The following is a 230,686-nucleotide window of genomic DNA, read 5'->3' as shown; positions in this document are numbered from 1 at the left end:
TATCCTTATCAGTATTCATTACCGGAGATTTTATCTCAGCTGGAGAATCATCTTGCAAAAAATGCAGATTATGAAACAGTGAACGAGGGTTCCTTTTATAATATAGAGTTCAACAGCCTGACAGAAGATTTTTTTGCGGGTCTGTCTCCTGATGAATACCTGAAGAAACTCTATTCATCTTATCTATAAAAGATAATACATGGCTGCTCCTGAAAGATACCCTTCTGTACCGGAAAAAATAATTTTGTACCTTCGGCCAGAAAACTTCAGATAGTATTAAAGCCAAGAAAAAGTAATAAAAAGTAGTGGTTTTACGGCCGACTGAAGAATAAAAACACATTAAACCTATTGAATAAAAAATGAAAATGAATCCCAAAATATCCGTTATTGTCCCCTGCTACAAACAGGCTCAGTTTTTAGATGAATGTCTGCAGTCTATCCTGGATCAGACTTATGAAAATTGGGAATGTATCATTGTCAATGACGGATCACCTGATAATACTGATGAAGTAGCTGATAAATGGGTAAAAAAAGACAACCGTTTTAAATATCTTTATAAAGAAAACGGAGGTCTGTCTTCTGCAAGAAATGCAGCACTGGAAATCGTTACCGGAGATTATATACAGTTTTTGGATTCTGATGATCTGATACACCGTGAAAAGTTTTCAAAAAGCCTTTCCGGAGACAAAGAATATCCGTTGATTGTAAGTCAGTACACTATCTACAGAAACCAAACCCATCTTCCTGGCTATAAAAATGTTGAGCAGAGTTTCCTGACCTTTGATGGAATTGTATACGATTGGGATCTTAAATTTTCCATCCCGATACACTGTGCTTTGATAAGCAAAAAGCTTCTGGAAGGTTTTCTTTTTGACACTACCCTTACCAGTTGTGAAGACTGGGTAATGTGGATTTATATCACCAAAGATCATCCTGACGCTCTCCTGATCAATGAAGCTCTTGCGCATTACCGAAAAGATGTCAACGATAATATGTCTGCTGATCCGGTCAAAATTATGAAGCAGCGCCTTAAAATTTTACCTACCTTAAAAAAACTTTACGGTGAAGAGGTACATGACAAGCTGGCTTATCATATCATAGACGTTCGTACCACCCAGCTTATACAGCAAAGACGCGAATTTCAAAAAATGATTCCCCTGGCTGTAGTCGCAAAATATCTTTCTTTCAAAAGGTTTTATTACAAGCTTTTTAGAAAAAAAGTAGATGGCTAAACTTTAAGTTTAATGTACTTCGGACAACTATATTTCCATAAAAACTACACAAATGAGTGGGTACTGCCAAACAGAAATACAGCAGAAACCCTTGTAAATTATATAACTTAAAATAAATTTATTTAGATGAGTCAATTTGTACACGTAATCATGACAAGATTCAATGTTCCTACAAAAGGCTGGAACGAAACACGTTCAGGATATAAACCGCTTACTGAAGAATGGCTGGATGACCGGTTCAAGTTATTCAGAACTTACGTGCTCCCTTCTTATAAAAATCAGACCAACCAAAACTACGTCTGGCTTACCTTTTTCGACACCAATACATCTGATAAGTTTAGAAAAATCATTAAAGAAATTGAAACAGAGTACCCAACTTTCAAAGCGGTATTTGTAGAAGATTTTGATGTTATGAAAACGAAAGCTGTAGAAATAATCCCACAGTTTTTCACTCCTGATACAAAATTTGTGATTACCAGCGAGCTGGATAATGATGACATGCTTCATCAGGATTATATAAAAACCGTTCAGGAGCATTTCAAACCGGTTCATGACCTGGTCATAGATTTAAGAAGAGGATACCAGCTTACCATGCTTCCGGACCGTAAAGCGGTAGTAAATGTTTATAACGCCGTAGTAAACCCGTTTGTAAGCTTAGCGGAAAGTGTAGACAACTTCAAAACGATGCTGAAGGAAAGAGCTCACAACAGCTATCGTCATTACCCGAATTTTTCTGTAGAAGACAGTAAAGAGATGTACATTCAGGTTATCCATCAGTACAACTTAATGAATGTTACCTTTAAACATAAAGCGGTTCCTGAAGTAGATTTTTCAGAATACGGAATGACAGAGGACACCAAATTTACAATAGACGGGTTCAAGACACTTCAGCACAATATTGCCAGAGTACCGTTTGTAATGGGACTTATTTTGAAAAAGATATTTAAAAAATAAGACTCCTCCAGTCATGAAGCTTAACAACCTCCAGATATTAAGAGGGATTTCAGCCTTATTGGTATGTTGCTTTCATTTCCGTGAAACAATAAATCTACCTGGGCTGAATCTTGGCGATATTCTCTTTAAAAAAGGAAGTATCGGTGTTCCCGTATTTTTTATTATCAGTGGATTTATCATGGCTTTCACCACTCAAAAAATAAATTTCAGTAAAGATTCTTTTCAGCAGATCACTTTATTTTACAAAAGAAGGGTGATCAGAATTGTTCCGCTGTACTATCTTTTGACTTTCGCTGCAATGATTCCCGGAGGAAGTTTTCTCCTCTATTTTCATGGTGCAGGGCTTTATGAGCTTATCCACTCATTATTATTCCTTCCCACGAAGAAAGAATTTCCGGTCCTTTTCTTAGGCTGGTCCTTAAATTTTGAGATGTTCTTTTATCTCATATTCGGACTCTCATTATTTTTTAAAGAAAAAAGGTATTACTTCATTGCAGGTTTTTTCATCCTGACATCAATTTTAGGTTCTTTTATTCAATTTGAAAGTCCTTATCTGCGAATGGTAACCCACTCGCTGAATCTTTATTTTGTTGTGGGAATTCTTTTTTCACTTTTACTGAATAGATTTACAATTCCACAGATCTGGGCAACATTACTTTCTGTAACAGGAATTATATTATTTATATTGGTACTGCTTAGTATTATCCCTACAGATAATGATATGATAAAGCTGGCCATCATCTCCCTGTTTGTATTTTCTTTCTTAACTTTTGATTATATATTTCATTTTAAAGGAAACAAAGCCTTAATTTTTCTGGGAGACATTTCCTATTCACTATACCTGTCACATCCTTTTGTAGAAATTGCTTTAAAAAGATTTAAAGTTGAAGGCTACCTCAGTTTTCCCTTTTTTCTATTTAAGATTGTCATGGTCATTATAGTGGCATCACTTCTGTATTATTTTGTTGAGAAAAAAGTAACCAATTATTTAAAAATTAAATTAAAAGCATAATCCGATACAAATGAAAATTTCAGTAATTATTCCCGTTTACAATGCCGAAAAATATGTTTCGCAGGCTGTAGATTCTGCTCTTCAGTTCGAAGAGGTATATGAAGTGGTATTGGTAGAAGACAAGTCTCCGGACAATGCATTGCAGGTTTGTAGGGAACTTGCTGAAAAACATGACAGGGTAAAGCTTTTTCAGCATCCTGATAAAGGCAATCATGGAGCAGGTGCCAGCAGAAATTTAGGGTTGGAAAAAGCGGAAGGAGATTTTATTGCTTTCCTGGATGCAGATGATTACTACCTTCCCAACCGTTTTGATGCAGAAAAAGAACTGTTTCTCAATAAAGATGTTGACGGAGTTTATGGTGCCATCGGGGTTCATTATTATTCTGAGAAAGCAAAAGAACAATATTATAAGGTCTTTGGAGACCGCCTGACTACAGTTTACAAGAAACATCCTCCCAGAGATGTATTTCCGGGACAGCTTAACATGATAGGAACTTTCGGACTTTTCAGCATTGATGCATTGACTATCCGTAAAAGTTCTTTGAAAAACATGGAGTATTTCTTTAAAACACATTTAAAGCTCCATCAGGACACTGAATTTCTATTCAGACTCTCCTACTATCTGAATTTATATCCGGGAATTCTTGATAAGGCAGTAGCCGTAAGAGGAGTTCACGAGAACAACAGAATTACCAAAATAGATTCCAGAGAAGTTAAGCCGGCCTCAACAAGAGTTGTTCTGTGGAAAGAAGTTAACCATTGGGCAGAGAATGAAAATACCATCCCCAATGATGTTAAAATTCATATCAAAAGAGTATACAGGAGTTTCCAAATCGCCAATGCTCCTCTACTCAAAAAATGGGGAATGATTACAAAGTATTTGTTTACAGACTATAAAAGTATCCGTTCAGGGCTGTATAATATTAATTTTAGAAACGATTTGTTCTAACAATATGATTAAACTAAATATTTAGTTTAAAATAATACTTTAGTTTTATTGTTTGGTAAAATGTATCTTTCTTAAAAGATCACGCATTGGTTTTTCAATAAACTGATAAAAAATTGCAGAACTGAGCAGCATAACAATAATGTAAATCACAAATACAATATCAATACTGAACGTATATTCCTTCCATTTTAAAAACTCCCTTACAAGATAAAGAACGGGAATATGAGTGATGTATATACCATAACTTATTTCTCCAAGATATTCCAGCGGTTTCAATGAAAAGAGCTTACTTACTCTTCCGTTATTAGCCGAAATCAGAAGAATTGCAGGTACAAAAAGTAAAGCCATCAACCCGTTGTGATAAAAAAGCGGAACAAACATCAGAGACACAAGGATCAGTAAAAAGACTGCGATCACCTGACGGTCGTAATTTTTTTGCTTGTAATTTCTTACAAAAAATATTCCTGCCAGATTCCCGATCAAAAATTCATTAAGATGCCAGAAAGGAAAATAATAAAGAAACTCATGACTTTTCGTGTGTGGCCCTTCATACGCTCCATATACCGGATACAGATTAGAAAACACCTGAGTAATCAGCCAGAGTCCAATGGCAAATACCCAAATCATTTTATTTTTCTTTGCGTAAAAATAATTATATAAAAACGGAAAAAGCAGGTAAAAGAAAAACTCTACAGAGATAGACCATCCCGGAAAATTCAGAATCATGGCTTCTCCCGGTATCCAGCTCTGAATACCCAATCCGTATAAAACCAGCTTATACCAGTCAAACAGTTCATATCTCGTCATGAAATACAGCAGAAGTCCAAGCATATAGAGCGGATAGATTCTGGCAAACCTGTTTTTATAAAACTCCAGATAATCAATCTTATCCTTCTTATGGTAAGCAATAATCATGATAAACCCTGAAAGAATAAAGAAATAGCTTACCCCTACATTCGCTCTCAAAAAAAGATTGGAAATATAATCTATCTTATATAAAAACAGATCTTTATTGAAATGGGAAATGACAATTGCCATAGCGGCAACAAACCTGGTAAATGTAATCTGACTTATCTTCACAGAATCGCAAAATGCTTTACTTTATCAAAACACAGCAGACCCAACTCTGAAAGCTGTTTTTATTTGATATAAAGTATTAATTTTAAGGCACAAAAATAAGATTTATTATTATAATTATGTAAAACAAATTATATTTGTAGGCTACAAATGTGAAAATAAATTTAGGTATGCTTTATGAAATTATAGCAAAAATTCAACGAAAAAGCCAGATTTCTCTTCTCAAAAAACACCCTCATGTTTCTTTCAAGGGGATAAAACTTGGGATCAGTGATCATTTTATTCTGCATGAAAATATAAAGAAAGTGACGATTGGCCACGGGGTCAGTTTCAGAAATTATGTACACGTTCTTGTGCAACAGAATGCCACTTTAGAAATCGGAAACAACTTTTTCATGAATAACTTCTGTTCCATCAACTGTCTGGACAGTATTTCAATAGGTGACAATACACTATTCGGAGAAAATGTAAAACTGTATGACCACAACCATGCGTATCAGACTCATCCGGAGTTTAAACTCTCTCACGCTGAGTTCACCACAGCTCCCATCAAAATCGGAAGCAATTGCTGGCTCGGAAGTAATGTTACCGTTCTAAAAGGAGTTACTATCGGAGATAACTGTATTATTGGAGCAGGATGTACCATTTACAAAGATGTTCCTTCCAATACAACCGTAATCAATCATCAGGAATTAATATTTAAGGAACATTCATGAAGTTTTCTATCCTTATAGCCCATTATAATAACGCTCATTTTTTCAAAGACTGTTTTGAAAGCATACTTCAGCAGACGTATACAAACTGGGAAGCGGTCATTTTGGATGACGCCTCCTCTGAAAGTGAAAAGAAAATGATCCGGGAAATGATTTCAAGTGATAAAAGGTTTAAATATTTTGAAAATGAAAAAAATTCCGGTGTAGGCGTAACGAAAAGTAAACTCATTGAGCTGGCAGAAGGGGAAATCTGTGGATTTTTAGATCCTGATGATGCTATAAACCCAACAGCCATTCAAAAATGTATGGAGATCTTTCAGGCTAAAAAAAATACAGTTCTTACCTATTCAAGGTTTATGACCTGTGATCAGAATCTGAAACCTATTTCTCCGTTCAGATCTGCAATGCAGGTACCGAATGGTGATCCTTATTTTTTTAATTTCCCAATTCAGATCGCTCATTTTGTAACCTTCAGAAAGGCAGTCTATGAACAGACTGAAAAAATGAATCCGGATTTGAAAATCGGGGAAGATCAGGATCTCTACCTTAAAATGTATGAAAAAGGAAAAGTTCAGTTCATTAATGATACCAATTATCTTTACAGAACTCATCAAGGTGGAATCTCCCAGAATGACAATAAAAAGAAATCCCACGAGTATTTTGCACAGGTGATTTTCAATACAATGAAACGCAGAGGACTTGCAACCATCAACGGCCAAAAAGTTCCTGATCATTATACGGGTGCGGATGAAATATTCGGTCTGTTACAATATCAACATAAGATTCCTTTCCGTATCAAGAAAAAAATAAAAATTACTTTACAATCAATCTTCGGATAATGCTAGAAAAAAAAATAAAAATTTTGTTCAGACATCGCTCCATGGAAATGGGTGGCGTAGAAAAAGTATTGTTGGGACTTCTCAACAACCTGAATCCTGACAAATTTGAAATGACGGTATGCCTTACCCTAAACCAGGGCAAGTTGCGTGATGAACTTCCGAAACATATCAGAAAAATATATCTTACTGATGGAAAAGAAGACTTTTCCGACAATGCTCTGCTTCAGAAACTTCAGCTTGTCAAGAGAAGGATAAAGCTTCGTAAACTGAAAAACAACCCTGCCATTGCAGACCGGCTCATCAATGATACTTTTGATATAGAAATCGGGATGGATTACAGGGATTATGATGCTATTCTTAGTTCTACCCATAAGAATTCAAAAAAAATCGGATGGTTTCACTCTGAAATCAATGTTCCTAAATTTCAGCCTTTGGTTCCGGATATTTTAAAGAGTTTTCCTCAGTTTGATCATATGGTGTATTGCTCTCATAAAATAAAGGATATGATGCATCAGTATTATCCAAATCTCAATTATCCGGCTGAGAGCGTTATTATCAATCCTATTCCTATCGAAGAAATTAAGCGAAAGGCAGAAGAAAAGCTCGACAATTTCCCTGAAGGGCCTGTTTTTGCGTCTATCGGAAGACTTCATTCAAGAAAAGGATACCATAAGCTTATTGAAGCTCATAAAAGACTTATAGACGAAGGATTTCATCACAGCATCATTGTCATTGGTGATGGTGACGAAATGAAGAACCTTAAGGCTCAGACCGCAAAAAATAATGTTGAAAAGACATTTATTTTAGCTGGAAATCAGATGAATCCTTATCCCTACATCAAAAAGGCAGATTATTTCATCCTTCCCTCCGAATCTGAAGCCTGGCCCTTGGTAATTGCTGAAGCACTAATCCTGCAGAAACCTATTATTGCAACAAATGTGGGTGATATAGGTCTGATGATCAAAGACCGGGAAACGGGATACCTCATCAGTTATGAAATTGATGAAATGTATTCGGCAATGAAGACATTCCTTACCGATCCCAGCCTTGTTCTCCATATCAGAGAAAATCTTAAAAATATTGAAAGTCAGTTCGACAATAAGAAAATATTTGACAGTGTAGAAAATATTATAGAAACGCTGTACAAAAAATAAGTTATTGTGCGGAATAGCCTCCGTCAATGACAAGATTGGTTCCTGTGACCCATCTTGAAGCATCAGACAATAGAAAAATACAAGCATTCGCTACATCTTTAGGATCACCTATTCCAAGCGGATGCTTTTTTATGATTTCTGATGAAGCTTCTTCACCAATATCTTCAAACATTTTTTCCAGAATCGGGGTATTCACCATTGCAGGGCTTACGCTATTGACACGGATATTACTTCTGGAAAGTTCCATTGCCAATGAACGGGCTCCCGAAATAACAGCTCCTTTACTGGCCGAATAAGCAGCTTTTCCAGCCTCTCCTACCATTCCCGCAACGGAAGAAATAAATACAAAACTGGAAGTTTCTTCTTTATATTTCTTTAAAGACAGGATTTTAGCAATTTCAAGTCCGGCAATTACATTTACTGCGAATATATCCTGGTACAGCTGAGGATTATGCTTTTTTAACGGTAATGTTTTTTCGATACCGGCACAGTGTATAAATCCTGAAATCTTGCCTAAAGCCGAAACTTTATCTGCAATAATTCCTTCAAGATTATCAGATTGGGTAATATCTTCGGCGATAATCTCAACTTTCGTTTCAGGATTCAGCAGGGAAACGGTTTTCATCAGTTCTTCCTGATTTCTTCCTACAAGAATAAGATCTGCACCGCTTTTGCTGCATTCTACAGAACAGCTTCTCCCGATCCCGGAAGAAGCGCCTGTAATGAGAATAATTTTATTTTTTAATGAGAAAGCATCCATTAATCTTCAAAATTTTCTTTTCCTATAACATTCATCAGATCTGAAACGGTTTCGATATCTTTAAAGTGTTTGGTATCAATTTTTTTGCTGAAATTTTCATCTACAAACGCAATAACAGAAAGCAAACTGATAGAGTCATAGCTTTCCAAAGATTTTAAATTCGTTTCAGTGGTCAATGTTTCATCTTCCTCCAATTCTTCCTGTAATTTGTCTAAAAAAACGGATGTTTTCATATTCTATAATTTTAAATGTTTGTTATCTTAAATCTCCATAATAGTGGCACCCCATGAATATCCTACTCCAAAGCCTGCCATTAAAACTTTATCTCCTCCCTTCAGCATTCCTTTATCCATCATATTTTTAAGGGCAATAGGAATGGTTGCAGAAACGGTGTTTCCGGTATTTTCCATATCAATATAAAACTTTTCTGCCGGTATTTTTGTTTTCTTTCTTAAATAATTCAGCATAAAAGAATTTGCCTGGTGAAAAACAAAATGGTCAATGTCATCCATTGTCATTCCGTTTACTTCAAGGGTTTCTTTTACCAATCCAGGGATATTTTCAATCGTAAAATTAAAAATCTCAGGACCATTCATATAAATATTTTCAGGGCTGAATTCATGTTCGGGATTCAGTTCAAAATCTTTTTTGAAAGCACCTTTCTTCACGATAAGATTTTCTGCACCACTTCCGTCTGTTCCCAGACAGAACTGATAGTCATTACTCTCTGCTTTTTCAACAATTGCTGAAGCAGAGGCGTCCCCGAAAATACTTCGGTTTCCTTTATCATCAGCATGAATATGTTTGGTGTAAGTTTCTGAAGTAACCAAAAGAATACTCTTTGCAATTCCTGCAGAAATCAAGCCTTTCGCAAAAGCCAGCCCATATACAAATCCTGAACAGCCAAGATTGAAATCTATGGCTCCGATATTTTTTCTAAGCCCAAGTCTGTCCTGCAAAATACAGGCCGTTGTAGGCAGAAAATATTCCGGACTTTGGGTACAGAACAAAATAAAATCTATTTTATCCCGGTCATAGGTTTCGAAAATTTTTTCTGAAGATTGTACAGCCATATCCAGCACTGTTTCGTTGTCTGAAGAAATATGACGTTGAGAAATACCTACTTTCTCCTTGATGCGTTCGGAACTCCATTCGGGGAAGAGTTTTTCAAGATCTTCGTTAGTTAACACCTGCTTAGGCAGATAATATTCTATTTTTGAAATTTTTATCATATTAATAAATTCTCTTTCTTTGCAAAAGTAACGAAAACAAATTTACACTTGTGATGATTTTTATATTCAGAATCCTATTAAAAATAGACTCTCTCTATCATTCTTTCTTGAATAGGGGCAGTCTTGAAGTGGCTAAACATAGGGGTATGAAGGTAGGAAAAAACTTCAATATGCCTGATAAAGTGTATTTTGGAACAGAACCTTACCTTATCGAAATTGGTGATAATGTGAATATTGCCGGAGATGTAAGGTTTGTGAATCATGGCGGAACCACTACTCTGCTCAGAAAACTTCCAGGATATGAAGATGCCAGAATTCTTGGGAGAATAAAAATAGGAAACAATTGTACCATTGGCCTCAACTGTGTGATCATGCAGGATGTACAGATTGGGAACAACTGTATTTTGGGAGCCAACTCTGTGTTGTCACAATCTATGCCTGACAATACCGTTTTTATCGGAAATCCGGCACAATTTCTCTGTACTATTGAAGATTATGGAGATATTGTCCTTAAAAACAATCCGGAATATCCCCGCGAATTGGAGAAAGACAGGAAAAAACTGGACGCCTATATCAAAGAAAATCTTCCCCACAAGTATAAAAAAGCAAGAAAAATTAAATAAATTTAATCTTGTAAAATCATAAACGAAACAAATTGAAAAAGAAAAAACTCCTCATTCGTATAGGTTCATTACGTCATGGCGGTGCAGAAAAAGTATTAATCAACTTTTTGAAAAACCTTCCCTCTGATAAATATGAAGTAGACCTTCTGGTCAACTTATATTCAGGATTATACATTAAAGAGGTTCCGTCTTGGGTAACTTTATACTATTTAACAAAAGGAGAAATGATAACGACCAACAGGCCGCAGGATATCCCTGTGAAAGCTTACAGGGTTCTTTATCAGAAAATGTTTCTTTGGTTCCCCTCTCTTCTTTATAAATTTGTTTTAAAAAATAAAAAATACGATGTAGAGATTGCAGCCATTCATGCAATGCATCAGGAAATACTGTCCAGCCCTCAAAAAGATTCCAAAAAGATTATCTGGGTGCAGAATGATATTTTCAATTTAAAAGAATACACTCCGGAAGTTATCAGACAGTTTTTTAAGTTTGACAGGATTCTTGTGATTTCTAACAAACTTCAGGAAGGAATGCATAATTTGGCTAAAAATGAGGCCGAAAAGGCTTCTGTGATCAAGATTTTTAATCCAATTGATAAGAATGATACCTTAAGAAAGGCAGATATTGAGATCAATGATTATCCTTTCAACAGTGATCTTCCTACTTTTGTAACGGTGGGAACTGTATATCCTCAGAAAGGGTATGACAGATTGCTGAATGTTCATAAAAAACTGATCGATGAAGGATTGAAGCATCAGCTTTTGATCATTGGTGACGGCTATGATTTTGATAAAACTCAGGATCAGCTCAATACACTGGGGCTTCAGGATACTGCAAAAATGCTCGGCTTCAGCAGTAATCCGTACCCGTATATGAAAAAAGCGGATTTCTATATCATGTCTTCCCGACATGAGGGATTCCCTACAATCATTGCCGAAGCGCTTATCCTCAACAAACCTATTTCTGCAACGGATATCTCCGGTATCAGAGATCTTCTGCAAGACGGAAAACTGGGCAATATTACTGCCAATTCCGAAGAGGGAATATATGAGGGAATGAAAAAGTTTCTTACCGATAAAAATATAACTGAAGAATACAAAAAACAGATCTCAGCAACAGAACTGCCGTTTGTGCTGGAAAAATCTGTGGAACACCTTCAGAAAATAATTGATGAAGTATAAAAACATTAACAATGGCTGATTATTCTATCATTCAAAAAGACTTTTACCGGGAAAGCGGAAAGTGGCTTTCAACATTTCAGATCTGGAAAAAATGCATTAATCCCAATCTTCATTTTGTCTACATTTTGAGAAAGGCTCAGAAGCATCAGAAGAACCCTCTTTTGAATATTTTCTGGAGAATTATATTAAGACATTATCAGATCAAATACGGATTTCAGATTTATCCTGAAACCCAGATTGGAGAAGGTTTTTATCTGGGGCACTGGGGAAGTCTTGTCATCAACCCGAAAACAGTCATTGGAAAAAACTGTAATATCGCACAGGGAGTCACCATCGGCCAACAAAACCGCGGAAAAAATGAAGGTTCTCCAATCATAGGTGATGAAGTATGGATAGGCACCAATGCCGTTATTGTAGGGGCTGTTACTATTGGAAATAATGTATTGATTGTTCCTAATTCTTATGTCAACTTTGATGTTCCTCCCAATTCTGTTGTCATAGGAAACCCGGCAAAAATCATCCCTACCCCTAATGCCACAATGGATTATATCAACCGTAAAGTGTAGTAATTCCAGCCACTTATAGTAAAAATTCTACTTGCACTTATCGGTAATTTCTTGTACATTTGTATAAAAGGCATTGTTTAGTTATGAAATAACGATACGATTATCCGGTTTTAAAATCCGGATGGAATCAATTCTTCAATGTTACTTGTTCTGAAAAAAATCGCTTAATATTAAAAACACAACCCAGGCTTATTATTAATTTAAAAAAAATTTTTTTTTGATGAAAAAAACACACCCTCATTATTTCCATTCTTTATCTGCAATACCAGCTCTATAGTTACATTTTCTACAATCATTGAAAATTTAAACGGAAAGAAATAACTCTCCGCCATGCAACTGTAGCAATTTATCTTTCAAAAGTTTCTTTTTGAGTTGATACAATATCTGTAAACCCTAAGAATTATTATCTAACACTAATTCTTCTCATGCAAGACATGACTCTGATATTCAGCAGACTCTCACACGGAAGACTCTTAAGAAAGATTATTAAAAAATAATCATAACAGCTCCGAAAACATATATACAACCATGCTCAAAAAAATAGTTCCGATTCTTCTCATTATAATATACCTAACAGGTTTTTTGGTTTCATTCCCTTATATCTTTGATAATCTGTTCGGGGCCGAAAAATTGGACAGTATCCGCAATATTTTTGAGTATGGAATTATGTTTTGTTCGTTTCTTGTATTCAATGCACTTCTTTTTAAGAATAAGTATACGTCTGTAATTGCTGTTATTCTCTGTTTATTATTAAGCATTAACTTTCTGATATCAGTATCCTGTTTTCTTATTTACCATTCCGGATTTAATGTAGGAATGGCTATCAGTATTCTTGAGTCTAATCCTGATGAGGCAATGAGCATGTCTTATATGTTTATTCTTCCAGGCATTTTGTTTTTCGTTTTTCTGGGAATGGTACTGTACTCTGTGAATTACCTGAAAAAAAATGTAGTCAAGATTGATGCTAAATTTATCATTATTGCATTACTGTGGCTTATTTTACCATTCGGATACCACCTTAAACATACCTATGTAAGCAATAAAGGAGGAGGTAAGATGATTAAGAATGTTTACTATCATTTATCCGATTTCAATACCGCTTTGAATATACAAAGAGACATTAACGAAATAAAAAAGAATATTCCGGTTTTCAGTATCAAAAAAATACAGCCAGGAATAGAAAATGTAATTCTGATCATTGGAGAGTCTGAAAGAAAACAAAATATGTCGCTGTATGGTTATCATCTAAAAACAACTCCTTATACAGACCAACAGGCTGAAAATATGATGATTTTCGACAATGCCATTTCTCCTGCAGGAATTACCAACTTGAGTGTTCCTTTAATGCTGTCCAGCATTCATCCGGATGAATTCAGATACCGTTATGACAAGCTATCCTACAATATCATCAATCTAGCCAACCAAACCGGATATAATTCTTTCTGGCTCAGCACACAGGCGAGCGCAAGAGGAATCACAGCCATCGCTTCTATGTCTAAAAATAAAAAATGGGTAAACGGCTACGATGAAGTGATTGTTCCTGAACTGGAAAAGGTCATTCAGAAAAAAGAGAATAAATTTGTGGTTCTCCACATCATGGGAAGCCACCCAAATCCATGTAACAGACTTCCACCCAACTGGAATTCCGAGAATCTAAACTGCTATGACAGCTCCATAAAATACACAGATTATGTTTTCAATAATATTTTCCGCACATTGAAAAATACCAATTCTGTAGTAATCTATGCTTCAGATCATGGACTTAAAATACAGGGTGACAAATTACTGCATATAGACTCTAAAGAATCTACCCAGGTTCCGTTTTTTGTATGGTATGGTGATCAGGTTCCTGCAGCATATAGGATCACAGGACATGAAACTAAGCTGACCCAAACTACTTATATCTATCCCCTGATTATGAAATATATGGGCCTTGAAGCACCTCTGCATTATAAAAATGAAGGCAATAAATATTTAAACTTAGAAATGAAAAGTATGGAATATGGAGAACTGCCAGAGTAGATATTCTCTCTTGTGAAAGAAGAATTATCTTATAGCTATTCTTTTATTGATAAAATAAGCAGTCAATAGATTAGGGACCCAGCACAACCAGGCAACGGCAACATAAGAATTGTCAGGATCACCGGTTATATTTGTCAGCAAAGGATACCACAATCTCAGTGTCACCGCAGCAAAAGTACAGGCGTAACTGTAAATCATGAACTGTTGATGCATTACAACATTTCCTTTTCTTATCTGCTCAACTGCAACAAGAGTTGTCACAAACCAGATACATCCTAAACTGATAAAGCCTATTGCAGAAATCAGTCCGCCATTGGCATAAAAACCCATATAAACAGCTGATACAGAACTTATGACCACTGAAATTACGTAGATACTTCCGATTTTTCTATGGATCTTGATATATTTATTCCTGAATGAGCTGCCAAACTGACGCCAACCTATAAAAAGTGCCAGCCCACCGAAAATAATATGGGCAAAAAATGCTGTTTTCCAGATGATATTATGAAGTACTTCAGGAGATTTGGAACCTAAAAAGGTATGTTTATGCTCTACAAAAACATAAATAAGAGGATAAGCCCCAATAAGCAATGCTAATACACACATGATTACAAATAATAATTTTTTCATAGAGATCTGATTCAATTTTTTTGTAAAAATGAGGATTATTAAAGCTTCATCTGTTCCAAAATGAAAGGTGGAACCTATTTATAAAACACTAATAATAAATCATTTGAGATGAAACCATCAAAATATTAACAATAAGTTATTCCATATGGATGCTTTGGCTTTTTAAAAACTCCGTTGGCGAACAATTCATATAATTTTTAAAATTTCTATTAAAAGAAGTTTTAGAATTGAACCCACAATCAAAAGCTAATGAAAGAATCGTGTATTTTTGGTTTTCCGGAAGCACAACAGTACGCTTAAACTCTTCAATACGCTGCCTGTTGATATAATCATAAAAGTTTTTATGCTCCATAGAATTAATAACCTGAGACAATAGATTAGGATGAACATCTAATAGTCTGGCAACAGCATTTAGATTAAGTTCCGGGTCTTTATATAGCTTTTCCTGTACCATTTGGTGCACAAGTCTTTTATAAATAGATTGTATAGCCTCATCTCCAGGAGAATTTTTCTGATATTTAACAATCTCATTATCAAGCTTTTTTTCGTTCGTTATATTATTAGTAATAACCGGTACATCCAAAATCCCTATACGGCTGATTCCAAAGTAAGCAGCCACTACGATAAAGAGGACAACTAAGGAAAAAATAAGAATATCATTTCTAATAATTACAGCTATCCATATCAGAGCTATCCCTGCAATAAGATAATACAGCCAGTTCAGATTCATTTTCTCAGTATTGGAATATTGGTTGGATATACCTTTTGTATATCTTCTGACAGCAAGAAGGCTTAATGCAACATATATTATTCCTGATAAGATCATGAGGTATTTGAGAATCCTGCTCAATAACTTATACCTATTATTTCCGCTCTGATAAGCAGCAAGTCTATCCCATGGGGACAACATCAAAAATTGGGATAGTAGCAGGCAGATCATCAGAACAGGAATACCATGCAGCAGCCATATCTTCACACCTGGATTTCTTCCCGTAACACACAGAACATACAAATACAGCATTGGTCCGTGAATAAAAGGAAAAATAACTTCATATCCCAGGAAATAAGGAAACTTCAAATAGCTACCAGAAAAAAACTGAATAAATAATATGAGATGCATTCCTATAATCAGAAACCATGCAGCCAATACATAATCTGCCATTACTTTTTTGCGTTTCCCCATAATCAGAAGAGAAGAGAAACAGGCAACAAAAACTCCTGCCAGATAAAATATTGATGGTAAAGATTGCAATCCAAAATCAGACATTCTTTGAATAGATTAATCAGACCTTTAAATTATTCATTTTTTTCACAATGTGATCGTTTTTTAATAACTCTTCTTAAACAGATTAAAAAAGGATAAATAATTAAGAATATTTTAATTCACAAATCTCAAATTTTAATTTATACTTCGTAATTTTATCATGTTTTTTAAACGTTTGGATTACCATATAGAGCCTAATGGCTGTAAAGCAAAGTATATCGGAGTTTTAGATATGATTTTAAGCATATTTTAATATTAAACTTTGTTAAAAGTGATTGATTTTTTAACAAAAAGTATATTTTTGCACAATTATTGATTTAGTCTATTGATTTTGGAAATAATTTAAACGAAATAAATAATTATAAACTTTTAAAAATTTAAAATTATGTCACAATCGTACGAGGTTATTTTCGAAAACAACAAAAAATGGGTAGAATCCAAAGTAGCTGAAAATCCCAGTTTCTTTCAGGAACTTGCAAAAACTCAGCATCCGGAATTCCTTTACATAGGATGTTCAGATAGTAGAGCTACTGCAGAAGAACTGATGGGAGCAAAACCGGGAGAGGTATTTGTTCACAGAAACATTGCTAATGTTGTCAATACTTTAGATATGAGTTCCACAGCGGTTATTCAATATGCTGTAGAACATCTGAAAGTAAAACACATTATTGTATGCGGACATTACAACTGTGGTGGTGTAAAAGCAGCGATGACTCCTCAGGATCTGGGATTACTGAATCCCTGGCTGAGAAACATCCGTGATGTTTACAGATTACATCAGGTAGAGCTGGATTCTATTGAAGACGAAAACAAGCGTTATGACAGACTTGTAGAACTTAATGTTCAGGAGCAGTGCATCAACGTAATCAAAATGGCCTGCGTACAGGAAAGGTATATTTTAGAAGAACAACCTATTGTGCACGGCTGGGTATTTGACCTTAGAACAGGTAAGATTATAGATCTGGAAATTGATTTTGAGAAAACCTTAAAAGACATTCAAAAGATTTACAACCTTACGAGTTCAGATTGGGTAATGAGCAGAAAGACGAAGTAGTTTTTCTAAAAAGAATGTAAAATGAAATTCTGGAGTATTATTGTATTAACGTTTTTTCTGAATTTCACAGCGCTGCCAGGCATTGCTGCGGTAGCGGGCTGGGATATTGCAAGAACGAATATCATAATCAACGAAGAAGAACCACATTCTCACCCGTCTTCATTCATTGTTTACGAAAAGACGATTCCGAAACCTTTAGATGTTTTCGACTATCTGAAGTTTTCTGAACCTGATACTCAGGGTATGTCTTTTGTGCTGATAGATGATTCTTTTCATCTTTCACCTTTACTTACTATATTTTCTCCCCCTCCGGAAGCGTAACTCCTATAGTTAGATTTTTTTGATACTATTTCCATATCACTTTTGATATCGGATACGCATGTACTTTAAAAATTATTTTTTCTCAACTTTTATAATTGACTTATTTAAAAACAAATAAGCCGGTTATACTTTACAGCTTCACATTATGAAAAAGACATCATTAATAGGAGGAATCAAGGAGAATTTTCCTTCAGGACTCGTGGTATTTTTAGTAGCACTTCCGTTGTGTTTAGGAATTGCTTTAGCATCAGGTGCTCCCCCATTATCCGGTATTATTTCCGGTATTGTAGGTGGCCTGGTAGTAGGAACAATCAGTAATTCTAATATTTCAGTTTCCGGACCTGCAGCAGGTTTAACGGCAATTGTTTTAACAGCTATAACAGATCTTGGCGCATTTGAGCTTTTCCTTTGTGCAGGGATTATTGCAGGACTTATTCAATTGGTTTTAGGGTTTGTAAGAGCCGGGAGTATTTCCAATTATTTCCCGAATAACGTGATTGAAGGAATGCTTGCTGCCATAGGAATCATTATTATTTTAAAACAGATTCCGCATGCTTTAGGATTTGATAAAGATTATGAAGGTCATGAATCTATTTTTGATAATGGCTTAAACTTCGGATATTTTACAGAATTATTGGGAGCTATCCATCCGGGAGCTATCGTTATTACTTTGGTTTCTGTAGCTATTCTTATCGCATGGGATAAAATCCACGTTCTGAAGAGGCTGAAAATGCTTCCGGGAGCTTTGGTTGCAGTAATTGTAAGTATTCTTCTGAATCAGCTCTTTAAAATGTCCGGGAGTTCTCTGGCTATTGAAACCCAGCATTTGGTTTCTTTACCTGTTCCACAGTCTTTTGATGATTTCAAGAACCTGATTACCACTCCTGATTTTAATGGTTTTACCAATCCTAAAGTATGGATCGTAGGTGCTACTATTGCTATTGTAGCCTCTATTGAAACGTTACTTTGTATAGAAGCGTCAGACCGATTAGACAGACAGAGAAGAATTACAGATACCAATCTTGAGCTTAAGGCTCAGGGAATCGGGAACCTTATCAGCTCATTTATTGGCGGTCTCCCAATGACGTCTGTTGTGGTAAGAAGTTCTGCCAATGCTAATGCAGGAGCAACTTCTAAAGTTTCAGCTATTATTCACGGGATCTTTTTATTGATCTGTGTACTTTCCATTCCTGTTATTTTAAATTTAATTCCATTAGCTACTTTGGCTGCGGTATTAATTTTAGTAGGATATAAATTGGCAAAGCCAGCTACATTCAAGCATTTCTGGCATTTGGGAAAATTCCAGTTTATTCCTTTTGTAGCAACGGTTGTAGCTGTTGTAGCAACAGATTTATTAAAAGGAGTAGGAATTGGTCTTACCATCTCTGTTTTCTATATTCTTCAGGGAAATATGAAAAGAGCTTATTATTTAAGCAGAGAAAGGCTGGATGATGCGGATGGAATTAACATAAAACTGGCTGAAGAAGTTTCATTTTTAAATAAGGCAGCTATCAAAAAAACACTTAAAAATATAAAACCAAGTTCTACAGTCATCATTGATGCTAGAAGTACTTCTTACATCGCAACAGATGTACTGGAAATGATTCAGGATTTTGCCAATATCCGTGCAAAGGAACAGGATATCAACGTAGAACTTCTAGGCTTTAAAACTTCATACAGAGATTACGAAAGAAGTGAGGATTCCCATATTCTGGTCACTCACAAAAGAGCCATGTAATCTCCGCTTATAATTAATTTTTTTAACTTTAAATTTGATAACAATACATAATATGAAAGCACATACATACGAAACCCAGTCTACTATCACCCCAGAGAAAGCATTAGAATTCTTAAAAGAAGGAAATCAAAGATTTGTAAACAATCTTAAAGCAAACAGAGACCTTCTTGAACAGGTAAATGCTACCCGTGAAGGGCAGTGGCCTTTCGCAGTAGTTCTAAGCTGTATAGACAGTCGTACATCTGCAGAGCTTATCTTTGATCAGGGATTAGGAGACGTTTTCAGTATCAGAATTGCCGGTAATTTTGTTAATCAGGACATTCTTGGATCTATGGAATTTGGCTGCAACGTTGCCGGTTCTAAGCTTATCGTAGTTTTAGGCCATACGAAATGCGGTGCTTTGAAAGGAGGTCTTGACTCAGCACAAATTGAAGGATTGGGTATGGATAATCTTAACCACCTGATCAATCATTTCAACCCTATCATTGATGATATTATTGAAGAGAATGAAGAACGCTCATCAAAAAACAGCTCGCTTCTGGAAAGGCTTAATCAGCAAAATGTAAAAAATGCAATTGATGATATCCGTAAACAAAGTTCAACACTTAGAAACCTTGAAAATGAAGGTAAAATTAAAATTGTTGGTGCCAATTACGATGTTGAAACGGGTGCAGTAAGTTGGTTATAAAAGATAAACTCATTAAATTTCAATTATAATTTACAGAAAATGCCATCGAAATTCGATGGCATTTATTTTTTACCCTATATTAAACAAACTGATAACATCCCAATTTATCTGCTAACAAGGCAAATGCCTTACCTAATGAGAAATAATTTTTGTAATCGAAAAATAATTATATATTGGTGCTCTTGAAAGAACAACTTGAATACCATGATTACAAAATGAAAAAATATGATTTTTCCAAAAGCTAAAAAAATAGCCAGGGACCTTGGCTGGTATAAAACAAAAGACAGTGTCTTCGGGCTCTACAAAGGCTATTTTTTCAACGTTTCAGACGCAAGCATAATACACACTCCTCAATACAAATATGTATCCGTGACAACCGGTGATCTAACAGAGGAACAGAAGCAACAAATCAAAATAGAGTTAATCGCCAACAAAAAAAAATTAAAATTTACCATCTTCAAAATCAATGACAATAGTATTTTTTTCAAATTCACTGAAAATCTAATTCCCACTAGGCTCAGTTCGGTTTATGCTTTGTTTGACTTTTTGGTTGCTCTTTTTAAAAAGCTAAATATACCAGAACAAAACAAATGTCATAGCTGTGAGACGGTTCAAAGAATCAATTATTATAACCTTAACGATACTGGTGTCATACTTTGTGATAATTGTTTTAAACAGACAGGTGATAAATTCTACGAAATTGAAAAGGAAATAATATCGAAAGAGAAAAATTATTTGACAGGATTTTTAGGGGCCATTATTTTTTCAATTCCTGCCATTCTACTTTGGGTTTTACTTGCAGTCTATTTAGGAGAACTTTCCTCGGGAATGGCATTTGTTATTGCTCTTCTCGGATTTTTAGGTTATGATTATTTCAAAGGACTTCAAGGTAAACTGACAAAATACATTATCTTCTTCACAAACATCGCAAGTATATTTATTGCAAATGTTTTGACTATCATTACTTTATTAGTAAAACAGGGTTTCACAATGAATCAGGCAATTTCTGAATTTCAAACAAACCCTGCAGCAAATGAAATATTTATGCAGAACATTATTGTATCTTTTTTATTATCATTCATTCCTTGGATTTGGATATTGTTTATCAGGAAAGAAAACAAATTAATTATAAAACCTGCAGAAAAATTTTAGAATTAAATAAAATAAATGACTGCTTCAAAATTGAGGCAGTCATTTTATATTATAAACTTGTATTTTAATGCAAATTTTCTTTATCTCAATCTGAAATTACTTTCCATTAAAAGCAGACATCGTATTATTCAATCCTGCAAATACAAAAGAAAGGCTGGCCTTTGAAAAGGTTTCAATTCTCTCAGTAAGCTTTGTCGTTTCTTCTTCATTCCAGGTTCCTAATACATAATCTACCTGTCGACCGGCAGAAAAATCTGCAGAGATCCCAAAACGCAGTCTTGCATAATTTTGAGTCTGCAATACTTCATTGATATTTTTAAGGCCATTGTGCCCTGCATCAGAACCTTTTCCTTTCAATCTTAAAGTCCCGAAAGGAAGGGCAAGATCATCAGTAACAATCAGCACATTCTCCAAAGGGATATTTTCTTTCTGCATCCAGTATTTCACTGCATTTCCGGAAAGATTCATATAAGTATCAGGTTTAAGGATAAAAACTTTTCTGCCTTTATGTTTTCCTTCTGCCATCCAGCCAAAGTTGGAGGTATTGAATGGTACTTCAAGAGTTTCCGCTATTTTTTCAGCTACTTTAAAACCTATATTATGTCGTGTATTTTCATATTCTGAGCCTTTATTACCAAGCCCGACAATTAAATATTTCATCAGAAATTTTTTGCAAAATTAAGGGATAAAAAATAAAAACTCAACCTTATGAAAGATTGAGTTTGAATATTGTTAAAAAAGTCTTCTATTGTGGTTTGTAGATGTAGTTAACGCCATATCCTTTTGTCATATAAGTCTGAGGATCATAAACGTAATTGGTACTCTTTACAATCGGAGTTGGAATAGGTGGCGAAAGATCTGTCACCGACCATCTCTTAGGATTGTTTGGAGATAAAATAAGACTTTCTTTATCATTGATTACTGTAGATAATAGTCTTGAAATCTTGTATACGTGCGGCAATAACGTGAACGGGCTCACCTGATCGTCATATGCATAGTATTCATAGCTATACTTTCCTGTAACAGCACCGAATGCACCTCCTGTCATTGTTCCATAGTTTCTTACCACTTTAGATACGTTGTCTCCTACATATGTGTAAGCTGTTTTGGAGTAATCTGTGAAAGCAAGCGGCACTCCAGCTACATCCGGACCATTCTTCATGATGATAGAATCCAGCTTTCCTGTAGCAGTACTGTATTTAATAGTATAAAGGCTCTTCTCTTTTTTCAGTAATGTCTGTGGACCTGGAGTAGTTGCCGGTGGCACTGGCGGAGGTCTTCTGAAGATTGCACGGTTTTCAGAAATCAACTGTAGCTTGCTATTGTTTCCGTAAGTGAATAATTGAGTGTAAGATACACTGTCTTTATCCAGTTTTCCGTTTCCGTCAAGATCCAAAAAGCCATTGAAATTAATCTGGCTAATCTTATCTCCACTGTACATGATATTAGTAACTGAAGCACTGTCTGTAAGCACCTTAGTTACTAGAAGTCCGCTGTACTGATATTCTGCAATAGTATCTTTATCTGTAATTTCTCTGTATAATGCTCTGGGACCGCTTAAGCCTCCTGTATTATTAAGATCCAATAATGGATTCCCATCTTCATCTAGTAAACTCTTGCAGGAATGTATTGAAGAAAAACCTGCGATTAGTAAAATAAAATAGAAAATTTGCTTCATTTCCTTGTAATTGATTATTTTTTTGACAAATATAATTTTTTTTACCTAAAAACTATATGATTATTTTATATTCTGGCAAGATTAATAATTATCTCTCTCTCCTATAAATTTTTATAAGTAAAAGTAACATTCTGATTTTTCTCAACCACTACATACCCCTGATTATCATAAGAATAGCTCTGAGCTGTATTAACAGGAGTAGCAGGTGATGGCAATTCTATGAACATTGAAGTAGGATTATTCGGAGAAGTTTTATAGAATTGAGCCGGGTTTATCAGACTTCGTGTGATGAAATAGACCGTTGGAAGTGTAGAGTAAGGGCTTTTCTGAGCGTCATAGTTCTGAAAGCTATACTTGCTTACAACCGCAGTACCCATATTCGGGCTTCCATTGATATCCAATATTCCTTTGGAAAAAACTACCTGAATAACATTTTCTCCGCTATACACAAAAGTATAGTCTATGAATTTGTTATAAGCACTGATTCCTCCTTCTTTTCTCTTCTCAAGAATCTTAGTAAGTTTATTAGTAGTTGGATTATAAGTAAAAGTATAGTCACTTATGACAGATACTGATGGAGTAGCACCTGTAGCTGTAGAAGTGGCATTGTAAATCTTTTTACCTGTAGCATCAGGAACAATATTAAATTCATAAACAAGGCTGGATGCTGCTGAACTTACATATTTAATTTTAGTGATGTTTTTGTTGGTATACGTTACCGTTCCTGTATAAAAAGCACCCGAAGCAGATTCATCTTTAGAGACTGCTGTCTGCAAATCTCCGGTTACTGCTGCTGTAACATATTCTTCCTGAGAAATATTATTGGCACTAACCTTTGCTAAAACCTTTTTAGGCGGCGGCCCATCATCCGGATTCGGGATAGATTCTGTGGGGTCTGAGGTAGTATTACATGCCGTCAGCAGCCCAAGAAAAGCAATACCGGCAAATATTTTTAAAAAATAGTTTTTTACCATATAGAATTTTTTTAGCTTGTCCAAATATAATTCAATTTTCGATAATACACTTCAATTTATATGGACAAATTCACAATAAACAGAGTTAATAAACAAAAAAAATCTAAAAACATAACGTTTTTAGATTTCTAATTATTGTATTATCATAAAAATTAATAAGGCTGCAGTATAGATGTTGTCAAAACAGATTGTGACATATCACTATTAAGATAAGTAGTATCAACAGCTTTTCCTATTCCAAGAGTTGTTCCTGAGATCGCTCTTTTGATGCAGGCCACTTTCACACTATATTGGTTTTTAGGAGTAAGATTCGCAAGAGTAGCATTAAGATTAAAAATCTTGTAGGCACCGCTATCTCCTAATAACACATCTGTTCTTACCGCTCTAAGCTTATCATCTATAAAAACACCGCAGGCAAAACTCGCAGAGCTTGTTCCTGTTTTCTGAACCGTAGTCTGAAAGGAGAATGTAGCTTTATTCACCATATTGGTTACAGAAAATGTATCTACTGCTCCGGGAAGCACAGTCCAGTTCCCGGCTAAAGCATCACCATCACTATAAGGAGTAGTAGCTCCGTTTGGTGCAACAAAAGTAACTCCTGTTTTATCAGCAACCGTATTGATTGAAAAAACAGACATACTTCCCTGTCCATCTGCAATTTTTATCGACTTCCAGTCATTTGTAGTCAGGTCTGCGTTATTGTGAAATATATCACCTGCTGTTCCGGCAGATCCTCTCAGTACGTCTGTACCTCCTGTTCTTAATTCTTTTCTAACATTCAGGTCTCCGTTTACATCCAGCATATTAGTCGGATTAGGAGTATTAATACCCACTTGGGCAGTAGCTGCAACAGTTAACAGAAGTGATGTTACAAATAATATTTTTTTCATAATCCGATTTAGTTTATAATGGTGTTAAACACTTCTGGAACTTCATATACATCTACTTTAAGAGATGACTGTGAAATAAAGCCATTAATATTAGTATATACATTTGTTCCTATCGTAAGGGTATTGTTAGTCGCTCCATAAGAACCTAATCTTGTACAAGCAACATCTATGGTATGATCACCTTTTGAAAGGTTATCAACAATACCGATCTGAGTATGGGTAAGGAAAGGATATGAAGTACTGATTGCTTTTAAGTTTCTCTGTCTCAGATTCACCAGCTTATTATCTACAAAAATACCACAAGCGTAATCTATTGAAGTATCTGTAGACCCTACCGCTCCGAAGTCAGCCTGTACAACAGTTTCAAACTGGAAATAAGCTTTGCTCTGAGTACTGAATACACTGATCACCTGCGAAAGATTATTTATTTTTTTAAAATTAGTAAGACTGCTGATATCTTTTCCTTTGGTAAAAGTTCCTCCTCTTGAAGCCAAACTTACCGAAGAATCATCAGAAGAAGTAAACGAAACTCCTACTTTATCTGAAAAAGAGTTGTTATAGATCAGATAAAATTTGTTAGGTTCATATTCAGGAATACGAAGTGATTTCCAGATCGGCGCATAGCCTTCACCCTGAGAAACCAGTAATTGATCGTTATTTCCTTGAGAAATTGAGTTATCAGTAGCGTTAAGAACCGCAATTTTATTTCTGAAGTTGAGATCTCCGTTTACATCAAGATTTGCTTTTGGAGCATCTGTTTTTATTCCTACCTGAGCTGAAACCAAAAGTCCTATGGTAAGAAACAGTGTTGATAATAGTTTTTTCATCATTAGTTTGTTTTATAGCTCACGTATTCAATAACGTCCATTTTCATTGTAGATTCCAAAGTAAATGCACTGGAAGCTCCGTTTGAAGCCTGTACATTACGTCCGATAGCAAATTGTGAGGTAGAATTTGAAGTGTCAATCTTTCTGCATGCAATTTCGATCGTATGAGCTCCAACGGGAACATTCTGTTCGGTATAATTAAGGGTAAAGATATAGTCCTGAAGACCATTTTTTCCGCTGTTGTTGTTGGAAGCAATTCTATCCGGGCGTACAGCTACCAGCGTTCCATTTCTGAAAACACCGCAGGTAAATCTTACACTTTCTATCGTAGTAGACGTAGGTGCTTTTATTTCAACTCCTGTCTGGAACTGATAGGTAAGTCTGTTTTTACCATTTTTGATTGTAAAGGTATTTTTAAGCCCATCAATCTTTTTCCATGCTCCTTTGGTAGCATCAGTAATATTATCTCCAACACTGTTTTTGTAAATACCATCACCAGCAGTGCCATTGGTAAGTGATATAATACCAGCTTGATCTGACGACAGATAAGAGTTGATCAACTTATACTGTCCCTCTTCCATAAAGGAAATGTTCAAAGACTTCCACACGGGAGGCAAGCCCTCACCCTGAGAAACCAAAACCTGACCGTTTAACCCGGCATCTCCAGCCTGAGTTGAAGTCCCGCCTACTCTAAGTTCTTTTCTTAAGGTGGTTTTTCCGTTCACATCAAGAACAGATTTAGGCTTTGTAGTACCTATTCCCACCTGTGCGTTGGCGCAGAGTGAAAGAAATCCCGCCGCGCAGCAATATATAATTTTTTTCATAATAAGGACTGCAAAGGTACGCAATGAAGTCCTAAAAATTCCAGTTATACATCCATAAACCTATAGAAATAAACACATTACAACATAGAATTAATCACACATAAAAGTAGAATTATTTCTACATAACTCTACTTTTTACGTTTAAAAAAAAATTATTAGCGTCTCAAACCCTTACTGTACGGGAATCTACAGTATAATTTTAATCATTAAAAAGTGATTTTAAACCCTTCATAAAGGCCTTAATTCCCTTCTCAAGGAATATTGCCCAATAAAAACATGATAACAATCACAAAAAAACGCATAAAAATTTAAGATTTTTATGCGTTTTTCACACCTTTTACAAATTTGTTTGTAACAAACAAAACCTACAATTTAATTATGTTCAATAATAGCTTTCAGTAATGTATTGACCTCATCTACATTTTTCACCTTTTCCTTCCTCATCATCAGCTGATTACCTTCTTTTCCTGACTTCTCTTTAAGCTGAGCTTCAGCAGGATTCCGGGTCAGATAATTAATAATATGTCTGAATCTATCCGTCTGGTAGAATTTATCCTGAGGATTTCCCGGGAAATACCCTAAGAACACCCCATTTTTCATAACAATCTTCTCAAAACCTATATCAGCAGCAAGCCACTTCAGAGAAACGCTTTTCAAAAGATTGACGGCTTCTTTCGGCAATGCCCCAAAACGGTCAATCAGCTCAAGTTCAAACTGATGAAGATCTACCTCATTGTTAATCTCTGCAATTTTCTGGTACAGCATCAATCTTTCTTCGGTATTGGAAATATAGAAATCAGGTAACATCAGCTCCAGATCAGTATCGATATTGACATCTTTTACAGATTTGAAAAGCTTTTGTCTGTCTTCCTCATTTTCAAACAGATTTTCAAAGTCAGCATCATCTTTCAGTTCTTCCAGCGCTTCCTGCATTAGTTTCTGATACGTTTCAAACCCCATTTCATTGATGAATCCGCTTTGTTCAGCACCCAGAAGATCACCGGCACCACGGATTTCAAGGTCTTTCATTGCAATCTGGAAACCGCTTCCCAAATCAGAAAACTGTTCAATAGCTTCCAGACGCTTTCTGGCATCCGAAGTCATCATATCATAAGGAGGCGTAATCAGGTAACAAAACGCCTTTCTGTTGCTACGTCCTACTCTTCCTCTCATCTGATGGAGATCTGCCATACCAAATCTATGTGCATCATTGATGAAAATAGTATTGGCATTCGGAACATCCACTCCACTTTCTACAATGGTTGTAGAAACAAGAACATCATATTTTCCTTCCATAAAATCCAGCACATTCTTTTCAAGCTGCTTTCCTTCCATCTGCCCATGTCCTGTAATCACTCTTGCATCCGGAACCAGTCTCTGAATAAGTCCGGCAATATCTTTCAGGTTTTCAATCCTGTTATTAATGAAATAAACCTGACCATCCCTCTGAAGCTCATAAGAAACAGCATCACGAAGAATCTCTTCATTGAATCCGATTAACTGTGTATCTACAGGCTGTCTGTTAGGTGGAGGTGTTTTGATAACGGATAAATCCCTTGCCGCCATTAATGAAAACTGTAAAGTTCTTGGAATAGGAGTAGCTGTCAGCGTAAGTGTATCAACATTACTTTTAAGTGTTTTCAACTTATCCTTTACCGAAACCCCAAACTTATGCTCTTCATCAATAATCAGCAGGCCCAGATCCTTAAACTTCACTGAACTGCTTGCCAATTGATGCGTTCCAATAATAATATCTACTTTTCCATTTTTTAAAGCATCTAAAGTTTCAGATTTTTGCTTAGCAGTTCTGAACCTGTTGACATAAGCAACATTCACAGGAAAATCTTTAAGTCTTTCTTTAAAACTTCTATAGTGCTGAAAAGCAAGAATAGTAGTAGGAACCAATACCGCAACCTGCTTACCATCTGTTGCCGCTTTAAAAGCGGCACGAATTGCAACCTCTGTTTTACCGAATCCTACATCACCACAAACAAGCCTGTCCATAACCGTATCAGCTTCCATATCATTTTTCACATCTATTGTGGCTTTTTCCTGATCCGGAGTATCTTCATAGATAAAGCTGGCCTCCAATTCGTTCTGCAGATAAGAATCCGGTGTATAAGCAAAACCTTTTGCCGTTTTTCGCTGTGCATATAATTGAATAAGGTCAAAAGCAATTTGTTTTACTTTCGCTTTCGTTTTTTGTTTTAAGGATTTCCAGGTTGGAGAACCCAGTTTGCTCAAAACAATTTCTTTTCCATCCGGTCCGTTATATTTTGAGATCTTATGCAAAGAGTGAATACTTACATACAATAAGTCTCCGTTTTTATAAGTCAGTTTAAAACATTCCTGAATCTTACCATCATTATTCACCTTTACAAGTCCCATAAACTTCCCGATTCCATGATCAATATGGGCAATATAGTCCCCAATTTTTAAAGACATCAGGTCTTTCAGGGTAAGCTGTTCTGATTTTGCAAAAGTATTTTTGGCTTTATACCTCTGATAACGGTCAAAGATCTGGTGGTCTGTATACACAAGCAGCTTGTGCCCGTTATCTACAAATCCTTCATGCAGTTCAGACTTAAAGCTTTTAAAAGGTAGTTCATGTTCAAGTTCTTCAAAAATAGACTCCAGCCTTTCTTTCTGCTTTTCTGTTGAAAAGGAGATCCAGGTATCAAATCCACTATGCTGCTTTTCTTCGATATCCTCAATCAGGAGTTCAAAGTTTTTATGAAAAGACGGCTGTGGAAGCTGCTCCATTTTGACTTCAGTAATTTCCTTCAATCCTTCAATCACTGATCCACCAAAATCAACTGTTTTGAATTTTTTATAATCAAATAAAAACTCCTGATCAGAGATAAAAAGCTCCTGAGGAGTTCTGTGGGCAATATCTTTACTTAATGCATCATATTTTTCCAGGGACTTTTCATAGAACGTCCTGATCTTCCGCATTCCTATCATTCCATTTTTAGAAACTACAAAACTTTCATTGGGCAATAGCTGCAGTAATGACACTCTGCTTCCTGTAACAGAAAAATTCATATTGGAGACCAATTGAAAATCCTTTACCTTATCTACAGAAAGCTGAGTTTCGATATCAAAAGTTTTAATACTTTCCACTTCATTACCAAAGAATGTAATCCTATACGGTTTTTCGTATGAGTAAGAAAATACATCTACAATCCCCCCTCTTACAGAAAACTCCCCCGGTTCTGAAACAAAATCAGCCTGCTGAAAATGGTAATGAGTGAGCAGTTCGTCTACAAAATCAAAATCAAGCTGATCCCCTACTTTTATATGATGAGAAATGGCTTTAAAATCTTCTTTTTTCAACACCTTTTCAGACAAAGCTCCGGCGTAGGCCACAATAACTTTCGGAGATCTTCCAGAATTGATTTTATTTAAAACTTCAGTTCTTAAAACCAGATTGGCATTTTGTGTTTTTTCCACCTGATAAGGTTCAAGATGGGTTGCAGGAAAATACAGCACTTTATCTTTACCAAGAAGGTCTTCCATCTCTGTGTTGGCATACAATGCATCCTCTTTATCATCTACCAGATAAAGAATATTTTTCTTTTGAACTAAAAAAAGCTCAGCCACAAAAATAGAAACTGAAGATCCGGCACTTCCTTTTACAGCAATATGCTGGCTGTTTTCTAACTGGGTAAAAATTTCTTTCCCGAACTCTTTCTGCATCAGATCTGGAAGAAACTTTTCGTTGATGGATTTTAATTGCATAAATAGTAATGATATAAACGACAAAAGCGATTTCGGGAGTTTTCCGAAACCGTTTATGATGTACAAAGGTAAGAATATTTTTTTCTTCCGATTATTTCTGATTCAAAATGAATGATTTAGCTAATAAATCTTAATTTTTTACAATTTTATCTAATAACCCGTTAAAAAAAAACAATTATTCCTTAATGGCATAGTGTTTGGCACTTACAACCTAACCAAACATTAAGAATAGTATTATGAAAAAAGCAATTAAAATCTTAGGAGTTATGATGCTGTTGGTATTTACAGCATTATCTTTTTCATCGTGCAGCAAGGATGATGACCCGGTAAACAACGAATTCTTTGCAGGAACATACAAAGGCAGTATTTCTTATAAGGATGGCGGATCTACCAATATAAGCACAGATAACGGAAGTGTTTTTGTCACGAAAATCGCCAGTGGCACCAAGTATAATTTCGCTTTCTCAAACAGCATTCCGGATCTTAACGGAATAGAGTTTAACCAGGAAGGAGATCATACTCTTGTTATGATTGGTTCTACAGCAACCTCTTATATCAGAATTGACAACAATACGTTAAAAATCCTATACGCAAAGGATGGTAAAACGTGGACAGCCAACTGTACACGCTAGCCTCCTGTCTATTTATATATTATTGCAAGCCTGTTTTCATTTGAAGACAGGCTTTTCTATTGTAAATGAAGTGTTTTTAATTTTTTTTTAAGCAGTAATAAACTTTAGTTAAGTTTGAAAATCCAAATTTTCTAGCCTGCTTTTTGTATATCTTTATTCAACAAAAAACAAACAGTAATTCTTATGAAAAAATTATTATCTGCAATGTCATTGATCCTTGGATTAGGACTTGCAACTGCTCAGCAGACTGCTCCCGCTACAAACGCTCAAGCTCATCCTCCTGTAAAAACCACAGTGAAAGCCGTTAAACCTGCAGAAGTAAAAGCTGCAAAACCAGCAATGGATGCAAAGGCAGCTAAGCCTGCTTCTCCAGCTGCAAAAATGAAAAAAGACGGTACTCCTGATAAGAGATATAAAGAAAACAAGCACCTGAAAAAAGATGGCACTCCTGATAAAAGGTACAAGGTGAACAAATAAGCATAACATTAACATATAGTTGTTATTTTCATAATCAAATTTCGAAAAGCCGGTGGAACTTGTTTCATCGGTTTTTTTATGTGAAGCTTCGTAAAAAATGATTCCATATTCTCTACTTATTTATAAATTTGACCCATGTTAAACTTCTTCAAGAAAAATGCAGCGCTGATCTGGGCAAAGAAACATGTTCAGAAAGCGGAGGAATTCAAAAAAAATGCAGAGAAAAACCAGGAGGATTTATTACTTTCTCTAGTCAGCACAGCTCAAAAAACTCTTTTTGGCCGGGAACATGATTTCGAAAACATCCATTCTGTGAAAGATTTTCAGGACAGAGTTCCCATAGCAGATTATGAAGATCTGAAACCTTATATAGAACGGGTAAAAAAAGGACAGGCCAATATTCTATGGACAGAAACTCCTGAATATTTTGCCAAAACTTCGGGGACAACTTCCGGATCTAAATATATTCCGATTTCCAGGGATGGAATGCCGCTTCAGGTTGCCGCTGCCCAAAGTGCCCTATTTCATTACATCAGTAAAAAGAACAATGCCGACTTTGTGAACGGAAAAATGATTTTTCTGCAGGGAAGTCCTGAACTGGAAGAAGTTTTTGGAATAAAAACAGGAAGATTATCCGGTATTGTAGCGCACCATATTCCGAATTATCTGCAAAAAAACCGTCTGCCAAGCTGGGAAACCAATATTATGGAAGACTGGGAAGCCAAAGTAGATAAAATTATTGAAGAAACGGAACGTGAAAACATGACCTTGATCTCAGGAATCCCACCATGGCTGATCATGTATTTTGAGAAGTTAACAGAAAAACACGGTAAAAAAATCAAACAGCTTTTCCCGAATCTGCAGCTTATCGTTACCGGAGGTGTCAATTACGAACCATACCGTGATAAAATGGAAGATCTCCTGGGAGGGAAAGTGGATATCATTCAGACATTTCCTGCTTCTGAAGGTTTTTTTGCTTTTCAGGATGATTATACAAAAGAAGGTCTTCTGCTATTGACCAATCATGGAATTTTCTATGAATTTATTCCTTTGGAAGAATATGGCAAGCCTGGAGCGAGAAGATTAACGTTAAAAGAAATTGAACTTCATAAAGATTACGCTCTGATTCTTACGACCAATTCCGGACTTTGGGCATATTCGATTGGAGATGTTGTAAGATTTATCAGCAAAGATCCCTACAGGATTTTGGTAAGTGGCAGGACCAAGCATTTTACTTCGGCATTCGGGGAACACGTGATCGCTTTTGAGGTGGAAGAGGCGATGAAAGCTACTCTTGAAAAACATCCGGCACAGATTACAGAATTCCATCTTGCTCCACAGGTAAATCCCGGTGAAGGACTTCCGTATCACGAATGGCTGATTGAATTTGAAAAGGAACCGGCGCATTTAGATGCATTCAGAGATGAACTGGATTCACAATTGAGAGCAAGAAATACCTATTATGATGATCTTATTTCCGGGAATATTTTACAGAAGCTGCATATCACCAGACTTAAGAAGAATGCGTTTCATGAATATGCCAAATCTCAGGGGAAACTGGGAGGCCAAAATAAGACTCCGAGATTGGCTAATGACAGAAACATTGCAGATCTCTTAGAAATTTACAAAAATTAATCATATTTTTTCAATTCCAAAAACGTATATTCGAAAAAAATTATAAATTTGAAAAACTAAAAGAAAATAATGAAAGCATCTGTACTGTTGAAATCGTCTTTACTAACATCTTTATTTGTTATTACATCTTGTGCTACTACAAAATACAGCGAAGATATTTCAAAAAACAATTACTCCAATCTTGAAGCCGGAAAGATATACAAAGTAACCATGAGAGATGGCTCTCCGAAACAGACCATCTTGTTCAGAAATGTTGTTGGTGATAATCTTGTAGGTACAGTGGGTAAAAAAGACAGTACAGAAGTAATTATTCCTAAATCAAATGTTGCTGCCGTAAAAGACAGAAGAAAGGCAAGAATTGCTGCCGGAGCTACTCTTATTGGGGCTGCGGGTGTGGCTGCGATCGTAATCAGTTCTTCAAGAGCTGACTAAAATAGATTTTATCTTTTGAGATATATTTAATATATCTTTCAAAAATTGCCATATGGATAGTCCTAAATAAATTTTTAGGGCTATTTTTGTTCATGATTTCCTTTACCCCGTTACAAACATTACAAAATGTTGAATTCAGAAATCTTCTCACCGGGAGATTTTTTATTGTTTTAGCTTTCAGAATGCTGGCCACTTTATTAGGATGGTGGGTGTATCAATTAACAAAAGATCCTTTTTCAATAGGCCTTATCGGGCTATCAGAGGTAATTCCTGCTGTAAGCTGTGCGTTGTATGCCGGGCACGTAATTGATATGAATGAGAAGAAGAGACTGCTTCTCATCTGTAATTATGCTTACATTTTCCTGATCGGGCTGCTGTTGATTCCCGCCTTTTTTGATGTAGAAATGCATTTCACCGGGCATCAGATCACCTATTATATTTATGGAGTTATCTTTTTTACAGGAATAGCAAGAGCATTCATTGGTCCTATAGTTCCTTCCATGATTCCTAAAATTGTAAAGAAAGAAAATCTTCCCAACGCAGTTACACTGAACCAGGCAACTTTCCTTATATCTTCTGTTTGCGGACATGCAGTAGGTGGTATTCTTATTGGGTTTATTGGGGTAAAATGGACACTGGTCGCTATTTTATCATTAATATTTGTTGCTTCATTGTTTTTCTGGCAGCTTCATAAACAATATTCGGAATACAAAAAGGAAACTGTAAATGTAGTGGAAAGTATGCGTGAAGGGATCTCTTATATTTTCAAAACCAAAGAAATTCTAGGAGCTTTATGTCTTGATATGTTTGCCGTACTTTTTGGTGGTGCGGTAGCTATGATTCCGGTATTTGCCACTGATATTTTAAATTCAGGAGCTGAAGGATTCGGATTGCTGAATGCGGCATCCGATATTGGTTCAATGTGTATTATTACCATTTTATCCATTGTTCCTCTTCGAAAAAATCAGGGAAAAATACTTCTTGCTGTTGTTACCGGATTCGGACTTTGTATTATTGGATTCGGTTTATCCAAATTGTATTGGCTGTCTTTCATGTTCCTTGTGATGAGCGGAATGCTTGATGGAATTTCTGTAGTCATCCGAGGCACCATTGTACAGTTAAAGACACCTGATCATATAAGAGGACGTGTTCTCAGTGTAAACTCAATCTTCATTATGTCCAGCAATGAAATGGGACAGTTTGAAAGTGGTGTTATGGCTAAATTATTGGGTGTTGTACGCTCTGTGGTATTTGGAGGCTGCATGACAGTTCTTGTTGCTTTACTTGTGGGAAGCACCAATCCTAAACTAAGAAAAATGCAATATTAACTTATTCTTTATCAACTCATTTCAAATTCTATACGGCAAAAACCGTAATTCGAAATACTTAAAATCAGAATAGAACGTTTTCTATTCTGATTTTACTTTTATAGGTGTTTTTTCAGAACCATTTAAAGGATTAAATCTCAAATATTCAGTTAAATCACTAATATCTTTACGATCTCCATATAATTTCACCCAATTAATAAAATACAATATTAAAAATCAATATATTACTTTCTTTAAATATATCTCAAAATCTTTAATTTAACGTTAATAATTTTTTATATTTGTCCTATAAAATATCCCCTATGTATAAACTTTTACTAATTTTGAGTTTTTTCGTCACAGGTTCGCTGATGAATGCCCAATTTTTTTCAGATCAAACCCTACAACAATCTGTTTTGCAACTGAATAATGCAAAAACAGAAAACGACTATGATACTCTTTTTTCTAAGTTTTCAGAGGCTAAAACTTCAGAAAAATGGCAGGCTAATTATTATGCCGCTGCAGCACTGTATCTTAAAACAAATTTCCTTTTAAAGAACAGCCCGAACAGCCCTCTTGGAGAGTCTAATGAATCTGCAAGAAAATTTGCTATGCAGGCCCTTGCTTCTGAGAAGAATAACGGAGAAGTAAATATTCTTCTTGCCCTTATCCACTTTCAGAAAATCAGGATAAAAACGGCTGCAGATCCTCAAAAGGAACTAAAGACTGCTACAAGTTTCATGACGAAAGCGGAAACAACTGTAAAGAACAACCCAAGACTTTCTTTCTTAAAAGCTGAAATGGCTGAAAAGCAAGGCAACAAGACAGAAGCAGTCAAATTATATCAAAAAGCAGTCAAAGAATTCGAAATATCAAATGCCTCATCCAGTTCACCTAACTGGGGAAGACAGCTGATCGGAACAAATTAACAGTAAGAAAATGTGTGATCTCCTGAGTAAATCGGGCGGTCAGTTTTTATTTTGTTACAAAAAGACTTTAATATTATATCATGTTCGCAGGAACATTTTTGTATCAGATAAAACACCGCATCTTTTTAGTAATTAAACAATTTTACTATTTGTTTTTAAAATCAACTCTTATGAAAAAAGCATTACTTGTTTTCTCAATTATATTTTCACATCTTTTATTTGCCCAATCAGACTGTACTACTGCAATGGCAGTCTGCGGTAACTCGGATATTTCATATACTCCGGGTGGGCACGGAGACATTGCAGAAGACCTGGGCGGATGTTTATCCTCCGATGAAAAGTACTCTGTATGGTACTCGTTTACGGTAGCAACAGCCGGAACCCTGACTTTTGAAATCATTCCCAATGATCAGACCGATGATTATGACTTTGGTGTATATGGTCCTAATAAATCATGTGGCAACCTTGGAACTCCAATCCGTTGTTCTTATTCCGGAACAGCTGGAAACACAGGCCTTAACATGACGGCTACAGACCTTAGTGAGGATGCTTCAGGAGATAAATGGGTGAAATACCTTGATGTATTACCTGGCCAGACGTACTATTTAATTGTAAATAACCACAGAGAGACCGCTAACGGATTCAAATTATCATGGGGTGGAACAGCTACTTTATCTTCTCCATTTACAGATCCGGCTATACAGCCTCATCCGTTCATTCCACCGGGAATTCCAGGAGCAAACCCTGCAGATCCCAGAGAAGTAGTGGTGTGTGCAAACCCTGCAACTTTTGATTTCTCTTCATTAACTGCAGGAATTCTTAACGGTAACCCGAACTTCAGTATCAGTTATCATACAAGCCAAAATGATGCATTAACAGGTAATAACCCTCTTGTTGGCCCTCAGACAGTTACTCCTGTAGGTGTTTATTTCTACAGTATCAACTATACTGATCCTACTAATCCGAACAGCCCTATTAATAAATGTAGGCAGACTGGTAAATTTAAATTTAAAGATGGTACGATCAAGGCAACAAACGTTACTTTAACAAGCTGTAACAATAACAATGCAGGTACGGCAACTTATGACCTTACAACAGCTGCTGTTTTTGCAGATCCTACGGCTACAAAAAAATATTATTATACTTTATATGATCTGAATAACTCAATCAATGAGATCACCAATATCTATCAGTTTGTTTCTGCAGAAGGTAAAATATATGTAAAAGTAACTTCTGTATTCGGATGTACCGATATTGCAGAAATTACCCTTAAGTTCTATCCACAAATTATTGCAAAAGATGCTGAACTAAGATCATGTTTTATTGAAGCAAATCCTTCTACGGCTTTATTTAACCTTGATAACGCTGCTGTAATTACGCCACAGGCAGGTATCACAAAAAAATACTTCCCTTCACTGACAGACGCAATAGATGGAACTAACGAAATTTTAAATGCTAATTATATTGCACCAAGCGGTTTGGTATACGTAAGAGTATCTGATACCAGAGGATGTTTTGTAGTTGTAAAAATTGGTTTAACAGTTATCGCTCCGGTAACATCCAGTGTTCTGAAAGACAAAATCATCTGTATAGAAGACACAACAACTTTAGATGCCGGACCTGGATTCAAAAGCTATGAATGGAGCACGGGAGCTACAACACAGTCTATCAAAGATGTAGGAGTTGGAGTTTACTGGGTAAAATTAAAAACAGGAGAATGTATTGCCACTCAAAAGGTAACAGTATATCCTTCTGATCAGCCGGTAGTAACGAATATTGATATTTCCAACACTACGTTAACAATCAATGTAATAGGAGGAACACCAGATTACCAGTATTCTATGGATAAAATTGTATGGCAAGCCTCCAATACATTCTCTAATGTAGCACGAGGAACATACAAAGTATATGTAAAAGACGCTTATGACTGTGAACCTATTGAAGTTACAGTAGTGGTTCCTAACCTGATCAATATGATTACTCCAAACGGAGATGGTATAAACGATGTTGTAGATTACTCTGCAATTGCGGACAAACAAAATCTTATATTGAGTATCTTTGACAGATACGGAACAAAAATCCACCAGGGAGATAAATCCAACGGATACAAATGGGATGGAACAATTGCAGGAAAGAAGATCCCGACAGGTACCTACTGGTACTCCGTAACATGGAATGAAAATGACAAGAAGAATACTCCTTTCAATTTTTCAGGTTGGATAGTTGTAAAAAACAGAGAATAAACCTTATACAAAAATAAAAAGCCGCTTTGGCGGCTTTTTATTTTAACAAATCATGATAAAATATATTGATCCCAATTTTGTTTAACAAAAATCGTTTCAACAATGAAAAAAATACTACTTCTTTTTATTTTATTGATAACACAGATAGTCTACTCACAGTCAGATTGTATCACAGCAATTCCCATCTGTGGTAACTCTGATATTTCTTACACCCCTTCAGGACCTGGAAATATTATAGAAATCCTTAATGCAAACGGAGGATGCCTAAGCACCAATGAAAGATATACCGTTTGGTACACTTTCACTGTATCTACACCAGGTACACTTGCATTTAAAATAAAACCTAACGATCAAGACGATGATTATGATTTTGCTGTCTATGGGCCAACAGCAAATGGCTGTGCTTCCTTACAGAATGCAGATCATGTCTTCATACAGCCAATAAGATGTAACTACAGCGGTACTCCGGGAGATACAGGTCTGGATCTTACTCTCGCTCCACCTGCAGTATTCCCTACCAATCCTCCTGGTACTACAGCCAGTATGAACAATGGTAAATGGAGCCCTTATATGGACGTATTGGTAGGTCAAACCTATTATTTAGTTATTGACAACTTCAGTAGATCCGTTAATGGTTTTTCTATGGAATGGTCAGGTACTGCAAGCTTAAGCTCTGCATTTAATGATCCGGTTCTTTCACCTAACCCATTCATTCCTCCGGGAATTCCGGGAGCAACTCCTAATGACCCTAGCCAGGTAATGGTTTGTGCATTACCTTCGCAGTTTGATTTTTCAACACTTTCTGCAGCTATTGTTAACGGTAACAGTCCTAATTTCAAGGTAACTTATCATAAAACTACCAACGATGCCCTTACAGGAGAAAACCCTCTTACTGTAACAACTGTAGATGGAACAACAACATACTATTACAGAGTGGTATATAAAGACCCGAACAACCCAACCAATCCCATCAACGGATGTTTCATAACCGGGAAGTTTAAGTTTGTCAATGTGGGCATCTCAGCCAATACCGCCACTTTATACTCTTGTAATAATAATGGAGCTGGTACCGCAACCTATAATCTGACAACAGCCAATGTATTTGGAGGAACCGGAGCAACGATTAAGTATTATGCAACACTTGCCGATATGAACGCAGAGATCAATGAAATTACTGATCCAACCCATTATGTTTCTGCCGAAACGACAGTATATGTAAAAGTTGTTTCTACTTTCGGATGTATTGCTACCACTACAATCAGGCTGCTATTCTATCCAACGGTTGTATTGAAAGATGCCGTACTCCAAAACTGCTATATTGACAATGATGTTACCCGCTCAATATTCGATCTTTCTAAAGCTGATATTGGAGTAGCTGTTCCAACCCCTACAGGAACTATTATTAAATATTATACATCAGTAGCTGATGCCAAAGCTCAGACCAACCCTATTACAATGCCATTCAATTATCTTTCAGAAAGCAAAACGGTATATGCAAGAGTAGACAATGATAAACAGTGTTATTCAATTGCTAAAATAGAACTGGTAGTATTACCTCCGGTAAAATCAGCTGTACTGAAAGACAAAACGATTTGTGCTGAAAGCAAAACCACTTTGGACGCAGGACCTGGATTTGATGGCTATGAATGGAGCACCGGTGAAACTACACAGTCTATCAACAACGTGGGAGTTGGTGTTTATTGGGTAAAACTTCAGACTGGAAAATGTTTCACACTTCAGGAAGTACGTGTTCACGCAAGCCTTCAGCCAGTGATTTCAGGGATAGAAATATCAAATAACAATATCACCGTTACCGCTACAGGTGGAGTTCCTCCATATAAATTTTCTGTAGATGGCATCAACTGGCAGGACTCCAATATATTCACAGGACTTCCAAGAGGTGAGAATACGGTTTATGTAAAAGACACTTATAATTGTACTCCTATTCAGGTGACAGTTACTGTTCCTAACCTTATTAACGCGATCACTCCAAACGGAGACAACGTAAATGATGTTATCGACTACTCTGCACTGGCATATAAGAAAAACCTTATTTTCATTGTGTATGACAGATACGGAAACAAGCTTCATGAAGCCAATAAAATAAGAAATTTCTCTTGGGACGGAACTGCTTTCGGTAAGAAAATCCCAACCGGAACTTACTGGTACACGATCTCATGGAATGAAAACAATAAAAACAATACTGAAACCAAATATTCAGGATGGGTATTGGTAAAAAACAAAGAATAAGCTATACTTAATCTTTTTGAAAAATCACCTCAGACTGAGGTGATTTTTTTTATCAACAAGATCAATCTCCTGTTTACAGCATTTTCCGAAAGACTGCTAATAATTTGTTGAATACTATTTTTTTATTATTTTTTAAATAAACTATCTTTGCAACATGGCGCAGAAAGAAACATTATCATCCCTTACACACGGAAACTTTGCAAAAGAATTGTCTATTGCGGATGGAAAAATGCCTCCCAATGCAGTGGATTTTGAAAGACTTGTTATCGGAACTTTTTTGATTGACAAAAAAGGGCTTGATCATTCCATTGACCTTCTTACCCCAGAAGTATTTTATGATCCGAGACATCAGGTCATCTTTTCTACCATCCTAAAGCTTTATGAGGGAAACCAACCGGTAGACTTAATGACCATTATTCAGAATTTAAAAAAAGAAGATAAACTAAGCCAGGCAGGCGGTGACCACTATATCATTGATCTGACGATGGGAGTAAGCTCATCTGCCCATATTGAATATCATGTACGTGTTATTCTTGAAAAATATATTTTAAGAAGCCTTATAAATGTTTCTGCCAATGTTATTGATTCTTCATACAAAGAGTCAACCGATGTTTTTGAACTTTTGGATAAAGCTGAACAGTCTTTTTTTGAGATCACCAACGGAACGATTAAAAAAGGATTCGATACGGCCAATTCATTAGTAAAACAGGCTATTGATACGATTAAATCTTTAAAAGATAAAGAAGGACTTTCAGGGGTTCCTTCAGGATTCCGAGATGTGGATAAAGAAACCGGTGGATGGCAGAATTCTGATCTTATCATTATTGCCGCACGTCCCGCGATGGGTAAAACGGCATTCCTTCTTTCCATGGCAAGAAATATTGCAGTAGGACACAAAGTCCCTATGGCTCTTTTCTCTCTCGAGATGGCATCTGTACAGCTGATCACCAGAATGATCGCTTCTGAAACAAGGATTTCTTCTGAGAAATTAAGAAAAGGAACTTTGGATGATGAAGAATGGCAGAGGCTATTTTCCAATGTATCTGAGTTAGAAAATGCTCCTTTATATATTGACGAGACCCCTTCCCTTTCCATATTCGACTTCCGTGCAAAATGCCGAAGACTTGTAATGCAGCATGGAGTAAGAATTATCATGGTTGACTACCTTCAGCTGATGACAGCAGGAAGCAGCGGCGGAAAAGGAGTCGGAAACCGTGAACAGGAGATCTCCATGATTTCACGTTCATTAAAAGCGATTGCAAAAGAACTTAACGTTCCGGTAATTGCTCTTTCACAGCTTTCGAGAAGTGTGGAGGCCCGTCCGGGAAAAAGACCTCAACTTTCAGACTTGAGGGAATCAGGAGCGATTGAACAGGATGCAGATATCGTATCTTTCATCTTCAGACCGGAATATTATAAAATTACCGTTTGGGATAATGATGAAGAAGGGCAGGAAACATCTACTGAAAACCAGGCCGAACTGATTATTGCAAAACACAGGAATGGTGCTACAGCAGATGTCCGACTATCTTTCTTGAAACATTTTGCAAAATTTGGTGATATTGAAGCTGCAATGGACGGAGCCGGAGGAGGATATCCTTCTAACTTTGGAGAACCTAGCGGCTTTGACAAAATCAAAACCACCATTCAGCCAGGGGCAGCCTTTGACCTTCCGGACAGCTCAAAACTTTCCGGTTCATCCATGAATGATTTTGATGATGATGATGATTTTCCTTTTTAAGTTGACGATTAATCCAAATTCAGTTTAAATTCACAACCCATAATTCAATTTTTTAAAAAGCAGATTTGAGAATCGAAATTTATACCGACGGGGCTTGCAGCGGAAATCCGGGAAAAGGCGGATATGGAATTCTCATGCGTGTTCCGGAAAAAAATTATCAGAAAACATTTTCCAAAGGATTTCGAAAAACCACCAACAACAGAATGGAACTTCTGGCAGTCATCACTGCATTGGAAAAACTGAAATCAACAGAGAATGAGATCCACGTGTATACTGACAGTAAATACGTATCTGATGCGATAAACCAAAACTGGATTGCCGGATGGATCAAACGAGGATGGAAGAACGTAAAGAACCCTGACCTTTGGAAAAAATTTGTTGAGCTATACAATAAACATACCCCAAAAATGCATTGGATAAAAGGCCATGCAGGCCACTTTGAAAATGAGCTTTGTGACAAATTAGCCGTTGCCGCAGCCAATTCTTCCGATCTCGAAATTGACACTTATTTCGAGGGTTTGGATAGCAATTCCCTATTTTAATTTAATTAATACAAATAAGTAATAACTCCAACAACATTCACCATTATATCATAATAAGCGGTATTTTTTTAAAATATTATTAAAATTTTAGCAAAATTAACGTTAAATACACATTAATTGATTGGGATTTAATATCTTTACACATTAATCAAAGTCCCATTTAAATGAATAAAAATCTATTATTGTATTTATCTGTTTTTTTACTTTGTATAGCTGGGAAGTCCTTTGCCCAGACTTATCAACTTATCGGAAACCCAGTGACTACTACTGGATGGACGATGGTTTCCCCTACCCAGGTAAACACAGATTTTATTCAGCTCACCCCGGATACCAACAACCAATCCGGTTCTATCAGGCTGAATGACCCTATCAATTTAAAATATTGTGACAAATGGAGAGTGGAATTTGATTTCAGAATGGATTCTAACCAAACCGCCAACGGAGATGGAATTGCATTCTGGTATCTGGCCAACCCGCCGGTTGCAAGTGTATTGGGATCCGGGCTTGGAGTATCTCAAAATGCTGTAGGTCTTGTCGTAGGATTTGATACTTATAACAATACTACAACTGCTACAATGAGCAAGGTTCACGTTGCTTATGGGCAAGTTCAAAATACGAGTGACACCAATAATGTTGAGTTCTTTAATGTTGCTGGAAGTTCTTTTCACTCACCAGATCTGAATACTACCCAGCCATTTCAGGGAACAACTTTTAAACATGTTGAAGTAACGGCACAGGTAGATCCCGCAGCTCCTACCAGCTGGATCTTAAAAATAACAATAGACGGTAATGTGATTTGTAACCAGTCTTTTGCTCCTTCCGGAACGGCTGCCGCAATGACTGTAGGGTATTTTGGATTTTCAGCTTCTACAGGAGGCGCAAGGTCAAGACATTCTATTAAAAATGTAAAAATTTATACTGATAAAGTTCCTATTTTACAAAACTCAGCCACCCAGTCTTTCTGCCCTAATCCTACTACAGGATACGGATCTGTAAACCTAACATCTTTCAATTCGCAATTTGTCAATAACCCTTCAAATTATACATTTACTTATTATCCTCTGGGAAGTTCCACGCCTATTGCCAATCCTGCCAATTATCAATTCAATGCTAATACAACAGTTACAGTTGTCATTAAAGATAATGCAGGTTTGCTTTGTGATAACCCGGATGGTAAGATATTACTAGTTCTTGCGCCTTTCAAAGCCGAGGATAAAACCATTACAGTATGTAATAATAACAAAGCCGGAACTGCAACTTTTAACCTGAATACAGCAAATGTCACAGGTGTTCCGGGAGCGGTTAAAAAATATTATAAAACGTTAGCAGATCTCAATGCAGACACTAATGAGATTCAGAATCCCGGCAACTATTTATCTGCTCCGGGAGAAGTATATGTAAAGGTAACAACTCCTCAGGGATGTACAGGTACAGCAAAAATTACGCTGGCATTTTATCCGGACACTCCTGTGAAAGAAGCTACACTTAGATCATGTTTTATTGAAAACAATATTACCAATGCTATTTTTAATCTGACCACAGCGGATGTTACTACATTAACTACCGGAGTATCAAAAAAATATTATACATCCATTGCTAATGCTTTAGACGGAACCAATGAGATCATGAACCCTCTTCAGTACTTATCCACAAGTACTGCCGTTTATGCAAAAGTAACAGATGCCAACGGATGCTTTAATATTGCTAAAATCAACCTTATTGTATTACCACCTGTACCATCTTCTGTTCTGAAAGACAAAACCATTTGTATTGGTGAAAAAACAGATCTGGACGCAGGTCCTGGATTTGATGGCTATGAATGGAGCACCGGAGCAACTACCTCATCTGTTAAAGACCTGGGAGTAGGTGTTTATTGGGTGAAGCTTAAAACCGGTAACTGTATCACTACACAGATTGTAAAAATAAACGCATCCGCAAATCCCGTGATCTCCAGCATTGATATTGATAACAACACGATAACGGTAAATGTAGCAGGAGGAAAACCTCAGTATCAATTCTCTCTGGATGGAGTCAACTGGCAGACCAGCAATATTTTCACCGGACTGGCAAGAGGAGAAGTAAGAGTGTATGTAAAAGATTTCTATAACTGTACTCCTATTGAAGTTCAGATCACTGTACCGAATCTGATTAATGCTATCACCCCGAACGGAGACAACGTAAACGACTTCATTGACTACTCTGCACTCGCTTATAAGAAAAATCTGATCTTCATCGTCTACGACAGATATGGTAATAAACTGTACGAAGCCGGAAAGATGAGAAACTTCACCTGGGACGGAACTGCTTCCGGTAAAAAAGTTCTTACAGGAACTTACTGGTACACCATCTCATGGAACGAAAACAATAAAGACAATACTGAAACCAAATACTCAGGCTGGGTATTGGTAAAAAACAGAGAATAAATTTTACTATCAGAACTACCTCATTTGGGGTAGTTTTGGTATTAAAGACAAGACCTGCCCAATCAGAGATTGTTTTATGATCAATTCAAACATTAAAAAAACAATTTTATTTCTAAGAACAAGTATAACATCACAATCCATCCACTATGAAAAAAGATATACTCATTTTTGTACTGACTATCTTATTATGCTTGCCGGGAAGCTTATTTTCACAAACCTACCAACTTACCGGAAACCCTGTAAACACAACGGGCTGGGATCTTGTCTCTGATGCTATCGTAAGCGGAGACTTTGTAAGACTTACAACCGATCAAACCAGCAGATACGGGGCTGTAAAATTATCCACTCCTATCACTCTGAGCTATTGTGATAAATGGAAAGTGGAATTCGATTTCAGAATTGACGGAAACGGAACTACTCAGTTTGGAAAAGGAGATGGCTTTACCTTTTGGTATCTTGCCAATCCACCTACAGGATTCGTTTCAGGAGGAGGACTTGGTATCCCGGCGAATGCTTCCGGCCTAATGGTTGGTTTTGATATTTTCAACAACACTACTGAAGGCCAGATGAGTAAAGTTCATATTCTTTACGGTACCAATAATACAGCTGGTAACAATATCGAGTTCAATACCACTCCTGGAAGTACATACCATTCTCAGGACCTTATCGCTACTCAACCATTTGTAGGAGACACGTACAGACACGTTGAAGTAAACGGAGAAACAGACCTTACCAATCCCACAAACTGGATTATCAAAGTAAGGATAAACGGCGTACTTATCGTAGATCAGTCTTTTGCTCCTTCCGGAGGTGCAGTAGGAATGTCACAAGGATATTTTGGTTTTTCTGCAGCAACCGGAGGTGCCAGCGCAAGACATTCTATTAAAGATGTTAAAGTATTCGTAGATAAAGTTCCTATTTTAAGTAATACGGTAACTCCTTTCGTATGTACAAATCCTGCTACCGGAAATGGTGTAGTGGATCTTACTTCTTTTAACTCTCAATTTGTGAATAATCCTGGAAACTATATTTTCACTTATTATGTTTTGGGAAGCTCCACGCCTATCGCCAATCCTGCTAGTTTCCAATATTCAGGAAACACCACCATCAAGGTTGTTGTAAAGGATCCTACTTCTACTCTTTGTGATAATGGTGACGGAGTCATTCAGCTTAATCCTACCCCATTTGCCGCAACGGACGCCAGCCTTACCGGATGTAATAACAACAATGCTGGAACAGCGACCTTTGATCTTAACTCCGCTGCTGTAACAACTGTTGCGGGAGTTACCAAGGAATTCTACCCTACATTATATGACCTTAATAATGGTACAAACCAAATTACAAACCCTTCAGCCTACGCTTCTGCAGCAGCTACGATATATGTAAAGGTAACTACTCCTCAGGGTTGTGTAAGTACAGCTAAAGTTACTCTGAACATCTACCCTATTGTTGTTGTCAACGATACCGAAATAAAATCATGCTTTATAGAAACCAATCCATCTATGGCATCTTTTAATCTTACAGGAGCTATCGTTTCCCAAGGTGGACTTACAAAAGAATATTACCCTTCATTAGCCGACGCAATCAGTGGAACTAATGCAATCTCTACTCCGGCGGCATACATTGCTCCTAATGGGGTTGTTTACATTAAAGTATTCAGTGCAAACGGATGTTATTCAATTGCTAAAGTTACTTTAACTGTTATCCCTCCAGTTTTCTCAAGAACATTACTTGATCAGACGATCTGTATAGAAAATACAACAACATTAGATGCAGGAGCTGGTTTCAAAAGCTATGAATGGAGCACAGGTGCCACCACTCAATCTATCAAAAATGTAGGAGTAGGCACTTATTGGGTGAAACTTAAAACCGGAGATTGTATTGCGACGCAAAAAGTAACAGTATATCCTTCCGATAATCCGGTTATTACCACTGTTGATATTTCAGGAAGTACAGTAACGATATACGCCAATGGGGGAACTCCTCCATACCAGTATTCAATGGACAATATCAACTGGCAGGATTCCAATATCTTTACCAATATTGCCAGAGGAGAAGCTAAAGTATATGTAAGAGACGGCTATAATTGCGTTCCTGTTGAAGTTAATATTACTGTACCAAATCTGATCAACGTGATCACTCCTAATGATGACGGTATTAATGATTTTGTTGATTATTCTGCACTTGCTAATAAACAGAATCTGGAAATAGGTATCTTCGACAGGTATGGCTACAAAATGTTCCAGGCCGATAAAACCAATGGCTACAAATGGGCAGGTACCACTAATGGAAGTAAAAAAGTTCCTACAGGAAATTACTGGTATTCTGTTTCATGGAATGAAAATAACAAAAACAGTACTCCGATAAAATTCTCAGGTTGGATTGTTGTAAAAAACAGAGAATAATTACACTTTCCATCACATCAAAAGAATCACCCTGCCAGCCAGGGTGATTTTTTGTATTAACAGGGCGGAGATATTTCATTTTAAAGACTCTTTATTCATATTCAATTCTTAAATTTGTCCTATGAATTATTTGGAAGCTTTAAGCAGAAGATATTCTGTAAAAAAATTCAATCATCAGATTATTCCTCAGGAAACTCTTCACAATATTCTTGAGTCAGGAAAGCTGTCTGCCAGTTCGCTGGGACTTCAGCCTTATAAAATTGTGATTGTTGAGAGTGAAGAAATGAAGCAGAAACTGATTCCGGCTTTCTATAATCCTTCCCAGATATCCACCTGTTCTCATCTTATCGTTATCATTTCAAAGAAAATTATTGAAGAGAACTATATCCGGGGGTATTTTAATCATATTTCTGAAGTAAGAGATACTCCCGTTGAAAAACTGGATCCTTTCAGAAACAGTATTAATCAGCATATCACCCAGAAGACACAGGATGAAATCTTCAACTGGGCAGAAAAACAGTCCTATATAGTATTGGCTAATCTTATGTATGCCGCTGCTATTGAAAATATAGACTCCTGCCCTATGGAAGGCTTCCGCCAGGATCTTATAGAAGAAATTCTGAATATCAATCCCGAAACAGAAAAAGTAACCGTTACCCTCGCTTTAGGCTACCGTTCTGAAGAAGACCTTTTCCAGCACATGAAAAAAGTAAGGAAACCAAACGAAAAATTGTTTAAATTTATTTAATCGTTTTTAAACGATTGTACCTAAAGCCAGCATATGATAAAAGCGGATGTATTAGTAATCGGTTCCGGCATTTCCGGACTTTCCTATGCCATTAAAGTTTCTGAACAGCTCCCTGATGCCAAAATCATTATTGTAACAAAATCTGACGAAGATGAAAGCAATACCAAATATGCACAAGGCGGTCTGGCTGTTGTTACAGATTTTCAGAATGACAACTTCCAAAAACATATTGACGATACAATGCGTGCCGGTGACGGGGAAAACAAGCGCGATGTCGTAGAAATGGTAGTAAGAGAAGCTCCTGCAAGATTCAACGAAATTGTAGAATGGGGTGCCCAATTTGACATGAAGAACGGCAAATTCGCTTTAGGAAGAGAAGGAGGCCATACAGAAAACAGAATCGTACACCACAAAGATATTACAGGATTTGAAATTGAAAGAGCTTTGCTGGAAACAGCCAATAGCAGCCCGAATATCGAAATCCTCGACCATCATTATGTAATTGATATTATTACACAGCACCATGTTCCTGGAAAAGAACTCAACGAAGGAGATATCCATTGCTATGGCGCTTATATTCTGGATGAAAAATCCAAGACCATCAAAAAAATTACCTCTAAAATAACTCTGGTTGCAACAGGAGGTGCCGGACATGTTTATAAAAACACCACCAATCCTACTATTGCTACAGGAGACGGAATTGCCTTTGTAGCCCGTGCAAAAGGAAAGGTTTCCAATATGCAGTATTACCAGTTCCACCCAACAGCTTTGTACAGCAAAATGGATGGAATGTTGTTTTTAATTTCAGAAGCCGTTCGTGGAGACGGAGCAAAATTAAGAACCAAAAGGGGTGAAAAATTCATGCATAAGTATGATGAACGTGAAGAATTAGCATCCAGAGACATTGTTGCAAGAGCCATCGACGCCGAAATGAAAATTACCGGTGACGAATTTGTTGGCTTAGACTGCAAGGAAATGAACCATGAAAAATTCTTAGAACATTTTCCCAATATTTATAAAAAATGCAGAGACGAAGGAATTGATCCCTTCACTCAATTAATCCCTGTTGTACCAGCCTGCCACTATCTAATGGGTGGGATTGAAGTTGACAGAGACGGACAGTCTTCCATCAGAAATCTTTTTGCTGTGGGTGAATGTACCAACTCAGGACTTCACGGAGCCAACAGACTTGCATCCAACTCTCTTCTTGAAGGCTTGGTTTTCGGACACAATGCTGCCATGAAAACAGTAGAACTTTTGAATGAAAACAGTTTCAACTTTGATGATCTGAAAGCCGTTCCTGAATGGGATGAAGAAGGAATGAAAATCATGGATGAAATGGTCATCGTAAGCTATCTCAGAAAGCAGCTTCAGGAAATGATGAGTGACCTTGTAGGTATTGTAAGAAGTAACAGACGTCTGAACATGGCACTCCAGAAACACCAGGAAATTGCTGCTGCTGTGGATGAAATCTATCACTACTCTATTCTTTCCCCTCAGCTGTCAGAATTAAGAAACTTAACAACCGTTGCTCACCTCATCATTACCCAATCCATGGAAATGACAGAGAATAAGGGAGCGTTTTATAATAAAGATTTAGTCTAAAAGTATCACACAATGAAAAGACCAGCATACGTAACAGATAAAGCATTAAAGACATTTATAAAAAACGCCCTTGAAGAAGATATTCAGGACGGAGACCACTCTACCTTATCTACCATACCCCAAGATCTTGTACAAAGTGCAAAGCTTTTGGTAAAACAGGACTGTATTCTTGCAGGTGTTGAGCTGGCTGAGATCATTTTCAATACTTTTGACAAAAATCTGAAAATTGAAGTTTTCATTAAAGATGGAACTCCTTGTAAATTTGGCGATGTAGCACTTATTGTAACAGGAAGTGCAAGATCTATCCTTTCCACTGAGAGATTCGTTCTCAACTGTATGCAGAGAATGAGCGGTATTGCCACCCTTACTCATGACTGGGACTCAAGATTGGTAGGTACAAAAACTAAACTTTTAGACACAAGAAAAACGACTCCAAACTTCAGAATGTGTGAAAAATGGGCAGTTGCCATAGGTGGCGGAACCAATCACAGATATGGACTTTATGACATGATCATGCTGAAAGACAACCACATTGACTACAATGGAAGCATCACCAATGCAGTGGCAATGGCAAAGGATTACGTTAAAAAGAATAAGAAAAAGTTAAAAATAGAGGTCGAAACAAGAAACCTTGAAGAAGTTCAGGAGGCAATCAATGCAAAAGTTGACAGAATTATGCTTGACAATATGGATGTAAATACCATGAAACAGGCGGTAAAAATGATTAACGGCTCATGTGAATCTGAAGCTTCAGGCGGAATTACCCGTGATATGCTTAAAGAAATTGCTTCAACAGGGGTAACATTTATCTCTGTAGGAGCCCTTACACACTCTGCTGAGAATATAGATTTGAGTCTCAAAGCAGTGAAATAGCGTTGAATTTTTAACAAAAACACCCCCACTTTGTTAAAAATTCAATAACATGACTTTTTTCATAAAAAAATTCAATTTTTAGCCACAACACTGTGTTTCAGCTCATTAACATTATTAAGACTGATTAAAAATTAACATTGAGTTAATAATAGTTAAATTTTATTTCGCGAATTTTGCAGAAAATTAAATCTAACTATTACTAACGATTATGAAATTAATCAACAAATCGATACTAACTGCGGTTATTACATTATCTACAGCTAGTGTTTATTACGCTCAACAAGTTCAGGACACAGTGCAAACTAAGTCCAAAGATATTGACGAGGTAATTTTAAGAGGTGTTACGGATATCGCTAAAGATAGAAAAACACCTGTTGCAGCTTCTACCATTAAAGCAGCACAACTTGCAGAAAGATTAGGTAACCAGGAGTTACCCGAGATTTTGAATACTACTCCGTCAGTTTATGCTACAAAATCCGGAGGTGGTTTTGGTGATGGAGGTCTTACAATCAGAGGTTTCGAATCTAGAAACATTGCTGTAATGGTAAACGGTATGCCAGTTAACGATATGGAAGGTGGTGCTGTTTATTTCTCAAACTGGACTGGGCTATCTGATGTAACAAGTACATTACAGGTTCAGAGAGGTTTAGGTTCTTCTAAATTAGCTATTGCTTCTGTAGGAGGAACAGTAAACTTCCTTACCCGTTCTGCTGATATGAAAAAAGGAGGGGTAATCAGATTAGGTGTTGGTAACAACGATTATTTAAAAACTTCATTTTCTTACAATACAGGAAAATCTAAAGATGGTGTTTCTGCATCATTCTTAATGAGCAGACAAGCTGGAGGTACTTATATTGAAAATACTGATTATGAATCTTATGCATATTTCTTTGCATTAGGTTATGAAATCAATAAAAAACATAACTTACAGTTTACGATAACATCTGCTCCTCAATGGCACGATCAGAGAACTTTTGCTCCTACAATCCAAAACTATATCAACTATAACCCTGATCATGACGGATCTCCTTACAGAAGATATAATTCAGATTTTGGATATTATACGGATGCAAACGGAAATAAAGTTGCTTTAGCAAACAGATCAAACTACTATGCTAAGCCGGTAATGATGCTAAACTGGGACTGGACAATGAATGAAAAGTCAAAGCTAAGTACAGTTTTATACATGTCTAACGGTAGAGGTGGTGGAACAGGTGACTTAGGTAGAGTAGGAGGAAAAGGAATGACTGATTTCTACGATACAGCCGGCCACTTCAACTATGATGCTATTTTTGCAGCTAACGCAGCAGTTAATTTGAATACTGCAGGTGCAGGAAGTACTTTGGTTCGTAGATCAAATATCAACTCTCACAACTGGTATGGTATTTTGGCTAACTTCCAACATAAAATCAATGACAACTGGAACTTCTCAATAGGTACAGATGACAGATATTACTATGGTTACCACTATCAGGTTCTTACAGATCTTTACGGAGCTGCAGGATATAAAGATGCTGCTAACAAAAACATCACGGCACCTAGAATCGTAAATACACTTTATGATTATAAAAAACTTACCTGGAATCCTTTCGGAGGAAAATTAGCTCCAGCTGAAGATCAGGTAGGATACAGCAACGACGGAGAAGTACTTTGGTACAGTGGATTTGCACAGGTAGAATATAATAAAGACAATCTATCTGCATTCTTACAAGGTTCCGTGTCTAACCAAGGTTATCAGAGAATTGACAACTATGTAGTAGACGGAAGTACATTAAAAGGACAAACAGTAAACACGAAAACAGGATTTAAAAATATTTTCGGATATAACATTAAAGGGGGTGCTAACTATAACATCAATGAGCAACATAACGTTTTTGCTAACTTAGGATATTATAGCAAGCAGCCATTCCTTAACACTGTTTACCCAAGCAACCAGCAGCTTATTAATCCTTATCTTACTAACGAGAAAATTTCTTCTGCTGAAATTGGTTATGGATTCAGATCTGCAAAATTCACTGCAAATGTTAACGTATACAGAACACAGTGGAAAGACAGATGGTTAAGAAAAACAGGTCAGACTTTCACTTTAGCAGACGGTTCAACTACTACAGGTTATTCTGAAATCAATGGTATTACTGAAATTCACCAGGGAGTAGAATTTGACGGAGTTTACAAACCAAACCGTTTCTTAGAAATTCAAGGGATGTTCTCTTGGGGAGATTATTATTACAAAGGAAATGCTAGTGTAGCTTCTTTCGATGACAACAATAATCCTGTTACTTTAGCTGGTTCAGGAGGTAATGAACTATATTTAGATAAAGTAAAAGTAGGAGGTTCAAGCAACAACAGTATCCCTCAGATGACTGCATCATTAGGACTTACTGTAAAACCTGTAAAAGATCTTAATATCTTTGGAACTTGGAGATATGTAGGTAAACTTTATTCTACTATTGACGCGGGAACATTCACAAATATTTCAGCTCAGGAAAAAGGAGTATTGAAATTACCTGATTTCAACTTATTCGATGTAGGTTTCTCTTACAAAATCAGATTACAGAACGAATCTCAGTATTTCACTATTGGAGCTAACGTTTATAACTTGTTTGATAAAATTTATATTTCTGATTCTGCAACAAGTATATTCGGAACAGATAAAATTACAGCAAACAATGATCCTGATAAAGGAAAAACTTATGAAGAAGCTGGTAGAATGTACAATGGTATTGCAACTGGTAACCGTGCTTATTTCGGTTTCGGAACTACTTGGGCAGCAACATTATCATTCAACTTCTAATAATATCACAATATTAGATTTTATAAATATCAATCCCGGCTTTGAGCCGGGATTTTTGTTATCTTTGTGTACAAAAAAATAGGATTATGGATTTTTACAACATTTTACTTAATGCCCACAAAGGTTTCGGGTATCTTGAAATTCTTTTGGTAGCATTATTTATCATTGCACTTTTAGCTACCATGTTTGGTTTCAGTGGAAAAGTGAACAAATTTTTGAAGAAAACAACTCTTTTCACAATGATTTTCTTCCACGTTCAGTTTTTATTGGGAATCATTATGTTGATCACAACTTTCAGCAAAGGATTAAACATGGGAGAAGTAATGAAAAATGCAGCATTGAGATTCCAATATGTTGAACACCCATTCTCTATGCTTATTGCAGCAGTTTTGATGACTATTGTCAACAAAAAAGTAAAATCCAATGATACTATTTCTTTAGGAGTAGTGATTATGGGGCTGATTGCGGTAGGTTTATTTGCATTTGCGTTCCCTTGGACAAGAGTCTTTGGAGCTTAAAACAGACAAAGAAATTATATGCGTTATAATTTATAAATAGTTTAATCTTAAATTTTTAATTAAATCAATGAAAGTAGCTGTAGTAGGTTCAACAGGAATGGTTGGACAAGTTATGCTTAAAGTTTTGGAGGAGAGAAACTTCCCTGTAACAGAATTAATCCCGGTAGCATCCGAAAGATCTGTAGGCAAGAAGGTGAAGTATAAACAGAAGGAATTTACCATCGTAAGCATGAAGGACGCTATAGCTGCCAAACCGGATATTGCAATCTTCTCTGCAGGTGGTTCTACTTCCCTTGAATTTGCACCTCTATTTGCAGAAGCAGGAATCACAGTAATTGATAATTCTTCTGCATGGAGAATGGATCCTGACAAAAAATTAGTCGTTCCTGAGATCAATGCTGATGTTTTAACAAAAGAAGATAAAATCATCGCAAATCCGAATTGTTCTACCATCCAATTGGTAATGGTTCTGGGACCTTTGAACAAAAAATATGATTTAAAAAGAGTAATCGTTTCTACCTACCAATCTGTAACAGGAACAGGGAAAGCTGCCGTAGATCAGTTAAACGGAGAAATCAACGGAGATGATTCAGTTGCAAAAGTATATCCTTATCAGATATTCAAAAATGCATTGCCACACTGTGATGTATTCTCTGATGATGATTACACGAAAGAAGAGATTAAACTGATGAAGGAGCCTAAGAAAATTTTAGGAGATGATACCTTCAACTTAACAGCAACCGCTGTAAGAGTTCCAGTTCAGGGAGGACATTCTGAAAGTGTAAACATTGAATTCGAAAATGAATTTGAGCTGGATGAAGTAAGAAAAATCTTATCTGAAACTCCTGGCGTAATCGTAATGGATGATGTGAAAAACAACCACTATCCGATGCCTTTATATTCGGAAGGAAAAGATGAAGTTTTCGTAGGAAGAATCAGAAGGGATCTGTCACAGCCCAAAACGCTCAACCTCTGGATTGTAGCAGATAATCTGAGGAAAGGAGCAGCAACAAACGCTGTACAAATTGCAGAATACCTTGTAGCTAACAACTTAGTATAAACTAACAAAATAAAAAAGAGTCTCAAAATTGAGATTCTTTTTTTTATCAAACTTTATATGAATACCCACAAAGAGAAAATAGGATTCCAAAAACTTATTGCAGTATTTGGAGTTATCCTTTTTATCGGAAAGATTATTGCCTGGAAACTCACCAATTCCGATGCAGTATTTTCCGACGCCATGGAGAGTATTGTCAATGTCATCAGTGCATTCATGGGACTTTATTCCCTTCACCTTGCAGCTAAACCAAAGGATGAAGATCACCCTTATGGTCACGGAAAAGTAGAATTCGTGACTTCTGGTATTGAAGGAGCTCTTATTGCTATTGCCGGCGTTATGATCATCTATGAAGGAATTCACAGCCTTATCATAGGAAAAGCCCTAAGTAAAATAGATCTTGGGATATGGATTATTGCTGCCACTGCAATTATAAATTATCTACTGGGGTATATTTCTATAAAGAAAGGAGAAAGAGAAAATTCTCTGGTTCTTGTTTCATCCGGTAAACATCTTCAGTCCGATACCATTACCACTCTTGGAGTAGTGGCCAGCTTAATTATTGTTTATTTCACTAAAATTTATTGGCTGGATTCTGTAGTGGCGCTCACTTTCGGTCTTTATATTATATTCGTAGGCTATAAAATTGTTCGAAAATCTTTAAGTGGCATTATGGATGAGCAGGATCCTGAAATACTAAATCAGGTCATTAGAATCCTTGAAGAAAACAGACACGTAGAATGGATAGATGTACACAATATGAAAATTCAGCAGTTTGGTTCTTCTCTACACATTGATGCTCACATAACACTGCCATGGTATTACGACCTTCGTGATGCCCATGGAGAAATGGAAAAAGTAATTATTCTTCTTGCCAAAAATATGAAACGCAGTATTGAGTTCAATTTCCATATGGATGACTGTAAACCGATTTCATGCCCGGTATGTCAGATCAAAGACTGTCCTGTCCGTGAGAAAGACTTTGTGAAACGTGTAGAATGGACTCCTGAAAATGTAACCAGTGTGGATAAACATACCGTAGAATAGATAAATTCACTTACCTAACCTCTTTATCCGTCATCTGTTTTCTGTAATAAAATATGGGAACAATCAGCATTATAATTAATGGCTGAATTACAAATCTTCTCATATAAAAAGAAAAAAGATATCCTATCTCAAATCTGTCAGAAATACAATACAGATAAATTGGAAGAGAAATCATAAATACAATGATCATCATCACAGCACCCTGCAATGTCCATTGTTTGTTTTTAAATAAACCATAGATAATCAGGCAGGAAAACAAAAGATTTAAAACAAATCTAAATAAATGTCCGCCAATCAGCCTTCCCCATTCAAATCCGGGGAATTCAATATTTTTATTCGCTTCATGAAAGTAATCTAGAAACGGGTCATAAAAAATAGTCCCCTCCAGAACTCTTACACTTATCAACCCGCAGATTCCTGCTAAAACCAGAAGCCAACTAAGAATTTTCATGTTTTAATGCAAAAAATTTAATCCAGACCAGCCAAAGTACAACGACACTTCCATAAATAATGGCAGGAAAAATAAAATCATGGAACATTTTACCATATTCCTTATGATCTGTCATGACGATATTCAATCCTACGATTCTCAGAAGATTCATTATGTACAGTATAATCAACCCTGCTCCAACAAAGACAAAGGTCTTTATCCCTTTATAAAAAGCAAAAACAAAAGAAACAAACAGAATGATAACAGAAACAGCATTGCAGCCCTCCACCATTCTCGTCTCATAACGTTGTTTAACATAAAACCAAACCTGCTCATTCTTTACATCATCATAAAGTTCCGTAGGATAACCTATGGCATTCTGCAAAGCAGCCACCTGATTGGCAATTATTCTTGAAAAAGAATCCAACCCGGAATCTTTACCGCCATTCAGATAGAACTGATAGGCAAAAAGCAATACCAGGTAAATAATAATGAAACGCAATAAGATACCTAAAACAGGTTTAAAGTCTTTCAGCATACTGCAAAGATAAAAATTAGACTGTAATATCCTGAATTTGAATTGAGAAACTTAAAAAACACCAATCAGATCCTGCGATTATGTATATAAACCTGAAAAATTTTCTTTAAAACACTCCATAAAATAAATATTCAACACTTCTTTAAAACCCTCATTACAACCGTCTCTTCTCTTCACATTTTCAATTCTTTAAACTATAATTCCCAACTCATGTTAATTTAGTATATTTGTTTCCATATTATGACTTCTGAAAACGCAAAACGATTTTTTGAAAACCATTTGGGTAAAAAATCTTCCGAATTTGTCACATTAGCTCAAAGCGGCTCTGCGAGAGTAAATTTCCTGGCCACTACCGGCACTGAAAAATACATCATCACGTACAATGAAAATATTCCGGAAAATGAGAGCTTTCTTTACTATTCCGAAGTATTTTCAAATTTAAAGCTTAATACCCCCTCTATTCTTGCTGTTTCTGATGACAGAACAATGTACATCCAGGAATTTTTGGGACATCATACCCTTTCGGAGGTCATTACAAGAGAACAGCAATCTCCCGCCGTAAGGTCTTTGGTACAACAGACTTTGGAGCGTCTTTTCAAAATGCAGACACAGACACAGGGAAAAATTGATTTTTCAAAAACCTTCGAGTATGAAAGTTATGATGAACTGCCAGTGATTCATGATCTTTATTATTTTAAAAACTTTGTAGCCGACTTTCTGGAGCTTGAATACAACAAATCGACACTTTTAAAGGAATTCAAAAAGATCGCATTACTCATTGAAAATCTTGAGCCTAAAGGAATCATGATCCGAGACTTCCAGGCAAGAAATATCATGGTAAATGAAAAGAATGAAGTTTCTTTCATCGATTACCAGTCTGCAATGAAAGGCCCGTTAATGTACGACGTCATCTCTTTTCTTTTTCAGGCTAAAGCCAACTTCACAGAAGATTTCAAACAGGAAATGCTGGAATTTTATATAGAGCTGTTTGAAAATCCTGAAATAAGAACTCAACTAAAAGATGCGGTGAGGCCTATTCAGATGATGAGATTTTTACAGGTTTTGGGAGCTTACGGATTCCGGGGACTGATTCAAAGAAAACAGCATTTTATGGCCAGCCTTGAAAAAGGGATTCAGAATATTACACAATTTGCAGAGTCATGGGAACAGATGAATCATTATCCGGAGCTGAAGAAGGTAATTCAACAGTTGACATCAGAGAAGGCAAAACAAAAAATTGAAGAAATAATTAATTCAACCCATTAAGTTACTTACATGAATGTTCTTAAAAAGCCACAAGGTCTTCTTATTAACTTTTTTACCAACAATATTACCAAGTCAATGAAACCCTTTATTAATGATTTTTTTAAAGAACTTCCTGACTAAATTTTGATTTATCAAAATCTTAACTTACCTTAAAAACCAAATGAACCTTAATGGTTTAAAAATTTAAAGAAAGAATATGCTACACATCGAGATACACAGTTTTTCATACAAGAAAGGAGGAATTCCCAAAGATAATTCAGGAAACGGAGGCGGTTTTGCTTTTGACTGCCGTGGAATTTTAAATCCCGGAAGAATTGAAGAATATAAAATACAAACCGGAAATGATATCGGAGTTCAGGAATATCTGGAGACAAAAACGGAAATGCCAAAGTTTTTAGAATTGGTAAAATCCCTTGTTTCTATCAATATCGACAACTACCTTGAAAGAGGATTTGAACATCTTCAAATCAACTTCGGATGTACAGGTGGACAGCACAGATCGGTATATTCCGCTATAAAAATTGCTGAATTTATCAAAGAAAAATATCCTGAAGGAACTGAGATAACCCTTCACCACGATGAACAGCCGCAACTGAACATTAGTAATGAGTAATGAGCAATCAATAATTTCCACATTAGTTTTTATATTACTCATTACCAACCATTCATTACCTATACTATTATGAAAGCTCTAATTTTTGCAGCAGGAAAAGGGACCAGACTTAAACCGTTTACAGATCATCATCCGAAAGCTTTGGCAAAAGTAAACGAAATTCCTCTTCTGGAAAGAAATATTACTTATCTGAAAAGTTTCGGAATAAAGGATTTTGTGATTAACATCCATCATTTTGGAGATCAGATTGTTGATTTTTTAAATAAAAATAATAATTTCGGATGCAGGATTGAAATCTCTGATGAAACCAACGAACTTCTTGAAACAGGAGGTGGCTTGATTTTTGCGAGAAAATTTCTTGATCATGGAGAAGATTTTTTAATCATGAATGCGGATATCCTCACTGACCTGAACATCAATGCGTTGGTGGAATATCACAAAAAGATAAAAGATTTTGCTACTTTAGCGGTTTCAGACAGAGAAAGCTCGAGAAAACTCCTTTTCAATGATGATATGGTTTTGAGAGGCTGGCTGAATGTACAAACTGGTGAACAAAGGCTGGCTGAATTCAACAAAGGCTTTAAAGCTCTTGCTTTCAGCGGAATTCACTGTATCAATCCTACGATCTTCGAAAAAATAAAAAGAACAGGCAAATTTTCTGTTATGGAAGAATATCTGGACCTTATGCAGACCGAGCATATACACGGTTTTGTACATGACAGTATTCTTATCGATGTCGGAAGACCTTCATCTGTAACAGAAGCCGAAAAACACTTTAAATAAATTTTGCAATGGAAATTGATGGAACTAGAGATGAAAGTTTAATAAATCCGGAACTTGACATTAACGAAACAAAACTACATAACAGTTTCAGACAAAAAACCTGGGACGAAACAATCGCCAAAGACAGCTGGATGGTCTTCAAGGTCATGGCTGAATTTGTTGACGGTTACGAAAAACTAGCCAAGATTGGCCCATGTGTTTCTATATTTGGCTCTGCCCGACTGAAGCCAGAGAACAAATATTATGAAATGGCCGTGGATATTGCGGAAAAGATCACCAAATTAGGTTTCGGAATTATTACCGGAGGCGGCCCGGGGGTTATGGAAGCAGGAAACAAAGGAGCTTTCAACGCTAAAGGAAAATCTATCGGACTGAATATTGATCTTCCTTTTGAACAGCACTTTAATCCTTATATCAATAAATCTTATTCTATGAATTTTGATTACTTTTTCGTGAGAAAAGTAATGTTTGTAAAATATTCTCAGGGTTTTGTAGTAATGCCGGGCGGTTTCGGGACTTTGGATGAACTTACTGAAGCAATGACTCTTATTCAAACCAACAAAATAGGAAAATTTCCCATTGTTCTGGTAGGAAGTGAATTCTGGGGAGGATTATTGGATTGGTTCAAAGCAACTTTGTTAAAAGAAGGAATGATTGCTGAAGATGATCTGGATCTTTATCGTGTGGTAGATACCGCTGACGAGGCTGTAGCACATATTAAAGCCTTTTATGATAAGTATTCTGTGAATGTGAATTTTTAATTGGCATATTATTTGTGACTTATAACTAACAAGTATGATTGTAAATCTATTAATTAAGATGAAAAAACTTTTATATATATCAGGAATTTTAACATTTTTTGTGTTAATGAGTTTTATGTATGTAGACTTTTTCTCTTCAATGACCAAAGTGGATTATGTTGATGGAAGCAAGACATTGAAGTTTACCACAAAAATGAATACAAGCCACATCTCTGATGCCATCAAGATCAACCCCAACACGGCTGGATTTGAAGCGGAGGTAAAAAAATATGTGAACAATAATTTTGATGTGTTTGTCAATGGTGCTCCTAAAACGATAACCTTCACAGGAAGTCAGGTCAGTGGAGAAACTGTATGGGTGTATTTTGAAACCGGAGGCGTTTCAGATATCAACACCTTAAAGATTAAAAATACGATCCTTTTAAGCGCTTTTCCTAAGCAGATCAATCTGGTGAACATCGCCTACAAAGGCAGCCAGAAAACAATGAACTTTCAAAGAGGAAAAGAAGTGAATGAGGTTTCTTTTTAACGTGAATTAGATTTAACCATTATAAAATGGGTACCCTGGAAAGTAAAATTTTCAGGGTATTTTTTTGTTGAAACACAAACAAGTCACATTAAAGAGATTAATTACGTACAAATACTTAACTGTGAATTTCAGCATTTACACTATAACATTTTCATTATCAGCAATGTACATTTGTATTGTAATTACAACCAAACGTGAAGCCGGAATCACTTTAATAACGGGGCGAAATCTGAAAAGCCAAATGAGTAAGAAATACCAAACTAAAAACGAAATATCATGGACGATGCAACACTTAAATCATCGAGTCAGGCAATAGATGTCCTGATCGTAATTGACACGGATTATGTACGAGCAAATTATAAAAGCCCCAGTACGGATCCAAACAGACCTGTAGGAATTGACCATAACAGCCAGCATATGATTGTTTCCAATGCCAATGCTATCTCAGGACAGGGTTCTGCTGACTTGAACTTCAGCGCAAGAGCCGGAGATACAGTTTCTTTCAGAGGAACATCCATCTACCAGAATTCGGATGATGCAGTTATTATTTATAATATTAAATACTGGTCAGGAGATCAGGTTTTTAATAATTTCGTATACAATTCTGTGAGAAGAAAGCAAGCTGCTGTACCAGATGTAAATTCTTTAAATGGCCTCCCGGCCACCTCTGCAGATATCAGCTTTGCCAGTATTGACTCAAAAGTTAGATCTACTGGAAAAGAGAACTTCTATGTACAGTTCGGACTTTACATTTTAGACCCGAATGACAGTAACAAACAGATTTTGTACGGTTACTTTTACTGGGATCCAACAATTACGGTTAAGTAAACGAAAATAAATAAAACCACTGCTGATGCGGTGGTTTTTGTTTTTTAAACGGTCCCAAATCCACTATTCCATAAAAGCACTGCAAGATCCAGCTCACTGATATTAAAATCATTCTGATAATCCTTAAAACCTGGTTTACTTTTCAATTCTTCGATGGCTTTTTCTGCTTTTTCTAAAGATGAAAATACTCCGATATATCTTTCGTCATCCAAAAAAGTGTGTATTGTATAATAATGGCTGACACTGAAAACAGTATTTAAACCTAATTCTTTGATTGAAATGTGATTCTCATCTATTACATCTCCTTTTTCAATATAGTCACGTCCTATTTCACCAATTACCTCCTCAAACCCTTCATTCCAATGTATTTTATCCAGTATATAACAATCTGTAACAAAACAATCCGGATAATCCCTGAATCCAGGCATAAGAATGGCTTTTGCTTTTAGCTCTTCCAAATCCTCAAGGCTATTGGAAAAGCCCAGAAATTTAGTATCTGTATGAGAATCATCGGTATAGGTATGATTCAAAGCATAAATGAAATATTCCATATAAAATATAGCTTCTTGGTTTAAAACTGTTTTTAAAAATATAAATTCTTGGGCTTTTTGAAATCAAAAAATATTAAAATAAAATCGGGCAGCTCGTACGAGCTGCCCGATTTCTATAAAGTATATTAGAATATATTTTATCCTAATGAATTACTCAATTTTGATATTGTCAATCTGAAGATCATATATTCCGTCTTTTCCTGTTTTTAGGGCAAACATAGTTTTTCCAGAAGTAATGTTAAGATCGGTAAGACCTGTAAGGGTAAGCTCAATCAGCCTCCATTGTCCATTCGTATTGATTGACCCGGTATATGAATTAGTACTTTCAGGGCTTAAAGTAGCACCTGTAGAGAATGTTCCTAAATTGAATGTATAGAAAGCAGACGTATTAGGAGCTAGTGGTGTTGCTCTGTATACATTGAAAGAAAGTGATTTTCCTGATGCAGTACCTTTGATATACATTGTAATTCTCTTTGGAGTCGCTGGTATTCCTGACGCAGCATTCGCTGTAAATACATAGTCATTATTAGCAGGTGTCCCTTTAATCTGAAGAGAATTTGTCCCGTTATACCCCAAACCAATACCTTGAGATGCATAAGGCATAAGCCCAAAGCTATTTAAACTTGACAGGAAAGATGCCCAGTTTTCAAAATCAGAGCTTGGGAAAAGATTTACGGCATTAGCAGATGGAAGCTCCGGCTCCCCTGGCGTGAATCTGGCGTTCGGGAAGTTAATATCATTAAGATCTCTTATATAAGCCTGATCTGTGAAAACCGTCGCGTTATTTGAGCTTGTAAAACGGCTTAAAACAAGAACAATATCACCACTTTTTTCAAATTTAGGAGCGATCGGAGATTTTCCAAAAGTTGAAAAGTTACTGAAACGAAGATCTAATCTTCCTGCTTTTTTATCCGTAATATAACGGTCTCCTGTAGCTGATTCGTCAGCAAAGTTCTTTGTCAATTCAGGCTCTTCAAACTGAACGTTTTTTATTTTCACAAGCTGATTAATGTGCGCACCGTTTTTCAGAGCATCAGAGATAAAGTTGAACTCTAATGGTTTCATTGCGGCTACTACAGGCTTCTGTCCGTCGCAAACTCTTGCCATGTAATTTGAAACTTTACTTGGGTTGATTCTACCGATAGGATAGTTAGGATCATAAGTACCTACTTTAATGTTTCCATTAACTCCTTGAACGATCAATCCTTTAAGGTTGATTCTTACTAAAGCTCCTACTGGGTAATCAAGATATTGGCTTGCACCATCAATGTCAATCTCAATACCTTGTGTCGGGTTTTCAGGCTTATCCTGAAGGAACATCATTTTGTAAAGATTTCCGGATTCATCACTTGAAGAAACGTAAGCTTCTACGATGAAATCTTCTTTAATGATATCGGCTTCACCAGGTTTTGCTTTTGCAATGGTTGTAATCTCAGATAACTGGTGGTTAGCCGCTGCAAATTTGTTAGTACATTTGATTTCCGGCACGTCATAATCATCAGTTTTTACACAAGACGAGAACGCCAGCATTGAAATGGCTGTAAAGATCGCCGCTTTAAAATATATATTTTTCATTGTTTTCGATTTTTAATTTAATTTTTTTAGAATCTGAATTGAAGGTTAACAAAATAAGATCTACCCTGATTATACCAGTATTTAGGAGCGAATACCATATTTCCGCTGTCATAATCATTAGCATAGTCAGTATAGTTGACGTTTCTCGTCTGCTCAAATCCACCTGTAATAAAGTTTCTGTTATTAAGGATATTATTTACAGATGCTGACACCAACACATAATACTTACCAATCATCCAGGATTTCCCTGCATTCACATTGAAGAAGAATGCTGAAGGTAATTTTGTAGGAGTCAGAATTCTTGCAAGCTCTTCCTCAGTTACGTTATCATAAGGTACTCCCGGTGTATTAGGGTTCGTATAGAATCTGTCTGTTCTGGTTACCGGAGACGGATCAAGGAATGAGTGACCGAAGTAGTTCCATGTTGCTCCCACCCACCAGTATTTAGGGCTGCTGTAACGAAGGCCTAATGTATATGCCTCCTGAGGAGTTCCGCCCTGTCTGTAGTTTTTAAGTGTAGCTTCTCCCATATTGGTATAAGATCTAGATACGATATTTCCGTTTCCGTCAAGTTCTCTGAATGTTCCAACAGCGTCAGATGCAAAATAAACAGTAGGGTTATTAGTATAAGTATATTGTCCTACACTTAATAATCCACTTGCTGTCAAAGTTGGGGTAACTTTCACCTGTGCTCCAAGTTCAATACCCATATTTCTCTTATTGGCTCCTGCCAATACCTGTGTAATGAAAGCACCATCCTGTACCGGAGTCTGATCTCCGCTTTCGGTCAGAGTAGTCAACTTAACTCCCTGTGCAAAGTATCTTTGTACACTTGTTTCGTTTTGAGTGTTAACAAGGTAACCTGTCAATCTCAGTTTTACAATCGGAGTAGAAATTACGTAGCTCAAATCGTTGGCATCAACAACAACGTTCTTGATTCCCGGAGTGGTAACACCACTTACTCTTGTATTAAAATAAATATCATTTAAGAAAGGAGATTGTGAAAAGTAAGCTCCGTTATAAACCAAAAAGTTTCTACCATTGATCTTGTAAGTAACCTGCCCTTTAACCCCTGCATTCCAGAAGTTTTGGTCTGCTCCTTTTCCGTAAGAAGACTCATACAGATAGTGTTGGAATAAACCTTCTCTGCTGTTTGTAGTATAACCAAATAATCCGGAAACAAAAACATCGAATTTTCCTGTTGAGAATTTGAAAGCAGGGTTTATTTTAAATTCCTGTCTTCTGAAAATATAACTGTATCCTATTTTATCACCTTCTCTTTTAGCAACATCAGTATCATTTTCTCTAGTATTAAACTTACCCCAAACACTTCCAGCTGTTGTATTGGATGCAAACGGGTCCATATTCAGTGCAAAATCAGCACCCAAAAGGTCGTTTACTTCTCTGTACTGTTCAGATCTGTAATTTTGGTAAGATAAGTTTAAAATGAAACGGGATGTATCGCTAAAGTTATAAGTATAATGAGTAGACAGATTCCATACTTTATCATCTTTTACGTCATCTACAAGATAATAAGCGGCTCTTCTTCCTCCAAACATAGCATTGTACTCTACGTTTCTGTTGGCATTATAAAGATTATCCCAGTTTATCTGTGTATGAGACTGATCATCATTGGTCCACCAATCTCTCGTAATTCCGATGTTGGCAGTCTGCTCCGGAGACGGATCTTTATAGTTTAACCAATAGCTTGGTAAATTACGGTAATAGGTTGGAGACGGGTTATTAGCTCTGTACCAATCCAATCTCGAGCTGTACTCTTTACCAAACTGATAAGAAACAGAGGTCCATAGCTGAGAGTTTTTATTGATTTTCCAGAAATCCTGCAATTGGATCATTGGCTGGAAACCTCTTTTCACTCTCTCATTTCTTTTATCTCCATTTTGCCATCCCCAATAAGAGTTGTAGTGAACTCCTCTGAAGTCATATACTTCCTGAGTACTTGGACTTGAAGAGCTTCTTGCATATTTAGAACCTATGGCATTTAAAGTCATGGTATGGCTATCACTGAATTTCTTCTCAATACCAATATATCCACTGTATGCATCATAAGCAGTACCATCCTGGATCCCTTCCTGTGCCCATCTTCTTGCAATCATTCCGGTAAATGCCCATCCATTCTTATTCATTCCGGAGGAAAATCTATAAGATAATCTGTTCATATAATTTCTGTTGGTCAGAGAGTATGTCAGCTGGCTTCCTTTTCTGTACTCACTGGCTTTAGTATTTTTATAAAATACTCCGGTAGTTCCTCCGAAAGCATATTCGGAAGGCGCATGGTTAGCTGCAATTTCCGGGTAACGGGTAATTTCGTTCAATCCTCCCCAGGTACTGAAGTCTACGTCTCCATTATCTGCAGCGGCCATAGAAATCCCGTTGATCATATTCTCACCTGTTCTGCTATCAATTCCTCTTGGGCGGAACCAGTATGGTCCTAAATCGAAACTTGCAATTCTGTTGAATACATCCTGAGAAGACTGTAGTAATCCTACAGTTGCAGTTTGCTGTGCACCTCCGCCATCACTTTCTCCTGAATCCTCCACAATAGCTAAACCCTGATCTGCACCACTCAATGCAGAATAAAGAGTAATTACTCCAAGATCTTTTCTCTTCTCATTAGTAGTTACATCAAATTCAAAAATTTTAGTTTCAAAATTGGGCTTTGTAACCATAATTTGATAATGTCCCGGCATCAAGTCAGTAAATTGAAAATAACCGATTTTGTCTGCCGTTGCATCATTTCCTGCTCCTTTTAAATCTACACTTGCTTGCTCAACAGGCTTGCCATCCGCATCCTTAAGATACGCATACACTGTTGTCTGCGCATAATAATATGAAGCAGGCAGCAAAGTAAATAAAGAGATTAATGATAGTTTTTTAATCATGAGTATATTTATTTTTTTAATACTTTTCTTGTTAATTTTCAACAGTTTAAAAGTTGGGGGCACAAATTTAATCAAATTTTGTAATTCACAACTTTTTTAACCCTATTTTTCCTTAACATTGCAAGCTTTTAAGAATCATTATATAAATGATATTGAAATAATTGCTTTTAAATTTACAAATATTTAAAATGCAGTGAATTAAAAAAAGTAAATTTGTAAATTAAATAGTATTAATAATAACTAAGATGAAGAGATTTTCGAGTCTGTTTGCCGTCATTATTTCGATCATGGCATTTTCACAGCAACAAGGAAAACTGAGAAAAGTAGCTACCGTAGGTTTTTTAAATGTAGAAAACCTGTGGGACACTATCCGTTCAGCGGATTATATTGATGGAACCAAAGACATTAAAAATCCTGCTTTTCACAGAAGTATTCCTATAGATTCTATCAAACTTCTGGAAGCTGAAAAATATGACGGGCCATGGAGTGATGGTGCTTTAATTGGTAAAAAAGTAGTGAGAGAACAAGGTGGTTCTGAAGAGTTTACCCCAAAAAGCGCAAAGAACTACGGAACTAAAATTTACAAAGCAAAATTGGCCAACGAAGCCAAAGTAATTTCTGAAATGGGAGCACAGTATACCAAAACAGCTCCTGCAGTAGTTGGGTTAATTGAGGTTGAAAACAGACAGGTCATCCAGGATCTTATCAACGAACCTGCTTTAAAGAAATATGATTACGGAATCATTCATTACAACTCTTATGACTACAGAGGAATTGACGTTGCATTGATCTATCAGAAAAGAAGATTCACTCCTACCAACTCATTAAAAAAAGAACTGAAAATATACGGTGACAACGGAAGAAGAGAATATACGAGAGATATCCTTGTTGTAACAGGATTTTTAGATAATGAAAAAGTGGCATTCTTTATGAACCACTGGCCTTCAAGAAGAGGAGGTGAAGCAATTTCTTTACCTAAAAGAAATGCTGCTGCAGCTTTATTGAAACAACAGATGGACAGTATAAGAGCTGCAGACCCAACAACGAAGCTTTTTGCAATGGGTGACTTTAATGATGATCCCGTAAGCCCAAGTTTAAAAAACCACCTGAAAGCTCAGGCAGCACCTAAAGATTTAAGTGAAGAAACACCATACCTTAATCTGATGTATCCTTTATATAAGAAAGGAGTGGCATCTCTTGCCTATCAGGACGCACCGAACCTGTTTGATCAGATTATTGTTTCTAAAAATGTAATTTCAGATCAGGTAACTAAAGAATATTCTGTATACAAAACAGAAATTTTCGCACCGGCTTATTTAGTTAATAAAGAGGGAAATTATAAAGGGTATCCATTCAGATCCTGGAATGGAGACCAGTTCACAGGAGGATACAGTGACCACTTCCCGGCATTTGTAGTTCTCCAGAAAGAACCGTAAAAAAGTTAGGCACTCTTATTGGAGTGCTTTTTTTATGTAAATACCTTAATCATGAAAAATATTATTTTATTGGTATTGATAGCATTGATACCTTACAGCTGTTTTTCTCAGGAAACACCAAAGAAAGATAAAGAGCAACATGAAATGAAGCCTTCTAAAAACGAAGACGGAGAATGGGATCTTACGGTCATCGATACGCAATTTGATTATTTTTTGAGTGCCGTTGCCAAACCCATCAGCCAGTATACAGAATCTTATCTGAAGACGAAAAACACATTTTTGGTGAACGAATGGAACAGTTATTATAATTCCGGGAGATACAGAAATATCATAGAATCCGGGATAGATTATAATCCTCAGGAAAATTACGGGATCAAGTTTGAATATAAGTTATATCAGGTTTTCGTATATGTGAACTGGAAATATAAACTCAGAATGAATGGATTATCCGGCAGTGATGCGATAAGGTAAATTTTAAATAATACTCTACAAAAAAGGTTCAGAGCAATTCTGAACCTTTTCATTTTTATAATAGCTGAAAATTATTTATTGAATAATTCTTCTACTTTATCCCAGTTTACTACATCGAAGAATGCAGAAACATAATCAGGTCTTCTGTTTTGGTAGTTTAAATAATAAGCGTGCTCCCAAACGTCTAATCCTAAAACCGGAGTTCCTTTAACGTCTGCTACAGGCATTAATGGATTGTCCTGGTTAGGTGTAGAAGAAACAGATACAGAACCGTCAGCATTTTTTACTAACCAAGCCCATCCTGAACCAAATCTTGTTTTAGCAGCATCAGAAAAATCAGTTTTGAATTTCTCAAGACCTCCGTAGTTTTCAATAGCAGTTTTTACATTTCCTACTGGCTCCTTGCTTCCTCCTGGAGTTAAAATCTCCCAGAATAAAGAGTGGTTGAAGTGTCCTCCTCCATTGTTTCTTACTGCCGGCTTATCAGTTCCTGTCTGACAGATTTCTTCGATCGTTTTTCCTGCTAGTTCAGTTCCTTCGATTGCTTTATTTAAATTGTCAATATATGCCTGGTGGTGTTTTGTATGGTGGATTTCCATAGTTCTTGCATCAATAGTCGGCTCTAATGCATCATATGCATATCCTAGTTTTGGTAATTCAAATGACATAATCTTTATTTTTAATGTTATAACCCAAAAATAGCCAATATTTAAGCTATTATCAAGGATTGTAGATTACTTTAATAAATCTTTAACATTGATACATTGATTTAGAATGAATTAAGTTTTAATTTTTTTTATTTACAACCAACAAAAAGCACGAACCAAATGATCCGTGCTTTCCATTTAACAATATTAAATTAAATTTATTTATTCATAGACATCAGGAATTCTTCATTATTGAGAGTTCCTTTGATGTTCTTATTTACAAATTCCATAGCTTCTACAGGATTCATTTCAGAAAGATATTTTCTGAAGATCCACATTCTCTGAGAAGTTACTTCGTCCAGAAGCAGATCATCTCTACGGGTGCTGGAAGAAATTAAGTCAATAGCAGGATAAATTCTTCTGTTAGCAATTTTTCTGTCTAGCTGAAGCTCCATGTTACCAGTACCTTTGAATTCTTCAAAGATTACTTCATCCATTTTAGATCCTGTATCAATCAATGCAGTTGCAATAATCGTCAGAGATCCTCCTCCTTCGATTTTTCTTGCTGCTCCAAAGAATCTTTTCGGTTTGTGGAGAGCATTGGCATCTACCCCTCCGGAAAGAACTTTACCTGATGCAGGAGTTACCGTGTTGTATGCTCTTGCCAATCTTGTAATAGAATCCAGTAAGATTACTACATCGTGCCCGCATTCTACCATTCTTTGTGCTTTTGCAAGAACAAGGTTGGCTACTTTCACGTGTTTTTCAGCTGCCTCATCAAATGTAGAAGCAATAACTTCTGCATTTACACTTCTTTCCATATCAGTAACTTCTTCCGGACGTTCATCAATCAAAAGAACCATCATATATACTTCCGGGTGGTTGGCTGCAATAGAATTAGCAATATCTTTAAGTAACATCGTCTTACCTGTTTTAGGCTGTGCAACGATCATTGCTCTCTGACCTTTTCCGATAGGTGCAAATAAATCTACAATTCTGGTAGAAATGGTAGATCCGCTTCCAGTTAAATTGAATTTTTCTTCCGGGAAAAGCGGAGTAAGATATTCAAAAGCAACACGATCCTTGATGAATGCAAGGTCACGTCCGTTTACTTCTGTAGGTTTTAATAATGAAAAGTATTTTTCACCTTCTTTTGGAAGTCTTACAATACCTTTCACTGTATCTCCGGTTTTCAACCCATAATTCCTGATCTGCGCTGTAGATACATACACATCATCCGGAGAGGAGATATAGCTGAAATCTGATGAACGTAAAAATCCGTAGTTATCCGGTAAAATTTCCAAAACACCTTCAATACTTACCAATCCATCGAAATTGAATTCTTTTTTATGGTCATGCTGCTCCTCTGCCTTTTCAGAATGTCTGTTTTGATTCTGATTCTGATTTTGGTTTTGGTTTTGATGCTGCTGGTGTTGTTGTTGGTTTTGGTTTTTATGTTGGTTTCCACTGTTCTGTGGATGGTTGTGTCCTTTTTGAGGTCTGTTAGCCTGTTGTTGAGGATTGTTAGGCTTTTCATCAGCCTGAGCAGGCTCTTGAGATTCTGTGTTTTTTGGAGCTTCTGTTTTTTCCTGAGATACTTCTGTGTTACCTGTATTGGTAGAAACTCTTTTTCTTTTCTTTTTAGCCTGGGCGCTTGCTGCGGACTCTTCTGTTATTGCAGCTACTTCAGCTTTGGGTTCTTCCGGTTTTACTTCTTCAGAAGCGGGTACCTTTTCTTCTACTTTTTCTTCTGCTTTAGGTTCTTCTGCCGGGGCTTTTGTATTTGTATTTGTGTTTGTTTTTGGCTTGGCTGCCGGTTTTTTCGGGGCAGCTTTTCTTGCCGGGGCTTTAGCAGGTTTATCTGCTGGGGCCTCTTCAGTAGTTACACTGGTGGTTTCTGTGGCGTTGAAATAATCTTTTGCAACTTTAGGGTTAGAAGCCTGAAAGTCAAGAATAGCAAAGATCTTGTCATTGTCATTGCTTGTTCTTGCAACTTTAACGCCCAAATCTTTTAAGATTTTAGTCAGTTCCGTTACGGATTTTGACCTTAACGTTTCTATGTTAAACATATTTATGTAAAAATGTAATTAATTGTGAGTAAGAAAAGTAAGTCCGGCGACTTTGGTTTTCAAGTACATTGTATAATGCAAATCTACACTTATTTTTGAATTGTGCAAAATTTATGTTATTTTTGCCAAGAATTTAATATTCAATGCTACAGAGAATACAAACTATATGGACTTTATTAGCAGTTTTAGCTGCTGTTTTCCTTTTTATAACGGGACAGGATGTTGTCATTTCAGACAGTATTCCTTTACTTAATATCGGCTGTATAGTGCTGGTTATTACCGGAGCATTAAGTATTTTTAGTTTTAAAAACAGAAAAAGACAAATTTTGCTGAATACCATCAGCATCATTATAAACGTTTTGTTGATTGGTGTATTGGCGTACTGGTTACTAAACTTATCCGGAGGAATTCATTTTCCTGAGAAGGGTATTGAGCCGATTTTCCCATTAATTGCGGTAATCTGTCTGCTTATTGCAAACATTTACATCCGTAAAGATGAGAGGCTCGTAAAATCTGTAGACAGACTTCGATAGCCTTACAACGATTTTTTGAGTGAGAACAGCTTCTTTTTAGGAGCTGTTTTTTATTTATCCAATACTTTTATTGACATCATTTACTCTGTCAGATCAATTAATTTATGTACATTCATGCAACTTTTCGGTTGTAAACGCGACAGATCATATAAATTTTAATAAAAGACAATGAAAAAGCTAACATTTCTTACTTTATCACTATTCTCCATATTCACTTTTGCACAGGAAGTTTCAAAAGAAAGGGTGAAAACCGTCCTTTCCACACTGGCATCGGATGAAATGAAGGGACGTGAAATCGGAACTCAGGAAAATGAAAATGCAGCCAATTATATTGCCAAGCTTTTCAAAGAAAATAATCTGGAATACTGCACCGGAAAATCTTATCTGGTACCGTTTGATTATAATGGGAAAACGGTATACAATGTCTGTGGTATCAAAAAGGGAAAAACAGATCAGTATCTTGGATTCTCAGGGCATTTTGATCATATCGGAACCAGTGACAAAAGTGGCGACAATATTTATAACGGAGCAGATGATGATGCCAGCGGAATTACTACTCTGGTAGGTATTGCCGATTATTTTAAAAACAAAAAGCCTGAATTTTCAATGGTGTTTATGGCATTCAATGGCGAAGAGAAAGGAATGTTAGGTTCAACAGCTATTTCCACAGATAAAAATCTGGATCCTATTTATAATAAGATGACTGCTCTTTTCAATTTTGAAATGGTAGCCACAGAATCACAGTGGGGAAAAAATGCATTATATATGACAGGAGACGGATTCTCTGATCTTGATGAACTTTTCAATAAAAATGCAGTAAACGGATTAAAACTCAATGCAGATCCTTATGCAAAACAACAGCTGTTCTACCGTTCAGACAATGTAAGCTTTGTAAAAAAGAAAATCATTGCCCATTCATTCTCTACAGTAGACATGACGAAAGCTTCTCATTATCACCACGAAAATGATGACATCAACATCGTAGATTTTGATAATATGACGCAGATCATCAATAACTTTGGAAAAACTTTGGATAAGTTGAACCCTAAAAATTTTGCTCCAAAGTATAATGACCAGGTAAATTTTTAATTAGATTATTATATCAAAACCGCTATTTCAGCGGTTTTTTTTATTAAACAGCAATACCTTCTTATCTCCTGTTCTCACGTCATCACCAGGGTTAATTTATTCAAAAAACAAAGCTTAATACCACTGAGTTGTAACAAAAAGACATTTTTTGAAACTTATCCATTAAAGTAAAACAGGATTAAGGACGTCTTATCTTTTAATTTTACGTAATTTTGCTATCCAATTTTTTCATTGAATGAACCAATATATTAAAATACTGAAGTTCGCAAGACCTCACCAAAAATACATCTATGGGAGTTTGTTTTTCAACCTTATGTATTCTGTTTTTCAGATTGCTTCCTTAGGGACTATTCTACCGGTTTTGGGAATGCTTTTCGGAACCATTGAGGCTAAAAAATACAGCAAACCACCTGTTTATTCGGGAGAAATTTTAGATTTTTTCTCTTACGCAAAAGAGTATGCCAATTATTATGTTCAGAGTTTAGTAACTGAGCATGGAGCACTTAATGTTTTGGCTTGGCTTTGCGTAATAACAGCTTTTATGTTTTTACTGAGAAACCTTTTCAGATATTTAGGTTCGTTTTTACTGATCAATTATCGTGTAGGCGTTACTCAGGACCTTCGTGGAGCGATGTACAGAAAGATTCTTTCTTTACCCGTTTCCTTTTTTACAGAAAGCAGAAAGGGAGATCTGATGTCTCGTATGTCAAATGACGTGGGTGAAGTTGAAGGTAATATTCTGGGAAGCTTAGTTGAATTGATCAATGCACCTTTTATGCTGATAAGCACACTGGTGACTCTTTTCTTTTTAAGTACTGAGATGACTCTTTTCTCACTTCTTGTATTGCCTGTAATGGGAACTATGATTGCTTTAATAGGAAAAAGCCTGAAAAAAGACTCTCACGAAGCCCAAAATGAAATGGGAACTATTTTCTCGATTGTAGACGAAACATTGAAATCTACCAAGGTGATTAAGATTTTCAGTGCAGAAAAAATAATGGACAACCGTTTTATGCAGTCAATGCAGAAATGGATCAACAGCTCAATAAGATTAGGCAGAAAAAAGGAACTGGCATCTCCAATGAGCGAATTTTTAGGTTCGGTTACGTTCTTAATTATCGCTTGGTATGGTGGAAAACAAATCATTGTAGAACAAAGTATTTCACCTGCAGATTTCTTGGTTTTCCTGGGTATTTTCTTCCAAATCTTACCTCCTGTAAAAAGTTTGTCTCAGTCAATTTCGAATGTACAGAAAGGAGAAGCTTCTCTTGAAAGAGTTTTAGCAATTCTGGATGCTGATGTGAAAATTGATGAAATAGCAAACCCTGTTTCCATCTCAACATTAAATCATTCTATCGAGTTTAATAATATTGGCTTTTTCTACGATAAAGATCATACGATTCTTAAAAACTTTTCACTTTCTATTCCAAAAGGGAAAACAGTTGCTCTTGTCGGGCAAAGTGGAAGTGGTAAAACAACGATTGCCAATCTTTTAGCAAGATTCTATGATGTTTCTGAAGGAGAAATCATGATTGACGGAACCAATGTCAAACATTTAAAGTTAGATGAATACCGCAAGCTCCTAGGTATGGTAACACAGGAATCCGTATTATTTAATGATTCTGTTTACAATAATATTCTGATGGGTAAACCTGATGCTACAAGAGAAGAGGTGATTGCTGCCGCAAAAATTGCCAATGCAGATGCATTTATCACCACACTTCCTGAAGGATATGATTCAAATATCGGAGATGATGGCGGTAAACTTTCCGGAGGTCAAAAACAAAGAGTTTCTATTGCAAGAGCAGTATTGAAAAACCCACCAATTATGATTCTGGATGAAGCAACCTCTGCACTGGATACGGAATCTGAAAGATTTGTACAGGATGCACTGGAAAAAATGATGGAAAACAGAACTTCTCTGGTAATTGCCCACCGTCTTTCAACCATTCAGAAAGCAGACTGGATCGTAGTAATGGAAAAGGGTGATATTGTAGAGCAAGGAACACATCATGACCTGATTGCTAAAAAAGGAATGTATAACAAGCTTGTTGAACTTCAAAATTTCGACTAATATTTTAATTCAATTAAAATGAACCCTATACAAGAGTATTTCTACAGAATCGAAGAGCCTGAAAGAAGTACTCTTTTATTTTTGCGTGATTCTATCTTAGCTTCAGATCCGGAAAATATTACAGAAACATTCAGTTTCGGGCTTCCGTTTATCAAGTACAAAAAGAAAATGCTGTGTTATTTTTATTACAGCAAAAAATACAAGAAACATTATATCAGCTTTTACCACGGTGACAAACTGGATTATCCGGAGCTGATTCTGGATGGCAGAAAGAAGTTTAAAATCCTCTTAATTGACACTGAAGAAGATCTCCCGGTAGAATTCATATTAAACCTTACAGAAGAGATTAAAAAGTATATAAAATAAAAAACTCCGGCACGAATCATCGTACCGGAGCCTTCTTTAAAAACCCTTTTTATCATTTTGTGTTTATTCCACTGAATTCTGCCTTTTTAATCGCCCAGGCTAAAGCGTTGGCATAGAATATTGAGTTGTATACATTCATTTCATAAGCAGCAGCACCATTTCCATAATTTGGTTTAGCAATTGGCTTATAATTAGTATCCGCATAGAACGGACATATAGTATCTGAGGTATTTGGAGAAGTAACTGTTCCACATTGAGAGTTGAATCCACCATCTCCTACCCAGATGAAGTTTAAAGTATTATGTTTAAATGCAGTTACACGACCTACAGTTCCAGATGGTGAAGCCGTAGAGATGTTTGTATCTCCTGAATATACTGTAATTTCACTTGTAGGAAGTCCTGTTGCATAGGTTGTAGAAGAAGCATCTTCTCCCCATTGCAATCCTCTTATATCACCAAAAGGACCATTCAGGATTTCATCATTTGTCATGGGCAGTTTATAGATAGCTCCGGCACTGTTTACACTTCCGGTATTTACTGATCCGTCAAAAACATTTCTGAAAAGATTCTGCATTCCGCTGTTACTTTCAGAATAAGCAACGATTACACCTCCTTTTGCCAGGTAATTTTTTAACACTTGTGCATCTGCAGCATTCATTCCCCATGCATATCCTATTACAATAATATCTACAGGATTGGCTCCGGTTGTCCAGGTTGTCAGCTGTGCAGCACTCGGACTGTCTGTACCGTCTATGATCTGATCCCACCCTTCGTATTTTACGATACTGTTGGCCAATGTTCCAAAATTAGCTGCTGCTTTAGTTACCATACCTGATGGAGAAGTTCCTGATACATTATATCCACAACCATTTGCACCAGCTCCGATTGTTAAAAGCTTTTTCTTTGGAACAACAACAATTACATTGACCGTACATGTAGTTGAAACCCCACCCTGACTGTCAGAAGTAATTGTTATTGTTTTTACAGCTGTGGAGGAAGGTGAGCCTGTGCCCTGCAACGTAACACTCTGATTTCCTGTAGCAGTAAATACTCCTGAACCACTGAAAGAAATTCCATCAACCGTATTGGTTGTAATGGTATAACTCCCCAATGCCGTCACATTCACAGGCAAAGTAATCGTATTGGAAGCCGTAAGAGCTGTTCCTACTTTGTACACTCCATTTACTGTTGCACTTCCACAGCTCATGGTATATGTTCCTGCAGGGCTTAGCACCGTAATAGAGATCGCAGGAGTACAGGTAACAGCCGTTCCGTTGGCTTCAAGTGACACGTTATCTGTCTGGATATTCTGAGGAGCTCCCTGTCCTGGGATCTGTACCGTTTGTGTTCCTGTATTTAGAAATACTCCGGTTCCGTAAAAATTATATCCGTTGGCAGTAGTCCCGGAAATGGTATAATTACCCGGTTTTGTTACATTCACAGCAATGTTTAGGTAATTGGAATTAGTAAGTTCTTTTCCTTTTACATAACTTCCCATTGCTTTTGAAGTGGAACAGTCTATGGTAAAAACAGATTTCCCCATCTGTCCGCAGACACTTTTCCATTCATTATCCGCAAGACTCCAGTAATTGAAACAATCTTCTGTGGTATTGTAAATCGTCAAACCATCATCTTTGGACTGATTGATTGTAATGGCATTTCGCTGCGCTTCAGTTAATCTGGGAATAAGGATTCCTTTGTTATTGTTTCCTGAGATGACATCCAAAACAGAATTAGCATTAGGGGTAGTGGTATTAATTCCTACTGCTCCATTATTGGCTTGAGAATAAAATTTTCCAAAGGCAAATAGCAGTGCTATCAGCAAGACTTTGATTGGGGGAATTGTAAATTTTGGTTCCATCATTTTTAAGTTATATTGTTTAATGAGTAAAATTTTCAACTAAGTCATTTGACCGTCACAAAATTATCATCCTCAGACAATTACAAATTAATTTCCCCTACGCAATACTACTCACGCGTAGTAAAACTCACAAAACACCAATAACTTACAATTCTGAAAAAGAACAAATAAAAAGTTGAGTTATTTAATAAAACCCAACCATAAATTAAAAAATCAAAATCTAAATAATGTAATAACAATTATTTCCCATTTATTAAAGAAAATAATGTCATTAGATTAAACAAAACACAAAATCATTTATACTTTAAAAATAGTTTTCCACTTTGCAATTGTATTTCTGCTTATTTTAAACTGTTTACCAAGCTGAAGGTTGGTAAGCTCATTCTGTTTTTGATATCTTAGAATTTTCAAGATAGAATCTTCATCATAAGAACGCAGCCTTTGATTATTGAATCCAACCATATATTCCGGTTCTCCAAAAATCAGTTGATTAAATTTAAGAATATCAATAGCTGAGTGCAATGTTTCCAGCTTAAGCCTGATGGCAGCATCTATTAATTTTTCAGGGAACTTCTCTTCAAGAATATCGGTATAAATCTGCTTGTAATCAGGAATCATATTATATTTTTTTCATCCATTTATATAAAGTTGTCTTGGGAATTTTATACCTTTCAACCACATCATTGGCCGTCATTGTTCCGGTTTTAATTCTATTAAGTATAAAATCCTTTACCTCTTGTGTGTAGATACTTTTCCTGAAAAGCATAGTGCTCTCTTTTTCTCTGAATGCGTTATCAATTCTTGACTGTGGAGCATACAAAATAAGATGACCTGTATAGAATCTAAAAAAATCAAATTTTAAAAGTTTACACCATTTCATCAGAATATCCGTATCAATACTTTTTGCCTGATACATCATTTCTACATCATCTTCCGGTCTGTCTAAAAATCTGGAGATTCTTTCTATTGAAATCTGCTGCTCTTCCACTTTGGTCCGGATCAGGCTCCCAATATGAATGTTCTTAATATTCATCACAATGTTTTTATAAGTAAAAATATTGATAAGAAAAACAAAAAATATCATCACCCGGCACTCAACACTACGCATAAGTAACAAAAATCGGAATTTTGTTTATATTTTAATCAAAAAGCTATTGATATTGACCTCAGAGGATATATTCAGTTTCTTCCGGATCCTATATTTTTTACTCTCTACAGCACGAATACTGTGGTTGGTACACTGTGCAATCTTCTTGGTATCAAAATCAAGCTTCATCAAAGCACAGAAATAGAGTTCAGAATGAATGAGATTAGGATTTATTTTTAAAATATCAGGAATAAAATGAGGAAAAAATATCTGAAATTTTTCAAAAAACATGGGCGAATTATTTTCTGCTAAACTTAAAATTTCCTGGATGTTTTCTTCTGAAAGATGATTGATCAGCATCTGGTGTTTCATCAGTTCTGTATTCGTTTTCACCAGATCCTTGATGGTAGAGTCTTTCTCTTTTTTATCGGAAATCAAACCATGAATCAGTGCGTCTTTCTGAGTGACAAAAACAATATCCATCAGGAAAGAGGCAACGGAAAATAAAATATTCAGCAATTTTATTGTTTTAAAATCCTCTTTTTCTATAAATCTGCTTTTAGGCAGGAAATCGAAATCAAAGTAAAGACATGCAATAAAGTTTATACTGATCATGAAAGCAATGAAGAAAATTACAAAAGCATCTTTTTTATAGTTCAGAAAGAATGGGACAGCAAATAAAAGACAAAAATAAAAATACTCTACCCCTGCATTTTTGTAAGTATAAATATTAAAAAAGCTTACTATAAAGGTCAGCAGTACAAATATAAAGATAACAGCCCTTTTCAGCACATTTCTGAATCGCCGTGTCTTACCCTTTATTGCCATTAAAAACAACCAGAAAAAGGTAATAACGGTAAGAAATATCGAGATTAACATATCCCCGAAAAAAGTGATAATAAAAATGGAATAAAACAGGAATATGAAAAACAATAAAAGCAGATACCGGTTAATAAGATGGAGATAACTACTTTCAAAATCATCATCCATGTTCTCTGCTTCGTCGTTGATCACCCTAAAGAAAAACTTATAAATCATTTTGTTGTTTTTTATGTTTTCACAAGCTCAGGTTGGCATCTGTACTACTGATAGCATAAATTTCCCAATATTAATAGCTTTTAAATAAAAACTCACAAAACAAAATATAGGTCTGTAATTTTTAGCAGTAAAAGAGTGTGATTTGTGTTTTTCAGTTACAATTTACTAAAAATCCAACATTAAAATTATCAAATAAAAACTCATTTTCAAAAAAATTAATATCTATTTGTTCTCTCTCATTTAAAAATATAAATAGCTTGTGTTTTTAAACAAGCAAAATTATTAATACAAATAAAAAAGTATTCTTTCCCTGATACGCAATATTACTCATGCGTAGTTAAACTCAAATCAACAGATCATCCTTATTCATCCAATAAAAAAGAGAGCCATAAAGGCTCTCTTTTCTGCTTATATATTATAAGAATATTAATTTTCTTTCAGTTTGGCGATAACATCCTCACCTCCTTTTGTAATATCTCCGATTTTACAGATAATCTCAGTATCCAAAGGTAGGAATACATCCATTCTGGAACCGAATTTAATAAATCCGAACTCATGTCCGGCTTTTGCCTTATCGCCTTCATTACAGTAGAAAACAATCCTTCTAGCTACATAACCGGCAATTTGTCTGAAGACAACTTTATGATTGGTCATAGTCTGTACTGCTACAGTAGTTCTTTCGTTCTCTGTAGAAGACTTTTCATGCCATGCTACCAGATATTTTCCCGGGTGGTACTTTTTGTAAATCACTTCACCCGAAACCGGATATCTACAGATGTGAACATTCAGCGGGGACATAAAAATAGAAACCTGAAGGGCTTTTCCTTTTATAAATTCATCTTCATCCACTTCTTTGATCATTACCACTTTTCCGTCCACCGGAGCTATCACGTTTTCTTTGTGATCCAGAATATTACGATCCGGAACCCTGAAGAACCAGAAAACTAAACCGTAAATAACCAACAAAGGCATGATGATCACTAGTGACCATATTTTAAGGAAATAAATTGCTAGAGCGCCCAGAATAATAAAAAGCAGGGTCGCAACGGTAATCGTTCCTTTTGATTCTCTATGTAATTTCATGAGACTAAATAAATTTTTCTAAAATAAAGTACAAATATACAACAGGAACGCAGATAATAAAACTATCCAGCCTGTCTAAAACTCCACCATGTCCCGGAATGATGTTTCCACTGTCTTTCACACCGAAATTTCTTTTCAATTGGCTTTCTACCAGATCCCCTAATGGAGCAAAGGCAGCAACCAAAAATCCTACAACCATCCAGTTCCCTCTCAGTTCAGGCTGATAATGTTCAATAAAGTAGGATAAAACCAATGTTAGCACTACGCCACCTGCATATCCTTCCCAAGTTTTTTTAGGAGAAATTTTAGGTGCCATTTTATGTTTACCTAAGAACTTCCCCACCAGATAGGCAAAGGTGTCACTACTCCAGATCAGGATAAACAGGAACAGAACCTCCAAAGAGAAACTGTCATTATAACTGGAGAACTTGGGTAGCCCCAATGCAAAACTGAATGGGAGCGCTACGTAAATAACGGTAAAAATAAGTTTCCCGCTGTCGAAGTATAATTCGTTGGGATATTTGAATAAAGTAACCACAGCAATCCCAATAAGAGCCAGTGCCAGTATTTCACTGAGCCTGAAATCAAAAAAGAAATCGTGGTTGAAATATCTTTTGGAAAAAATATAGAATATAAAAATGACCAATGGATATACCACCCATTTTTCATAGCCGTTACCAAACTTCATGATTTTGACACACTCCCATGTTCCAACAACCAGTAACAGACTCATTAAGCCATAAAAAAGGTACTGCTGTTTGATAAGGCCAGGGGCAATGCTGTTCAACAGTTGCGCTCCCAGTGGAGTCGAACAAAGTACAATGACGGCTACATAGACTATACCTGATACGGTTCTTTGAATGAGATTTTTATCCAAAATTTAAAATTTAGAAGTGGTTGCTTAATCTTCAAGCAGCAATAAAAACAGTTTTGTATTGGAATTGGAAGAACTGTCCATTTTAGACTGGCTTCCGCTGATGGAAGTAAGGTTCTTGATATTTCCGTTTCTTTTTATTTTCCCCATAGCATCATTCAGGTTGTTTACAATCTGAGAAACATTGGCAATGATGATAATTCTATCAGGAAGTCTTGAAGAATGATAATGAAGAATATTATTATGCGAAAGCATGATCCTGCCATCATAGGCGATCAGATATTCACATGTGATGAATGCAGCATCATTAGACGGCTGCAGTTCTGAAGTATATGTAGACTTCACAACGTTCAAAAAGTTCTGAAGTTCTTTATCCCAACAGAAAAGGTTGTGAATACCTTCTATTTTGATAATTTGATTTAAAGTTTGTAGAGCCTCCGCTTCATCTGCACAATAATTAAAAAATCCCCCCGAATGCGTAAATAATTGCGCAAACTTATAGTCAAGATCCGCATTTTTCAGCGAATCCCCAAGCTTCTCCAGGCTCTGTTTGTCCTCTTCTTCAGGCTGGTTGGTAAGTTTGCTTACAATCCTCTTGAATAAATTCAACTTAATCTATTTTTAGTCAACTTTATACAAAAATAGAAAATAAATTACAATAGAGTTCAAAATATCTCTTTAAATATGAAAAAACCTGACAATTTTGAAGTTGTCAGGTTTTGTAAGGTATATTTTTTAAGAGTATTAAAGCTGTGTCGGGCTTTCTGGAGCCTGTATTTCGCTTTCTTCTTCTTTTTCTTTGATCTGAGGTGTTTCCACTACTACCGGCTGATCTTTTTCAGGAATAGTGTTGGTAACAGGCTTCTCTGTCAATTCCGGATCCCATGCTCTTTTTCCGAATATTTCTTCTAAGTCTTCACGGAAGATCACTTCTTTTTCTAACAATTTATTTGCCAGGGCATCTAATTTATCTTTATTTTCTTCCAAAATCCTTACTGCTCTTTCGTACTGATTTTCGATAATCAATTTGATCTCTGCATCAATTTTAGTAGCAGTTTCTTCAGAATAAGGTTTTCCGAAAGAATATTCTGACTGTCCTGAACTGTCGTAGTAAGAGATGTTACCGATATTCGGGCTTAATCCATAGATTGTTACCATTGCCTGAGCTCTCTTTGTTACTGTTTCAAGGTCAGAAAGTGCTCCTGTAGAGATATTGTTGAATATCACCTGTTCTGCGGCTCTTCCACCCAATGTTGCACACATTTCGTCCAGCATTTGCTCAGTAGTGGTAAGCTGTCTTTCTTCCGGAAGATACCATGCTGCCCCTAAAGAACGACCTCTTGGAACAATCGTCACTTTTAAAAGTGGTGATGCATGTTCTACTAACCAAGAGATTGTAGCGTGACCTGCTTCATGATAAGCAACTCTTCTCTTTTCAGATGGCTTGATTGCCATATTTTTCTTCTCAAGTCCACCGATAATTCTGTCTACCGCATCCAGGAAGTCCTGTTTTGTAACAGAAGTATGGTTATATCTCGCTGCGATCAATGCTGCTTCATTACAAACATTAGCAATATCTGCCCCGCTGAATCCAGGAGTTTGTTTTGCTAAGAAATCTCTATCTACATTATCATCAAGCTTGATTTTTTTCAAGTGAACATCAAAAATCTGTCTTCTTTCGTGAAGTTCCGGAAGGTCTACATAGATAGAACGGTCAAAACGACCTGCTCTCATTAATGCTTTATCAAGAATATCTGCTCTGTTGGTAGCTGCCATTACAATGACATTTACGTCTGTTCCGAAACCGTCCATTTCGGTAAGAAGCTGGTTCAGTGTATTTTCTCTTTCGTCATTTCCGCCGGAGAAATTATTTTTTCCTCTTGCACGTCCGATAGCGTCAATCTCATCAATAAAGATAATCGCCGGAGATTTTGCTTTAGCCTGAGCAAAAAGATCTCTTACTCTTGAAGCTCCTACCCCAACAAACATTTCAACGAAATCTGAACCTGAAAGTGAGAAGAACGGAACTTTAGCTTCACCTGCAACAGCTTTTGCCAATAAGGTTTTACCGGTTCCCGGAGGGCCTACTAAAAGGACACCCTTAGGAATTTTACCTCCCAGTTTAGTATATTTTTCAGAGTTTTTCAAGAAATCTACCACTTCCTGAACTTCTTCTTTAGCTCCTTCCAATCCTGCAACATCTTTAAATGTCACCTGAATTCTTTCTTTTTCGTCAAAAAGCTTCGCTTTAGATTTACCGATAGAGAAGATTTGTCCGCCAGGACCTCCGCCACCGCCCATCTTTCTGAAAAGGAGAAAGTAGAATAATCCAAGAATAGAAATCCAAACCAGCGCAGGAACCAAGATGTCCATTAATGCGCTTTTCCCTGTTCCGTAATCTTTTGTTGTTTTAATAACCGGATTGCTGGCTTTGACCTGTTCAAATTTCTGAAGGAAAAGCTGAAGGTCTCCGTATTTCACAGAAAAATCTGCTTTAGGAGCCATTTCGAAGGCAGAAAGAGGGTTGTTTTCTTTACCAGCTTTGGAAACCATTGCTGATTTTGCTTCTTTTGTTAGGAAAACATCAGCTTTCTCTATGTCTTTGTATATAATTATATTCTGGACTTTCCCCGCCTGCATTTCTCTAAAGAAACCATCCTCATCAATAGATTTTGCGCTATCACCTCCAAGGAAATTGGAGCCAAAGAAAAGCAAAAGAGCTATGATTGCAATTGGAAAGAACCAGTTGAATCCTTTATTATTCATTTAGACTTTTTAAATTTTTATTATTCATTTTCAATTTTGGTAATGACTGCGTCACCCCAAAGCTCTTCTATATCGTAGTACTCACGTACCTGTTTTTGGAATATATGAACGACCACTGAAACGTAATCTACCAATACCCACATAGCATTTTCAGTACCTTCTACGTGCCAAGGTCTGTCCTGCAGTTCGTTTCTTACTTTTTTCTCAACACTTCCTGCCAATGCAGCCACCTGTGTATTTGAGTTTCCGCTACATATCACGAACGTTTCTGCTACGGAGTTTTCGATGTTTGAAAGATCGAAGATCATAATGTCTTCTCCTTTTACATCCTGGATAGCTTCAACGATTTTATCTATTAACGCTTGTTTTTCTGCTGTTTTATTCATTAAAAAAATACTATAATCTGCAAATTTATTGTTTTTTCTTTACTTTAACCTTACTTTTACCTTCTTAATGTCTTAAAGTTTTCTTAAATGAGTCAACTCTTCTACCTGAAAGAATGTTCTTCTACTAATGACGAAATATCAAAGTTTTTACTTTACGAAAATTCAGATTTTATTGGACTGCATACTTTTAATCAAACTAAAGGCCGTGGTCAGTATGGAAATGTCTGGACTCAAACTGCTGGAAAAAACCTGGCTTATACGCTGGCAGTGAATACTCAGAACATCTTGTGCTCCGATTTTATATTCAATTACTATACCGCAATGGTTATCCGGGATTTCCTTGCCAATTTGTCTGAATCAGAGGTAAAAATCAAATGGCCGAATGATATTATCCTTAAAGGTAAAAAAATCGTTGGAATTTTAATAGAAAAGAAAAAAATTAATCAAAATAATTATTTCATCATAGGGGCAGGAATCAATATTCTTCAGGACAAATTTGATGAAATATCCAATGCAGGATCACTCCTGACGCAGACAGGCAGTCAATTCGACCTGGAAGAAGTTTCATTAAATTTTCATGAATATTTGTCTGAGAAACTGAAAACCATTCCTTCTGAGCAGGAAATCCTTGATAGATTCAATGCAAATCTTTTCAGAAAAGATATGATCTCTGTCTTTGAGATTGAAAAAGAGCGACAAAATGGCATCATCCGAAATGCAGACGAAAAGGGTGAACTCTGGATTGAACTGGAAGACGGAATGCGTTCCTTTTATCATAAGGAAGTAAAATTACTTTACTGATTGGCTCTTTTGATATACAGATAAAGGGTAAGTGGCAAAAATACTATATTGGGCAGCCACATTGCTACAGCGGGAGACAAACTTTTATTTTCTGAAACCACTTTCAAGGCTTCAAATGAAAACACAAAAATAAAGGCTAATGAGATCCCTATTGCCAGGTTAATCCCTAATCCTCCTCTCTTTTTTTGTGATGACAATGAAAGTGCCAGGAATGTCAGAATAATGATAGAAACAGGCATTGATGTTCTTTGATGAAGCTCATTCAGATAAGAGTTCAGGTTACTGTTTCCTCTTGCCTTTTCTCTTTCAATAAATTTTAAAAGTTCCGGAGTGGTTTTATTTTGTCCCAAAAGTTCGTTAGGGAAAAGTTCTTCCGGTGAGTGCCCGTAGTTTTTCCTTAATTCTATCCCGTTGCCGAGTTTTTCAGTATTGTCTTTATTGATTGTTTTTTCCAGATAATTATTTAAAACAAACTGCTTTTTTGCATTATCCCAATACACTTCACTTGCTTTAAGCTCATAAGTCATTTTTCTGTCTTTATCATATTTCTGATAGACAAAACTAGAACCTCTTTTTTCTCTTTTGTTCCAGGAATCAACAAAAATATATTCTGTTTTGCTCAGCTGTGAAGAGGCAGGAGCTGTTCCTAAAATCTTTTCTTTATTGGCAGCATTATAGGTATATGCTTCCAGTTCATTTTTCTTAATATTAGCCCATGGCAGCACCATATGGTATACCACAAGGGCAATCAATCCGATAAAAATGGAGGTTACCAGATAGGGTTTGGAAAACCTGTGAAAACTGGCTCCACTGCTGATAATGGCAACAATCTCAGTATTATTTGCCATCCTGGAGGTAAAATAAATCACTGAGATAAATACCAGAATGGAAAGGAAAGTCACTACAAGATTGATGATCCAGAAGGGATAAAAATGAATAAGGAAATAGGTCAGATCCAATTTCGGATCAATGGCCTTGGCATTTTCTATTCTTGGAATCTTCTGCTGAACATCAATTACCAATACGACTATAGACAACAATACCAACATGAAACTAAAAGTTCCAAGGTATTTTTTAATGATATATCTGTCTACAATTTTAAGCATATTCTCTTACAGTCTTTGTCTAAGAACCGGTACTACAGATTTTTTCCATTCGTAGAAATCTCCGGCAATAATATGTTCTCTGGCTACTTTTACTAAATCAAGATAGAATGCAAGATTATGAATCGAAGCAATCTGTTTTGCCAAATATTCTTTAGATACAAACAGGTGGCGAAGATACGCTTTTGAATATTCACGATCCACAAAACTGGTCCCAAATTCATCCAAAGGAGAGAAATCACGCTTCCATTTTTCATTTTTAAGGTTCATCACCCCCTGCCATGTGAAAAGCATTGCATTTCTTGCATTTCTTGTTGGCATTACACAATCCATCATATCAATTCCCAGTCCAATAGACTCAAGGATATTCCATGGAGTTCCTACTCCCATCAGATATCTTGGTTTTTCTTTTGGAAGGATATCTGTCACTTCATCAGTGATTCTGTACATTTCTTCTTCAGGCTCTCCTACAGAAAGCCCACCAATCGCATTACCTTCTGCTCCTGCTTCAGAAATTACTTCTGCAGAGATTTTTCTAAGGTCAGAATAGGTAGATCCCTGAACAATAGGGAAAAGTCTTTGTTTATATCCGTATAATTCAGGATTATCATTAGTCCATTCAATACATCTTTTCAGCCAACGGTGGGTAAGCTCCATAGATGATTTTGCCTGGTTATAATCGCAAGGATAAGGAGTACACTCGTCAAAAGCCATGAAAATATCGGCTCCGATCTGTCTTTGAATCTCCATTGATCTTTCCGGGGAAAACATATGGTAACTTCCGTCGATATGAGATTTGAATCTCGCACCTTCTTCCGTCATTTTTCTGTTACTCGCCAGTGAAAATACCTGAAAACCTCCTGAATCGGTAAGAATAGGAAGATCCCAGTTCATGAATTTATGTAAACCACCCGCATCCTGCATCGTTTCCATGCCCGGACGAAGGTAAAGGTGGTAAGTATTTCCCAGAATAATCTGTGCTTTAATGTCTTCTTTTAATTCTCTCTGATGAACTGTTTTCACACTTGCTACAGTTCCCACAGGCATAAAAATAGGAGTTTGAATCTTCCCGTGATCTGTGGTAATTTCCCCTGCCCTTGCTTTTCCTTCAGAGGTTTTTTCTATATTAAAAAATTTCATCTCTCTACTTTTTTAATTCACCTTGTTATCAGTGATTTCTTATAGGTTAGAAGCTTCGGTAACGTTTTACCTTACCAAAGGTATTACAGCTCCATTCTGTTTCAGTTTATCCTTTACGTATTTATCTGCTTTCGGATCTTTTTTCAGCAATATTTCCTGTGCATCATTGGCGATCCCATCCATTTCTTCTTTGATAACGTAATATTTGAAGCTTTCTACAAAGTCATCAGATTTTACTTTATGTGACTTCAGAACGGCTCTTGTTCCTGCTTCCATATTTTTATCAGGATATACATAGATTGCCTGATCATTGATCGCAAGATCTGCAATGATTTCTGCCATTACGCCCTTATCGATCAGATTTTTAGGCTTATCAATATAATCGCTGCACGAAAACATGCCCAGCAAAACGAAAATAAAGATCAGCTTTTTCATCAGTTTATTTTTTATATTTTTTAATGATCTGATGGAACTTCGCATATACATATTCTTCTGTCTGTAAAGAATTGTTCATGCTTTGTTTCATAGTCTATTGATGATTGATTTCCACTTTAAGTTTAACACTCCAAAAACTGCTTCATGGATAATTCCGCCGTTCATTTTGCTTTCTCCTAAAATTCTGTTGGTAAATATAATAGGAACTTCTACAATTCTGAAGCCTTTTTTAAATGCTCTGAATTTCATTTCTATCTGAAACCCGTACCCTTTCAGTCTTACATTATCCAATCCTATTTCTTCCAATACATTTCTTGAAAAACAGACAAATCCCGCTGTAGTATCATGAATTGGAAGTCCCAATACGAACCTTACGTATTTTGATGCAAAATAAGACAGCAATACTCTTCCCATGGGCCAGTTGACCACATTCACTCCTTTTGAGTAACGGGAACCTATGGCCATATCTGCATTTCTGCATGCTTCAAACAATTTCGGCAGGTCATTGGGATTATGAGAAAAATCGGCATCCATCTCAAAGATGTAATCATATTTATTTTCGATAGCCCATTTAAATCCATGAATATATGCCTTTCCCAACCCGTCTTTCAAATGTCTTATTGAAAGATGCAGATAATGTGGATGTTTCTTCTGCAATTCTTTTACAACCTCTGCTGTTCCATCCGGAGAGGTGTCATCCACCACTAAGATATGAAAGTCATCCTCCAATGCAAAAACCGCGGAAATAATATTTTCAATATTTTCCTTTTCGTTGTATGTGGGGATAATGACGAGTTTTTTCATTTCAGTTTGCAAAGATAGTTTATTTAACCTTTTTATTTTATACAAAATAATCTATAATTTTGCAAAAATATTTCTCAGGGATTAAGCGGATGAAACAGAAACTTTTATTCAACAGATCTAAACAATACGTAAAATCGATGAGAGCAAATATTTTAACTGCGGATATATGAAACAGGTGACAGGAAAATCTGTGCCGGATTGTGCTATCAGAAGTTAAATAATAAATAATAAAAACTTAAATTTTGCCATCATCACAACACTTCATCAATCATGTAAGAATACCTGAGAATAATGATTGGGTAATCTTTATCCTAGTGGGCTGTATATTTTTATATGTCTTTATGATGAACGTCATAGAAAGGGATGCCAGTCTCAAAGATTTTCTGCTTCAAAAATATTTTGATGCGAGTAACAACCTTCCCAGCTGGATCATCACTTCATGTGTGACGACGCTCACATTATCTGTTTTAATTTCGCAGTACATTCCTATTGTGCCGAAATACATTGCCGATCTTCAGCTTTTTGGGTATCAGCTTAATAAATTCGGGTATACTTTGCTGGCTGTACTGTTTTTTTATTTAGTAAAATCAACATTCGGGTTTTTATTTTATCAAAGTATAGGTGACGGAAAAAAATGGACTGTTTTTTATTTTACCTCCACAAAATTTTATTTCATTCTCACATTTTTGCTAATAATTCTTTGTGTAGCCCATTATTACTTCCCTATAGACAGAAATAAAATGTTCTTGTATTATTTTTGTTTCTTTTCTTTTGTATTCATTTTCAAAGTTTTTTTCTACTTATTTCACAAGAACAAGATTCTTCCCGAAAAATGGTATTATAAATTTTTGTATATTTGCACCCTCCAAATCGCACCATTATTATTGCTTTGGAAGTTGTTATTTTTTTAATAAATGTCAATGATGAGAATAAAGTCTATATTGGTTTCTCAACCAGCGCCTAGTGAGTCTTCTCCATATTTGGATATAGCGAAGAAGGAAAAAATAAAGATTGATTTCCGTCCATTTATCCACGTCGAAGGGGTTGACAATAAAGAGCTCAGAACACAGAAAATAGATCTGACGCAGTATACAGGTATTATTTTTACCAGTAAAAATGCGATTGACCATTACTTCAGACTTGCGGAAGAACTTCGTTTTGCCGTTCCGGATACAATGAGATATATCTGCCAGTCGGAAGCAATTGCCAACTACCTTCAAAAGCATATTGTGTACAGAAAAAGGAAAATCAGCTTTGGGGAAAAAAACTTCTCAGATCTGCTTCCTCTTTTCAAAAAATTCCCAACTGAAAAATATCTGTTGCCATCTTCAGATGTTTTGAGTCCGGATATTGTGAAAACCATGGATGCATCTAATGCAGACTGGACAAGAGCAATCATGTACCGTACCGTATGCAGCGACCTTACAGATATCAACATTAAAGATTATGACATGCTGATCTTCTTTAGTCCGCAAGGAATCAAATCGCTACAACAAAATTTCCCTGACTTCAAGCAGGATGAAACAAAGATCGGTGTTTTCGGAAACACGACTTTGGCAGCTGCAGAAGAAGCTGGATTAACAGTAGATTTAATGGCACCTACGAAGGAAACTCCTTCTATGACAATGGCCCTTGAAAAGTATATTAAAGCACTTCATAAATAGTCTTTAATTATAAAAATACCATCAACCATCTTTTCAATAAAGGAAAGATGGTTTTTTTTTACCTAAATTTGAACGAAAATTAATTTTAAGTTAAACACTCTCCTAAATATCTTATATAATAAAAATTCACAACACAATTTACAACCTATTGTCATTGTATCACATAGAATACTTTAGTATATTTGAAAAAAAACTAAAAGCCAGAAACAACAAAAAATATGAGAAAATTATTATCTTATTTATTTCTCTTAACAATTGTATTTGTCAATGCTCAAAATGACGATTGTTCTGGAGCAATCAGCCTAAATGTTGGGGCAAATTTTGCATTAGGAGCTATCACCTCTACCAATGTAGGGGCAACTACAGATGGGGCTATACCCTCCTGTAATTCTTTTGCTGTAGAAAACGTTTGGTTCAAAGTCGTTGTACCGGCCAGCGGCAAGCTTAAAATTGAGACACGGGAAGCTCTGAATTCTCCGTTTAACAATACTGTACTTAGTGTTTATAGCGGAACATGCGGCTCTTTAACTCAGATCGCTTGCGACGATGACTCCGGTGTAAGTGAATATTCATTAATATCACTTACCAATCAAACTCCCGGCAACACATTGTATATAAGTGTATGGAAGAAATCTTACATAAGTATGAGCAATGGGCAATTTAAGATTTCAGCATATGATCCCGTGCAACCGGTCAATGACAACTGCTCAGCGGCAACATCTTTAGCCGTTGGAAATAACTTCGCCTCAGGAGCCATAACTGTTGGCAATTTAGGTGCAACAACAGACTACAGCCTCCCTTCCTGCCAAACAATGGCCAGTGACAATATATGGTTTAAAGCCATAGTTCCTCCAAGTGGAAATCTTACTATAGAAACCCAAAAGGCCCCAGGTTCAGAACTCAATAATACCACCCTCAGTATTTACAGTGGCACCTGTGGATCTTTAACCGAGATTGCTTGTGATAACAGCAGCGGACTCTATTTTTTCTCTAAAATTACTTTAACTGGTCAGACTCCCGGAACCACATTATATATAAGTGCATGGAAATATAGCCCGAATGGTATTAATGGTCCTTTTCAAATATCAGTGTTTGAACCATTGCTGTCTATAAATGATAACTGCTCCGGAGCAACTCCTTTAACTGTTGGAAGCAACTTTGCTTCAAGCGTTATCACTTCTACCAATGTAGGAGCAACTACAGACAGCAGCACTCCTTCCTGCCGGCCAATGGCCAGTAATAATGTATGGTTTAAGGCCGTTGTTCCTCCAAGCGGAAATCTTGCTATAGAAACACGCCAGACTCCAGGCTCTTTATTTGATAGTTCAGCCCTTAATGTTTACAGCGGGACATGCGGTTCTTTAACTGAAATTGCTTGTAATAAATATAGCGGACAAGGTGGATTCTCCTTGATCTATCTAACCGGGCAAACTCCGGGTACCACATTATATATTAGTGTATGGAAGGTTCAATCAAGCTCTTATGATGGAAAATTTCAGGTTGCAGCTTACGAATATACACCGCCAGCCAATGACAATTGTTCAGGAGCAACTCCTTTACCTGTTGGAACTAACTTTGCATCAGGAGTCATCACTTCCACCAACTCAGGAACAACCACAAATAATACTACTCCTTCCTGTCGGCCAAATGCCAGTAACAATGTATGGTTCAAGGCCGTTGTACCTCAAAGTGGAAATCTTGCTATAGAAACAAGACCCGCTTCAGGTTCAGAAGTTTATGACACTGTACTCAGTGTTTACAATGGGGTTTGTGGCTCATTAACAGAATTGGCCTGTGATGACAGCACCGGTACAGGTTATTTTTCTCTTATTTATCTAACTGGGCAAACTCCCGGCACTACATTATATATAAATGTCTGGAATTATGGAGTAGATGCTGATTATGGAGAATTTAGAGTTTCAGCCTATGAATTTACCCCACCTGCCAATGACAACTGCTCAGGAGCCACTCCTTTAACTGTTGCAGGTGATTTTGCATCCGGAGCAATTACCACTAGTAATGCGGGGGCGACAACAGATGGCAATGGTCCTACCTGTTGGTACAATACTGTTGACAATATCTGGTTTACGGTCATTGTTCCTTCTAGCGGAGCCCTTACCATAGAAACCAAGGGAGTTACAGGGTCTCTTTTTACCAACTCCGTAATTGCTGCTTATAGCGGAACTTGTGGTTCTTTAACCCAAATTGACTGTAATAACGACAATGGGCAAAACTTTTTCTCTAAAATCAGTTTAACCGGCCAAACCCCTGGTGCTAGTCTGTACATAAGCGTATGGAAGTCCAAAACAGATGAAGCTAATGGAGAGTTTCAAATTTCTGCCTATGACAGCTCTGTACTATCTACTAATGAAATATCTAAGGATAATAACAAAATTCAGGTATCTCCAAATCCATTTACAGATCTGGTGACTATTTCAGATATTTCAAATGTAAGATCCATTTCTGTTACAGATATTTCCGGAAAACAGGTAAGAACTATTAAAAACCCTTCTTCTCCAGTTCATCTTGGAGATCTGAGTACCGGAATATATTTTATTAATCTCAAAATGAAAGATGGAAGCATAAAAACCATTAAAACCATAAAAAAATAACCCTGTCTTACAATAATAATCATAAAGGCTATCAAAATTTGATAGCCTTTCTTATATTTGAACAAGAATTAATATTGAATATAACGTCTCTGTAAAATATAGCAGGCGACAACAATTAAAAATATAGGATGAAAGCTCCACAGGCAAAAAAAATAGAAAAAATATTAGAAACTCACGGCGATAGAAGAATCGATAATTACTTTTGGCTGAATGAAAGGGAAAACCCTGAAGTCATCAAATATATTGAAGAAGAAAATGCCTACGAAGAATTCATCATGAAAGATACGGAAGCTCTTCAGGAAGAGCTTTTTGAAGAGATGAAAGCCCGTTATAAAAAGGATGATGAATCTCTGCCTTACTTCTTTAATGAATACTGGTATATTGTACGTTATGAAGAAGGTAAGGAATATCCAATTTTCTGCAGAAAACACAAAAGCCTTGACAACGAGGAGGAAATTGTACTTGACGTGAATGTTCTGGCAGAAGGCAAAGAATTTTTTGAAGTAGGAAGTGTAGCAGTAAGCCCTTGTAATGAACTGGCTTCTTTTTCTTCAGATGATGTAGGAAGAAGAATTTATACGCTTAATTTTAAAAATTTAAAAACCGGAGAAATTCTGCCGGACACTATTCCAAATACAACAGGAAAAGCAGTTTGGGCAAATGATAATCAGCATGTTTTTTACATTAGAAAAGATAAGAGTCTCCGTGCATTCCAGGTATACAGACATCAATTAGGAACTGATTCCTCAGAAGATGTCCTGATTTTCCACGAAGAAGATGACACTTTTGATGTCAACGTATTTAAAACAAAATCTTTACAGTATATTTTCATTGCAAGTTCAAGTACTATTTCTGATGAGCATCGCTTTATCCCTTCTGATAACGTATTTGCAGAATGGACAGTAATACAGCCAAGAATAGATGATCTCGAATATTCCGTAGAGCATTATGAAGATGAATTCTATATTATTACCAATGCTGATGATGCGATTAACTTCAAAATTGTAAAAGCAAAAATAGACAACTGCAGTATGGAAAACTGGGTGGACGTTATTCCACACCGTGCGGAAGTTTTACTGGAAGGTTTTGAAATTTTCAAAGATTATCTGGTACTTGAGGAAAGAGAGAGAGGTTTGCTTCAGATCAAAATTATTGATGAGAAGACCCAGGAGTCTTATTATTTACCTTTTTCTGATCCAACTTATACTGCCTATATTGGGATTAACCTTGAATTTGACACTGAGATTCTTCGCTATGGCTACACGTCTCTTACACAGCCAAGCTCCACTTACGAGCATAACATGAAGGACAAAACCACCAAGCTCTTGAAACAACAGGAAGTATTAGGTGGAAAATTTTTCCATGAAAATTATATTTCAGAAAGAATATGGGCAGACTCCAGAGATGGGGAAACAAAAGTACCAATTTCTTTAGTATATCATAAAGACACCAAAAAATCTGCCGACACTCCACTTCTTCTGTATGGATATGGAAGTTATGGACACACCGTTGATGCCAGCTTTTCAAATGTAAGATTATCTATTCTGGACCGTGGCTTTATTTATGCAATTGCCCACATTCGTGGTGGAGAATACCTGGGAAGAGAATGGTATGAAGATGGAAAAATGTTATCCAAGAAAAATACATTTTTCGATTTTATTGATGCGGGAAAACATTTAATCAAAGAGAATTATACATCATCAAGACATATGTACGCGATGGGAGGAAGTGCCGGAGGACTGTTAGTGGGCGCTGTGGTCAATTATGAACCTCAGTTATTCCACGGAATTGTAGCACAGGTCCCTTTCGTAGATGTTGTTTCCACAATGCTGGATGATACAATTCCTTTAACTACCGGAGAGTATGATGAATGGGGAAATCCAAATGACAAAGAGTATTATCATTATATGAAAGACTATTCTCCTTATGATAATGTAGAAGCCAAAGATTATCCTCATATGCTGATCACTACAGGATTCCATGATTCTCAGGTGCAGTATTGGGAGCCTGCCAAATGGACAGCAAAACTGAGAGAATTAAAGACAGATGACAATATTTTGGTCTTTAAAACTGACATGAGTTCCGGACATGGAGGAGCAAGCGGAAGATTTGAATCTCTGAAAGAAGATGCTTTAGAATATGCATTCCTGTTAAAAATAAATGGCAATTCATAAAAAAGCAACTTTAACAGATATAAAACAAGAACTGAAGAAATACTGAAAGTAACTTCTTCATACAGAAAAATGCTAAAGGAATGACTTTATCATTTATCAATCATCATTTTATTATTTATCAAGTATGATCAACGAATCCGAATATTGGAAAAAAATAGAACAGTTCTTTGAAGACAATTTCCAGACTGAAAAGAACCCGCCCATTGAAACCCTTTTATTTTTGATTGGGCTACAGGAGCTGGGAAGCGGCCAGCAAAAATATACTAAAGAGGATAAGGTGAATCTGATCCACATTGCAGTCTGCAGACTGCTTGAGCCTTTTGGATATTATAAATTCACACACTATGAAGATGGATGGCCACAATTTGACAAACTGGAAGAACTTCCCGAATTAAAGCCTAATGAGCAGTCCTTGCTTATGAAAAAGGCGATTATTCAGTACTTTCAGGAAGAAGAATTGATTTAAGCTGAATATGCACCAATTTAGAGTTTTTGATAAATATTACATCCAATAATTATCAAAACCAATCCAAATAACAATACTTTATTAACGAAATAGAGGCAAGCTAGAACTTGTCTCTATTTTTTTTAAAACAGAATTAATGTGATTATTTAAATAATAAGTTAAAAATAAAACTATGATTTAAATTTCAAACCATTTCACATCCAAACCATTACCAAAACACTTTCTTATAAATAAAATGTCTTGCACACAATATTTCAGATTTTGATTGGATGGTACCACATTAGAGTTGTATTTTAGTCACACTAAGACCACGTTCTTTTGGCCCTTTTCTGCGGCCAATTTCCCTCAGAATATTATGGTCAGTTTTTTCTGATTTATACTTCATTCTTAAATCTGAAAAAAAGACAATACAAGTGATAAACCTGATTCACATGATGAACCGGGGAGGATAAAATTTGGAAAAAATTACACAAACCAAACAATTGAAAAAACAATGTATTTCGTAAAAAATTCTTCTGAAAAAAAACAGATTAAAATTTAAATAGAAATCAAACCATGAAAAAAATTAACACCTCTTTGATGTTGGTCATTGTTAATTTAGCTTTCTCTCAAGTAGGAATTTCGAAAAACCCTACTGTTGAAATTCATAACAAAGCTATTTTACAGGTAGACGGGAAATACGGAGGCAAGAATTTCGGCATGATGCTTCCTGAAGTATCTTCTCCTGACAACCTTCCGCTCAATGCTCCACCAGCTTCCGACGCAGAAATGACAGGGATGATGATGTTTGAGAAAACACATGCAACATTTTACTCTTATGATGGAGCGAAATGGAACAATGAACCTACTGCAGCAGATTTTAAGATGAAACAATCCAGGTTTTTGTCCAGTTCTGACGAAGAAACAAGTGTCGTTTGCGTTCTTCTCGGATGTGGAAGACATGTGGGTCTTGGATTTAGCGCTCCTGTTGACGGGCAGCAATCTTACAACAATCTTGGTATAACAAGAGAAACTGCGGTTGTCCCGGGAGGAGGTCTCTATACAGACAAGAGCTTTGACAATGCAAAATTCGTTATTAATCAGGCAGGCGTTTATGAAATTTACTTAAACGTACCATCCAAGACAGGTGGTGCAGTTTCTTTAACCAGTGGGCCACAGTATCAGCTAAGAGCTTATCTTAAACAATCTGATGGCAGTTATAATGAAGTAAAATTAACCACATTTTTTCCTGACTATTATGGAGTTCTGGGAATTGGCGGAGACACTAACACGGCTGCATTTACAACAACCCGAATCCGTTTAAACCCAGGCGACTATATTGTTTCAAGAATCCATTCTCCGCTTGCCACTGTATCCGTAGTTGTTACATTAACAGCGGCAACCAGTGTCAATATCGCCAAGTTCTATCCAAGAGAAATAATGTTTACCAAAGTAAGTGATTAAGATGACAAAAAAAGCAATTACACTCAATATATTTATTTTAACAGCCCTGGGAAGCATGGGATATGCCCAGGTGAAAATGGGTGATAATCCTGAAAAAATACATTCAAGGGCACAGTTACAGGTTGAAAGTAAAAAAGGAATCATTCTTCCCGTTGTTGAAAATTATACCGAATTACCCAATTATAATGCCTCCCACCCTGATCTGTATGAGAATAACCCCAGCGACAACGGGTTGGTATTTTATAACAAAGAAATAAAAGACGTCGTAAAATATGACGGCTACCGATGGATAGCAGCTACCGAAAGGAGTATTAAAAATTATAAAAACTTAAGTATTCTGGGATCAAATGCCGCTAATCTGACTGTTGCCAATGTACTCGGAATTACCGGACGCCCTACTCTACAGTTCAACATTTTAAATGATATTGACAGAAATAACATCAACAACCTTGGTGTTACTGTAAATGCCAACGGAGAAATCACCATTCCTGCCGATGGGTTTTACAGAATTAATCCATCAGTGAAAACAAGCAGCGCCGGCGGTCTTTCTGTCGGAAACGCGGCTACAATTGTATCCCTGCAGGCACTCTATGTAAATGCAGTGGGAGAAGGCTGGCAAAAAATTCACGAAAACAGTTTCTTGCTTTATGGATTGGTGGTTACAGCAGGCAGTGCTAATTCTGTGAACAGTTTTTCTACCACCAAATATCTTCATGCCGGTGATCAGATCCGTTTAAGAGGAGGAATCCAGGCCGACACTGGTTTGAACGTCGGAACCGGAGTGAATTTTAAAATGAATGATAAAGACACTTATATCTATATTGAAAAACTGAACTAATATGACAAAGAAAATATATACCCTCACCCTTTTCCTGATGACTGTACTACTTTTCTCTCAAGTCACAGTAGGCAGTCATGCCAGCCCAAGTACAAATGCAATGTTCAGTGTTGTCAATAAAGAAGACAATGCCACAAATTCTAAAGGGATGATGATCCCAACAGTAAATGATGAAACCGAACTGCCTCTTTACAACGCAAGCCAGCCCGATCATTTCAATGACGATTCCACCATGCAGGGAATGATCTTCTACAAAAAGGATATTAAAAGAGTAGTTGTTTATGATGGAGAAAAATGGAAACCTACTTTTTATGAAAGCGGAGGAAAAACAACCCGGGCCAGCATGAATCCTTCAATGGCTGAAAGTAATTTCCCTTCTGTAACCTGTGTACTTATCGGCTGCGGAGAAAAAGATGTCCCTTTTGGGTTTTATGACAGCACTCAGGATACGGATAAACTTGGTATCATTAATCCTCAGGGTATTGTGAATAGTAATTTTAATAACTTTACTTTTAAAGAATCCGGATTCTATAAAATTTTGATCAGTTTAAAAGTAAAGACTTCAGGAATACACGTTAGTCCACCAACAATTTCTTTCAGGGCTTTAAAGAACGGAAACGTACTTGCAAGAAATGACGTTCCTTTAAATGAAGCGATCTTAATTACAGCTGGCGCAAACAGAGTTGGAACCATGGAATTTCTTTCCATGTTTGACAAAGGAGATCAGTTGAAAGTTCAGGTTTCAGGAGGCGTTTCTATTCTTACGGTTGCAGATGTCTACAAAATTGTCCCTACAGACGGAACGTTTATCAGTATAGAGAAATTGTAATTCTGAAATAGTATTCAATTCAATAAAAAATAAATAAAACAGGATGCTCCCATGAGCGTCCTGTTTTTATCTTATAATATTCATCTGACATCATTCTTTTACATGAGATATATCAACTGATCAGTTCTTCCAATTGTTTCAGTCCCATTTTAAATCCTTCTTCAAATCCCATATCCAAGATCTTTTTCATCGCTTCCTGAGAATGGTAATGGATATTAATGGTCACTTTGGTACCCTCTTCCACTCCGGTAAAGCCGATCAGCCATTTTGACCTTGGGAAATCTTCATTGATGTTTCCTTTTTCATCACAAAAAGCACTCATCCAGTCAAGGCTTCTGTGTTCTGTAATTTCGCCATACTGAGACTGAGCATACATAGGTCCTTTCTCACCGTTTGGTCCTACCATTGCATACATCCAGATTCCTCCTTCTCTGAAGTCCTGGCTTACCGTTTCACATTTCCAGGGTTTAGGGCCCCACCATTGATCTAATAATTCAGATTGGGTGAAATGGTTCCATACCGTTGAAACATCAGCCTTATAAATTTTCATGACATACGTACTGGCAGCATCAAAATCTTTGTTGAAAGTGATATTAGATTCCATATATTTTTATTTTTAATAAAGTTAACACTTTATTTATTGAAAGGGACTTTTCATATGACAAGTAAAGGATAATTCATAAATAATTGTTAAAAAACACTCTTTTAAGAAAAATAAAACAATTATTTGGCTCGTTTTTTGTTTATGAAGTCTTAAAACAATTAATTTTAACATTCATTTTTCCAAAACATATATAATTAAATAATGAATAACAAATTCATCCCAATAATTTCAGTGTTTATGACAATCTCACTGATTGTCTTTGTGACGCTCCAATTTTATTGGTTGAAAGGCTATTACGGCGTACTGGAACAGGATTTTTCAAATAAAGTGTATGCAGTTTTGGAAAGTACTTCACAAAATATTCAAGAGATTGAAGCCGACAAATACCTGAACCAGGATTATAAAGACTTCAGAAAAAATATTCTTGCGAACAGCAAACAGCCATCCTTAACTACTATTCAACAGGTAGAAGACTCCGGCACTCAGAGACAGATTATTTATTCTAAAAATATTATTGAAAAAACACAGCTTCCGATTTCTCAAAAAGGAGATTCTATAAAGCTGACCACTTTATATACAGACGAAGCTGCCTATAAAATAAAGAGAGATACCACCAACCGTGAACTCCTTACCACAGATATCAATCAGGAGATTGAGACTGGAGATTACTCCATGAAAGAATTTGTGAAAGTATATGGAAATAATCTTCCTATTACCAAAAGAGTGGATCCGAAAACGCTTGATTCCGTGATCGCTAAAGAACTCAAAATAAGAGGAATATCTGCTAAGTTCGGATATGGAGTTCTTGACAGAAATAACAAGCTTACAAGCATTGTGAATAAAGCTTATAAAGAGAAAAAAGACAGTAACATCTACAGCTTTCCTCTTTTTGCAGACAAAAAAAATACATTGTACAGCCTCGCATTGGTTTTTCCTAAAAAAGAATATTCTCTGGCAATGAACAACTGGCCGATGCTTTTGGGAACATTTCTTTCTCTTCTTACTATTCTTGGAATTTATATTATTTCCATCAATTATATGATGAGGCAGAAAAAGCTTGCTGAAGTAAAAACAGACTTCATCAACAATATGTCTCATGAGTTTAAAACACCACTAGCAACCATTTCTGTAGCAACAGATTCTTTGGCTAATGATAAAATTGCGACTAATCCGGATAAGGTAAAATACTATTCCGAATTAATCAAGCAGGAGAATTTAAGGATGAAAAAGCAGGTAGAAAATGTACTTAATATGTCTAAGCTTGAAAGAAATGAAGTAGAACTGTTTTTAAAAGAGACCAATGTAAGAGAATTGATCAAAAGAACCACAGAGTCTTTCAATCTTATTGTGCAGCAAAGGAACGGTTCCCTTACCCAGAAATTCAATGCCACTCATTATAATTTTAAAATAGACGAATTCCACATCTCCAATATGCTGGTCAACCTGCTGGATAATGCCAATAAATATTCTCCTGAAGCACCAGAAATACATGTGGAAACAAGAAATGAAGGACACTGGTATATCATTGAAATTTCCGATAAGGGGATGGGAATGGATACTCAGAATAAAACCAAAATTTTCGAAAAATTCTTCAGGGAAGAAACCGGAAATATTCACAATGTAAAAGGACAGGGATTAGGTCTTTCCTACGTGAAGAAAATTGTAGAACTGCACAAAGGACAGATTATCGTAGACTCTCATAAAGGAAATGGAAGTACGTTTACGATAAAACTGCCAATGGGATAAAATATAAATGATCATTGATGAATGATAAATCATCTTGATAAAAAATTAAACCAAATATCAAAATATAGAAGATAGAGTGAGGAAGTTCATTCTTAATTGTTAATTATTAATTATTAAAAGTTATGAGCAACAGAATATTATTAGTAGAGGACGATCAGAGTTTCGGGGCAGTACTTAAAGATTATTTGACAATCAATAATTTTGAAGTAACTCTTGCTACTGACGGGGAGCAGGGACTTAAAGAATTTACAGAAAATGAATTCGACATCTGCATATTTGACGTAATGATGCCTAAAAAAGACGGGTTTTCATTGGCTGAAGATGTAAAAAAGATTGATAAAAATACACCTATTATATTTCTTACAGCAAGAAATATGAGAGAAGATATTTTGAAAGGATACCAGTTGGGTGCGGATGATTATATTACAAAACCTTTTGATACTGAACTTCTTTTATACAAAATCAAGGCTATTTTACAGAGAAGCTCTACATTGGAAAATGAGGAACAGGAGCAGTTTAAAATCAGTAATATTTTCTTCGACTCTATGCTGAGACAGCTGAAAGTAGGTGATAAAGAATATAAACTTTCTCCTAAAGAAAATGAATTATTGAAGCTTCTTTGTATTCACAGAAATGATTTCATGCCTAGAGATCTTGCTTTAAGAAAGATCTGGAAAAAAGAAAATTACTTTACCGCAAGAAGTATGGACGTATATATCGCAAAACTTCGTAAGTTATTAAAAGACGATGAAGGATTGGAAATTATCAACGTTCACGGAGAAGGATTCAGACTTTTAGTAAAAAATTAATCTAAAAATCAAATTATAAGTATAAAATTAGCAAAACAATTGAAAATGTTTTGCTAATTTTGTTTCATACCCATGGATATGAAGAATACATTTATAGGTTTGATCGCCGTATCACTATTAGCTGCATCATGCAAAAAGGACGAAAGAGCTACTTATTTAAAAGAAGAAGCCAACGCTGGACAGCCCAACGTAGCACTGAATACCACCTCAAAAACTGCTCTGATGGATCAGGCAGGCATCCAATCCAGCTCTGCTCCCGCTCCTTTGGCTACTGCTCCGGGAATGAATCCACCACACGGACAACCCGGCCATCGATGTGACATTCCGGTAGGACAGCCTCTGAACAGTAAACCTGCAACAGCAGCTCCTGCCTCACAAAATATAAATACAAACGGAAATAATATTGTCCAGATTGATCCGAATGCGGTATCACCAGGAAAAATTACCCTTGACAACAACGGAAAACAGGCAAAAACAGCTCCAGGGATGAATCCTCCTCACGGACAACCCGGCCACCGATGTGATATTCCGGTAGGACAGCCTTTAAACAGTAAACCAGCTCCAGCACCACAGGCAGCGCAGAATGTAATAAAGACAACTCCAAGTCCTGCCCCTGCACCAGCGGCACAGAATCTGGCAATGGGAGAAAAACCAAAACTAAACCCGGCACACGGAGAACCTTGGCACAGCTGTTCTCTAAAAGTTGGTGATCCTTTGCCATAAATTTCTTATTTTTGCAGATATGAAGCTGTTTCACCTACTTGCAATTGTATTTTGCCTGGGAGTTTTTTTAATTCCCAAGGACAATTTCTATGCGCAAGCAATGCAGGAAACATGCTGTAAAGCAGAATCTTCAAAAAAGAGTGACTGTTGTAAAAGCCATTCTTCAGAAAAAGACAGCAAACATGATAACACAAAATCATGTAATGATGACTGCTGCTCGTCATGCGTTGCCTGCTATACTTTTATTGAAACCCCTTTTTCAAAAAATCTACGTCTGGAACTGTCTTATTACAAAGCAAATAAGAATGCTCAGTTTCGATATTCAGATCCCTATCTTTCAGACCGTTTAAAGGAAATCTGGCAGCCGCCTAAGATAGTTTAATTAAAATATCGCGCGTTCATTATACTACTTAATGGACTGTTTTTTAATTAATTTAAACTTTAAACAAAATGAAATTAACTATTTCCAGGTTTATACTTGGTGCATTATTCCTATTTACACAATTTATATCTGCTCAAACACTTTCAAAAAACCAGTTCAAGGTAAAAGGGAACTGCGAAATGTGTAAAACAAGAATTGAAAGTGCCGCCAAAAAAGCAGGTGCAAAAACAGCCGTTTATTCTGTTGACCTTCAGACCTTAACTTTAGAAACAGATAAGGTATCTACCGATGACATTCTACAAAAAGTGGCTGAAGCAGGTCATGACAATGAGAGATTCAAAGCCACAGATGCTGTTTACAATAGTCTTCCGGGATGCTGTCTGTACAAAAGAGATCTTCCATCTCAGGCGGAAACACATCATGATCACCATACAAGTGCTAATATTTCTGATAAAAAAGAAAATGAGTTCTACGTAAGAGGAAACTGTGCTTCTTGTAAAGCCAGAATTGAAAAAGCAGCAAAAGGAGCAGGTGCTGATACTGCAGAATGGAATGCAGAAAAACAAACGGTTACTTTAAATTTTGACCCGTCAAAAACCTCATCAGATAAAATTTTAAAGGCGATTGCTGATGCTGGTCATGATAATGAAAAATACAAGACTTCGGATGCAACATATAATAGCCTTCCGGGATGCTGTCTGTATGACAGAGATTTTACTTTTGGTGAAGCCAATCCAAAGGTACATTACGAAGAAGAAGCAAAACCCGGAGATCACAAAGACCACGAGACTTCATCAGCTAAAGAGGATCATTCTCAGCATGAAAAAAATATTGATGGTGTAGTGGTAACAGGTTCTAAAGCTGCAACTGCTTTGAGCAAAAAAGAAGCTGGACTTGTTTTTAATATTGATAAAAAAGAGTTGTTAAAGGCCGCTTGCTGTAATCTGTCTGAAAGTTTCGAAACCAATGCCACGGTAGATGTTTCTTTTAGTAATGCTGTTACTGGGACGAAACAACTGAAAATGCTTGGTCTGGATCAGAAATATACCAGCTTAACGAAAGAACAGTTACCCGAAATCAGAGGACTTGCTTCTGCATATGGCTTAAATTTTATTCCGGGAAGATGGATTGAAAGTATCCAGCTTACTAAAGGAGGAAGTACTGTGACGAATGGTTACGAAAGTATCACAGGACAGATCAATACTGAACTTTTAAAGAATGCAAAGACTCCTGAAACATCACTGAACCTCTTTTCTGATTTCAATGGAAGAGCGGAAGTGAATATTACCAATGTTTCCCCTATCAATGATAAATGGTCACAGACTTTCCTTCTTCATGGAAACGGAACTTTCGGGAATACAGATATGAATGATGATGGTTTTCTGGACAGACCGAAAGGGACTCAGATCAATGCAGCGTATTTGTTGAATTATAATGATCTTGAAAAGTCAGGATTTGGATCTCACTTTGGAATTAATTTTATCAGAGATGAAAGAACGGCAGGACAGATTGGTTTTAATAAAAAACTCTCTCAGGACAAACAACCTTTTTACGGGGTAGGAATCGACATTTCGAGATTCCAGGTTTGGAATAAAACAGGGTATGTTTTTAAAGGAAAACCTTACCAGAGTATCGGCTGGATGAATCAGTATGTGTATCACCAACAGGACAGTTTCTTTGGATTGAGAAATTATGCAGGACAGCAGCATACGTATTATTCCAATTTAATTTTTGAAAGTATCATTGGAAATACCAATCACAAGTATAAAGCTGGAGCAAGTTTCTTATATGACGGTTATAAAGAAACGTATTTGCTGGATGATATAAGAAGAAACGAAATTGTACCGGGGATTTTTGCTGAATATACTTTAACAGGTTTAAAATATACTTTAGTGGCAGGCTCAAGGGTAGATTTTCATAATCTGGCAGGAACACAGTTTACACCAAGACTTAATTTTAAATATGATTTCACACCTCAGACTATTTTAAGACTTTCTGCAGGAAGAGGATTCAGAACAGCGAATGTATTTGCGGAAAGCCAGCAGTATTTTGCATCAAACAGAGTAATTAATATTTTACCCAACGGAGGAAATATTTATAGTTTAAGACCTGAAATTGCCTGGAACTATGGTGCCAGCTTACAACAGGAATTCAAATTATTCGGAAGAAAATCGAGCATTATCGCTGATTTCTTCAGAACAGATTTCCAGGATCAGGTATTGGTGGATCTTGACAAATCTCCTCAGCAGCTGACATTCTATAATCTGGAAGGAAAATCATTTGCAAATTCATTCCAGACCCAGTGGGATTTCATGCCTGTAAAAAATCTTGAGGTAAGATTAGCTTATAAATATTATGATGTACAGGCTGATTATATTGGCGGAAGAAGAGAAGTTCCTTTCATGGCAAAGCACAGAGGATTTGTGAATTTAGCATACGCTACCAATAAGAATGATAATGGAGGATTTTGGAGTTTTGATACCACTTTAAACTGGGTGGGAAAGCAGAGACTTCCTGATACTTCAACTAATCCGGCAGAATTTCAGTTACCAGCCTATTCAGAATCTTATGCAGTTCTTAATGCTCAGATCTCAAGAAATTTCAATAAAAAGATCAGAGCTTATGTAGGCGGTGAAAACCTTACTTCTTACTATCAGAAAAATGCGATTGTTGATTTTAAAAATCCTTTCGGAAATTATTTTGATGGCGGAATGGTGTATGCCCCGATCATGAAGGCTAATTTCTATGTAGGACTGGATGTGACGTTTTAAGGCGGGAAGCTGGAAGAATGAAGCTGGAAGTACCGTTAGCCGATAAAGTCATATTTGTGAAAATTACTAGCATATAAACTTTACTATTTAAATTAAAAACCTTATAGGTTTCAGAAACCTATAAGGTTTGATTTTTCTCATCAGCAGGCAAAATTCACCAATAATAACGAAGGAAATCAAAAGTTATGAAAATCTATAGGAGCTCCCATCTTCCAGCCTCAATCTTCCTTACCAATAAAAAAATCAGCTTCAAAATTGAAGCTGATTTTTTTATTTATCTTCCAAAGTCATCCTGTACTCTTACGATATCATCTTCGTCCGAAGGATTGGACGCATCAGTGTGCTGCCAGATTTCAGCTACAATACCCCAACCTGCAAGACCTATCAATCTGTGTCTTTCACCCTGCTGAAGTTTCACCTGATCTTTTGGACCGTATTCATCCAATTCACCTTCTTCATCAGTATTGCTTCTTTTGATTCCTACCGTTCCTTCTACTACCTGCCAGATTTCAGCTCTTCTGTGGTGATACTGCCAGCTTAATCTTGCTTCCGGAGCAACAATAAGAATTTTCGGGCTTAGCTTTCCTCCTATTCTAAGACCATCTACATCAATTCCGTCAAAATACTGATTGGCAAAATCCTGCGCCTGTGTTTCATCAATCACAAAGAAGCCTCCCCATGGTCTTGTATCATCTTTTGCTGCGATAGTAAAACCTTGTTTCTGCAGCATATTTTCTACTCTATTGAATATTTCTTTTTTTTCTGTATTCATACAGCTTATATTTTTAAATTAAAATTATTTATTTGATTCTTCTTTTGACATTGAATAGGGAAAATCTTTTTCCTCTGAACCTCTTTCTTTATTAGGCTTGTTATCCATTTTAAAGTCTAAAACAGTTCCTTTTATAAGCTCTTTATGACTAAGCCAGTTTTTAGAGTAAGGCTGCTTGTTTACATTCAATGATTTTACATATAGATTTTCGGAATTATTTTCCGGAGCTTTTATTTCAATTTTCTTACCATTTTCAAGATGAATGGTAGCTTCTTTAAATAATGGTGCACCCAACACATACTGATCCGTTGCCGGTGTTACTGGATAAAATCCAAGGGCTGAGAAAATATACCACGCAGAAGTCTGTCCGTTATCTTCGTCTCCGCAATATCCATCCGGAGTTGCATGATACAATTTATTCATCACCTGCCTTGCCCAATATTGGGTTTTGTAAGGTGCTCCGGCATAGTTGTACAGATAGATCATATGCTGAATAGGCTGGTTTCCATGGGCATACTGACCCATATTCATGATCTGCATTTCTCTGATCTCGTGGATCACACCTCCATAATAACTGTCATCAAAAACCGGAGGTAATGAGAATACCTCATCTAATTTCGCCTCAAATTTCTTTTTCCCACCCATCAGTTCTGCCAGACCGTCAATATCCTGGAAAACAGACCATGTGTAATGCCAGCTGTTTCCTTCTGTAAATGCATCTCCCCATTTGAAAGGATTGAAAGGTTTCTGGAAGTTACCGTCTTTGTTTTTACCACGCATTAAACCTGTTTCCTTATCAAATACGTTTTTATAATTATAAGCTCTTTTCTTATAGATATCAATTTCAGAAGCCGGTTTTCCCAGTGCTTTTCCTAACTGATAAATAGAAAAGTCGTCATAGGCATACTCTAATGTTCTTGCCGCATTTTCATTGATTTTCACATCGTAAGGTACATAGCCCAAAGTGTTGTAATATCCTACTCCTGCACGACCCACAGCTTCTATTGGTCCTTCATTATTTGCTCCGTGTTTTACTGCCTGCCAAAGGGCTTCCGTATCATATCCACGAAGTCCTTTGATGTAAGCGTCTGCTACTACGGATGCGGAATTGTTTCCAATCATAATATCAGAATATCCCGGACTGCTCCACTCTGGTAAGAAGCCTCCTTCTTTGTAAGCATTGGCCAATCCTTCCTGCATTTCTACATTGATACTTGGATATACAAGATTCAGGAAAGGGTACAAAGCACGGAAGGTATCCCAGAAGCCGGTTCCTGCAAACATTCTTCCGTCAACAATTTTGCCGTTATAAGGGCTCCAGTGCTTTATTTTATTCTGAGCATCTATCTCATATAACTTCTGTGGGAAGAATAAAGTTCTGTATAAAGAGGAATAAAAGGTTCTCATCTGCTGATCAGTTCCCCCTTTCACTTCTAATTTTCCTAATGTTTTGTTCCAGATATTTTTAGCATCGGTTTTTACCTGTTCAAAGTTTCTGGTTCCGATTTCTCTTTTAAGGTTCAGTTCTGCCTGTTCAAAGCTGATGAATGAAGAAGCTACTTTTGCATAAACCGTTTCTTTGTTTTTAAGTTTAAAACCTACTACAGCACCTGTATGATCGCTGGTAATTTCTAATTGATCATTAACCAGTTTATCATCTTTCCAGGTTTTTGTCAGTTCAAAATCCTTGTCAAACTGAATAACAAAGTAGTTTTTAAAATTATCATATTTCCCGGTAGAATATTTTGTTGTATAACCCAGGATTTTTCTTTCTTTCGGTAAAATCTTGATGTAAGAACCTTTGTTCAAGGCATCAACAACTACGTAAGCACTGTCTGTTTTCGGAAAGTCAAATTTAAAATAAGAGGCTCTTTCTGTAGGAGTAAATTCTGTAGTAACGTTAATATCAGCCAGATAAACACTATAAAAATAAGGCGTGGAAACCTCAGCTTTATGGCTGAACCAACTCGCTCTGTCATCTTCTTTAAATTTCACTTTACCTACTCCCGGCATAACGGCAAATGCACCATAATCGTTCATCCAGGGAGATGGTTGGTGTGTTTGTTTGAATCCTTTTATTTTATCTGCATCGTAGGTATATGCCCATCCGTCACCCATTTTACCGGTCTGCGGTGTCCAGATATTCATTCCCCATGGAAGTCCGACAGCCGGATAGGTATTTCCATTGGATAAAGAAGGCTTGGACTGTGTTCCCATCAAAGGATTCACATAATCTACGGGAGATATGTTCTGACCCAATGCCCAAGCCTGTAATAGCAGTAAGCAAGTAGAAAATATAAACTTCATTGTATCGTTTCGTTTGTTAATTTATATAAGCTTTTTTAATGCATAGCTGGCAGCTCCAAGAATGGCCGCATCTTCAAATATAGCCGAAATTTTAACCTGCAAGTTAATATTATTCTTTGTTAAATTTTGAATAAATCTTTGCTCGAAATAAGGATAAGCTTTTGCAATATTTCCTCCTATAACTAAAACTTCCGGTTTGTAATGATTTACATATTTCAAGATAAATTCTGAGAAAGAGTCTGCATATTCATCAAATATTCTGGTCTGTATTTCTATGGGTTTATCCAACAAATCTTTGGTTCCCGAGATTTCTTCTCCAGTTAATTCTTTATAATGATTCACAAACCATCGTGTGGCCAGATAATCTTCACTGATAGAATCTCTAAAAGGAGAATCCCACAAGTCTTCATCAGTAGCAAATTCTCCATTGAAAAAAGTAGTTCCCAATCCTGTACCGAGAGTCACTCCAAAAGCACTTTCAAATCCCTGAGCACAACCTCCGAATACTTCTCCTTCCATAAAGGCAGCCGCATCATTTACAAAATGAATCTGCTCCTGAGAAACAGATAGTCTTTTTGCCAGCTCTTCTTTAATATTTACCTGATAGATATCAATAAATTTTCCCTGCTGCATAAGGGATATCCCGTTTTCATAATCGAAAGGTCCCGGCATTGCAATACCGATTAGAAGATCTTCTTTTACCAGATCATGAGCCACTTTATCAATGGCCGAAACCCATGCAGCGAAAATAACTTCTTTATTTTCAAAAGCATCTACATGTTCTCTTACATAGGTTGATGAAATGATTTCACGTTTTTCCGGATCTACCTGAGCCAGCGTGATGTGTGACCCTCCAATATCTATTCCTACTATATTCTGCATTATTTTTTATTTTAAATTCAAGACATCCCTGTGAGTGAAAAAACAGACAAACAGAAGTATACCTCTGTCTGTCTGCTTTGTATTTCAGACTTTATACTATTATCTATGGTAATTATCTCATTATCTGAATGTTACTTCACAATAATTTTACCTGTTGATATTACTTTATTGTTTGCAGATGTAATCTTGTAAATATAAGTACCACTGATTAAATCCTGCGTATTCACTGCATTATTATTTTGATTAATATTCTGTTTTTTGAGCAATTTTCCTGAAGCATCATACAATGCTACTTCACTCGCTGAGCTGTCGCTGATGGCAAAATGAATATCATTTCCTCGTTTCACAGGATTCGGGTAAACGGAACTGCTCTCTTTTACGGATTCAACATCTTTTACCGCAAGAGATGAAGCACAGGCAACATCTGTTCTCCAGTTAGCATCTGTCATATTGATCAGGGTTGCAAAATGAGTGTTGGCCGTAGCATCTAAAGCTCCCATTCCACTTCCTTCATCCATTTTCCAGTTAGCTTCAAGCCCCGTTGAGTTGGCAGGAACATTACAGCTGTTACTCAGGATTTCCTGTGGTGTTAATGCTTTTTTCCAAACTCTGAATTCATCCAGGAAACCGTTGATTGTACGGGAATTGTCATAGTTTCTTCCCAGATAAAGGATTCCGTTTGCTGTAAAGTTACCCGTTACTGCAAAACTTGCGTCAAGATTACCATTGACATAGATCTTCATTGCTGCTCCATCATAAGTGGCTGCAATATGATACCATGTATTGGCGTTGAATGCTGTATTCGTGTTAAGTTTCACCTGTGATGAACCGAAACTCAATATAAACTGAAGCTTGTTATTCGCCAGATTTCCGTCTCCGAATCTAAGCATTGCGGAGTTGTTATCTCCTACTTCTACACCCATCACTGACGAAATATACGGGAAGCCTGTTTTGAAAGCATTTACTTTTACCCAACCTTCAAAGGTCACGCCATTTCCACTCAGATTAAATTGTCCGGCATTAAGATAGTGCGTGCTTCCATTGAATGAAAGAGATCTTGCTCCAGGACTTGTAACAGGAGCGAAACCACTGTTGAATGATCCTTCTCCAGAATAGGCACTTGTAGTTCCTCCTGCACATGAAGCCTGTACTTTCCATACATAACTTGTATTGGCTGTCAGGTTTTGTAATGAATAGGTGTTGGTTGTAATATTCGGAATTTCAGACCAGGTTGTAGCTGCTGCTGTTTTGTATTGCAGTGTATATGAAGTTGCATTTCCTGCATCCCATGACAATTGAGCTGTATTACCAAGGAAACTTCCGGAAGTTAATCCTGATGGCGTAGTGCAGCCACTTCCGGAGTTAAACCTTGGTGCAAAAATATAAGTACTTGTTAATGTAGGAGAACAGTTGGACTGTATTCTCCAATCGTAATTTGTATTCAGGGTAAGGTTGTTGATGACAATATTATTTCCTGAATAATTATTGGCCACATTCGTCCATACTGTAGAATTGGCTGGTTTGTAATCAATATTATAAGACTGTGAAGCATTGGAAGTCCAGTTCAGTTTTGCTGAAGTTCCTGTCACATTGGAAACATCAAGTCCCAATGGCGGATCACAGGTTTGTCCCTGAGACCATGAATACAGCTGACCGCTTAATAATGTATTTTCATTATAAAGAATATTGGAACCTGTACTCAGATAGCTGGCTACATTGGTTCCTGCCAGATCATACCACATGAACACACCATATTGATCATTTTTTGTACTGGTAGCTAAGCTGGCCAGTGTAGTGGCAGAAGTTGAGCTTGGATTCGAGTTCTGTATCCAAGTTGCAGCTGCAGAAATTTTGGATTTATCAAGAGGTGGAACAACAGGTGCATTATATGTACTATACATTGCGTTCCATGTGTAATCTATATAATTTCCTGCTAAGTCTCCATTATAAGTTTGTCTGGTTGTAGCCGGACCATAGTAGTAGAATGTAATCAGTTTATCCGGCATTGCCGCTTTCAATTCCTGCAAAAGCATTACAAAAGAACTGTTATTAGGCTGCCCTGTTCCGTTATTTCCGTATCCTGCATATTCATCATCAAGATCTACTCCATCCAGACCGTAAGTATAAACAGTGTGAGCCACCTGTAGAGCGAAGTCTTTTGCCGCCTCCCGGTTAGGAAAATTAGAAATTCCGGCTCCCTGGTGATTTCCTAAAAGATCGAGTAGTACTTTTATCCCTTTTTGCTGTAAAGGCTTTACATAGGTATTGACATCATTAAGGACTTTGGTAACGTTGTTATTGTTTGAAATATAAGCACGGTTTTTGGAAACATCATAGTTGATATTCGCTGCAAAAATAATGGCAACATCAAAAAGCTGCCTGTTGGTATTCTGCAAAGTATATGAGCCTGCATTCAGCATATTATTGTTGTTCACTTCCACATAGCAGACTCCCAAAGGATCAAGCTGCTGGGCTTTGAGCAACGGAGCTGACTGAAGCATCAGGGCCATTAAGGGAATAAAAAAGGATTTTTTTCTCATAGTATATCAATTTTGTAGTAGAAAAGTCATTGGGCCGAAGCCCAATGACTGGGGTTATTATTTTACAATTAGTTTTTCGGATTGTTTTAAGCTTCCATCATAAGATTCAAACTGAACGATATAGTTTCCTGCAGGAATTCTGCTTAATTCGTATTGATTGTCTCCTGAATTCAGTGATTTTGTGTCTACGATTCTTCCGTTAAAATCATAAACCGTTAATTTTCCTTTGCTGTATTCATCCGGAACAGAAACTGTCAATAATGAAGATTTGCTTACCGGATTAGGATATAATTTTATCTGATTTTTAATGCTTGTTTCTCCCACATTTATTGCCTTTTGGCCTCCTGCCGTCCTTGCGAATGCTGAACTTCCTGTTGTACATGGTACATCTGTTCCCCAATTAGAAGAATCAACACCCGTTAACGTTAAAGTCACACCATTTCCGGAAGTATCCTGAACAGAAGAACCACTGCCTTCATTAAACTTCCAATAAGCAGCCAGTGAAGTAGCCGGAATAGAAACATTACACATATTCTGGCTGATTTCCGTCTGGCTCAATGCGCGTTTCCAAACTCTTATCTCATCTATTTTTCCATTGAAGTTTCTTGATGTGTTATATAAATATCCAACGTTGAATGCGCCTGTTGAATTCACACTTCCGGTCTGTGCTTTAGTTGCATCAAGAGTACCATTGATGTAAATTTTCATATTGGCACCATCATAGGTAGCTGCCACATGATACCAGGTATTGGCATTCAAGGCTGTTGCGGAAGCCAGTTTTTGCTGTACATTATTAATACTTACAACAAACTGAAGCTTATTATTAGCCAGACCTGCATCTCCTAATCGTAAGAAGGCAGAGTTACTGTCGCTTACTTCTGTTCCCATGATAGATGAAATATATGGAGACGCTGATTTGAATGACGAAGGTTTGATCCATCCTTCAAAAGATAATGCAGAACCGCTCAGTGTAAGGTTTCCGGCTGCTCCAGATTCACTGCTTCCATCCAGAGATAATGCGTAAGAACCTGTAGGCGTTGTTCCTGAAGTGCTTGTAAATCTTGGAGCAAACATATAGGCACTTTTCACGCTGCAATTGGTTCTGATTCTCCAGTCATATTCCGTATTAGCTGTTAATCCGGAAATAGTTACAGAAGTTGAGCTTGTGGCTGACACCGCATTTGTCCATGTTGTTGAAGAAGCAGGTTTATAATCAATATCATAAGTATTGGTTCCTACGGCAGACCAGTTTAGTTTTGCACTTGTTCCTGTAAGGTTGCTTGTGTACAATCCGATAGGTGCATCACAATTTGTACCTTGTGTCCACGACTGTAAAGTGCCGCTTAAGACAGTTGGCTCTCCGTACAGCGTTTGGGTTCCTGCTGAAAGTTGTGATGTTTCATTCGTTCCATGTAAATCATACCACATGAATACTCCGTATCCACCATTTTTAGTCTGTGTCGCCAGGCTGGTAGTTGTAGAATTGGAAGTATTTCCCATCCAAACGGCTGCTGGAGAAATTTGTGCTTTGGTAAGAGGTGGTACATTTGGGGCAGAGAATGTGCCGTACATAGCATTCCAGCTATAGTTAACATTATCTCCAACTCTGGCTCCGTTCCAGGAAAGTCTTGAAGCGGCATCTCCGTAATAATAGAATGAAATAATTTTATTTGGTAATAATGCTCTTAGCTCCTGAACAAGCATGACAAAAGAACTGTCATTAGGCTGCCCAGTGCCGTTCTTTCCGTATTCTGAGTATTCATCATCAAAATCAATTCCATCAAGACCATAGGTATTCACTGTATTGGCAAGCTGTAATGCAAAGTCTTTTGCAGCTTCACGGGTAGGAAAATTACAGATCCCTGCACCCTGGTGATTTCCCAAAATAGTTAGTACTACTTTCATTCCTTTTTGCTGAAGTGGCTTTATGTAGGTATCTGCATTGGTAAGAACTTTGGTAACATTGTTATTGGAATACAGATAGGCTCTTCCACGGCTGGTATCGTAATTAATATTGGCCGCAAAAATATTTACAACATTGAACAGATAGCTGTTCGATGTCTGCAGTTTGTACGCTCCTGCATTCAGGAGGTTGTTGTTATTCACTTCCACATAGCATATTCCTGTAGGACTAAGCTGTTGTGCGTTAATCAGAGAACCTGACTGAAGCATCATGGCAATCAGCGCGGTAAAGATGGATTTTTTTTTCATTGTATAATTTTTTTAAGGTGGTTTGGTGTCTGAATTTTATATAGCATTCCCCTGACTCTTTCTTTTTCGGGAAGGAATCTCAGATGAATAAACCATATAAAAGGGTGGGCTATGTCAGTAGCTCAGGGTTTTCGTTAAAGGTTTTCCATAACAATTCGCCAAATAAGGTATTTGCCCATGCAAACCATTCTCTGGTGAATTTTTTGGCATCGTCTTTATGGAAGGATTCATGCATAAAGCCTGTTCCTCCGTGCGTTTTCTGTAAGGTATCTATACACCATCTTATCTCACTTTTGTCTTTGGTAGTGAGTGCCTTCATTATGATACTCATTGGCCAGATCATGTCAAGTCCAATATGCGGACCTCCTATTCCTTCTGCCAGCTTACCTTTGAAGAAGAACGGGTTGTTTTCTGACCACACAAATTTTCTTGTATTCAAATACACAGGGTCATCAGCTTTCACCGCATCCAGATAAGGCAGTCCCAGCAAACTTGGACAGTTCGCATCATCCATCAGGTTATAACTTCCGAAGCCATTCACTTCAAAAGCATATATTTTTCCAAACTCCGGATGATTGTAAATTCCGTATTTTTTGATGGCTGCATCTACCTCATCAGCAAGGCTGTTCAGCTGTTGGGCCAATGTTTTTTCATTTTTAATCTGAGAAACCATTTCTGCTGCCTGACGTAAGCTTACTACTGCAAATAAGTTAGACGGAATCAGGAATCCATAAATAGTAGCATCATCACTTGGACGGAACATAGAACTGATAAGCCCTACAGGTTTCGTTGGATAGCCATATCCTCCCATAGGAACACCGTCTGTTGCCCAAGCTGTAGTACGCTCAAACTTGTAAGGTCCCAGATCATTTTTTCTCTGCTGTTCTGTGAAAGTCTGCAGGGTAAGTTTAATTCCTTTCAGCCAGTTGGCATCGAAAGGTTTTGTATCTCCTGTTGTCTTCCAGAAGTGGTAAGCCAGACGGATAGGATAGCAAAGGGAATCAATCTCCCATTTTCTTTCATGGGTTCCCGGCTTCATATCAGTATGATCATATTCTTTCCATTTACTGATCTTCTGATCATCATTATAGAAAGCATTGGCGTAAGGATCTTTCAGGATGAATGTGGTCTGCTTATGAATAACTCCTGAAATAAGTTTGTGCAGCTTTTCATCTTTTTTCGAGAACTGCAGATAAGGGAAAACCTGTGCAGAACTGTCACGAAGCCACATGGCATCAATATCCCCAGTAATCACATATGTATCCGGTGTTCCGCTGGTTTCTGTATAATAAACAGTAGTATCTAATGTATTCGGGAAGCAGTTTTCAAAAAGCCAGCTTAGCTCTTTGTTTTTTACTTTCTTTTTAAACGCTGCAATAGCATTTTCTACGGATTCGCTGGTAAAATGTCTTTTATCTTTAGGAACACGGACAACAGGAAAATCGTCCAGCACTAAATTTTTAGCAAAAACATTCTGAGTAAAAAGCAATCCGGCTCCTGCCAGTGCACTTGTTTTAATAAAATTTCTCCTTTCCATTGATACTTTTGTTTCGTTTATTTTTATGAGTCTTATTTTACCGGTTTGCTTCCCATTACAAATCTCAGTTCGCCACCGTTCATGATATCGCTGTGATTCAGTTCCCAGCTTTTGTATTCTTTTCCGTTCAGGAACATTTTCTGAACATAGATATTTTTGTCTGATATTTTGTCTGCAATTACTGTGAACGTTTTTCCGTTTTCCAATTTTAAAGAAGCTTTCGGGAATTGTGGTGCTCCGATGGCATAAACAGGTTTGCCCGGTGTCACAGGATAGAATCCTAGTGATGAGAAGATATACCATGCTGACATTTGCCCGCAGTCTTCGTTATTAACGATTCCATCAGGTTTAGCTGCGTACATATTGTCACGGATATATTTTACCATTTTCTGAGTCTTATAAGGACTTCCGGCATAATTGTATAGGTATGGAACATGATGCCCCGGTTCATCTCCAAATCCTAAAGACCCAATGAATCCTGAGATATCTACGTGTTGTTCTCCTTCCATATGAAGTGCTTCTGTAAAGGTTTTATCCAGTTTTTCTTCAAATCCTTTTTTCCCTCCGTACAGATTCATCATTTCATCAATCTGATGAGGAACAAAGAAATCATAAGCCCAGATATTTCCGGAAACCCAGTGTGGCTGAAGTTTTTTCCAGTCGTTAAGGGTGAAATCTGCTAAGAACTTCCCGTCTTTTTGTCTTGGCCAAAAGTGATTATTTTCTTTATTGAAAGTATTCAGGAAGTTCATAGAACGTTTTTTATATACTTCTGCTTCGTCTTTTTTGCCTAATTTTTCTGCAAGCTGCTGAATACACCAGTCATCATATGAATATTCCAGTGTTGCAGAAACAGAAGCTCCGTTTTCTGATGGGGTATAGCCTAATTTGATATAATCATTAAGCCCTCCGCCACCATCGCTGCTGCTCATTTTATCCGTTAAAGAAGCATCTTTCATTGCAGCAAATGCTTTTTCAGCATCAATACCGGGAACTCCTTTTGAGATAGCATCCCAAATTACCGAAGCACTGTGATAGCCCAGCATACAGAAGTTATCATATCCACACAATTCCCAGATTGGCATGTGGTCTTTACGATCTGTATATCTGCTGATAAGAGAATTGGCAAATTCTTTTGTATGTTTCTGATCCATAATGGTCAATAGCGGATGGGTTGCTCTGAATCCGTCCCAGTAAGAATAGGTACTGTAGTTGGTGAACCATTTTGTATTCATATTTTCCTGAGCGGCAACATAGTCTCCATTCACGTCCATATAAAGGTTGGGTGCGATGAAGGTATGGTAAACTCCCGTATAGAAAATTTTTCTCTGGCTGTCTGTACCTCCTGTCACCTGGAATCTTCCGATCAGATCTCTCCATGTCTTTTGGGCAGTTTCTTTCGCTTTTGCAAAGTCAACATTTGTTGCTTCTGTATCAAAGTTTTCCTGCGCGTTTTCTGTGCTCACCGGAGATAAAGATACTTTTACTTCGATACTTTCCTGATCTTCTGTTGAAAATCTTACGAAAGCTTTAGCATCTTTGGCAAGGGCAATCTTTTCATCATTTTTGATTTTTCCGTCAGCATAAACGCCGTAAGACTTAAACGGTTTGGAAAACTCCATCACGAAGTAAGCAAACCGTTTACCTCCCCAGCCATTGCTGTAGCAGTAACCTTTGATTTTATTATTGCCTTCCACACTTACTAAAGTATGGTAGATATTTCCGAAGATTTTGTTGGTAGGATCAATAATGATATTGGCTTCACTACTCTTCGGGAAAGTATATTTGTGGAATCCGACTCTTGGGGAAGCGGTAAGCTCTGCTTTAATTCCGTAGTTGTCCAGCATTACGGAATAATATCCCGGAGACGCTATTTCTTTATCATGGGTGAATTTTGAACGGTAACCTGTTTCAGGATTTTCTTCTGATCCCGGCACCATTTTTACCTGTCCCACGGTAGGCATTACCAGAATATCTCCAAGGTCTGCCCATCCTGTTCCGCTAAGATGGTTATGACTGAATCCCATGATCGTCTTACTGCTGTAATGATATCCGGAACACCAGTCCCAGTCACCACTTTTCGTATTCTGATCCGGACTCAGCTGTATCATCCCGAATGGCGTAGTTGCCCCCGGAAACGTATGTCCATGTCCTCCTGTGCCTATAAAAGGATCTACCCAGGATAAAACATCGTTTTTATTTTGCTGGGCACTGGCTACAGAAATCAGGGTTGTAAAAAAGCAGATTAACAGTTCTTTTTTCATGATAAGAGAGGTATCGGAGATTTTTTTGTTTAAAAGTTGGTTTAAAAATAGGAAAACCATTATAAAATTCCCAGAAAAAGGGAAAATTAAGATGATTAACCTATTTTCCTAAACTTTATATTACTGTATTAAATTGAATTCTTTTTCATAAAATCAATGATTTCTGAGATGTATCCAAAGGCAATTGCAACCACGGTATCAGCAGCACCATAATATACTGTTACTTTGTCCCCCTCGGTCAATGCTGCACAAGGGAAAACCACATTCGGTACATCTCCTGTCAGTTCATACAATTCAGCAGGAGCCAATAGGTAAGGCTTCGTTCTGTACAATACTTTTGTAGGATCTTCAAGATCAAGCAAAGCTGCTCCCATTGAATATCTGAATCCTCTGCAGGTATTGATCACTCCATGATAGAAAAGCAGCCATCCTTCTTCTGTTTTGATAGGAACCGGCCCTCCTCCGATTTTTGTGCACTGCCATGCACTGTCTTCGAAAGGAGTTACTTTCATTACGCAACGGTGTTCTCCCCAGTACTTCATATCAGGACTGTAGCTGATATAAATATCACCGAAAGGCGTATGTCCGTTATCACTTGGACGACTCAACATGGCATATTTACCATTTATTTTTTCAGGGAACAAAACTCCGTTTCTGTTGAATGGAAGAAAGGCATTTTCGCACTGAAAAAATTCTTTAAAATCAAAAGTATACCCAATTCCAATGGTAGGACCATTGTATCCGTTGCACCATGTGATCCAATAGCGGTCTTCTATGAAGGTTACGCGGGGATCATATTTGTAATCGGATTCAATCATATCCGTATTTCCTGCCTGCATTTCAATAGGATCATGGTTGATATCCCAATTGATTCCATCTTTACTGAAGCCAGCAAAAATATTCATCTGTACGGCCTTGTTATCACAACGAAATACTCCGGCAAATCCATCCTCAAAGGGGATCACTGCACTGTTGAATATACTGTTGGATGTTGGTATCGCGTATCTGTTAATGATCGGGTTTTCGGAAAACCTCCACATGATATCATTGCAACCTTCCGGGCGATCCTGCCAAGGGATCATTACTGATTGAGCTGTCATAAAGTATTTTTTACTTTTTATTTTTAATTATTATGAGTTGATTTGTTGTTCTTTCTGATTTTCCGGATGAGGGAAAGGAACGAATAAAGTGGCTAAAAATGCAGGAATGGTAGCGATCAACACCCAGATAAAGAACATTTTATATCCAATCCAGTCACTGATCATTCCGCTGAACATTCCGGGGATCATTACACCAAGATTCATGATTCCTGTTGCAAATGCGTAATGAGCTGTTTTGTGTTTTCCGGGTGCAATCTGCTGCATCATATAGAGCATTAACCCTACAAAACCAAATCCATATCCGAAATATTCTACTACCACGGCAATTCCTACCGGTAAAAGGTCAGCCGGCTGATAGTAAGCCAGTAATGCATATACCACAAATGGAATATTGAATGTACAGCATAGCCATATCAAAGATTTTTTCAGCCCGCGGGCTGAGATAAAATATCCTGCCAGTACTGATCCTAAGATGAATGCTGCAGAACCGTATGTCCCGTAAATAAGTCCAATATCAGAAGTGGATAATCCCAACCCTCCTGAAGTTCTTGGAGCTTTAAAAAATAAGGGTGCTATTTTGATTGCAAATCCTTCTGCAAAACGGTACAGAATAATGAAAAGGATACACCACAGAATTTTCTTTTTAATAAAGAACGAGGTAATGACTTCCAATAGTTCTTTACGAACATTTCCGGCTGTCTTATCTTCTTTATTTTCTTCTTTGTTTTCTTTCGGCAGAATGAAATAGTGGTAAATAGCCAATACAAAAAACAGTAATGCATAGATCACCATAATGATCATCCAGGCATGTGTAACTCCTTTTGTTTTCTCTAAAACACCTGCAAAATAAACGAGTGCTCCACTGCTGATAATCTTGGCAAGATTGTAAAAAGCGCCTTGCCAACCGATATATTTTGCCTGTTCTTTATTAGATAAAAAACCAATATATGTTCCATCTGCTACCACATCATGGGTAGCCCCACAAAATGCCACTACTGCAAAAAGCGCAATACTGTATTTAAAAAAATCATGCATTGGCAGACTTAAGGCTACTAATGCAAAGAGAATTCCTATCGCAAACTGAGTAAAAACAACAAAGAATTTTTTTGTTTTATAGATCTCCAGGAACGGGCTCCAAAGAGGTTTTAACGTCCAGGAGAACATGACAAGGGCTGTCCAGAATGTGATCTGCGAATCCGAAACACCCATATCTTTATACATGATTCCTGAAACTGCATTAATGGTTACAAAGGGAACACCCATTGCAAAATATAATGTGGAAATCCAAAGAATTGGCTGAATCCGACGGGTTCCGGAGTTGTTTTTTCCCATATTTAAAAATAAGATTCTAAATAAAAGAGAACATCTCAAAAATTCATTCAGGCTAAAAAAACGAAACTATAAATTTTTTGGAGATTCTACTCTATTCTCCTGCCTCAATGAATGTATCAAATAAAAATCTGATGTTGAGATGTCTCTTTATTAATGAGTGATTCTGAATATTTTTTATTTCTTATCCCACCAAAGCTTAGTTCCTCCGGTATCAGGGCCGTTAAGCATTTGTGCAGCCTGCTGGTAATTATATAGTGAAGTTTTGGTATCAACAGTGAAAGGAATTCTTCTGATCATTGCTTCTGTACTGATCGCTCCGCCACTATCATTTTTTCTTACCTTGAAAAGAATCGGGTATCCTGTTCTTCTCTGCTCAGCCCACGCCTCTGGTCCGTTTGGATAAAGGGAAAGCCATTTTTGGGTAATGATTCTTTCTAATTTTCTTTCGTTGGTATCACCGTTGTTCCATGCAATTGTGATGGTACTTAACTGTGGATTTCCAACAGGCACATTATTGTCTGCATTTTTCGGGTCAACATAAGGAGCTTCAGTAGAAGTATTATCAGCAAGATAAGTGGCAACATTGGCACTTTTTCCCCATTCTCCAAATGACTGCTGAACTCCGGTAGTGTAGTTGGTCTGAATATCACCAGCTCCTGCATAACCTCTTAAGGCTGCTTCAGCTTTCAGGAACCATGTTTCTGCAGCGGTGAATAATTTCATTTTACCATCAGTTCCTGAGAAATAATCTCCGGCAGCAGATTTTGCCTGCGGTTGTGAGAATCCTCCGTACGTTGATTTACCATTTAATAAATCAATTCCCTGGCGTATTCCTATATATTTCCCCTGAAGACCTGGATCAGATGCCGGAATAGCATATGCCGGAAGTCTTGGGTCATTATATCCGTTCATGTAAGCCATTAAAGGTGCGCCTATCAAGCAGTCTCCCCATGAGTAGATGATAAAGCTTAATTCTGACTGTCCTACACTGATCAAAGCATTGTCTGCATTATCAGTAATCAATCCCGCAGATGAGGCCAATGCTTCTTCTGCATATTGTTTAGATTTCGCGGGATCTGCATAGCTCATTCTCATGGCTAATCTCAGCTTTAATGAGTTGGCAAACTTTGCCCATTGCGCCATATTTCCGCCGTATACTAAATCTGCTTTTTTCAATGCCGATTTATCTTCTATATTTTGTGTTGCTGACATGGCAATTACTTTCTGTAACTCTGTAATGGCTGCAGTAAGATCAGCAATAAAATAATTGTAAGCTTCCTGTTGGGAGTCAAAATCAGTTACTCCATTCGGATTCGGTTTTTCATATTTGCTGTAGACTACAGGCCCGTGACTGTCTGAAACTCTTGCAGCCGTAATGACTTTAATAATTTTTTTAACAGCAAATGTTCCTGTAAAATCTACTCCTTTATAGATTTCCTTAGCCGTATTATCAATGATAAGAGAGTAATTGAAAATATCCTGTTGCCTGGCAATAATTCTATTGTTCCATCCATCCATCATAGAATAGGTAAGATTATTTACCCCTCCGTTAAACGGTGTTGCTGTACTGAACATTCCACTGTACATATCTGCACTAAGGTTAGGATACAGCTGATAATCTGACTGTAATCCTCTTTGCATGGATTTCATCGGATCAACAACAGCTATAAAATCGGCGTAAAAATTTTCAGGACCTCCCGCCTTTTCCTGATTATACTGTTCAAAGTCATTAGTACATCCTGAAGCGGAAAACAATAGTGCAGCTCCGAATGCCCATATTTTAATATGATTGATTTTCATTTTTTTAATTGTAAAAGTTAGAAGTTAGCTTTTAATGATAATCCAATAGATCGGGTAACCGGTAATCCGAATGAATCTACCCCAACTCCACCAGGTGTATTCCCTGATACCTGCTCAGGATCAAACGGTGCTTTTTTGTAGAAGAAAAATAAGTTGGTTCCTACTAAACTTACCGTTGCGTTCCTCATATATTTAGATTGAATATCGAAAGTATATGAAATGGAAGCCTGACGTAAACGTACTGTTGTAGCACTGTACAAATAAGCTTCATCAATACCTTTTCCAAATCCTTCTGTTGTTCCTACTGCTTTATAATAATCTTTTGCATTAGTCAAACCTGTATAAGCCTGTCCTGCATTTGGAGTTCCAGGTGCATACACTGCATTTGGAATAGATACCCCGCCAGCATCTCTTGCATCAGCTGTAGATTGACTAACCCCATAGATATCGTTTGCTTTTTCCGTAAGGGAAAGTACCTTCCCTCCAAATTTACCATCAATAAGGAATGCTATTCCCAGCTTACCAATGTTAAAGGAGTTATTGAATCCCATAATAAACTTAGGGTTCGGATTACCCAGATAAGAAGGAGTACCTTCTGCTAATGGGATTCCTTTCTCATTTACTAAAATACGTCCCTGATCATCCCTTTTGTACTTGATTCCGTAAAGATCTCCGAAAGATCCTCCTAATTTCAGTTTTGTGTATTCCCCTCCTCCTGTTAATGAGAAAAGTTGGTTTTCTGATATAGGTAAACTTGATGGAAATAATTCAACAATGGTATTTTTGTTAGCCGATGCGTTTAATGTAGTCGTCCATCCAAATTTTTCTGAACTGAAGATCTTATAGGATAATGAAGATTCAAAACCTGTATTTCGGATTTTCCCGGCATTAATATAATATGATCCAGGAGCTATCCCTCCAAAATAAGAATCGATTTTTGTTTCTAACAATTGATTGCTCGTATTGGAGTTGTAGTAAGTAATATCAAAACTTAATTTATTATTAAACATCCTTAGCTCTGTTCCAACTTCAAAAGTTTTATTAAATTCAGGTTTCGGAAACAGGTCCTTATACTTGGGATCAGTAATAAATGAACTCTTTGGAAACACAAGCGTTCCCGCATCTACTCCAAAAGTATATCCTTTATTATATTCAATCATTGCATTGGAAATATTGGTAGGCAACCCTAATCCTACAGTTGCATAAGATCCTCTTACTTTCCAGAAACTAATGACTTCCGGCAGTTTGAAAACAGATGATAATACAGCATTAGCCCCTACAGATTCGTAGTCAAATCCTGTTCTTCCAGTTAAGGCCAAACTGGAATCCCAGTCATTTCTAAAAGTCATGTCCACATAAAACATATTTTTGTACCCTACTGTAGCACTGGCAAAGACAGATTGTACCTGCTTCTTCATATTGGTATAGATATTATGATATCCATCACCCGGAGACCTTTTTTTACCCCATTCAAGATTACTCACAGTGAAAAGATTAGGGTTTGTCAGATAAGCATTATCAATTTGTCCTATTTTATTTCTTGTGGTATTGATACTTCCTCCCATTGTAAAGTCTAAAGATATAGACTCACTTATTTTGGGACTACCGATAAGCAACACATCGCCATATGTGGAAGAGTTTTCATACGTATTTTTAAGGATTCTTCCATTGATCCCTTCATTCACAGCGAGTAAAGTAGGCGCTGAAAAAGCAGCAATATCACGCTGGCTGTCTGAAATATTCCAGCTATAGTTTCCTCTTACTCTTGCCGTTAACCATGGATTGATCTGGTAAGATAATGAAAGGGCTCCGTATGTATTTTTATTGCTTACTGTAACAGGATTTCTGTTTAAGATCCAATAAGGGTTTTGTGTTGGCGGGTTTCCTTTAAAACTTCCATCCGGGTTAACCTCCCACCAGTTTTGAGCAGGTAAAAATCTTTCTTTATTTAAATAAGTATAATTATCAGGACCATACTGATCAAAATCAACTCCTCTTGGCAGCCAATACAAACTCGTTAAAGGAGAAAAAGAAGCTCCCGGAGTCTGTCTGTTTTTACTTTCCTGTAATGAACCTATGAAGTTGGCATCTAATGTTAATTTATCATCCAGAAATTTACTTGAATTTCTAAAGGAAACATTATACTGATCAAAATAAGACATTGGAACCACTCCTTTGTTGGTAGTATTCCCAATAGAGAAATAGCTGGTTGATTTTTCATTTCCTGACTGGAAAGACAGACTGTTTACCCATGTAGTTCCGGTTTGCAGAAAATCTTTAAGATAATCCTTGGAAGCTCCTTTTGCTCCCCAGCTTTCTGTTGACTGTCCCGGCTGTGACCCTGTTACAGATGGATCATAAGATAAATAACTGTGCTGCAGTTTTGGAAGACTGTATGCTCTGTCTACAGTAAGGCTGGAGCTGTAAGTAATTGAGCTTTTCCCTGCACGTCCTTTTTTAGTCGTAATCAGGATAGCCCCATTACCTCCGGCTGAACCGTATAACGCAGAAGCAGAAGCTCCTTTCAGGAAGTTGATGCTTTCAATGTCATCAGGATTGATGGAGCTCAGTACATCTCCCGGATCCGGCATATTGGAATATTGCCCGATATCCGCTGATTTTCCTGTTCCGTTGATAATAGGAAGACCATCAATTACATACAGTGGCTGTGCACTGTTGACAGACTTATCTCCTCTCATAATCACCCTTACGGAACTACCTACACCATTGGTTCTGTTGATCTGTACGTTGGAAACTTTTCCATTGATCGAATTTAATAGATTGGGAGTTTTCACTTCGGTAAGCTCATCCCCGCCAATCTGCTGACTGGAATACGTCAAAGAGCGGGCCTGCCTTTTTATCCCCAAAGAGGTGACTACGACCTCCTCAATACTGTTTGTCTTCGTAGTGTCGGCTGATTTTTTCTCCTGTGCATTCGCAGTAAGTGAAAAAACGAACAGAACGGGTATAACTGCTTTTCTCATAAGGTATAGATTCGTTAGATTTAATTGAGAATCAATTACATTGCTTTATTTTTCAATACAAAAAAAATTATTGTTTTTTCAGCAAAATTTTGCCGTTTATGTATTAAATTATTTAAAGTTTTGTTAAGATTTAATTCACATTCACAAATCTAAATTTTGTAACCAGTCTGATATAATACTATTTTATCATAAAACGATATTATTTTTTCAGCAATTTTATCAAAACCCAATTAAACCTCTAAATATCAACAAAATACACCTTATTAAATTCTATCAAAAAAAGAGGATTTATCGTCATTTTTATCAAAAATAAAACCGGATACTTATGTCCGGCTATCTCTTTTATTTTGAGCTGATTGTGCAAAAAAGTAAATTTTAAAAATGCATTACTCGATTTTTTTCACTCCTTTAAACTGTTCTTTAAATTCCGTTGGGGTTGTCTTTTTGATAGATTTAAATACCTTATTGAAGTTCGCAATATTATTAAATCCGGCTTCAAAAGCGATCTCAAAAACAGTAAGATTCTTTTCCATCAGCCAACGTGCAGCATAACTGATTCTTATTTCATTCAGATAATTGATAAAAGTTTTCCCGGTTCTTTTTTTTATAAATCTGTTGAATGTCACATTGCTCATATTCACCAATGATGCCACTTTATCCAGCGTTATTTTATTCTCAAAATTCTTGTGAACAAAATCATGAACAGCTTTCATCTTATCATTATCATCAAAAGTTTCAAGCTCAATACTATAAGATGATAAAAGTGTTTTATTTTCTGCAATGGCCAGTTCATTCAGAATTTTCATAATTTCTATGAAGGATTCAAAACTGTTCATCTTCGACAGATTGAGAAACGAATCTTTTAGTTTCTCAGCTGTTTCCGTAGAAAAGAGAATTCCCCTAATAGAGTCTTTCATCAGATTATTGATAGGTTTCAGAATATTTTTCTGCATCATAGACTGATTAAAAAAATCCTGGTTGAACTGTATGGTAATTTCATGGGTCTTTCTGTTCTTACATCTGTAATTTGCCCAGCAATGCGGTAAATTTGGGCCTACAAGGACTAGTTCCAGATTCCCAATCTCTCCTGTATGATCACCTATCATTCTTCGATAACCCTTTCCTTTATAAACGAAATTAATTTCAATTTCCGGATGATAATGGTACGGAAAGTCAAATGAAGCTTTGATCCTGTCAAACACGAGAAAACTATCCTCAGGAGATAGTGGAGTTATTTCTCTCAGAATATTTTCTAATTCGCTCATACAGGCAGTTATGAAAAAAGGTTAATAATATAGGTCGCGATACAAATCTTTGTAAAAATGATAAAATAATATCAATGTAAAAATATATTTCCGATTTATTTTATTCTAATTCCGTATGATTGGTTCCAGAAATTTACATTTCAATAATTTAATAGAGTCAAAATCATGCTTTTTTGTATCTTTAAACTAAAGTTAAAGTATGCCGCAACAGCTTATTTTCGAAGATCACTATAAAAGACTCGGACTGGAAGTATTTTCAGAAGAAAATCTGGAGAACTTTAATGGAAATCATTTCAGAACTGATATCAAAGTGTTTTTCATTCCTTCGGGATATGAACTTACGGTAGACTTTAATCATTACAAAACCAAAAAGCCTTCACTTTTTTTTCTGACCAATCAGCATCTGAACATCCAAAAAGGAAAAGATGAATCTATACTTCTATTCTACAACCGCGATTTTTATTGTATACAGATTCATGATAAGGAAGTGGCCTGCGACGGGCTTCTCTTTCATAATGTATTTGAAATTCCTTTCGTAGAGCTTGATGATTCAGAAACCCCTCTTATAAAAGGTCTGTTTCAGAATATTCAGGATGAGCTTGAGTGGAAAGATTCTTCCGCAGAGGAAATGATCAGAACCTATGTAAAACAGATGATCATCCGGGCTACCCGCAAATGGAAGAAACAAAATTTAGACAATGACACCCTCAGAATACCAGGCAGTGAGCTTGATATTTTCCGGGATTTCAGCAGACATCTGGAAATCCATTTCAGAGAAAAGCATAATGTAGCAGAGTATGCGGAACTGCTTCACTTAGCTCCAAAAACCCTAACTCATAAATTTAAAAACTTAAACCTGGATTCTCCCAATCAGCTGATCATCAACAGAATTTTATTAGAGGCTAAAAGATTACTTTTCTATACAGATAAACCAATTAAAGAAATAGCCTATGATCTTGGGTATGAAGATCCGGCTTATTTTAACCGGCTTTTCACCAATAAAACAGGAAGCACTCCTGCAAATTTCAAAAAAAATTACTCCTCGGGAAAAAAGTACAATATTTAAGTGTTTTATCTATTGAATACTCCCAAATGCAGACATACCTTTGTAACATCAAAATCAAACAATACTAAATACAAAAAACAAACATTATGAGACGTAACGCAACAGCCGTTTGGAACGGTACCATCAAAGAAGGAAAAGGACACTTAACTACTCAAAGTACAACTTTAAATCAAACTCAATATTCTTTCAACAGCCGTTTTGCGGATGGTGTAGGGACAAATCCTGAAGAATTACTGGCAGCAGCTCACGCAGGATGCTTTACTATGAAACTGGATGCAGAATTATCACAGGCAGGCTACAACCCTGAAGAATTAAAAACAACTTCTGTAATCACTCTTGACCCAAACATCGGAAAGATTACAAAATCTGAACTCACTCTTACTGCTAAAGTTCCGGGAATCTCAGAAGAAGAATTCCAGAAATTTGCCAAGATTGCTGAAGAAGGATGTCCTGTAAGTGCAGCATTCAACTTTGAAATTACATTGAGTGCTACTTTAGAAAATTAAGCTTCAAAGCATTTATATCAATAGGAACGGGCTTTAGCCCGTTTTTCTATTTTAAAAACAAACCTATTGGCTTTACCAAACTTAAGCCATCAATATTTACATCAATTAATCTTATTAATAAAATATACCGAATGGTATATTTTTGTATATTTGCATCGTATTTAAACATTTATAATGTCGAAGGCAGAAAAAACAAAACAGCATATCATCGAGAAAACAGCAACTCTTTTTAATACGAAGGGGTATATTTCCACATCGCTGTCTGACATTACTCAGGTAACCGGACTGACGAAAGGCAGTATCTATGGAAATTTTGAAAATAAAGATGAAGTAGCTATTGAAGTTTATAAATACAATGCCGGATTGCTGGGTAAAACGCTCAGCCGCTCTTTTGGAGAAGAGTTTCTCACTTCACTGGACAAACTTCATGCGCTTGTGGATTTTTACCGGAAAAACTGGACGTTTGTCTTTGCCAACGGCGGATGTCCGTTAATGAATGCAGCAACAGAAGCTGATGATTCTTTTCCTGCTTTAAAAACTCAGGTTAAAAAATCCTTCAAACAATGGATGACCAAAATATCAACAGCAATTCTGGAGGGACAGGAGAAAGGCGAAATTGATACAAACATTAATGCTGAGCAATATGCTTCCCTATTCATTATGCTTATTGAAGGCGGAATTCTGCTTTCAAAAACCATGGGTGATCAAAGCTTTCTAAACCATGCGTTAGATAAAATCATCTACATGATTGATCATGAACTCAATATTCTTCCATCATAAATTATACAACATGGAAACAAAAAAAGTGGCTATTGTAGGATACAACAGAATTCCTTTTGCCAGAATGAATACCGCTTATTCGGAACAGGGTAACCAGGATCTCCTGCTTGCATCTCTGAACGGATTGATAGACCATTATCACCTAAAAGGAAAACGGCTCGGAGAAGTTGCCGGCGGTGCAGTGATTAAGCATATTTCAGAAAGCAACCTCATCAGAGAAACCGTAATGAATACCACTCTCGACCCCGCAACTCCCGCATGTGATCTTCAACAGGCGTGTGACACGGGCATTGAAGCGGCTATTTATATTGGAAATAAAATTGCATTAGGACAAATCGAATCTGGTATTGCATGCGGAGTGGAAGCAATGAGCAACATCCCGTTTGAATCTTCACCCAGATTAAGAAAAGCACTTTTAAAGGCCAATAAAGAAAAATCAGCATTTGGAAAATTAAAACAACTGCTAAGCCCAAAACTTAAAGACTGGATGCCTATTCCTTACAAAGGACAGGAGCCCAAAACAGGTCTGGTAATGGGAGAACACACAGAAATTACTGCAAAATACTACAATATTTCCAGAAAAGAACAGGATGAACTGGCTTTAAAAAGTCATCAGAATATGGCAAAAGCCTATGATGAAGGATTCTTTGATGATATGATCACTCCAGCTTTTGGCTTAGATAAAGATAATAATATGCGCCGTGACAGCAGTATTGAAAAATTATCACAGCTAAAACCTGCTTTTGACAAGCAGAACGGGACTCTAACGGCAGGAAATTCAACACCATTTACAGATGGAGCTTCAGCAGTCTTGCTAGCCAGTGAAGAATGGGCAAAAGCTAACAACTTACCCATTTTAGCTTATATAAGCTTTTCCGAACTGGCAGGAATAGAATATGTAGAGAATAAACAGGATCTGCTTCTTGCTCCGGTTTTCGCAGCAGAAAGAATGCTTAAAAAAGCAGGAATGAATCTGTCTGATTTCGATTATTATGAAATTCATGAAGCATTTGCAGCACAGGTTTTAGCCACCATAAAAATCTGGGAAAACGAAGAGCTTGCGCAAAAATTCGGCTTGGAAAAAGCCTTGGGAAAAATAGACAGAAGCAAACTGAATGTAAAAGGGGGAAGCCTTGCAGCAGCCCATCCATTTGCGGCTACAGGAGGAAGAATTATTGCAACACTGGCCAAATTACTTCATGAAAAAGGCAGTGGAAAAGGATTTATATCCATTTGTGCAGCTCGTGGACAGGGAGTAACCATGATTTTAGAAAAATAAAAACTCAAGTATGGATAGATTAGCACAATTAAAACAATTCATCGGCAAAGAATTTGACCAGTCACCATCTCCTTTTATGAAATGGCTGAATCCTATCGTTCTTTCTGTAGAAGAAGGACAACTGGAATTTCAATATACCATAAGACCCGAATGGCTTAACCCGATCGGAAATCTTCATGGCGGAGTTACTGCAGCTATTATAGATGATGTCATTGGTGCCACTATGTTTTCTTTAAATGAAAATTCTTTCATTACTACTATAAATAATGTCATTGATTATTTTTCAACTGCAAAAGAAAATGATAATATTGTAGCTGAAACTAAAATCATTAAAAGGGGGAAGCAGTTTGTAAATGCTCAGTGCGAAATATGGAACGCTGATAAAACCCGTTTAATAGCGAGGGGAACCTCGAATTTATTCAAAATCAATAACTAAGTATGAAAAGAGTTGTCATTACAGGTCTTGGCGCAGTGACGCCTTTGGGAAATAATGTCGAAGAATTTTGGCAAAACAGTATCAATGGAGTGAGTGGAGCAAACAAAATCACCCATTTTGACACAGAAAAGTTTAAAGTACATTTTGCTTGTGAGGTTAAAAACTTTGATCCAAAAGCTCATTTAACACACAACGAAATCAAAAGAAGTGATTTATTTTCACAATATGCAATGTACTCCACTGCGGAGGCACTCAAAGATTCCGGGCTTGAACTGGAAAACATGGACCCATTTGATGTGGGTGTCATCTGGGGAACAGGGCAAGGAGGAATGTGGACTTTCGAAAGTGAGGTTATGAATTTTGCAGCCGGTGACGGAACGCCAAGATTCAATCCTTTCTTTGTACCGAAATTTATTGCCAATATGGCTTCGGGAATGATTTCTATGAAATATGGTCTTCAGGGAATTAATTATACCACTGTTTCAGCATGTGCAACAGGAAATACGGCATTGATGGATGCCTTCAACTATATCCGTCTGGGAAAAGCGAAAGTAATTGTGAGCGGAGGTTCTGAGGCGGCAATTTCTCCGGCTTCTATCGGAGGGTTTTCTATAATGAAAGCCATGTCTACAAGAAATGATGATTTTGCAACTGCCAGCCGTCCTTACGATGCGGAAAGAGATGGTTTTGTGATGGGTGAAGGTTCCGGAACTTTAATTCTGGAAGAATATGAGCACGCCAAAGCAAGAGGAGCAAAAATCTATGCAGAATTGGTAGGTGCAGCAATGACAGCGGATGCCTATCATATGACGGCACCTCATCCTGATGGAGTTGGGGCAATCAAAGCAATGCAGCTGGCTCTTAACGAAGCAGAGATCAATGTAGATGATATTGATTATATTAATCCTCATGCAACCTCTACTCCTCTTGGAGATCTCGTTGAGCTGAATGGGATTAATAAATTATTTAAAGGAAGTAAAAATCTTGACATCAGTGCTACGAAATCCATGACAGGCCACCTGTTGGGAGCTGCCGGAGCTGTGGAAGCCATTCTTTCTATTAAAGCCATTCAAAACGGAATTATTCCGCCAACGATTAATCTTCATTCTATTGATGAGAATATTCCGCAGGATATCAATATTGTATTTGGAGAAGCGAAAGAAAAAGATATTACCTATGCTTTAAGTAATGCTTTTGGATTTGGAGGGCATAATGCTACTTTAATTTTCAAGAAATTCAGCTAATTAGAATAAAAAAATAATTGAAAATCCCTGCATAGTAAATTATGCGGGGATTTTATTTTAAGTGTTAAAAAGCAGCCAAAACTGGCCGCTTCAAAACATAACAGGTTTATATATACTCTTTGAAAAGAGCTTATATCTGATATTATTGAGCATCCGGAATAAAAAAGTCATCCGCATTTTCAGCAATCGGAATATAGAGTCTCTCCCACTCTTTGCTTTTCACCATATCCCAGCTATGTCCGGTACCCTTAAGATCTTCCGCAAGAAGAACAACTCCCGGTTTAATCATAAAAGTAGAGCCATCCGTTACTTTAAACTTAATATTCCCTTTGATGGTGATTACATATTGTCTTCTGGGTGCAGGATGAGCATTTTTTTCCCATTCTTCGGTTTTATTACTCATCCAGAAGGTGGTTGTATTCATGTGCTTAAGAGTTGGAATTTTTCCTTTCTCAAAAGTACATGATCCGTCAGGATTATTAATTAATCTTATAGCTGGAATAAACTCTGTGGAAATTTCCGGAGTCACACTCACATTTTTATGGTTCTTATGTTGTGCATTCATAAATCCTACGGTGCTTAGTGCTAAAACAAGGCTGAAGCCTTTAATGAAGTTTTTCATTATAAATTTAATTTTTTATTTTTAATTATAAACAGTATCGTAAACCAGCATTCTGTCAAAAAATGGTTTATATTTTTGGACTAGTGCCAAATGTTCAGGAAGCTTTCCATAAGCTTCCAGCTCTTCCAGGCTCTCAAATTCCATAGAGGCATTATAAGTAAATGTGCTGTCTAAAACACTTCTCGGACTGGACGCTGCCGGTTTTCCGTAACGGAGATTTTTCTGGTAAGGAAGCTTTTTAAGACCTTCAAAAAAATTCTCGAATTCTTTTACTTCTGACGCAGAGATATCTTTTCTCAGCCAGAACAATAAATAATGGAAGTACACTTTTTTATTTTTTAAGGGGTTAAACATGGGTAAAGCAGAGGCAAACATATTTCCCGAAACCATAAGCAAGGCTGAAGCCTGAACAGATCGGAATAAAAATTTTCTTCTTTCCATAGTATCTTATTTTAATTAAAATCAATTCTGTACTTAAGGACAAACTGCCATTTTCTGTCGGAGACTACAGCATTATTGGAAGGATCATTGGCATAAACAGGTCTGTTCTGTGCATCAAAGGTTAGCCTGGAAGACATCTCATTCATCAGTAGGGAGATTCCAGCGTCATAAATCACAGCATTATCATGAAGCCCTTTCAGATCGGAAAGTTGTATTCCGACAGCTGGCTGTAACTGAAGGTTTTTCTTTTCTTTATTTAAATAAGGAAGAGTTCCTCCCAATTGTACATAATAGGTATTTCCAGTTCCGATGACAGGCATTGCATTTCCTGCACCATTAAGACTGGCCTGGGCAACATCCACAGAAGTTGCGGGGTTGTTAGTTCCTACATATCGGATATAATTGGGTCCATAGTCATTATGCATTGCCATCCCATAGGCGCTTACTGATGTTCCTTTTTCTTTGTTCAGCGGTGCGTCATAAAACAAATCTACCGCAAAGCTTTTCATATCATCATTCACTGTATTTTTACCAGCATCCAGATGCCATAATGCATTGTGGATATAATCAAAACCTGCTCCCAGACTCAGCACATTCTTTTTTCCCACATAAGTCCCGGAATTAAAAGGTGTAGAAATATTTTCTTTATCTAAAAAAGCATATCTGAAATATCCGGAGAAGTCTTTTCCGGGGGAGTTTTTACTAAAAGAAGCGACATCCAGCTTCGGATCAGAAGTTGCCATAGTATAAGGATCTGCCACTACCAGACGGTAATCAAATCTTCCGAGCTGTCCTTTAATATAAGCACTCAACTCCCTTACCGTATAATCTGTTGCTCCCGCATTCGATGTTGCATAAGCGGGCAAGTCATATAACAGTGTATTCAAAGGTCCTGTAGTAAACCTTGAAAGGCCGCGCCATGTAGAACGTCCCGCACCAAAAGCAATTTTATCATTAAAAGCATATTCTGCATAAGCATCCAAAAGATCAAAATAATTGCTTCCTTTAGCATTCACGTTTACATTAGTGGTTCCTCCCTGTAATACAAACATTAATTTTTCAGTAGGTTTATAGGTCATTTTCACACGAACTCTTCGAAGGGAAAGATCAGACAGATCTGATTTTGCCTCATTATTCACAAGACTTCCCGGGTTGAGCTGTGTATACCTGGCCCATAGTTCTGCATATCCACTAAGGGAAATATATTTTGAATGTTCATCATTAAAATAATGGGTCAATCCGGGATTATTAAAATCATTTTTTTTCTGGGCTTCCAATTTTCCCATGATTCCCAGCAGGGAAAATAAAGCAACTCCGGTTTTGAAAGAGGTAGTCTTCATATTTTTTCTATTCTTATCTTTTTTGTTGATTTCAACGGGACAAAATTAGATCTGGAATGTCCGGACAGGTATTAGAAATCTATTAGAAACCTTATAGAAAACTATTAAAAAGGTTAATCTTTTCTGATAAAAGGAAAATATGAAATACCTTTGTACAGGGCTTTGAGAACAAAGAAAATCAAGCTTTTAAAATTAAAACCGTCTGTAAAACCAAGCTATATTCCATCGTATTCTTTATGAAAATTTTAATTGTAGAAGATAATTCGCGTGTTTCAAGTCTTTTGAAGAGAGGGCTGGAAAGCCAGGATTATCAGGTTTATATTTCCGAAGATGCGGAAGATGCCATTGTTCTGTTGAATAAAATTACATTCGACCTGGCCATTACAGATATTATGCTTCCAAAAATGAGCGGTATAGATCTATGCAAAATGATCAAACAGAAATACCCTGATCTTCCGATCATTATGCTGACTGCTTTGGGAACGATTGATGAGAAAATTGAAGGATTTGACGCCGGAGCGGATGATTATATGGTAAAACCTTTTGAAATCAGAGAACTGTATGTCAGAATAAAAGCTATTTTACAGCGAAGATCAATCAAAAATAAGGAAGCGTATCTGACAGATTTAGAATATCATGAGCTGAAGGTTGATAAGAAAATCAACAGGGTATTCAGAAACGGAAAAGAAATTGAACTCACTCCCAAAGAATTTAAGCTTTTAGTTTTTCTAGTAAGTAATGCAGAAAGAATTCTTACCCGTGAGGAGATTGCAGAAAATGTCTGGGGAAACCATTTCGACACCGGAACCAATTATATTGATGTCTATATTGCCTACCTGCGGAAAAAAATTGATAAAGATTTTGATCAGAAATTGATCCATACCAAACCGGGCGTAGGGTTTATTTTCGCCTCACAATTATGAAAATAGCCACCAGAACCGCACTCATTTATTCCATTCTTACCGCAGGCATTTTATTTTTGTTTGCTTATGTACTCTATTTTGTCTCCGAAAAAAACAGGGAAGATGAGTTCAACGACCGGCTGGGATATAAAGTCATCTGGCGATCTGAATTTATTTTTGATGCCCGGATCAGTGATGAAAAAATCCGTGAACTTCATCAACGTAATCAGAAACTATTAAATGAGGCAGACATTAGTGTTTATAACAACAATAAAGAACTGACATTTACTGACATTCCTCCTTCAAAAAGCAATGAAAAATATCTGGATAAAATTATCCGGTCCAATAAAAACAGAATATTCTGGCAGCAGGGCGACCGTCAGTATATTGCCATTCAGTTTCAATCAAACGGAGAAAAATATTATATCATTGGAAGTGCAGTAGATGTCACGGGAAAAGCTCATATTTCTGAGTTTAAAAAAGATATTATCATCATTTATATCAGCTGTATTGTCATTATTTTTATTATCGGATTTCTTTTTTCATATTATACCTTAAAGCCATTAAAAGATATTATCCTTCAGATCCGTGATATTTCAGAGCATAATCTGAATAAAAGGCTGGATATTCCTAAAGCAAAAGATGAGATTTATGAACTGACGGAAACTTTTAATTCTACTTTCAACAGGTTGGAGAAATCCTTCAATAACCATAAGCAATTCGTTACCACTATTTCCCATGAGTTTCGTACTCCTCTTTCTACATTAATTGCAGAGCTGGAACTTGCCAAAGAGCTTAATGTGACATTGGATGACTATAAGCTTTCTATTGACAATGCTTTACAGGATGCCAATGATGCTTCGGAGCTGTCTTCAGCTTTGTTGGATTTTGCCAGGGCCAGCTATGATGTATCCCAGATCAGCCTTTCCAATCTCCGGCTGGATGAGATTTTGGCAGAAGCCAAGCTTGCATTAATTCAGAAAAATGTCAATTACAAAATCGGGATTAATTATATGGGTAATGCGTCTGATGATGATGAAAACAATTATGATTTTTATGGCAATCCATACCTGCTGCAGGTTGCTTTTTCAAACCTTATGGAAAATGCCTGTAAATATTCCGAAGATAAAGGCTGTCATATAGAAATTGAAACCAATTCTCAGCATATAAAAATCCGGTTCATTGACCATGGTATCGGGATTTCGGGGCAAGATCTTTCAAAAATATTCGAGCTTTTCTATCGGGGTTCCAATAAAAATTTTGAAAAGGGGAATGGGATTGGTCTTTCTATTGTAAAAAGAATTGTAGAAATTCATGAAGGCTGGTTGTATGTGCATTCTGAAGTTTCCAAAGGGAGTACATTTACCGTAGAGTTTCCTTCCCAAAAATAAGAAAGCAGTCCGATGGACTGCTTTTTATTCTACGCTTTCAACCATTCTGAGGAAGAAAGATAATTCTGATCGGGGTAATAGATGAACAGACAGTTTTTTCCTTTAATCGTATTGATTATAGATTGTGTCAGTTCTCTTGGAACCGCAGGGCATCCCCAGCTTCTTCCGATCCTTTTGTGCATGGCAGCAAATGCATCACTTACATAATCCGCACCGTGTAATACAATAGCTCTTCTGTAAGCCGCATCATTAAACCCTTTATCCATTCCCAATAACTTAAGAGAATATCCGTTGTCACCCTGGTATGTAGCATCCGTGATATAAAATCCCAGACTGCTCTGCAGCGAACTTTCCCTGTTAGAAAAATTCGTCGCAAATTCTTCGCCGGTATTTTTTCCGTGTGCCACTAATGAGTTAAACAGAACTTTTTTGTCTTCCAGATCAATGATCCAAAGTCTTTTTGTATTAGAAGACATAGAAAAATCGCAGATGGTCAATAAATGCGAATCCTGGGTAAGCAATCCTGCTTTTTTTAAATTTTCATAGCCAGTCAATGCTTTTGAGAACACTTCATAATTAAGTTCATGTTCCGGATCAAATGCAATAGATTGGTACAATGCTTCTGATGAAGACACGGCTGTTGTGCTCTTCTCAGATTTCGTTTCAGCTACTTTTTCAGTTTTCGTTGTTTTTACATTCTCACTTTTCGCCGCTACTCTTGGGGAAATGTAGAATGAAGTCGTCACCATGTAAACAAGGCCTAATACGCTATAAAATCCTTTCATTCAATACTATATAAATCCAAATTAGTGGGGCAAAATTATAAAAACATAATTACCAAGGGGTTATAACTCTAAAAAGTTTAACGCTATTTAAGAAACTTTAACGTCCTGATTCTGTGAATTAAAGCACTTATTTATGAGAATCCGGAACAAATTCCAAGCTCACAGAATTCATACAATATCTCAGCCCTGTAGGTTTCGGGCCATCATCGAAAACGTGTCCCAGATGGGAATCACATCTTTTGCAGAGCACCTCTACTCGGTCCATTCCATAAGACTGATCTCTTACATAATAGACTCCTTCTTTATCAGCTTCAAAGAAACTAGGCCAGCCGCAGCTGCTGGAAAATTTTGATGTAGAGCGGAACAGGTGATTTCCACACACCGCACAATAATATTCTCCTATCTCATCAAATTCGTTATATTTTCCCGTAAAAGCTCTTTCTGTTGCAGCTTCTCTGGCAATTGCGTACAAGTCCGGAGCCAGTATTTTCTTCCATTCATCATTGGAAATATTAAGTTTTGCAGTATCTGTTCTGGAATAGTATGGATTGTTTTTTGCTTCTGTATTTTCCATAGAGGAGGTTTTAATAGGTTTGTATTTCTGCGTACAAGCCTGCAGAAAAAATAATATGATGATTGAAACTAAAAATTTCATCGTAAATTTCGTTCTTTAACCATAAAAATTTGGAGGTTTAAAAGCTTTTATTAAGATTAAACGGTTTCATAACCAAATTTAGTAAATTTGAGAATATGAATGACGAAGCAAAAAGAAAACAACTGAGAAAATATAAAGCATTTGCCACAGGACTATTCGTTCTGATGGCCGTTATTTTCATTGTTACCACTATTTTACAGAAGTCTAATAACTCTCATTGGATTGGTTATGTGCGAGCCTTTACCGAAGCTGCAATGGTGGGTGCGCTTGCAGACTGGTTTGCTGTAACGGCACTATTCCGTCATCCGCTCGGCCTTCCTATCCCTCATACCAATCTGATTGAAAACAGTAAACAGAGACTGGGAGACAACCTTGGAAGCTTTGTAGTGGGTAACTTTCTTTCTCCTCAGAATATACGCCCTTACATCCAAAAGCTTAAAGTTTCCAATTTTGTTGGAGAATGGCTGGCAAAGGAAAAAAGTCAGGAAATTTTGATTAAAAACCTTTCAGATATTGTTCTTGATATTCTCAATAAGCTTGATGATTCTACGGTAAGCCAGTTTATCAGCAAAAAGGTGTCTGAAATGACAGATGATATCAAACTTAATAAAGTAGTGGGAAACGGAATAGGTTATATTCTGGAAAAAAATGATCATCAGAGAATCATCACCAATCTTTCAAAACAAATCAAAGAATATATCATTGAAAATGATGAAATGATCCAGGAACGTGTAAAGAAAGGCAGTTATTCGTTCATTCCATCTTTTGTAGATCATAAAATTGCGGATAAAATTGCCGACGGACTTTCTGATTTTTTTAAAGAAATAGAAGAAAATCCTCAGCATGAGGTAAGAGGATTGATTACACAGAAAATTCATGAATTCTCCGTTGACCTGAAGGAAGATCCAAAATGGGATGAAGAATTTAAGACCATCAAAAACGGACTTCTGAAAAATGACAAACTGGATGAATATTCCAATGACATCTGGGTCTCCATCAAAAACACACTGATGAAAGAGCTTCAGGAAGAGCATTCTGCTTTAAAAAATTACCTTTCTAAAAACCTGAATGAGTTTGCACAAAATTTAAAGACAGATGAAAACCTTCAGAACAAAATAGATCATTGGGTTCGGGTGACGGCTTATAAATATATTCTGAAAAACACCCATCAATTCGGGAACCTCATCAGTACTACCGTTGGAAACTGGCAGGGGAAAGAGCTCAGTGAAAAACTGGAGCTGGAAGTAGGAAAAGACCTTCAGTTTATCCGGGTAAACGGAACACTGGTCGGAGGGCTGGTTGGTCTTATTATCTACACCATCGCCCATTTCTTCCTCTAAAAAAACTAACGACAGCCAACCATGAAAAAAATATTTTCTTTATTATTTTCTTTAAGTCTCACATTTTTCCTCGGTCAGAAAGTTGAATTAAAGAAAGTAACAGATTCTTCACAGACTTTCACCGGAGAGATTGGTGGAGTGCCCATTACCATGCAGCTCAACTACACGGGAATAGTAGATTGTGACCAGTATCAGCATTACGTTGACGGATGGTATTATTACGATAAATACAAAAAGAAAATTCCGCTCACCGGAATATATGATTATTATGGCGATCTGTCTTTATATAATTTCGGAGCTAAACAGAAACAAAATTCCAGTATCCTAAAAGAGCAGATCACTTCTCTCCAAAAAGTAGAAAAAACGAATGAAACAGTACAAAAGCTGGCTCCCCAGGAATCTATTATATTGGAAAAGATCAGCATGAAAAACAACCCGATTTCCGGCCTTTTTTATCAGGGTAAAAAAAATCTCCCTGTACAATTATTTACAGGTAACGCAATGATCTACCGTCTCAACAATTATCTTTTTCTGCCCAATAATAAAAAGATCAATACATTTGACTTCATTAATAAAGCCGGAGGAAATGAACTTATTTCCTACTCTTCAGGGGAAAACGGGAACAGGGTTCTCCTGTATTTTGAACAAACCTCTAATTTTAATGCCTGCGGGCAATGTGGAGCAAGTGATGGCGAAAAAGGTTACAGAGTTCTTTATTTTACAAAAGACTGGAATTATAAAAATTATGAAGAATTCCTTACCGAAAGCTGCTGGGAAAACATTTATGATACTACGAAAACAAAGTCAAAGGACAAGGAAACAATACAATATAAAGTAAGTAAATCTTACTCTTCTCCCGCCTATACCTTTACTGTGGATCTAAAAAATGCTTCAATTGTAAAGTCAAAATAAAAAAGAGAGTTGTGTAAACTCTCTTTATATTTTTTATCTTGGTAATCTGCTTGCTCTTTTCAGAATTTCCTGGTTGATTTCGTTGATCAGTTCCGGGCCTTCATAAATAAAGCCTGTGTACAGCTGAACCAGTGCAGCTCCTGCATCTAGCTTCTCCATAGCATCTTTTGCAGAATGAATTCCTCCTACTCCAATGATCGGGAATGCTCTGTTGCTTTTATCGGAAAGATACTTGATCATTTTTGTACTTCTTTCGCGGATTGGTTTTCCGCTTAATCCTCCGTTTCCGATCTGTTCCAAAACTTCCTGAGAGGTTTTCAGACCTTCTCTGTTCACTGAAGTATTGGAAACTACAATACCATCAATTTTTGTTTCTGCAATCAGTTCAATGATTTCGTCTAATTGATTGTTATTAAGATCAGGTGCAATTTTAAGGAGTATAGGTTTCTGTACAGATTTTGACTGATTGATCTTCTTCACTTCTGTAATCAGCTCTCTCAGATATTCTACATCTTCAAGTTTGGCGTGGCTTCCTACATTCGGGCAGCTCACATTCAGTACAAAGTAATCTACATGAGGATGAAGACCTTCAAAACAATCCAGATAATCCTGGGTATAATTTTCCGGGCTTGTATCTGTATTTTTTCCGATGTTTCCCCCGATGATTATTTTTCCTTTGTTAGATTTCAGTTTTTCAATAGCAGCATCAAGACCGTCGTTGTTGAATCCCATTCTGTTGATAATCCCGCCATCTTCTATCAAACGGAACAACCTTTTTCTAGGATTTCCAGCCTGAGCTCTTGGGGTTACCGTTCCGATTTCTACAAATCCAAAACCTAAATCTCCCAATTCGTTAAACAAAACTGCATTTTTATCGAAACCGGCAGCCAGTCCTACAGGATTTTTAAATTTCAATCCGAAAACTTCTCTTTCCAGACGTTTGTCTTCAATAGGTTTTGGGAAAAATAATTTAGTAAAAAATCCAAAATTCTTAAGCATTGAAAATGTAAAATGGTGAACATCTTCAGGATCAAATTTGAAAAGAATCGGACGAATGAGCGATTTGTACATTGAAAAAAAGTTTTACAAAAATACTTATTTTAAAATTAATCTCGGATTAACCTATGATATTTTATCAAAATGTCTTTTATATACATCGTCTATAAAAGGTAAAAGTCTGTGTAATTCTATAATTTAGGAATACGCATTCAAATCCAATTTCAGAATATCTCCTACTCTTTTAAATTCATCATCTATAGTAGCATTTACCGTAATTCTTTCGTTAGAAATAGGATGATTAAAAATCAATTGATGTGCATGAAGCGTCATTTTACTGACCTCAAATGTTTGAAGCCACAATTTATTTTGTTTATTACAACCGTGTTTTCTGCAACCTAAAATAGGATGCAGGATATGTTTAAAATGTTTTCTCAACTGATGAAATCTTCCCGTTTCAGGAATAGCTTCTACTAAACAATATCTCGAAGTCTGATGTTTTAGAAAAGGTAAATCTATTTCCGAAGTCTGCAAACGACGATAATATGTAACTGCATTTTGCTTGACTTCATTTTCATTAATCAGATCATAATCAATTGTTTCTTCTTCTTTTGTCCAACCACGAAGAATTGCCAGATATTTCTTCTCCACTTCGCGTGATGCAAACTGTTCGCTCATGATTCTAAGGGTATCTTTATTTAAAGTAAACAGCAGAACACCCGAAGTTTTTCGGTCTAACCGATGTACAGGAAACACTTTTTGTCCAATCTGTTTCTTCAGCTCCTGAATAGCATAAGTATCTGCTTCTCCCGCATAGAAAGATTTATGAACCAATAATCCGCTGGGTTTGTTGATGGCAATAATATGCTCGTCGCGATAAAGAATTTCTAACATGGTGCAAAAGTAGAAATTTTCGATTGATATAGCCATGATTGAACGGTGTGTTTGAACTTTTCTCTGATTTTGGCGGCGGCAGAGCCGCCGCCAAAATCAGAGAAAAGAGAGCATCAAAAGCTGGTTCCCAGCTCCTATCATTAAACTTTAAATAAAATGTTTATATTAGTATAAGATATCATCCTAATTTCAAGAAAATGACAGATTATTTTGGTTTTTTTGTAAAATTGATTGTAATCGCTGTTATTATAACGGTTGCTACAATTATTTTCGTACCATTAAAAAAATATAAAATAGCAAAAATATTACTGTTTATTCTTGCAGGAATATTATTTATCATTGGTGTAGGAGGATGTTTTTTGATGACAATATCCAATGTAGGTTCTTACAGATATTAATTCCCAATAAAAAACATTATTTTTGCACATCAGATGTAAAAATTATGGCAAAGCAAGAAGATGTTTTCAAGAAAGTGATTTCTCACGCTAAAGAATATGGTTTTATTTTCCCATCGAGTGAGATCTATGATGGTTTATCCGCTGTGTATGATTATGGACAGAACGGGGCCGAACTTAAAAATAATATCAAACAATACTGGTGGAAAGCTATGGTACAGCTTAACGAGAATATTGTGGGTATTGATTCGGCGATCCTTATGCACCCAACAACATGGAAGGCATCAGGCCACGTAGACGCTTTCAACGATCCATTGATTGATAATAAAGATTCTAAGAAACGCTTCAGAGCTGACGTTTTGGTAGAGGATTATTGTGCTAAAATTGAAGATAAAGAGAACAAAGAAATCGAAAAAGCAGCGAAAAGATTCGGTGAAGCTTTCGATAAAGATCAGTTTGTTGCCACAAATCCAAAAATTTTGGAATACAGAGCAAAAAGAGAAGCTATTCTTTCAAGATTGGCAAAATCTCTGGAAAACGAAGACCTTGCTGATGTAAAAGCTTTGATTGAAGAGCTTGAAATTGCAGATCCGGATACCGGTTCTAAAAACTGGACGGAGGTAAGACAGTTCAACCTGATGTTCGGAACAAAACTGGGAGCTTCTGCAGACAGTGCAATGGATCTTTACCTTAGACCGGAAACAGCTCAGGGGATCTTTGTTAATTTCTTAAATGTACAGAAAACTTCACGTCATAAGCTTCCTTTCGGTATTGCACAGATTGGTAAAGCATTCAGAAATGAGATTGTTGCAAGACAGTTTATCTTCAGAATGCGCGAATTTGAACAGATGGAAATGCAGTTCTTCGTTGCTCCGGGAACAGAACTTGAGTTTTATGAGCAGTGGAAACAAAAACGTCTGAACTGGCACTTAGCTTTAGGTCTGGGAAATGATAATTACAGATTCCATGATCATGAGAAATTGGCTCACTATGCGAATGCTGCTGCTGATATTGAGTTTAACTTCCCATTCGGATTTAAAGAACTGGAAGGTATTCACTCAAGAACAGATTTCGACTTAAAGGCACATGAAGAATTCTCAGGAAGAAAGCTTCAGTTCTTTGATCCTGAAAGAAACGAAAACTATGTTCCTTATGTAGTGGAAACTTCAGTAGGTTTAGACAGATTATTCCTATCCATATTCTCTCACTGCTTAAAAGATGAAGTATTGGAAGACGGTTCAGAAAGAACGGTTTTATCTTTACCTCCAGCTATTGCTCCAATTAAAGCAGCTATCCTTCCTTTGATGAAGAAAGATGGTTTAGCGGAGTATGCAGAAAAAATCTTTAACGATCTGAAATATGATTTCAATCTGTTCTATGAAGAAAAAGATGCCATCGGGAAACGTTACAGAAGACAGGATGCCATCGGTACTCCATACTGTATCACTATTGACCACGACTCTCTGACCGATCATACAGTAACCATCAGAGACAGAGATACGATGCAGCAGGAAAGAGTTCCGGTTTCAGAGTTGAGAAGAATCATTGATGAAAAAACGAACTTCAGAAATTTACTTTCTAAACTATAATAAAAAAGCCCTGAGACCAGGGCTTTTTTATTTTTATCAACATATGGGTTAATTTATTATTTTTATCCCTCAAATTTTAACCATGAAAAAAATAACACTCATAATGTTTGGACTGATCCAGACATTTGCATTTTCCCAAACCCAGGATCTGACAACACTCGCCGCTGGGGATCATGTGGGAATGAATGCTTTATTCGATGATAAAGACAACCTTTACGGTTATGTTTCTCTATATTCTTATGGAAAATCCGGTGATAAGACCAAAAAGTTTGAGTATGTAATACTAGACAAAAACCTCAACCCTGTTGCCAATAAAGAATTTGAAGGAGATATCACTGCCGCATCTTATTTAGGATATGTTGATTTTAAAGGGCAGATTATCTTAAAGCCATCCATGATGGATTATTCTCTGGTAAAAAGCAGAGAAGTATTTACACCTGTTTCTATGGTAATTGACCCTAAAACAAACTCTATTACCAGAAAAATATATTATGACTATCTGGAAAACGGCACTTTCAAAGAAATCAACGAACCTAAGAGCTGGAAAGAACAGCGTAAGGAAAATCGTGATGAAAAGAAAGATAAAGGATACAACTACGTTTCTGCTGTAGGTGAGCTGAAAGAAGGCGGTTACTTTGCTGTGGAGTATAAAGATTACGGAAAGTATGAAAATAACAACAGCCTTATGAAGTTTGATGAAAACAAAAAAGAGGTTTGGAGATATAAATACAATACCGACGGAAGCAAGAAAATCTATACCACCCTGTCTGTTCTGGAAAGAGATGAGAATTACATGTACTGCATCATGAAGAAAGTGAATGAAAAGCAGAAAACATTCAGTCTTCTGGTTCTTGATATGAAAACAGGAAAAGAAACTTCCAACAAGCCGGTGACCGGATTATCTGATGATACAATAGATAATATTGAATCCTTCTACTCCAATTACAGAAAGATTGATAATGATAAAGATTTTGATGATAAAGTGGTTCTGCTGGGAAGAAACTATGATGATTCTGAATCAGTAGGATTTGCAAGAATGATGGTGGACAAAAAAAGTTTTACTGCAGATACCAAAACAATCAATTATGAACCGAATATCTCAGCTTTCCTTCCAAAAGTGAATAAAAATGGCATGGTGGAAAACGGATATATGCTTCAGACCAAAGATATGTACTTTATGAATGACGGAAGCGTAGGAATATTATCTGAAAAATATAAACCTGCAGGACAATACAACGCTCCCAAAACAACAGACCTTGTTTACATCTACACAGATAAAGATTTCAAAGTGAAAAATGTACAGGTTTTTGAAAAAGAAAAATCAAAATGGGTAAACAGCGATTATCTCTTTTCACAATACCTCAACGGTGGAAAAGACGTAGTATTTTTCTACCGCGACTATCAGAAAGATGAAGTAACAAAGCAAAAAAGATGGAATTTGTTCATCAATACCATTATTGAAGGAAAATTCAAACAGGAGATCATTCCTATTTCTGAAAAAGACAATTATACAGTAACACCATATGTAGGAAAAGAAGGCTATATCCTTCTTCGAGAATATAATGAGAAAGAAAAATTCAATAAGATCCGTTTGGAGAAATTAAATTACTAGTAAAAAAGAAGAATCCTGATGCAGATCAGGATTCTTCTTTTTAAAGTTTTGGCTAAAGCCAGTTGAATTTTTTATTATGCTAAACCGGGCTAAAACCCGTTCCTATTAAAATCAGTTTGCTTTTGCTATAGTTTCATTCGTCTGATAATAATCTGCAATATTTTTTATTTCATCAAGGCTTAAGTTCCACATAAAGTTCAGGAACTGTTGATAGCTTTCACTTTGATTTTTAGGTTCTATCCGGTCCAGATACCGGTTCAGATTATAATTTTTTCTAGCTTCATATATTTTGGAAAAGCATCTTCCCAACCAGCTTTTATAATATTTTTCTTCTTCTTCATCCTGCAGAAACTGCATGGCCGCATAAATTCCCTGTCCATAGTCTTCCGAGTGGAAATAGTTGGGCAAAATTTCCATTCTAGCTGTTTTCTTTAATGTTACAAACAGATCCGAAGGTTTTTCCGGAGCAATTGGACTTTTAAGTTCTACAAATGTTTTTTTAAGCATCTCAATTCTTCTGGACACTTCAGGGTGTGATGCAAGGGAATCTTTGTTCAGCTTTTCTTTGTAGAAATTATAATTGTACAGTGAAAAGTCTTCTTTCTTCATCCATTTTTCATTAAAAGCCTGCTTTGGAAGGTTAAAAAGCTTTTTATACGTTTCCATCTTCAGCTCTCTTGGTGAAATAGTATCAAAATCCTGCAGTCTCTGAAGCGCATTTACAAATTCTGCTTTCTTAAAATCACTATTTTTAAAAATAACATACCCTAAAGAATCCGCCTGCATTTCGCTTTGCCTTTTTTCCACGCCTTTTTTATACACTGTATTTTTAAAGATATCAAAAGCTTTCTGATTCTGGCTCTGGCTGTGGCTTGTAGTGGTTGATTTTATATTCTGAACCAGTACTTTATCCAATTTATCCTGTTCGAGAATTTTTAAAAAGGTTTTCAGGGAATGTTCTTCTATTTTATGCCCCAGTTCATGGGAAATCACAGCTGCAATCTGCTCCTCATTATTGAGCCAGCTGTAAAGCCCCATATTGATTACAAAAGTTCCGTCAGCAAGGCAGTAAGCATTGGGAGTATTGTCTTTTGCGATCAGAATTTTCAGGTCCTGAGGGATTTTAGGATTATTTCTTTTAAGACGCTGGATTACAGACTGTATACTGGTTTCAAATTCAGATTTAAAAATAAAATCCTTATTCTTCACCTGCTTTTGAAAATCTGTTCCGAATTCTTTATAGATTTTGGATAATTCAGAGCCTGTTTTTCCGGAATACTGAGATCTTAACTTCTTTACAGTTGCTTCATTATTCCCTTCAAAACTCTTTAAAAAAGCTTTCCTCTGTATATAATCTGCAGTATCTATCGGTTTATAAATCTGGGCCATTCCCATGATTGAAAATAGGAAGTACCCCAATACAATAAGTTTTCTGGTCATAGTTTTCATCAATAAGAACAAAAATAACTTATTTGATGATTCATTTTAATTTTTATAGTCAAATTATTCTAAATTTGTTAAAGACCCATTTATGAAAAAATGAGAATACTAAAGTACATGATAGGCGGAGCTGTAGCCGGGGCGGCAGCTGCTTATCTTCTGGGATATGATTATTTATTTAGTGGTATTTCCAAAACCTATCTTAAAGGAAAATCAAGTGCACATATTGATGACGGAAATCTTTTCCCAAGCAATCCTATTGCCACAGAAGAACCTAAACTCTGGGAAGAAGATCCGGATTATAACAAAAAAGATTTACCTAAACATTTAGTTGACAACTTAAAACACTCCAGAACAGCAGCTTTTGTTGTAATTCGGAATGGAAAAATTCTTCATGAGCAATATTGGGATGGCTATAATCAGCTTTCACAAACCAATTCTTTTTCGATGGCAAAAGCAGTAACTGTCATGCTGTTGGGAAAAGCATTGGAAGAAGGCATTATCTCTAGTATTGATGAAAAGTTATCTGATTTTTATCCGGAATTTAAAAATAAAACATTTGGAAATCAGGTTACCCTTAAAAACCTGGCCCAAATGGAATCCGGGCTGGACTGGGATGAAAATTACAATAATCCGTTTCTTCCCAATGCCAAAGCTTATTATGGAAAAAGCCTTGTAAAAGCTGTATTCTCAAGAAAATTTAAAGAAGAACCGGGAACAAGATTCGAATACCAGAGCGGTTCCACACAGCTTCTTGGTTTTGCTCTCCGAAAGGCCATGAACCAACCATTAGCGAGCTATTTATCAGAAAAATTCTGGATTCCTTTGGGAATGGAACAGAATGCCAAATGGAGTACAGACGATTATGGAATGGAAAAAACGTATTGCTGCATTCATTCCAATGCAAGAGATTTTGCTAAGCTGGGACAGTTGTTTCTGAATGATGGAAAAGCCGGGGATCAACAGATTCTCAATGCTGACTTCATTGAACAAATGAGAACTCCTACTGAAAAATCTGAAAACATTTATGGAATGGGGCTGTGGATCAACCACGACAACCCCATCAAACATTATTATTTCCTCGGATTACAGGGACAGTATATCATTATGGTTCCTGAACACAATATTGTTATTGTAAAAACCGGGAGCTACTCCAACAACCCTAAAAATGACAGAGGAAGACCTGATCAGGTAAAATTCTTTGTGAACGAAATTGTACAATTATTCCAATAAACACTATGGATAAACACAGCGTAAAAGTTGATGAATACATTGAAAAATCTCCGGATTTTGCAAGACCTATCTTAAATTATCTCCGTGAAACAATTCACGAAGTCTGCCCGGATGCAGAAGAAGCAATCAAATGGAAGTTTCCTACGTTCATGTATAAAGGAAAAATTCTTTGTTCCATTACAGCTTTCAAGCAGTATTGCAGCCTTGGATTCTGGCTGCATCAGGAGATGAAAACATTAAAGGAGATAGAAACAACAGCTGAAAGAAGCTCAATGTTCAGCTTAGGAAAAGTAACAAGGATTGAAGATCTTCCGTCAAAACCTCAGCTTAAAAAAGCGATTAAAGAAGCCATGGATCTTACAGATATGGGAGTTACGATGAAGAAGGCCGCACCTTCCAAAACAGAAATGGAAATCCCTGACTATTTTCAGTCAGCCCTAGATGCTCGACCTGAAGCGCTGGAAATTTTTGGAAAGGCTTCCCCGTCCTTCAGAAAGGAATATATTTCCTGGATTACGGAAGCCAAAACAGAAACCACCAGAAATAAAAGAATGGAACAGTCTCTGGAATGGATAGCCGAAGGTAAGGGAAGAAACTGGAAATATGAAAGAAAGTAAATCTAATTACACATACATATCCTAATCTTTAAAATGCCTGAAGGGCAGCCATAAGCTCAGTATATGATACATTTTGACCTTCCTTCAATACTTTCCCGGTTTCAGATTCCTCAATAATAATATAAGTAACTGATTTTAAATGTTTTACTTTTCATTAAAAAAAAAGCAGAATTTTTGAATTAAAATAATTCCTAATGAAATCTGAAGTTAGCTTCTGGCAATGTGTTTTTTTTCAGGAAAGCTTCATATTCCGGAGACAGTTTTGCACGTCCAAAGGTGTTTTCACCACTCATGCTTCCAAGGCGGACTTTATCCTTCCCAAATTTCCGGTTCATGGCATCCATGGCTTTCATCACGGGAAGATGCTGATTTTGTATGTCTTCCTCGAAAAGACTGATCTGTCTCTGATCTTCGGGTACAAAATCATTCACCATCACCCCTGCTCTTTTATAATGAAATCCATCTCTGTAAACAGCTTCGAAAAGTTCATTAACCACTCTTCCTATTAAGATTGATGAATTGGTAGGATTGGAAAGAATCCGGGTCATTGCATTTCTGTATTCAGGCAGATCTTTTCTAAAACGGTTGGTCTGTACAAAAACGGTAATCATTTTACAACAGGTATTCTGCTTTCTTAATCTTTCTGAGCAGTACATTCCAAAAGTTTCTACTCTTTCCCTTACTTCTTCTTTTTTTGTAAGCATCTGCATAAAGCTTCGGGTAACAGCAATAGATTTTTTAGGAGAAGGAGCGTCCAGTTCCAGCTGACGAATTCCCTTCAGCTCATTGATCATCCTTACTCCATGAATTCCCATTATCTTCCTAACCCATATTTCAGGTTTCTGAAGAAGATCCCAGGCTTTATAGACGCCACTATCGTTCATTTTAACGGCCAGTCTTCTTCCTATTCCCCAAACGTCTCCGATATTAAGCCACTTCAGTGCCTTTTCAATTTTTTCAGGAGTATCCAGAATATAAACCCCGTTAAAATTATCCGGAAAATCTTTTACAATTCTATTCGCAACTTTGCATAAAGTCTTAGTGGGAGCAATTCCGATACTTACAGGAATATTTTCCTTCTCATCAATCTCTTTTTTGATTTGAGAACAATATTCATAAATATCAATATACTTAAACCCTGTTAAATCAAGGAAAAGCTCATCAATACTGTAAACTTCATAATCAAGAACATAGGATTTGGCAATATTGATCACTTGCTGACTTTTATAATTATACAATTCAAATTTTGCAGAAAAACTTTTCACATCATACTTTTGAAAAAGCTCCTTGTACTTGAATGCCGGGGCTGCCATGGGAATTCCCAGATCTTTTGCTTCTTTACTTCTGGATACAACACACCCATCGTTGTTGGAAAGAACCACAACAGGTTTGCCCTCAAGATCAGGATCTAAAGTCCTTTCACATGAAACAAAAAAGTTATTACAATCTACGAGTGCATACATGACAATTACATGATAAATATCTACACAAAATTAGAGTTTTTAAAGAATAAAATAATCTTTTACACCATAATTAACATCATATTTAACAGTCTGAAAAACAAATAAATAAAATTCTTAAACACGACACATTTTGTCGCATTAGTGTTTTAATTTTGTGTTCAAAAACATTTATCTAATCACTTTTCCTGGATCCGGAAATTCCCAAAAAAATTAAATAAAACACGTCAAGTTTCGTCGCTTCTGCTCTATACTTTTGTATCATAACAAAATAAGAAATATGGACAAAGTAACCTTGGAACGAATTCAGAAGCTTCATCCGTTGGTAAGAGATGAAGTAAAACAAATTATAAAGGAATGTGATGAAGCACTCACCGGAAGAGCCAAGATAAGAGTTACCCAGGGATTAAGATCTTTTGAAGAGCAGGAGAAACTTTATGCAATCGGAAGAATTACTTCAGCAAAAAAGGTGACCAATGCCAAGGCAGGACAAAGTATCCACAATTATGGTCTTGCCGTAGATATCTGCCTAATGATTGACCGAAAAACGGTAAGCTGGGATACGGCAAAAGATTGGGATAATGACAAAGTTGCTGATTGGTATGAGTGCGTAAAAATCTTTGCCCGACATGGCTGGGACTGGGGCGGAAACTGGAAAACCTTCAAAGACCTTCCCCACTTCGAAAAAAAGAATATCCCCTCTAAAAAAGGTCCTTTAAAAACCAGCTGGAGAATGCTTCTGAAGATGCCCAGAGATAAGCAGAATTATGTTGTCTTTTAGCTTCCATTTATCAAACCACAAAAAAACTAACCCTCTGGTTTAAAGCTATTTTTTTTGATAAAATTAATTAGAATCATTTATAACACGACAAGTTCTGTCGCTTCCTCCGTCTATCTTTGCTTTAGAAGAAAACACCAAAAGCAATCCTTATAATAAGCTGAAACCAATAGATATTTTTCGGAAATCTATTGGTTTTACTTGTCTAAAGTTGCCAAGTGTTTCTTTAAAAAAATGAAAAAATAACATGAAAAAGACAACCATTCTTTCTTTGGACGGGGGTGGAATAAGAGGAATCATCACCTGCATTATTCTACGTTACATAGAAGAGCAGCTCCAGTATTATGATAAGCCCACAGCAAAGCTTGGGGATTATTTTGATCTGGTGGCAGGCAGCAGTACCGGAGGTCTGATTGCTTCTATTATTCTATGTCCCGACGAAACCCGAAAAGCAAAATATTCTATTCAGAAAGGACTAGAATTATATGCGGAAAAGGGCGGCGATATCTTCCAGGTTTCCTTTTGGGAAAGACTGGTTAATCCATTCGGATTATTGAATGAAAAAATTCCACAGGAATCACTTGAAAGGAATTTAAATGACTTTTTTGGAAATTTAGAACTAAAAGAATTAATAAAACCATGTTTAATAACAAGTTATGATATTGAGAACAGAAGAGCAAAACTTTTCAACTCATGGAATGCTAACCTCAGCACAGATAACTTCTACGTAAAAGATATCTGTAGGGCAACTTCAGCTGCTCCCACCTATTTTAGTCCGGTGCAGATCAAATCCATGTATGGACAGATCTTCAGCCTGATTGACGGAGGGATGTTTGCCAATAATCCTGCCCTCTGTGCTTATGCAGAAGCAAGAAAAATTCCTTTTGCAGAGGTTTTAAAAAACCATCAGAAAGCCAACCATCCGAGTGTAAATGATATGATTATTGTTTCTATCGGAACAGGAATTGAAGCCAGACCTTATCCTTTTAAAAAACTTGAAAAAGCCGGAAAAATTGGCTGGGTAAGCCCGATTATTGATATTTTAATGTCTGCCAATGCAGAAACAGTAGATTATCAGTTGGAACAGATGTTTCAGACACTGGGTTTGAGAAATCAGAAAAACTATTACCGCCTGAATCCTTCACTGAAGAACGCATCTCCGGCAATGGATAACGTAAGAAGATCTAATATTGAAAATCTTATACAGGCCGGATTGAGCTATATTGATGACAACAGAGAAATCCTGAACCAGATTGTTCAAAAACTCATCAGAAATAAAATATAAGTCTTTATACTTATAACTACCCAATATAAGCTTTAAAGATTATATTTTAAAATTAGAAAATATTTTTTAAACACGTCAAGTTTTGTCGTTTTGCCCCGCTACTTTTGGAGTATTAAAAGACACAAAACATCAATACATAAAAACTTGAAAAAGCCTTTGAATTCGACATTCCCCTATGCTGAACAGCCTGAAGTATGTTCAAAATGTAACCAACACTTTACAACTCAAAGCATGGAAACACCCAATACCAACATACTCTTCAATGAAGACCTCTATACCATAGAATGGAGCGACATCGAAAATGCTGAGATGGATTATGAAAACTATCTCAACGACATTGAAAACTTCCTTAGAGAAGATTTTGAGGAAGATAATTTTTAGATAAAAAATAAAACACGACACGTTTTGTCGCATTAACCGCATATATTTGTCTTATAAAACTTTACCCTGAAACGCAGTTCTGCTGCACCCTAAAAATAGAGAAATGAAGAAAGATTTTTATCTGACAAGATATGCCTTAATTATTAAAAGATTAGAAAGTTCTCCGGCTACCTATTCCCAGCTGGAGGACTATCTTTTAAACTCTTTTGAATTCCAGGATGCAGGAATTAAGAGCTACTCTATCCGTACTCTGCAAAGGGACATCCGGGAGATTTCCAATCTTTTCAATCTTTCCATTCACAACAAGAAAAAGGGAGACAACCGATACTATATTGAGAGCCGCCCGATCATGGAAGTGGATGAATATAACCAAAAATTACTGGAATCTTTCCAGGTAAGCAACGCTCTGAATCTTCACCCGGATTTTTCAGATTTTATCTTTTTTGAAAGCCGTAAGCCAACCGGTGTGGAGCATTTTTATGATCTGTTCTTCGCCATCCGAAATAAAAGGGTGGTAAGCTTTGAACATTACAATTATAAAAACAAGCTGATGACCTCCAGAAAAGTTCATCCTTTAGCCTTAAAAGAATCCAAAGACCGATGGTATCTTATTGCTATTGATACAAAAGATAAGGCTTTAAAATCTTTCGGACTTGATAGAATCAACTATCTCGACGTGGCTAAAAATCAGTTTAGAGAGAAGTATAAATATAATTTCAGAGAGCATTTTAAAAATGCATTCGGAGTAATGAATCTGACGGAGCAGAAACCACAGAATATAATATTGAAATGCAGCCGCCATCAGGGAGAATATATCAGAAGCTTCCCTCTTCACCAATCGCAGAAAGAGACCAAAGAAACTCCGGAAGAGATTTATTTTGAGTTCTTCCTTCACCCTACTTATGATTTTATGCAGGAAATTCTTTCTTATGGAAAAGAAGTAACGGTTCTGGAACCTAAAGGCTTAGTTGATGATATCCGTAATCATTTGCAGGAATCTTTGAACCGTTATCTTGAAAGCTGATCATAAAAAATATATTTCATATTTTTTGTTATATTTACATAAATATACCCTTATTGAAAACTTTATTTGTTGGCATCAGCTGCTTTATCTCCACCTTTTTTCTGGCACAGCAGAAAGAAGAATTCAGGCTTGTAAAGAGCTATTATAACCAGCACAGAAATATGCTGAATAAAGAATTCAAAAAAAAGTTTGATGCTGAATCCAATACGGATAAAAAAGTGGCAATAAAAGGAGATTTTCTCTTTTTCATGAAAAAAATGGACAGCATTGAAAACAATGCCCTGATCGGGGCTTTATTAAAGGTAAGAAATCTGGAAGACCTCCAAACCATCAGGAACCCTAAATTAAATCCATCCGAAAAATTTTCTGATGCAGAAAAGGTTGCTGATTATCCCGGAGGACTTAATTCTTTGAGACAGGAAGTTGCCAATCTGCTATATGTTGATGGGGTTTACTCCTTAGAAAAAATGATAAAAACAGATGTTGATTTTATTGTAGAAAAAGATGGTACAGTAAGCAATGTTCATGCACAGGGTGATAATTTCACCTTCAACAGACAGGCAGAAATTGCATTATATTCTCTTGCAGAAAAGTTTTCTCCGGCAATGATAAAAGGCGATCCTACCACTTATCGTTTTAAATTACCTTTAACTTTAACGATGACCGATTAAATGTTTACTGACGAATATTACATGAAAATGGCCCTGCAGGAAGCAGAAACCGCTTTGGAAAAAGATGAGGTTCCTATCGGATGTGTAGTGGTTTCCAATAACAGGATTATCGCAAGAGCCCACAATCTTACCGAAACCCTGAATGATGTTACCGCTCATGCAGAAATGCAGGCCATCACCTCAGCGGCAAATTTCCTTGGTGGAAAATATTTAAAAGACTGTACGTTGTATGTAACAATGGAACCATGTGTGATGTGCTCGGGGGCACTTTCCTGGTCTCAGATCTCAAAAGTGGTGATTGGTGCACGGGATGAACAAAGGGGATTTATCAATAAACATCTTTCTCTACATCCGAAAACAGAAATTATTACAGGAATCATGGAAGCGGAATGCTCTTCTATTGTTAAAGATTTTTTTAAAAGTAAAAGATAAGCCTTTCCATTGAAGGAATTCCATCCGTATCTTGGTAGGCTTTAACCCTTACCCAATAGTTCAGAAAATGATAATAGTAATATAAAAAGCCAGAGAAAATTAAAATATTCTCTGGCTTTTGTTTTATAGAATCAGAATACATTGATATTCATTGAGATCAGCCTTTAAAAATAGAATATCTCACGATATCAAAGTACTCTCCGTCTTTCTTCATTTCCTGTTTTAAAACAGCTTCCTGTTCCATTCCTATTTTCTCCATTATTCTTCCGGATGCCGGGTTGTGAAGAAAATGAGTAGCAAAGATCTTATGGAAACCCAGGTCATTAAAACCAAAATCTACAATTGCTCTTGCTGCTTCAGTTACATATCCTTTATTCCAATAGGGCATTCCTATCCAGTATCCCAGCTCTGCTTTATCATCTTCTCTGTCATGAAGACCGATAGCTCCAATAATATGCCCCTCTTTATCACGAATCCCAAAAGTATACCCACTATGGTTTTCAAAAGCTTCTTTTGACATTTTCAGCCAGGATCTGGCATCATTTTCTACATAAGGGTACGGAATATTAGAGGTAAGATCAGAAAAAATCCTATGCTGAAGGTATTCAACAATAAAAGGGACATCCTTTTCTTCCAGTTGTGAGAGAGTAAGTCTTTCGGTTTCTATGATGGGAAATTTTTCCATTGTATTAAGGTTAAAGTTAAGTATAAGATATGACTTGAGCTCAACCCAGCCTTAATCTTTTAATTTATAAATCTTTCCCCAGGAAATAAAGACCTTTCAATGTATGAAGCCTGTCCATCACATGAATCTTATCTGTAAGAGGTTTATAGATATGGGATACACCTCCCGTCGCTACTACGAAACAATCGTCATTCACCTCCTCGTTGATGCGGCTCACAAAACCTTCTACCATTCCCAGGAAACCATATACCATTCCGCTTTGCATACAGGTTACCGTATCCAATCCCAAAACAGATTTTGGTTTTTTCAGTTCTATGTCCGGAAGCTGTGCAGTCTGGTTGATCAATGAATTTAAGGAAGTAACAATTCCCGGAGCAATAATTACTCCCAGGGTCTCTCCTGTTTCTGCCACACAACTGGCTGTAAGAGCAGTTCCAAAGTCTATGACAATTTTTTTCCTGTTCGGATACAGATTGTGTGCCGCCACAAGATTTGCATAGATATCCGTTCCCATCTGCTTAGATTTCGCCTGAACTCCTGAAGGAGTTGACCTATCAACAATCACAGGAGTAGTTCCGTGAATCTTTTTGATCCCGGAGCTCATTACTTTGGTAAGCTGAGGTACTACTGACCCAATAATTACTTTGTCGATTTCTGTTGGCTCAATTTTATAGGTTTGATAAAGCATCAGCATCTGTACGTAAAGTTCATCTGCCGTTCTGTAAGGTTTTGTATTGATTACCCACGAAATATCACAATTATCACCATTGAAAAGACCAAATCTGATATTGCTGTTTCCTACGTTTATTACGATTGAATTCATTGATATATTTTTCAGAAGAAATTCATAATTTATAATTGAAATTCCTGCTTGATTTTGAGGGACTAAATTTAATCATTTTTATAAAAACTAGCCTTGGATCTCTTATAAATTAAGTCTATCTTAAAAATATATCTATATCAACATTTACCAGCTAGTCCTTTCTTTAAAATAACCGGCGCGGAAATAGAATTTCCGCGCCGGTTATAGTATTATTTTGTATTCATTATTTTACTTCCACAAAATTATCTTCCATATTTACATCTGCAATTCTCTGGCTGAAATCAATTCCCAGAACAGATAATTGAGATTTGGTGTAAGGAATGGTAAGAGTATATTCTTTCTGGGTCCAAGGCCAATAAGGCATTGTTTTAAGATCACCATAAATATCCTTTTGTTTCCATGTGTGAGTCATATTCAGCGGGATCTGATAAGTCACTATTTTCTTATCGGTTGTCATCACTCCGAAATCTATTGGCATTGGAACCTGACCATTGTTGATTAAGGTAATAGTTGTAGATTTTGCATCGTATTTTACATCCTTTATTCCGTAATCAATCGTTTTTGTAGTATTGATCCAATAATTATGGAACCATTTCAGATCCATCCCGGAAACTTTTTGTGCAATGTGAAGAAAATCTCTGTCAGAAGGATGCTTCATACTCCACTGGTCATAATACTGTTTCAAGGTTTCTGCAAGATTCTGTTCTCCCATAATGTATCCAAGCTGTACCAGGTATAACTCACCTTTTACATAAGATGCATATGTATAAGACGTTCCATTATCATGATGATCCCCAAGCCATACTGCAGGTTCTTCTATTCCTTTTTTAATAAATTTTCTGTAGGCATCCAGTCTTTCCATAAAAGGATTCGGCAAATCTTCAGGAAACAGCTGATACATGGTGTATCCTTCTGCATAGCTTGTGAAACCTTCATCCATCCATGGACGTACAGATTCATTGGTAGCCAGCATCTGCTGATACCATGAGTGAGATCCTTCGTGAGCCATTAAGCCCATTAAATCTTTAATGCTTTTTGCTTCACCTAAAATCATGGTACACATTCCGTATTCCATTCCGCCGTCACCTCCCTGAATGAATGCATAGGTAGGATATACATATTTTCCAAAGTGAGTATTCATGATCTGGAAATATTTGGTGATATAAGACTGTGATTCACCCCATGCTTTTGTTTTATCATTTTTCTGATACACTAAATATACTTTCGGACCTTCCGGAACATCAAAGCTTTCTACAGAATAATCTCTGTCTGCACTCCATGCAAAATCAAGAATATTTTTCGCAGTCCATTTCCAGGTTGCTTTTTTGTCTTTTTCAGTTTTTATTTTAGCATTGGCGTCATAGCCTTTTACTTCTGTTGGATTTTCAAGGATCCCTCCTGCTCCTACAACATAATCTTTATTGATTTTAATAGTAACATCAAAATCTGAGAATGGAGCATGGAATTCTCTTCCCAGATAATCAAAAGTTGCCCAGCCGTCATAATCGTACTCAGCAATTTTCGGGTACCATTGTGTCATTGTCATGTCTACACCTTCTCTATTATTTCTACCACTTCTTCTGATCTGCTGAGGAATTACAGAGTCCCAGTCCATTGTAAAAGTAGTTGTAGAATTCGGTTTGATAGGTTCTGCCAGGTATACTTTCATGATGGTTTCCTGAACTTCAAATTTCAGATCTTTCCCATTTTGTTTAATCCAGTGGATATTCTGAGCACCTTCCTGGTCTTTTGGAATAGAAGCCAGCCTTGAGATACCGTCTTTCTGCAACCTTCCGTCACCATTCTTGCCTTGGGAAGCTACTCTTTGGTCCATCATGGAATTAGGTTTGAAAGCGTTCCAATATAGATGGAAATATACCACATGCAGCTCATCCGGTGAATTGTTGGTGTATTCTAAAGTCTGCTTTCCCTGATAAGTAAATTTTTCAGCATTGACATCAATATCCATCTTGTACTTCGCAGCCTGCTGATAATAAGCTCCTTGCTGAGCCTGAAATTGTGAAATGATAAACGCAAAAATGATTGCAGCCGATTTTCTCATTTAAAATTTTATTTTTTTTAAAGGTAGTAATTTAAACAAGAACCTCAAATAGGAGTTATGTTGAGATTTTATTCTGTTTAATATGGTTTTAGATGGACTTTAATTAGAATTGTTAAATTCTTTTTGAGCTTTATTTTTTGAGGATATGGATGTGTAATTTTATCTGCTTCTCAAGAGTTTTTTGATTAAAGTAATTTGTCCCAGATGATAGTAGCTGTGTTCGATCATTCCGTCTATATTCCTGCGGTAAGATCCATATTTTTCATCAACAAAAACCTCATCAAGTTTAGAATCGGGCATCTGTTCCAGTAAGGTTGCAAACTTTTCAGAATCTATCCAAAGTTTATTCAACAGATTTTCCCATTGTTCCAGGGATTCTATGGGAGGAAGATCAAAACTGAACTGATCTTTGATCTCAAGATCTCCGCCTTCAAAAACATTGATAATTCCTGCAATATAATAATCAATGTGAAAAGTGAGCATCGCAATCGTATTTAAAGAATCTATCTTCTTCACAGCCTGTTCCCAGGTAACATCTGAAAGCTGGTCTTTAAAATTGGTATTGGCAATCCAGAGACCGTCAAGCAGTACTTCCCTGAATCTTTTTGATAATTCTGATACTGAACTCATGATGTAGTATTTTGTTTTCTAAAGGTAGACAATTGGATAATTATTTTTAAACTTCCACCCCCAGATTTTGCAAGTGACACAGAAGCTCATAAGTTTTCTCAAATATAAAAACCTCAAATGCAAAATACATCTGAGGTTAATATTATAATATTGAATTACAATTATTTTTTAGTTGAAGCTTCTTTCTTTCCGCTCCTTAGAATCCTTTCAAGGATCCTTAAAGTGATCAGATAAGTTGGTTTTACTCCTGTAAGCCCCAGTCCTCCTGAAGACAATGTACTTCCTGTTTCCAATGGATTATCAGAAGCGTAATAAGCATACATTACAAAAAGATCCGGTGAAATATGGTGTCTGATCTTTGAAGCAACCTGAATTGCTTTCTGATAATGTGCTCCTTCCATTTCAAGGCCAATCGCTTTCCAAGAAGTATTCATAAAGTAGGATAAGATATCTCTGTTTTGCAGTGAAGTTCCCAGAACAGTAATCATTGGGCCTTCAAAAGCTTTTAATTCATCATCTTTGAAATCTTCCAGCTTCAATGCATTCTCAAATGGATAGTTGTCCGCAGTTCCTTCAAAAATATGAGAAGTAGGAATCATAATATCTCCTTTTTCTCCTGTAAGAATTCCTGCTTTCCCCATAATAGAGACAGATTTCACTTTCATCATATAGATTTCCCCTTTGTGCTCAAAAGGTCTTAAAAGTTCATCCATTACCTCAAAAGCCTGCTCTCCGAAAGCATAATCGAATACCATGATCACATCATCACCTGTAAACTTACTGTCTGCAAACGGTGTATTCTTTAGATCTGTCTTGCTCAGGTCTATAATCTGAACATCTATATTACTTCCGCTTTTATCAGCAATATGAATCATTCCTTCATCCAAAGCATATTTTAAAACTTTGTCTCGAAGTTCTTTTTTGTTGGAGATATCTTCGTATAGTTTATAGTCGATCTCGTGATGCTGTTTCTTTTTAAGTGCGTTATTGGCATACAGCATATTTTTTACGGAGTGCATATTGGCAGAAATAATATGCAAAGGTCTCATATGAAGATCATTTTCAAATAAAACCTCTTTCACTTTATTCGCCCATTTCTCACCAAAATAATGATGCCCCACTCTTTCCTTTAATATAGAGCTGAAATGAATTTCTCTTTCTCTGCTGCTTTTGGCATCTTCAAGACTTACCTTTCCTAAGTTGTAGATAATTTTGAATAAACGGTCAGGGTTATGATCATCACCGAAAGTATTGTAAGCTCTCAAAGTTTCATCAAAAGATCTTCCTATCAAAGAAGAAAGATGAATAAGTGCCACTTCTTTTTCTTTTCTGCTGAATTTCTTTTCACCTTTCACAACCTCTTCGATAATCTTAAAGGCACGTGTTGGCTTCCAGTTTTCATCCTGGATAAATGCCAGGTTACGGATTTTATCGGCTTCTATAAACAGGAAGGTCAGGTGGGTAAGAATGTCATAAATTTCGGAACGTCCCAAAAGAACTTCAATATTCATCTGGTGTTCGTCTATTCTATAACAGTTTCTTCTTCTTTTCTTTGGAACAATAGGTTCGAAACTTCCTTTATCAAACCCTTCATCTGATGTAAGATGAATAAAAGCACATTCCTCAATCCCTTCCGGAAGTCTGTCTAAAACATACATCAAACCATCAAGTTCCAATTTGCTTGGAATATTCATGGTACCATAAATCTCTGGGTTGATTGTCTTCAGCAAGCTTCTGATGCTCTCTCCTGAAACTCCTCCTGGCTTGAAAAATCCTCTATAAAATAAGTGTCTCATAGAAATGTATAGTCTTTCAATAGCCTCCGTAGTTTCTCTTGCTCTAGAATTTGTCATAAAATAAATTTCACACAAATATACAAAATCTCCACTCAACTTATTTTAACTATCTTTTAATAAGTTGTTTAAAACCTATAGATAAGCGGGTTTATTTTGGAATATTTTAATCCGCTTTATTATTTTGCCCGATACTTATTGTAGTAGTATTTTGGACTGGCGCTGTAAGTATTTTCTATTTGCTTTTCATTATTTTAGAAAAAAAAATCAAGAACTAGTTTAAAATAATTGTAATTTTAATGCTATACAATTCCATATACTATATCTGATTGTATATTCTTTTTGTACGGCTAAAGTTAATATCTCTGGTTTTTCAAGCCCGCGGATGTTAACTTTTAACCATAAATCGAAAATACACCCCTCCAAAAACCCCAAAACAACCGTTTAATTTGTGTTAATTTTTAAAACACCCCTAAAAATTTTAGGGTTAAAATATTTTCAATTCATTTTTTTTGTAAATTTGCCCTGTAAAAAATCAACCCAAATATGTCAACCTTAAGATTCAAAGCATTAGAAACCCTTCCATTTAAGGATTTCAGAAAAGACAACTCTGTTGAAATTCCTGCAAAATTATCAGAGCTATTCTGTAAAAATGTTTTCTCAGAAGAAACAATGAGAGAATATTTGACGAAAGAAGCATTCGGCTCTATCATGGACGCTATTAAAAAAGGAACTAAAATCCAGAGACACATTGCAGATCAGGTAGCTGTAGCAATGAAAGACTGGGCAATGAGCAAAGGTGTAACACACTACACTCACTGGTTTCAGCCTTTAACGGGTACTACTGCAGAAAAGCACGACTCATTCTTCACTCCAATTGAAGGAGGTAGAGCCATCGAGAGATTCAGTGGAAATATGCTTATTCAGCAGGAACCTGACGCATCGTCTTTCCCTAACGGAGGTATCAGAAATACTTTTGAAGCAAGAGGGTATACAGCATGGGATCCTACATCTCCGGCATTCATTATGGGAACTACATTATGTATTCCTTCAATCTTCATCTCTTATACAGGAGAAACATTAGATTACAAAGCTCCTCTTTTAAGAGCTTTAAACGCCGTAGATGAAGCTGCAACTAATGTAATGCAGTATTTTGACAAAAACGTAACTAAGGTAACTCCTACTTTGGGTTGGGAGCAGGAATATTTCCTTGTAGATTCAGCATTATACCAATCTCGTCCTGATCTTGTGTTAACAGGTAAAACATTACTTGGACATTCGCCTGCAAAAGGACAGCAGTTGGATGATCACTATTTCGGCTCTATTCCTACAAGAGTAATGAACTTCATGAAAGAGTTGGAAATTGAGTGTATGAAATTGGGAATCCCTGCAACAACAAGACACAATGAGGTTGCACCCAACCAGTTCGAGCTTGCACCAATGTTTGAAGAAGTGAACGTTGCCGTAGACCACAACTCATTGTTGATGGACATCATGGCAAGAGTAGCTCACAAGCACCACTTCCACATTCTTTTCCACGAAAAGCCATTCGCTGGAGTAAACGGAAGCGGAAAACACAACAACTGGTCTTTAGCAACTGATACTGGAGAAAATCTTCTAAGCCCAGGAAAAAATCCAAAGAAAAACTTACAGTTCTTAACATTCTTTGTTAACACCATTAAGGCGGTTCATGAGTATGCAGATCTTTTAAGAGCAAGTATTGCTTCTGCAAGCAACGACCACAGACTTGGTGCCAATGAAGCTCCACCGGCAATTATTTCCGTATTCATCGGAACCCAGCTGTTCAGCGTATTGGAAGAACTTGAAAAAGTAACGAACGGAAAATTATCTCCGGAAGAGAAAACAGAATTAAAATTAAATGTAGTTGGAAAAATTCCTGAAATCTTATTAGATAACACTGATAGAAACAGAACTTCTCCATTTGCATTTACAGGAAATAAGTTTGAAATCAGAGCAGTAGGATCTTCTGCAAACTGTGCAGAATCTATGACCGTAATGAACACTATTGCTGCAAAACAGCTTAATGATTTCAAGAAAGAAGTTGACACTTTAATTGAAACTGGTCTTAAGAAGGACGAAGCTATCTTTAATGTATTGAGAGAATACATCAAGCAATGTAAAAACATCATGTTTGAAGGTGACGGATACTCTGATGACTGGGCAAAAGAAGCCAAGAAAAGAGGATTAAACAATCTAAAAACAACTCCTGAAGCATTAAAGCAGGAAATGGATAAGAAGTTCCTGGATCTATATGAAGAGATGGGAATTTTCAATCACAGAGAAGTGGAAGCGAGAAACGAAATCAAATTAGAAAAATATTCTACTGTAATTGATATTGAAGCAAGAGTGTTAAGTGATATCGCAAGAAACCACATCATTCCTTCTGCATTAAATTATCAGAACAGATTAATTGAAAACGTAAAAGGTCTTAAAGACATCTTTGGAGATAAAGAATTCAAGCCATTGGCAAAAGAGCAGATGAGTTTAATTACAAGCATTTCTGAAAATGTTTCTAAAATTAAACTTGGTGTTGAAGATCTTATCAAAGCCAGAGAAGCAGCAAAAAGCATATCAGACAGCCAAAAACAGGCAGAAAGCTATTGTAACAAAGTAAAACCATTATTTGATCCTATCAGAGATGCTTCTGATGCATTGGAAATGATGGTAGACGATGAGCTTTGGCCAATGACAAAATACAGAGAAATGTTGTTTACAAAATAACGTCCTGTAAAGTTCCATATTAGTTCAAATTCCCCGGAAATCCGGGGAATTTTTTTTGTTTTATTAACAGTCTTGAAAATGAGAGTTTTAAATTACAAAACCTGATATATAGAAGAAAATCGATTTGGTTTGTTAAAGAATCTTAATAAAAAAAACCGCACACTTACCAAAAATAGGCCGTTGCGGTTTATTTTTCTTTAACATATGTAAATTATATGTTAAAATGTGTTAAAATAAGATCCTGACAATTATCATATCAGGGGTCTTTTATTCGGAATCTCTACTTTTGTATTGCTTTTGAAAATAAATATTCCTTTTAACACGGATAATCAAATATATATGAAGAAAAGAGTTTTGTTTTATTTAGTTGCTTTAGTTACTACAGTTTCATTGCAATCGTGTGCTACAAATTATGTGGTTTCAAAACCAGCAACTTACACAAAAGAATACAAAACAGATGCCAAACTAGCTTCTATAGATAACAAAAGAATAGAGCAGGATAAGCAGAAACTTATCGACTCTTTCCTTGCTGAAAAAGCAGCATCTATCGCTAGTGCTAAAAAAGCAGTTAAGAATTCTGAGATTGCAAAAGTAATCAAACATAATAAAACCATTGACGGTATCCTTGAAGAAGCTGAAACATACCTTGGAACTCCTTACAGATATGGAGGAACTACAAGAAACGGTATAGATTGTTCAGCTTTTGTTCTTTCTGTATTCGGAGCAGCAGCAGGTCTTAGCTTACCTAGAGTAGCAGCATCTCAGGCTCAGGAAGGGGAAAGAGTTGAAAAAGGAGAACTACAGAAAGGAGATTTGATTTTCTTTTCTCACGGAAGAAGAATTTCTCACGTAGGTATTGTAGAAAGTGTTACTGAAGAGGGTGAGATCAAGTTTATCCACGCAGCAACATCAAAAGGAGTAATGATTTCTTCACTGAATGATTCTTATTGGGGACCTAAGTTCAGGTTCGCAAAGAGAGTGATCAACGAAGAAGGAGATGCTTACAATAACTTAGCAGCAACTACTCCCGCTACATCAGCAAATTTTTAATTTTATAAATAATTGATTTAAATAATGAAGCCATCAGAATTCTGATGGCTTTTTTATTATGCTTGAATCTGGACTAAGTTTCTGCTAAAGCCAAGGAATATTTCTGAAGAGAAAAGCAGGTTAAAACCCACTCCTATCGTTACATATCACATTCCTGAATTGAAATGCTAAACTAACAGCCTTCAGGCATCAGTTACTCTTATCAATTTCAATATCCAGCTTATACAAGAGTCCATATATTTCAGAAAGCGAAAATTTGGCCTTTTTAAGCCTGTTTAAAGCCGGATCTATTGAGTAGTTGACCGAAGTCCTGAAATCTGCTTTTTCAAGGTTTGCAGCATCGAAAACAGCGCCCGAAAGGTCACAATTATTAAAGACAACATTTGATGCATCACATTCTGTGAAGTCTACTTCAATCAATCTGGAATTTTTGAAAACCGTTTTCTTAATGGATGTCTGATAGAAAACTGAATTGTTTAAAGCACATCCATCAAATGTAAAAGATAACCCGAATGCATTACAATCATTAAACTGAAGGCCAAACATTTTACATTCTTTGAAAATCACATTATGAAAGGCCGTTCTCACAAGCTTTGTCATGCTGAGGTTACATTCTATCAATTCACAATCCGTAAAGCTGAATCCTGAAAGGTTTGCATACTCAAAATTACAGTTCCGGAAAGTACAGTTTTCGTACTCGCCTTTTTCTAAAGGATGCTGTATTAAATCTTTGTTCTCGAAATTTTCGTCGGAGAAATATGACTGTTTCATAAAAAGTTGTGTTGATGAGCTTTATTTTTCCCTCACTGATTGTGCAGATTTATTTTGAAACGAATTCAGGCAGAAAAATTGTAACCCTCCATCAACCAGCTTCTGACTTTCGTCTTCTACACCAAGCTGTTTTTATCAGAATAATTAAGTTTAAAGAAAATAAAAGTCATCATAGAGAATGCCAACAAAGAACTACCTCCATAACTGAAATACGGAAGAGGAATCCCAACTGTAGGGAAAAGTCCCATAACCATCCCTAAATTGATCGAAAAGTGCATCAGCAGAATGGAGGCAAAACAATATCCAAAGACACGGTTAAAAGTAGATTTCTGCCTTTCTGCGAGATAATATATTCTTCCGATATAAATCATGTAGCATAAGATCAGAATTGCACTTCCAAAAAAGCCCCATTCTTCTCCTACTGTACAAAAGATATAATCGGTTTCCTGCTCGGGTACAAATTTTCCCTGGGTAACTGATCCTTCACGGTATCCTTTTCCCCAAAGCCCACCGGATCCGATAGCTGTTTTGGAATATAGCAAGTTGTATCCTGAAGTATCTCTAAATGCCTTTTCACCTTTATAAAGAACGTCAATTCTTTCTCTCTGGTGTTTAGGAAGTTTTTCTAAAATATAAGGAGATGCGAAAGCCAATCCGCACAGTAAAAGAATAGATCCTGAAATCCCCGAAATAGAAATTACATCCCAGGACATTCTATGATAATTCATTGCTATCAGAATACCGGCAATTACCAGAACAGCCACTGCAACATAAATAGGAGGAACAGCTAATGAAATCAGAAACACTCCGGCAAAAAGAAATCCTATTCCAAACAAAAGACCACTCAGTCCTTCTCTGTATAAAGCAATGAAAAATGCAATAAATACAAGCATGGAACCTACATCCGGAATAGCAAGAACAACAACCGCCGGTACGCCAATAATGGCTAAGGTAGTCCATAAAGACTTTCGGTTTTTAAGATTAAAATCAGGTCCGGAAACATAGTTGGCAAGCATCAGCGCAGTTCCTATCTTCGCAAATTCTACAGGCTGCATGGTAAAACTTCCAAATTTATACCAGTTTTTCTGCCCCAGGATTTCTTTTCCAAAGGGGAAAAGTCCAATAAGCAACAGGACTCCGCCAATGTAAATAATCCCGGCCATATTTTCAAAGAACTTACTTCTGCTGAAAAATATAATAAGTCCTACAAATAACGAAATACAGAAAAAGACCAATTGCTTTTCTCCTAGTTTTTGGTCAACACTGTAAATATTTGCAATGGCAAAAACACAAAGCAGGAAATACAGCCCAAGGCCTAATTTATCTATTCCTTCAGTCCATTTCATTGCTTGACAGTTTTTTTAGCAGTGTTATTCTTTTTAGTTTCCTCTTCTATTTTTTTCTGTAGTTTGGCTTTTTGCTGTTTCACCAGCTCCAGACTATCTTTTATTCTTTTTTGTTTGATTGAATCCGGTTTAGGATCAACGTATAAACCTTTACGTTTCAAATCTGCAATCCACTGCCTTTTATACTCCGGCATGAAACTCGAGGTGATCATTTTTTTATAAAGATTTTCTCTTTTCAAATCACCTGTAATATATTTTTCAGCAATTACCGTACAGGCTGGTCCTGCCCATGTTGCTCCGAATCCGGCATGCTCCATTACTGCAACTACTACAATTTTAGGTTTATCAGCAGGAGCAATCAATACAAAGATAGAATTATCCTTTCCTTGCGGAACCTGTGCTGTACCTGTTTTAGCTAATTGTGTAAAATCATTGGACTTTAATCCTCTTGCTGTTCCTCTCAGAACTACAGCTTCCATCCCTTTTAAAACGGGCTCAAAATGTTTCGGATCAACCAGCGTTTTGTGTTTAACTTTAAATCTTGGATCAGGGTTTGCCTTTCCGTCAATTGCTTTTACAATATGAGGGGTATAATACCATCCTTTGTTAGCAATAGCAGCTACATAATTGGCAAGTTGAATAGGTGTTACCAAAACATCTCCCTGCCCCATTCCATTATAAATAGCACCAGTTGACATCTCATCCCAGTTTTTAAAATCAGTTCTCTGAGAGCCACTGGCTTTCATGATGGCTTTAAATCTTTTTTCGTAAAAATCTCCTGAAGGTATTCTTCCTTTTGCTCCAACAGCGAAATCATTATTCAAAAATTCTCCAACTCCAAAACTGCTCATGATCTTTTTCCATTCATCAACCCCTTTTGAAGGATTTCCAGGGTATTTTTTGATGATTGCAATAAATGCATATGTAAAAAAACAGTTACTGGAAACCTGAATTGAAGGAATTAGCGGATCAGCTCCGCCATGGCCTTTAATTCTTTTCCCTTTATAGAAAAAACCACCACCACAGGGGAAAATAGTCTTTTCATCCATTACTCCCATTTGCATTGCTGCCAGGGCAGTCAACAATTTGAACGTTGACCCCGGAGGATATCCGGCCTGTAAGGAACGGTCAAAAGTGGGTTTATTTTCGTAAAGCGTATCTTTTGACAGGGCGTATAAATTTTTTGATTTGTAAGGTCCGGTGAAAAGATTCGGATCAATATCCGGTCCGGTAGCCGCAACTAGCACTTCCCCATTATTAGGGTCTAAAGCTACAATTGCACCATGTTTGTTTACTAGCATTTCTTCAGCCGTTCTCTGAAGATCATAATCAATGGTTAATGTAATATCTTTACCGGTAATCACATCTTTATCCAAAGATCCGTTTTTATAAGAACCGATATTTCGGAGCCTGATATCTTTTTGAATGTATTTCACTCCTTTTACCCCACGAAGTTCTTTTTCGTAGGATTTTTCAACTCCTGTTTTTCCGATAAAATCTCCCGGTAAATAGTATGCAGAGTCTTTTTTTATTTCACGTTCATTTACTTCACTGGTATATCCCAGGAGGTTACCTGAAGTAGAAACTTCATATTGACGCTGAGGCCTTTGTACAATATTAAAAGCCGGATATTTAAAAATAATTTCCTGAACTCTTGCGATGTCTTCCCTGCTCAGATCCTTCAGAAAAGTCATTGGAGTCAGTTTGGAATAATATTTTTCCTTTTTAATAACAGCAATTCTTTTGATAAAATCCGCCTTGGAGATCTTCATAAGACTACAGAACCCAAGAGTATCAAAATCCGGTCGCATTAAAGCCTGTGTAAAAGAAACTTCATAGGCCGGCTGGTTTCCCACCATGATTTTCCCATTCCTGTCAAAAATGACCCCGCGCTGTGGAATAACATATTCCGTTTTGATGGATGTATTTGCAGCATTTAATGCATAACGGTCTGTAAATAACTGTAAATAGGCAAGCCTCGCCACAAAAATAAGGGCGATGACAACGAGGATGGAAAAAATTTTAAAATAACGTGTGTTCAAACTTTTTGTTTGATTTTAAATATTAATGCGTAAATGACTATAAATATAAATGAAATTACACTAGTCACCAACACATTAAACAATATTTCGAAAAATCTGCTAAACTTAAAGAATTCTATATACTGTACCAAAAGCTGGTGCAGGAAAATACTAGAAAATAAAAACAGTAAAAACTGTGCCCACTGAAGGGACTGAAATGAGAAAAAGTCCGTAGATGTATCGGTAGAAGTCCTGAAAATCAACGTTCTGAAATAAGCAATCAGCGTTGTTGCAAATGCATTAATCCCCCACGAATAAAGAAAACCGTCAATAGACAGCCCTATTAAAAAGCTCAATGCCAGGAACTGAAATTTATTCCTGAAAAAAGGATAAAACATGACAAATACGGGATATAATACCGGAGTATATTTCCCGAAAAGCGTAATCCTGTTCAATACAAATATCTGTAATGCCACAAGAAAAATCATGATCAATATATCAGTAAATAAAGTCCTGCTAATCATTTTCTTTTTTTATTACAGCCTGCATAGTGTCCTGAATCTTCTGCACTTCTGCTTTCTTAAGATTCTTCACTACATACACTTTATTCAACGCTCCCATTTTTTCACTCAGCTCAACGGAGATATCCCAGAAGCCGGTTTTATTATCTACAGAATATCCTGCAATAGTACCAATTGTCACTCCCTTAGGGAAGATTGCAGATTTACCGTCTGTAACAACAGTATCACCTACTTTTAATGCAACATATTTTGGAATATCTGCAAGGTGCATCACTCTGGAGTTATCACCATTCCACGTCAAAGTACCGAAATATCCTGAGTTTTTGAGTGCTGCATTAATTCTGATCTTGTTGACACTTAAGACCGACTGAACTAATGCATAACTGTCTGTAGAATTAATTACAATTCCCGCAATACCTCTTGGCGCCATTACTCCCATCTGAGGAAATACTCCATCTCTACGGCCGCGGTTGATTGTAAAATAGTTGTTTCTTCTGTTGATACTATTGAAAACAATTTCTCCATCAACAAAAGTATAGATCTGCCCACCACCAATGGTATCATGAACTCTTTTGAAAACAGGATTCTTTGATCCGTCTTTTCCGTAGAGTTCAGTCATAAGGGCTTTATTCTGAACCACAAGATCTTCGTTGATCTGTTTTAGCTTCAGATAAGAAACTCCTTCATCAATATATCCTGAAACCCAGGAATTGAACGCAGCAGTCTGCCCCGCTATCCAGGATTTCTGCATGGCATTTCTGGAGAATATCAAAACCAGAGCAATAATTTGCAGAAATATAAAGAAGACGAAAAGAGTATTCTTCGAAAATAATCTCAGCAAAAATCCCATTCAGATATAAAGTCGTAAAAAGTTAAAATTATTTAATTAAGAAATTGAACTTATCCATATTCTTAAGGGCAATACCTGTTCCGCGAACTACAGCTCTTAACGGATCTTCCGCAACAAATACAGGAAGACCTGTCTTTTTGTGGATTCTGTCCGCAAGACCTCTTAATAACGCTCCTCCTCCGGCAAGATAGATACCTGTTTTGTAAATATCAGCTGCCAGTTCCGGTGGTGTAAGAGAAAGAGTTTCCATTACAGCATCTTCGATTCTGATGATCGACTTGTCTAATGCACGTGCAATCTCTTTGTATCCAACCATAATTTCTTTAGGTTTACCTGTAATAAGGTCTCTTCCTTGTACCGGGATATCCTCGATGTCCACATCAAGGTCTTCTACTGCAGAACCTACTTCAATTTTGATTCTTTCAGCAGTTCTTTCTCCGATATATAGGTTATGGTGAGTTCTTAAGTAATAAGCAATATCATTGGTAAATACATCTCCTGCAATTTTCACAGATTTATCACATACGATACCTCCTAACGCTACTACAGCAATTTCCGTAGTACCTCCACCTATATCGATGATCATATTTCCTTCAGGCTTCTGTACGTCTATCCCTACCCCAATTGCTGCTGCCATTGGCTCATAGATCAGTCTTACTTCTTTTGCATTTACTTTCTGAGCAGAATCTCTTACGGCTCTTTTTTCAACTTCAGTGATACCAGAAGGGATACAGATTACAATTCGTAATGCCGGTTGAATGAATTTACCTTTGATTCCAGGAATTTTCTTGATAAATTCCTTGATCATGTGTTCAGAAGCATGGAAATCAGCAATAACACCGTCTTTCAAAGGACGGATGGTCTTGATATCCTCGTGAGTTTTACCTTGCATATGCTTAGCCTGTTCCCCTACAGCAATGGGTTTACCCGTAGAACGTTCAATTGCAACAATTGACGGTTGATCTATAACAATTTTATTATTATGGATAATAAGGGTATTAGCCGTTCCCAGGTCTATCGCAATTTCTTGCGTAAACATATCAAATAAACTCATATTTTTCTTCTGATTTTAAGATTACAAAGATATAAATTTAAGACTACTAAAGAAATTTCCCACCAACTTAATTTGGTTAAAATTTTATTAAAATTTATAATTCTTTATTAACTTTCAGTTTAGGTGTTTACAGACTTTGAGTTAAACTAAAATTAATGGGTTGTTAAAAGGCTGAAAAAGCGAAATCACAAAAGGATGAAAAGACAGATAGAGACAAGACAAACGGGCTTTTAAGCAGCCCTGCCTTACATTTAAAAATTTTATGTACTTCTTAAAAAAATTAATTAATAAAAACAAATAGTAAAACTTAAGAAACTTTCTTAATAGGAGCTAATTCATTTTTTACACTCTGTTCTTTCATCTTTACCGCCCTATAGTTTTTTACGATAATTATCATATACACTATCTGAGAGTGATTAATTAAAAAAAGCGTAAATTTGCGACTGCTTATGTTACAGTATTCCAACATTCATCGAACGTCAAATTTTGCCGTGCTTTCTATAAGCTACGAGAAAGCCGACGTAGAAACGAGAGGAAAGTTTGCATTCTTTGATGAAAACATCAAAAACTTTGTTTCCAGGGTCCACCAGGAAGATCTTGGAGATGCATTTGTGGTTTCTACCTGTAACAGGACCGAAATTTATACGACTTCTCCCAATTACCTTTTAGTTGCTGAAGAATATTGCAAAACCATTGGAGTACATCTTACGGATTTCCTTCAGTTTGCCAATATTCTTACCAAAGAAGAAGCCCTGATTCATCTTTTCAGAGTTGCAGCGGGTCTTGAAAGTCAGATTATCGGAGATTTTGAAATTATCGGACAGATTAAAAAAGCATACAGCCGTTTCAAAAAGGAAAGACAAAATTCTAATCCTTATCTTGAAAGAGCCATCAATGCAGCTATTCAAATCTCGAAAAGAATAAAAAATGAAACCGGCATTTCCAATGGTGCAGCTTCTGTTTCCTATGCAGCAGTTCATTATATTTTAAACAATCAGAAAAGGATTGCTGAAAAGAACATTCTTCTTTTGGGAGTAGGTGAGATTGGACAGAACACTGTTGAAAATCTGGTAAAGCATGTCTTTCAACCGAAAATTAAAATTGCGAACAGAACTCAGGAGAAAGCTGAAAAGATTTCCCAGAAATACAATATTCCTCATGTTGATTATTCTGATTTTGACAAGGAATTAAAAAACACCGATATCCTTATTGTGGCAACAGGAGCCAAACATCCTATTGTCAACCAGTCTCATTTCCCGAACGGAAAAGAAACACTGGTCATTGATCTTTCTATTCCGCACAACGTCGAAAAGAATGTTACCGAAAACGAGAACGTAACATTGATTGATGTGGATGAGCTTTCAAAACAGATCCAGGAAACGATTCAACAGCGTGAAAGAGAAATCCCGAAAGCTGAAAAAATTATCAAGGAACTGATGAAAGACTTTATTGAATGGGAGAAAAAGAGAAAGCTGGCACCGAATATCCACCATTTCAAAGCCGTTCTAAAGAACATGGAACGCAATGAAATGCATAATTTTTATAAAAAGAATAAATACATAAACATCACGGACATGGAACTTTCTGACAAAATGATCCAGAAAATCACCAACCGTTTTGCAAAATATATCATCGATAATCCCTTAAAAGCCGAAGAAATTAGTAAATTAATGCACGAAATATTAGTTGAACAACCAAACAACGAATTCAATGAAAAGCATTAGAATCGGAACGAGAAATTCCGCACTTGCACTTTGGCAGGCTAGAGAGGTTGCAAGGCACCTTCAAAACAACAATTATTTAACGGAGATTGTTCCTATCGTTTCTTCTGGCGATAAGAATCTCAATCAACCTTTATATTCTTTAGGAATCACCGGGGTTTTCACAAGAGACCTTGATATTGCCTTATTGAATGACGAAATTGATATTGCCGTACATTCTTTAAAAGACGTTCCTACTCAATTGCCTCAAAATATTGAGATGATCGCTTATCTTGAAAGAGATTACCCACAGGACATCCTGATCAGAAAAGAATCTGCAAGGAATAAAGAATTCCACGAGCTTAAACTGGCTACCAGCAGCTTGAGAAGAAGAGCTTTCTGGCTGAGAAATTATCCGACTACTGATTTTTCGGATATCCGAGGAAATATTCAAACCAGACTTCAAAAACTGGAAGACGGAGATTTTGATGCTACCATTCTGTCTTTGGCAGGTATCAAAAGAATGAAAATGGAAATCGATTACGAAATGCTTCCATTAATGATTTCAGCTCCATCGCAAGGGGTAATTTCCGTAGCAGGACATACTGACAAACCTGAAATCAACGAGATCGTACGCCAGATCAACCACAATCCGACCCAAATCTGCGTAGAGATTGAAAGAAACTTCTTAAGCACTTTGGAAGGAGGCTGTACTGCCCCTATCGGAGCTTTTGCAGAAATCATCGGGGATCAGATCCGCTTCAAGGCAGCACTTTGCTCTTTGGATGGGAAAAACTGCATTGCTGTGGATGAAAACTTTGTGTATACTCCAACAGAAAATTTTGGAGAAAAGTTTGCAAAAGTTGTTCTTGAAAACGGAGGAAAAGAATTAATGGCAGAAATCAAAAGCCAGATCTGATATTTCAGATTTAAATTCCTTTAGCCACACTTTTTCATCTTCTTAATTTTACAGACATGAAAATCTTATTTACCAAAAATATAGACCAGACGATTATATCCAAAGAATTAGGAGAGGATATTCTGGCTGACTGTGTAGAGGTAATTAAGACCAAACCCATTATCATCAATCCTTTTGATCTGAAAAATTACTCATTGATTTTTACAAGTGTTAATGGAGTCATTTCATTTTTTAAAAACAGATTTAAGCCTAATGAGGATTTTACAGCCAAGAATTACAATAAAATCTATTGTGTTGGTGAAAAAACGAAGAGAGAATTAAGGAAACACGGCTTCGGAACATTTAAGGTTTTGAAAAATGCTGATACTCTTTCCCGGTTCATTATCGGAAAATGCCAGCATGAGCAATTTCTTCATTTCTGCGGCAACCTTGCCATAAACGTTCTGGATAAGGAACTTCCCTTACAAAACATTAAGTACAAAAAAGTTACGATATATAACACTGAGGAAACTCATCCTTTAATAAATGAAAAATATCATGCTGCGGTATTTTTTAGTCCGAGCGGAGTTCGTAGTTTTGCAAAACGAAATTCATTTGACAATATGAAGCTTTTTTCAATTGGTGAAACCACTTCCGGTGAGTTAAGAAATTACACACAGGAAGAAATTTTTACTTCTGAAGAAAATACACTGACTTCGATTTTTGAACTGATAAGAAGAGAAATCAGAAGTAGAATTTAGCATATTTGTTACCGAAATATTGCCGGTAATATTAGTTTTAATAGATTATGATAAAAAACGACCTATATTTAAAAGCACTTCGCGGAGAAACCGTTGAAAGACCTCCTGTCTGGATGATGAGGCAGGCTGGAAGATATCTGCCGGAATTCATTGCCTTGAGAGATCAGTATGATTTCTTTACAAGATGTCAGACCCCTGAACTTGCGGCTGAGATTACTCTACAGCCTATCCGCAGATTTCCTCTGGATGCAGCGATTCTGTTTTCTGATATCCTGGTAGTTCCACAGGCAATGGGGATTGACTTCAAAATGAAAGAATCTGTTGGACCATGGTTAGATACTCCTATCAGAACAATGGAACAGGTTCAAAATATTGAAACTCCGGATGTGAATGATACTTTAGGCTACGTTTTTGATGCTATTGAACTTACTCTTCAGAAACTGAACAATGACATTCCATTGATCGGTTTTGCAGGTTCTCCATGGACTATCCTTTGTTATTGTGTAGAAGGAAAAGGAAGCAAGGCATTTGATATCGCAAAATCTTTCTGTTTCCAACAGCCTGAAGCTGCTCATTTATTACTGCAAAAAATTACAGATACTACGATTGCTTATTTAAAGAGAAAAGTAGAAAAAGGAGTTTCTGCAGTACAGATTTTTGATTCATGGGGAGGAATGCTTTCTCCTACAGATTATCAGGAATTCTCATGGCAATACATCAACCAGATTGTTGAAGCCCTAAGCCCGCTTACCCATGTAGTGGTATTTGGAAAAGGATGTTGGTTTGCATTGGAAGATATGACCATGTCTAAAGCTTCTGCTCTTGGTGTAGACTGGACTATTAAGCCCGAATTTGCAAGAACACTGACAAACCATACAATGACTCTACAGGGGAATTTTGACCCTGCAAGACTTCACTCAACTCCTGAAACGATCAAGAAAATGGTGAATGAAATGATCAACCGTTTCGGAAAAGACAGATATATTGCCAACTTAGGCCACGGAATTCTACCGAATGTTCCTGTTGAAAATGCTGAGGCATTCATCAGAGCAGTTGTTGACTGGAAACCGAATTTATAAGATTATTTCTTTTGAAAATATAGAAAACCTTATAGGACGCCCTATAAGGTTTTTTGTATAATAAATTTACTATTTGCTATTTCTTGATGATCTTCTTCTTCAGAACTTCTTTATTATTATTTTTAACTATAATAATATAACTGCCCTTAGGTATATCCGATAGATCATATGCGTCGGATTCCTTATCAAACGTTTTAATAAGTTTCCCGGACATATCAACAACACTGACTTTTTCGAGCTTATTTTGAGAGTCCAGTTTAATATGAATATTATCTCTTACCGGGTTTGGGTATACATTTATACGATCAGCATGTACAACCTCTGAGGTTGCTAAAACCCCACCTGTAATCGTCACATTATCTACGGCAACTCCGAAAGAATAATCTCCGACATCATCATAAACAAACCTGAGCTTAAAAGCAGTGTTGGCATATGGCGTCAAATTTATATTGGATGCTGTTGCATACGTTAGCAATATGTATGACAGGGTATTTAAATCAATATTCCAAACTCCGGCCTCGCCTGAAAAGGTAAAAACCTGAATTCAGGAAGCTCCATTGAAAACCTCAACCTTTAAAATAGAATCAAGATCATAAATCATATTGGCATAATTAAACGAAAGTTTGGATTCGTAACCCCGGTAAGATTAACTACAGGAGAAACCAGCCTGGAATTTGTATTAATTCCGGCTGGACCTGCATCATCATCATCATCAGGAAAGCCTGCAAAACCATTCTGTGCACCCACACCCCACTTATAAGATGTATCCGGATTTTCTACCGTCCATCCGGTCGGCAAAGCATTACCGTTGAAACTTTCAGAAAAAACCTGTGCATCACATATCCCATAAATGCATAAAAATAGAATAAATAGTTTTTTCATATGAAATGTTTGATGTTTATATAAAATTAACGAATTATATTTCACAAAATTAATTATACATAAAATCAATACATTACATAAATTTTAAAAAGAATCAGAATTTCTATCTATAATTTATACCTTTATATTTAACCAAAAATCATTTCATATGAAAAAACTAAACAAAGAAAAAATGAAAAGCATTATGGCAGGAGGAGAAATCTGCCTGGAGTGCGCTATCGGATATCATCAGCTTATTATTGACGGCCGGTGTTATTGCATTCCATGGGAATAATAAAAAAGCAGCTCAACAGCTGCTTTTTAGTTTATATGATAAAGGATTAATTAGTTCAACATCCGTTGTGCTTTCTTAACTCCTTCTACCAGAATATCAATTTCCTCAAAAGTATTATAAACAGCAAAACTGGCTCTTACCGTTCCTGCAATATTAAAGAAGTTCATGATCGGCTGTGTACAGTGGTGCCCTGTTCTTACAGCAATTCCCATTTTGTCAAGGATCATCCCTACATCAGAAGCTATTCCTACTCCTTCCAGATTAAAGGAAACAACACCGGTTCTGTTTGCTTTTTCACCATAGATTTTAATTCCTTCTATTTCCAAAAGCTGTCTTTGGGCATATTCCAATAAAGCATTTTCATGATTCTGAATATTGTTACGCCCTATTCTGTTCATAAAATCAACAGCAGCTCCTAAAGCAATATTTCCACCTACATTGGGTGTTCCCGCTTCATATTTAAATGGAAGACCTGCATAAGTAGTTCCTTCAAAAGAACATGTAGCGATCATCTCTCCTCCCCCATGGAATGGCGGCAAAGCTTCCAGGATTTCGCGTTTCCCGTATAAAATACCTGTTCCCATCGGAGCATACATTTTATGACCTGAGAATACAAAGAAATCGCAATCCAGCTTCTGTACATCTATATTGAAATGTGGAGCAGACTGAGCCCCGTCAATCACAATATAAGCATCTGTATTCTTTCTTGTTTTTGCAATAATTTCTTCAATAGGATTCACAATTCCCAAAGCATTGGAAACCTGGTTTACAGAAACAACCTTTGTCTTTTCGCTTAAAAACTGATCAAAATGATCCATCTGAAGAATTCCGTTTTCATCGATTGGAATCACTCGAAGTTTTGCCCCTGTTCTTTCGCAAAGCATCTGCCATGGAACAATATTAGAATGATGCTCCAGATATGAAATAATGATCTCATCATCTTTCTGCAGTTTCTGTGTTAAAATATAAGCGATAAGATTCAACCCTTCTGTTGTTCCTTTTGTAAAAATCACTTCAAAGTCATGTTCAGCATTAATGAATTTCTGAATCTTTCTTCTTGAAAGCTCCATTTCTTCCGTTGCCAGCTGGCTTAGGGTATGAATTCCTCTGTGAACGTTAGCATTAAGTTCTGTATAATATGCGTGACAGACTTCCAAAACCGAATTTGGCTTTTGAGATGTAGCTGCATTATCCAGGTAAACCAATGGTTTACCATTCACTTCTCTGTCCAATATAGAAAACTGGCTTCTTATTTCCTGAATGTCAAACATTTATTTATTTTTTAAATTAAGACGTTCTTATTTAGAACACTTCAAATTTACGGCTTTTTTTCCGAAAGGAAGCATGGAGCTGAGGGCTGATAGTTGTCAGTTGATAGAAATATTCGATGATATATAGTGAAAAAAGCCGATAAAACGATGAAGTAAGTTCATTTGCAAATCCTCTTATCTTTACACGGCACAAAAAAACCCGTCAAAAAAAATGACGGGTCTTATATTGTTTAAATAAGCAATTCTTATTCTGCTGCAGTTTCTTCTGCCGGAGCTGCTCCTTCTTCAGTTACAACTTCTTCTTCATCTTCATCATCCATTGCTGCTGCACCTCCTTTCATTGCATTTCTAGACATCTTAACAGCAACTACTACTGCATTGTCCGGGTGCATGAAAGAATATCCTTCTGTTTTGATACCTCCGATGTAAAGTTTGTTACCAATTCTTAATGGAGTAACATCTACAACGATCTCGTCTGGCAAGTTAGCAGGAACAGCTCTTACTTTTAGTTTTCTGAAAGACTGACGTAACACACCACCAGCTACAACACCTTTTGAACGTCCAGTAATTCTTACAGGAACCTCCATAACTACTGGCTTATCGTCAGATAGTTGATAGAAGTCTACGTGAAGAATTTTGTCAGTGATTGGGTGAAACTGAATGTCCTGAAGAACAGCTGGAATTGTTTTTCCGTCAACCTCAATAGATACCGTGTGTGCTTCAGGAGTGTATACTAATCCTTTAAAAGCTTTCTCTTCAGCAGAGAAGTTTAAAGGTGCTTCACCTCCATAAACAACACAAGGAACTAATTCAGCATCACGTAAAGCTTTTGTAGACTTTTTGCCCACGTTTTCTCTTTTTGTACCTTGAATTGTAATAGATTTCATTTATAATAAATTTAAAAAATTATTCTTATTTAATTTGCAATCCGCTTAAAATCAATTAAATAACAAACTTACTGCTAATTGATTTATGCTCATGAACCATGGTCATAACATCTGCAAATAACGGGGCGCAAGATAGCACTTTTATTTTAGATGACAAATTATTTTTAACAGGAATTGAGTCAGTTACAATAACTTCCAGAAGTTTTGAGTTCTCAATATTCTCGTAAGCCTTTCCTGAAAGCACTCCGTGAGTTGCCATAGCTCTTACTGTTTTCGCTCCTTTTTCAATCAGGATATCTGCTGCTTTACAAAGCGTCCCTGCAGTATCAATCATATCATCAATAAGAATTACATTTTTCCCTGTAACATCACCAATAAGGAACATTTCTTCTACAACATTCGCCTTTTTTCTTTCCTTATAAGCAATTACTACTTCAGCACCTAAGTGGCCTGCATAGTTTTTAGCTCTTTTTGCACCTCCCATATCCGGAGAAGCAATAGTAAGGTTATCAAGATTTAAAGATCTGATATAATCTACGAAAATACTGGAAGCATATAAATGATCTACCGGAATTTCGAAGAATCCTTGAATCTGATCTGCGTGAAGATCCATTGTCATTACTCTTGTTGCTCCTGCTGCTGTAAGAAGGTTTGCAACTAGCTTAGCACCGATCGGCGCTCTTGGTTTGTCTTTTCTGTCCTGTCTGGCAAGTCCGAAGTAAGGAATTACAACGGTAATGCTCTTTGCAGAAGCTCTTTTCGCTGCATCAATCATTAGAAGAAGCTCCAAAAGATTGTCTGCAGGAGGGAATGTAGATCCAATTAGGAAAACTCTTCCTCCTCTTACAGATTCGTCCAAAACAGGCTCAAATTCCCCGTCGCTGAACTCCTGAAAGTTGATTTTTCCTAATTCTTTCCCATAATTCTGGGCAATTTTCTCTGCCAAGTCCCTGCTGGTTCTTGTACAAAATAGATAACTTAACTGATCGGCCATTTTTACTTTTTAAAAGATTTTGCAAATTTAAAAAAAAACCACAAGATTTACTCCTGTGGTTTCTAAGTTTTTATTTTATCAATTATTAAGGGAATTTAACTCCTGAATATTTGTTCGGATCTACCTGTGGAAGTGTAGACTTGTATTTCGCATTGATGGACTTAATAAATTCATTGGCAACAATACCATATCCACGTCCTGTCAGGTGAACTCCATCTAGAGAGAAAGCTCCTCCTCTAACAAATGTTGCAGTATACTTTACTCCGTCAAATACAATTCCTGACTGTGAATTCAGTTCAAGCATCTTCGTATTAGCATCTACAAATGCAAGCCCATAAGAATCAGCAAGCCCTTTTATAGAAGCATTATATGCCGTTGTGGCTGTTTTCACATAACCAGCTTCTGTTTTTGTTAATACATGTTGGTTTTGTAACGGATAAGAAATTCCATATATATTTACCGGAGACGGAACCATTGGCGCCGTACTTCCGATTACAGAACTTGTAGTAAGCAAAATATAATCATCTGCTGTCGCCTGTCTTGCCTGGCCAAAGATTTGTCCAAAAGCAGTAGCTGTAGGCAATCCTAAAGAAGGAGTAAGTGCCGCTGTAAGCTGAGCAGATAAATCCGTCAAAGCAACATCCTTAATTAAAACAGGATTTGGGCCTGTTGCAGAAAGTAAATTAATTCTATCTCCAGCACCAAAAGCAGTAAGTGCTTGCTTCAAAGGACCGTATAAACTCGTATTAAGAGTTGTAAGATTTGAACCTAAAAGTGCAGGTGTCAAAGGGTTATAAGGCACCGTAGTAAAGAAAGGAACTGAAGTAACAGAAGGAATATTAGCAATAACTCCTTTTGTTGTTCCTACACTTTTAAGACCATCTAAAACCGCCTTAATAGATCCGGCAAGAAGCGCAGGATCAGAGATATCATTTGATTTATAAGTTGTAGGATTTGTATTTCCTGTCTGAACCGTAGCAATTGAATACGTTGTAACTCCTCCTACAGTCTGAGAGTTTGTTCCTCCATTGGTAGCATATGACAATACATCATTATTTCCTATCCAAAGAGAGAAGAAAGTAGCTTTCTGAGCCATAGCATCAGCCAGCACACTTGTTGTAGCAGAAGAAGCAAATCTTACAAAATAAGGATTAGCTGTTCCTGTTGCAAGACCAGCTTGGCTACCATATCCAGGAGCTACTAAGTGGAATGATTTCGCACCCGGCACACCCATATTATTATAAGTACCTCCTCCGGACAACATATCCAATGCTGCTGCTGCCCCACTTGGCACAGGAGCTAAAGATCCATTAACAACCTGAAGAGTCAATTTTCCAGGAAAACCAGGAAGATTATTGAATCCTCCTATATCATTAGGCATCAAAGGTTGTTTAAAGTCTCCGCCGCCTGCAAGTTTCATCTGTGCGGCAATGATGCTTGGATAAGATTCATTTTGGCCACTGCTGTACAATGCACCATCACGATATCCTGAAGTAAGGGAGTTTCCTAACGATATATATTTTGAAAAGTCTGCGTCTCCTTTTGTTACTGGGATATCTTTCACATCCGTATCGAAATCCGTATTACAGCTTGTTACTGTAAAAAGAAGTGCAGAAACTGCAATTGTCGATATTATAATTTTTTTCATAGTCTTCTAAAATTAAAATGGATTATAAGAGAAACCTAGACCAAAGTAGAAAGCTGTTGCTTTTGACTGTCCGTTAAGCCCTATATTAACATTATTTACCTTTCTGTACTGAGGCATTGCATATCCTCCTGCAACATCAATTCCGAAATGCTTCAGCTTGAAGCCAACCCCACCTGTAACCACATAAGTATCATATGAAGGTGTTTCCGGGATAAAGTTTTCAGTTGTATAAGGTGCTTCATCATAATAAGCTCCCAAACGCCCATAGATCATATCAGTGAACGCATATTGAGTTCCCAGTCTGAATGTTTTGGAGTTTTTGAAGTTCTTAGGATTGGTAAGAATAGTAGCATCCGACGGGTTGTTTCCAATAGGAGCATTCTCGAAATCTAAAGTAAGCTTGCTGTATCTTTCCCATCCATGATAGTTAAAGTCTGCAGAAACCTGCCATTTCGGTGTCACTTTATAGGTTAAACCAATTGTATACTCTTCAACCAATGGAAGAACTGCTGAGAAGCCATCTTGTCCTGCTGCATTCAGTTTCAGCTGTGTATAAACAGATTGTGACGGAAACTGGAATGTAGCCGTTCCGCTTTTAGCTTTCATATCTATTGCTGAACGGTAGGCAATACTCACGTCTAATTTCGGATCAGGTCTGAAATAGAAACCAAATCCATATCCGTGTCCGGTTGCGTTTTCATCATTAATATTAACTTTCCCGTCGAATTGCGTTATTGCTTTGTCCCAGTCTACTTTTCCTCTTGCGTAGATGTAGCTAGCACCAAAAGATACCCAAGGAGCCAGTTTTACAGAGACCATTGGCTGGAAATAGAAACTTTTCAGTTCCATTTTCTGAACCAATTCTTTACCCTCCCAGTTTTCAGGCCATTTTATTGTACTTCCAAAAGGTGTTGTAACACTAAGACCTACGGTAAGCTTCTCTATTGGTCTATAAGTAATCGCTGCATAGAAAGGAGTCCCTATAGGGTTATCTGTTTCTGCGCTTTGTAAAGTATTGAAGTTTTGAAAAGTAACTTTATTACTTGCACCAAACCCTCCTGCCACTACACTCAGTTTGGAAGGGATAAATGACATACCCGCAGGGTTAAAGAATGTCACACTCGCGTCTTCGGCATGAGCACTAGTATGCGCCATTGCCAATTGTTTTACCCCTTGCAGGGAAACTCTGAAGCCTCCTGCGTAAGATAGAACTCCCGCCAATAAAGCAGTTGATACTAATATTTTTTTCATAGACTATTATTATATAAGCCAAATATAAAATTATTTTGAATACGTCTGTTAATATTTGCTAATATTTTAAACAATATCTTAAAAGAAAACTATGTTTAAAATAATACCTTCAAATAAGCAAAAGCCAAAATTTTCATTATTAAACATTTAAGAACATTTTAAAACAATACCTATTTCAATGTTTAATATTAAACAATCGTTTAACTTTTAAGTTATCCTACCTCTAAAATCCAAAAAATGGGATTAAATGATAATAAATGTTAAAGTTAAAAAATTCTCTATTCAATTATTTCCTTTATAACAAGCTTCTTCCAGTCTACGGCTTTCATTCTTGATTAAAAAACATTAATGTTTTGTTCCGAATTCAGGTTATTTAAGTATTTTAGAATTGCATAAAGATAAAAATACATAAATTTGCAGATTATAAATAATAGTAATATGAGTTGTGGATGTAAAACATCCGGCGATTCTGCACATTCTTGCGGCCCTAAAAAAACCGCAAATGGCTGTGAAAGTGTAAATACCTGCGGGAATAGTTATAAATTAAGTGTTTTTGACTGGCTATCTGACATCAACAATCCGGCACCTAACAGGTGTGATTTTGTAGAAGTTAGATTTAAAAATGACAGGAAATCGTTTTATAAGAATGTAAATAATATTCCTTTACATATTGGTAGCGTAATTACAGTAGAATCAAGTCCGGGACACGATGTAGGCGTTGTAAGCCTTACGGGAGAATTAGTAAAGATTCAGATGAAAAAGAAAAAGTTTTCTGAAGAATCGGCACTCAAAATATACAGACAGGCCAACCAAAAAGATCTTGAGGTATGGCAGGAAGCAAGAAAAAAAGAAGATGGTGTAAAGCTTGAAGCAAGAAAAATTGCTCAGAGAATAGGCCTTGAAATGAAAGTCACTGATGTGGAATACCAGGGTGACTCTTCAAAAATCACCTTTTATTACACCGCTGAAAACCGAGTGGATTTCAGACAGTTAATTAAAGATTACGCCGGAGCATTCCGTACCAAAATCGATATGAAACAGATCGGTTTCAGACAGGAAGCTGCAAAAGTAGGCGGAATTGGTTCTTGTGGACGTGAACTTTGCTGTTCAACATGGCTTACAGATTTCAGATCTGTAAATACCAATGTGGCAAGATATCAGCAATTGAGCATTAATCCTCAAAAACTAGCCGGACAATGTGGTAAGCTTAAATGCTGTCTTAACTATGAGCTTGACAGTTATTTGGATGCTTTAAGCAATTTCCCTTCTTCTTCGACTACTTTAGAAACAGAAAAAGGAAGAGCATTTTGTATCAAAATTGATGTTTTCAAAAAGAAAATGTGGTTTGCTTATGTAGACAGTTCCATTGCCTGGTATGATTTCGATATTGATCTTGTAAAAAAACTGATTGCAAAAAATAAAAGAGGAGAAAAAATACTTCCTCTGGAAGACCTGAAACAGCCAGAAGCTTCTGCTCAAAATATTGATTTGATCCAAGAAAACAGTGTGGATCGTTTTGAAAAGAAAAACAGAGGAAACAGGAACAAAAGCAACCAGAATAAGCAAAATTACAACCAACAGGGGCAACAAGGACAATCACAAGGACAAAAAAGGAACAGACCAGAGAGACAAGACAGGCCGGAAAGATCTGAAAAGTTCGAAAACCCTAATGCTCAATCTGGAAATCAGCCCAGACCGCAAAAACAACACCCGCAGCAAAAAGGACCTGTGGAAAAAGTAGAGGGCAGTTCTGATGCTGACAAGAAGCCACAAAACAACCCGAACAAGAAGAAATTTAAAAAGAAATATCCTCCAAAAAAAGATAATAATGCATAAAATTTTAGGATTATTTTCCCTTATCCTTTTCTTTAGCTGTAACTCTTCCTCAGGAGGAGATGTCATCATGAATTCCGTTGATAACAAATGGAATAAGAAAAATGAGCAAAAATTTAATCTTGAAATTTCAGATCCACAGAATCCTAAAAATATTATATTTGTCGTAAGAAACAACAATAGTTATCCTTACAGCAATATAAGATTTATTGTGAATTTCACCAATCTCCAGAACAAAAAAAAGGAAACCGACACCTTGAATTATGTACTGTCAAAACCAAATGGAGAATGGCTTGGTACAGGCTTTGGTGATACAAAGGAAACTTTGTTTCAGTATAAATTGAATTATCAGTTTCCGGGAAAGGGAAAATATGAAATCGGTCTAACCCAGGCGATGAGAAATGACAACCTTTCAGGAATTGAGGATATTGGGGTAAAAATAGAAACGGCTAAACCGTAACCATAAATGGAAGAAAACAAAAAAAATGCAGGAAATAAGGGGAAAACATTTCCTCTGCCTCCTAAAAAAAAGAAAGATACCTCCTGGAAAAAATGGGTCTCATTTATTTGGATTGGACTTGTTGCGGTAGTTCTGGGAATTTCAGGGCTTTTCTTTGCAGTTTCTCAAGGATTCCTTGGGGAAATGCCTGATGTAAAAGAACTTGAAAACCCTGATATCTTTGTCGCTTCAGAAATCATTTCTTCAGACGGAGTTATGCTGGGTAAATTCGAAAAGGAAAAAACACAGCCTATCGTTTATAAGGATCTTCCTCCTTACCTGATCTATGCCCTTCAAGCTAAGGAAGATGAGCGTTTTAAAGAACATTCAGGAATCGACTTATATTCTATTGCCAGAGCCGTAGCCTATGGCGGTGGCCGTGGTGGAGGTTCAACGATCACCCAACAGCTTGCAAAACTTCTTTTCACAGGAAATGCTTCTCAAAATAAAGTTGAAAGAGCATTCCAGAAATTAAAAGAATGGGTAGTAGCGGTAAGCCTTGAGAAAAGATATACCAAAGAAGAGATTGTTACTCTTTATTTCAATAAATTTGATTTCCTTTTCAATGCTAACGGTATTGAAATGGCTTCCAGAGTTTATTTTAACAAAAAGACTTCGGAACTTACATTACCTGAGGCTGCAACATTTGTAGCAATGCTTGAAAACCCAAGAAAAAACAATCCTTACAGATACCCTGAAAAGGCAAAAGAAAGAAGGAATGTTGTATTGGATCAGATGCAGAAAACCGGATATATTGATGCTGCTACCTATGAAAAAGCAGCCAACACTCCGATAGAAGTGGACTTCCACCCTATTAAAAGCATTACTGACGGATATTCCGCTTATTACAAATTCTATTTGAGAAAAGAGATTGATAAGTATCTTGAAACTCATGAAAAAGAAACCGGTAAAAAACTTAACCTCTACAAAGACGGTTTAAAAATATATGTTACTCTTGATTCTAAAATGCAGAAGTATGCAGAAGAAGCAATCAAAGAACACTTAACGGATCTTCAGAAAAGATTTGATGCAGAACAAAGAGGAAGAAAGAACAGACCTTTCTACTATCTTAATGACAAACAGATCAAAGATGTGATGCTTCAGGCTATGAAAAGAACCGGACGATACAAGCTGTTAAAAGCTGACGGAATGCCAGAAGACTCCATTATGATGGAATTCAAGAAACCTATCAAAACTTCACGATTCACATGGAACGGAGAAGAAGAAGTTGAAATGTCTCCTTGGGATTCTATCAGATACCATAAACAAATTGCTCAGGCAGGGCTGATGTCTATGGTTCCAGGAACCGGAGAGATCAAAGCCTGGGTAGGAGGTATCGACTGGCAGCACTTCCAGTATGACCACATCAAGCAAGGTAAGAGACAGGTAGGATCTACATTCAAACCTTTCGTGTATGCAACTGCGATCATGAAACTGGGAATGACTCCTTGTTCAGCTGTTTCTAACGGAACTTATGATCATAACGGATGGCATGTGCCGGGAAGAGGAGGAATGCTTACTTTAAAAGATGCATTAGCACACTCTCAAAACCCTGTTGCTGCAAGATTAATTGAAATGACAGGAGTAGATGCTGTAATCCAGACTGCAAGAGATCTGGGAGTAACAGAAGATATTCCGAGAAACAATACAATCGCTTTAGGTTCATCAGACATTACTATTTATGAGATGCTAGGAGCTTACAGTACTTTTGCCAACTATGGTAACCACAATAAACCGGAAATGATCTGGAGAATTGAAGATGCCAACGGTAGAGTAATCAAGGAAGTAAATGTAGAACCAAAAGAGGTCATGAACCCAATGTACGCATACACCATGATTGAACTGATGAAAGGTGTTGCTCAGTACGGAACCGCTTCCGGAGAATTAGGAAGAAGAGGAATCTCAAAAGCAGTAGAAATAGCTGCTAAAACAGGAACAACTCAGAACAACTCTGACGGATGGTTTATGGGAATCACACCAAAATTAGCAACTGGAGCATGGGTTGGATGGGAAGACAGAGCAACTCACTTCTTTGGAACCGGTGAAGGTCAGGGTGCGAAAATGGCATTGCCAATTTGGGCTATTTTCATGAAGAAAGTATGGGCAGATAAGAGTTTAGGAGTTACTCCTGATGATAAGTTTGTGAAACCTTCCGATTGGAAAGACGGCTGTTCAAACCTTAAAGGCTTAAGCGGAGGATATGGAGATGACGGAAGTCTTCAGACCATTGATGAGATCAAAAATCCAAGACCGGCAGATCCTACTCCTAAAAAACCTGCAGAAAAGAAAGAGGACAACATCAATGAAAATCTTCATTCCAATGATGAAGTAGATTTCAATAAATAAATTCTCTTTTAGAAATACACAAGACCTTTCAATAATTTGGAAGGTCTTTTCTTTTATAATTAATACCTTTGAACTATGAATATCGAACGTATCAGACAACCCTTTATAGAGAATTTTCCAGGTGATTTTTCAAACAACCCCATGCAGAGAAACACTCCAAAAGTTTTATTTGCTACCATCAAACCTGCCAGCTTTGACAAACCTGAGCTGATTGCTTTTAATGAAGTTCTTGCCAAAGAAATAGGATTAGGAAAATTTGAAGATAAAGATCTAGACTTTCTGGTTGGAAATAACCTTCCCGAAAACATTCAAACCTATGCTACAGCTTATGCAGGACATCAGTTTGGAAACTGGGCAGGACAACTAGGAGACGGAAGAGCGATACTTGCGGGTGAAATCATAAATGAAGCAGGGAAAAAGACAGAAATTCAATGGAAAGGTGCCGGAGCAACCCCATATTCCAGACATGCTGACGGAAGAGCCGTATTGAGATCTTCTGTACGGGAATATCTGATGAGCGAGGCAATGCATCATTTGGGAGTTCCTACAACAAGAGCACTCAGCCTTGCTTTTACGGGCGAAGATGTAATGCGCGATATTATGTACAGCGGAAATCCTCAGCTTGAAAAAGGCGCAGTGGTTATCAGAACCGCTGAAAGTTTTCTGCGTTTCGGACATTTTGAATTAATGTCTGCCCAAGGAGAATACAACACTCTACAGGAACTGGCTGATTTTACTATTGAAAATTATTATCCGGAAATCACATCATCAGACAATCAGAAATACAAAGACTTTTTTGAAAACATTTGTACCCGTACCGCCAACTTAATGGTGGAATGGTTCAGAGTAGGATTTGTACATGGAGTTATGAACACGGACAACATGTCTGTTCTGGGATTAACTATTGATTATGGACCTTACTCCATGATGGATGAATATGATCTGAATTTCACTCCCAATACCACAGACCTTCCGGGAAGAAGATATGCCTTCGGAAAACAGGGACAGATTGCCCAATGGAATCTTTGGCAGCTCGCTAATGCACTCCATCCCTTAATTAAAGATGAAAAGTTTTTAGAAGATACTTTAAATAATTTTGGGACTTATTTCTGGGAAGCCCATGATCAAATGCTTTGTGAAAAATTCGGGTTTGATAAGCTTCAAAAAGAAGATGAAGATTTTTTCACCAATTGGCAGGGTTTAATGCAGGAACTTCAGCTAGACTACACCCTATTTTTCCGTCAACTGGAGAAAATAACTCCAGACACCGATATAAAAGAACATTTTAAAGAGGTTTCCTATATCACATTAAATGAACAAATGCTGGCAAAGCTCAGCAGCTTCATTCAGAATTATGATGCAAGATTAGATTTAAACTCTATTCCAAGAGAGGCTTCATTGAACATGATGAAAAAAACAAACCCAAAATTCATTCTGAGAAATTATCTTCTTTACGAATGCATTGAAGAGATCAGCAATGGCAAAAGAGAAATGTTGGAAAAGCTTGCTAAAGCCCTTGAAAATCCATATCAGGAAATATACCCTGAGTTCTCTGTTAAAAGACCATCCGGCTATGATGATACTGCGGGATGCTCAACACTTTCATGCAGTTCGTAATTAATAAATATTCATAAATAACACAAAAACAAGTAATTATTTTCATTTTTTTATTACATTTACTAATAACTTTAAAACCAAAACAAATGAAAACAAAATTACTATTCATGTTCTTAGTCTCTTTTATATTGGGGAACGCACAGATTCTCTCAGAGACTTTTCAAGGTACGATATTTCCTCCTACGGGATGGACAACAGGTACAAATGTAGCATCTAGACCATGGGGTTTTACAACAACCATATTCAATGCATCCGGGCAGCTTACATTTAATATCACAGGAGGAAAATCCGCAGGTATCGGATGGATTGCTCAGGCACAGGACGCTCATTTAACAAGTCCTTCCTTCAGTCTAGTAGGAACAACAAACCCAGTTCTAAAATTTAAAGCCAAAATAGGATATGAATACATGGTTGATCCCAATCCTAATGGAGATTTAAAAGTAGAGGTATCCACTGATGGAGGAACTACATGGAACCAAGTATGGGTTGAAGAAAACTATGGAGTATTTGTTGATTATGAAACATTGACAATCACAGTTAGTTTAACTCCATATGCTGGGCAAGCAAATGTTAAATTCAGATTCCATTATGTTGCCAATGATGCGGATAGTCTTTCAATAGACGATGTAGAGGTTTTATCAAGTGCTACACTATCTACACAGGAAACAAGTGCTAAAGTAAAAGATATCACTGACATCTATCCAAACCCAACAAAAGGAGAAATTAACATCAAAACAGATAAAAAAATCAAATCTGCCACAGTAATTGATGCGAGCGGAAAATCTCTATTCAATAACACTTCTGAAAGATTAGATATTTCTTCACTTCCAAAAGGAACCTATTTATTAAAAGTAGACTTCTCTGATGGAACGTCTACCACAGAAAAAGTAATCAAACAGTAACAACGTTTATACAATCTTTACATAACCACCATCTTTGGTGGTTTTTTTATTTTACTTTTGCAAAAAAATCCGGCACGTGTCTTTTATCAAAACAAAAATCATCAATTTCTTTAAACTGATTTTTCCTTCCACTTATACTGAACTGGCAGTTTTTCTGTTTTTCATAATCTGCTATGGCATTTTAGGTTCATATATTGCCCTTCATTACAGGATTATATTTGACAGCCGAATTCCATGGGATGCTTATTTCAGTTTTGATAACAAATCTATCCTTATGACTGGGGGAAGCTTTGAAAGACACCCTCTATCCTATTATTTTTTCAACTGGGTAAGAGAATTTTCATTATTCATTTCGGGCGGAAAAATGGACGCTAACTTCAGACTTACACTGGCTTGGCTTAGCAATATCATAATCAGCTTAAACATTGTTCAGATTTTTAAATATTTAAAGAATATTATATGCCTTCCTATTTGGCTAAGTACTTTAATTATCTTATTTTTTGGAGCTTTTTCAACCAATATCATATTATCCTTTACTCCGGAAAACTTCACCTACACCTTGTTTTTACTCTCATTATACAATTATTATGCGGCAATAAAACTTAGAAAAGAAGAAAAAACTCCGGCTATTGCTCTTTCTCTTGCCGGAATTACCATCGGCGGGCTTACTATTACCAATTTTGTAAAAGTTTTCATTCCTCTCCTTTTTGAAAAAAACCTTTTCAGAGACTGGAAAAAATTCGGGAATGCAGTGTTTAGGGTAACAGTTGCTGTAATTTGTTTTGTATTGCTTTATCTGAACAGAATTGATTTTAAATATCACAATATCTTTTCCAAGACCAACCAGCAGTACGAAAAATTCTCTAATGTAGAATCCATGCCCACTTGGGATATGATTCTCTCCTTCTTTTTCGGGGGCAACATTCTTTTCCCGGGATTTATTATTTCTGATAAACATAATATGAAAGGATTTGACTTTAAAGGACTTTATATGGATCTTTATTCGTCTGCTTTTCCTTATTTTTTTATAAGCATATTACTGATCCTGATAATGTGGAGTTATTTTAAAAATTTCAGAAACAAATGGGTTCAGATTATTGCCATTTCTTTTTTCGTTGACATTGTTATCCATTGTGTTATGAGGTTCGGACTTCATACTTCTTCTATCTACGGAGGACATTTTGTCTTTGTGTATCCGCTTCTTTTAGGATGGCTTTTTTATGCCTACAGATCATCTCCGAAAATGATGTCAGTTTTAACATTAACAACGATCTTACTATTTGTCTATCTACTGGCTAACAACTTATTTCGAATGGCAGAATTTTTCTGGTTTATGGAAACTTATTATCAATAAAAAAAGCTGAGAAATTTCTCAGCTTTTTTTATTTTTATGTTGAAATAAATTCAATTCTATTTTGCTTCTGCACAGAAAATTCTGTACTGCACTGCTACTGCAGATTTGAAATACTCTCTGATTCTTGAAAGATCGCTCGCTGCACTTTGTTTTGTGAAATAACTTCCTGCTAAAATCTTATAGTTGGGTCTTAAAGACGCATCTGTTTCCACTTTAAGGTTAGGAAATCTTTTTCTGAAATAAGACTTTACTTCATTGGCTTCCTCATTACTTTTCACCGTTGTAATCTGAATTTTAAAACCTAAAATTCTAGGATTTTTCTTACAAATTTCAGCATTCGTAAGTTCTCTGCTCGGCACAAAGATTTTGGGAGGTTTTGTATTTATCCCTGCAGAAACTCCAATATCATTGGAACCGGAATCTTTAGGAGAATTTGCAGGAGTAACTTTAGCACATTTTCCTTCAATTCCTTCCAAAGCTGCATTTATTTTGGAATCCATTGTCATAACAAGTTCCGTACCCGAAAGGGTGTCTTTTTTAACAACTTGCTGGGCTTCAATATTATAAAAACCAAATAGTGATAATATCGAAAATATTTTAATCAAATTTTTCATTTAAACTTGTTTTCGCAAATTTATACAAATTAAAAAACTATACCAAACAGGTTATTTAGAATCAATACAAATTAAACGTAAATGATATTTTCCCTTTTCGATATACCGTTAAATTCCTGTTAAAAATATTATTTTTGCCGAATTGATTGAATGTTCAATAATTTACTAACATAAGATAATTTAAATGATTAGTTGGAGAAAGCATTATAAAAAAACGTTGATCGCGATAGGCTTATTGCTATCAACCAGTGCTTCATTTTACGGGCAAGACGGCGATCCTAAAAACGGAGAGAAACTTTTCAAAGCGAATTGTACTGCATGTCACGCGCTGGACAAACAAGTTGTTGGACCACCATTAAAGGGGGTTGTAGAACGAGTAAAGACAGAAGGTGGTGTAGACAAAGATTGGCTTCACAAGTGGATCAAAGACAACAAAGCTCTGAGAGCTTCTGGGGATAAATACGCCAATGAGATTTTTGAAAAGTTTAATAAGACTGAAATGCAGGTCTTTCCAAATCTTACAGATAAGGATATTGACGACATTTTAGCTTTCACTACTAATCCTCCGGCTCCGGAGCCGCCAAAGGCAGATGACAAAGCAACTGCTACAGCGGGAGCAACTGCAGCACCTGCAGACAAAACTACTACAAACGTTGTTATCATTTCACTTTTAGCGATCGCAGGTTTACTGGTTTGGATCTTGGTAAAACTAAGACAATTGGTAAAACTGGGGCAATCTGAAGATTTAGCTGGACTTAACGAAACAAGAGTTCGTTCTTTCAGTGAAATGTATGAGAAGTTCCACTACATTGGTAAAGGTTTATTAGCAATCCTTGCTATTTTAGCTGCCTATGGAGTATGGAACTGGTTGATGTGGATTGGGGTTTACAAAGGGTACAAACCTGAGCAGCCTATCTACTTCTCTCACAAAATTCACGCTGGAGAGCAAAAAATTGACTGTCAGCTATGTCACTCTAGTGCTAAATACGGAAAAGTATCTGAAATCCCTTCCATGAACGTTTGTATGAACTGTCACAGAACAATTTCAGAATACAACGCAGATCACTACATGGAACCAGGAAAAGACAAAGCATTCTATGACGGGGAAATCCAGAAGATCTACGCTGCAACAGGTTGGGATCCTGCAAAACAACAGTACACAGGAAAGACACAACCGGTTGAATGGACAAGAATCCACAACATGCCAGATTTCGTTTACTTCAACCACTCTCAGCACGTAATTGCTGGAGAACAAGCAATCATCAATTCTTTCAACAAAAAGAATCCTAACAACAAAATTGATGTTGTATGTAAAGCTTGTCACGGTAAAATTGATACAATGAATGTTGTTCAAATGGCTAACGACTTTACTATGGGATGGTGTATCGAGTGCCACAGAACGACTGAAGTTGATATGAACAACGGTTATAATAAAGAGTACTTCAAAAATCTACATGACAAGTTGAAAAAACAATATCCTCAAGATGGAGGTAAGATCACTGTAGATGCAATTGGAGGTCTTGAGTGTGGTAAATGTCATTATTAATAACTAAAAAATTAGAAGTATAAATGGCTTCAAACAAAATACAATTCAGAAGTATTCATGAACTTAAAGATCCAGCTTTGAATAATAAGCTGGCTCAGAAAGAGTTTCAGGAAGAAATTCCGGTAGAAGATTTCCTTGGAGATGCTGAGAAAAACGGATCAAGTACTTCAAGAAGAGATTTCCTGAAATTATTAGGATTCTCTACAGCAGCAGTTACATTAGCTGCCTGCGAAGCTCCGGTAATCAAAACGATTCCTTATGTGGTAAAACCGCATGATATTATTCCGGGAGTCCCTAATTATTACGCTTCAACATATTTTGACGGTTTCGACTTTGCTAGTGTTTTAGTAAAAACCCGTGAAGGTAGACCGATCAAAATTGAACCAAACCCGGCTGGTGGTGATTTAGGTAAAACTAACGCAAGAGCTCAGGCAAGTGTACTTTCTCTTTATGATAATGATAAAGTAAAGCAGCCTAAACTAGACGGTAAAGATGAAACTTTCGATAAAGTAGACAGTTTCGTTATTAAAGGTTTAGAAGAAGCTAAAGCGTCTGGCAAAAAGATTGTGGTTTTATCACACTCTTTTGCTTCACCAACTTTCAAAAAGTTATTCGCTGAATTTAAAGCTAAATATCCTACAGCTGAATTAGTAACTTATGATGCTTTCCCTTACTCTGCAGGATTAGATGCAGCTCAGGAAGTATTCGGACAAAGAGCATTACCTGTTTATGACCTTAAAGGTTCTGAATTGGTAGTTTCTTTCCAGGCTGATTTCTTAGGAGACTATAATGCTTCAAGCTTAGAAACTTCTTATGCAGCAGCTAGAAAACCGGGAGCAAGCATGTTGAGACACATCCAAGTGGAATCTAACATGTCATTGACTGGTGCTAACGCTGACTCAAGATACAGATTAAAGCCAAGTGCTGTAAACAAAACATTAGTTGAAGTTTATAATGCAATCGTAGGTGGTGGTACTTCTGATAAGACTGCAACTGAAATTGCTAACGAATTGAAAGCAAAAGGAAGCAAAGCAGTTGTTTTTGCTGACGGTTCTAAAGGAGCACAGGTTTTAGCACACTTAATTAACCAAAAATTAGGTTCAGTAGCTTTCACTGGTAAAGCAAACTTACTGAAAGAATTTAACGGTGCAAGATACCAGGAATTCCTAGGATGGGTAAACGGTGGACAAGTTGGTGTACTAGTTACAAACAACGTAGACCCTATCTACTCTCATCCAAAAGGAGAAGATTTCAAAAAATCTTTATCAAAAGTTCCTTACGTAGTTGCTGTAGCAGATAAGAAAAATGAAATGTACAAAGCAGCGAAAGCTGTAATTCCAGTAGCAAACTGGCTAGAGTCTTGGGGAGACATCGAACCACAGACAGGAGTATATTCATTGATGCAGCCTACCATCCAGAAAATCTACAAATCAAGACAGATTGAAGAGTCTCTATTGGTTTGGAAGAATGGTAAAAACAATGCAGCAAACAACTACTACGATTATTTAAAAGCAAACTCTGCTTCACTTTTAGGTAGTACTTCTTTCAATAAAGCATTGTATAACGGTATCAACGCTTCCACAAACTCTACAACTCTATCTTATGCAGGCGGAAACGCTGCACAAGCTGTTGCTGAGCTAGGAAACTTCAAAGCTTCTGAATTAGAATTAGTATTATACACTAAGACTTCAATGGGAGATGGTACTCAATCGAACAACCCTTGGTTGCAAGAATTACCTGATCCAATTACAAGAATGTCTTGGGATAACTACCTGACAATTTCTCCAAAAGATGCAGAGAAATTTGCAATTGACAACGATCTTAACGCAAGAATGCAGTTAGATGGTTCTATTGTAAACCTTACTGTAAACGGAGTAAAAATAGAAAATGTTCCTGTATTTGTACAGCCAGGTCAAGCAGAAGGATCAGTAGGTCTTGCGCTTGGTTATGGTAAGAAAAACTCAGGAGCAACTGCAGATACAGGAGTAAACGCTTATCCTTTATTTGATGGTTCTAACCTTGTTCTTTCAGGTGTTAAAATCGAAAAGACAGGAGAAGATCACGAATTTGCAGGTATCCAGCTTCAAAATACATTAATGGGTCGTTATGAAATCGCTAAGGAAGTTCCTTTAGCAGAATTCATTAACGTTGCTTTTGATGATGAGCACAAGGGATGGAATAAGCCTTTGGAATACCACACGATCAGTGGAGCACTTCCAGCGAGAAAAATTGATCTTTGGGATGCTTTCGATGATACAGATGGACCTCACTTCAACTTATCTATCGACTTGAACTCTTGTACTGGTTGTGGAGCATGTATTATTGCTTGTCAGGCAGAGAACAACGTTCCTGTAGTAGGAAAAGAAGAGGTAAGAATGTCAAGAGATATGTACTGGTTAAGAATTGACCGTTACTATTCTTCAAGACAAAAAGTAGAAGTATACGAAGGATTGAAAGAAGGAATGGCTGTACCTGAGTTGTATGGTACTGCATTTGGAGACGGAGGTGCGTTAAACCACCCTGCAGATAATCCGGATGTAATCTTCCAACCTGTAATGTGTCAGCACTGTAACCACGCTCCATGTGAAACTGTATGTCCGGTAGCGGCTACTTCACACGGTAAGCAAGGTCAAAACCATATGGCTTACAACAGATGTATCGGTACAAGATATTGTGCAAACAACTGTCCGTACAAAGTAAGACGTTTCAACTGGTTTACTTATAACCTAAATGACAAGTTCGATTTCAACATGAACAACGATTTAGGAAGAATGGTACTTAACCCGGATGTAGTTGTAAGAACTAGAGGGGTAATGGAGAAATGTTCAATGTGTATCCAAATGACTCAGAATACTATTCTTGAGGCTAAGAAAGAGGGAAGAAAAGTGAAGGATGGAGAATTCCAGACTGCTTGTTCTAAAGCTTGTTCTACCGGAGCAATGACATTTGGAGACATGAATGATAAAGATTCTGCAATTAGAGAGCAATATGCATCTAACAGAAGATATTATTTACTTGAGGAGATCGGAACAAAACCAAACGTGTTCTATCACACTAAAGTAAGAAACAGAGTAGAAAAATAAAGTTTAAATAATAAATAGGTAAAAAATGTCAGGACATTACGAAGCTCCAATAAGGGAACCTCTAATTATTGGTCACAAAACTTATCACGATATTACAGAAGATATCGCACGACCTATCGAAGAAAGAGCAGGTAAATTATGGTGGATCTCACTATATGCTGCACTAGTTCTATTCCTCTATGGATTCGGCTGTATTGCGTACACTATCGGGACAGGTATTGGAGCATGGGGGCTTAACAGAACTATTAACTGGGGTTGGGATATCACCAACTTTGTATGGTGGGTAGGTATCGGTCACGCCGGGACCCTAATCTCAGCAGTATTATTATTATTTAGACAGAGATGGAGAATGTCTGTAAACAGATCTGCAGAGGCGATGACGATCTTTGCAGTTGTACAGGCAGCAATCTTCCCTGTAATTCACATGGGTAGAGTTTGGGTTGGATACTGGGTATTCCCTTTACCAAACCAATTCGGTTCTCTTTGGGGGAACTTCAACTCTCCTCTACTTTGGGACGTATTTGCGATCTCTACGTATTTCTCAGTATCAACTGTATTCTGGTTTATGGGATTAATCCCTGACTTTGCAATGATCAGAGATAGAGCTAAAACCCCTTGGACTAAGAAAATTTATACATTCCTTGCATTCGGTTGGGGTGGTAAAGCAAAACACTGGCAAAGATTCGAAGAACTTTCTTTGGTTCTTGCAGGTTTGGCAACTCCACTTGTATTCTCAGTACACACTACCGTATCTTTTGACTTCGCAACTTCAGTTATTAAAGGATGGCACTCAACAATCTACCCTCCTTACTTCGTAGCTGGTGCGATCTTCTCAGGATTTGCAATGGTACAGACACTATTGTTAATTGCAAGAAAAGTTTGTCACTTAGAAGAATATATTACCATGTATCATATCGAAATTATGAACATCGTAATCGTTCTTACAGGTGGTATGGTAACCGTAGCTTATGCTACAGAATATTTCATCGGATGGTACTCAGGATCTAGATTTGAAGATTTCACATATCTTTCTCCAGGTGCCGCTGTAGGACCTTACTGGTGGGCATTCTGGTCATTGATTATCTGTAACCTTGTGATTCCTGCTTCATTCTGGTTCAAAAGAGCAAGAACGAATATTATCTGGACATTCATTGTTGCATTAATCATCAACATCGGTATGTGGTTTGAGCGTTTTGATATCATCGTTATCAACCTTTCAAGAGACTACTTACCAGGATCATGGACAATGTTTAAGCCAACGATCATTGATGTGGGTGTATATTTGGGAACTATCGGATTCTTCTCTGTATTATTCTTATTATACGCAAGAACATTCCCTGTAATTGCACAGGCTGAATTAAAATCGATTTTGAAAATCTCAGGTGAAACTTATAAAGCAAAAGAAGGAGATGAGCACCACTAAAATTGTATACGGACTTTATGCTGACGACGACGATTTAATGAACGGCGTTAAGGCATTCAACGATAAAGGAATCGCTATAAACGAAGTATATACTCCGTTTCCGGTTCACGGACTAGACAAAGCTTTAGGGTTAAAGAAAACCAGAATTTCTGATGCTGCATTCTTATATGCTCTTTACGGTGTTACTATCGGTGCTACTGTAACTTGGTATGTGATGAATCATGACTGGCCTCAGAATATCGGTGGTAAACCAGCTTTTGACTGGGCACACAACATGCCGGCATTCGTAGTTCCAATGTTCGAATTAATGGTATTCTGCGCTGCTCACATGATGTCTTTAACTTTCTTGGTTAGAAACAAAATGTATCCGGGAGCTCCTGCTCAGAACCCAGATCCGAGAACTACTGATGATAAATTCATGATGGAATTTGTAACTGAAGATGTAGAATCTGTAAAACAGTTGCTTATTGAAACTGGAGTTGAAGAAATAACTGTTAAAGACGCTTAAAATGAAAAAGAATGTATTAAAAATTACAGCAGTTTTAGGTTTAACAACGGTTTTACTTAACTCTTGCGGACCAAAGGAGAATACTCCGCTGGTATATTTCCCGGACATGTATTTTCCGGTAGCTTATGATCCATTGATGAAAGCACAGGATGCTTATTCAGATCATGAAAATGAAATTCCTGCTTTTGTTAAAAATAGTGGCGCAACAGGCCTTGCTCCTGTTGAAGGATCAGTTTCTCAAAATAAAGATGGCGTTTTTGAAGAAAGCTTACTACCTAAGAATGTTGACGAGTACAACGCTGGGTATGACGCTTCTAAAAAACTTACAGTATCTCCTCTAAACCCGGCTAATGCAGCTAAGGATATTGAAAGAGGAAAAATATTGTTTGATCACACTTGTGCGGCATGTCACGGAACAGGAGGTGATGGACAAGGACCTATCGTACAAAGTGGGGCATTCTCTGGAGTACCTAACTATGCAGACAGAGAAATTACTGTAGGATCTGTTCATTATGTATTAACAAACGGTAGAAATGCAATGGGATCTTATGCGGGACAATTGAACGCAGGAGACAGATGGAGAGTAGCATTGTATGTGATGAGTGCTTTCAAAAAAGGAGCAGCAGCACCGGCAGCAGCTACAGCGGCGGCACCAGCAACAACTGAAACGACTACCGAAACTAAAAAATAAGAAAAGAAATGTATAGTTTTTCACCAAAATTAAAATCAACTTCTATAATACTTCTTGTTGTAGGTTTAGTTCTTTTCGGTATTGGTTTCTTTATGAACAAAGGAATTTCTACTGAGAAAATAGAACAAATGATGGAAGCTGTTCATGCTTCTGGTCATGATGCTCCTACACACTCAAGTGAAATGGTTGGACCACAGGATCACGCAGCTCATTTAGAGCATGCTGAACTTCAGGTTCACAACCAGCCATTAGCATCGCTACACTTTGTAGCTGTGTTTTTCTTTGGAGTAAGTTGCGCTGTACTGTTTTTCTACTGTATTCAGCACGCTGCTCACGCGGGATGGCCAATTATCATCACAAGAGTAATGGAGGCTATTGCTTCTTATATTCCTTATGGTGGTGCAATCCTGGTTATCCTGATGATCTTAAACATCACTCATAATGGTCATTTATTCCACTGGATGGATCCTGAATTGACAAACCCGGAATCGGCACATTTTGATGTGATTTTATTTGAAAAGAAAAGATTCTTAAATATTCCTTTCTATGCAATAAGAACTTTAATCTATGTGATTGGTGCTTCTTTCTTTGCCTGGAAATTAAAAGCTCAGTCTAAAAAAGTAGACGAGACAAAATCAAAAGTAGAATATCAATTCCTTTACAGATGGGCAGTAGGATATATTGTATTCTTCGGATTCGCTTCTGCAGCTTGGGCTTGGGACTGGTTGATGTCTATTGACCCTCACTGGTATTCTACAATGTATATCTGGTATTCAATGGTTAGCTGCCTTTCAAGTGGTATTGCTGTAATCATCTTATTAAGTGTTTATCTTAAGAAAAATGGTTTCTTACCACAGTTCAATGACAACCACTTACACGATTTAGGAGTTTTCCTTTTCGCTACAAGTATGCTTTGGACATATACATGGTTCGCTCAGTTCATGCTTTACTGGTATGCAAACGTTCCGGAAGAGGTTAACTACTTCTTCGGTAGATTCCAGCACTATGGTACTACATTTTTACCAATGCTGATTGTTAACTTCTTATTACCACTATTGGTATTAGTAAGCAGCAGCATTAAGAGAAACTACAAAGTAGTTACCACAATGGCAGTAGTAGTTATCTTAGGACACCTTTTAGATTACTTCAACATGGTAATGCCGGGAACGGTAGGACCATACTGGAACACTCCTGAAGTATTCTTGTTAATCCTGGGAGCAGTTCTATTCGTAGCTGGACTATTTATGTTTACTGTACTTTCAGCTTTATCTAAACTGAAATTGATTCCTACAGGAAACCCATTCTTACACGAATCTGAAATTTATGAGTATCCTTTCTAAGGACTTGTAACAAAATAAAATTATAAAAGACTGATTGTTAAACAATCAGTCTTTTTTTATGCAAAGGCGTAAATAAAAATTTTCAGGCAACCATTTTCTGCTTTTCTCGTCTTTATATAAAAGACTGTTTTATTATTAATACCGAAAACAACATACTGCTATGAAAAGAGTTTACCTTTTTTACCTCCTGTTCTGTCTAATCTCCGTATTCACAAATGCACAGGTCATTACTTTTGTTTCTGAAAAAAATAATAGTCCTCTTCCCCGAGTTTCCGTATTTGGCAAAGACGGAAGCATACTCGCCTACTCTGACATTGATGGCAAGATTGACAAACAGTCACTGTCGCCTTCTCAGGAAAAGTTTCAGCTGGTCTATAATAACTTTCCGGTTGCCACCCTATCCTATTCCGATTTTGATCAGTCGGTCATTAAAATCAATGACCAGGTAAAAGAAATTGAAACGGTTGTTATTAAAAATAATAAGCCCGCCAAATACATTTTCATCAAGGGAAATTTTAACACCTATGTAACGGTAAACAATAAACTGAATAGTTATGCAGACGGAGTTGTAACTTACATTTTTGATAATAAATCCAAAAAATTGAAAAGCACTAATGTAGAACAATACAGAGTTTTCAGACTGACAGAACCTAAAAATGAGAAAAAAGAGACTTCATCATGGGACTATGGCAATTCTCTTCAAATTCCAAAGCTTAAAAATGTAGGAAATCCGGAAGAATATAAAACAAAAAAAAATAACATTAAAGAATTAAAGGGGGACCGCAAAGATCAGATAGAAGTAACTGGCGGCCTACTTCAGGAAAAAGAATTTTCATTCTTTGGATATAGATTTTATGATCTAAGGACAATTTTAAATATCTCTTTTGAAAAAGGATCAGAAAAAACGCTGAAAGATTTCCTGGAATACAATGAGCTTGCTTTTGTAAAATTGAAACATAAAAGTGAACCAAATTACAATCAGTTAGCAGTATATACTAATTTCTACCCAACAGAACTTAGCTTCAGTAATGACAATGATATTGAGAAAGTAAAGTTTGATAAAGACAACAGCAATTACAAAACATCCTACTGGCAGGATTCATCATTTCCGAATATGCAGACTATTTTCAGCAGTTTTTTCAAGGGTAATTTAAAAGAACAAGTCAATAAAAAATAATGAAAACTCTGCTCAAGATAACTTTCCATATTGTAAATGTCACTATTGAATTCTAAAATTAAAAGAACAGCATCTATTTCCGGAAAAAAACAATAAATAAGCAAAAAACATAAAGTAAAAAATAAAATCCAGTATTAATAAAGGTTTTATTAAATTTGCAACAAACCAAATAAAAATGAAAAAGTTTTCTTTTCTACTTGTTTTCAGTCTGTTGCTTTTTACAGCATGTAAGAAAGATCATGTAGATGCTACGAATACTAAAACACTGCAGTCAAGTATCAATGATATGACCTCCAGTTTACCTACCATTAAACAAATTAAGTTTAATGAGGCTCTTTATATCCTTAAGACATTTGGAGTAGAAGCAGATGGTGATATAAACGAGCTAAAAGCTCTTGGAAAACTGATAAATGGAAAAAAAGTTCCTGAAATCATGTCTCTTGCAGACGAAGTTGCACAGAAAAACGGGATAGAATGGGCAAGTACTGCCCCACCATCACTAGGAGAAATGAATATTTTTGGGGATGATAAAGCTAAAGAAAGTGATCCTAATGATGTAAAAGCAGGATCATTAAGCCTTATTACTAGACCTACAGGAGATGACGGTTCTGGAGCCCCTACCGCCATTCAAATCGTACCAAGACTTGTAGATGCTGCAGGAAACCCGGTCTCTTTCACAGGAGCAGGTTTGGAAGCAACACTTGAAGTATTCAGTAATGGAGTAAGACTTGCTACAGCTAAGAACCTGATGCAGGATAATAACTTTAAAGGATTCAACCTGAAGTTCTCCTCTATTCCGGCAGCAAAAGTTGTAGATAACAAAATCGACATCACGGTTTCTGTAAAAACAACTGCGAAAACTTTCAAAATGTCAAAAATCGGTCTTGATGTAAATGCAGCTGCCCTGAAAGTTCCTGCAATTCCTAAAACCGATACAACCGCTGTACCTGAACAACCAAGCGCAGTTATTGATCCAAACAATCCAACTGCAACTTCTGGAACAACTACAGATCCTGCTACAGCTACTCCTTCAGCACCAGCTGCTCCAAAACAGCCAGCCGCTGATCCTAAAAATACGGTAAGCAAATTCTTGAACAGTGTAAGTTCTCAGAATTTAAAAGCAGCTTACGAAACAGCAAGCAATCCAAGCTGGGGAAGCTATGAGTCTTTCTCAAACCCTAATTCAGGTTTTGGAGCTGTGAAAAATGTAAGCGTGAAAAATATTACTACAAGTGGCACTACAGCAAACAGTGCAAGCGTAAATGCTACCTACGATGTAACCGATAAAAGCGGTAAGACAACTTCATTAAAAGTAACTTTCGGGCTTAAAAATGTAAACGGAGACTGGAAAATTTCCAGCTATAAAATCAATTAATAAATGGCTTCAGCAGAACTGATCAAAAATTTAGAAGAAACAATTGAAAATATCCCTGATTTTCCGATTCCGGGAATACAGTTTAAGGATATTTCACCCATCTTTTTAGATCCAAAACTTTACGAAGATGTGATTGCAGATCTTGCAGCCTTCAGTAAAGGAAAAGTAGATGCAGTCTGCGGAATTGAAAGCCGTGGTTATTTGTTTGGAATCGCTATTGCCGTAGCATTGGAAGTTCCGTTCATTTTAATCAGAAAAGCCGGAAAACTTCCACCTCCTGTCATTTCAGAAAAATATGATCTGGAATACGGAAGTGCGGTAATTGAAACTCGCGAGGGACAAATAAAACCGGGACAAAGAGTTTTGATTCATGACGATCTTTTGGCAACAGGCGGAACGACAGAGGCAGCGGCAAAGTTGGTTGAAAAACAAGGAGCAACCGTTTCCCAGTTCAGTTTCCTTATCGGCTTAAAAGGCTTGAATGGTGATGAAAAGCTGAAAAAATTTGGTGCAGAAGTGTATCATATTTTAGGATATTAAAATTCAAAACATATATGCTTCGACAGGCTCAGCATGACAACGCTAATAATTTACCGTAATATTAGAAGTGTCATTCTCAGCCTGTCGAAGCATCTTTTTTTAATAAATTCATCATTCATGATTAACAATTCACAAAATTTCATCAACAATACTCACAAAGTATTTTGTAAATCATTCAGAAACAATTAAATTTGCATTTCAATTTTTAAAAACTTATGGCAAAATTGGGAAAGAGTGCTCAGAACGAGCAAGAAGGTAAAGAAACGGTTGAGTTCTTTAAAGACCTTGATAGAGAAGCTTTAAACACTGAAAGATTTGTTGAAAAATATTCAAAGCCTCTAGGTTTTGTATTTGGGGCACTAATTTTAGCTGTTTTAGGATTCTTCGCTTACAAGCAATTTATAGTTGCTCCAAAGAACGCTGAAGCTGTGAAAAGTTTCCTTTCTGCTCAAAAAAGTCTTACTGAAGGTAAAGATAAAGATGCTTTGGGGGGAAAATCTGCAGCTAACCCAGGTTTTGTAGGTACATATAACGAATATTCTTCTACTAAAATTGGAAAACTTTCATCTTATAATGCCGGTTTATTAAAGTTCAAAGAAGGAAAATTCCAGGAAGCTTATGATCTTTTAGACCAATTTTCATCTGATAACAAAACTTTAGTAGCAATGAAATACGGAGCTATGGCAGATGCAAAATCAGGACTTAACAAAAATGATGAGGCTTTAGCTTTATTAGACAAAGCAGCTACTGCTTCTGATGATCCTTATACAACATATTACTTCACAAGAAAAGCAGGTATCGTTGCTCTAGGATTAAAGAAAAATGCAGAAGCTAAAAAATACTTCGCTACAATTGACGAGAAATATCAGGACTATGACAACGGAATGTCTGATTCTTATATTGAAATGACTAAATATTACTAAAAAATGGCAACAGTTAATCTTTCCGATTACAAGCCACTTCATATAACTAATGTCGAAGATTTTTCTATCGGCATTGTTTTTTCTGAGTGGAATGATTTTGTAACGTACAATCTTCGTGATGCAGCTTTGGAAATTCTTGAAAAAGAAGGGGTAAAACCTGAAAACATTAAACTTTTCCCTGTTCCCGGAGCTTTTGAACTCAACTATGCAAGCATGCAGCTTTGCAAAGAAAGAAAATATGATGCAGTAATTTCTATCGGATGTGTGATCCGCGGGGAAACGCCTCATTTTGACTATGTATGTTCTGCAGTAGCACAGGGAATCAAAGACTGTAACATTATGACTGACACCCCTACTATTTTCTGCGTATTAACAGATGATACAAAAGAGCAATCTATCGCAAGAAGTGGTGGTGACCTTGGAAATAAAGGTGTAGAAGCAGCCGTTACCGCTTTAAGAATGATTGATTTCAAAAAGAAATTATCTGATAAAAAAGGAAATATCGGTTTTGGACATTCTTAACCGCAGATTACCTTAACAATAAAAAAGGACTATTTTTTTAATAGTCCTTTTTTATTAGGTCTTATAAACCATAAATCTTACCAATAAAAAGGATGTTTTTGTTTTTTTACATCAAAAGTTCTGTACAAAAACTATCTTTGTGAAAACTAATAAAGACAGTAAATACATGTTTTTAAGAAAAATAAAACCGTTCCTATATTTAGGAGTTTTCTATCTTATTATTTCATTGATAATAAGAACAGTATTCTTTCTCCACCCTATTACCACAGCTAACTTTGGATTTTTCGAAGTTGTAAAAGTTCTGTTAATAGGTCTGGTGAATGATATTTTCGTTTTTATATTGGCCAGTTCTATTCTCGCACTTTACTTTCTCTTTCTGTCCAATTCAAAATATAAAAAACCTTATGGGCCTATTATTTTAGGAGCATTGGTTCTATTCTTTCTTTATATCTGGCTTGTTCCGAACAACATTTTCAAGCAATATGGAGGTTCTATCATGGAGATAGCACTTGTTTTTGTAGGAATAAAGACACTTTTCTTCGGATTGATGCTTTTCCTTCCTACTCAAAGAACTAAGATTCGTAATACCTTATATTTCATTACATTATTATTATACGTTCTTCTGATTATTTTCAACGGAGTAAGTGAATACTTCTTTTACAATGAATTTGGGGTTCGTTATAACTTTATTGCAGTAGATTATCTGATCTATACCAATGAAGTCATTGGAAATATCATGGAAAGTTATCCTGTAGTTCCATTATTTTCAGGAATAATGATCGTTACGCTTACCATCACATGGTTCATTTATAAAAAAACCAAAGATGAACTGCTGGAACTTCCTGATTTTAAACAAAAAATGGTTCTTCTGGGTAGTTTTATGGTACTTTGCGCTCTTAGTGCCCTTGCCATACCATCATTGATGCAAATCAGATCAGACAATGTTTTTGCAGATGAAATTGAAGCCAACGGACTTCCTAAGTTCTACTGGGCCTTTACTCATAATGAGCTGGATTACTTCCAGTTTTACTCACAGATCAATCAACAGCAGGCTGAAAAGAATTTTCTAAGCCAGTATCCACAGCAGACATTGTCAAGAAATATTGTTGCTGAGCAACCTGAAATGAAGAAAAATGTTGTATTGATTTCTATTGAAAGCCTTTCCGCAGATTTCATGGAACATTATGGTAATACACAAAAAATTACTCCTTTCCTGGACAGTCTTGCAGAGAAGTCATTGATGTTTACCAATCTTTATGCTACCGGAAACAGAACGGTACGCGGTCTTGAAGCCTTAACTCTTTGTATTCCTCCTACAGCTGGAGAAAGCATCATCAAAAGGGATGACAATAAAAACAAGTTTACAACCGGAAGCGTTTTCAAATCCAAAGGATATGATGTTAAGTTTTTATATGGCGGATACAGCTATTTTGATAATATGCAGGACTTCTTTGGCGGAAATGGCTACGGTATTGTAGACCGAAATAATTTTAAACCTGAAGAAATTACTTTTGCCAATGTTTGGGGTGTTTCTGATGAAGATATGGCTAAAAAAGCAATTCAGGTAATGAATGCTGAAGCTAAATCAGGGAAACCATTTTTCAATCACTGGATGACGGTTTCTAATCATAGACCATTTACTTATCCTGATGGAAGAATAGATATTCCGGGAACAGCGAAATCCCGTGAAGGCGGTGTAAAATATACAGACTACTCTCTTAAACTGTTCTTTGATATGGCTAAGAAACAAGACTGGTATAAAAACACAGTTTTTGTCATCATTGCAGACCACTGTGCATCCAGCGCCGGAAAAACGGAACTTCCGATGGATAAATACAGAATTCCTGCGATGATCTTTTCAGAAGGATTTGTTCAGCCTCAGAAATTTGATGCATTAATGTCTCAGATAGATGTTATGCCAACTCTTTTAGGATTATTAAATTTCAGCTATCAGTCTAAATTTTTGGGTCAGGATGTCTTCAGACAGGAATTCCAGCCAAAAGCTTATGTAGCAACCTATCAGGATCTTGGGTTTATAAAAGATGGACATTTAACCATTATTTCTCCGGTAAAAAAGGTAAAACAATATTCTTTGGAACTGGAAAAAAGTGATCTGGCTCCAGCTTTTAAGTTGTATTATAACGAAAAATTATTAAAAAATCCAGATCAGAAGCTGGTAGATGATGCTGTATCAGCATATCAGTCTACCTCATACTGGTTAAAAACGAAACAACTCAACAGATAAATATCTAAATATTTTTCGCTTATAGTTTGATTTAAAATATTTAAATTAACCAATAAATTTATTAGTATGAAATGGACAGACGACAGAGGCGGAAACGTTGATGACCGCCGTGGTTCCGGAGGTGGAAGTGGTGGTATGATCGTAGGAGGAGGACTTGGAACTTTAATTATAGCAGCCATTGTATTCTTTTTGGGAGGTGATCCATCCGGTATTTTGAATTCCGGTAGTATGCAGTCTTCTGGAAATCCTGGAGAACAAAGAGAGCTTACAGCCGGTGAAAAACAGATTGGAGAAATGGTCAAAATGATGGATGCATGGAATAGCCAGACCTGGAATCAGATTTTCACAGAAAATGGAATGACCTATACTGATCCCGGTATTGTTCTTTTTGAAAATACAACTTCTTCAGCATGTGGTACAGCTCAGTCTGCCATGGGACCATTCTATTGTCCTGCCGATCAGAAAGTCTATATGGATATGAGTTTTTTCGGTGAGCTTCAGCAAAAATTCGGGGCTAAAGTAACAGAGTTTACGGTAGCTTATGTTCTTGCACACGAAGTAGGACATCATGTTCAAACTCTTTTGGGAACTACTCAGAAAGTAGATGCGTTAAGAAGAAGCGGAAGATATTCCGAAGAACAGATGAACAGAGTATCTGTTGCTACAGAATTACAGGCAGATTTCTATGCCGGAGTCTGGGCAAAAAGAACCAATGACAGCAAACATATTCTTGAACCCGGAGATATTGAATCTGCCATAGATGCTGCAGAGGCAGTTGGCGATGATAATATTCAGAAAAGAGGCCAGGGATATGTAAATCAGGAAAGTTTTACTCATGGATCATCTGCACAACGTAAAGAATGGTTTATGAAAGGTTACAACACCGGAGATATCAGACAGGGAGATACTTTCAATCAACTTTTGAAATAATTCTAAACCACTAAAAATTAAAAAGTTAAAAACCATAATATTTTTAAATAGTATACAAAATAAAATGCGGTCTCAGTGTGAGACCGCATTTTTATTTATTGCAATTCTATAGGATTAGAATTTTTCTTGGCTTCTTCTTTCACTCTTTCTTCCATTCTTTTCCTCATATCGGCAGGATTCTGATTTCCACCGCCGCCTCCAGGGCCTCTTCCTCCTCCTCCAGCTCTCACAGTAGTTGAAAAACCACCTTGTCCACCACTTTGGTTCATGAATGACATTGGGTCTGTTTTGAATTTTTGCTGTTGCTTTAAATAATCTGCTCTTTTCACTTTTAATGTATTTCCAAACTGATTCAAAGTTGGAAGCTCAGCAATCTTATAGTTTTTCATTAAATCAAAAGAATAATCTCCTTTATCGTCTTCCACTTTTACAATTAGCCCCGGAAGTCCTCCGAATTTATATGGGCCATCCTGATAAGGAAGATCTGTTGTAAACCAGGCAGTCCATTTTCTTCCACCAAAATCAGTTTCAGCTTTCTGAACTTTGTATTCACCTATTTTTCTTGTTTCTGATTCAATTTTCCAGTTCAGAGGTCTGTCTTCTTCATATGAGTAGATATCCCGGCCAATTCTGTCTTTAAAATACGTCTTTTGGTTTGTTTTATCTTTTTCAACGGAATAGTTGATATTAGTTCTCAATCCTTCCATCTGGTCTCTGTTGATACTTCCTCTTCCTCCTCCACCCTGAAATGCCTTTTGCATGATAGAGTCTCTTTTGATCCTGTTTTCCGAGTAAAATACAGATTTCTCAGGGGAAATATCCAGATAAGCATTTTCTGTCTTGATGTCCGTTTTATTTTCCGCATCCGGCTTCATAGTCACCTGATACACAAACCTATTTGTCTGTGCAGAAACATTCTGTATGAAGAGTGCCAATGCGATAATACCTAATTTTTTCATTTATATTTTTATTTATTTTAATTCAATTGGATTCTGAGCTGTATTCGTAAAAGAAGGAATTTCAACAGATGAACCTTGTGACATCCCTTGATTGTCACCGCCCATTCCATCTCTGTGCATTCCGCCACCACCGTGGCCTCCACCTCTCATTCCTCCACCATTCATTCCGCCTCCCATGCCACCACTATGTCTTCCTCCTCCCATATTCATATTTCCTCCTCCGCTATTTCCGGCCATAGCTTTTCTGTTTTTACCAAATTCCAGCTCCAGTGCTGCTTTATCACCATGAAAATTAACTCTGGTACTTTGTTTGGCATCGGAACTTATTTGTTCTTCAAAAGCATTTTGAATGATCAGTTTTTTTACAAGATCAAATTTATAGTCTCCTTTATCATCCTCCAGCTTCACAATCAACCCCGGCAATCCTGAGAATTTGTAGGGACCATCAGAAACAGGGACATCTTTTGTAAACCACGCTGTCCAGACTCTTCCTCCAAACTCTGTAACTGCTTTCTGGGCAGAATATCCATTTTGTTTCTCAACAACATTGGTCATTTCCCATTGTACAGGTCTGTCTTCCTGATAATAAATTTGTTTTCCAGCCGCTCTTTCATAATAGTATACTTTCTGATCCGGAATACTTTTAGAAATAAAATATTCAAAGAAAGTAGGTTCAAAATGTTTCTTTCCTTCCAGCTTTGAAAAATCTTTTTCTTCTTTTTTATCATTTTCTTTCGCTTCTGATCTTAGAGAACTAAAAAGAGAGTCTCTTTTCAATTTATTTTCGCTGATAAATAAGGAGCGGTCTCCTTTAATATCCAGAAAGGTTCTTTCGCTTTTCATACTCACCAGATTAATGGAATCCGGGTTTACCAGTGTTTCATAAACATATCTGGTGGTCTGTCCATAAGACACTGCGGTGAAAAACAACACAAAAAAAGCAGTTATTTTTTGTTTCATTACCAATTTTATTTATAGATATGAAATACGTTTCAAGGTTAAAATAAGAAATGAAATCTTCACATAAGCATAACAAATTTATCTAATTTTAACAGAAATAACCCCTTTCAATCTTGCTATTAATATCAGAATCATTAAAATAGATATCTTCGATTTGAGATTGCGGAAATTAGTTCGTATTTTTGCATCATTAAATCATTCTAAATAAATACAATGATAAAAGTATCAGACTATGCAAAGGAGAAAGCCATCCAGTTAATGACGGAAGATGGTTTTAACCCTGCTGAAGATTATATAAGAGTAGGGGTGAAAAGCGGCGGATGCTCTGGTTTAGAGTATGTTTTAAAGTTTGATAACCAAAAAACAGACACAGATCAGATTTTTGAGGATAATAACATCAAAATTATTATAGATAAAAAATCCATCCTTTATTTGGCAGGAACAACTCTTGAGTATTCAGGAGGATTGAACGGAAAAGGGTTTGTTTTTAACAACCCGAATGCATCCAGAACATGTGGATGTGGAGAATCATTTAGTCTTTAGAGAAAAGACCTTAGAGCTTAGATTACAGACCTCAGAACCTTTCTGAATTTTGAAATCTAAAATCTGAAATCTAAAAAAAAAAAATGAGTAAATATACAGAAGACGATTTAAGAGTCGATCTAGAAAATAAAAAATATGAATTCGGTTGGGAAACGAAGATTGATTATGAAGATTTCCCGATCGGTTTAAATGAGGATATCATCCGTGCGATCTCTGCTAAAAAAGAAGAACCGGAATGGATGACCGAATGGCGATTGGAATCTTTCAAAATCTGGTTGAAAATGGTAGAGCCTAGCTGGGCAAACATCAAGTATGAAAAACCAGATTTCCAAGCAATCCGTTACTATGCTGCTCCTAAAGTAAAGCCAGAACTGGCAAGTCTTGACGAGGTAGATCCTGAATTATTGAAAACGTTTGCAAAGTTGGGGATCAATATCGAAGAGCAGAAAAGACTTTCGGGAGTTGCCGTAGATATCGTAATGGACTCAATTTCTGTGAAAACTACTTTCCAGGATACATTAGCAGAGAAAGGAATTATTTTCTGTTCAATTTCTGAGGCCATTAAAAACCACCCTGATTTAGTAAGAAAATATCTTGGAAAAGTAGTTCCGAGAGGAGATAATTTCTATGCAGCATTAAATTCCGCAGTATTTTCTGACGGAAGTTTCTGCTATATTCCTAAAGGTGTAAAATGCCCAATGGAGCTTTCCACTTATTTCCGTATCAATCAGGCAGGAACAGGACAGTTTGAAAGAACACTTCTTGTAGCTGATGAAGGAAGTTATGTCTCTTATCTTGAAGGCTGTACAGCACCATCAAGAGATGAAAACCAGCTTCACGCTGCGGTAGTGGAACTAATTGCTTTGGACGGAGCTGAGATCAAATATTCAACAGTTCAGAACTGGTATCCTGGTAATGAAGAAGGTAAAGGAGGTGTATTCAACTTTGTAACGAAGAGAGGACTTTGCGAAAGAAATGCAAAAATCTCATGGACACAGGTAGAAACAGGTTCGGCAGTAACATGGAAATATCCTTCTTGTATTCTGAAAGGAGACAATTCTATCGGAGAGTTCTACTCTATTGCGGTAACCAACAACCACCAGTATGCAGATACAGGAACGAAAATGATCCACATTGGAAAGAATACCAAATCCACAATTATTTCAAAAGGTATTTCTGCAGGAAAATCTCAAAACTCATACAGAGGATTGGTGAAAGTAATGCCTTCAGCAAAAGGAGCAAGAAACTTCTCTCAATGTGACTCTTTATTGATGGGTAATGAATGTGGAGCTCACACTTTCCCTTATATTGAAATCAAAGATCCTACTGCACAGTTAGAGCACGAGGCAACGACTTCAAAAATTGGAGAAGATCAGATTTTCTACTGTAATCAGAGAGGTATTGATACGGAAAGAGCAATTGCTTTGATCGTGAACGGTTTCAGTAAAGAAGTTTTAAATAAACTTCCAATGGAATTTGCCATTGAAGCTCAGAAATTACTTGAAATTTCATTAGAAGGTTCAGTAGGATAGAAAAATATGATAGCTACAGAAAGATTAATTTTAAGAAAACCTACAAAAGAAGACTTTGGAAGATTCTTTGAAATTAATCATGATCCTCAAACCAATATTCACAATCCAGGCGGACCAATGAATTTTGAAAAAGCAGAAAGCACATTTGCAAGAATGCTTGATCATTGGGAAAAATATAGTTTTGGAGGCTGGGTGATTGTTGAAAAGAATGATCCAGAAAATATAATAGGTTTTGGAGGACTGAGCTATAAACTCTACGGAGAGGAAGAAAAATTGAATTTAGGCTATCGTTTTGCTTCCCAGGCATGGGGGAAAGGATACGCCACAGAATTCACAAAGAAGGCTATAGATGTTGGATTAAATCAAGACAATAAAGAAGAAATATTCGCAATTGTCCGTCCCAGCAATATAGCTTCTGTTAAAGTCTTGGAAAAGGCAGGTATGATACAAATCGGGACGCTGAATGATGTCCCAGGTCAACCTGAAAGTTTAGTATATAGAATTCAAAAATAATTTGTTTAAGCAAATAAAATGTTAGAAATTAAAAACCTTCACGCCAAAATTGAAGATGGCGCAGAAATATTAAAAGGTATTAATCTTGAAATAAAGCCAGGCGAAGTTCACGCTATCATGGGGCCGAACGGAGCTGGGAAATCTACCCTTTCTTCTGTAATCGCCGGAAAAGAAGATTACGAAGTGACTGGTGGAGAGATCCTTTTCCAAGGAGAAGATATCAGTGAAGATGCTCCTGAAGATAGAGCTCACAAAGGAATTTTCCTTTCTTTCCAGTATCCAGTGGAAATTCCGGGAGTTTCTGTAACGAACTTTATCAAAGCTGCTTTGAACGAAACAAGAAAAGCAAACGGATTGGAAGAAATGCCTGCAAAAGAAATGCTTGCATTAATCCGCGAGAAATCGGAAAAACTAGGGATCAAAAAAGATTTTCTTTCAAGATCATTGAACGAGGGATTCTCCGGAGGTGAAAAGAAAAGAAACGAGATCTTCCAGATGATGATGCTTAATCCTAAATTGGCTATTCTTGATGAGACCGATTCAGGATTGGATATCGATGCTTTAAGAATCGTTGCAGATGGGGTAAACCACTTTAAAAATGAAGGAAATGCAGTTCTTTTGATTACGCACTATCAGAGATTGCTTAACTATATTCAGCCTGACTTCGTTCATGTTTTAGCGGATGGAAAAATCATCAAAACAGGTGATAAATCTTTAGCATTAGAACTTGAAGAAAAAGGTTACGACTGGCTTCTTAACTAAGAAGAAAATATATTATTTCAGAGATTAAAATTTTCGCAGTCATTTATAAGATGTAGCAAAAAGAATCTCTAGTATTAAAAATTGGGTTCCCTATTCCTAGGAATAACAATATTTTAGTTAATAAAAAAAGAAAAAATGGTGCAAACCACAGATATACCAGTAATGGCATTAAAAGAACAAATTATAGAGAACCATAATGAATTTTTGGAGAGTCTTCGTCACAGATTTCTGGATGACAGTAGAAAAGCAGCTCTTCAAAGATTTGCAAACCTTGGTTTTCCGACAAAAAAAGACGAAGAATATAAATATACCAATCTAAAGGAAATCACGGAAAAAAGCTACAACTTCTTCCCGAAAGAGAGCCACAATATCACTAAAGAGCAGTTTGATGAACTGCACCTTGGAGAAGAAAATTTTGATTGGATTGTTTTTGTAAATGGTAAGCTTCATAAAGAACTTTCAAAAGTTTCTATTGAAAATGTAGAGTTCCTTTCATTCAACTATGCGCTGAATGATGAGAAGCACAAAGAGGTTTTTGAAAAGTATTTCAATACTATTGCTTCTAAAGAACAGGCTTTTACAAACTTAAACCTCGCTTACTGCAAATACGGTTTCTTTTTGAAGGTTCCTAAAAATGTAGTGATTGAAAAACCAATCCACATTTTTTATATTTCTCAAAATCAGGAGGAAAATACATTCTACAATACTAGAAACCTCTTGATCGTAGAAGAAGGAGCTAAAGTAGAAGTAATTGAAAGCCACCATAATTTTGACAGCACCTATGTATTGACAAACTCTGTAACGGAGATCTTTACATATCCTAATGCAAAAGCTGACTGGCATAAACTTCAAAATGATAACAACACAACATATCTTATCGACAACACATTCGCGAGACAGGAGAAAGACAGCTTAACCACTGTGAATACATTCTCTTTCGGAGGCAAACTGGTAAGAAACAACCTTGATTTTATTCATAATGGATCAAACATCAATTCATTCATGAATGGAATCACAATCATCGGAAAAGATCAGCTGGTAGACCACCATACGGCAGTTCACCATAACTTCCCGAACTGTGAAAGTTATCAGAACTACAAAGGAATTTTCGATGGTAATGCCCACGGAGTCTTCAACGGAAAAGTTTTTGTAGACAAAATTGCTCAGAAAACAAACGCTTATCAGCAGAATAATAACGTATTGCTAAGTGAAGGTGCAAGTATTGATACAAAACCTCAGTTAGAAATCTTTGCTGATGATGTAAAATGTTCTCACGGTTGTACCGTAGGTCAGCTGAATGAAGATGCTTTATTCTACCTGAGAGCGAGAGGAATTTCTAAAAAAGAAGCACAGGCATTACTTTTATATGCTTTTGCTAATGATGCAATGCAAAACATTGATATAGAGCCTCTAAAAGAAAAAATCTCAAAGCTATTGGCGGAGAAATTAGGAGTTGATATAGAATTCTAAGACTTATATATATTGATAAACAAAAGCACTTCTTTTTGAAGTGCTTTTTTATTTCTTACGTGTTATCTCGTCTATTTCTTTAACCAGCCTTGGTTATCCTTATTATCTGAGCGTTTCTTCCCATTATCGAAATTATAGGCTAAACCAACGCCTAATGTCTGCTTCAGCTGTGTTTTCCAGATCTGGTTATGATCATACAGCAGATCCAGAGTAATATTGGATGAAATATATTTATTAATTTTCATATTTAAGACTGCTCCATAAGCCAATACCAACCTATCCGGATGATCCAGATAATTTGAAAATACAGACGCTGTATTGGTCAGGTTAATATTCTCCATGATTTTGATTTTATAGATAGCTGTCCCAAGGAAACCGAACTGGAAAAGTGATGAATCACCATCATTTTTGAGCCCGTAAGTTCCTGCTGTTTGAAGATCCTTATCCAAAACAAAAGTCCATCTCGCGTTAGCCGGACGTAAAGTTACCGTCAAATTATCGTTAGGACGGTAGGTAACCCCTGCCCCAACATTCAGGTATCCCGGAGCCATGAAATTGGAGATCTTTTTAGCATCAGGATTGTTCCCGTCTTCATATCCCGGTGCAAACTGAGTCTGAAGGCCTGCTCCTGCTGATAAATACCAGCTTTCGGCAAATTTTCTGCCATAGTTTGTAGAAAGATTGATAACATCCTGAGTTTTTCTCACACCCGTTCCCTGGGTATTATTCTGTCCGTAGCCCAGAATAATAATATTTTCCCAAAGATCTTTCCCTTTTTCATAAGTCAGGTTATAATTGACACCGGCAAGCCATCCTACGTTGTTAGCTCCACCTCCTACCCAGTTTGAAAAAGCGGCCTGGTTAAGCATTAATGTATTTTGTCCCTGAATAGACCAGGCTTTAACGGTGTCTGTTACCGGAGCATCTGTTTTAGTTTCTTGCGCCAAAGCCATCGCTCCAAAAGAAATGGAACTGATCAATAAAAGTTTCTTCATAATAATGATTTATTACAAATGTATAAATAATAATTTACGCCGGAAGAAAATTCACTTTAAAATGAATTTAACATAATTGATTTTAGCCTCATAACACTATGAAAACAAGCAATTTAAAGATAACCTATATCCATTACGAACTTAAAATTACTTAAAATAACAGTATTTTAAAAACAAAAAACACCTCATTTCTGACGTGTTTTTCTATTAGCATTAATGTAGTTATATTATTTTTTAATCCACCATTGACTGTCTTTACGGTCAGAGCGTTTCACCCCATTATCAATGGTATAAGCGAATCCGATTCCAAGGGTTTGTTTCAGCTGTGTTTTTTCGATTTGATTGTGATCATACAACAGGTCAACTGTTACATTGGATGAAATATATTTGTTTACTTTCAGGTTCAACAGAGCTCCATAAGCAAGAACCAATCTGTCCGGACGGTCAAGGTAATTTGAGAAGACCGAAGCGGTATTCGTCAAGTAAATATCTTCCATTATTTTCAGCTTGTAAATTGCCGTTCCCAGGAAACCGAACTGTAATAGAGAAGAATCACCATCACTTTTCAAACCATAGCTTCCAGCCACCTGAAGATCCTTGTCCAGTACAAAGGTCCACCTGGCGTTGATAGGACGCAAAGTTACCGTCAGATCATCATTCGGTCTATATGTGATCCCCATCCCGACGTTCAGATAACCTGGGGCCATAAAATTTGAGATCTTTTTAGCTTCAGGATTATTTCCGTCTTCATATCCTGCTGCAAACTGAGATTGTAATCCCGCTCCCGAAGAGAAATACCAGCTTTTTGAAAATTTTCGCCCATAGTTGGTAGAAACATTGATAACATCCTGAGTTTTTCTTATTCCTAATCCTTTGGTATCATTTTGTCCATAACCCAGAATAATGATATTTTCCCAAAGATCTTTGTCTTTTTCATATGTAAGGTTGTAATTGACACCGGCAAGCCATCCTACGTTGTTAGCTCCACCTCCTACCCAGTTTGAAAAGGCTGCCTGGTTAATCATTAATGTGTTTTTTCCTATCACTGACCAGCATTTTACTGTGTCTACCACAACAGAATCTTTCTTTAAATCTTCTTGTGCACTTGCATAAATCCCCATAAAAAAGGAAAGAATCAATAAAAACTTCTTCATTATTCAAATAATTTTCAATGCAAAAATATTAATATAATTTTTTTTAAAGGTAAATTCAGCTTTAAAGAATCCTAATTCATTAAAGTTTCATTGTCTAACAATAAGATATCTCTATAAAATCAATGCCAAAATAATAAGTTTGAAAATAAATTTGACACCTTTTGTCTTAAAATCAAATGGATAGGAATTAATTCATCGCCAAATTTTCCGAAATTTATCATTGGCTTTTGATTTGACGTAAAATCCTCATGTTTAAAAATGCAATTTCCAAAAGAGCGATTATATACCCTTTGCTGATGCTTTCTGCAATGTGGCTCGGATATTTTTTACAAATGCAGGGATTTTTTCAAAGCTGTTTTGGAGCGATTATACCGCTTTTGCCTGAAGGACTGCTGGGGATAGTTACCTCCCCTCTTTTGCATGGAAATATTGATCATATTATAGGAAACTCTATTCCAATAGCTGCACTTATGTTTTTGCTCTATCAGTTTTACCCTTTAGTGGCGAATAAGGTTTTTATTATCGGCTGGCTGGCAACAGGACTTTTAGTATGGCTTCTTCCACCTATTGATATTCTCTCCGGTGAATATATGTACACTTGTACCATCGGAGCCAGCGGTGTAGTCTATGTTCTTGCTTTTTTCCTTTTCTTCAGCGGGGTATTTAAATGGAATACAAAACTTCTTACCATCTCAATGCTAGTTGTGCTGTATTATGGAAGTTTAGTGTGGGGAATGCTTCCTGAAGAACTGTTCTACAATATGCAGGAACCCAGTAAAATTTCATGGCAGGCCCATCTTTCCGGGGCCGTAGTGGGTAGTATCATTGCATTTGCTTTTAAAAATGTTGGAGAAAAAAAGAAAAAATTCATTTGGGAATTCCCTAATTATTATAGTGAAAAGGATGATAAGCTGTGGCAGGAATACAAGGAAAATCATCCGGAAGACTTTATGGAACTTCCCTATAAAAAAAGAGATGATATCTGGGATCATTTGGATGAATTAAGGAAGAGATAAAAACTTATTTCACTACATTTGAAAAAAAACACACATGATCTCCGAAGAATACTTTTATGCAATCGCCCTCCGCGAATGCAGCCAGATAGGCGATATTCATTTTCATAAACTTGTTCATACTTTTGGAAGTGCTCAGGAAGCATGGAAAAGAGCAAAGAAAGAGTACAAAAAACTGGAAGGAATTGGACAAAAAACAGTTTCAGATATTGGAAATAAGTCTCATTTGGAATTCGCAGAAGAAGAATTAAATTTTTGCGAAAAGAATAATATCCGAATCAGACTAAAGCATCTTAGTGAAACTCCTTTACTGCTTAATGAATGTAATGATGCACCCGCTATTCTTTATCAGAAAGGAAAGATTGATGATACACAGTCAAAAGTAAGTATCGTAGGAACCCGAAATATGACGGGCTATGGCCAAAAATTTATTGAAGACTTCTTTGAAGCAACTCAATCTTCAAAATATACATCAGTGAGCGGACTCGCTTTGGGTGTTGACAAAGAGGTTCATGAACAGTCTATTCTTCATCAAAAACCTACTGTAGCAGTTCTTGCACATGGTTTCCAATATTTATATCCATCAAAAAACAGAAAACTTTCAGAGAAAATTTTGGAGGAAGGAGGGGCATTAATCACAGAGTTCACTTCTTCCCAAAAACCAGACCGTGAAAACTTCATCCAGAGAAATAGAATTGTAGCAGGAATGTCTCCCGCAACCATTGTGGTGGAAACCGGTTTTGGAGGAGGATCTGTAAGCACTGCCTCTTTCGCCAATGATTATAACCGTGATGTCTTTGCCCTTCCTGGAAAAATTACAGACACCTGCAGTCAGGGATGTAATCAGCTGATTTTCCATAATAAAGCGACAGCCATTTCTACCATAAAAAATCTTATAAACATGTTGGGATTTAATAATCCTAAAGAAAAAATTGAAGAGTTATTTCCTTATAGCGAGACCTCCATACAATTATCTGACAATCAGTATTTAACATATCAATCTATTAAAGACCAACCTCAGATTTCTCTGGATGATCTGGCGCAGAAAATTAATATTCCCACCCACAAAATCTTACCAATAATTTTGGAATTGGAACTTTTAGGGAAAGTAAAATCATTTTCCGGGAGGCAATTCATCGCGATTTAAGATTTAATGATTTCTTAATATTGCATTATTTCACACATAACATTTCATTTTTAATAAAATTTGAACATAAATTATCAATTTAATAATATTACGAAACATTATTATTTAATTTTTAACAAAGTTGAAATACAGTGTTGTGAATCTTGAAAAAAAAATTAAATTTGTTGACAATAATATTCAACCTTAATATATGGAACAATATAATATTGACCAGAAAATCCAAGAGTTTATTGCAAAAATTGAAGCAAAAAATCCTAACGAACCGGAATTTTTACAGGCTGTAAAAGAAGTTGCCGTAACCGTAATTCCATTCATTGCTACTAAAAAAGAATATACCGGAATGAAGCTGCTTGAAAGAATGGCTGAAGCTGAAAGAATTATTATTTTCAGAGTTCCATGGGTTGATGACAAAGGAGAAATTCAGGTTAACAGAGGTTTCAGAATTCAAATGAACTCTGCTATTGGACCATACAAAGGAGGAATTCGTTTCCACCCTACTGTAAACTTATCAGTTCTTAAGTTCTTAGCTTTCGAACAGGTATTCAAAAACTCTTTAACAACTCTTCCAATGGGAGGTGGTAAAGGAGGTTCAGATTTTGATCCACAAGGAAAATCTGATATGGAAGTAATGCGTTTCTGCCAGGCTTTCATGACAGAATTGTGCAAGCACATTGGTCCTGAAACAGACGTACCTGCCGGAGATATCGGTGTAGGAGCAAGAGAAATCGGATATTTATTCGGACAGTACAAGAAAATCAGAAATGAGTTTACTGGAGTTCTTACAGGAAAAGGTCTTGCTTATGGAGGTTCATTAATCCGTCCTGAAGCTACGGGATACGGTGTGGTATACTTCGCTGAGCAGATGCTTAAGACTATCGGACAGGATTTCCAGGGTAAAACAGTAACGGTATCAGGTTTCGGAAACGTAGCTTGGGGAGTTATCAAAAAAGCAACTGAACTAGGCGCTAAAGTAGTAACAATCTCTGGACCGGACGGATACATTTACGACAAAGATGGTATCAGCGGAGAAAAGATTGATTATTTATTAGAGCTTAGATCTTCAGGAAACAACAGAGCTGAAGATTATGCTAAAAAATATCCTTCTGCTGAATTCCATGCTGGAAAACGTCCTTGGGATGTGAAGTGTGATGTTGCATTCCCTTCTGCAACTCAAAACGAATTAGATTTAGATGATGCAAGAAAACTAGTTGAAAACGGATGTGTTTGTGTAACGGAAGCGGCTAACATGCCTTCTACACTAGACGCCATCAACTATTTCTTAGATAATAAAGTATTATTCTCTCCTGGTAAAGCTTCCAACGCTGGAGGTGTTGCTACATCAGGATTAGAAATGACTCAGAACTCTATCCGTCTTAACTGGACTTCTGAGGAAGTTGACGCAAGATTAAAGGAAATCATGATTGGTATCCACAAAGCTTGTAGAGACTACGGAAAAGACGAAGACGGTTATGTAAACTACGTAAAAGGTGCAAATATTGCCGGCTTCGTAAAGGTAGCAGAAGCAATGTTGGCTCAAGGAGTTGTGTAACAGAGAAAACAAAGGTTGGGAAAAATTCCCGACCTTTTTTGATATAGCCTGTTCCCGGGATAATGGGAAAAAAGTAAAAAGTGAAAGGAGAAAGCGCTGCTATATGCAGCGCTTTTTTTTATTTTTATATCATGAAAAACACTTTTAAAAATATTGATGAATATATTCTTCTGTTCCCAATAGAAGTACAGGAAAAACTGCTTGAACTGAGGCAAGCCATCCATTCACGGGTTCCTGATCTGGAAGAATATATTGGATATCAGATGCCTGCTTTCAGGTATAAAGGAAAGCCTTTGGTTTATTTTGCCGGGTATAAAAAACACATTGGTTTTTATCCCGGAGCTGAAGGGATCAGTCATTTTGAAACGGATTTTAAGGAAAGAAAATATACATTTTCCAAAGGAGCTGTACAGTTTCCGATTTCTGGCGATCTCCCGCTGGACTTAGTCAATAAGATCCTCCGGTTTAAAGCAGAGGAAATTGATCAAAAAAAATCCTGAAATACAAGATTTCAGGATTCCGACTAGTGTTTGCTAAAGTACTTTACTTTTTCTTCTTTTTGTCTTTCTTTTCCTCCTTAGGTGCATCTGCAGGTTTTGTAGCATCTGTAGGTGTTGTACTTACAGTTGGATCAGTTGCAGGAGCAGTTTCCATTGTAGTAGCAGGTGTTTTTTCCTGTTGAGTTTTTGAATCCGAAGGACTTGTAGTCTGTGTATTCGGTTGTTGGGTTTGAGTTGTCGATGGATTATTAGTAGAAGTATCGGCCGGCTTTTGTGGTGTTGATTGTGCTGATACTGCGATTACTCCGACTAATGTAAACGCTGCCGTTAAAAATAACTTTTTCATAATGTAATATTTAAATGATTGTTTAACTTAAACGAAGCTTCATTTATAAAATTATGCGTAAAAGGCTTATTTAACGTACTTTATGATTATTTAAGAGGATTTTACAAAAATATTTCAATTAATTGAGCCGGAAGAGTGATGCTGGAAGCTAGAGGTTTATTTCAGTTGAAAAACCTTAAACCCCTGCTTACAAAACTACTTCGCTATATTCTTCATCATTTTTTCCACAAATTCAAATGCAGCCGGGCAGATAACCGTATTTTTCAGCATTAAATTGTTAATCTGGTAAATTTTCTTCCTGTCTGTGTGTGGATATTCACGACATGCTTTTGGTCTTACTTCATAGATAGAACAGGTATTATCGTTGTTCAGGAAAAAGCATGGCAGATTCTGCAATACCTTATCATTATCTTCATCTACCCTTAAAAATTTAGCTTCAAAATCTGCAGACTTCATACGAAGATGTTTGGCAATACGTTCAATATCCTTTTCAGTATATAAAGGACCGGTTGTTTTACAACAATTCGCACATTGTAAACAGTCTATTTCATTAAAAACTTCATCATGGGTTTCCTGCACAATATAATCAAGGTTTTTGGGCGGTTTTTTCTTTAATCCGTCCAGAAATTTCTTATGTTCTTTCTGCTTTTGTATTGCTTGTTTTTTATAAAAATCTAAATTCATTTATTCATTATTTCTTACAAAATCCGGAAGACCTTCTTTCTTATATTCATTGATTTTATCGAGATCCAGGACCGTTGTAAGGTTTTCTTTGCTAGGATAATACATCGGAACAAATTTAGCTCCGTATACAATTTCTCTGGTGGTATAGGAGGACCGTTGAACTACAGTATTTGAAAATACTTCATCAAATGCCCGCACCTGTACAATAAGCTCAATGTCCGTATTTTTAAAATCGTCTTCGGAAAAGCCGTAAAACGGAGAGTTTTCATCAATTTTATGCACCACAGTCCAGTTGAGTGCTAATGTATTGATTTTGCTCATTTGGGTATCAAGTCTGTAAAAATTACTTTTAGCAACACCGTTTTCTATGACTTCAATAGCTGCCGAAAGGATGACGTCAGCATCTGTCAGCGCATTATTTTTATAAGGAGCAAGCCTGAACATCAATGCCGGAGAGTCCTGAAAAGGAGCAATAACTGCAATATCAGAAAACCTTAGGTATGCTCTTGGTCTTGAAAATCTTCCGTAAAAAAGACCTGTTGCTATGGCAAAGGTAAGCAATCCCAAAAAAGCTTCAAAAGTAGCCACAAGGCTGGCCAAAAATCCCACCGGAGCAATTCTTCCATATCCAACTGTTGTGAAGGTCTGGGAACTGAAGAAAAAGACGTCGATAAATTCGTTCAACGGATCACTTTTATCAATTCCGGTCAGGTGCTCTACACCAATCAGGTAATAGATCATTGCAAAAAGCAGGTTGATAAGAATATACGCTATGACTAAATAAGAGATAAAGCGAAATGAAGAAAGATTCAGCATGGTATGATACCAGCTTAGCCTGTTAAAAACATTCACTCCTCTTCTCTGAACATTCGGAAGACCGTCTTTATTGATAAATCTTCCGGATGCATTAGTCCCGAAGCCACTGTTCTCCGCATTTTTCTGACGGATCTTTTTTCTGAATCCTCTTGTCATTTTTATAGCATTTATTTTTGAACAGCTTAAATTACAACAGCAAATTGGGGAATTTGCTTATCTGCTTTCTTACCGTTTCTGGTGCAAAGATAAAATATTGTTTTGATGAATTTTATCAATTGATTCATTTGAGTTTTAATTTGATTTTGGAGTACATTTGAGGTATGAAAAAACTGGAGTCAAGAGAGGACATTGAACACCTTGTCAACTCATTTTATACAAAGGTGATTAAAGATGAAACTATAGGATTTTTCTTTAATGAAGTTGCTAAAGTAGATTGGGATAAACACCTTCCTAAAATGTATTCTTTCTGGGAATCCATCCTTTTCGGGCAGATGTCTTATAAAGGAAATCCAATGGGTGTTCATTTCCCGATTAATGAGATACAGGCTATGGAACAGAAACATTTTGACCGATGGCTTCAGCTTTGGCGTACTACTATTGAAGAAAACTTTGTAGGAGAAAATGCAGATATGGCGATCTACAAATCCGAAAACATTGCAAAGCTTATGGCTTTCAAGATGGAATTAGCGAGAAGACTTTAGTGAGTTACGGGATACAAGGTTCGAAATTTCGGGGATTTATTTATCCTAGCCTTTCCTTCTTATTAAGGGACAATTACTGTAAAGATATAAGCCGCCAGATTCACCAATAGAACAGTTCCGTACAGGACATTTGTTTTTCCACGGCTTAATGAAAGCATTACAATAAATACGGATAAAGAAAGCAGTATAATGTCCTTTTTGTCCAAGCCTAGAACCAATGGAATATCGTACATGATACATACCACGGAAACCGCTGGAATAGTCAAGCCGATACTTGCCAGTGCAGAGCCTAATGCAAGATTCAAACTGGATTGGATTTGATTGGCTCTTGCTGCTCTGATGGCGGCAACTCCTTCCGGAAGCAGCACCACGGCTGCGATAATCACTCCAACAAGGGATTTTGGAGCTCCAAGACTTTGTACCATCCCTTCTATCGTATCGGATAATCCTTTTGCCATAAGTACGACAATAACAAGACAAACCACCAGAAAAGCAAAACTGATCAGTGTTTTTGTGAGAGAAGGAATATAATGCTCTTCCGGATGTTCATCAGGAACAATGAAATAGCTTCTGTGGCGCACAGTCTGTACCATTAGGAAAACTCCGTAAATAACAAGACATGCGATGGATATAAAAATAAGCTGTGCTTCGTTATAGAAAGGTCCGTTGACACTTGAAGTAAAATTAGGAAGAACAAGGGTAAGTACCAGGATTGAAACAATACTTACCAGATAAGTAGTTGCTGAGGTTCTTGCGAAGAACTGCTCATGATATTTAACTCCGCCTACAAGAATACATATTCCCAGAATTCCGTTAAGAATAAGCATTACAGCGGCAAAAACCGTATCTCTGGCCAGCGTGATCGCCTGATCTCCGCCGGCCACCATCAGCGAGATGATAAGCGCAACTTCAATAATGGTGATGCAAAGGGCCAGAATAATAGTTCCGAAAGGCTCCCCTACTTTATGAGCCACTACTTCGGCATGGTGTACTGCTGACAATACACTTCCGATCAGTAAAACACCTGCAAGAATATCATAAAGAACTCCCGATCCCATCAGTCCGGAAAAGTAGTACCCTACCGCAAGGAGAGGAAAAACATAGGTATAATGTAAGAATTCTTTAGGTCTCATAAGTGACTACAAAATACAAAAAATCTATGGAATTTTCAATATCAAAAGAAAATATTAATAATATTTTAATGAGGCCAGAAGTTAAAGTCCTGATAATCTGTAAACATATGAAACAGAAGCCCAATTCCTATAATTCTGATATTTCCTTTAAAAAACAGCAGCAAAAAATACACCGCAATGGCATAATATGAATGTAAAAAATGAAAACCTATACTTCCCCGTGACGGATCAAAAATCGGATTGGCAAAAAGATGATCCAGATCTACCAGCATGGTAGCCAGGAGAATAAAATAAGCCTTCCTCCAGTTTTTACGATAAAAGATCAATGCGATAAACACCGGAAAAACGAGATGCAAAAAATAATGAGTAAAGGTTTTGAGCAATGCAATGTCTGATGGAGCCATTAATAGATAATTTTATTCGGGTTCTATGCTTACCACCGTAAAATTAAGGGTAATTCTCCGTTTTTTGCTTTTATTTTTATCCAATAATCCTGTGATTTATTTCCGTAGAGTATGTAATCTACATCTGAAATGATCCTTTTTTCAGTGTTACCAAGCATTTTCAAAGAAGAATACAGCAGAGCACTGTTTCTGATGAAAATATAATTTTCTTTTAACTGGGGTGATAATGATACTGGTTTTCGGGTTGATTTGATCGCGACACCGTTTTTATTTTGGCTGATTTGATTCGGTTGGAAAGGAATTACCGTGAATTGATTTTCGCTATTGATCCACTTTTTAGACTGGAAATATTCCCAGGTTTTTTCGGGATTATCACTTTTAATATCAATGGTATAATTCGGCTGGATAATTTTTTGAAAAGTTTTTTTTTCAACTTCATTGAAATTGTCGTCATATTCATAGCTGATAATGGTATCATTCACCTGCTCAAGATCTGCCGTTGTTTTAAAGTATGCTATCTGTGAGGAGTCTGCAATACTTTTATTGAAAAAACGGCTGAGATTTCTGATATTTTCTTTATCTAATTCCAGATCCAGAAAGTGATTTCCCGTCTGAAGTTTAGAGGTTATCGAATTAAAAAATTCAGCGTTTGAGTTATTTTTTATTTCAATTTCATTATCATTTAATTCAATAGAAAAGTTTTGAATTTTTTTTCCAGAAATGAAAGAAATGCTCCCCGCTGTATTATGAATAAGCTGATCTGCATCCAAAACAGGATTTGAAGAAGTCTTGAGAAGCTTTTTCTGAATGTCTTCAAAAGCCAGATCTGAAGTTCCAGCAACACAATAGTTTCCATTGATCATAATAAAAATCTGATCTTTCTGAAAACGGCCGTTTCCTTTATCTACAAAGTTTTTCTTCTTTAAAAAAGCAATGAATTTTTGAGAATCTTTCAGTTCTAAAACACTGTACCATTCTGAGAACTTAGTGTTTTTAATATGGAAGATCTGTAGAAAATCCGGAATTTGGATTCCTGAGTCTTTCAGCGAGCCTGAGCTTTTGCCTTTACTCTTATTTCCGGACCACTGTGAAGGGTTTGCTGCCAGGCTGAAGAGGTATTGTCCCGTTAGTTTCTTTATATCGATTAGAACCACTGCATCTGCGTTTTCAGGAATATATCTGAGATTCTTATTTTTATAAAAAACCACAAAGTATACTGCAATAGCGAGCAATAAAACTAACGGGACAATAATCTTCTTTTTATTCATCTATAAAATTTGTGGTTTCTCTTCTGTTTCTTTTGTTTTAAAAACCTGATCGAATACATCAAAGAAATACATTAAACTGTTTTCTGAAGAATCTTTAATATTATAATTCATTTCTGTCTGGATACTCTCTCCTTTCACTTCTGTCTTATAATACATTTCGCCTACATTTTTTCTGATGGCATCCAGTGCTTTTCTCTCTTTAGGACTTTTGAATTCTTTGTCTAAACCTGTTAAAAGTTTTTGGATATCCAATCTTCCTGATAATGGATACTTAGCTGAATCTTTCGCCCATTTTCTGGAAATATCAGACTGATTTACAGGTAAAATATTGTCCGCAGAGCTCATCAGATAAACAACACCATCTTTTACTGTGAAGAACAACTGATCTATATATCCACCGTTCTTTTCTTCTTTAAAGGTGTAAAGATTTCCTTTTTTAGAGAATCTCTTAGCCAATTTTTTATTGGTAGTCATTACATCAAAAATACGGTTCCAATAGCCTTCATTCTCCGTTGCAAAAGCAAAAGTGAAGTTAGGAACAGCAATATCTTTGGTTTTCTTTACTTCTTTTTCGTTGAAATCAGCATCATATTCATAATCTGTGTACTCTACTTTTTTAGATTTCAATTCATTCAAAACAAAAATTCCGTTTCCAGGTGCAATTTTAGTAATAGCTTCTTCATCCAAAACAATTTTCATGGTTTCCATGATCAGCTCCATTTCTTTTTTGTACTCATTTTCTCCGGAATTCTGAAGAAGATTGTACATCATGTCAAAACATTTGGCTCCATTAACGTTCATTGCATAGTAACCAACGCTTTTCTCATTGATCAATTCCAGCAGCTTTTTATTTTTCTTTCCTTTATAAATAGCAGAAATATTCTTTTGAATGTCAGCATTTTTATGCTGATAATTGTTAACGAGTCTTACTTTATCTTTATCAAAATACAGATTGTAAGAATAGTTGGAATTGTACATGTTTTTAAAGAACTGCCCATAGCTGTAGAACTTCGTCATCTTGCCATAGATTCCTTCATTCACAATTCTTCCATAGTCTGTATAAACAAAAACATCAGAATTGGTGTCTCTGAATGCCAGCATTTCTTTAGGAACTTCAATTTCCAGATTTGAGCTGAAGTATTGGTCAAAATGGGTTTCAGCATTTCTTTTCACGATCTTAAAGTTTTCTCTGCGGATAGAATCCTGCTCTTTTTTGTAAGCTATATCCTCTTCTTCATCATAAGCATCATTAGGCATTTCCTCTCCATTTTCAGAGTTTTCAGCACTTTCCTTCTCTGCAGGATATTTATGATGTTTCTGCAGGTATTTGATATCTTTCTGAATTCTTGCGATCTCGTTGTTGTTATCTTTGATGCTTTCCTTCAGATACTTAATATCGTCCTTAAGGTTTTTGATTTCTTCTTTGTAATCAAAAGGTTTTTCCGGCTCATCAGTATAAGCAGTATCTCCTTCTTCTGCGTAAACGGAGTCAACGGCAACGGCAGTACTGTCTGCAACCGCTTCTGTTGACCAAAGATCTTTGTAAGGTTTGGTATAGCTTATCATCCTAAGAACCGCACGGTTTCCGTTCCAGGCAACAAAAATATCGTCATTGATATCTACGTAAGAATAGTTCTTTTTATTAGAAACTTCCTGGCCTTTTTTCTTGACAGAATTAATGAATTCCTGAAACTTCTCCTTATTATCAATGATAAAATGAGTATTGTATGCCTTAATGGAGTCATTAAAGCTTGCATAATGGTATTGAACAGCGTCATATTTGATTCCGGTTTTGGAATAATCTGTCCATGAAAGGTTTTCTTTGGTTTCTTTGTTCTTTTTGCTCAATTCGTGCAACAAAGGATTCAGTTTATTCCAGTTGATTTTGTTATTAAGCTGTTTCCCGTTGACTTCCATATAAAATACAGCATCAGTAGGGATTTTCATACTATTTTGGGCAAAAACCAGTGTAAAACCAAAGAGTATAAAAAGAATTTTTTGTGTTTTTAATAAGATAGATTTCATGACTATAGTTTAGAAATTTATTGAAAAAGAATTGTATTTTGTGTTTGTTTCTTCTGAAGGATCAGATCCAGGATATCAGCTTCCAATTTGAGCGCTTTTTTATTGGGAGAAAGTACATAAGTATTGTTCGTTTGTGATTTCACCGTACTTTCGAATTGCATGATGGAAGTATATCTTGCATTGTTAAAAACTTCCTTATCCGCCTTGCTCATCTTATTGTAATCTTCTTTGAATGTATTGACCTTATTTCTTGTGAATGTCTTTTTTTCAAGATTTTGGCTGTAAACTAGTGTTGGAACCATTTTACCCAATATATTCTGAGCTTTAAGTTTTTCCAGGCCGGCATTAATGTTTTCAATCTTTTTGAAATTACAGCTCAGTTTGATGATATAATTATCAAAATCCATGGATGTTTTCACGTTGCTGATTCCGGGAGTTCCTTTAAAAATTTTTGCTGCTTCATTGATTTTATTTTCAATGTCAGTCTTTTTGGGAACCTTTTTCCCATTGATGGTTTCCATTTTGGAAATGGATGCCAGTCTTGTCTTGCTCTTACTGGCATTCAGAATAATTGTATATTCTCCTGTTCCATCAGCCTTTACATTCACTTTATCAAGGATATCGAAACAACTTGTCAGGAATAGCAAAGGAACACATAGAAGAAATAATCTGAGGAAATTTTTCATGATTGGGTTTAAAAGCACAAAATTACTCAATTCTGACCTTAAATCCTTATAATCTTTGACCTTTTGAGCATAAATAGCTGTTTTCCGGTACTTTTTCAGGACAGGAAACGACACTATTATTGATTGTATTCTTTTTTAAATACGTCCTTTCAGATAATCCTGACGAAGATCTTCGTCCAGCTTTTCAATAGCATACCGAAGACAGGTTCTGGGCATTTCTTTGTAATATTGATTCAGGTAGCTGATCAATTCTCCTTCATTTTTATTTCCCATTTCCCGTAACAGCCATCCGTTTGCTTTATGCATCAGATCGTGAGGGTGCTTCAGGTTTTTGGTTACGAATTCTTTGGTAAGATCAAATGATCCTTTTTTTATATAATGCATTGTCCCCACAACCGCTATTCTCTTATGCCACATTTCTTCAGATTCCGAAAGTTTTCTAAGAAGATTTTCTTTCTGATTTTCAAAAGAATATCTGCCCAAAATCTTATAACAGCTTGAATCTACAAGATCCCAATTATTGACATAAGGGAGATGATCAAGATAAAAAGCTACCACTTCTTCTTTTACGGCTTTATCTTTTGTTTTTTCAAACTTTGAAATCAGCATAAAAAGAGCCGTCAGCCTGTGTTCATGGTATTTTGAAGAAAGTAATATACTGAGATCCTCCAAACTTATCTTCAAATAATATTCTTTGGCAACAGAACGCTGATCCGGAACTTTTACTCCCAGAAACAAATCGCCTTCGCCGTATTCTCCTTTTCCGGTTTTGAAAAATCTCGGAAAGAATTCTGCCTTCTCAGGAATGGATAGAACAGCTAATGCTTCCTGTATTTCTTTAACAATGCTCATATTACAAGCGTTTTTAAACTTTCTCTTCTAAGGCAATATTCTCCTGTTCTTCCTCTTCT

Annotated in this window: 207 protein-coding genes (2 of these 207 only partly in view); 119 read left to right on the top strand and 88 right to left on the bottom strand. The window is 36.6% G+C overall.

Features of this window, described 5'->3' with window-relative positions:
• The 5 genes from KIK00_RS17100 to KIK00_RS17080 all read left to right on the top strand — a co-directional run.
• Positions 1–189, top strand: the 3' portion of a protein-coding gene (locus tag KIK00_RS17100; protein ID WP_255813569.1) for an NAD-dependent epimerase/dehydratase family protein. Its footprint begins 480 nt before the window's first position; 189 of the gene's 669 nt are visible here — the last part of the coding sequence; its start codon lies off the left edge, out of view; the stop codon is at positions 187–189.
• Positions 190–365: 176 nt separating this feature from the next.
• Positions 366–1,232 (top strand): glycosyltransferase family 2 protein, encoded by an 867-nt coding sequence (locus KIK00_RS17095; protein ID WP_255813568.1) that lies wholly within the window; start codon positions 366–368, stop codon positions 1,230–1,232.
• Positions 1,233–1,358: 126 nt separating this feature from the next.
• Positions 1,359–2,186 carry a glycosyltransferase gene (locus tag KIK00_RS17090; RefSeq protein ID WP_180565003.1) on the top strand — a complete coding sequence of 276 codons (828 nt, stop codon included), beginning with the start codon at positions 1,359–1,361 and terminating at the stop codon, positions 2,184–2,186.
• A 13-nt stretch (positions 2,187–2,199) separates the two neighbouring features.
• Positions 2,200–3,198 (top strand): acyltransferase, encoded by a 999-nt coding sequence (locus tag KIK00_RS17085; RefSeq protein ID WP_255813567.1) that lies wholly within the window; start codon positions 2,200–2,202, stop codon positions 3,196–3,198.
• A 10-nt stretch (positions 3,199–3,208) separates the two neighbouring features.
• Positions 3,209–4,147, top strand: a complete 939-nt coding sequence (locus tag KIK00_RS17080; protein WP_255813566.1) for a glycosyltransferase family 2 protein — start codon at positions 3,209–3,211, stop codon at positions 4,145–4,147.
• 45 nt (positions 4,148–4,192) lie between these two features.
• On the opposite strand, the gene KIK00_RS17075 is transcribed toward KIK00_RS17080, so the two are convergent.
• Positions 4,193–5,227 (bottom strand): acyltransferase, encoded by a 1,035-nt coding sequence (locus KIK00_RS17075; RefSeq protein ID WP_213277807.1) that lies wholly within the window; start codon positions 5,225–5,227, stop codon positions 4,193–4,195.
• Between the two features lie 149 nt (positions 5,228–5,376).
• Here KIK00_RS17075 and KIK00_RS17070 point away from each other — a divergent pair, with 149 nt between their 5' ends.
• From KIK00_RS17070 to KIK00_RS17060, 3 genes are read left to right on the top strand one after another with little or no spacing between them, the layout of a single operon-like run.
• Positions 5,377–5,940 carry an acyltransferase gene (locus tag KIK00_RS17070; RefSeq protein ID WP_255813564.1) on the top strand — a complete coding sequence of 188 codons (564 nt, stop codon included), beginning with the start codon at positions 5,377–5,379 and terminating at the stop codon, positions 5,938–5,940.
• The gene (locus KIK00_RS17065) at positions 5,937–6,776 is read left to right on the top strand and encodes a glycosyltransferase (RefSeq protein ID WP_255813563.1); all 840 of its coding nucleotides are present in this window, start codon (positions 5,937–5,939) and stop codon (positions 6,774–6,776) included. The genes KIK00_RS17070 and KIK00_RS17065 overlap by 4 nt, the downstream gene beginning before the upstream one ends.
• On the top strand, positions 6,776–7,930 hold the full coding sequence (locus KIK00_RS17060; protein WP_255813562.1) for a glycosyltransferase: 1,155 nt from the start codon (positions 6,776–6,778) through the stop codon (positions 7,928–7,930). The genes KIK00_RS17065 and KIK00_RS17060 overlap by 1 nt, the downstream gene beginning before the upstream one ends.
• Before the next feature lies 1 nt (position 7,931).
• On the opposite strand, the gene KIK00_RS17055 is transcribed toward KIK00_RS17060, so the two are convergent.
• Genes KIK00_RS17055 through KIK00_RS17045 form a run of 3 tightly spaced genes read right to left on the bottom strand, consistent with a single transcriptional unit; the run spans position 7,932 to position 9,922 of the window.
• Entirely contained in the window at positions 7,932–8,690 is a 759-nt protein-coding gene (locus tag KIK00_RS17055; RefSeq protein ID WP_255813561.1) for an SDR family NAD(P)-dependent oxidoreductase, read from the bottom strand.
• A complete protein-coding gene (locus KIK00_RS17050) occupies positions 8,690–8,923 on the bottom strand; it encodes a phosphopantetheine-binding protein (RefSeq protein WP_255813560.1) in 234 nt (77 codons plus the stop codon). Before KIK00_RS17050 ends, KIK00_RS17055 begins: the two co-directional genes overlap by 1 nt.
• Positions 8,924–8,950: 27 nt before the next feature.
• The gene (locus KIK00_RS17045; RefSeq protein ID WP_255813559.1) at positions 8,951–9,922 is read right to left on the bottom strand and encodes a 3-oxoacyl-ACP synthase III family protein; all 972 of its coding nucleotides are present in this window, start codon (positions 9,920–9,922) and stop codon (positions 8,951–8,953) included.
• A gap of 146 nt (positions 9,923–10,068) precedes the next feature.
• Between KIK00_RS17045 and KIK00_RS17040 the strand changes: the two genes are divergently transcribed.
• From KIK00_RS17040 to KIK00_RS17025, 4 genes are all read left to right on the top strand, one after another.
• Complete coding sequence (locus KIK00_RS17040; protein WP_228402518.1) at positions 10,069–10,545, top strand: DapH/DapD/GlmU-related protein; 477 nt, start codon at positions 10,069–10,071, stop codon at positions 10,543–10,545.
• A 32-nt stretch (positions 10,546–10,577) separates the two neighbouring features.
• A complete protein-coding gene (locus KIK00_RS17035; RefSeq protein ID WP_255813558.1) occupies positions 10,578–11,726 on the top strand; it encodes a glycosyltransferase in 1,149 nt (382 codons plus the stop codon).
• An 11-nt stretch (positions 11,727–11,737) separates the two neighbouring features.
• Entirely contained in the window at positions 11,738–12,292 is a 555-nt protein-coding gene (locus tag KIK00_RS17030) for a serine O-acetyltransferase (RefSeq protein WP_255813557.1), read from the top strand.
• Positions 12,293–12,820: 528 nt separating this feature from the next.
• A complete protein-coding gene (locus tag KIK00_RS17025; RefSeq protein WP_255813556.1) occupies positions 12,821–14,314 on the top strand; it encodes a phosphoethanolamine transferase in 1,494 nt (497 codons plus the stop codon).
• 24 nt (positions 14,315–14,338) lie between these two features.
• Here the strand turns inward: KIK00_RS17025 and KIK00_RS17020 are convergent, their stop codons facing one another.
• Positions 14,339–14,944: a DUF2306 domain-containing protein gene (locus KIK00_RS17020; protein ID WP_255813555.1), complete on the bottom strand. Its 606-nt coding sequence runs from the start codon at positions 14,942–14,944 to the stop codon at positions 14,339–14,341.
• A gap of 136 nt (positions 14,945–15,080) precedes the next feature.
• Positions 15,081–16,211, bottom strand: coding sequence for an AraC family transcriptional regulator (locus KIK00_RS17015; protein WP_255813554.1), 1,131 nt, complete (start codon positions 16,209–16,211; stop codon positions 15,081–15,083).
• 382 nt (positions 16,212–16,593) lie between these two features.
• Between KIK00_RS17015 and KIK00_RS17010 the strand changes: the two genes are divergently transcribed.
• From KIK00_RS17010 to KIK00_RS16990, 5 genes are all read left to right on the top strand, one after another.
• Positions 16,594–17,262 carry a carbonic anhydrase gene (locus KIK00_RS17010; protein WP_255813553.1) on the top strand — a complete coding sequence of 223 codons (669 nt, stop codon included), beginning with the start codon at positions 16,594–16,596 and terminating at the stop codon, positions 17,260–17,262.
• A gap of 21 nt (positions 17,263–17,283) precedes the next feature.
• Positions 17,284–17,583 carry a hypothetical protein gene (locus KIK00_RS17005; RefSeq protein ID WP_047376470.1) on the top strand — a complete coding sequence of 100 codons (300 nt, stop codon included), beginning with the start codon at positions 17,284–17,286 and terminating at the stop codon, positions 17,581–17,583.
• A gap of 145 nt (positions 17,584–17,728) precedes the next feature.
• On the top strand, positions 17,729–19,321 hold the full coding sequence (locus tag KIK00_RS17000) for a SulP family inorganic anion transporter (protein WP_255813552.1): 1,593 nt from the start codon (positions 17,729–17,731) through the stop codon (positions 19,319–19,321).
• A 52-nt stretch (positions 19,322–19,373) separates the two neighbouring features.
• Positions 19,374–20,009 (top strand): carbonic anhydrase family protein, encoded by a 636-nt coding sequence (locus KIK00_RS16995; protein ID WP_255813551.1) that lies wholly within the window; start codon positions 19,374–19,376, stop codon positions 20,007–20,009.
• Positions 20,010–20,234: 225 nt separating this feature from the next.
• Complete coding sequence (locus KIK00_RS16990; RefSeq protein WP_255813550.1) at positions 20,235–21,161, top strand: hypothetical protein; 927 nt, start codon at positions 20,235–20,237, stop codon at positions 21,159–21,161.
• Positions 21,162–21,257: 96 nt separating this feature from the next.
• Here KIK00_RS16990 and pth read toward each other — a convergent pair whose 3' ends face one another.
• The 7 genes from pth to mfd form a co-directional block, all read right to left on the bottom strand.
• Positions 21,258–21,821, bottom strand: a complete 564-nt coding sequence (gene pth, locus KIK00_RS16985; protein WP_255813549.1) for an aminoacyl-tRNA hydrolase — start codon at positions 21,819–21,821, stop codon at positions 21,258–21,260.
• 85 nt (positions 21,822–21,906) lie between these two features.
• Positions 21,907–22,839, bottom strand: coding sequence for a hypothetical protein (locus KIK00_RS16980; RefSeq protein ID WP_255813548.1), 933 nt, complete (start codon positions 22,837–22,839; stop codon positions 21,907–21,909).
• A 101-nt stretch (positions 22,840–22,940) separates the two neighbouring features.
• Positions 22,941–23,813: a hypothetical protein gene (locus KIK00_RS16975; RefSeq protein WP_255813547.1), complete on the bottom strand. Its 873-nt coding sequence runs from the start codon at positions 23,811–23,813 to the stop codon at positions 22,941–22,943.
• A gap of 152 nt (positions 23,814–23,965) precedes the next feature.
• Positions 23,966–24,703 carry a hypothetical protein gene (locus tag KIK00_RS16970; protein ID WP_255813546.1) on the bottom strand — a complete coding sequence of 246 codons (738 nt, stop codon included), beginning with the start codon at positions 24,701–24,703 and terminating at the stop codon, positions 23,966–23,968.
• A gap of 8 nt (positions 24,704–24,711) precedes the next feature.
• A complete protein-coding gene (locus KIK00_RS16965) occupies positions 24,712–25,530 on the bottom strand; it encodes a hypothetical protein (protein ID WP_255813545.1) in 819 nt (272 codons plus the stop codon).
• 2 nt (positions 25,531–25,532) lie between these two features.
• Positions 25,533–26,354, bottom strand: coding sequence for a hypothetical protein (locus KIK00_RS16960; protein WP_255813544.1), 822 nt, complete (start codon positions 26,352–26,354; stop codon positions 25,533–25,535).
• Positions 26,355–26,726: 372 nt separating this feature from the next.
• The gene (gene mfd, locus KIK00_RS16955; RefSeq protein WP_255813543.1) at positions 26,727–30,095 is read right to left on the bottom strand and encodes a transcription-repair coupling factor; all 3,369 of its coding nucleotides are present in this window, start codon (positions 30,093–30,095) and stop codon (positions 26,727–26,729) included.
• Between the two features lie 236 nt (positions 30,096–30,331).
• On the opposite strand from mfd, the gene KIK00_RS16950 reads away from it, so the two are divergent.
• From KIK00_RS16950 to KIK00_RS16860, 19 genes are all read left to right on the top strand, one after another.
• Positions 30,332–30,727, top strand: a complete 396-nt coding sequence (locus KIK00_RS16950) for a hypothetical protein (protein WP_142717207.1) — start codon at positions 30,332–30,334, stop codon at positions 30,725–30,727.
• A 183-nt stretch (positions 30,728–30,910) separates the two neighbouring features.
• On the top strand, positions 30,911–31,204 hold the full coding sequence (locus tag KIK00_RS16945) for a hypothetical protein (protein ID WP_255813540.1): 294 nt from the start codon (positions 30,911–30,913) through the stop codon (positions 31,202–31,204).
• A 135-nt stretch (positions 31,205–31,339) separates the two neighbouring features.
• Positions 31,340–32,839 carry a GH3 auxin-responsive promoter family protein gene (locus KIK00_RS16940; RefSeq protein WP_255813539.1) on the top strand — a complete coding sequence of 500 codons (1,500 nt, stop codon included), beginning with the start codon at positions 31,340–31,342 and terminating at the stop codon, positions 32,837–32,839.
• A 69-nt stretch (positions 32,840–32,908) separates the two neighbouring features.
• Positions 32,909–33,271, top strand: a complete 363-nt coding sequence (locus KIK00_RS16935) for a hypothetical protein (RefSeq protein ID WP_255813537.1) — start codon at positions 32,909–32,911, stop codon at positions 33,269–33,271.
• A gap of 92 nt (positions 33,272–33,363) precedes the next feature.
• Positions 33,364–34,599 (top strand): MFS transporter, encoded by a 1,236-nt coding sequence (locus tag KIK00_RS16930; protein ID WP_255813535.1) that lies wholly within the window; start codon positions 33,364–33,366, stop codon positions 34,597–34,599.
• A gap of 302 nt (positions 34,600–34,901) precedes the next feature.
• Positions 34,902–35,507: a lipopolysaccharide assembly protein LapB gene (locus KIK00_RS16925; RefSeq protein WP_255813533.1), complete on the top strand. Its 606-nt coding sequence runs from the start codon at positions 34,902–34,904 to the stop codon at positions 35,505–35,507.
• A 170-nt stretch (positions 35,508–35,677) separates the two neighbouring features.
• Entirely contained in the window at positions 35,678–37,750 is a 2,073-nt protein-coding gene (locus KIK00_RS16920; RefSeq protein WP_255813531.1) for a T9SS type B sorting domain-containing protein, read from the top strand.
• 102 nt (positions 37,751–37,852) lie between these two features.
• The gene (locus tag KIK00_RS16915; protein ID WP_255813529.1) at positions 37,853–40,000 is read left to right on the top strand and encodes a T9SS type B sorting domain-containing protein; all 2,148 of its coding nucleotides are present in this window, start codon (positions 37,853–37,855) and stop codon (positions 39,998–40,000) included.
• Positions 40,001–40,154: 154 nt separating this feature from the next.
• Entirely contained in the window at positions 40,155–41,741 is a 1,587-nt protein-coding gene (gene dnaB, locus KIK00_RS16910) for a replicative DNA helicase (RefSeq protein WP_047376434.1), read from the top strand.
• A 65-nt stretch (positions 41,742–41,806) separates the two neighbouring features.
• Complete coding sequence (gene rnhA / locus KIK00_RS16905) at positions 41,807–42,283, top strand: ribonuclease HI (protein WP_255813528.1); 477 nt, start codon at positions 41,807–41,809, stop codon at positions 42,281–42,283.
• 164 nt (positions 42,284–42,447) lie between these two features.
• Complete coding sequence (locus KIK00_RS16900) at positions 42,448–44,706, top strand: T9SS type B sorting domain-containing protein (RefSeq protein ID WP_255813527.1); 2,259 nt, start codon at positions 42,448–42,450, stop codon at positions 44,704–44,706.
• Positions 44,707–44,852: 146 nt separating this feature from the next.
• Positions 44,853–47,111: a T9SS type B sorting domain-containing protein gene (locus tag KIK00_RS16895; RefSeq protein WP_255813526.1), complete on the top strand. Its 2,259-nt coding sequence runs from the start codon at positions 44,853–44,855 to the stop codon at positions 47,109–47,111.
• A gap of 121 nt (positions 47,112–47,232) precedes the next feature.
• Positions 47,233–47,859 carry an NAD(P)H-dependent oxidoreductase gene (locus KIK00_RS16890; RefSeq protein WP_255813525.1) on the top strand — a complete coding sequence of 209 codons (627 nt, stop codon included), beginning with the start codon at positions 47,233–47,235 and terminating at the stop codon, positions 47,857–47,859.
• A gap of 33 nt (positions 47,860–47,892) precedes the next feature.
• Positions 47,893–49,464, top strand: a complete 1,572-nt coding sequence (gene nadB, locus KIK00_RS16885) for an L-aspartate oxidase (RefSeq protein WP_047376425.1) — start codon at positions 47,893–47,895, stop codon at positions 49,462–49,464.
• A 12-nt stretch (positions 49,465–49,476) separates the two neighbouring features.
• Positions 49,477–50,337, top strand: a complete 861-nt coding sequence (nadC, locus tag KIK00_RS16880) for a carboxylating nicotinate-nucleotide diphosphorylase (protein WP_255813524.1) — start codon at positions 49,477–49,479, stop codon at positions 50,335–50,337.
• Positions 50,338–50,545: 208 nt separating this feature from the next.
• Complete coding sequence (locus KIK00_RS16875) at positions 50,546–53,131, top strand: TonB-dependent receptor (protein ID WP_255813523.1); 2,586 nt, start codon at positions 50,546–50,548, stop codon at positions 53,129–53,131.
• Between the two features lie 86 nt (positions 53,132–53,217).
• On the top strand, positions 53,218–53,649 hold the full coding sequence (locus KIK00_RS16870; RefSeq protein ID WP_047427250.1) for a hypothetical protein: 432 nt from the start codon (positions 53,218–53,220) through the stop codon (positions 53,647–53,649).
• A 67-nt stretch (positions 53,650–53,716) separates the two neighbouring features.
• Complete coding sequence (locus KIK00_RS16865; RefSeq protein WP_255813522.1) at positions 53,717–54,709, top strand: aspartate-semialdehyde dehydrogenase; 993 nt, start codon at positions 53,717–53,719, stop codon at positions 54,707–54,709.
• A gap of 57 nt (positions 54,710–54,766) precedes the next feature.
• Complete coding sequence (locus tag KIK00_RS16860) at positions 54,767–55,753, top strand: cation diffusion facilitator family transporter (protein ID WP_255813521.1); 987 nt, start codon at positions 54,767–54,769, stop codon at positions 55,751–55,753.
• Between the two features lie 10 nt (positions 55,754–55,763).
• Here the strand turns inward: KIK00_RS16860 and KIK00_RS16855 are convergent, their stop codons facing one another.
• Complete coding sequence (locus KIK00_RS16855) at positions 55,764–56,204, bottom strand: exosortase F system-associated protein (RefSeq protein WP_255813520.1); 441 nt, start codon at positions 56,202–56,204, stop codon at positions 55,764–55,766.
• Positions 56,191–56,721: an exosortase family protein XrtF gene (xrtF, locus tag KIK00_RS16850; RefSeq protein WP_255813519.1), complete on the bottom strand. Its 531-nt coding sequence runs from the start codon at positions 56,719–56,721 to the stop codon at positions 56,191–56,193. Before xrtF ends, KIK00_RS16855 begins: the two co-directional genes overlap by 14 nt.
• Before the next feature lie 240 nt (positions 56,722–56,961).
• On the opposite strand from xrtF, the gene KIK00_RS16845 reads away from it, so the two are divergent.
• The 6 genes from KIK00_RS16845 to KIK00_RS16820 all read left to right on the top strand — a co-directional run bounded on the left by KIK00_RS16845 (position 56,962) and on the right by KIK00_RS16820 (position 61,501).
• Positions 56,962–57,987: an aminoglycoside phosphotransferase family protein gene (locus KIK00_RS16845; RefSeq protein ID WP_255813518.1), complete on the top strand. Its 1,026-nt coding sequence runs from the start codon at positions 56,962–56,964 to the stop codon at positions 57,985–57,987.
• A gap of 196 nt (positions 57,988–58,183) precedes the next feature.
• Positions 58,184–58,600, top strand: coding sequence for an RNase adapter RapZ (locus KIK00_RS16840; RefSeq protein WP_255813517.1), 417 nt, complete (start codon positions 58,184–58,186; stop codon positions 58,598–58,600).
• Between the two features lie 69 nt (positions 58,601–58,669).
• The gene (locus tag KIK00_RS16835; RefSeq protein WP_047376403.1) at positions 58,670–59,383 is read left to right on the top strand and encodes a nucleotidyltransferase family protein; all 714 of its coding nucleotides are present in this window, start codon (positions 58,670–58,672) and stop codon (positions 59,381–59,383) included.
• Between the two features lie 8 nt (positions 59,384–59,391).
• Entirely contained in the window at positions 59,392–60,144 is a 753-nt protein-coding gene (locus KIK00_RS16830; RefSeq protein ID WP_052184639.1) for a TIGR00730 family Rossman fold protein, read from the top strand.
• 58 nt (positions 60,145–60,202) lie between these two features.
• On the top strand, positions 60,203–60,673 hold the full coding sequence (locus KIK00_RS16825; RefSeq protein ID WP_228408605.1) for a DUF6702 family protein: 471 nt from the start codon (positions 60,203–60,205) through the stop codon (positions 60,671–60,673).
• 276 nt (positions 60,674–60,949) lie between these two features.
• Positions 60,950–61,501, top strand: a complete 552-nt coding sequence (locus tag KIK00_RS16820; protein WP_047422264.1) for an inclusion body family protein — start codon at positions 60,950–60,952, stop codon at positions 61,499–61,501.
• A gap of 44 nt (positions 61,502–61,545) precedes the next feature.
• Here the strand turns inward: KIK00_RS16820 and KIK00_RS16815 are convergent, their stop codons facing one another.
• The 3 genes from KIK00_RS16815 to KIK00_RS16805 all read right to left on the bottom strand — a co-directional run bounded on the left by KIK00_RS16815 (position 61,546) and on the right by KIK00_RS16805 (position 66,530).
• Complete coding sequence (locus tag KIK00_RS16815) at positions 61,546–62,052, bottom strand: hypothetical protein (protein WP_255813515.1); 507 nt, start codon at positions 62,050–62,052, stop codon at positions 61,546–61,548.
• Between the two features lie 150 nt (positions 62,053–62,202).
• Positions 62,203–63,627 (bottom strand): DUF5689 domain-containing protein, encoded by a 1,425-nt coding sequence (locus KIK00_RS16810; RefSeq protein ID WP_255813514.1) that lies wholly within the window; start codon positions 63,625–63,627, stop codon positions 62,203–62,205.
• Positions 63,628–63,653: 26 nt separating this feature from the next.
• Positions 63,654–66,530: a carboxypeptidase-like regulatory domain-containing protein gene (locus tag KIK00_RS16805; RefSeq protein ID WP_255813513.1), complete on the bottom strand. Its 2,877-nt coding sequence runs from the start codon at positions 66,528–66,530 to the stop codon at positions 63,654–63,656.
• Positions 66,531–66,775: 245 nt separating this feature from the next.
• Between KIK00_RS16805 and KIK00_RS16800 the strand changes: the two genes are divergently transcribed.
• Together KIK00_RS16800 and KIK00_RS16795 are read left to right on the top strand one after the other, a co-directional pair.
• Entirely contained in the window at positions 66,776–67,966 is a 1,191-nt protein-coding gene (locus KIK00_RS16800) for an endonuclease (RefSeq protein WP_255813512.1), read from the top strand.
• Between the two features lie 51 nt (positions 67,967–68,017).
• Positions 68,018–68,437, top strand: a complete 420-nt coding sequence (locus tag KIK00_RS16795; RefSeq protein ID WP_255813511.1) for a DUF6146 family protein — start codon at positions 68,018–68,020, stop codon at positions 68,435–68,437.
• 71 nt (positions 68,438–68,508) lie between these two features.
• Here the strand turns inward: KIK00_RS16795 and KIK00_RS16790 are convergent, their stop codons facing one another.
• Together KIK00_RS16790 and rho are read right to left on the bottom strand one after the other, a co-directional pair.
• Positions 68,509–69,105 (bottom strand): superoxide dismutase, encoded by a 597-nt coding sequence (locus KIK00_RS16790; protein WP_255813510.1) that lies wholly within the window; start codon positions 69,103–69,105, stop codon positions 68,509–68,511.
• A 197-nt stretch (positions 69,106–69,302) separates the two neighbouring features.
• Positions 69,303–71,153: a transcription termination factor Rho gene (gene rho, locus KIK00_RS16785; protein ID WP_255813509.1), complete on the bottom strand. Its 1,851-nt coding sequence runs from the start codon at positions 71,151–71,153 to the stop codon at positions 69,303–69,305.
• Positions 71,154–71,296: 143 nt separating this feature from the next.
• Here rho and KIK00_RS16780 point away from each other — a divergent pair, with 143 nt between their 5' ends.
• The 4 genes from KIK00_RS16780 (at position 71,297) to KIK00_RS16765 (ending at position 75,215) form a co-directional block, all read left to right on the top strand.
• Positions 71,297–71,686: a DUF4293 family protein gene (locus tag KIK00_RS16780; RefSeq protein ID WP_255813508.1), complete on the top strand. Its 390-nt coding sequence runs from the start codon at positions 71,297–71,299 to the stop codon at positions 71,684–71,686.
• A 168-nt stretch (positions 71,687–71,854) separates the two neighbouring features.
• A complete protein-coding gene (locus KIK00_RS16775) occupies positions 71,855–72,775 on the top strand; it encodes a M28 family peptidase (protein ID WP_255813507.1) in 921 nt (306 codons plus the stop codon).
• 235 nt (positions 72,776–73,010) lie between these two features.
• A complete protein-coding gene (locus tag KIK00_RS16770) occupies positions 73,011–74,849 on the top strand; it encodes an ABC transporter ATP-binding protein (protein ID WP_255813506.1) in 1,839 nt (612 codons plus the stop codon).
• A gap of 18 nt (positions 74,850–74,867) precedes the next feature.
• Positions 74,868–75,215, top strand: coding sequence for a DUF1801 domain-containing protein (locus KIK00_RS16765; RefSeq protein ID WP_255813505.1), 348 nt, complete (start codon positions 74,868–74,870; stop codon positions 75,213–75,215).
• 52 nt (positions 75,216–75,267) lie between these two features.
• On the opposite strand, the gene KIK00_RS16760 is transcribed toward KIK00_RS16765, so the two are convergent.
• The 9 genes from KIK00_RS16760 to rsfS all read right to left on the bottom strand — a co-directional run bounded on the left by KIK00_RS16760 (position 75,268) and on the right by rsfS (position 84,310).
• Positions 75,268–77,079: a hypothetical protein gene (locus KIK00_RS16760; protein WP_255813503.1), complete on the bottom strand. Its 1,812-nt coding sequence runs from the start codon at positions 77,077–77,079 to the stop codon at positions 75,268–75,270.
• 294 nt (positions 77,080–77,373) lie between these two features.
• Positions 77,374–77,694 (bottom strand): helix-turn-helix domain-containing protein, encoded by a 321-nt coding sequence (locus KIK00_RS16755; RefSeq protein ID WP_255813502.1) that lies wholly within the window; start codon positions 77,692–77,694, stop codon positions 77,374–77,376.
• Between the two features lies 1 nt (position 77,695).
• Positions 77,696–78,109: a transposase gene (locus tag KIK00_RS16750; protein ID WP_255813501.1), complete on the bottom strand. Its 414-nt coding sequence runs from the start codon at positions 78,107–78,109 to the stop codon at positions 77,696–77,698.
• Positions 78,110–78,208: 99 nt separating this feature from the next.
• Positions 78,209–78,955, bottom strand: a complete 747-nt coding sequence (locus tag KIK00_RS16745) for a Two component regulator three Y domain-containing protein (RefSeq protein WP_255813500.1) — start codon at positions 78,953–78,955, stop codon at positions 78,209–78,211.
• Positions 78,956–79,627: 672 nt separating this feature from the next.
• Positions 79,628–80,284, bottom strand: coding sequence for a phosphatidylserine decarboxylase family protein (locus tag KIK00_RS16740; protein ID WP_255813499.1), 657 nt, complete (start codon positions 80,282–80,284; stop codon positions 79,628–79,630).
• Positions 80,285–80,288: 4 nt separating this feature from the next.
• Positions 80,289–81,161 (bottom strand): phosphatidate cytidylyltransferase, encoded by an 873-nt coding sequence (locus tag KIK00_RS16735; RefSeq protein WP_255813498.1) that lies wholly within the window; start codon positions 81,159–81,161, stop codon positions 80,289–80,291.
• A gap of 24 nt (positions 81,162–81,185) precedes the next feature.
• Positions 81,186–81,767, bottom strand: coding sequence for an LUD domain-containing protein (locus tag KIK00_RS16730; protein WP_165790439.1), 582 nt, complete (start codon positions 81,765–81,767; stop codon positions 81,186–81,188).
• A gap of 135 nt (positions 81,768–81,902) precedes the next feature.
• A complete protein-coding gene (gene ftsH / locus KIK00_RS16725) occupies positions 81,903–83,924 on the bottom strand; it encodes an ATP-dependent zinc metalloprotease FtsH (protein ID WP_255813497.1) in 2,022 nt (673 codons plus the stop codon).
• 20 nt (positions 83,925–83,944) lie between these two features.
• Positions 83,945–84,310: a ribosome silencing factor gene (rsfS, locus tag KIK00_RS16720; RefSeq protein WP_047376360.1), complete on the bottom strand. Its 366-nt coding sequence runs from the start codon at positions 84,308–84,310 to the stop codon at positions 83,945–83,947.
• Positions 84,311–84,397: 87 nt separating this feature from the next.
• On the opposite strand from rsfS, the gene KIK00_RS16715 reads away from it, so the two are divergent.
• Positions 84,398–85,111, top strand: a complete 714-nt coding sequence (locus tag KIK00_RS16715; RefSeq protein ID WP_255813496.1) for a biotin--[acetyl-CoA-carboxylase] ligase — start codon at positions 84,398–84,400, stop codon at positions 85,109–85,111.
• Here the strand turns inward: KIK00_RS16715 and KIK00_RS16710 are convergent.
• From KIK00_RS16710 to KIK00_RS16695, 4 genes are all read right to left on the bottom strand, one after another.
• On the bottom strand, positions 85,105–86,217 hold the full coding sequence (locus KIK00_RS16710) for an LptF/LptG family permease (RefSeq protein WP_255813495.1): 1,113 nt from the start codon (positions 86,215–86,217) through the stop codon (positions 85,105–85,107). The genes KIK00_RS16715 and KIK00_RS16710 overlap by 7 nt on opposite strands.
• Positions 86,218–86,223: 6 nt before the next feature.
• Positions 86,224–87,354 (bottom strand): tRNA guanosine(34) transglycosylase Tgt, encoded by a 1,131-nt coding sequence (gene tgt, locus KIK00_RS16705; RefSeq protein ID WP_255813494.1) that lies wholly within the window; start codon positions 87,352–87,354, stop codon positions 86,224–86,226.
• Positions 87,355–87,420: 66 nt separating this feature from the next.
• Positions 87,421–87,789, bottom strand: coding sequence for a DUF4296 domain-containing protein (locus KIK00_RS16700; protein WP_255813493.1), 369 nt, complete (start codon positions 87,787–87,789; stop codon positions 87,421–87,423).
• 87 nt (positions 87,790–87,876) lie between these two features.
• Complete coding sequence (locus KIK00_RS16695) at positions 87,877–88,593, bottom strand: polyprenol monophosphomannose synthase (protein ID WP_255813492.1); 717 nt, start codon at positions 88,591–88,593, stop codon at positions 87,877–87,879.
• A 341-nt stretch (positions 88,594–88,934) separates the two neighbouring features.
• On the opposite strand from KIK00_RS16695, the gene KIK00_RS16690 reads away from it, so the two are divergent.
• From KIK00_RS16690 to KIK00_RS16655, 8 genes are all read left to right on the top strand, one after another.
• Positions 88,935–89,504 carry a DUF4271 domain-containing protein gene (locus KIK00_RS16690; protein ID WP_370647712.1) on the top strand — a complete coding sequence of 190 codons (570 nt, stop codon included), beginning with the start codon at positions 88,935–88,937 and terminating at the stop codon, positions 89,502–89,504.
• A 12-nt stretch (positions 89,505–89,516) separates the two neighbouring features.
• A complete protein-coding gene (locus tag KIK00_RS16685) occupies positions 89,517–90,257 on the top strand; it encodes a uroporphyrinogen-III synthase (protein WP_047376669.1) in 741 nt (246 codons plus the stop codon).
• Positions 90,258–90,475: 218 nt separating this feature from the next.
• Positions 90,476–92,869, top strand: coding sequence for a T9SS type A sorting domain-containing protein (locus KIK00_RS16680; RefSeq protein ID WP_255813491.1), 2,394 nt, complete (start codon positions 90,476–90,478; stop codon positions 92,867–92,869).
• 128 nt (positions 92,870–92,997) lie between these two features.
• Entirely contained in the window at positions 92,998–95,043 is a 2,046-nt protein-coding gene (locus KIK00_RS16675; protein WP_255813490.1) for a S9 family peptidase, read from the top strand.
• A gap of 124 nt (positions 95,044–95,167) precedes the next feature.
• The gene (locus KIK00_RS16670) at positions 95,168–95,509 is read left to right on the top strand and encodes a hypothetical protein (RefSeq protein ID WP_255813489.1); all 342 of its coding nucleotides are present in this window, start codon (positions 95,168–95,170) and stop codon (positions 95,507–95,509) included.
• A 555-nt stretch (positions 95,510–96,064) separates the two neighbouring features.
• The gene (locus tag KIK00_RS16665) at positions 96,065–96,952 is read left to right on the top strand and encodes a hypothetical protein (protein ID WP_255813488.1); all 888 of its coding nucleotides are present in this window, start codon (positions 96,065–96,067) and stop codon (positions 96,950–96,952) included.
• Between the two features lies 1 nt (position 96,953).
• Positions 96,954–97,790 carry a hypothetical protein gene (locus tag KIK00_RS16660; RefSeq protein WP_255813487.1) on the top strand — a complete coding sequence of 279 codons (837 nt, stop codon included), beginning with the start codon at positions 96,954–96,956 and terminating at the stop codon, positions 97,788–97,790.
• 1 nt (position 97,791) lies between these two features.
• Positions 97,792–98,619, top strand: a complete 828-nt coding sequence (locus tag KIK00_RS16655; protein WP_255813486.1) for a hypothetical protein — start codon at positions 97,792–97,794, stop codon at positions 98,617–98,619.
• Positions 98,620–98,731: 112 nt separating this feature from the next.
• On the opposite strand, the gene KIK00_RS16650 is transcribed toward KIK00_RS16655, so the two are convergent.
• Complete coding sequence (locus KIK00_RS16650) at positions 98,732–99,223, bottom strand: SRPBCC domain-containing protein (protein WP_255813485.1); 492 nt, start codon at positions 99,221–99,223, stop codon at positions 98,732–98,734.
• 201 nt (positions 99,224–99,424) lie between these two features.
• On the opposite strand from KIK00_RS16650, the gene KIK00_RS16645 reads away from it, so the two are divergent.
• The 5 genes from KIK00_RS16645 (at position 99,425) to KIK00_RS16625 (ending at position 105,654) form a co-directional block, all read left to right on the top strand.
• Positions 99,425–100,969 (top strand): sensor histidine kinase KdpD, encoded by a 1,545-nt coding sequence (locus tag KIK00_RS16645; protein WP_047380265.1) that lies wholly within the window; start codon positions 99,425–99,427, stop codon positions 100,967–100,969.
• Positions 100,970–101,091: 122 nt separating this feature from the next.
• Positions 101,092–101,778, top strand: a complete 687-nt coding sequence (locus KIK00_RS16640) for a response regulator transcription factor (RefSeq protein WP_002982671.1) — start codon at positions 101,092–101,094, stop codon at positions 101,776–101,778.
• Between the two features lie 78 nt (positions 101,779–101,856).
• On the top strand, positions 101,857–102,501 hold the full coding sequence (locus tag KIK00_RS16635; RefSeq protein WP_255813483.1) for a hypothetical protein: 645 nt from the start codon (positions 101,857–101,859) through the stop codon (positions 102,499–102,501).
• A gap of 19 nt (positions 102,502–102,520) precedes the next feature.
• Positions 102,521–102,883 (top strand): hypothetical protein, encoded by a 363-nt coding sequence (locus tag KIK00_RS16630; protein WP_255813482.1) that lies wholly within the window; start codon positions 102,521–102,523, stop codon positions 102,881–102,883.
• A 68-nt stretch (positions 102,884–102,951) separates the two neighbouring features.
• Positions 102,952–105,654: a TonB-dependent receptor domain-containing protein gene (locus KIK00_RS16625; RefSeq protein WP_255813481.1), complete on the top strand. Its 2,703-nt coding sequence runs from the start codon at positions 102,952–102,954 to the stop codon at positions 105,652–105,654.
• 274 nt (positions 105,655–105,928) lie between these two features.
• Here the strand turns inward: KIK00_RS16625 and KIK00_RS16620 are convergent, their stop codons facing one another.
• The 12 genes from KIK00_RS16620 to KIK00_RS16565 all read right to left on the bottom strand — a co-directional run bounded on the left by KIK00_RS16620 (position 105,929) and on the right by KIK00_RS16565 (position 126,648).
• The gene (locus KIK00_RS16620) at positions 105,929–106,426 is read right to left on the bottom strand and encodes a phosphoheptose isomerase (protein ID WP_255813479.1); all 498 of its coding nucleotides are present in this window, start codon (positions 106,424–106,426) and stop codon (positions 105,929–105,931) included.
• A gap of 24 nt (positions 106,427–106,450) precedes the next feature.
• Entirely contained in the window at positions 106,451–108,733 is a 2,283-nt protein-coding gene (locus KIK00_RS16615) for a GH92 family glycosyl hydrolase (RefSeq protein WP_255813478.1), read from the bottom strand.
• Between the two features lie 21 nt (positions 108,734–108,754).
• On the bottom strand, positions 108,755–109,615 hold the full coding sequence (locus KIK00_RS16610; protein ID WP_255813477.1) for an ROK family protein: 861 nt from the start codon (positions 109,613–109,615) through the stop codon (positions 108,755–108,757).
• Between the two features lie 131 nt (positions 109,616–109,746).
• A complete protein-coding gene (locus KIK00_RS16605) occupies positions 109,747–112,155 on the bottom strand; it encodes an endo-beta-N-acetylglucosaminidase H (RefSeq protein WP_255813475.1) in 2,409 nt (802 codons plus the stop codon).
• Between the two features lie 57 nt (positions 112,156–112,212).
• Positions 112,213–114,366: an endo-beta-N-acetylglucosaminidase H gene (locus KIK00_RS16600; RefSeq protein WP_255813473.1), complete on the bottom strand. Its 2,154-nt coding sequence runs from the start codon at positions 114,364–114,366 to the stop codon at positions 112,213–112,215.
• A 109-nt stretch (positions 114,367–114,475) separates the two neighbouring features.
• Positions 114,476–115,903, bottom strand: coding sequence for a glycoside hydrolase family 125 protein (locus KIK00_RS16595; protein ID WP_255813472.1), 1,428 nt, complete (start codon positions 115,901–115,903; stop codon positions 114,476–114,478).
• Between the two features lie 32 nt (positions 115,904–115,935).
• A complete protein-coding gene (locus KIK00_RS16590; protein ID WP_255813471.1) occupies positions 115,936–118,167 on the bottom strand; it encodes a GH92 family glycosyl hydrolase in 2,232 nt (743 codons plus the stop codon).
• A gap of 128 nt (positions 118,168–118,295) precedes the next feature.
• Complete coding sequence (locus KIK00_RS16585; protein WP_047376309.1) at positions 118,296–119,267, bottom strand: glycoside hydrolase family 130 protein; 972 nt, start codon at positions 119,265–119,267, stop codon at positions 118,296–118,298.
• A 30-nt stretch (positions 119,268–119,297) separates the two neighbouring features.
• Positions 119,298–120,599: an MFS transporter gene (locus tag KIK00_RS16580; protein WP_255813470.1), complete on the bottom strand. Its 1,302-nt coding sequence runs from the start codon at positions 120,597–120,599 to the stop codon at positions 119,298–119,300.
• Positions 120,600–120,773: 174 nt separating this feature from the next.
• Positions 120,774–122,399, bottom strand: a complete 1,626-nt coding sequence (locus tag KIK00_RS16575; RefSeq protein WP_255813469.1) for a SusD/RagB family nutrient-binding outer membrane lipoprotein — start codon at positions 122,397–122,399, stop codon at positions 120,774–120,776.
• A gap of 17 nt (positions 122,400–122,416) precedes the next feature.
• Complete coding sequence (locus tag KIK00_RS16570) at positions 122,417–125,383, bottom strand: SusC/RagA family TonB-linked outer membrane protein (RefSeq protein WP_255813468.1); 2,967 nt, start codon at positions 125,381–125,383, stop codon at positions 122,417–122,419.
• A 386-nt stretch (positions 125,384–125,769) separates the two neighbouring features.
• Positions 125,770–126,648 carry an AraC family transcriptional regulator gene (locus KIK00_RS16565; RefSeq protein WP_255813467.1) on the bottom strand — a complete coding sequence of 293 codons (879 nt, stop codon included), beginning with the start codon at positions 126,646–126,648 and terminating at the stop codon, positions 125,770–125,772.
• Between the two features lie 199 nt (positions 126,649–126,847).
• Between KIK00_RS16565 and KIK00_RS16560 the strand changes: the two genes are divergently transcribed.
• The 6 genes from KIK00_RS16560 to fabF all read left to right on the top strand — a co-directional run bounded on the left by KIK00_RS16560 (position 126,848) and on the right by fabF (position 131,959).
• Positions 126,848–127,714, top strand: coding sequence for an AraC family transcriptional regulator (locus KIK00_RS16560; RefSeq protein ID WP_255813466.1), 867 nt, complete (start codon positions 126,848–126,850; stop codon positions 127,712–127,714).
• Positions 127,715–127,800: 86 nt separating this feature from the next.
• The gene (locus KIK00_RS16555; RefSeq protein WP_047376298.1) at positions 127,801–128,220 is read left to right on the top strand and encodes an OsmC family protein; all 420 of its coding nucleotides are present in this window, start codon (positions 127,801–127,803) and stop codon (positions 128,218–128,220) included.
• A 174-nt stretch (positions 128,221–128,394) separates the two neighbouring features.
• Positions 128,395–129,000 carry a TetR/AcrR family transcriptional regulator gene (locus tag KIK00_RS16550; protein ID WP_255813465.1) on the top strand — a complete coding sequence of 202 codons (606 nt, stop codon included), beginning with the start codon at positions 128,395–128,397 and terminating at the stop codon, positions 128,998–129,000.
• Positions 129,001–129,010: 10 nt separating this feature from the next.
• A complete protein-coding gene (locus KIK00_RS16545) occupies positions 129,011–130,279 on the top strand; it encodes an acetyl-CoA C-acetyltransferase (RefSeq protein ID WP_255813464.1) in 1,269 nt (422 codons plus the stop codon).
• A 10-nt stretch (positions 130,280–130,289) separates the two neighbouring features.
• Positions 130,290–130,715, top strand: a complete 426-nt coding sequence (locus KIK00_RS16540) for a PaaI family thioesterase (protein WP_255813463.1) — start codon at positions 130,290–130,292, stop codon at positions 130,713–130,715.
• A 2-nt stretch (positions 130,716–130,717) separates the two neighbouring features.
• On the top strand, positions 130,718–131,959 hold the full coding sequence (gene fabF, locus KIK00_RS16535; protein ID WP_255813462.1) for a beta-ketoacyl-ACP synthase II: 1,242 nt from the start codon (positions 130,718–130,720) through the stop codon (positions 131,957–131,959).
• A gap of 142 nt (positions 131,960–132,101) precedes the next feature.
• Here fabF and KIK00_RS16530 read toward each other — a convergent pair whose 3' ends face one another.
• Genes KIK00_RS16530 through KIK00_RS16520 form a run of 3 tightly spaced genes read right to left on the bottom strand, consistent with a single transcriptional unit; the run spans position 132,102 to position 134,362 of the window.
• Positions 132,102–132,581 carry a hypothetical protein gene (locus KIK00_RS16530; protein ID WP_255813461.1) on the bottom strand — a complete coding sequence of 160 codons (480 nt, stop codon included), beginning with the start codon at positions 132,579–132,581 and terminating at the stop codon, positions 132,102–132,104.
• 21 nt (positions 132,582–132,602) lie between these two features.
• On the bottom strand, positions 132,603–133,022 hold the full coding sequence (locus KIK00_RS16525; protein ID WP_255813460.1) for a Dabb family protein: 420 nt from the start codon (positions 133,020–133,022) through the stop codon (positions 132,603–132,605).
• Between the two features lie 11 nt (positions 133,023–133,033).
• Positions 133,034–134,362, bottom strand: a complete 1,329-nt coding sequence (locus KIK00_RS16520) for a porin (protein WP_255813459.1) — start codon at positions 134,360–134,362, stop codon at positions 133,034–133,036.
• 236 nt (positions 134,363–134,598) lie between these two features.
• Between KIK00_RS16520 and KIK00_RS16515 the strand changes: the two genes are divergently transcribed.
• Together KIK00_RS16515 and KIK00_RS16510 are read left to right on the top strand one after the other, a co-directional pair.
• The gene (locus KIK00_RS16515) at positions 134,599–135,285 is read left to right on the top strand and encodes a response regulator transcription factor (RefSeq protein WP_255813458.1); all 687 of its coding nucleotides are present in this window, start codon (positions 134,599–134,601) and stop codon (positions 135,283–135,285) included.
• The gene (locus KIK00_RS16510) at positions 135,282–136,655 is read left to right on the top strand and encodes a HAMP domain-containing sensor histidine kinase (RefSeq protein ID WP_255813457.1); all 1,374 of its coding nucleotides are present in this window, start codon (positions 135,282–135,284) and stop codon (positions 136,653–136,655) included. The genes KIK00_RS16515 and KIK00_RS16510 overlap by 4 nt, the downstream gene beginning before the upstream one ends.
• Positions 136,656–136,684: 29 nt before the next feature.
• Here KIK00_RS16510 and KIK00_RS16505 read toward each other — a convergent pair whose 3' ends face one another.
• Together KIK00_RS16505 and msrB are read right to left on the bottom strand one after the other, a co-directional pair.
• Positions 136,685–137,440, bottom strand: a complete 756-nt coding sequence (locus KIK00_RS16505) for a murein L,D-transpeptidase catalytic domain family protein (RefSeq protein WP_255813456.1) — start codon at positions 137,438–137,440, stop codon at positions 136,685–136,687.
• A gap of 127 nt (positions 137,441–137,567) precedes the next feature.
• Positions 137,568–138,095, bottom strand: coding sequence for a peptide-methionine (R)-S-oxide reductase MsrB (msrB, locus tag KIK00_RS16500; protein ID WP_255813455.1), 528 nt, complete (start codon positions 138,093–138,095; stop codon positions 137,568–137,570).
• 95 nt (positions 138,096–138,190) lie between these two features.
• Here msrB and KIK00_RS16495 point away from each other — a divergent pair, with 95 nt between their 5' ends.
• Together KIK00_RS16495 and KIK00_RS16490 are read left to right on the top strand one after the other, a co-directional pair.
• The gene (locus KIK00_RS16495; protein WP_255813454.1) at positions 138,191–139,435 is read left to right on the top strand and encodes a DUF445 domain-containing protein; all 1,245 of its coding nucleotides are present in this window, start codon (positions 138,191–138,193) and stop codon (positions 139,433–139,435) included.
• Between the two features lie 21 nt (positions 139,436–139,456).
• Entirely contained in the window at positions 139,457–140,347 is an 891-nt protein-coding gene (locus tag KIK00_RS16490) for a hypothetical protein (RefSeq protein ID WP_255813453.1), read from the top strand.
• Positions 140,348–140,380: 33 nt separating this feature from the next.
• Here the strand turns inward: KIK00_RS16490 and KIK00_RS16485 are convergent, their stop codons facing one another.
• Both KIK00_RS16485 and KIK00_RS16480 read right to left on the bottom strand, forming a co-directional pair.
• On the bottom strand, positions 140,381–141,418 hold the full coding sequence (locus KIK00_RS16485; protein WP_255813452.1) for a quinone-dependent dihydroorotate dehydrogenase: 1,038 nt from the start codon (positions 141,416–141,418) through the stop codon (positions 140,381–140,383).
• A gap of 123 nt (positions 141,419–141,541) precedes the next feature.
• Positions 141,542–142,237, bottom strand: a complete 696-nt coding sequence (locus KIK00_RS16480; protein WP_255813451.1) for a pseudouridine synthase — start codon at positions 142,235–142,237, stop codon at positions 141,542–141,544.
• A 197-nt stretch (positions 142,238–142,434) separates the two neighbouring features.
• On the opposite strand from KIK00_RS16480, the gene KIK00_RS16475 reads away from it, so the two are divergent.
• From KIK00_RS16475 to KIK00_RS16465, 3 genes are all read left to right on the top strand, one after another.
• Positions 142,435–142,635 (top strand): hypothetical protein, encoded by a 201-nt coding sequence (locus KIK00_RS16475; protein WP_255813450.1) that lies wholly within the window; start codon positions 142,435–142,437, stop codon positions 142,633–142,635.
• Positions 142,636–142,679: 44 nt separating this feature from the next.
• The gene (locus KIK00_RS16470) at positions 142,680–144,221 is read left to right on the top strand and encodes a glycine--tRNA ligase (protein WP_255813449.1); all 1,542 of its coding nucleotides are present in this window, start codon (positions 142,680–142,682) and stop codon (positions 144,219–144,221) included.
• 82 nt (positions 144,222–144,303) lie between these two features.
• Positions 144,304–145,833, top strand: a complete 1,530-nt coding sequence (locus KIK00_RS16465; protein WP_255813448.1) for a hypothetical protein — start codon at positions 144,304–144,306, stop codon at positions 145,831–145,833.
• Between the two features lie 111 nt (positions 145,834–145,944).
• Here the strand turns inward: KIK00_RS16465 and KIK00_RS16460 are convergent, their stop codons facing one another.
• Entirely contained in the window at positions 145,945–147,273 is a 1,329-nt protein-coding gene (locus KIK00_RS16460) for a M48 family metalloprotease (RefSeq protein ID WP_255813447.1), read from the bottom strand.
• A 99-nt stretch (positions 147,274–147,372) separates the two neighbouring features.
• Between KIK00_RS16460 and KIK00_RS16455 the strand changes: the two genes are divergently transcribed.
• Positions 147,373–148,506 carry a serine hydrolase gene (locus KIK00_RS16455; protein WP_255813446.1) on the top strand — a complete coding sequence of 378 codons (1,134 nt, stop codon included), beginning with the start codon at positions 147,373–147,375 and terminating at the stop codon, positions 148,504–148,506.
• Between the two features lie 5 nt (positions 148,507–148,511).
• Complete coding sequence (locus KIK00_RS16450; RefSeq protein ID WP_255813445.1) at positions 148,512–149,123, top strand: YdeI family protein; 612 nt, start codon at positions 148,512–148,514, stop codon at positions 149,121–149,123.
• 191 nt (positions 149,124–149,314) lie between these two features.
• On the opposite strand, the gene KIK00_RS16445 is transcribed toward KIK00_RS16450, so the two are convergent.
• Complete coding sequence (locus KIK00_RS16445) at positions 149,315–150,586, bottom strand: Y-family DNA polymerase (protein WP_255813444.1); 1,272 nt, start codon at positions 150,584–150,586, stop codon at positions 149,315–149,317.
• Between the two features lie 277 nt (positions 150,587–150,863).
• Here KIK00_RS16445 and KIK00_RS16440 point away from each other — a divergent pair, with 277 nt between their 5' ends.
• The 6 genes from KIK00_RS16440 (at position 150,864) to KIK00_RS16415 (ending at position 155,154) form a co-directional block, all read left to right on the top strand.
• Positions 150,864–151,364: a M15 family metallopeptidase gene (locus KIK00_RS16440; RefSeq protein ID WP_255813443.1), complete on the top strand. Its 501-nt coding sequence runs from the start codon at positions 150,864–150,866 to the stop codon at positions 151,362–151,364.
• 244 nt (positions 151,365–151,608) lie between these two features.
• Positions 151,609–152,646, top strand: a complete 1,038-nt coding sequence (locus tag KIK00_RS16435; protein WP_255813441.1) for a patatin-like phospholipase family protein — start codon at positions 151,609–151,611, stop codon at positions 152,644–152,646.
• Between the two features lie 156 nt (positions 152,647–152,802).
• Positions 152,803–153,027: a hypothetical protein gene (locus KIK00_RS16430; protein WP_255813440.1), complete on the top strand. Its 225-nt coding sequence runs from the start codon at positions 152,803–152,805 to the stop codon at positions 153,025–153,027.
• A gap of 103 nt (positions 153,028–153,130) precedes the next feature.
• Complete coding sequence (locus tag KIK00_RS16425) at positions 153,131–154,051, top strand: YafY family protein (protein ID WP_255813439.1); 921 nt, start codon at positions 153,131–153,133, stop codon at positions 154,049–154,051.
• 53 nt (positions 154,052–154,104) lie between these two features.
• Positions 154,105–154,722, top strand: a complete 618-nt coding sequence (locus tag KIK00_RS16420) for a hypothetical protein (protein WP_255813438.1) — start codon at positions 154,105–154,107, stop codon at positions 154,720–154,722.
• A complete protein-coding gene (locus tag KIK00_RS16415; protein ID WP_149834095.1) occupies positions 154,723–155,154 on the top strand; it encodes a nucleoside deaminase in 432 nt (143 codons plus the stop codon).
• A 157-nt stretch (positions 155,155–155,311) separates the two neighbouring features.
• Here KIK00_RS16415 and KIK00_RS16410 read toward each other — a convergent pair whose 3' ends face one another.
• The 5 genes from KIK00_RS16410 to KIK00_RS16390 form a co-directional block, all read right to left on the bottom strand.
• On the bottom strand, positions 155,312–155,839 hold the full coding sequence (locus KIK00_RS16410) for a GNAT family N-acetyltransferase (RefSeq protein WP_255813437.1): 528 nt from the start codon (positions 155,837–155,839) through the stop codon (positions 155,312–155,314).
• A gap of 64 nt (positions 155,840–155,903) precedes the next feature.
• A complete protein-coding gene (locus tag KIK00_RS16405; protein ID WP_255813436.1) occupies positions 155,904–156,662 on the bottom strand; it encodes a type III pantothenate kinase in 759 nt (252 codons plus the stop codon).
• A 223-nt stretch (positions 156,663–156,885) separates the two neighbouring features.
• Positions 156,886–158,724: a M1 family metallopeptidase gene (locus KIK00_RS16400; RefSeq protein ID WP_255813435.1), complete on the bottom strand. Its 1,839-nt coding sequence runs from the start codon at positions 158,722–158,724 to the stop codon at positions 156,886–156,888.
• Between the two features lie 159 nt (positions 158,725–158,883).
• A complete protein-coding gene (locus KIK00_RS16395; RefSeq protein WP_255813434.1) occupies positions 158,884–159,354 on the bottom strand; it encodes a DinB family protein in 471 nt (156 codons plus the stop codon).
• Between the two features lie 161 nt (positions 159,355–159,515).
• Positions 159,516–161,207 (bottom strand): hypothetical protein, encoded by a 1,692-nt coding sequence (locus KIK00_RS16390; RefSeq protein WP_255813433.1) that lies wholly within the window; start codon positions 161,205–161,207, stop codon positions 159,516–159,518.
• A gap of 486 nt (positions 161,208–161,693) precedes the next feature.
• Between KIK00_RS16390 and KIK00_RS16385 the strand changes: the two genes are divergently transcribed.
• Together KIK00_RS16385 and KIK00_RS16380 are read left to right on the top strand one after the other, a co-directional pair.
• Entirely contained in the window at positions 161,694–163,889 is a 2,196-nt protein-coding gene (locus KIK00_RS16385; RefSeq protein ID WP_255813432.1) for a glutamine synthetase III, read from the top strand.
• A gap of 339 nt (positions 163,890–164,228) precedes the next feature.
• The gene (locus tag KIK00_RS16380; RefSeq protein ID WP_255813431.1) at positions 164,229–164,939 is read left to right on the top strand and encodes a C40 family peptidase; all 711 of its coding nucleotides are present in this window, start codon (positions 164,229–164,231) and stop codon (positions 164,937–164,939) included.
• Between the two features lie 189 nt (positions 164,940–165,128).
• On the opposite strand, the gene KIK00_RS16375 is transcribed toward KIK00_RS16380, so the two are convergent.
• The 6 genes from KIK00_RS16375 to KIK00_RS16350 all read right to left on the bottom strand — a co-directional run bounded on the left by KIK00_RS16375 (position 165,129) and on the right by KIK00_RS16350 (position 171,502).
• Positions 165,129–165,710: a pentapeptide repeat-containing protein gene (locus KIK00_RS16375; RefSeq protein WP_255813430.1), complete on the bottom strand. Its 582-nt coding sequence runs from the start codon at positions 165,708–165,710 to the stop codon at positions 165,129–165,131.
• A gap of 116 nt (positions 165,711–165,826) precedes the next feature.
• Positions 165,827–167,056, bottom strand: coding sequence for a rod shape-determining protein RodA (gene rodA / locus KIK00_RS16370; RefSeq protein ID WP_255813429.1), 1,230 nt, complete (start codon positions 167,054–167,056; stop codon positions 165,827–165,829).
• Positions 167,053–169,098 carry a penicillin-binding protein 2 gene (locus KIK00_RS16365; RefSeq protein ID WP_255813428.1) on the bottom strand — a complete coding sequence of 682 codons (2,046 nt, stop codon included), beginning with the start codon at positions 169,096–169,098 and terminating at the stop codon, positions 167,053–167,055. The genes rodA and KIK00_RS16365 overlap by 4 nt, the downstream gene beginning before the upstream one ends.
• Positions 169,095–169,601 carry a hypothetical protein gene (locus KIK00_RS16360; protein WP_002982456.1) on the bottom strand — a complete coding sequence of 169 codons (507 nt, stop codon included), beginning with the start codon at positions 169,599–169,601 and terminating at the stop codon, positions 169,095–169,097. Before KIK00_RS16360 ends, KIK00_RS16365 begins: the two co-directional genes overlap by 4 nt.
• Positions 169,594–170,448 carry a rod shape-determining protein MreC gene (gene mreC / locus KIK00_RS16355; RefSeq protein ID WP_047376236.1) on the bottom strand — a complete coding sequence of 285 codons (855 nt, stop codon included), beginning with the start codon at positions 170,446–170,448 and terminating at the stop codon, positions 169,594–169,596. Before mreC ends, KIK00_RS16360 begins: the two co-directional genes overlap by 8 nt.
• A 28-nt stretch (positions 170,449–170,476) precedes the next feature.
• A complete protein-coding gene (locus tag KIK00_RS16350; RefSeq protein WP_045491741.1) occupies positions 170,477–171,502 on the bottom strand; it encodes a rod shape-determining protein in 1,026 nt (341 codons plus the stop codon).
• A gap of 449 nt (positions 171,503–171,951) precedes the next feature.
• Between KIK00_RS16350 and hemA the strand changes: the two genes are divergently transcribed.
• The 4 genes from hemA to hemE are packed head-to-tail and all read left to right on the top strand — an operon-like array spanning position 171,952 to position 175,940.
• Positions 171,952–173,226, top strand: a complete 1,275-nt coding sequence (hemA, locus tag KIK00_RS16345) for a glutamyl-tRNA reductase (protein ID WP_149834106.1) — start codon at positions 171,952–171,954, stop codon at positions 173,224–173,226.
• A complete protein-coding gene (hemC, locus tag KIK00_RS16340; RefSeq protein ID WP_255813427.1) occupies positions 173,213–174,121 on the top strand; it encodes a hydroxymethylbilane synthase in 909 nt (302 codons plus the stop codon). The genes hemA and hemC overlap by 14 nt, the downstream gene beginning before the upstream one ends.
• A gap of 56 nt (positions 174,122–174,177) precedes the next feature.
• The gene (locus KIK00_RS16335; RefSeq protein WP_255813426.1) at positions 174,178–174,861 is read left to right on the top strand and encodes a uroporphyrinogen-III synthase; all 684 of its coding nucleotides are present in this window, start codon (positions 174,178–174,180) and stop codon (positions 174,859–174,861) included.
• Positions 174,862–174,908: 47 nt separating this feature from the next.
• Positions 174,909–175,940 (top strand): uroporphyrinogen decarboxylase, encoded by a 1,032-nt coding sequence (gene hemE, locus KIK00_RS16330; protein ID WP_255813424.1) that lies wholly within the window; start codon positions 174,909–174,911, stop codon positions 175,938–175,940.
• A 76-nt stretch (positions 175,941–176,016) separates the two neighbouring features.
• On the opposite strand, the gene KIK00_RS16325 is transcribed toward hemE, so the two are convergent.
• Together KIK00_RS16325 and KIK00_RS16320 are read right to left on the bottom strand one after the other, a co-directional pair.
• A complete protein-coding gene (locus KIK00_RS16325) occupies positions 176,017–176,415 on the bottom strand; it encodes a T9SS type A sorting domain-containing protein (protein WP_255813423.1) in 399 nt (132 codons plus the stop codon).
• A 122-nt stretch (positions 176,416–176,537) separates the two neighbouring features.
• Positions 176,538–176,822, bottom strand: coding sequence for a hypothetical protein (locus KIK00_RS16320; RefSeq protein ID WP_255813421.1), 285 nt, complete (start codon positions 176,820–176,822; stop codon positions 176,538–176,540).
• A gap of 148 nt (positions 176,823–176,970) precedes the next feature.
• Between KIK00_RS16320 and KIK00_RS16315 the strand changes: the two genes are divergently transcribed.
• On the top strand, positions 176,971–177,096 hold the full coding sequence (locus KIK00_RS16315) for a GNAT family acetyltransferase (protein WP_255813420.1): 126 nt from the start codon (positions 176,971–176,973) through the stop codon (positions 177,094–177,096).
• Positions 177,097–177,146: 50 nt separating this feature from the next.
• Here the strand turns inward: KIK00_RS16315 and KIK00_RS16310 are convergent, their stop codons facing one another.
• The 5 genes from KIK00_RS16310 to KIK00_RS16290 form a co-directional block, all read right to left on the bottom strand.
• Positions 177,147–178,367, bottom strand: a complete 1,221-nt coding sequence (locus tag KIK00_RS16310; RefSeq protein WP_255813419.1) for an aminotransferase class V-fold PLP-dependent enzyme — start codon at positions 178,365–178,367, stop codon at positions 177,147–177,149.
• Between the two features lie 245 nt (positions 178,368–178,612).
• Entirely contained in the window at positions 178,613–179,254 is a 642-nt protein-coding gene (locus KIK00_RS16305; protein ID WP_255813418.1) for a 50S ribosomal protein L25/general stress protein Ctc, read from the bottom strand.
• A 55-nt stretch (positions 179,255–179,309) separates the two neighbouring features.
• A complete protein-coding gene (locus KIK00_RS16300) occupies positions 179,310–180,248 on the bottom strand; it encodes a ribose-phosphate pyrophosphokinase (protein WP_047426959.1) in 939 nt (312 codons plus the stop codon).
• A gap of 85 nt (positions 180,249–180,333) precedes the next feature.
• The gene (locus KIK00_RS16295) at positions 180,334–181,896 is read right to left on the bottom strand and encodes a G-D-S-L family lipolytic protein (protein WP_077413378.1); all 1,563 of its coding nucleotides are present in this window, start codon (positions 181,894–181,896) and stop codon (positions 180,334–180,336) included.
• 12 nt (positions 181,897–181,908) lie between these two features.
• Entirely contained in the window at positions 181,909–183,147 is a 1,239-nt protein-coding gene (locus tag KIK00_RS16290) for an OmpP1/FadL family transporter (RefSeq protein ID WP_255813417.1), read from the bottom strand.
• A gap of 438 nt (positions 183,148–183,585) precedes the next feature.
• Here KIK00_RS16290 and KIK00_RS16285 point away from each other — a divergent pair, with 438 nt between their 5' ends.
• The 6 genes from KIK00_RS16285 (at position 183,586) to KIK00_RS16260 (ending at position 191,698) form a co-directional block, all read left to right on the top strand.
• A complete protein-coding gene (locus KIK00_RS16285) occupies positions 183,586–184,983 on the top strand; it encodes a regulatory iron-sulfur-containing complex subunit RicT (protein WP_255813416.1) in 1,398 nt (465 codons plus the stop codon).
• A complete protein-coding gene (locus tag KIK00_RS16280) occupies positions 184,976–185,440 on the top strand; it encodes a gliding motility lipoprotein GldH (protein ID WP_255813415.1) in 465 nt (154 codons plus the stop codon). The genes KIK00_RS16285 and KIK00_RS16280 overlap by 8 nt, the downstream gene beginning before the upstream one ends.
• A 6-nt stretch (positions 185,441–185,446) precedes the next feature.
• Entirely contained in the window at positions 185,447–187,825 is a 2,379-nt protein-coding gene (locus KIK00_RS16275) for a transglycosylase domain-containing protein (protein WP_255813413.1), read from the top strand.
• Positions 187,826–187,900: 75 nt separating this feature from the next.
• Positions 187,901–189,442: a YdiU family protein gene (locus KIK00_RS16270; protein WP_255813412.1), complete on the top strand. Its 1,542-nt coding sequence runs from the start codon at positions 187,901–187,903 to the stop codon at positions 189,440–189,442.
• Positions 189,443–189,528: 86 nt separating this feature from the next.
• Complete coding sequence (locus tag KIK00_RS16265) at positions 189,529–190,344, top strand: T9SS type A sorting domain-containing protein (protein WP_255813411.1); 816 nt, start codon at positions 189,529–189,531, stop codon at positions 190,342–190,344.
• A gap of 76 nt (positions 190,345–190,420) precedes the next feature.
• Positions 190,421–191,698, top strand: coding sequence for a DUF6080 domain-containing protein (locus KIK00_RS16260; protein ID WP_255813410.1), 1,278 nt, complete (start codon positions 190,421–190,423; stop codon positions 191,696–191,698).
• Positions 191,699–191,754: 56 nt separating this feature from the next.
• Here KIK00_RS16260 and KIK00_RS16255 read toward each other — a convergent pair whose 3' ends face one another.
• Positions 191,755–192,312, bottom strand: coding sequence for an SPOR domain-containing protein (locus KIK00_RS16255; RefSeq protein ID WP_255813409.1), 558 nt, complete (start codon positions 192,310–192,312; stop codon positions 191,755–191,757).
• Positions 192,313–192,496: 184 nt separating this feature from the next.
• Between KIK00_RS16255 and KIK00_RS16250 the strand changes: the two genes are divergently transcribed.
• From KIK00_RS16250 to KIK00_RS16190, 13 genes are all read left to right on the top strand, one after another.
• Positions 192,497–193,858: a c-type cytochrome gene (locus KIK00_RS16250; protein WP_047376190.1), complete on the top strand. Its 1,362-nt coding sequence runs from the start codon at positions 192,497–192,499 to the stop codon at positions 193,856–193,858.
• A 23-nt stretch (positions 193,859–193,881) separates the two neighbouring features.
• Positions 193,882–196,941 (top strand): TAT-variant-translocated molybdopterin oxidoreductase, encoded by a 3,060-nt coding sequence (locus KIK00_RS16245; RefSeq protein ID WP_255813408.1) that lies wholly within the window; start codon positions 193,882–193,884, stop codon positions 196,939–196,941.
• A gap of 25 nt (positions 196,942–196,966) precedes the next feature.
• Positions 196,967–198,364 carry an NrfD/PsrC family molybdoenzyme membrane anchor subunit gene (gene nrfD / locus KIK00_RS16240; protein WP_149387537.1) on the top strand — a complete coding sequence of 466 codons (1,398 nt, stop codon included), beginning with the start codon at positions 196,967–196,969 and terminating at the stop codon, positions 198,362–198,364.
• Positions 198,351–198,872, top strand: a complete 522-nt coding sequence (locus tag KIK00_RS16235; protein WP_047376185.1) for a DUF3341 domain-containing protein — start codon at positions 198,351–198,353, stop codon at positions 198,870–198,872. Before nrfD ends, KIK00_RS16235 begins: the two co-directional genes overlap by 14 nt.
• Before the next feature lies 1 nt (position 198,873).
• On the top strand, positions 198,874–199,563 hold the full coding sequence (locus KIK00_RS16230) for a cytochrome c (RefSeq protein WP_047380199.1): 690 nt from the start codon (positions 198,874–198,876) through the stop codon (positions 199,561–199,563).
• 8 nt (positions 199,564–199,571) lie between these two features.
• Entirely contained in the window at positions 199,572–200,903 is a 1,332-nt protein-coding gene (locus KIK00_RS16225; protein ID WP_047376181.1) for a hypothetical protein, read from the top strand.
• A gap of 160 nt (positions 200,904–201,063) precedes the next feature.
• Positions 201,064–202,080: a hypothetical protein gene (locus KIK00_RS16220; RefSeq protein ID WP_255813401.1), complete on the top strand. Its 1,017-nt coding sequence runs from the start codon at positions 201,064–201,066 to the stop codon at positions 202,078–202,080.
• A gap of 175 nt (positions 202,081–202,255) precedes the next feature.
• Positions 202,256–203,455 carry a hypothetical protein gene (locus tag KIK00_RS16215; RefSeq protein WP_255813400.1) on the top strand — a complete coding sequence of 400 codons (1,200 nt, stop codon included), beginning with the start codon at positions 202,256–202,258 and terminating at the stop codon, positions 203,453–203,455.
• 3 nt (positions 203,456–203,458) lie between these two features.
• Positions 203,459–203,995: an adenine phosphoribosyltransferase gene (locus KIK00_RS16210; RefSeq protein WP_255813399.1), complete on the top strand. Its 537-nt coding sequence runs from the start codon at positions 203,459–203,461 to the stop codon at positions 203,993–203,995.
• 215 nt (positions 203,996–204,210) lie between these two features.
• On the top strand, positions 204,211–204,918 hold the full coding sequence (locus tag KIK00_RS16205) for a tetratricopeptide repeat protein (protein ID WP_255813398.1): 708 nt from the start codon (positions 204,211–204,213) through the stop codon (positions 204,916–204,918).
• 3 nt (positions 204,919–204,921) lie between these two features.
• Positions 204,922–205,440 carry a 6,7-dimethyl-8-ribityllumazine synthase gene (gene ribH, locus KIK00_RS16200; protein ID WP_255813397.1) on the top strand — a complete coding sequence of 173 codons (519 nt, stop codon included), beginning with the start codon at positions 204,922–204,924 and terminating at the stop codon, positions 205,438–205,440.
• A 166-nt stretch (positions 205,441–205,606) separates the two neighbouring features.
• Positions 205,607–207,685 carry an alkaline phosphatase family protein gene (locus KIK00_RS16195; RefSeq protein WP_255816679.1) on the top strand — a complete coding sequence of 693 codons (2,079 nt, stop codon included), beginning with the start codon at positions 205,607–205,609 and terminating at the stop codon, positions 207,683–207,685.
• 66 nt (positions 207,686–207,751) lie between these two features.
• Positions 207,752–208,615, top strand: a complete 864-nt coding sequence (locus KIK00_RS16190) for a neutral zinc metallopeptidase (RefSeq protein ID WP_255813396.1) — start codon at positions 207,752–207,754, stop codon at positions 208,613–208,615.
• A 95-nt stretch (positions 208,616–208,710) separates the two neighbouring features.
• Here the strand turns inward: KIK00_RS16190 and KIK00_RS16185 are convergent, their stop codons facing one another.
• Both KIK00_RS16185 and KIK00_RS16180 read right to left on the bottom strand, forming a co-directional pair.
• Positions 208,711–209,574, bottom strand: a complete 864-nt coding sequence (locus KIK00_RS16185; RefSeq protein WP_255813395.1) for a GLPGLI family protein — start codon at positions 209,572–209,574, stop codon at positions 208,711–208,713.
• Between the two features lie 12 nt (positions 209,575–209,586).
• Positions 209,587–210,534: a GLPGLI family protein gene (locus tag KIK00_RS16180; RefSeq protein ID WP_255813394.1), complete on the bottom strand. Its 948-nt coding sequence runs from the start codon at positions 210,532–210,534 to the stop codon at positions 209,587–209,589.
• Positions 210,535–210,747: 213 nt separating this feature from the next.
• Between KIK00_RS16180 and KIK00_RS16175 the strand changes: the two genes are divergently transcribed.
• The 5 genes from KIK00_RS16175 to sufD all read left to right on the top strand — a co-directional run bounded on the left by KIK00_RS16175 (position 210,748) and on the right by sufD (position 215,354).
• Positions 210,748–211,077, top strand: coding sequence for an iron-sulfur cluster assembly accessory protein (locus tag KIK00_RS16175; RefSeq protein WP_027372006.1), 330 nt, complete (start codon positions 210,748–210,750; stop codon positions 211,075–211,077).
• An 83-nt stretch (positions 211,078–211,160) separates the two neighbouring features.
• The gene (gene sufB / locus KIK00_RS16170; RefSeq protein ID WP_255813393.1) at positions 211,161–212,609 is read left to right on the top strand and encodes a Fe-S cluster assembly protein SufB; all 1,449 of its coding nucleotides are present in this window, start codon (positions 211,161–211,163) and stop codon (positions 212,607–212,609) included.
• Between the two features lie 6 nt (positions 212,610–212,615).
• A complete protein-coding gene (locus KIK00_RS16165; RefSeq protein ID WP_255813392.1) occupies positions 212,616–213,122 on the top strand; it encodes a GNAT family N-acetyltransferase in 507 nt (168 codons plus the stop codon).
• Between the two features lie 18 nt (positions 213,123–213,140).
• A complete protein-coding gene (sufC, locus tag KIK00_RS16160) occupies positions 213,141–213,884 on the top strand; it encodes a Fe-S cluster assembly ATPase SufC (RefSeq protein ID WP_047376159.1) in 744 nt (247 codons plus the stop codon).
• Positions 213,885–214,046: 162 nt separating this feature from the next.
• Positions 214,047–215,354 (top strand): Fe-S cluster assembly protein SufD, encoded by a 1,308-nt coding sequence (gene sufD, locus KIK00_RS16155; RefSeq protein WP_255816678.1) that lies wholly within the window; start codon positions 214,047–214,049, stop codon positions 215,352–215,354.
• Positions 215,355–215,425: 71 nt separating this feature from the next.
• Here sufD and KIK00_RS16150 read toward each other — a convergent pair whose 3' ends face one another.
• A complete protein-coding gene (locus tag KIK00_RS16150) occupies positions 215,426–216,349 on the bottom strand; it encodes a DUF3078 domain-containing protein (RefSeq protein WP_255813391.1) in 924 nt (307 codons plus the stop codon).
• Between the two features lie 227 nt (positions 216,350–216,576).
• A complete protein-coding gene (locus KIK00_RS16145; protein WP_255813390.1) occupies positions 216,577–217,503 on the bottom strand; it encodes a DUF3078 domain-containing protein in 927 nt (308 codons plus the stop codon).
• Positions 217,504–217,751: 248 nt separating this feature from the next.
• Between KIK00_RS16145 and KIK00_RS16140 the strand changes: the two genes are divergently transcribed.
• The 4 genes from KIK00_RS16140 to KIK00_RS16125 all read left to right on the top strand — a co-directional run bounded on the left by KIK00_RS16140 (position 217,752) and on the right by KIK00_RS16125 (position 221,712).
• Positions 217,752–218,519 carry a rhomboid family intramembrane serine protease gene (locus KIK00_RS16140; protein WP_255813389.1) on the top strand — a complete coding sequence of 256 codons (768 nt, stop codon included), beginning with the start codon at positions 217,752–217,754 and terminating at the stop codon, positions 218,517–218,519.
• 34 nt (positions 218,520–218,553) lie between these two features.
• Positions 218,554–219,663, top strand: coding sequence for a DNA-processing protein DprA (gene dprA, locus KIK00_RS16135; protein ID WP_255813388.1), 1,110 nt, complete (start codon positions 218,554–218,556; stop codon positions 219,661–219,663).
• 190 nt (positions 219,664–219,853) lie between these two features.
• Positions 219,854–221,212 carry an NADP-specific glutamate dehydrogenase gene (gene gdhA, locus KIK00_RS16130; protein WP_047376148.1) on the top strand — a complete coding sequence of 453 codons (1,359 nt, stop codon included), beginning with the start codon at positions 219,854–219,856 and terminating at the stop codon, positions 221,210–221,212.
• A 131-nt stretch (positions 221,213–221,343) separates the two neighbouring features.
• Complete coding sequence (locus tag KIK00_RS16125; protein WP_255813387.1) at positions 221,344–221,712, top strand: iron chaperone; 369 nt, start codon at positions 221,344–221,346, stop codon at positions 221,710–221,712.
• Positions 221,713–221,755: 43 nt separating this feature from the next.
• Here KIK00_RS16125 and KIK00_RS16120 read toward each other — a convergent pair whose 3' ends face one another.
• From KIK00_RS16120 to KIK00_RS16110, 3 genes are all read right to left on the bottom strand, one after another.
• Positions 221,756–222,058 carry a hypothetical protein gene (locus tag KIK00_RS16120; RefSeq protein ID WP_255813386.1) on the bottom strand — a complete coding sequence of 101 codons (303 nt, stop codon included), beginning with the start codon at positions 222,056–222,058 and terminating at the stop codon, positions 221,756–221,758.
• A gap of 195 nt (positions 222,059–222,253) precedes the next feature.
• Positions 222,254–222,742 (bottom strand): YkgJ family cysteine cluster protein, encoded by a 489-nt coding sequence (locus KIK00_RS16115; protein WP_255813385.1) that lies wholly within the window; start codon positions 222,740–222,742, stop codon positions 222,254–222,256.
• On the bottom strand, positions 222,743–223,714 hold the full coding sequence (locus KIK00_RS16110; RefSeq protein WP_255813384.1) for an ion channel: 972 nt from the start codon (positions 223,712–223,714) through the stop codon (positions 222,743–222,745).
• Between the two features lie 164 nt (positions 223,715–223,878).
• On the opposite strand from KIK00_RS16110, the gene KIK00_RS16105 reads away from it, so the two are divergent.
• The gene (locus KIK00_RS16105; protein ID WP_255813383.1) at positions 223,879–224,259 is read left to right on the top strand and encodes a group III truncated hemoglobin; all 381 of its coding nucleotides are present in this window, start codon (positions 223,879–223,881) and stop codon (positions 224,257–224,259) included.
• A gap of 62 nt (positions 224,260–224,321) precedes the next feature.
• Here KIK00_RS16105 and KIK00_RS16100 read toward each other — a convergent pair whose 3' ends face one another.
• The 7 genes from KIK00_RS16100 to KIK00_RS16070 all read right to left on the bottom strand — a co-directional run.
• On the bottom strand, positions 224,322–225,392 hold the full coding sequence (locus KIK00_RS16100) for a calcium:proton antiporter (RefSeq protein ID WP_047376132.1): 1,071 nt from the start codon (positions 225,390–225,392) through the stop codon (positions 224,322–224,324).
• A gap of 65 nt (positions 225,393–225,457) precedes the next feature.
• Positions 225,458–225,796: a DUF6122 family protein gene (locus tag KIK00_RS16095; RefSeq protein WP_255813382.1), complete on the bottom strand. Its 339-nt coding sequence runs from the start codon at positions 225,794–225,796 to the stop codon at positions 225,458–225,460.
• Positions 225,797–225,825: 29 nt separating this feature from the next.
• Positions 225,826–227,064, bottom strand: coding sequence for a hypothetical protein (locus tag KIK00_RS16090; protein ID WP_255813381.1), 1,239 nt, complete (start codon positions 227,062–227,064; stop codon positions 225,826–225,828).
• On the bottom strand, positions 227,065–229,089 hold the full coding sequence (locus tag KIK00_RS16085; RefSeq protein WP_255813380.1) for a hypothetical protein: 2,025 nt from the start codon (positions 229,087–229,089) through the stop codon (positions 227,065–227,067).
• 17 nt (positions 229,090–229,106) lie between these two features.
• Positions 229,107–229,775 carry a hypothetical protein gene (locus KIK00_RS16080; protein WP_255813379.1) on the bottom strand — a complete coding sequence of 223 codons (669 nt, stop codon included), beginning with the start codon at positions 229,773–229,775 and terminating at the stop codon, positions 229,107–229,109.
• Between the two features lie 135 nt (positions 229,776–229,910).
• Positions 229,911–230,627 (bottom strand): DNA alkylation repair protein, encoded by a 717-nt coding sequence (locus KIK00_RS16075; protein ID WP_255813378.1) that lies wholly within the window; start codon positions 230,625–230,627, stop codon positions 229,911–229,913.
• 13 nt (positions 230,628–230,640) lie between these two features.
• Positions 230,641–230,686, bottom strand: partial view of a sodium:proton antiporter gene (locus KIK00_RS16070; RefSeq protein ID WP_255813377.1) — the final stretch only. It continues 1,241 nt past the right edge of the window; only the last 46 of its 1,287 coding nucleotides appear in the window; its start codon lies off the right edge, out of view — the gene reads right to left on this strand; its stop codon occupies positions 230,641–230,643.

The sequence above is a fragment of the Chryseobacterium sp. MA9 genome (assembly GCF_024399315.1).
In the GTDB taxonomy this organism is placed as follows: domain Bacteria; phylum Bacteroidota; class Bacteroidia; order Flavobacteriales; family Weeksellaceae; genus Chryseobacterium.
This window is presented reverse-complemented; position numbering and strand designations above follow the sequence as displayed.

Bases quoted from the DNA above. Each gene is read 5' to 3' on its own strand.
- KIK00_RS16405 (WP_255813436.1), bottom strand. From the start codon at position 156,662: ATGAATTCAATCGTAATAAACGTAGGAAACAGCAATATCAGATTTGGT.
- KIK00_RS16920 (WP_255813531.1), top strand. From the start codon at position 35,678: ATGAAAAAAGCATTACTTGTTTTCTCAATTATATTTTCACATCTTTTA.
- KIK00_RS16090 (WP_255813381.1), bottom strand. From the start codon at position 227,064: ATGAATAAAAAGAAGATTATTGTCCCGTTAGTTTTATTGCTCGCTATT.
- gdhA (WP_047376148.1), top strand. From the start codon at position 219,854: ATGGAACAATATAATATTGACCAGAAAATCCAAGAGTTTATTGCAAAA.
- rsfS (WP_047376360.1), bottom strand. From the start codon at position 84,310: ATGAATAAAACAGCAGAAAAACAAGCGTTAATAGATAAAATCGTTGAA.
- KIK00_RS16460 (WP_255813447.1), bottom strand. From the start codon at position 147,273: ATGACCAGAAAACTTATTGTATTGGGGTACTTCCTATTTTCAATCATG.
- KIK00_RS16960 (WP_255813544.1), bottom strand. From the start codon at position 26,354: ATGAAAAAAATTATATATTGCTGCGCGGCGGGATTTCTTTCACTCTGC.
- KIK00_RS16410 (WP_255813437.1), bottom strand. From the start codon at position 155,839: ATGGAAAAATTTCCCATCATAGAAACCGAAAGACTTACTCTCTCACAA.
- KIK00_RS16465 (WP_255813448.1), top strand. From the start codon at position 144,304: ATGAAAAAAATAACACTCATAATGTTTGGACTGATCCAGACATTTGCA.
- KIK00_RS16215 (WP_255813400.1), top strand. From the start codon at position 202,256: ATGAAAAAGTTTTCTTTTCTACTTGTTTTCAGTCTGTTGCTTTTTACA.
- KIK00_RS16080 (WP_255813379.1), bottom strand. From the start codon at position 229,775: ATGAAAAATTTCCTCAGATTATTTCTTCTATGTGTTCCTTTGCTATTC.
- KIK00_RS16675 (WP_255813490.1), top strand. From the start codon at position 92,998: ATGAAAGCTCCACAGGCAAAAAAAATAGAAAAAATATTAGAAACTCAC.
- KIK00_RS17055 (WP_255813561.1), bottom strand. From the start codon at position 8,690: ATGGATGCTTTCTCATTAAAAAATAAAATTATTCTCATTACAGGCGCT.
- KIK00_RS16375 (WP_255813430.1), bottom strand. From the start codon at position 165,710: ATGAAACAGTCATATTTCTCCGACGAAAATTTCGAGAACAAAGATTTA.
- KIK00_RS16220 (WP_255813401.1), top strand. From the start codon at position 201,064: ATGAAAAGAGTTTACCTTTTTTACCTCCTGTTCTGTCTAATCTCCGTA.
- KIK00_RS17095 (WP_255813568.1), top strand. From the start codon at position 366: ATGAATCCCAAAATATCCGTTATTGTCCCCTGCTACAAACAGGCTCAG.
- KIK00_RS16550 (WP_255813465.1), top strand. From the start codon at position 128,395: ATGTCGAAGGCAGAAAAAACAAAACAGCATATCATCGAGAAAACAGCA.
- KIK00_RS16360 (WP_002982456.1), bottom strand. From the start codon at position 169,601: ATGATTAGCAGGACTTTATTTACTGATATATTGATCATGATTTTTCTT.
- KIK00_RS16450 (WP_255813445.1), top strand. From the start codon at position 148,512: ATGGATAAACACAGCGTAAAAGTTGATGAATACATTGAAAAATCTCCG.
- KIK00_RS16290 (WP_255813417.1), bottom strand. From the start codon at position 183,147: ATGAAAAAAATATTAGTATCAACTGCTTTATTGGCGGGAGTTCTATCT.
- KIK00_RS16750 (WP_255813501.1), bottom strand. From the start codon at position 78,109: ATGAATATTAAGAACATTCATATTGGGAGCCTGATCCGGACCAAAGTG.
- KIK00_RS16990 (WP_255813550.1), top strand. From the start codon at position 20,235: ATGATTTTTCCAAAAGCTAAAAAAATAGCCAGGGACCTTGGCTGGTAT.
- KIK00_RS16565 (WP_255813467.1), bottom strand. From the start codon at position 126,648: ATGAGCGAATTAGAAAATATTCTGAGAGAAATAACTCCACTATCTCCT.
- KIK00_RS17015 (WP_255813554.1), bottom strand. From the start codon at position 16,211: ATGTCTGATTTTGGATTGCAATCTTTACCATCAATATTTTATCTGGCA.
- hemE (WP_255813424.1), top strand. From the start codon at position 174,909: ATGATAAAAAACGACCTATATTTAAAAGCACTTCGCGGAGAAACCGTT.
- KIK00_RS16235 (WP_047376185.1), top strand. From the start codon at position 198,351: ATGAGCACCACTAAAATTGTATACGGACTTTATGCTGACGACGACGAT.
- KIK00_RS16740 (WP_255813499.1), bottom strand. From the start codon at position 80,284: ATGAAATTACATAGAGAATCAAAAGGAACGATTACCGTTGCGACCCTG.
- KIK00_RS16800 (WP_255813512.1), top strand. From the start codon at position 66,776: ATGAAGAGATTTTCGAGTCTGTTTGCCGTCATTATTTCGATCATGGCA.
- KIK00_RS16855 (WP_255813520.1), bottom strand. From the start codon at position 56,204: ATGAAAATTCTTAGTTGGCTTCTGGTTTTAGCAGGAATCTGCGGGTTG.
- xrtF (WP_255813519.1), bottom strand. From the start codon at position 56,721: ATGCTGAAAGACTTTAAACCTGTTTTAGGTATCTTATTGCGTTTCATT.
- KIK00_RS17065 (WP_255813563.1), top strand. From the start codon at position 5,937: ATGAAGTTTTCTATCCTTATAGCCCATTATAATAACGCTCATTTTTTC.
- KIK00_RS16140 (WP_255813389.1), top strand. From the start codon at position 217,752: ATGTTTAAAAATGCAATTTCCAAAAGAGCGATTATATACCCTTTGCTG.
- KIK00_RS16320 (WP_255813421.1), bottom strand. From the start codon at position 176,822: ATGAAAAAACTATTTATTCTATTTTTATGCATTTATGGGATATGTGAT.
- KIK00_RS16305 (WP_255813418.1), bottom strand. From the start codon at position 179,254: ATGAAATCTATTACAATTCAAGGTACAAAAAGAGAAAACGTGGGCAAA.
- sufD (WP_255816678.1), top strand. From the start codon at position 214,047: ATGGCATTAAAAGAACAAATTATAGAGAACCATAATGAATTTTTGGAG.
- KIK00_RS16825 (WP_228408605.1), top strand. From the start codon at position 60,203: ATGAAAAAACTTTTATATATATCAGGAATTTTAACATTTTTTGTGTTA.
- KIK00_RS16570 (WP_255813468.1), bottom strand. From the start codon at position 125,383: ATGAGAAAAGCAGTTATACCCGTTCTGTTCGTTTTTTCACTTACTGCG.
- KIK00_RS16765 (WP_255813505.1), top strand. From the start codon at position 74,868: ATGAACCCTATACAAGAGTATTTCTACAGAATCGAAGAGCCTGAAAGA.
- KIK00_RS16265 (WP_255813411.1), top strand. From the start codon at position 189,529: ATGAAAACAAAATTACTATTCATGTTCTTAGTCTCTTTTATATTGGGG.
- KIK00_RS16645 (WP_047380265.1), top strand. From the start codon at position 99,425: ATGAATAACAAATTCATCCCAATAATTTCAGTGTTTATGACAATCTCA.
- KIK00_RS17050 (WP_255813560.1), bottom strand. From the start codon at position 8,923: ATGAAAACATCCGTTTTTTTAGACAAATTACAGGAAGAATTGGAGGAA.
- KIK00_RS16105 (WP_255813383.1), top strand. From the start codon at position 223,879: ATGAAAAAACTGGAGTCAAGAGAGGACATTGAACACCTTGTCAACTCA.
- KIK00_RS16860 (WP_255813521.1), top strand. From the start codon at position 54,767: ATGAATACCCACAAAGAGAAAATAGGATTCCAAAAACTTATTGCAGTA.
- msrB (WP_255813455.1), bottom strand. From the start codon at position 138,095: ATGAAATTTTTAGTTTCAATCATCATATTATTTTTTCTGCAGGCTTGT.
- fabF (WP_255813462.1), top strand. From the start codon at position 130,718: ATGAAAAGAGTTGTCATTACAGGTCTTGGCGCAGTGACGCCTTTGGGA.
- KIK00_RS16415 (WP_149834095.1), top strand. From the start codon at position 154,723: ATGTTTACTGACGAATATTACATGAAAATGGCCCTGCAGGAAGCAGAA.
- KIK00_RS16580 (WP_255813470.1), bottom strand. From the start codon at position 120,599: ATGGGAAAAAACAACTCCGGAACCCGTCGGATTCAGCCAATTCTTTGG.
- KIK00_RS16165 (WP_255813392.1), top strand. From the start codon at position 212,616: ATGATAGCTACAGAAAGATTAATTTTAAGAAAACCTACAAAAGAAGAC.
- KIK00_RS16120 (WP_255813386.1), bottom strand. From the start codon at position 222,058: ATGAAAAAGTTATTTTTAACGGCAGCGTTTACATTAGTCGGAGTAATC.
- KIK00_RS16270 (WP_255813412.1), top strand. From the start codon at position 187,901: ATGAATATCGAACGTATCAGACAACCCTTTATAGAGAATTTTCCAGGT.
- KIK00_RS16445 (WP_255813444.1), bottom strand. From the start codon at position 150,586: ATGTATGCACTCGTAGATTGTAATAACTTTTTTGTTTCATGTGAAAGG.
- KIK00_RS16455 (WP_255813446.1), top strand. From the start codon at position 147,373: ATGAGAATACTAAAGTACATGATAGGCGGAGCTGTAGCCGGGGCGGCA.
- KIK00_RS16400 (WP_255813435.1), bottom strand. From the start codon at position 158,724: ATGAGAAAATCGGCTGCAATCATTTTTGCGTTTATCATTTCACAATTT.
- KIK00_RS16890 (WP_255813525.1), top strand. From the start codon at position 47,233: ATGAATTATTTGGAAGCTTTAAGCAGAAGATATTCTGTAAAAAAATTC.
- KIK00_RS16810 (WP_255813514.1), bottom strand. From the start codon at position 63,627: ATGAAAAATATATATTTTAAAGCGGCGATCTTTACAGCCATTTCAATG.
- mfd (WP_255813543.1), bottom strand. From the start codon at position 30,095: ATGCAATTAAAATCCATCAACGAAAAGTTTCTTCCAGATCTGATGCAG.
- KIK00_RS16175 (WP_027372006.1), top strand. From the start codon at position 210,748: ATGATAAAAGTATCAGACTATGCAAAGGAGAAAGCCATCCAGTTAATG.
- KIK00_RS16255 (WP_255813409.1), bottom strand. From the start codon at position 192,312: ATGAAAAATTTGATTAAAATATTTTCGATATTATCACTATTTGGTTTT.
- dnaB (WP_047376434.1), top strand. From the start codon at position 40,155: ATGGCGCAGAAAGAAACATTATCATCCCTTACACACGGAAACTTTGCA.
- nadC (WP_255813524.1), top strand. From the start codon at position 49,477: ATGAAAAGACCAGCATACGTAACAGATAAAGCATTAAAGACATTTATA.
- KIK00_RS16095 (WP_255813382.1), bottom strand. From the start codon at position 225,796: ATGGCTCCATCAGACATTGCATTGCTCAAAACCTTTACTCATTATTTT.
- KIK00_RS16380 (WP_255813431.1), top strand. From the start codon at position 164,229: ATGAAGAAAAGAGTTTTGTTTTATTTAGTTGCTTTAGTTACTACAGTT.
- tgt (WP_255813494.1), bottom strand. From the start codon at position 87,354: ATGAAATTTTTTAATATAGAAAAAACCTCTGAAGGAAAAGCAAGGGCA.
- ftsH (WP_255813497.1), bottom strand. From the start codon at position 83,924: ATGAATAATAAAGGATTCAACTGGTTCTTTCCAATTGCAATCATAGCT.
- KIK00_RS16670 (WP_255813489.1), top strand. From the start codon at position 95,168: ATGATCAACGAATCCGAATATTGGAAAAAAATAGAACAGTTCTTTGAA.
- KIK00_RS17025 (WP_255813556.1), top strand. From the start codon at position 12,821: ATGCTCAAAAAAATAGTTCCGATTCTTCTCATTATAATATACCTAACA.
- KIK00_RS16660 (WP_255813487.1), top strand. From the start codon at position 96,954: ATGACAAAAAAAGCAATTACACTCAATATATTTATTTTAACAGCCCTG.
- KIK00_RS16470 (WP_255813449.1), top strand. From the start codon at position 142,680: ATGGCAAAGCAAGAAGATGTTTTCAAGAAAGTGATTTCTCACGCTAAA.
- hemC (WP_255813427.1), top strand. From the start codon at position 173,213: ATGAAAAGCATTAGAATCGGAACGAGAAATTCCGCACTTGCACTTTGG.
- KIK00_RS16760 (WP_255813503.1), bottom strand. From the start codon at position 77,079: ATGATGGAACCAAAATTTACAATTCCCCCAATCAAAGTCTTGCTGATA.
- KIK00_RS16710 (WP_255813495.1), bottom strand. From the start codon at position 86,217: ATGCTTAAAATTGTAGACAGATATATCATTAAAAAATACCTTGGAACT.
- KIK00_RS16690 (WP_370647712.1), top strand. From the start codon at position 88,935: ATGATGAACGTCATAGAAAGGGATGCCAGTCTCAAAGATTTTCTGCTT.
- KIK00_RS16820 (WP_047422264.1), top strand. From the start codon at position 60,950: ATGGACGATGCAACACTTAAATCATCGAGTCAGGCAATAGATGTCCTG.
- KIK00_RS16930 (WP_255813535.1), top strand. From the start codon at position 33,364: ATGATTTCCTTTACCCCGTTACAAACATTACAAAATGTTGAATTCAGA.
- KIK00_RS17005 (WP_047376470.1), top strand. From the start codon at position 17,284: ATGAAATTCTGGAGTATTATTGTATTAACGTTTTTTCTGAATTTCACA.
- KIK00_RS16640 (WP_002982671.1), top strand. From the start codon at position 101,092: ATGAGCAACAGAATATTATTAGTAGAGGACGATCAGAGTTTCGGGGCA.
- KIK00_RS16715 (WP_255813496.1), top strand. From the start codon at position 84,398: ATGAGTCAACTCTTCTACCTGAAAGAATGTTCTTCTACTAATGACGAA.
- KIK00_RS16845 (WP_255813518.1), top strand. From the start codon at position 56,962: ATGACTTCTGAAAACGCAAAACGATTTTTTGAAAACCATTTGGGTAAA.
- KIK00_RS16390 (WP_255813433.1), bottom strand. From the start codon at position 161,207: ATGACAAATTCTAGAGCAAGAGAAACTACGGAGGCTATTGAAAGACTA.
- mreC (WP_047376236.1), bottom strand. From the start codon at position 170,448: ATGGGATTTTTGCTGAGATTATTTTCGAAGAATACTCTTTTCGTCTTC.
- KIK00_RS16555 (WP_047376298.1), top strand. From the start codon at position 127,801: ATGAGACGTAACGCAACAGCCGTTTGGAACGGTACCATCAAAGAAGGA.
- KIK00_RS16275 (WP_255813413.1), top strand. From the start codon at position 185,447: ATGGAAGAAAACAAAAAAAATGCAGGAAATAAGGGGAAAACATTTCCT.
- KIK00_RS17085 (WP_255813567.1), top strand. From the start codon at position 2,200: ATGAAGCTTAACAACCTCCAGATATTAAGAGGGATTTCAGCCTTATTG.
- KIK00_RS16350 (WP_045491741.1), bottom strand. From the start codon at position 171,502: ATGAGTTTATTTGATATGTTTACGCAAGAAATTGCGATAGACCTGGGA.
- KIK00_RS16245 (WP_255813408.1), top strand. From the start codon at position 193,882: ATGGCTTCAAACAAAATACAATTCAGAAGTATTCATGAACTTAAAGAT.
- KIK00_RS16680 (WP_255813491.1), top strand. From the start codon at position 90,476: ATGAGAAAATTATTATCTTATTTATTTCTCTTAACAATTGTATTTGTC.
- KIK00_RS16980 (WP_255813548.1), bottom strand. From the start codon at position 22,839: ATGAAGCAAATTTTCTATTTTATTTTACTAATCGCAGGTTTTTCTTCA.
- KIK00_RS16560 (WP_255813466.1), top strand. From the start codon at position 126,848: ATGCCGCAACAGCTTATTTTCGAAGATCACTATAAAAGACTCGGACTG.
- KIK00_RS16510 (WP_255813457.1), top strand. From the start codon at position 135,282: ATGAAAATAGCCACCAGAACCGCACTCATTTATTCCATTCTTACCGCA.
- KIK00_RS16480 (WP_255813451.1), bottom strand. From the start codon at position 142,237: ATGTTAGAAATTCTTTATCGCGACGAGCATATTATTGCCATCAACAAA.
- KIK00_RS16125 (WP_255813387.1), top strand. From the start codon at position 221,344: ATGAAAAACACTTTTAAAAATATTGATGAATATATTCTTCTGTTCCCA.
- KIK00_RS17040 (WP_228402518.1), top strand. From the start codon at position 10,069: ATGAAGGTAGGAAAAAACTTCAATATGCCTGATAAAGTGTATTTTGGA.
- KIK00_RS16395 (WP_255813434.1), bottom strand. From the start codon at position 159,354: ATGAGTTCAGTATCAGAATTATCAAAAAGATTCAGGGAAGTACTGCTT.
- KIK00_RS16195 (WP_255816679.1), top strand. From the start codon at position 205,607: ATGTTTTTAAGAAAAATAAAACCGTTCCTATATTTAGGAGTTTTCTAT.
- KIK00_RS16610 (WP_255813477.1), bottom strand. From the start codon at position 109,615: ATGCAGAATATAGTAGGAATAGATATTGGAGGGTCACACATCACGCTG.
- KIK00_RS16940 (WP_255813539.1), top strand. From the start codon at position 31,340: ATGTTAAACTTCTTCAAGAAAAATGCAGCGCTGATCTGGGCAAAGAAA.
- KIK00_RS16795 (WP_255813511.1), top strand. From the start codon at position 68,018: ATGAAAAATATTATTTTATTGGTATTGATAGCATTGATACCTTACAGC.
- KIK00_RS16475 (WP_255813450.1), top strand. From the start codon at position 142,435: ATGACAGATTATTTTGGTTTTTTTGTAAAATTGATTGTAATCGCTGTT.
- KIK00_RS16205 (WP_255813398.1), top strand. From the start codon at position 204,211: ATGGCAAAATTGGGAAAGAGTGCTCAGAACGAGCAAGAAGGTAAAGAA.
- KIK00_RS16185 (WP_255813395.1), bottom strand. From the start codon at position 209,574: ATGAAAAAATTAGGTATTATCGCATTGGCACTCTTCATACAGAATGTT.
- KIK00_RS16505 (WP_255813456.1), bottom strand. From the start codon at position 137,440: ATGAAAGGATTTTATAGCGTATTAGGCCTTGTTTACATGGTGACGACT.
- KIK00_RS16685 (WP_047376669.1), top strand. From the start codon at position 89,517: ATGAGAATAAAGTCTATATTGGTTTCTCAACCAGCGCCTAGTGAGTCT.
- KIK00_RS16615 (WP_255813478.1), bottom strand. From the start codon at position 108,733: ATGAAGTTTATATTTTCTACTTGCTTACTGCTATTACAGGCTTGGGCA.
- KIK00_RS16790 (WP_255813510.1), bottom strand. From the start codon at position 69,105: ATGTCATTTGAATTACCAAAACTAGGATATGCATATGATGCATTAGAG.
- KIK00_RS16310 (WP_255813419.1), bottom strand. From the start codon at position 178,367: ATGTTTGACATTCAGGAAATAAGAAGCCAGTTTTCTATATTGGACAGA.
- hemA (WP_149834106.1), top strand. From the start codon at position 171,952: ATGTTACAGTATTCCAACATTCATCGAACGTCAAATTTTGCCGTGCTT.
- KIK00_RS16830 (WP_052184639.1), top strand. From the start codon at position 59,392: ATGGAAATTGATGGAACTAGAGATGAAAGTTTAATAAATCCGGAACTT.
- KIK00_RS16780 (WP_255813508.1), top strand. From the start codon at position 71,297: ATGCTACAGAGAATACAAACTATATGGACTTTATTAGCAGTTTTAGCT.
- KIK00_RS16225 (WP_047376181.1), top strand. From the start codon at position 199,572: ATGTATAGTTTTTCACCAAAATTAAAATCAACTTCTATAATACTTCTT.
- KIK00_RS17000 (WP_255813552.1), top strand. From the start codon at position 17,729: ATGAAAAAGACATCATTAATAGGAGGAATCAAGGAGAATTTTCCTTCA.
- nrfD (WP_149387537.1), top strand. From the start codon at position 196,967: ATGTCAGGACATTACGAAGCTCCAATAAGGGAACCTCTAATTATTGGT.
- KIK00_RS17090 (WP_180565003.1), top strand. From the start codon at position 1,359: ATGAGTCAATTTGTACACGTAATCATGACAAGATTCAATGTTCCTACA.
- KIK00_RS16875 (WP_255813523.1), top strand. From the start codon at position 50,546: ATGAAATTAATCAACAAATCGATACTAACTGCGGTTATTACATTATCT.
- KIK00_RS16435 (WP_255813441.1), top strand. From the start codon at position 151,609: ATGAAAAAGACAACCATTCTTTCTTTGGACGGGGGTGGAATAAGAGGA.
- KIK00_RS17030 (WP_255813557.1), top strand. From the start codon at position 11,738: ATGGCTGATTATTCTATCATTCAAAAAGACTTTTACCGGGAAAGCGGA.
- KIK00_RS16950 (WP_142717207.1), top strand. From the start codon at position 30,332: ATGAAAAAAGCAATTAAAATCTTAGGAGTTATGATGCTGTTGGTATTT.
- KIK00_RS16775 (WP_255813507.1), top strand. From the start codon at position 71,855: ATGAAAAAGCTAACATTTCTTACTTTATCACTATTCTCCATATTCACT.
- KIK00_RS16755 (WP_255813502.1), bottom strand. From the start codon at position 77,694: ATGATTCCTGATTACAAGCAGATTTATACCGATATTCTTGAAGAGAAG.
- KIK00_RS16665 (WP_255813488.1), top strand. From the start codon at position 96,065: ATGAAAAAAATTAACACCTCTTTGATGTTGGTCATTGTTAATTTAGCT.
- nadB (WP_047376425.1), top strand. From the start codon at position 47,893: ATGATAAAAGCGGATGTATTAGTAATCGGTTCCGGCATTTCCGGACTT.
- KIK00_RS16835 (WP_047376403.1), top strand. From the start codon at position 58,670: ATGAAAGCTCTAATTTTTGCAGCAGGAAAAGGGACCAGACTTAAACCG.
- rho (WP_255813509.1), bottom strand. From the start codon at position 71,153: ATGTTTAACATAGAAACGTTAAGGTCAAAATCCGTAACGGAACTGACT.
- KIK00_RS16180 (WP_255813394.1), bottom strand. From the start codon at position 210,534: ATGAAACAAAAAATAACTGCTTTTTTTGTGTTGTTTTTCACCGCAGTG.
- KIK00_RS16965 (WP_255813545.1), bottom strand. From the start codon at position 25,530: ATGAAAAAACTATTATCAACACTGTTTCTTACCATAGGACTTTTGGTT.
- KIK00_RS17010 (WP_255813553.1), top strand. From the start codon at position 16,594: ATGTCACAATCGTACGAGGTTATTTTCGAAAACAACAAAAAATGGGTA.
- KIK00_RS16315 (WP_255813420.1), top strand. From the start codon at position 176,971: ATGAAAAAACTAAACAAAGAAAAAATGAAAAGCATTATGGCAGGAGGA.
- KIK00_RS16650 (WP_255813485.1), bottom strand. From the start codon at position 99,223: ATGGAATCTAATATCACTTTCAACAAAGATTTTGATGCTGCCAGTACG.
- KIK00_RS16620 (WP_255813479.1), bottom strand. From the start codon at position 106,426: ATGAATACAGAAAAAAAAGAAATATTCAATAGAGTAGAAAATATGCTG.
- KIK00_RS16295 (WP_077413378.1), bottom strand. From the start codon at position 181,896: ATGAAAAAAATTATAATATCGACAATTGCAGTTTCTGCACTTCTTTTT.
- KIK00_RS16915 (WP_255813529.1), top strand. From the start codon at position 37,853: ATGAAAAAAATACTACTTCTTTTTATTTTATTGATAACACAGATAGTC.
- KIK00_RS16250 (WP_047376190.1), top strand. From the start codon at position 192,497: ATGATTAGTTGGAGAAAGCATTATAAAAAAACGTTGATCGCGATAGGC.
- KIK00_RS17060 (WP_255813562.1), top strand. From the start codon at position 6,776: ATGCTAGAAAAAAAAATAAAAATTTTGTTCAGACATCGCTCCATGGAA.
- KIK00_RS16335 (WP_255813426.1), top strand. From the start codon at position 174,178: ATGAAAATCTTATTTACCAAAAATATAGACCAGACGATTATATCCAAA.
- KIK00_RS16805 (WP_255813513.1), bottom strand. From the start codon at position 66,530: ATGATTAAAAAACTATCATTAATCTCTTTATTTACTTTGCTGCCTGCT.
- KIK00_RS16285 (WP_255813416.1), top strand. From the start codon at position 183,586: ATGAGTTGTGGATGTAAAACATCCGGCGATTCTGCACATTCTTGCGGC.
- KIK00_RS17020 (WP_255813555.1), bottom strand. From the start codon at position 14,944: ATGAAAAAATTATTATTTGTAATCATGTGTGTATTAGCATTGCTTATT.
- KIK00_RS16425 (WP_255813439.1), top strand. From the start codon at position 153,131: ATGAAGAAAGATTTTTATCTGACAAGATATGCCTTAATTATTAAAAGA.
- KIK00_RS16995 (WP_255813551.1), top strand. From the start codon at position 19,374: ATGAAAGCACATACATACGAAACCCAGTCTACTATCACCCCAGAGAAA.
- sufB (WP_255813393.1), top strand. From the start codon at position 211,161: ATGAGTAAATATACAGAAGACGATTTAAGAGTCGATCTAGAAAATAAA.
- KIK00_RS16190 (WP_255813396.1), top strand. From the start codon at position 207,752: ATGAAATGGACAGACGACAGAGGCGGAAACGTTGATGACCGCCGTGGT.
- KIK00_RS17080 (WP_255813566.1), top strand. From the start codon at position 3,209: ATGAAAATTTCAGTAATTATTCCCGTTTACAATGCCGAAAAATATGTT.
- KIK00_RS16700 (WP_255813493.1), bottom strand. From the start codon at position 87,789: ATGAAAAAGCTGATCTTTATTTTCGTTTTGCTGGGCATGTTTTCGTGC.
- KIK00_RS16490 (WP_255813453.1), top strand. From the start codon at position 139,457: ATGAAAAAAATATTTTCTTTATTATTTTCTTTAAGTCTCACATTTTTC.
- KIK00_RS16100 (WP_047376132.1), bottom strand. From the start codon at position 225,392: ATGAGACCTAAAGAATTCTTACATTATACCTATGTTTTTCCTCTCCTT.
- KIK00_RS16975 (WP_255813547.1), bottom strand. From the start codon at position 23,813: ATGGTAAAAAACTATTTTTTAAAAATATTTGCCGGTATTGCTTTTCTT.
- KIK00_RS16300 (WP_047426959.1), bottom strand. From the start codon at position 180,248: ATGGCCGATCAGTTAAGTTATCTATTTTGTACAAGAACCAGCAGGGAC.
- KIK00_RS16625 (WP_255813481.1), top strand. From the start codon at position 102,952: ATGAAATTAACTATTTCCAGGTTTATACTTGGTGCATTATTCCTATTT.
- KIK00_RS16150 (WP_255813391.1), bottom strand. From the start codon at position 216,349: ATGAAGAAACTTTTATTGATCAGTTCCATTTCTTTTGGAGCGATGGCT.
- KIK00_RS16695 (WP_255813492.1), bottom strand. From the start codon at position 88,593: ATGAAAAAACTCGTCATTATCCCCACATACAACGAAAAGGAAAATATT.
- KIK00_RS16110 (WP_255813384.1), bottom strand. From the start codon at position 223,714: ATGACAAGAGGATTCAGAAAAAAGATCCGTCAGAAAAATGCGGAGAAC.
- KIK00_RS16495 (WP_255813454.1), top strand. From the start codon at position 138,191: ATGAATGACGAAGCAAAAAGAAAACAACTGAGAAAATATAAAGCATTT.
- KIK00_RS16210 (WP_255813399.1), top strand. From the start codon at position 203,459: ATGGCTTCAGCAGAACTGATCAAAAATTTAGAAGAAACAATTGAAAAT.
- KIK00_RS16115 (WP_255813385.1), bottom strand. From the start codon at position 222,742: ATGAATTTAGATTTTTATAAAAAACAAGCAATACAAAAGCAGAAAGAA.
- KIK00_RS16870 (WP_047427250.1), top strand. From the start codon at position 53,218: ATGGATTTTTACAACATTTTACTTAATGCCCACAAAGGTTTCGGGTAT.
- KIK00_RS16540 (WP_255813463.1), top strand. From the start codon at position 130,290: ATGGATAGATTAGCACAATTAAAACAATTCATCGGCAAAGAATTTGAC.
- KIK00_RS16770 (WP_255813506.1), top strand. From the start codon at position 73,011: ATGAACCAATATATTAAAATACTGAAGTTCGCAAGACCTCACCAAAAA.
- KIK00_RS16485 (WP_255813452.1), bottom strand. From the start codon at position 141,418: ATGTACAAATCGCTCATTCGTCCGATTCTTTTCAAATTTGATCCTGAA.
- KIK00_RS17045 (WP_255813559.1), bottom strand. From the start codon at position 9,922: ATGATAAAAATTTCAAAAATAGAATATTATCTGCCTAAGCAGGTGTTA.
- rodA (WP_255813429.1), bottom strand. From the start codon at position 167,056: ATGAAATGGACTGAAGGAATAGATAAATTAGGCCTTGGGCTGTATTTC.
- KIK00_RS16900 (WP_255813527.1), top strand. From the start codon at position 42,448: ATGAATAAAAATCTATTATTGTATTTATCTGTTTTTTTACTTTGTATA.
- KIK00_RS16440 (WP_255813443.1), top strand. From the start codon at position 150,864: ATGGACAAAGTAACCTTGGAACGAATTCAGAAGCTTCATCCGTTGGTA.
- sufC (WP_047376159.1), top strand. From the start codon at position 213,141: ATGTTAGAAATTAAAAACCTTCACGCCAAAATTGAAGATGGCGCAGAA.
- KIK00_RS16865 (WP_255813522.1), top strand. From the start codon at position 53,717: ATGAAAGTAGCTGTAGTAGGTTCAACAGGAATGGTTGGACAAGTTATG.
- KIK00_RS16585 (WP_047376309.1), bottom strand. From the start codon at position 119,267: ATGACAGCTCAATCAGTAATGATCCCTTGGCAGGATCGCCCGGAAGGT.
- KIK00_RS16230 (WP_047380199.1), top strand. From the start codon at position 198,874: ATGAAAAAGAATGTATTAAAAATTACAGCAGTTTTAGGTTTAACAACG.
- KIK00_RS16815 (WP_255813515.1), bottom strand. From the start codon at position 62,052: ATGGAATATTTCATTTATGCTTTGAATCATACCTATACCGATGATTCT.
- KIK00_RS16635 (WP_255813483.1), top strand. From the start codon at position 101,857: ATGAAGAATACATTTATAGGTTTGATCGCCGTATCACTATTAGCTGCA.
- KIK00_RS16925 (WP_255813533.1), top strand. From the start codon at position 34,902: ATGTATAAACTTTTACTAATTTTGAGTTTTTTCGTCACAGGTTCGCTG.
- KIK00_RS16525 (WP_255813460.1), bottom strand. From the start codon at position 133,022: ATGGAAAGAAGAAAATTTTTATTCCGATCTGTTCAGGCTTCAGCCTTG.
- KIK00_RS16945 (WP_255813540.1), top strand. From the start codon at position 30,911: ATGAAAAAATTATTATCTGCAATGTCATTGATCCTTGGATTAGGACTT.
- KIK00_RS16590 (WP_255813471.1), bottom strand. From the start codon at position 118,167: ATGAAAAAAGAACTGTTAATCTGCTTTTTTACAACCCTGATTTCTGTA.
- KIK00_RS16575 (WP_255813469.1), bottom strand. From the start codon at position 122,399: ATGAAAATCAATCATATTAAAATATGGGCATTCGGAGCTGCACTATTG.
- KIK00_RS16520 (WP_255813459.1), bottom strand. From the start codon at position 134,362: ATGAAGACTACCTCTTTCAAAACCGGAGTTGCTTTATTTTCCCTGCTG.
- pth (WP_255813549.1), bottom strand. From the start codon at position 21,821: ATGAAATATTTAATTGTCGGGCTTGGTAATAAAGGCTCAGAATATGAA.
- KIK00_RS16840 (WP_255813517.1), top strand. From the start codon at position 58,184: ATGCTACACATCGAGATACACAGTTTTTCATACAAGAAAGGAGGAATT.
- ribH (WP_255813397.1), top strand. From the start codon at position 204,922: ATGGCAACAGTTAATCTTTCCGATTACAAGCCACTTCATATAACTAAT.
- KIK00_RS16515 (WP_255813458.1), top strand. From the start codon at position 134,599: ATGAAAATTTTAATTGTAGAAGATAATTCGCGTGTTTCAAGTCTTTTG.
- KIK00_RS16655 (WP_255813486.1), top strand. From the start codon at position 97,792: ATGACAAAGAAAATATATACCCTCACCCTTTTCCTGATGACTGTACTA.
- KIK00_RS16085 (WP_255813380.1), bottom strand. From the start codon at position 229,089: ATGAAATCTATCTTATTAAAAACACAAAAAATTCTTTTTATACTCTTT.
- KIK00_RS16280 (WP_255813415.1), top strand. From the start codon at position 184,976: ATGCATAAAATTTTAGGATTATTTTCCCTTATCCTTTTCTTTAGCTGT.
- KIK00_RS16385 (WP_255813432.1), top strand. From the start codon at position 161,694: ATGTCAACCTTAAGATTCAAAGCATTAGAAACCCTTCCATTTAAGGAT.
- KIK00_RS16595 (WP_255813472.1), bottom strand. From the start codon at position 115,903: ATGGAAAGGAGAAATTTTATTAAAACAAGTGCACTGGCAGGAGCCGGA.
- KIK00_RS16605 (WP_255813475.1), bottom strand. From the start codon at position 112,155: ATGAGAAAAAAATCCTTTTTTATTCCCTTAATGGCCCTGATGCTTCAG.
- KIK00_RS16630 (WP_255813482.1), top strand. From the start codon at position 102,521: ATGAAGCTGTTTCACCTACTTGCAATTGTATTTTGCCTGGGAGTTTTT.
- KIK00_RS16895 (WP_255813526.1), top strand. From the start codon at position 44,853: ATGAAAAAAGATATACTCATTTTTGTACTGACTATCTTATTATGCTTG.
- dprA (WP_255813388.1), top strand. From the start codon at position 218,554: ATGATCTCCGAAGAATACTTTTATGCAATCGCCCTCCGCGAATGCAGC.
- KIK00_RS16600 (WP_255813473.1), bottom strand. From the start codon at position 114,366: ATGAAAAAAAAATCCATCTTTACCGCGCTGATTGCCATGATGCTTCAG.
- KIK00_RS16075 (WP_255813378.1), bottom strand. From the start codon at position 230,627: ATGAGCATTGTTAAAGAAATACAGGAAGCATTAGCTGTTCTATCCATT.
- KIK00_RS16545 (WP_255813464.1), top strand. From the start codon at position 129,011: ATGGAAACAAAAAAAGTGGCTATTGTAGGATACAACAGAATTCCTTTT.
- KIK00_RS16970 (WP_255813546.1), bottom strand. From the start codon at position 24,703: ATGAAAAAAATATTATTTGTAACATCACTTCTGTTAACTGTTGCAGCT.
- KIK00_RS16530 (WP_255813461.1), bottom strand. From the start codon at position 132,581: ATGAAAAACTTCATTAAAGGCTTCAGCCTTGTTTTAGCACTAAGCACC.
- KIK00_RS16935 (WP_255813537.1), top strand. From the start codon at position 32,909: ATGAAAGCATCTGTACTGTTGAAATCGTCTTTACTAACATCTTTATTT.
- KIK00_RS16145 (WP_255813390.1), bottom strand. From the start codon at position 217,503: ATGAAGAAGTTTTTATTGATTCTTTCCTTTTTTATGGGGATTTATGCA.